193 protein-coding genes, 10 pseudogenes and 1 riboswitch (1 of these 204 cut by a window edge) are annotated in these 230070 nt (G+C 73.1%); of the genes and pseudogenes, 89 read left to right on the forward strand and 114 right to left on the reverse strand.

Annotated features, from left to right (window positions below; all coding sequences use genetic code 11):
• The 6 genes from O7595_RS30440 to O7595_RS30465 all read right to left on the reverse strand — a co-directional run.
• On the reverse strand, positions 1 to 144 hold the 5' portion of the coding sequence (locus tag O7595_RS30440; RefSeq protein WP_269731787.1) for an SRPBCC family protein. The gene continues 339 nt to the left of window position 1, outside the view; 144 of the gene's 483 nt are visible here — the first part of the coding sequence; its start codon is at positions 142 to 144; its stop codon lies beyond the left edge, outside the window.
• A gap of 1 nt (position 145) precedes the next feature.
• Positions 146 to 412 carry an acyl carrier protein gene (locus O7595_RS30445; RefSeq protein WP_093652936.1) on the reverse strand — a complete coding sequence of 89 codons (267 nt, stop codon included), beginning with the start codon at positions 410 to 412 and terminating at the stop codon, positions 146 to 148.
• A 23-nt stretch (positions 413 to 435) separates the two neighbouring features.
• On the reverse strand, positions 436 to 1683 hold the full coding sequence (locus O7595_RS30450; RefSeq protein ID WP_269731788.1) for a beta-ketoacyl synthase N-terminal-like domain-containing protein: 1248 nt from the start codon (positions 1681 to 1683) through the stop codon (positions 436 to 438).
• Positions 1680 to 2948 carry a beta-ketoacyl-[acyl-carrier-protein] synthase family protein gene (locus tag O7595_RS30455; RefSeq protein WP_269731789.1) on the reverse strand — a complete coding sequence of 423 codons (1269 nt, stop codon included), beginning with the start codon at positions 2946 to 2948 and terminating at the stop codon, positions 1680 to 1682. Before O7595_RS30455 ends, O7595_RS30450 begins: the two co-directional genes overlap by 4 nt.
• Positions 2945 to 3385, reverse strand: a complete 441-nt coding sequence (locus tag O7595_RS30460) for a cupin domain-containing protein (protein WP_269731790.1) — start codon at positions 3383 to 3385, stop codon at positions 2945 to 2947. The genes O7595_RS30455 and O7595_RS30460 overlap by 4 nt, the downstream gene beginning before the upstream one ends.
• Positions 3386 to 3465: 80 nt before the next feature.
• The gene (locus O7595_RS30465) at positions 3466 to 4587 is read right to left on the reverse strand and encodes a SchA/CurD-like domain-containing protein (protein ID WP_269731791.1); all 1122 of its coding nucleotides are present in this window, start codon (positions 4585 to 4587) and stop codon (positions 3466 to 3468) included.
• A 203-nt stretch (positions 4588 to 4790) separates the two neighbouring features.
• Between O7595_RS30465 and O7595_RS30470 the strand changes: the two genes are divergently transcribed.
• Complete coding sequence (locus O7595_RS30470; RefSeq protein ID WP_269731792.1) at positions 4791 to 6428, forward strand: FAD-dependent oxidoreductase; 1638 nt, start codon at positions 4791 to 4793, stop codon at positions 6426 to 6428.
• A 16-nt stretch (positions 6429 to 6444) separates the two neighbouring features.
• Here the strand turns inward: O7595_RS30470 and O7595_RS30475 are convergent, their stop codons facing one another.
• Complete coding sequence (locus tag O7595_RS30475) at positions 6445 to 6951, reverse strand: metallophosphoesterase family protein (protein WP_269731793.1); 507 nt, start codon at positions 6949 to 6951, stop codon at positions 6445 to 6447.
• Between the two features lie 166 nt (positions 6952 to 7117).
• Between O7595_RS30475 and O7595_RS30480 the strand changes: the two genes are divergently transcribed.
• On the forward strand, positions 7118 to 7681 hold the full coding sequence (locus O7595_RS30480; protein WP_269731794.1) for a VanZ family protein: 564 nt from the start codon (positions 7118 to 7120) through the stop codon (positions 7679 to 7681).
• Positions 7682 to 7703: 22 nt separating this feature from the next.
• Here O7595_RS30480 and O7595_RS30485 read toward each other — a convergent pair whose 3' ends face one another.
• Positions 7704 to 7850, reverse strand: coding sequence for a hypothetical protein (locus tag O7595_RS30485; RefSeq protein WP_269731795.1), 147 nt, complete (start codon positions 7848 to 7850; stop codon positions 7704 to 7706).
• Positions 7851 to 7967: 117 nt separating this feature from the next.
• Here O7595_RS30485 and O7595_RS30490 point away from each other — a divergent pair, with 117 nt between their 5' ends.
• Complete coding sequence (locus O7595_RS30490) at positions 7968 to 10634, forward strand: SpoIIE family protein phosphatase/ATP-binding protein (protein ID WP_269731796.1); 2667 nt, start codon at positions 7968 to 7970, stop codon at positions 10632 to 10634.
• A gap of 176 nt (positions 10635 to 10810) precedes the next feature.
• Here O7595_RS30490 and O7595_RS30495 read toward each other — a convergent pair whose 3' ends face one another.
• Complete coding sequence (locus tag O7595_RS30495) at positions 10811 to 13258, reverse strand: SpoIIE family protein phosphatase (RefSeq protein WP_269731797.1); 2448 nt, start codon at positions 13256 to 13258, stop codon at positions 10811 to 10813.
• A gap of 131 nt (positions 13259 to 13389) precedes the next feature.
• The gene (locus O7595_RS30500) at positions 13390 to 15465 is read right to left on the reverse strand and encodes an ATP-binding SpoIIE family protein phosphatase (RefSeq protein ID WP_269731798.1); all 2076 of its coding nucleotides are present in this window, start codon (positions 15463 to 15465) and stop codon (positions 13390 to 13392) included.
• 397 nt (positions 15466 to 15862) lie between these two features.
• Between O7595_RS30500 and O7595_RS30505 the strand changes: the two genes are divergently transcribed.
• On the forward strand, positions 15863 to 17203 hold the full coding sequence (locus O7595_RS30505; RefSeq protein ID WP_269731799.1) for a hypothetical protein: 1341 nt from the start codon (positions 15863 to 15865) through the stop codon (positions 17201 to 17203).
• A gap of 74 nt (positions 17204 to 17277) precedes the next feature.
• Positions 17278 to 18999, forward strand: a complete 1722-nt coding sequence (polX, locus tag O7595_RS30510) for a DNA polymerase/3'-5' exonuclease PolX (RefSeq protein WP_269731800.1) — start codon at positions 17278 to 17280, stop codon at positions 18997 to 18999.
• Positions 19000 to 19045: 46 nt separating this feature from the next.
• Here the strand turns inward: polX and O7595_RS30515 are convergent, their stop codons facing one another.
• The 9 genes from O7595_RS30515 to O7595_RS30555 form a co-directional block, all read right to left on the reverse strand.
• A complete protein-coding gene (locus O7595_RS30515; protein WP_269731801.1) occupies positions 19046 to 19840 on the reverse strand; it encodes an endo alpha-1,4 polygalactosaminidase in 795 nt (264 codons plus the stop codon).
• Complete coding sequence (locus tag O7595_RS30520; RefSeq protein ID WP_269731802.1) at positions 19837 to 20499, reverse strand: spherulation-specific family 4 protein; 663 nt, start codon at positions 20497 to 20499, stop codon at positions 19837 to 19839. Before O7595_RS30520 ends, O7595_RS30515 begins: the two co-directional genes overlap by 4 nt.
• A complete protein-coding gene (locus O7595_RS30525) occupies positions 20496 to 21410 on the reverse strand; it encodes an NAD-dependent epimerase/dehydratase family protein (RefSeq protein WP_269731803.1) in 915 nt (304 codons plus the stop codon). Before O7595_RS30525 ends, O7595_RS30520 begins: the two co-directional genes overlap by 4 nt.
• 7 nt (positions 21411 to 21417) lie before the next feature.
• Positions 21418 to 22131: a nucleotidyltransferase family protein gene (locus O7595_RS30530; protein ID WP_269731804.1), complete on the reverse strand. Its 714-nt coding sequence runs from the start codon at positions 22129 to 22131 to the stop codon at positions 21418 to 21420.
• Positions 22132 to 22171: 40 nt separating this feature from the next.
• Positions 22172 to 23173, reverse strand: a complete 1002-nt coding sequence (locus tag O7595_RS30535) for a GDP-mannose 4,6-dehydratase (protein ID WP_269731805.1) — start codon at positions 23171 to 23173, stop codon at positions 22172 to 22174.
• 148 nt (positions 23174 to 23321) lie between these two features.
• Positions 23322 to 24692: a hypothetical protein gene (locus tag O7595_RS30540; protein WP_269731806.1), complete on the reverse strand. Its 1371-nt coding sequence runs from the start codon at positions 24690 to 24692 to the stop codon at positions 23322 to 23324.
• 8 nt (positions 24693 to 24700) lie between these two features.
• The gene (gene pelF / locus O7595_RS30545) at positions 24701 to 26212 is read right to left on the reverse strand and encodes a GT4 family glycosyltransferase PelF (RefSeq protein WP_269731807.1); all 1512 of its coding nucleotides are present in this window, start codon (positions 26210 to 26212) and stop codon (positions 24701 to 24703) included.
• A 127-nt stretch (positions 26213 to 26339) separates the two neighbouring features.
• A complete protein-coding gene (locus O7595_RS30550) occupies positions 26340 to 28499 on the reverse strand; it encodes a hypothetical protein (protein ID WP_269731808.1) in 2160 nt (719 codons plus the stop codon).
• Between the two features lie 544 nt (positions 28500 to 29043).
• The gene (locus tag O7595_RS30555; protein WP_269731809.1) at positions 29044 to 29571 is read right to left on the reverse strand and encodes a hypothetical protein; all 528 of its coding nucleotides are present in this window, start codon (positions 29569 to 29571) and stop codon (positions 29044 to 29046) included.
• Positions 29572 to 29946: 375 nt separating this feature from the next.
• Between O7595_RS30555 and O7595_RS30560 the strand changes: the two genes are divergently transcribed.
• From O7595_RS30560 to O7595_RS30580, 5 genes are all read left to right on the forward strand, one after another.
• Entirely contained in the window at positions 29947 to 30690 is a 744-nt protein-coding gene (locus O7595_RS30560) for an amino acid ABC transporter ATP-binding protein (RefSeq protein ID WP_443071871.1), read from the forward strand.
• A gap of 77 nt (positions 30691 to 30767) precedes the next feature.
• Positions 30768 to 31601 (forward strand): glutamate ABC transporter substrate-binding protein, encoded by an 834-nt coding sequence (locus tag O7595_RS30565; RefSeq protein WP_269731812.1) that lies wholly within the window; start codon positions 30768 to 30770, stop codon positions 31599 to 31601.
• Positions 31602 to 31673: 72 nt separating this feature from the next.
• A complete protein-coding gene (locus tag O7595_RS30570) occupies positions 31674 to 32339 on the forward strand; it encodes an amino acid ABC transporter permease (protein WP_269731813.1) in 666 nt (221 codons plus the stop codon).
• Positions 32336 to 33250 carry an amino acid ABC transporter permease gene (locus O7595_RS30575; protein ID WP_269731814.1) on the forward strand — a complete coding sequence of 305 codons (915 nt, stop codon included), beginning with the start codon at positions 32336 to 32338 and terminating at the stop codon, positions 33248 to 33250. Before O7595_RS30570 ends, O7595_RS30575 begins: the two co-directional genes overlap by 4 nt.
• Before the next feature lie 291 nt (positions 33251 to 33541).
• On the forward strand, positions 33542 to 35068 hold the full coding sequence (locus O7595_RS30580) for a DUF6056 family protein (protein WP_443071872.1): 1527 nt from the start codon (positions 33542 to 33544) through the stop codon (positions 35066 to 35068).
• On the opposite strand, the gene O7595_RS30585 is transcribed toward O7595_RS30580, so the two are convergent.
• The 7 genes from O7595_RS30585 to O7595_RS30615 all read right to left on the reverse strand — a co-directional run bounded on the left by O7595_RS30585 (position 35043) and on the right by O7595_RS30615 (position 43664).
• The gene (locus O7595_RS30585) at positions 35043 to 35453 is read right to left on the reverse strand and encodes a GtrA family protein (protein ID WP_269731816.1); all 411 of its coding nucleotides are present in this window, start codon (positions 35451 to 35453) and stop codon (positions 35043 to 35045) included. The two genes, O7595_RS30580 and O7595_RS30585, sit on opposite strands and share 26 nt — an antisense overlap.
• Positions 35450 to 36439: a glycosyltransferase family 2 protein gene (locus O7595_RS30590; RefSeq protein WP_269731817.1), complete on the reverse strand. Its 990-nt coding sequence runs from the start codon at positions 36437 to 36439 to the stop codon at positions 35450 to 35452. Before O7595_RS30590 ends, O7595_RS30585 begins: the two co-directional genes overlap by 4 nt.
• A gap of 310 nt (positions 36440 to 36749) precedes the next feature.
• Entirely contained in the window at positions 36750 to 37664 is a 915-nt protein-coding gene (locus O7595_RS30595; protein WP_269731819.1) for a carbohydrate ABC transporter permease, read from the reverse strand.
• Positions 37661 to 39034, reverse strand: a complete 1374-nt coding sequence (locus O7595_RS30600; protein ID WP_269731820.1) for an ABC transporter permease subunit — start codon at positions 39032 to 39034, stop codon at positions 37661 to 37663. The genes O7595_RS30595 and O7595_RS30600 overlap by 4 nt, the downstream gene beginning before the upstream one ends.
• A gap of 6 nt (positions 39035 to 39040) precedes the next feature.
• Complete coding sequence (locus O7595_RS30605) at positions 39041 to 40366, reverse strand: ABC transporter substrate-binding protein (protein WP_269731821.1); 1326 nt, start codon at positions 40364 to 40366, stop codon at positions 39041 to 39043.
• A gap of 118 nt (positions 40367 to 40484) precedes the next feature.
• On the reverse strand, positions 40485 to 42155 hold the full coding sequence (locus O7595_RS30610) for a glycoside hydrolase family 13 protein (RefSeq protein ID WP_269731822.1): 1671 nt from the start codon (positions 42153 to 42155) through the stop codon (positions 40485 to 40487).
• Between the two features lie 225 nt (positions 42156 to 42380).
• Positions 42381 to 43664 carry an ABC transporter substrate-binding protein gene (locus O7595_RS30615; protein ID WP_269731823.1) on the reverse strand — a complete coding sequence of 428 codons (1284 nt, stop codon included), beginning with the start codon at positions 43662 to 43664 and terminating at the stop codon, positions 42381 to 42383.
• A gap of 176 nt (positions 43665 to 43840) precedes the next feature.
• On the opposite strand from O7595_RS30615, the gene O7595_RS30620 reads away from it, so the two are divergent.
• The 3 genes from O7595_RS30620 to O7595_RS30630 are packed head-to-tail and all read left to right on the forward strand — an operon-like array spanning position 43841 to position 47420.
• Positions 43841 to 44356 (forward strand): PadR family transcriptional regulator, encoded by a 516-nt coding sequence (locus O7595_RS30620; RefSeq protein WP_269731824.1) that lies wholly within the window; start codon positions 43841 to 43843, stop codon positions 44354 to 44356.
• The gene (locus O7595_RS30625; RefSeq protein ID WP_269731825.1) at positions 44353 to 45123 is read left to right on the forward strand and encodes an ABC transporter ATP-binding protein; all 771 of its coding nucleotides are present in this window, start codon (positions 44353 to 44355) and stop codon (positions 45121 to 45123) included. The genes O7595_RS30620 and O7595_RS30625 overlap by 4 nt, the downstream gene beginning before the upstream one ends.
• A gap of 2 nt (positions 45124 to 45125) precedes the next feature.
• Entirely contained in the window at positions 45126 to 47420 is a 2295-nt protein-coding gene (locus tag O7595_RS30630) for an ABC transporter permease (protein WP_269731826.1), read from the forward strand.
• Positions 47421 to 47511: 91 nt separating this feature from the next.
• On the opposite strand, the gene clpX is transcribed toward O7595_RS30630, so the two are convergent.
• On the reverse strand, positions 47512 to 48795 hold the full coding sequence (clpX, locus tag O7595_RS30635; protein ID WP_269731827.1) for an ATP-dependent Clp protease ATP-binding subunit ClpX: 1284 nt from the start codon (positions 48793 to 48795) through the stop codon (positions 47512 to 47514).
• 95 nt (positions 48796 to 48890) lie between these two features.
• Here clpX and O7595_RS30640 point away from each other — a divergent pair, with 95 nt between their 5' ends.
• Positions 48891 to 50054: a TetR/AcrR family transcriptional regulator gene (locus O7595_RS30640; RefSeq protein ID WP_269731828.1), complete on the forward strand. Its 1164-nt coding sequence runs from the start codon at positions 48891 to 48893 to the stop codon at positions 50052 to 50054.
• A gap of 232 nt (positions 50055 to 50286) precedes the next feature.
• On the opposite strand, the gene O7595_RS30645 is transcribed toward O7595_RS30640, so the two are convergent.
• From O7595_RS30645 to O7595_RS30660, 4 genes are all read right to left on the reverse strand, one after another.
• Positions 50287 to 53001: a SpoIIE family protein phosphatase/ATP-binding protein gene (locus O7595_RS30645; protein WP_269732685.1), complete on the reverse strand. Its 2715-nt coding sequence runs from the start codon at positions 52999 to 53001 to the stop codon at positions 50287 to 50289.
• A gap of 117 nt (positions 53002 to 53118) precedes the next feature.
• Positions 53119 to 53799 (reverse strand): hypothetical protein, encoded by a 681-nt coding sequence (locus O7595_RS30650; RefSeq protein WP_269731829.1) that lies wholly within the window; start codon positions 53797 to 53799, stop codon positions 53119 to 53121.
• Entirely contained in the window at positions 53796 to 55442 is a 1647-nt protein-coding gene (locus tag O7595_RS30655; RefSeq protein ID WP_269731830.1) for a serine/threonine-protein kinase, read from the reverse strand. The genes O7595_RS30650 and O7595_RS30655 overlap by 4 nt, the downstream gene beginning before the upstream one ends.
• Before the next feature lie 106 nt (positions 55443 to 55548).
• Positions 55549 to 56817, reverse strand: a complete 1269-nt coding sequence (locus O7595_RS30660) for a Tm-1-like ATP-binding domain-containing protein (RefSeq protein WP_269731831.1) — start codon at positions 56815 to 56817, stop codon at positions 55549 to 55551.
• Between the two features lie 323 nt (positions 56818 to 57140).
• Between O7595_RS30660 and O7595_RS30665 the strand changes: the two genes are divergently transcribed.
• The 16 genes from O7595_RS30665 (at position 57141) to hypE (ending at position 72664) form a co-directional block, all read left to right on the forward strand.
• Positions 57141 to 57431, forward strand: a complete 291-nt coding sequence (locus O7595_RS30665) for a hypothetical protein (protein WP_269731832.1) — start codon at positions 57141 to 57143, stop codon at positions 57429 to 57431.
• Positions 57432 to 57637: 206 nt separating this feature from the next.
• Positions 57638 to 59347 carry a hydrogenase maturation protein gene (locus O7595_RS30670; RefSeq protein WP_269731833.1) on the forward strand — a complete coding sequence of 570 codons (1710 nt, stop codon included), beginning with the start codon at positions 57638 to 57640 and terminating at the stop codon, positions 59345 to 59347.
• A gap of 59 nt (positions 59348 to 59406) precedes the next feature.
• On the forward strand, positions 59407 to 60501 hold the full coding sequence (locus O7595_RS30675) for a hydrogenase expression protein HypE (protein WP_269731834.1): 1095 nt from the start codon (positions 59407 to 59409) through the stop codon (positions 60499 to 60501).
• A gap of 72 nt (positions 60502 to 60573) precedes the next feature.
• Positions 60574 to 62352, forward strand: coding sequence for a nickel-dependent hydrogenase large subunit (locus O7595_RS30680; protein WP_269731835.1), 1779 nt, complete (start codon positions 60574 to 60576; stop codon positions 62350 to 62352).
• Complete coding sequence (locus tag O7595_RS30685) at positions 62349 to 62936, forward strand: hypothetical protein (protein ID WP_269731836.1); 588 nt, start codon at positions 62349 to 62351, stop codon at positions 62934 to 62936. The genes O7595_RS30680 and O7595_RS30685 overlap by 4 nt, the downstream gene beginning before the upstream one ends.
• Positions 62933 to 63598 carry a DUF5947 family protein gene (locus O7595_RS30690; RefSeq protein WP_269731837.1) on the forward strand — a complete coding sequence of 222 codons (666 nt, stop codon included), beginning with the start codon at positions 62933 to 62935 and terminating at the stop codon, positions 63596 to 63598. The genes O7595_RS30685 and O7595_RS30690 overlap by 4 nt, the downstream gene beginning before the upstream one ends.
• Positions 63595 to 64236, forward strand: a complete 642-nt coding sequence (locus O7595_RS30695; protein ID WP_269731838.1) for a DUF6084 family protein — start codon at positions 63595 to 63597, stop codon at positions 64234 to 64236. Before O7595_RS30690 ends, O7595_RS30695 begins: the two co-directional genes overlap by 4 nt.
• Positions 64233 to 65654 (forward strand): hypothetical protein, encoded by a 1422-nt coding sequence (locus tag O7595_RS30700; protein WP_269731839.1) that lies wholly within the window; start codon positions 64233 to 64235, stop codon positions 65652 to 65654. Before O7595_RS30695 ends, O7595_RS30700 begins: the two co-directional genes overlap by 4 nt.
• Positions 65651 to 66196, forward strand: coding sequence for a hydrogenase maturation protease (locus O7595_RS30705; protein WP_269731840.1), 546 nt, complete (start codon positions 65651 to 65653; stop codon positions 66194 to 66196). The genes O7595_RS30700 and O7595_RS30705 overlap by 4 nt, the downstream gene beginning before the upstream one ends.
• Positions 66193 to 66300 carry a DUF6893 family small protein gene (locus O7595_RS33980; RefSeq protein ID WP_432074536.1) on the forward strand — a complete coding sequence of 36 codons (108 nt, stop codon included), beginning with the start codon at positions 66193 to 66195 and terminating at the stop codon, positions 66298 to 66300. The genes O7595_RS30705 and O7595_RS33980 overlap by 4 nt, the downstream gene beginning before the upstream one ends.
• Positions 66301 to 66596: 296 nt before the next feature.
• Complete coding sequence (hypA, locus tag O7595_RS30710) at positions 66597 to 66989, forward strand: hydrogenase maturation nickel metallochaperone HypA (protein WP_269731841.1); 393 nt, start codon at positions 66597 to 66599, stop codon at positions 66987 to 66989.
• Between the two features lie 3 nt (positions 66990 to 66992).
• Positions 66993 to 67688, forward strand: coding sequence for a hydrogenase nickel incorporation protein HypB (gene hypB / locus O7595_RS30715; RefSeq protein ID WP_269731842.1), 696 nt, complete (start codon positions 66993 to 66995; stop codon positions 67686 to 67688).
• Complete coding sequence (gene hypF / locus O7595_RS30720) at positions 67685 to 70144, forward strand: carbamoyltransferase HypF (protein ID WP_269731843.1); 2460 nt, start codon at positions 67685 to 67687, stop codon at positions 70142 to 70144. Before hypB ends, hypF begins: the two co-directional genes overlap by 4 nt.
• 36 nt (positions 70145 to 70180) lie before the next feature.
• Positions 70181 to 70474, forward strand: coding sequence for a HypC/HybG/HupF family hydrogenase formation chaperone (locus tag O7595_RS30725; RefSeq protein ID WP_269731844.1), 294 nt, complete (start codon positions 70181 to 70183; stop codon positions 70472 to 70474).
• Positions 70471 to 71604, forward strand: coding sequence for a hydrogenase formation protein HypD (gene hypD, locus O7595_RS30730; RefSeq protein WP_269731845.1), 1134 nt, complete (start codon positions 70471 to 70473; stop codon positions 71602 to 71604). The genes O7595_RS30725 and hypD overlap by 4 nt, the downstream gene beginning before the upstream one ends.
• Positions 71597 to 72664, forward strand: a complete 1068-nt coding sequence (gene hypE, locus O7595_RS30735; RefSeq protein ID WP_269731846.1) for a hydrogenase expression/formation protein HypE — start codon at positions 71597 to 71599, stop codon at positions 72662 to 72664. Before hypD ends, hypE begins: the two co-directional genes overlap by 8 nt.
• 233 nt (positions 72665 to 72897) lie before the next feature.
• Here the strand turns inward: hypE and O7595_RS30740 are convergent, their stop codons facing one another.
• The 7 genes and pseudogenes from O7595_RS30740 to O7595_RS30770 form a co-directional block, all read right to left on the reverse strand.
• The gene (locus tag O7595_RS30740) at positions 72898 to 74427 is read right to left on the reverse strand and encodes a SulP family inorganic anion transporter (protein WP_269731847.1); all 1530 of its coding nucleotides are present in this window, start codon (positions 74425 to 74427) and stop codon (positions 72898 to 72900) included.
• 8 nt (positions 74428 to 74435) lie between these two features.
• The gene (locus tag O7595_RS30745) at positions 74436 to 75017 is read right to left on the reverse strand and encodes a carbonic anhydrase (protein ID WP_269732686.1); all 582 of its coding nucleotides are present in this window, start codon (positions 75015 to 75017) and stop codon (positions 74436 to 74438) included.
• A gap of 848 nt (positions 75018 to 75865) precedes the next feature.
• Positions 75866 to 76069, reverse strand: a pseudogene (locus tag O7595_RS30750) (hypothetical protein); the annotation flags it as partial.
• A 145-nt stretch (positions 76070 to 76214) separates the two neighbouring features.
• Positions 76215 to 77006, reverse strand: coding sequence for an ABC transporter permease (locus O7595_RS30755; protein ID WP_269731848.1), 792 nt, complete (start codon positions 77004 to 77006; stop codon positions 76215 to 76217).
• Positions 77003 to 77986, reverse strand: a complete 984-nt coding sequence (locus tag O7595_RS30760; RefSeq protein WP_269731849.1) for an ATP-binding cassette domain-containing protein — start codon at positions 77984 to 77986, stop codon at positions 77003 to 77005. The genes O7595_RS30755 and O7595_RS30760 overlap by 4 nt, the downstream gene beginning before the upstream one ends.
• Before the next feature lie 79 nt (positions 77987 to 78065).
• Positions 78066 to 78908, reverse strand: a complete 843-nt coding sequence (locus O7595_RS30765; protein WP_269731850.1) for a DUF4097 family beta strand repeat-containing protein — start codon at positions 78906 to 78908, stop codon at positions 78066 to 78068.
• Positions 78909 to 78992: 84 nt separating this feature from the next.
• Positions 78993 to 79511 carry a toxin-antitoxin system HicB family antitoxin gene (locus tag O7595_RS30770; RefSeq protein WP_269731851.1) on the reverse strand — a complete coding sequence of 173 codons (519 nt, stop codon included), beginning with the start codon at positions 79509 to 79511 and terminating at the stop codon, positions 78993 to 78995.
• 803 nt (positions 79512 to 80314) lie between these two features.
• Between O7595_RS30770 and O7595_RS30775 the strand changes: the two genes are divergently transcribed.
• Complete coding sequence (locus tag O7595_RS30775) at positions 80315 to 80545, forward strand: hypothetical protein (protein ID WP_269731852.1); 231 nt, start codon at positions 80315 to 80317, stop codon at positions 80543 to 80545.
• Positions 80546 to 80969: 424 nt separating this feature from the next.
• Positions 80970 to 81575, forward strand: a complete 606-nt coding sequence (locus O7595_RS30780; protein WP_269731853.1) for a response regulator transcription factor — start codon at positions 80970 to 80972, stop codon at positions 81573 to 81575.
• Between the two features lie 29 nt (positions 81576 to 81604).
• Here the strand turns inward: O7595_RS30780 and O7595_RS30785 are convergent, their stop codons facing one another.
• From O7595_RS30785 to O7595_RS30815, 7 genes and pseudogenes are all read right to left on the reverse strand, one after another.
• Complete coding sequence (locus tag O7595_RS30785; protein WP_269731854.1) at positions 81605 to 83578, reverse strand: ATP-binding cassette domain-containing protein; 1974 nt, start codon at positions 83576 to 83578, stop codon at positions 81605 to 81607.
• Between the two features lie 449 nt (positions 83579 to 84027).
• Positions 84028 to 85788: pseudogene (locus O7595_RS30790) on the reverse strand (ABC transporter ATP-binding protein); the annotation flags it as partial.
• Between the two features lie 107 nt (positions 85789 to 85895).
• Complete coding sequence (locus O7595_RS30795; RefSeq protein WP_093652864.1) at positions 85896 to 86030, reverse strand: SapB/AmfS family lanthipeptide; 135 nt, start codon at positions 86028 to 86030, stop codon at positions 85896 to 85898.
• A 58-nt stretch (positions 86031 to 86088) separates the two neighbouring features.
• Positions 86089 to 88794 carry a class III lanthionine synthetase LanKC gene (gene lanKC / locus O7595_RS30800; protein ID WP_269731855.1) on the reverse strand — a complete coding sequence of 902 codons (2706 nt, stop codon included), beginning with the start codon at positions 88792 to 88794 and terminating at the stop codon, positions 86089 to 86091.
• 345 nt (positions 88795 to 89139) lie between these two features.
• Positions 89140 to 89784, reverse strand: coding sequence for a LutC/YkgG family protein (locus O7595_RS30805; RefSeq protein WP_269731856.1), 645 nt, complete (start codon positions 89782 to 89784; stop codon positions 89140 to 89142).
• The gene (locus O7595_RS30810) at positions 89781 to 91256 is read right to left on the reverse strand and encodes a lactate utilization protein B (protein ID WP_269731857.1); all 1476 of its coding nucleotides are present in this window, start codon (positions 91254 to 91256) and stop codon (positions 89781 to 89783) included. Before O7595_RS30810 ends, O7595_RS30805 begins: the two co-directional genes overlap by 4 nt.
• Entirely contained in the window at positions 91253 to 92005 is a 753-nt protein-coding gene (locus O7595_RS30815; protein ID WP_269731858.1) for a (Fe-S)-binding protein, read from the reverse strand. Before O7595_RS30815 ends, O7595_RS30810 begins: the two co-directional genes overlap by 4 nt.
• Positions 92006 to 92599: 594 nt before the next feature.
• On the opposite strand from O7595_RS30815, the gene O7595_RS30820 reads away from it, so the two are divergent.
• From O7595_RS30820 to O7595_RS30830, 3 genes are all read left to right on the forward strand, one after another.
• Complete coding sequence (locus O7595_RS30820; RefSeq protein ID WP_269731859.1) at positions 92600 to 94177, forward strand: SpoIIE family protein phosphatase; 1578 nt, start codon at positions 92600 to 92602, stop codon at positions 94175 to 94177.
• A 708-nt stretch (positions 94178 to 94885) separates the two neighbouring features.
• Complete coding sequence (locus tag O7595_RS30825; protein ID WP_269731860.1) at positions 94886 to 95701, forward strand: hypothetical protein; 816 nt, start codon at positions 94886 to 94888, stop codon at positions 95699 to 95701.
• Positions 95698 to 96357 (forward strand): class F sortase, encoded by a 660-nt coding sequence (locus O7595_RS30830; protein WP_269731861.1) that lies wholly within the window; start codon positions 95698 to 95700, stop codon positions 96355 to 96357. Before O7595_RS30825 ends, O7595_RS30830 begins: the two co-directional genes overlap by 4 nt.
• Here O7595_RS30830 and O7595_RS30835 read toward each other — a convergent pair.
• Positions 96309 to 96647 carry a hypothetical protein gene (locus tag O7595_RS30835; protein WP_269731862.1) on the reverse strand — a complete coding sequence of 113 codons (339 nt, stop codon included), beginning with the start codon at positions 96645 to 96647 and terminating at the stop codon, positions 96309 to 96311. The genes O7595_RS30830 and O7595_RS30835 overlap by 49 nt on opposite strands.
• Here O7595_RS30835 and O7595_RS30840 point away from each other — a divergent pair.
• Complete coding sequence (locus O7595_RS30840) at positions 96646 to 96831, forward strand: hypothetical protein (protein ID WP_269731863.1); 186 nt, start codon at positions 96646 to 96648, stop codon at positions 96829 to 96831. The two genes, O7595_RS30835 and O7595_RS30840, sit on opposite strands and share 2 nt — an antisense overlap.
• A 29-nt stretch (positions 96832 to 96860) precedes the next feature.
• Here O7595_RS30840 and O7595_RS30845 read toward each other — a convergent pair whose 3' ends face one another.
• Both O7595_RS30845 and O7595_RS30850 read right to left on the reverse strand, forming a co-directional pair.
• Entirely contained in the window at positions 96861 to 97031 is a 171-nt protein-coding gene (locus tag O7595_RS30845) for a hypothetical protein (protein WP_269732687.1), read from the reverse strand.
• A 246-nt stretch (positions 97032 to 97277) separates the two neighbouring features.
• A pseudogene (locus tag O7595_RS30850) lies at positions 97278 to 97403 on the reverse strand (CBS domain-containing protein); the annotation flags it as partial.
• A gap of 196 nt (positions 97404 to 97599) precedes the next feature.
• On the opposite strand from O7595_RS30850, the gene O7595_RS30855 reads away from it, so the two are divergent.
• The 5 genes and pseudogenes from O7595_RS30855 (at position 97600) to O7595_RS30875 (ending at position 103375) form a co-directional block, all read left to right on the forward strand.
• Entirely contained in the window at positions 97600 to 98505 is a 906-nt protein-coding gene (locus O7595_RS30855) for a pyridoxamine 5'-phosphate oxidase family protein (protein WP_269731864.1), read from the forward strand.
• A gap of 227 nt (positions 98506 to 98732) precedes the next feature.
• Entirely contained in the window at positions 98733 to 99602 is an 870-nt protein-coding gene (locus O7595_RS30860) for a universal stress protein (protein ID WP_269731865.1), read from the forward strand.
• 57 nt (positions 99603 to 99659) lie between these two features.
• Positions 99660 to 102058 (forward strand): annotated as a pseudogene (locus O7595_RS30865) (glycoside hydrolase family 65 protein).
• 172 nt (positions 102059 to 102230) lie between these two features.
• Complete coding sequence (locus O7595_RS30870; RefSeq protein WP_269731866.1) at positions 102231 to 102650, forward strand: CBS domain-containing protein; 420 nt, start codon at positions 102231 to 102233, stop codon at positions 102648 to 102650.
• 131 nt (positions 102651 to 102781) lie between these two features.
• Complete coding sequence (locus tag O7595_RS30875) at positions 102782 to 103375, forward strand: fasciclin domain-containing protein (RefSeq protein ID WP_269731867.1); 594 nt, start codon at positions 102782 to 102784, stop codon at positions 103373 to 103375.
• Positions 103376 to 103745: 370 nt separating this feature from the next.
• Here O7595_RS30875 and O7595_RS30880 read toward each other — a convergent pair whose 3' ends face one another.
• The 4 genes from O7595_RS30880 to O7595_RS30895 form a co-directional block, all read right to left on the reverse strand.
• Positions 103746 to 103988, reverse strand: a complete 243-nt coding sequence (locus tag O7595_RS30880) for a DUF6411 family protein (RefSeq protein ID WP_269731868.1) — start codon at positions 103986 to 103988, stop codon at positions 103746 to 103748.
• Between the two features lie 140 nt (positions 103989 to 104128).
• Positions 104129 to 104782 (reverse strand): CBS domain-containing protein, encoded by a 654-nt coding sequence (locus O7595_RS30885; protein ID WP_269731869.1) that lies wholly within the window; start codon positions 104780 to 104782, stop codon positions 104129 to 104131.
• 192 nt (positions 104783 to 104974) lie between these two features.
• Complete coding sequence (locus O7595_RS30890) at positions 104975 to 105574, reverse strand: OsmC family protein (RefSeq protein WP_269731870.1); 600 nt, start codon at positions 105572 to 105574, stop codon at positions 104975 to 104977.
• 561 nt (positions 105575 to 106135) lie between these two features.
• Positions 106136 to 106558: an Hsp20/alpha crystallin family protein gene (locus O7595_RS30895; RefSeq protein ID WP_269731871.1), complete on the reverse strand. Its 423-nt coding sequence runs from the start codon at positions 106556 to 106558 to the stop codon at positions 106136 to 106138.
• A gap of 196 nt (positions 106559 to 106754) precedes the next feature.
• Here O7595_RS30895 and O7595_RS33985 point away from each other — a divergent pair, with 196 nt between their 5' ends.
• Entirely contained in the window at positions 106755 to 107582 is an 828-nt protein-coding gene (locus tag O7595_RS33985) for a universal stress protein (protein WP_443071873.1), read from the forward strand.
• Here O7595_RS33985 and O7595_RS30905 read toward each other — a convergent pair.
• From O7595_RS30905 to O7595_RS30925, 5 genes and pseudogenes are all read right to left on the reverse strand, one after another.
• A pseudogene (locus O7595_RS30905) lies at positions 107510 to 108892 on the reverse strand (Ni/Fe hydrogenase subunit alpha). The gene O7595_RS33985 and the pseudogene O7595_RS30905 sit on opposite strands and share 73 nt — an antisense overlap.
• Positions 108889 to 109074: pseudogene (locus O7595_RS30910) on the reverse strand (oxidoreductase); the annotation flags it as partial. The pseudogenes O7595_RS30905 and O7595_RS30910, both read right to left, overlap by 4 nt.
• Positions 109007 to 109470: pseudogene (locus O7595_RS30915) on the reverse strand (cyclic nucleotide-binding domain-containing protein); the annotation flags it as partial. The pseudogenes O7595_RS30910 and O7595_RS30915, both read right to left, overlap by 68 nt.
• Positions 109467 to 110407: pseudogene (locus O7595_RS30920) on the reverse strand (4Fe-4S dicluster domain-containing protein); the annotation flags it as partial. The pseudogenes O7595_RS30920 and O7595_RS30915, both read right to left, overlap by 4 nt.
• Positions 110408 to 110422: 15 nt before the next feature.
• Complete coding sequence (locus O7595_RS30925) at positions 110423 to 111025, reverse strand: hydrogenase maturation protease (RefSeq protein ID WP_269731872.1); 603 nt, start codon at positions 111023 to 111025, stop codon at positions 110423 to 110425.
• A 523-nt stretch (positions 111026 to 111548) separates the two neighbouring features.
• Between O7595_RS30925 and O7595_RS30930 the strand changes: the two genes are divergently transcribed.
• Complete coding sequence (locus O7595_RS30930; protein ID WP_269731873.1) at positions 111549 to 112268, forward strand: CBS domain-containing protein; 720 nt, start codon at positions 111549 to 111551, stop codon at positions 112266 to 112268.
• Positions 112269 to 112869: 601 nt separating this feature from the next.
• On the opposite strand, the gene O7595_RS30935 is transcribed toward O7595_RS30930, so the two are convergent.
• Positions 112870 to 113559 carry a helix-turn-helix domain-containing protein gene (locus O7595_RS30935; protein ID WP_269731874.1) on the reverse strand — a complete coding sequence of 230 codons (690 nt, stop codon included), beginning with the start codon at positions 113557 to 113559 and terminating at the stop codon, positions 112870 to 112872.
• Positions 113560 to 113782: 223 nt separating this feature from the next.
• On the opposite strand from O7595_RS30935, the gene O7595_RS30940 reads away from it, so the two are divergent.
• Positions 113783 to 114496 (forward strand): CBS domain-containing protein, encoded by a 714-nt coding sequence (locus tag O7595_RS30940; RefSeq protein WP_443071768.1) that lies wholly within the window; start codon positions 113783 to 113785, stop codon positions 114494 to 114496.
• Between the two features lie 381 nt (positions 114497 to 114877).
• Here O7595_RS30940 and ppdK read toward each other — a convergent pair whose 3' ends face one another.
• Positions 114878 to 117568 carry a pyruvate, phosphate dikinase gene (ppdK, locus tag O7595_RS30945; protein ID WP_269731875.1) on the reverse strand — a complete coding sequence of 897 codons (2691 nt, stop codon included), beginning with the start codon at positions 117566 to 117568 and terminating at the stop codon, positions 114878 to 114880.
• 203 nt (positions 117569 to 117771) lie between these two features.
• On the opposite strand from ppdK, the gene O7595_RS30950 reads away from it, so the two are divergent.
• Positions 117772 to 118104: a hypothetical protein gene (locus O7595_RS30950; RefSeq protein WP_269731876.1), complete on the forward strand. Its 333-nt coding sequence runs from the start codon at positions 117772 to 117774 to the stop codon at positions 118102 to 118104.
• A 443-nt stretch (positions 118105 to 118547) separates the two neighbouring features.
• On the opposite strand, the gene O7595_RS30955 is transcribed toward O7595_RS30950, so the two are convergent.
• Positions 118548 to 119297 (reverse strand): DUF4142 domain-containing protein, encoded by a 750-nt coding sequence (locus O7595_RS30955; RefSeq protein ID WP_269731877.1) that lies wholly within the window; start codon positions 119295 to 119297, stop codon positions 118548 to 118550.
• A 535-nt stretch (positions 119298 to 119832) separates the two neighbouring features.
• Between O7595_RS30955 and O7595_RS30960 the strand changes: the two genes are divergently transcribed.
• Complete coding sequence (locus O7595_RS30960; protein WP_269731878.1) at positions 119833 to 120612, forward strand: ribonuclease BN; 780 nt, start codon at positions 119833 to 119835, stop codon at positions 120610 to 120612.
• A gap of 254 nt (positions 120613 to 120866) precedes the next feature.
• On the forward strand, positions 120867 to 122714 hold the full coding sequence (locus O7595_RS30965; protein WP_269731879.1) for a glycoside hydrolase family 15 protein: 1848 nt from the start codon (positions 120867 to 120869) through the stop codon (positions 122712 to 122714).
• Between the two features lie 295 nt (positions 122715 to 123009).
• Here the strand turns inward: O7595_RS30965 and O7595_RS30970 are convergent, their stop codons facing one another.
• From O7595_RS30970 to O7595_RS30985, 4 genes are all read right to left on the reverse strand, one after another.
• The gene (locus O7595_RS30970) at positions 123010 to 123453 is read right to left on the reverse strand and encodes a PRC-barrel domain-containing protein (protein WP_269731880.1); all 444 of its coding nucleotides are present in this window, start codon (positions 123451 to 123453) and stop codon (positions 123010 to 123012) included.
• A complete protein-coding gene (locus O7595_RS30975; RefSeq protein ID WP_269731881.1) occupies positions 123450 to 124016 on the reverse strand; it encodes a PRC-barrel domain-containing protein in 567 nt (188 codons plus the stop codon). Before O7595_RS30975 ends, O7595_RS30970 begins: the two co-directional genes overlap by 4 nt.
• On the reverse strand, positions 124013 to 124162 hold the full coding sequence (locus O7595_RS30980) for a hypothetical protein (RefSeq protein WP_269731882.1): 150 nt from the start codon (positions 124160 to 124162) through the stop codon (positions 124013 to 124015). The genes O7595_RS30975 and O7595_RS30980 overlap by 4 nt, the downstream gene beginning before the upstream one ends.
• Positions 124163 to 124452: 290 nt before the next feature.
• On the reverse strand, positions 124453 to 124695 hold the full coding sequence (locus O7595_RS30985; RefSeq protein WP_269731883.1) for a DUF2180 family protein: 243 nt from the start codon (positions 124693 to 124695) through the stop codon (positions 124453 to 124455).
• Positions 124696 to 124928: 233 nt separating this feature from the next.
• On the opposite strand from O7595_RS30985, the gene O7595_RS30990 reads away from it, so the two are divergent.
• On the forward strand, positions 124929 to 126101 hold the full coding sequence (locus tag O7595_RS30990) for a PucR family transcriptional regulator (protein ID WP_269731884.1): 1173 nt from the start codon (positions 124929 to 124931) through the stop codon (positions 126099 to 126101).
• 382 nt (positions 126102 to 126483) lie between these two features.
• Here the strand turns inward: O7595_RS30990 and O7595_RS30995 are convergent, their stop codons facing one another.
• Positions 126484 to 127035 (reverse strand): nitroreductase family deazaflavin-dependent oxidoreductase, encoded by a 552-nt coding sequence (locus O7595_RS30995; RefSeq protein WP_269731885.1) that lies wholly within the window; start codon positions 127033 to 127035, stop codon positions 126484 to 126486.
• A 176-nt stretch (positions 127036 to 127211) separates the two neighbouring features.
• On the opposite strand from O7595_RS30995, the gene O7595_RS31000 reads away from it, so the two are divergent.
• Together O7595_RS31000 and O7595_RS31005 are read left to right on the forward strand one after the other, a co-directional pair.
• Positions 127212 to 128303: a PP2C family protein-serine/threonine phosphatase gene (locus tag O7595_RS31000; RefSeq protein ID WP_269731886.1), complete on the forward strand. Its 1092-nt coding sequence runs from the start codon at positions 127212 to 127214 to the stop codon at positions 128301 to 128303.
• 37 nt (positions 128304 to 128340) lie between these two features.
• Positions 128341 to 128850 (forward strand): MarR family winged helix-turn-helix transcriptional regulator, encoded by a 510-nt coding sequence (locus O7595_RS31005; RefSeq protein WP_269731887.1) that lies wholly within the window; start codon positions 128341 to 128343, stop codon positions 128848 to 128850.
• 133 nt (positions 128851 to 128983) lie between these two features.
• Here O7595_RS31005 and O7595_RS31010 read toward each other — a convergent pair whose 3' ends face one another.
• Positions 128984 to 129664, reverse strand: a complete 681-nt coding sequence (locus O7595_RS31010) for a hypothetical protein (RefSeq protein ID WP_269731888.1) — start codon at positions 129662 to 129664, stop codon at positions 128984 to 128986.
• Positions 129665 to 129715: 51 nt separating this feature from the next.
• On the reverse strand, positions 129716 to 130609 hold the full coding sequence (locus tag O7595_RS31015; protein ID WP_269731889.1) for a universal stress protein: 894 nt from the start codon (positions 130607 to 130609) through the stop codon (positions 129716 to 129718).
• 595 nt (positions 130610 to 131204) lie between these two features.
• On the opposite strand from O7595_RS31015, the gene O7595_RS31020 reads away from it, so the two are divergent.
• The 4 genes from O7595_RS31020 to O7595_RS31035 all read left to right on the forward strand — a co-directional run bounded on the left by O7595_RS31020 (position 131205) and on the right by O7595_RS31035 (position 139685).
• Positions 131205 to 131600 (forward strand): hypothetical protein, encoded by a 396-nt coding sequence (locus tag O7595_RS31020; RefSeq protein ID WP_269731890.1) that lies wholly within the window; start codon positions 131205 to 131207, stop codon positions 131598 to 131600.
• A 369-nt stretch (positions 131601 to 131969) separates the two neighbouring features.
• Positions 131970 to 132575, forward strand: coding sequence for a hypothetical protein (locus O7595_RS31025; RefSeq protein WP_269731891.1), 606 nt, complete (start codon positions 131970 to 131972; stop codon positions 132573 to 132575).
• A gap of 63 nt (positions 132576 to 132638) precedes the next feature.
• Positions 132639 to 134684, forward strand: a complete 2046-nt coding sequence (locus O7595_RS31030) for an SPFH domain-containing protein (RefSeq protein WP_269731892.1) — start codon at positions 132639 to 132641, stop codon at positions 134682 to 134684.
• A 93-nt stretch (positions 134685 to 134777) separates the two neighbouring features.
• Positions 134778 to 139685, forward strand: coding sequence for a DNA repair ATPase (locus tag O7595_RS31035; protein WP_269731893.1), 4908 nt, complete (start codon positions 134778 to 134780; stop codon positions 139683 to 139685).
• A gap of 39 nt (positions 139686 to 139724) precedes the next feature.
• On the opposite strand, the gene O7595_RS31040 is transcribed toward O7595_RS31035, so the two are convergent.
• The 4 genes from O7595_RS31040 to O7595_RS31055 all read right to left on the reverse strand — a co-directional run bounded on the left by O7595_RS31040 (position 139725) and on the right by O7595_RS31055 (position 143654).
• Positions 139725 to 140312 (reverse strand): TetR/AcrR family transcriptional regulator, encoded by a 588-nt coding sequence (locus O7595_RS31040; protein ID WP_269731894.1) that lies wholly within the window; start codon positions 140310 to 140312, stop codon positions 139725 to 139727.
• Positions 140309 to 141844, reverse strand: a complete 1536-nt coding sequence (locus O7595_RS31045) for an FAD-dependent monooxygenase (protein WP_269731895.1) — start codon at positions 141842 to 141844, stop codon at positions 140309 to 140311. Before O7595_RS31045 ends, O7595_RS31040 begins: the two co-directional genes overlap by 4 nt.
• A gap of 137 nt (positions 141845 to 141981) precedes the next feature.
• Positions 141982 to 142875: a potassium channel family protein gene (locus tag O7595_RS31050; protein WP_269731896.1), complete on the reverse strand. Its 894-nt coding sequence runs from the start codon at positions 142873 to 142875 to the stop codon at positions 141982 to 141984.
• A 317-nt stretch (positions 142876 to 143192) separates the two neighbouring features.
• Positions 143193 to 143654 carry a cyclic nucleotide-binding domain-containing protein gene (locus tag O7595_RS31055; RefSeq protein WP_269731897.1) on the reverse strand — a complete coding sequence of 154 codons (462 nt, stop codon included), beginning with the start codon at positions 143652 to 143654 and terminating at the stop codon, positions 143193 to 143195.
• A gap of 455 nt (positions 143655 to 144109) precedes the next feature.
• Here O7595_RS31055 and O7595_RS31060 point away from each other — a divergent pair, with 455 nt between their 5' ends.
• Positions 144110 to 144355, forward strand: a complete 246-nt coding sequence (locus O7595_RS31060) for a DUF6296 family protein (RefSeq protein ID WP_269731898.1) — start codon at positions 144110 to 144112, stop codon at positions 144353 to 144355.
• Positions 144356 to 144523: 168 nt separating this feature from the next.
• Here O7595_RS31060 and O7595_RS31065 read toward each other — a convergent pair whose 3' ends face one another.
• The gene (locus O7595_RS31065; RefSeq protein WP_443071769.1) at positions 144524 to 147298 is read right to left on the reverse strand and encodes a SpoIIE family protein phosphatase; all 2775 of its coding nucleotides are present in this window, start codon (positions 147296 to 147298) and stop codon (positions 144524 to 144526) included.
• A gap of 163 nt (positions 147299 to 147461) precedes the next feature.
• On the opposite strand from O7595_RS31065, the gene O7595_RS31070 reads away from it, so the two are divergent.
• Positions 147462 to 148328 carry a YhjD/YihY/BrkB family envelope integrity protein gene (locus tag O7595_RS31070; RefSeq protein WP_269731899.1) on the forward strand — a complete coding sequence of 289 codons (867 nt, stop codon included), beginning with the start codon at positions 147462 to 147464 and terminating at the stop codon, positions 148326 to 148328.
• A 62-nt stretch (positions 148329 to 148390) separates the two neighbouring features.
• Here the strand turns inward: O7595_RS31070 and O7595_RS31075 are convergent, their stop codons facing one another.
• Entirely contained in the window at positions 148391 to 148816 is a 426-nt protein-coding gene (locus O7595_RS31075) for a nuclear transport factor 2 family protein (protein ID WP_269731900.1), read from the reverse strand.
• 142 nt (positions 148817 to 148958) lie between these two features.
• Between O7595_RS31075 and O7595_RS31080 the strand changes: the two genes are divergently transcribed.
• Both O7595_RS31080 and O7595_RS31085 read left to right on the forward strand, forming a co-directional pair.
• A complete protein-coding gene (locus tag O7595_RS31080; protein WP_269731901.1) occupies positions 148959 to 149816 on the forward strand; it encodes a PP2C family protein-serine/threonine phosphatase in 858 nt (285 codons plus the stop codon).
• Between the two features lie 168 nt (positions 149817 to 149984).
• Positions 149985 to 150977 (forward strand): MASE1 domain-containing protein, encoded by a 993-nt coding sequence (locus tag O7595_RS31085; protein WP_443071770.1) that lies wholly within the window; start codon positions 149985 to 149987, stop codon positions 150975 to 150977.
• A gap of 193 nt (positions 150978 to 151170) precedes the next feature.
• Here the strand turns inward: O7595_RS31085 and O7595_RS31090 are convergent, their stop codons facing one another.
• Together O7595_RS31090 and O7595_RS31095 are read right to left on the reverse strand one after the other, a co-directional pair.
• Entirely contained in the window at positions 151171 to 151533 is a 363-nt protein-coding gene (locus O7595_RS31090) for a DUF952 domain-containing protein (RefSeq protein ID WP_138056842.1), read from the reverse strand.
• 106 nt (positions 151534 to 151639) lie between these two features.
• The gene (locus O7595_RS31095) at positions 151640 to 152419 is read right to left on the reverse strand and encodes a DeoR/GlpR family DNA-binding transcription regulator (RefSeq protein ID WP_269731903.1); all 780 of its coding nucleotides are present in this window, start codon (positions 152417 to 152419) and stop codon (positions 151640 to 151642) included.
• Positions 152420 to 152549: 130 nt separating this feature from the next.
• Here O7595_RS31095 and O7595_RS31100 point away from each other — a divergent pair, with 130 nt between their 5' ends.
• The 4 genes from O7595_RS31100 (at position 152550) to O7595_RS31115 (ending at position 155604) form a co-directional block, all read left to right on the forward strand.
• Complete coding sequence (locus tag O7595_RS31100; protein ID WP_269731904.1) at positions 152550 to 153434, forward strand: SIS domain-containing protein; 885 nt, start codon at positions 152550 to 152552, stop codon at positions 153432 to 153434.
• Positions 153435 to 153437: 3 nt separating this feature from the next.
• Complete coding sequence (locus O7595_RS31105; RefSeq protein WP_269731905.1) at positions 153438 to 154313, forward strand: class II fructose-bisphosphate aldolase; 876 nt, start codon at positions 153438 to 153440, stop codon at positions 154311 to 154313.
• Between the two features lie 43 nt (positions 154314 to 154356).
• A complete protein-coding gene (locus O7595_RS31110; protein WP_269731906.1) occupies positions 154357 to 154650 on the forward strand; it encodes a hypothetical protein in 294 nt (97 codons plus the stop codon).
• A gap of 189 nt (positions 154651 to 154839) precedes the next feature.
• Positions 154840 to 155604: a hypothetical protein gene (locus tag O7595_RS31115; protein ID WP_269731907.1), complete on the forward strand. Its 765-nt coding sequence runs from the start codon at positions 154840 to 154842 to the stop codon at positions 155602 to 155604.
• Positions 155605 to 156035: 431 nt separating this feature from the next.
• Here the strand turns inward: O7595_RS31115 and secD are convergent, their stop codons facing one another.
• Complete coding sequence (secD, locus tag O7595_RS31120; RefSeq protein WP_269731908.1) at positions 156036 to 158315, reverse strand: protein translocase subunit SecD; 2280 nt, start codon at positions 158313 to 158315, stop codon at positions 156036 to 156038.
• Between the two features lie 30 nt (positions 158316 to 158345).
• On the reverse strand, positions 158346 to 158816 hold the full coding sequence (locus tag O7595_RS31125; RefSeq protein ID WP_269731909.1) for a hypothetical protein: 471 nt from the start codon (positions 158814 to 158816) through the stop codon (positions 158346 to 158348).
• Between the two features lie 260 nt (positions 158817 to 159076).
• Here O7595_RS31125 and O7595_RS31130 point away from each other — a divergent pair, with 260 nt between their 5' ends.
• The 7 genes from O7595_RS31130 to O7595_RS31160 all read left to right on the forward strand — a co-directional run bounded on the left by O7595_RS31130 (position 159077) and on the right by O7595_RS31160 (position 165253).
• Entirely contained in the window at positions 159077 to 160627 is a 1551-nt protein-coding gene (locus O7595_RS31130) for an ATP-binding protein (RefSeq protein ID WP_269731910.1), read from the forward strand.
• Positions 160624 to 161070, forward strand: coding sequence for a roadblock/LC7 domain-containing protein (locus O7595_RS31135; protein ID WP_269731911.1), 447 nt, complete (start codon positions 160624 to 160626; stop codon positions 161068 to 161070). Before O7595_RS31130 ends, O7595_RS31135 begins: the two co-directional genes overlap by 4 nt.
• Entirely contained in the window at positions 161067 to 161429 is a 363-nt protein-coding gene (locus O7595_RS31140) for a DUF742 domain-containing protein (RefSeq protein ID WP_269731912.1), read from the forward strand. The genes O7595_RS31135 and O7595_RS31140 overlap by 4 nt, the downstream gene beginning before the upstream one ends.
• The gene (locus tag O7595_RS31145; RefSeq protein WP_269731913.1) at positions 161407 to 162093 is read left to right on the forward strand and encodes a GTP-binding protein; all 687 of its coding nucleotides are present in this window, start codon (positions 161407 to 161409) and stop codon (positions 162091 to 162093) included. The genes O7595_RS31140 and O7595_RS31145 overlap by 23 nt, the downstream gene beginning before the upstream one ends.
• 13 nt (positions 162094 to 162106) lie before the next feature.
• Entirely contained in the window at positions 162107 to 163438 is a 1332-nt protein-coding gene (locus tag O7595_RS31150) for a cytochrome P450 (RefSeq protein ID WP_269731914.1), read from the forward strand.
• 26 nt (positions 163439 to 163464) lie between these two features.
• Positions 163465 to 164670, forward strand: a complete 1206-nt coding sequence (locus O7595_RS31155) for a cytochrome P450 family protein (RefSeq protein ID WP_269732691.1) — start codon at positions 163465 to 163467, stop codon at positions 164668 to 164670.
• Positions 164671 to 164806: 136 nt separating this feature from the next.
• Positions 164807 to 165253, forward strand: a complete 447-nt coding sequence (locus tag O7595_RS31160) for an SRPBCC family protein (protein WP_269731915.1) — start codon at positions 164807 to 164809, stop codon at positions 165251 to 165253.
• Between the two features lie 529 nt (positions 165254 to 165782).
• On the opposite strand, the gene O7595_RS31165 is transcribed toward O7595_RS31160, so the two are convergent.
• The 5 genes from O7595_RS31165 to O7595_RS31185 form a co-directional block, all read right to left on the reverse strand.
• A complete protein-coding gene (locus O7595_RS31165; protein WP_269731916.1) occupies positions 165783 to 166169 on the reverse strand; it encodes a hypothetical protein in 387 nt (128 codons plus the stop codon).
• 504 nt (positions 166170 to 166673) lie between these two features.
• Complete coding sequence (locus O7595_RS31170) at positions 166674 to 167720, reverse strand: PHP domain-containing protein (RefSeq protein WP_269731917.1); 1047 nt, start codon at positions 167718 to 167720, stop codon at positions 166674 to 166676.
• A gap of 136 nt (positions 167721 to 167856) precedes the next feature.
• On the reverse strand, positions 167857 to 168537 hold the full coding sequence (locus tag O7595_RS31175) for a glycoside hydrolase family 75 protein (protein WP_269731918.1): 681 nt from the start codon (positions 168535 to 168537) through the stop codon (positions 167857 to 167859).
• Positions 168538 to 168572: 35 nt separating this feature from the next.
• Positions 168573 to 169046: an NUDIX domain-containing protein gene (locus tag O7595_RS31180; protein ID WP_269731919.1), complete on the reverse strand. Its 474-nt coding sequence runs from the start codon at positions 169044 to 169046 to the stop codon at positions 168573 to 168575.
• A gap of 123 nt (positions 169047 to 169169) precedes the next feature.
• The gene (locus O7595_RS31185; RefSeq protein WP_269731920.1) at positions 169170 to 169931 is read right to left on the reverse strand and encodes a hypothetical protein; all 762 of its coding nucleotides are present in this window, start codon (positions 169929 to 169931) and stop codon (positions 169170 to 169172) included.
• Positions 169932 to 170166: 235 nt separating this feature from the next.
• Here O7595_RS31185 and O7595_RS31190 point away from each other — a divergent pair, with 235 nt between their 5' ends.
• The 3 genes from O7595_RS31190 (at position 170167) to O7595_RS31200 (ending at position 175200) form a co-directional block, all read left to right on the forward strand.
• The gene (locus tag O7595_RS31190) at positions 170167 to 171558 is read left to right on the forward strand and encodes an NADP-dependent succinic semialdehyde dehydrogenase (RefSeq protein ID WP_269731921.1); all 1392 of its coding nucleotides are present in this window, start codon (positions 170167 to 170169) and stop codon (positions 171556 to 171558) included.
• 361 nt (positions 171559 to 171919) lie between these two features.
• Entirely contained in the window at positions 171920 to 174031 is a 2112-nt protein-coding gene (locus O7595_RS31195) for a SpoIIE family protein phosphatase (RefSeq protein ID WP_269731922.1), read from the forward strand.
• A 233-nt stretch (positions 174032 to 174264) separates the two neighbouring features.
• The gene (locus tag O7595_RS31200) at positions 174265 to 175200 is read left to right on the forward strand and encodes an ABC transporter substrate-binding protein (protein WP_269731923.1); all 936 of its coding nucleotides are present in this window, start codon (positions 174265 to 174267) and stop codon (positions 175198 to 175200) included.
• A gap of 51 nt (positions 175201 to 175251) precedes the next feature.
• Here the strand turns inward: O7595_RS31200 and pip are convergent, their stop codons facing one another.
• The gene (gene pip / locus O7595_RS31205) at positions 175252 to 176214 is read right to left on the reverse strand and encodes a prolyl aminopeptidase (RefSeq protein ID WP_269731924.1); all 963 of its coding nucleotides are present in this window, start codon (positions 176212 to 176214) and stop codon (positions 175252 to 175254) included.
• Positions 176215 to 176403: 189 nt separating this feature from the next.
• On the opposite strand from pip, the gene O7595_RS31210 reads away from it, so the two are divergent.
• Positions 176404 to 176883 (forward strand): hypothetical protein, encoded by a 480-nt coding sequence (locus tag O7595_RS31210; RefSeq protein ID WP_269731925.1) that lies wholly within the window; start codon positions 176404 to 176406, stop codon positions 176881 to 176883.
• 116 nt (positions 176884 to 176999) lie between these two features.
• Here the strand turns inward: O7595_RS31210 and O7595_RS31215 are convergent, their stop codons facing one another.
• The 19 genes and pseudogenes from O7595_RS31215 to O7595_RS31305 form a co-directional block, all read right to left on the reverse strand.
• Positions 177000 to 177380, reverse strand: coding sequence for a hypothetical protein (locus tag O7595_RS31215; RefSeq protein ID WP_269731926.1), 381 nt, complete (start codon positions 177378 to 177380; stop codon positions 177000 to 177002).
• 19 nt (positions 177381 to 177399) lie between these two features.
• Positions 177400 to 178653 carry a cation:proton antiporter gene (locus O7595_RS31220; protein WP_269731927.1) on the reverse strand — a complete coding sequence of 418 codons (1254 nt, stop codon included), beginning with the start codon at positions 178651 to 178653 and terminating at the stop codon, positions 177400 to 177402.
• Positions 178654 to 179327: 674 nt separating this feature from the next.
• A complete protein-coding gene (locus tag O7595_RS31225; RefSeq protein WP_269731928.1) occupies positions 179328 to 180761 on the reverse strand; it encodes an FAD-dependent oxidoreductase in 1434 nt (477 codons plus the stop codon).
• Between the two features lie 235 nt (positions 180762 to 180996).
• Positions 180997 to 181105 (reverse strand): annotated as a pseudogene (locus O7595_RS33990) (MerR family DNA-binding transcriptional regulator); the annotation flags it as partial.
• Between the two features lie 233 nt (positions 181106 to 181338).
• Positions 181339 to 181635, reverse strand: coding sequence for an SCO5918 family protein (locus O7595_RS31235; RefSeq protein ID WP_269731929.1), 297 nt, complete (start codon positions 181633 to 181635; stop codon positions 181339 to 181341).
• 57 nt (positions 181636 to 181692) lie between these two features.
• Positions 181693 to 182082: a CBS domain-containing protein gene (locus O7595_RS31240; protein ID WP_443071772.1), complete on the reverse strand. Its 390-nt coding sequence runs from the start codon at positions 182080 to 182082 to the stop codon at positions 181693 to 181695.
• 62 nt (positions 182083 to 182144) lie between these two features.
• A pseudogene (locus O7595_RS31245) lies at positions 182145 to 182402 on the reverse strand (DEAD/DEAH box helicase); the annotation flags it as partial.
• A 203-nt stretch (positions 182403 to 182605) separates the two neighbouring features.
• On the reverse strand, positions 182606 to 182809 hold the full coding sequence (locus O7595_RS31250; RefSeq protein WP_269731930.1) for a cold-shock protein: 204 nt from the start codon (positions 182807 to 182809) through the stop codon (positions 182606 to 182608).
• Positions 182810 to 183609: 800 nt separating this feature from the next.
• Positions 183610 to 184158, reverse strand: a complete 549-nt coding sequence (locus tag O7595_RS31255) for a PadR family transcriptional regulator (protein ID WP_269731931.1) — start codon at positions 184156 to 184158, stop codon at positions 183610 to 183612.
• 23 nt (positions 184159 to 184181) lie between these two features.
• Positions 184182 to 186203: an NADPH-dependent 2,4-dienoyl-CoA reductase gene (locus O7595_RS31260; RefSeq protein WP_269731932.1), complete on the reverse strand. Its 2022-nt coding sequence runs from the start codon at positions 186201 to 186203 to the stop codon at positions 184182 to 184184.
• A 97-nt stretch (positions 186204 to 186300) separates the two neighbouring features.
• The gene (locus tag O7595_RS31265) at positions 186301 to 187167 is read right to left on the reverse strand and encodes an energy-coupling factor ABC transporter ATP-binding protein (RefSeq protein WP_269731933.1); all 867 of its coding nucleotides are present in this window, start codon (positions 187165 to 187167) and stop codon (positions 186301 to 186303) included.
• Positions 187164 to 187913: a cobalt ECF transporter T component CbiQ gene (gene cbiQ / locus O7595_RS31270; RefSeq protein ID WP_269731934.1), complete on the reverse strand. Its 750-nt coding sequence runs from the start codon at positions 187911 to 187913 to the stop codon at positions 187164 to 187166. The genes O7595_RS31265 and cbiQ overlap by 4 nt, the downstream gene beginning before the upstream one ends.
• Positions 187914 to 187919: 6 nt before the next feature.
• Positions 187920 to 188294 (reverse strand): energy-coupling factor ABC transporter substrate-binding protein, encoded by a 375-nt coding sequence (locus O7595_RS31275; protein WP_269731935.1) that lies wholly within the window; start codon positions 188292 to 188294, stop codon positions 187920 to 187922.
• The gene (locus O7595_RS31280; protein ID WP_269731936.1) at positions 188291 to 188983 is read right to left on the reverse strand and encodes an energy-coupling factor ABC transporter permease; all 693 of its coding nucleotides are present in this window, start codon (positions 188981 to 188983) and stop codon (positions 188291 to 188293) included. Before O7595_RS31280 ends, O7595_RS31275 begins: the two co-directional genes overlap by 4 nt.
• 29 nt (positions 188984 to 189012) lie before the next feature.
• A riboswitch (cobalamin riboswitch) is annotated at positions 189013 to 189233 on the reverse strand.
• A gap of 16 nt (positions 189234 to 189249) precedes the next feature.
• Positions 189250 to 189654 (reverse strand): PTS-dependent dihydroxyacetone kinase phosphotransferase subunit DhaM, encoded by a 405-nt coding sequence (locus tag O7595_RS31285; RefSeq protein WP_269731937.1) that lies wholly within the window; start codon positions 189652 to 189654, stop codon positions 189250 to 189252.
• A complete protein-coding gene (gene dhaL, locus O7595_RS31290) occupies positions 189651 to 190247 on the reverse strand; it encodes a dihydroxyacetone kinase subunit DhaL (RefSeq protein ID WP_269731938.1) in 597 nt (198 codons plus the stop codon). The genes O7595_RS31285 and dhaL overlap by 4 nt, the downstream gene beginning before the upstream one ends.
• A gap of 90 nt (positions 190248 to 190337) precedes the next feature.
• Positions 190338 to 191330 (reverse strand): dihydroxyacetone kinase subunit DhaK, encoded by a 993-nt coding sequence (gene dhaK / locus O7595_RS31295; protein WP_269731939.1) that lies wholly within the window; start codon positions 191328 to 191330, stop codon positions 190338 to 190340.
• Positions 191331 to 191522: 192 nt separating this feature from the next.
• A complete protein-coding gene (locus O7595_RS31300; protein ID WP_269731940.1) occupies positions 191523 to 192620 on the reverse strand; it encodes a baeRF3 domain-containing protein in 1098 nt (365 codons plus the stop codon).
• Between the two features lie 167 nt (positions 192621 to 192787).
• Positions 192788 to 193663, reverse strand: a complete 876-nt coding sequence (locus O7595_RS31305) for an alpha/beta fold hydrolase (RefSeq protein ID WP_269731941.1) — start codon at positions 193661 to 193663, stop codon at positions 192788 to 192790.
• A gap of 333 nt (positions 193664 to 193996) precedes the next feature.
• Between O7595_RS31305 and O7595_RS31310 the strand changes: the two genes are divergently transcribed.
• The 6 genes from O7595_RS31310 (at position 193997) to O7595_RS31335 (ending at position 202111) form a co-directional block, all read left to right on the forward strand.
• A complete protein-coding gene (locus O7595_RS31310; RefSeq protein ID WP_269731942.1) occupies positions 193997 to 194683 on the forward strand; it encodes a FadR/GntR family transcriptional regulator in 687 nt (228 codons plus the stop codon).
• Entirely contained in the window at positions 194680 to 196461 is a 1782-nt protein-coding gene (locus tag O7595_RS31315) for a hypothetical protein (RefSeq protein ID WP_269731943.1), read from the forward strand. The genes O7595_RS31310 and O7595_RS31315 overlap by 4 nt, the downstream gene beginning before the upstream one ends.
• Positions 196458 to 198293, forward strand: coding sequence for a GMC family oxidoreductase (locus tag O7595_RS31320; protein WP_269731944.1), 1836 nt, complete (start codon positions 196458 to 196460; stop codon positions 198291 to 198293). The genes O7595_RS31315 and O7595_RS31320 overlap by 4 nt, the downstream gene beginning before the upstream one ends.
• A 43-nt stretch (positions 198294 to 198336) precedes the next feature.
• Complete coding sequence (locus tag O7595_RS31325; RefSeq protein WP_332328333.1) at positions 198337 to 198951, forward strand: ATP-binding protein; 615 nt, start codon at positions 198337 to 198339, stop codon at positions 198949 to 198951.
• 211 nt (positions 198952 to 199162) lie between these two features.
• A complete protein-coding gene (locus O7595_RS31330) occupies positions 199163 to 201547 on the forward strand; it encodes a phosphoketolase family protein (RefSeq protein WP_269731946.1) in 2385 nt (794 codons plus the stop codon).
• A 93-nt stretch (positions 201548 to 201640) separates the two neighbouring features.
• Entirely contained in the window at positions 201641 to 202111 is a 471-nt protein-coding gene (locus O7595_RS31335) for a universal stress protein (protein ID WP_269731947.1), read from the forward strand.
• Between the two features lie 312 nt (positions 202112 to 202423).
• On the opposite strand, the gene O7595_RS31340 is transcribed toward O7595_RS31335, so the two are convergent.
• A complete protein-coding gene (locus tag O7595_RS31340) occupies positions 202424 to 204052 on the reverse strand; it encodes an MFS transporter (RefSeq protein WP_269731948.1) in 1629 nt (542 codons plus the stop codon).
• 233 nt (positions 204053 to 204285) lie between these two features.
• Here O7595_RS31340 and O7595_RS31345 point away from each other — a divergent pair, with 233 nt between their 5' ends.
• Positions 204286 to 204576 (forward strand): DUF1876 domain-containing protein, encoded by a 291-nt coding sequence (locus O7595_RS31345; RefSeq protein WP_269731949.1) that lies wholly within the window; start codon positions 204286 to 204288, stop codon positions 204574 to 204576.
• A gap of 359 nt (positions 204577 to 204935) precedes the next feature.
• The gene (locus O7595_RS31350) at positions 204936 to 206672 is read left to right on the forward strand and encodes a sensor histidine kinase (protein ID WP_269731950.1); all 1737 of its coding nucleotides are present in this window, start codon (positions 204936 to 204938) and stop codon (positions 206670 to 206672) included.
• A gap of 65 nt (positions 206673 to 206737) precedes the next feature.
• On the opposite strand, the gene O7595_RS31355 is transcribed toward O7595_RS31350, so the two are convergent.
• From O7595_RS31355 to O7595_RS31365, 3 genes are all read right to left on the reverse strand, one after another.
• On the reverse strand, positions 206738 to 207430 hold the full coding sequence (locus O7595_RS31355; RefSeq protein WP_269731951.1) for a response regulator: 693 nt from the start codon (positions 207428 to 207430) through the stop codon (positions 206738 to 206740).
• Between the two features lie 271 nt (positions 207431 to 207701).
• The gene (locus O7595_RS31360) at positions 207702 to 208217 is read right to left on the reverse strand and encodes a hydrogenase maturation protease (RefSeq protein ID WP_269731952.1); all 516 of its coding nucleotides are present in this window, start codon (positions 208215 to 208217) and stop codon (positions 207702 to 207704) included.
• Positions 208218 to 208497: 280 nt separating this feature from the next.
• On the reverse strand, positions 208498 to 210585 hold the full coding sequence (locus O7595_RS31365; RefSeq protein WP_269731953.1) for a hypothetical protein: 2088 nt from the start codon (positions 210583 to 210585) through the stop codon (positions 208498 to 208500).
• Positions 210586 to 211217: 632 nt separating this feature from the next.
• Between O7595_RS31365 and O7595_RS31370 the strand changes: the two genes are divergently transcribed.
• Positions 211218 to 212396 carry an acyl-CoA dehydrogenase family protein gene (locus tag O7595_RS31370; protein WP_269731954.1) on the forward strand — a complete coding sequence of 393 codons (1179 nt, stop codon included), beginning with the start codon at positions 211218 to 211220 and terminating at the stop codon, positions 212394 to 212396.
• Positions 212397 to 212581: 185 nt separating this feature from the next.
• Here O7595_RS31370 and O7595_RS31375 read toward each other — a convergent pair whose 3' ends face one another.
• A complete protein-coding gene (locus O7595_RS31375; protein ID WP_269731955.1) occupies positions 212582 to 212854 on the reverse strand; it encodes a hypothetical protein in 273 nt (90 codons plus the stop codon).
• Between the two features lie 161 nt (positions 212855 to 213015).
• Here O7595_RS31375 and O7595_RS33730 point away from each other — a divergent pair, with 161 nt between their 5' ends.
• The gene (locus O7595_RS33730) at positions 213016 to 213255 is read left to right on the forward strand and encodes a hypothetical protein (protein WP_332328334.1); all 240 of its coding nucleotides are present in this window, start codon (positions 213016 to 213018) and stop codon (positions 213253 to 213255) included.
• A gap of 411 nt (positions 213256 to 213666) precedes the next feature.
• On the opposite strand, the gene O7595_RS31385 is transcribed toward O7595_RS33730, so the two are convergent.
• The 3 genes from O7595_RS31385 to O7595_RS31395 form a co-directional block, all read right to left on the reverse strand.
• Positions 213667 to 215391 (reverse strand): SulP family inorganic anion transporter, encoded by a 1725-nt coding sequence (locus O7595_RS31385; RefSeq protein WP_269731956.1) that lies wholly within the window; start codon positions 215389 to 215391, stop codon positions 213667 to 213669.
• Between the two features lie 290 nt (positions 215392 to 215681).
• Complete coding sequence (locus O7595_RS31390; protein ID WP_269731957.1) at positions 215682 to 216569, reverse strand: universal stress protein; 888 nt, start codon at positions 216567 to 216569, stop codon at positions 215682 to 215684.
• A gap of 151 nt (positions 216570 to 216720) precedes the next feature.
• Complete coding sequence (locus O7595_RS31395) at positions 216721 to 217359, reverse strand: Rv1733c family protein (RefSeq protein ID WP_269731958.1); 639 nt, start codon at positions 217357 to 217359, stop codon at positions 216721 to 216723.
• Between the two features lie 258 nt (positions 217360 to 217617).
• Here O7595_RS31395 and O7595_RS31400 point away from each other — a divergent pair, with 258 nt between their 5' ends.
• A complete protein-coding gene (locus tag O7595_RS31400) occupies positions 217618 to 218559 on the forward strand; it encodes a universal stress protein (RefSeq protein WP_332328335.1) in 942 nt (313 codons plus the stop codon).
• 40 nt (positions 218560 to 218599) lie between these two features.
• Here O7595_RS31400 and O7595_RS31405 read toward each other — a convergent pair whose 3' ends face one another.
• From O7595_RS31405 to O7595_RS31415, 3 genes are all read right to left on the reverse strand, one after another.
• A complete protein-coding gene (locus O7595_RS31405) occupies positions 218600 to 219583 on the reverse strand; it encodes an Acg family FMN-binding oxidoreductase (RefSeq protein ID WP_269731959.1) in 984 nt (327 codons plus the stop codon).
• 21 nt (positions 219584 to 219604) lie between these two features.
• Positions 219605 to 220477 carry a universal stress protein gene (locus tag O7595_RS31410; protein WP_269731960.1) on the reverse strand — a complete coding sequence of 291 codons (873 nt, stop codon included), beginning with the start codon at positions 220475 to 220477 and terminating at the stop codon, positions 219605 to 219607.
• A 264-nt stretch (positions 220478 to 220741) separates the two neighbouring features.
• Entirely contained in the window at positions 220742 to 221035 is a 294-nt protein-coding gene (locus tag O7595_RS31415) for an SHOCT domain-containing protein (RefSeq protein WP_269731961.1), read from the reverse strand.
• A 363-nt stretch (positions 221036 to 221398) separates the two neighbouring features.
• On the opposite strand from O7595_RS31415, the gene O7595_RS31420 reads away from it, so the two are divergent.
• The 5 genes from O7595_RS31420 (at position 221399) to O7595_RS31440 (ending at position 228827) form a co-directional block, all read left to right on the forward strand.
• A complete protein-coding gene (locus O7595_RS31420) occupies positions 221399 to 222118 on the forward strand; it encodes a CBS domain-containing protein (RefSeq protein WP_269731962.1) in 720 nt (239 codons plus the stop codon).
• Between the two features lie 285 nt (positions 222119 to 222403).
• A complete protein-coding gene (locus O7595_RS31425; RefSeq protein WP_269731963.1) occupies positions 222404 to 223264 on the forward strand; it encodes an oxygenase MpaB family protein in 861 nt (286 codons plus the stop codon).
• A gap of 26 nt (positions 223265 to 223290) precedes the next feature.
• Complete coding sequence (locus tag O7595_RS31430) at positions 223291 to 225519, forward strand: serine/threonine-protein kinase (RefSeq protein ID WP_269731964.1); 2229 nt, start codon at positions 223291 to 223293, stop codon at positions 225517 to 225519.
• Positions 225520 to 225702: 183 nt separating this feature from the next.
• A complete protein-coding gene (locus O7595_RS31435) occupies positions 225703 to 227040 on the forward strand; it encodes a DUF2252 domain-containing protein (protein ID WP_269731965.1) in 1338 nt (445 codons plus the stop codon).
• A gap of 221 nt (positions 227041 to 227261) precedes the next feature.
• Positions 227262 to 228827 (forward strand): phytoene desaturase family protein, encoded by a 1566-nt coding sequence (locus tag O7595_RS31440; protein WP_269731966.1) that lies wholly within the window; start codon positions 227262 to 227264, stop codon positions 228825 to 228827.
• 59 nt (positions 228828 to 228886) lie between these two features.
• Here O7595_RS31440 and O7595_RS31445 read toward each other — a convergent pair whose 3' ends face one another.
• Entirely contained in the window at positions 228887 to 229990 is a 1104-nt protein-coding gene (locus tag O7595_RS31445) for a GlxA family transcriptional regulator (protein WP_269731967.1), read from the reverse strand.
• Positions 229991 to 230070: the final 80 nt, after the last annotated feature.

Below are 230070 nucleotides of genomic sequence, written 5' to 3' on the forward strand. Positions count from 1 at the left end.
CGTCCGGTCGCCCTCGCGCTCCAGGATCTCGACGGAGGCGTACTCACTGAACAACTGGGGCCAGTTCTCGATGTCGTTGGTGACGTCCCAGACGAGGTCCATGGGAGCGTTGATGACGATCTTGTTCTCGGTGTGCCCGGACACTTCAGGCTCCTGCCATGAGGGAGTTGTTGACGAGGTCGAGGAATTCGCGGGGGGTCTTGCAGCGGTCCGCGTCCTGGGGGAGCGCACGGCCGTATCGGTTCTCGAGCTCCCCGACGATGCCGAGGAGACCGAGGGAGTCGAGGCCGTACTCGTCGAACCGCGCCTCGGGGCGGCCGCCCATCTCCGCGGGGTCGACGGTGATGCCGGCGCCCTTCTTCATCAGAGCGGCCAGCTCTTCGATGGTCAGCTTGGAGATCTGCATGGTCATGAGGTCCTCCTTCTCACGGTTCTTCACCGGGTGTTGGCGCCGTGCCGCAGCACGAGCGCCGCGTTCGAGCCCATGAGTCCTCGGCTCAGCACCAGGGCGGTGCGGAGCGCGGCAGGACGGGGCCTGCCGGTGACCACCTCGAGCTCGTGGCACACGTCGAAGACGTTGGGCGTGGGCGGGACGACACCGTCCTGCAGGGCGAGCACGGCGGCGGCCGTGTCCAGCACGGGCGCGCCGCAGTACGCCCGGCCCGTACCGGCCTTGGGCGCCGTCACCGGCACCCGCCGGCCGTGGGTCCCCAGAGCGTCGGCGAGCGCCAGGGCCTCGGCGCGGTCCGCGTCCGGGATGCCGAGCGCGTCCGCGAAGACGACGTCGATCTCCTCGGGCGCGCACCTGGCCTCCGCCAGGGCTCCCCGGATCGCCTGGGCCAGCCCCTCGCGCGACTCCTCCCACCGGGAGGCCCCGGTGAACGTCGCCGCGTGTCCGGCGACGACCGCGCGGACCGCGGCGCCCCGCCGGCGGGCGGCCGACTCCTCCTCGACGACGAGCATGGCCCCGCCCTCCGCGGGCACGAAGCCGCTCGCGGCCGAGGTGAAGGGCCGGTAGGCCCGCTCCGGGTCCTCGCTCGTGCTGAGTTCCCGGTATCCGAGCTGGCAGACCAGCGAGTACGGCGCGAGCGGCGCCTCCGCCGCCCCGATGACGACCGCGTCCGTGCCCCGGCCGATGGCCCGGGCCGCGTGCGCGAGGGCGTCGAGACCGCCCGCCTCGTCACTGGCCACCACGCCGCAGGGGCCCTTGAACCCGCCGCGGATGGAGATCTGACCGGTGCTCGCCGCGTAGAACCAGGCGATGGACTGGTACGGGCCCACATAGCGCGAACCCTGTCCCCACAGCCGCTGCAGCTCCCGCTGGCCGAACTCGCCGCCGCCCGAGCCGGCCGCCGTGACCACGCCCACCGCGAACGGGGACTCGCCGTAGTCGCCCGACGGGATCCGGGCGTCGGCCAGCGCCATGTCGGCGGCGGCCATCGCGAAGTGCGTGAACCGGTCGGTCTGGACGAGGTAGCGCTCCTCGACCAGGGATTCGGGGTCGAAGCCGCGGACCTCTCCCGCGACCCGGACCGGCATGTGGTCGCAGCCTTCACGTGTGATGTGGTCGAGGACGCTGATGCCCTCCCGTGTGGACTTCCAGAAGGCATCGGTACCGACCCCGTTGGGGGCGACGACACCGATTCCGGTGACGACCGGTCGCCGGTCCTGCCGAGGACTCATGGTGTCCTCCCTCCTGGCCGGGTCAGGACCACGGCGGACTGGAACCCGCCGAATCCGCTGCCGACCGAGAGCACGTTGCGCAGCTTGAGGGCGCGCGCCGTGCGCGGCACATAGTCGAGATCGCACTCGGGGTCGGGGGTCTCGTAGTTCGCCGTCGGCGGCACCACCTGGTTGGCCAGTGCCAGCACGCAGGCGACGACCTCGATCGCCCCGATCGCCCCGAGCGAGTGACCCACCATGGACTTGATGGAACTCATCGGGACCTTGTACGCGTGGGAACCGAGCGACTGCTTCACCGCGGCCGTCTCGTGCCGGTCGTTCTGCTGCGTACCGGAACCGTGCGCGTTGACGTAGTCGATGTCCGACCCGTCGATCCGGGCGTGGTCCAGGGCGCTGTCGATGGCACGCGCCATCTCCAGGCCCTCACGGGTGAGTCCCGTCATGTGGTACGCGTTGCCGAACGTGGCGTAACCGCCGATCTCGCAGTACACCGTGGCACCGCGGGCCCGCGCGTGTTCGAGTTCCTCCAGGACGAGCACGGCTCCACCCTCGCCCATGACGAACCCGTCGCGGCGCGCGTCGAAGGGGCGTGAGGCGTGGGCCGGATCGTCGTTGTTGGGCGATGTGGCCTTGATCGCGTCGAAGCACGCCACGGTGATGGGGGAGATGGGCGAGTCCGACGCGCCGGCCACGCACACGTCGACCCTGCCCTCCTCTATCGCGTGGAAGGCGTACCCGATCGCGTCCAGGCCGGAGGTGCAGCCCGTGGACACGGTCTGCACCGGACCGTGGGCGCCCGTCTGCTCGGCGACCTCGGAGGCGAGGGCGCTGGGCGAGAACGCCCGGTGCAGATGCGGCTCCGCCTCGCTCGGATCCACGTCCCAGCGCCGGCCCGAACTGCTGACCTTGACGTAGTCGTGCTCCAGACGGGTGGTGCCGCCCACGGCGGTGCCGAGCGACACCCCGATCCGCCAGGGGTCCTCCTTCTCCGGGTCGAGACCGGCGTCCCGGAGCGCCTCCCGGGCGGCGACCATGGCGAACTGGACGTATCTGTCCGCGCGCTGCACCTCCTCCGGACCCAGACCGTGCTCCTTCGGGTCGAAGTCGCACTCGGCGGCGATCCGCGAGCGGAAGCCGGTCGGGTCGAAGAGGGTGATGCCGCGCGTCGCCGTACGGCCGTCGGCCAGGAGGTCCCAGAACGCCGGTATCCCGACACCCCCCGGCGCGACTATGCCGACACCGGTGACCGCCACGCGCCGGGTCATGAAGCCGTCCCGGTGCGTTCCGGCGGCCGGTGGGCCGCCGTGGCCTCCGCCCCCGGTGTCTCCTCGGTGTCGACGTGGCCCAGCTCCGGCCGCGGGGCCAGCGGCCCGAGGTGGAAGACCATCCGGGCCTGGGTGCTGCCGACGTTGCGGAACCGGTGGCGCACGTAGGGCGGGATGAACAGTCCCTGGTCCGGCCGGATCGACAGCGTCTCGTCGTCGAGGTCGACTTCCATCTCGCCGCACACGACGTACACGAACTCCTCGGAGTACGGGTGGTAGTGCTCGCCGATGCGGTCGCCGGGCTCGACGGTCGCCAGGCCCATGAAGCCGCTCGTGGCGCCCACCGCGGTGGGCGTGAGCATGGCGCGCAGATCGCCGCCGCGTTTGGTGTTGTGCTGGGTCTCGCTGAGATCGACGATGCGATGGGGTGTGGTCATGACGGGTTCCTCCACGTGGCCGCGCGATGGGGCGCCGGCGGATCGGGGTGTGCGGGTGCCTGGGCGGCCGGTCGCACGGGTCAGGGGGCGTGGCGGTCGGTGATCGGACGCATGTCGGCGGACGACAGGAGCTTGGACATGTCCTCCTCCGTGGCCGGGGCGTCGATGCCCAGCGCCTCGCTGTCCAGCAGGCGGGACAGCATGGCCGCCTTGCGCGGGCCGTGCGCCCCGATCACCTGCAGCGGCGCCGCGTCACCGGAGCCGCGCACGTCGACCAGGCGTACGACGATGTCGTCCCGCTGGAAGATCGTGCTGCTGTCGATCGGGGTCGACGGGTCGCCCGCCGCCGCCTCGTCCTGTCCGGCGAGCAGCCGCGCCAGCGCCATGCCGCAACCGGGCTTGGCCGGGTAGTACAGCGCGTGCCGCTTGACGGCCTCGTCGTCGGGGCCCGCGGAGGCCAGGTGGTGCACCGCGGGGAGCGCGGCCCGGGTGAAGAACACCCGTGCGGAGTCCGGGTCGTTGAGGTCCCGGTCCTGCTCCAGATAGGGGTTGATGGCCTCCTCGACGGCCCGCACCTCGGGCTGCCGGGCCACGTGGCGCAGCGCCGCCATCAGGTCGCCCTCCACCTCGACGGCCCGCACGACACGGTTGCCGTGCATGAACAGCGACGTCCGGCGCAGCCGGGTGTGCTCGTCGACCTTCGACTGCGGCGACTGGTAACCCGCGAGGATGTCGGCCACGAGCGCCTCGGTGCCCGGCTTCACGGTGAAGGTGAGGGCGTGGCGTACCACGTTGTCACCCACACGGGGGAATGGCTGCAGTCCGCCCTGAACGGCGTCGGCGGTCGCGGAGGTGTGCAGCTTGCCCGTCTCGCGCAGCACGCTGAAGCGAAGGGACCGGGTGTCCCGGACGCAGTTGTGGAGCGGCCGTACGGTCTCGACGTGCTCCTCGCTGTTCACCCAGGCGAGGAAGGGCGGTGCGCTCTCCCACTCGCTGGTGATCAGCCACTGCGAGGGATTCTCGATCGACTGGCACAGCTGGTCGCTGATGTGGCCCGGAACCGACGCGACCTGGTTGCGCATGTGCTCGTACGCCTTCAGGAAGTTCTGCTGAGCGCCGTCATGAAGGTCCAGCAGCAGTACGACACGCAGCCTGGAGCCGTCAAAGGCCGACTGGGATATACGTTCGGAAAGCGTTGTCATGATGCACGCATCTCCTTCGAGACGGTGGGGCCGCCGCGTGCGGTGCACGAAGCCGGCTCGGGGGTTTCAGGCTTCGATCCTGTGCCGGTACCACGGGTGGCGCGAGATGTGTGAACCAGGTGGGTGAACCGGGCGATCGAGCCCCTCCCGCCAGGGCATGGAAACTCCATTCCCCCTACCGGCGGCTGGAGCTGGAGCTACTGATGGAAGAACACATCGACGAGCGCGTACCGGTACTCATCGTGGGCGGCTCCCTGGTGGGGCTGTCCTCATCGCTGTTCCTCGGCAGGCTCGGCGTCGGGCACATGCTGGTGGAGAGACACGCGGGCACGTCGAGGCATCCGCGCGGCCGGGGCAACAACGTCCGCACCATGGAGCTGTTCCGGGTGGCGGGGGCCGAGCCGCTGATCCACGAGGCCGCGTCCCTCCTCGCCGACAACCACGGCATCTTCCAGACCCCGTCGCTCCACGGCGACGCGGGGGAGTGGCTCCTCAAGGAGATCGACCCCGGGGGCGGGATCGCCCGCTTCAGCCCGTCCGGGTGGTGCGTGTGCAGCCAGAACGACCTCGAGCCCGTACTGCTGGACTGCGCGCGCGAGCTCGGCGGCGACCTGCGCTACTCCACCGAGATGGTCTCGTTCGAGCAGGACGCGGAGGGCGTCACCGCCGTCGTGCAGGAGCGCGGATCGGGACGGCGCAGGACCGTGCGCGCCGACTTCCTCATCGCGGCCGACGGCCCCCGCAGCCCGATCCGCCGGCACCTCGGCATCGGCCAGACGGGCCACGGGGACCTGTTCCACAACGTCAGCATCACCTTCCGCTCGCGCGGGCTCGCGGACATCGTCGGCGACCGGCGCTTCATCGTCTGCTACCTCACCGCCGAGGGTGCGGACGGCGCCCTGCTCCCCGTGGACAACACCGAGAACTGGGTGTTCCACGCCCCCTGGCAGCCGGACACCGGCGAGACGCTGGAGGACTTCACCGACGAGCGCTGCGCCGCCCACATCCGCCGCGCCGTCGGTGCCCCGGACATCGACGTGGAGATCACCGGAAAGGCCCCCTGGCACGCGGCCGAACGCGTCGCGGAACGGTACGGGCGGGGCCGGGTCTTCCTCGCCGGGGATTCCGCCCACGAGATGTCGCCCACCGGCGCGTTCGGCTCCAACACCGGCATCCAGGACGCCCACAACCTCGCCTGGAAGCTCGCCCTCGTCCTCGACGGGTCCGCGGGCCCCGGCCTGCTGAGCAGCTACGAGGCCGAGCGGCGGCCGGTGGCGGAGGCCACCAGCGAGCGCGCCTCTGCGCGGTCGGCGGAGCACAGCCACCCGGGCTACACCCCCGGACCGGAGATGCTCGGCGGCCGGCAGCGTGGCATGCTCACCGTCGCCATGGGCTACCGCTACCCGCGCGGCGCCGTCGTCGGAGCCGATCCGGACATGGCGGTCGTACCCGATCGGATGGACCTCTCCGGGGATCCCGGCACCCGCGCCCCGCACATGTGGCTGCACCCGCAGGACGGCAAGCGGACGATCTCCACACTGGACCTGTACGAGCGCAACTTCGTGCTGCTCACCGGCTCCGGCGGCACACCGTGGCACACGGCGGCCGCCAAGGTGGCCGAGAAGCTGTCCATCACCCTGGACGCCTACCGGATCGGCGCGGAGCCGCACGCGGAACTCGTACCCGAATCGGGTGACTGGGCCGAACTGCACGGCACGACGGACGAGGGTGCCGTGGTGGTGCGCCCCGACGGCTTCGTCGCCTGGCGCGCGCCCGGTGCGGTCCGCGACCCGGAGACGGCCCTGCTCGACACCATGAAAGCCCTGCTCCACCGTGCCTGATCCGGCACGGACGCCCTCACGGCCGCCGTGGCGGCAGCCGGTGCAGTCCCACCTCGGTCAGCTGCCCGCGCGCCGCCACGGCGGTCATGTACGTGCAGTTCGGCTGCCGCCGCCGGTCCGTGGGCGAGCCGGGGTTCAGCAGCCGCAGCCCGCCCTCGGCGGTGGTGTCCCAGGGAATGTGGCTGTGGCCGAACACCAGGACGTCCAGATCGGGGAACCGCTCCGCGCAGCGCCGTTCGCGGCCCTGCGCGGGGCCCGTCTCGTGCACGACGCCGAAACGCAGACCGCCCAGTTCCGCGCGCGCCACCTCCGGCAACCGGCCCCGCAGCGCCGGACCGTCGTTGTTTCCGTACACCGCGACGAGCCGCCGCGCACGGGCTTCCAGCAGATCCAGGGTGGCGGTGTCCACCCAGTCGCCGGCATGGATCACGACGTCGGCACGCTCGATCCGTCGGAGCAGCTCACCCGGTAGTTCCCGGGCCCGCACGGGGACATGGGTGTCCGACGTCAAGACCAGCCTCATGAGCCCATTGTCCATCGGGCGGCCCCGGGCCGGCCGTCCGGAGGGGATCTCCGGGGGTGCGGACGCATGGCTCCCCGCAGGGCCTGCGGCAGGGCGCATGAAGCCCAAGGGGCGCGGGTATCCGGTGCGGGCACTGACGGGCCCACACGGCTGGGGAGAGGCGACCATGAGGCGCAGCGGCGGCAACGACACGGCGGCGAAGGAGGCCGGTGCCCGGCCGGCACCTGGAGCGGAACCGATGGCACCGGTCCTGCGGGCACTCGCGGTGGTGGCGGCGTTCGTGGCGACCGTGGCCTTCAGCGTGGTCCTCGCCCGGCTCACCCTGGAGCCGTCGGCCGCGTCGGAACCGCTCACCCACAGCAACGTCCGGCCGGGCGCTTCCATCCGGGACTACCTGTCCCAGCCGGCCTTCCGCGACACCGTCAAGCAGCTCGGCGGCAACGTCCTGCTGGGAGTCCCGTTCGGCGTGCTGCTCCCGGTCCTGGTGCCCAAGGCCCGCGGCCTCGTACGGGTGCTGCTGGTGACGGCCCTGGTCATGGCGCTGGTGGAACTCGTCCAGGGCGCGCTGGTCACCGGCCGTGCGTTCGACGTCGACGACGTCATCCTGAACACCACGGGTGCCGTGCTGGGTTATCTCCTCGTCGGCCGCCGGCTCGGCCGCGCCGTGCACCCGCGGCGCCACCACTGGTGGCAGCGCCGGCCCCGCGGCGCGGCGGCGTCCGACGCCTGACGCCCTCGGCGGGAGGTCCCGGTCACCCCGGCCGCGGCCGGACCGTACCGATGTCCGCCCGCTCGATCAGGACGGGAACCGGCACCCGGACCGTGCGTGCGGCGTCTGCGTCGAGGCGCCCGGCACGGACGATCCGCCGGTGGTACGAGTCCGGGAACGTCCGCGTCATCACCCCCGCACCACGGCCGCGAGGGGGACCCCGCGCGGCGGCACGCAGCCTCGCAACCGTGCGCTGCGGCGGGCCGACGCGGTCGCCCGCCGTAGCGGCCCGGTGTTAGATAGGACCATGGCCGGACCTCTCGGCCGCCTCCGCTCCATGATGAGCGCACGCACCGTCGCCAGTCAGGTGTTCGTCCTGCAGGTGACGGTGGCTTTGCTGCTCGTCGCCGCCGCCGTCGCCGCGGTGCTCCTGCAGGCCCGGTCGGACGGCGAGCGGGAGGCGCGCAACCGGTCGGTCGCCGTCGCCCAGACGTACGCCACCGCACCGGGCGTCAAGGAAGCGCTGCGCGGCCCCGACCCGAGCGCGGCACTACAGCCCAAGGCCGAGGCCGCGAGGAAGACCTCCGGCGTCGACTTCGTCGTGGTGATGGCCCCGGACGGCACTCGGTACACCCACCCGAATCCGGAAGAGATCGGCAAGAAGTACCACGGCACCATCGCCCCGGCGGCGGCCGGCGGCACGGTGACCGAGACCGTCACCGGCACCCCCGGTCCGTCGATCCGCAGCGTCGCGCCCGTCGAGGACGCGAACGGCGAGGTGATCGGCCTCGTGGCGGCCGGCACCACGGTCGAGCGGGTCGGCGGAGCCGCCGAGGACCAGCTTCCCCTCCTGCTCGGCGCCGCGGCGTTCGCCCTGATCGTCGCCACCTCCGGGGCCGCGCTGATCAGCAGGCGGCTGCGGCATCAGACCCACGGCCTGGGGCCCACCGAGATGACCCGGATGTACGAGCACCACGACGCGGTCCTGCACGCCGTGCGGGAGGGCGTGCTGATCGTCGACGAGGACCGCAGGCTGGTGCTCGTCAACGACGAGGCGCGACGGCTGCTCGCGTTGCCCCCGGAGGCCCAGGGACGCCCCGTGCGCGACATCGCCATGGCCCCCGAGATCGCCCGGCTGCTGGAGTCCGGCCGACCGGCGAGCGACGAGGTGCACGTCATCGAGGACCAACTGGTCGCCGTCAACCAGCGCGCCATGGGCCCGCGGTCGGACTGCTCGGGGCCCTGCGGCACCGTCGCCACCCTGCGGGACACCACCGAGCTGCGGGCCCTCAGCGGCCGTGCCGACACCGCACAGGGCCGTCTGCGACTCGTCTACGACGCCGGCATGCGGATCGGCACCACCCTCGACGTGGTCCGGACCTCGCAGGAACTGGCCGACTTCGCCGTACCCCGGTTCGCCGACTTCGTCACCGTCGACCTCCCCGATCCCGTGCTCAGCGGGGACGAGCCTGCGGAGACCGGCACGGACATGCGCCGCATCGCCTTCACGGGCATCCGCCACGACACCCCGCTCTACCCGTCCGGCCGGCTGATCCACTTCGTGACCACCACCCCCCAGGCCGTCGCGTACGCCCGGGGCAAGACCATCCTGGAGGCCGACCTGGCCGCGTTCTCCGGATGGCAGGATCAGGAACCGGCCCGGGCCCGCAGACTCGTCGGCTACGGGATCCACTCCATGATCGCCGCTCCGCTGCGGGCCCGCGGGGTGACGATGGGCGTGGCCACGTTCTGGCGCTCCCGGAAGCCGGAGCCCTTCGACGACGACGACGTCTCGCTCGCGGAGGAGCTGGTCGCCCGCGCCGCGGTGAACATCGACAACGCCCGCCGGTACACCCGTGAGCACTCGATGGCGGTCGCCCTCCAGCGCAGCCTGCTGCCGCGGGTCCTGCCCGAACAGACCGCCCTGGACGTGGCCTACCACTACCTCCCCGCCCAGGCCGGACTCGGCGGGGTCGGCGGGGACTGGTTCGACGTGATCCCGCTTCCGGGTGCCAGGGTCGCCCTCGTGGTCGGGGACGTCGTCGGCCACGGCCTCCACGCCGCGGCGACCATGGGGCGGCTGCGCACCGCCGTCCACAACTTCGCCACCCTCGACCTGCCGCCGGACGAGCTGCTGTGGCACATGGACGAACTGGTCTCGCGCATCGACCAGGACGAGGACACCGACGGCTCGGTCACGGCGCTCACCGGCGCCACCTGTCTGTACGCGATCTACGACCCCACATCACGGCTGTGCACCGTGGCCCGCGCGGGGCATCTGGAGCCGGCCATCGTCCACCCCGACGGCCAGGTCGAGTTCCCCGGGGTACCGGCCGGGCCGCCCCTCGGCCTCGGCGGACTCCCCTTCGAGTCCAGCGAGCTGCATCTCTCCGAGGGCAGCAGCCTGGTGCTCTACACCGACGGCCTGGTGGAGGACCGGCACCGCGACATCGACGAGGGGCTGGACCTGCTGCGCCGCACGCTCGCCCAGGCCGGCGGGACGCCGGAGGAGACCTGCCGTGCGGTGCTGGACGCGCTGCTGCCGGAGCGCCCCCGTGACGACGTGGCCCTGGTCGTCGCGCGTACCCGGGTGCTGGGCGGCAACCGCGCCGTCACCTGGGACGTGCCGGCGGACCCGGCCGAAGTGGCCCGGGTACGTGCCGAAGCCGCCCGGACCCTGGAGGAGTGGGGGCTCGAGGAGGAGGCGTTCACCACCGAACTGATCCTCAGCGAACTGGTCACCAACGCCATTCGACACGCCGGCGGACCGATCGGGGTGCGGTTGATCCGCGACCGCTCCCTGATCTGCGAGGTCTCCGACGGCAGCAGCACCGCCCCCCATCTGCGCCGGGCCACCACCACCGACGAGGGCGGCCGCGGGCTGTTCCTCGTCTCCCAGTTCGCCGAGCGCTGGGGCACTCGCTACACGGGCAGCGGCAAGGTCATCTGGACCGAGCAGCCGTTGCCCTGGTAGTCCGCGCGGACGCGGCAGCACAGCACCGTCGATCAGTTCGGAAGCGGGGATTCCGGGGCGAGGACGCGGAGCACCCGTGCCGATCCGCCCTCCGCCTTGCCCGCACCTGCTCCATCTGCTCCTTCGTCCGCTCGTCCGCTCGTCCGCACCGCCACCGGCGCTACCCGGCTCCGTGCTCAGCGCGCCTTGGCCAGCCGCTCGCGCGGCGCCAGCGGAATCTCCGCCCACACCTGCTTGCCACCGCTGAGCGGCACCGCGCCCCACGACGCCGTCGTGGCCTCGACGATCAGCAGTCCGCGGCCGCCCGTCGCCTCCCAACCCTGGTCGGCGGGCTTGACGGGGCTGCGGGGAGAGGCGTCGTTCACCGCGATCCGCAACCGGTCCGCGGACAGTGTCAGATCGAGCCGCACCTCGCCCTGCGTGTGGGCGATGGCATTGGTGACCAGTTCGGACACCACCAGCAGGGCCCCCTCCAGCTCCTCCTCCGCGCCCCAGGAACGCAGGGTCCGCGCCGTGAAACGCCGGGCGTGCATCACGGCGTTGGGCAGCCGCCACACCGTCCAGTGGGTCCGCATCGGCCGCACCCGGGTGCCGTCGTACCGGAGCAGCAGCAACGCCACGTCGTCGTCGCGCCGGTTCACCGCCACCACCAGCTCGTCGGCCACCCGACCGGCGTCGGCGGGGTCCGCCGTGGCGAGCGTGTCGCACACCCGCCGCATGCCCTCCTCCAAGGTGAGGGCCGCCGACTCGACCAGCCCGTCCGTCAGCAGCATCAGCAGGGTGCCGGGCACCAGGCCCGCCTCCGTCATCGGGTACTCCTCGTCGGCGAGGACGCCCAGCGGGGGGCCGCCCTCGACCATCAGCTCCTCGGTGCTCCCGTCGGGATGCCGGATCACCGGATGCAGATGGCCCGCCCGTACCAGCCGGGCGATGCCCTCCTCCATGTCGAGGTCCACGTAGAGGCAGGTGGCGAACAGATCGGTCTCCATACCGACCAGCAGCCTGTTGGCACGGGCGACGACCACGTCCGGAGGGTGCCCCTCCACCGCGTACGCCCTGACCGCCGTGCGCATCTGCCCCATGATGGTCGCCGCTCCCGCGCTGTGCCCCTGCACGTCCCCGATGACCAGGGCCACATGGCCGTCGCCGAGCGGGATCACGTCGTACCAGTCGCCGCCGACCTCGAGCCCCGCCGTGGCCGGGAGGTAACGGGCGACGGCCTCACCACCGGGCAGCTCGGGGAGCTTCCTCGGCAACAGGCTGCGCTGGAGCATCGTGGCCAGTTCGTGCCCGGCGTCCATGGCGTGGGCCCGCATCAGGGCCTGCCCGACCAGGGCCGCGGCGGCGGTCAGCAGCGACCGCTCCTCCGGGTCGAACCGGTGCTCGTCGTCCCACCCCACCAGGCACACCCCCACCATCCGGCCGTCCGCCCGGAGCGGCAGCACCGCGAGACCCCCGCGCCCGATCTCGGCCAGAGGGGGTTCGAGGTCCGCGCCCGCCGGCCACAGGCTCACATGCCCCTCGCGCAGCGCACCCTCGAGGGTCGGCATGTCGTGGATGGAGAGGTCCGGCCACTCGGAGCGCCATTCGGCGCGCCAGACCGCGGGCCAGGCGTCGGGCTCCGGCGGGTCCAGGATCGTGACCACCAGCCGGTCCCCCTCCCGCTCGGCCACCGCGACCCGGCTCGCCTCCAGCGGACCGCGGAGCGAGGCCACCACCAGCCTGCTGACCTCCCGGATGGTGCTCGCCCCGGCCAGTTTGGCCGACATCCGCTGCACCACCGAGACCTCGTCGGCGCTGGGCCGCAGATAGGCGGCGTCGGCCACCACGCCCAGCACCCGCTCGGGCGTGCCGTCGGCGTCCACCTCGACCCGGCAGCGCAGCCCCAGCCAGCGCAGCTCACCGCCGGGCCGGCGGATCCGGAACGCCAGCTGCTCGGTGGCCGCGGACATCCGCCCCGGTTCGACGATCTCCATCAGGGCCGGGATGTCGTCGGGGACCGCGCAGGCCAGCAGGGTCTCCACCCGGCCGTCGAACTCCTCGGCAGGGACGCCGAGAAGCTCCAGGACGTACTCGTGGGCCTCCATGCGACCGGTGCTCAGCTCCAGTATGAACGCGCCGCCCTGCAGCGGTACCAGGGTGGTCTGCGCCAGGTGCGGCTGCGGCGGCGTACGGCCCGGGATCCGGGCGGCGGCCGATTCCAGCCCGGCGGCGACCTGGTCGGCGTAGAGCTCCAGCAGCGCGCGGCGGTCGGGGCTGAAGCCGTCGGTGACGTCACCCGCCACTATCAGACAGCCCAGTTCGTTGGCGCCCCGCCCGAGCGGCAGCGCCCCGAGCGAGAGCCGGGCGGTCGTCTCCGGCCCCTCCCCGCGGCGGCCGGGGAAGTGGTGGGGGTCGAGCTCGACGTACGCCGCCAGCTCCTTCGGGTTCAGCCAGAGCGGGCGGCCGGCGCGGAATGCCTCGGCCGCGGGGGAGTGGCCCTCCACGGCGATGATCGCGGGCAGCCCGTACAGCATCCTGCGGTCACCGGTCAGCTCGGCCAGGTGGAGCTCGCGGCCCCCGCCCGCGAGGACGTAGACAGCTGCCAGCTCAGCCCCGCAGAACGCAAAGCGTTGCCTGGTCACCGTCTGTTCCGCCTCCTCGCGCGGGCAGCCGCCGAGTGCCGTCCTTCCTCCATGCTGTCGCGTCCGGGACCCTCCGGGCGAGTCAGGACGGAGGGCGGTCCGTGCCCCCGGCGCTCTGGTGTGCGTGGACCCTACCGGGCCGCGCCGTGCTGGATCGCCTGTTCCGACCAGATGGTCTTGCCCTCTCCGGTGGTCCTGGTGCCCCATCGGTCACTGAGCTGCATGACGATGAACAGTCCACGGCCTCCTTCGTCCGTTGCGGTGGCATGGCGCATGTGCGGCGAGGTACTGCTGGCGTCCGAGACCTCGCAGATCAGGGTGCGGTCGAGGATCACCCGCAGTTCGATCGGGCCCTGCCCGTGGCGGATCGCGTTGGTGACCAGCTCGCTGACGATCAGTTCGGTGGTGAAGACGGCGTCCGGCATGTCCCATGCCTGGAGCTGGTGCTCGATCAGCCGGCGGGCCGTGGCGACGACCGAGTCGTCCCGGGGCAGGGTCCAGCTGGTGACGCGGTCCGCGTGTAGGGCTCGGGTGCGGGCGAGCAGCAGCACCGCGTCGTCCCGGGGGCGGCGGGGCATGAGCTCGTAGATGGCGGAGTCGCAGAGCCGGCCGAGGGACTCCTCGGGCTGGGCGAGGATCTGGTGGAGCCGGGCACGGGCCTTCCCGGCGTCCCTGCCGGGAGTGCTGACCAGGCCGTTCGTGTAGAGCGCCAGCAGGGTGGACTCCGGGAGGGTGACGGTGGCGGACGCGTAGCCGGTGCCCTCCGCGCCCAACGGGGGACCCTCCGGTACGTCGAACTCCATCGCCGAGCCGTCGGGCCCCAGCACCAGGGGGAGCGGATGGCCGGCCCGCGCGGCGGCGCAGACGCGGGACACCGGGTCGTAGACCACGCACACACAGGTGGCGAGGTGGTCCAGGGGCGCCTCGTCGCCGTGTCCGACGGGTGAGCGCGTCCGGCTGAGGAAGGCGGCCGTCTCGTTGAGCCGGTCGAGCAGTTCACCCGGCTCCAGGTCCTGCAGGGCGAGCGTGCGCAGGGCCGTGCGCAGTTGGCCCATGGTGGCGGCGGACTCGATGCCGTGCCCGGCGACATCGCCCACCACCAGGGCGGCCCTGGCGCCGGACAGCGGGATGACGTCGTACCAGTCACCTCCCGCGCCCTCGGGGAGATAGGCGTACGCGGTGTCGACCGCGGTCAGCTCGGGTGGCCGGCCCGGCATCAGCCCTTGCTGCAGCGTCGTCGCCACGGTGCGCTCACGGGCGAAACTGCAGGCGTTGTTGAGGTGCAGGGCGGTCTTGGTCACCAGTTCCGTCGAGAGGGCGAGATCCGCGTCGTCGAACAGTTCGGGGCGTTCGAAACGGTAGAGGGCGGCCACACCCAGCACCGTCTCCCGCAGCGTCAGCGGCACCACCACGAGGGAGTGGACGCCCGCGGACACGATGCGTTCGCCGCGTTCGGGGTCCGCGCCCAGCCAGGCGTCGTTCGCGTCGACGTCGGTGATGAGCCGCGGTGTGAGGTCGTTCAGGGCCTGGGAGTACGGAGTATGGGCGCCGAAGGTGTTGAGTTCGCCCTTCCGCGGCCCCCGCTCACGACCGAGGACGGACCTGAACGCGGCCCGGCGCAACGGCGTGTCCGCCGGTACGGGGCCGGGGCGCAGCGGCCGCCCGCGCAGCGCGTCGTCGAGCAGGTCCACCGCCGCCGCGTCGGCGAGCCGGGGCACGAGGACCTCCACGAGCTCCTCCGCCGTTCCGTACGCGTCCAGGCTCGTGCCGATGGACTGGCGGGCCTGGTGGAGCAGGTCCAGCCGGCCGAGGGCCGCCTCGCGTTCGGTGACGTCGTCGGCGATGACGGCCAGGCCGAGTATCTCCCCGTCGGTCCCCTCCAGCCGGAAGATCGACAGCGAGACGGTCATGTCCCGGTCGGGATCGGACAGGGGCCTGCCGGTGATCAGGCGGTCGCGGACCACCGTGCCGGTGCGGAGCGCGTCCTCCGCCAGGGCGACGACGGGGTCACCCGTGAAGCCGTCGGTCAGTTCGGCGACGGTCTTGCCCAGCACCTCCTCGGGAGGGATGCCGCGCACCCCGGGCGCCGCGCTGTTGAACCTGACGACCCGCAGCTCGTTGTCGCACAGGAAGAGGCCGTGCGGTGCCTGTGTGAACAGGGCATCGAGGATGGCCGACTCCCGCCGCCGTGCGTCGTCTGCGTCCACAGTTCCACGATGGCCTTCGGCGTGCCGGGGGCAACTCGGCGTTGTCCGGCGGCCCGGCGGCCCGGCGGCCCGGCGGCCCGCGGTCCGGGGCTCCCCGGTGCGCCCCTCCCCGGTCCGCGGTGGCGCCGGGAAGGGGCGCACCGGGCGCTGCCCCTGCCGTGACCGCCCCCTGCACACACTCCGGCGCCCTCGGCCGTCCGGTCGTCCCCCTGGGGGCGGCCGGAGCCGTCGCGCTGCCGCGGCCGTACCTCTGCGTCCGGGGCGGCCCTGTCCGCCCGGGCCGGCACCTCTTCGGGCGGCTCCGTCGGGCCCTCACCTGAGCGGCCCTTCCCGGCTCGCGCGCCCGCGGGCCCCGGGTTCTGCTGTTGTCAGCCTGCCCACCAGCGGAGGAGTACGCATGCCGGACGGAAACACCGGCTCCGAGGGACGTGACCTGGAGCAGTTGCGTGCCCGGATCGCGGCACTGGAGGCCCGGGAGCAGCCCCCGGCCCGGCCCCCCCGGCACCGCATGCGCTCCGCGCTCGCCGCGGTGCTGATCGTGATCGGCTGCGTGCTCGCCCCGCTCAGCGCGGTCGCGACCTGGGCCGAGAGCGAGGTGGGCGACACCGACCGCTACGTCGCCACCGTCGCTCCGCTCGCCTCCGACCCCGATGTCCAGGCAGCCGTCGCGACCCGGGTCACGAACGTCGTGATGGAGCACATCGACCTCCCCGCGCTGCTGGAGGACGTGGCCCCGGCCGACCGTCCGCGGCTCGACGCCCTGATCGGCCGGCTCGGAGGCGCCCTGGAGAACGCCGTCCGCAGCTTTGTGCAGGCCCGTACCCAGGACATCGTCGCCTCCGAAGCCTTCCAGCGGATCTGGACCGACGCGAACCGCCGGATCCACGCCGCGGTCGACAAAGCCCTCACCGGCAGCGGGGGCGGAGCCATCGAGCTCACCGACAACGCCGTCAAGATCGACCTCGCGCCCGTCATCGAGCAGGTCAAGCAGCGCCTGGTGAACGAGGGCCTCACCATCGCCGAGAAGATCCCGGAGATCCACACCGACTTCACCGTGCTCCAGTCCGAGGACGTCGGCCGCGTCAAGACCGGGTTCCGGCTGCTCCAGCTCGCGGGCACCTGGTTGCCGATCGTGGCCGTCGTGCTGATCGCCGCCGGAGTGCTGCTCTCCGCCCATCGGAGAAAGGCCCTGGTGGCGGCCGCGCTCGGGGTCGCGGTCGCCACAGCGCTGCTCGGCGCGGGTCTCACGGTGTTCCGACTGATCTATCTGGACTCCCTGCCCAAGGGCGTGTCCCAGCCCGCGGCGGAGTCCGTGTTCGACGCCCTCGTCCGCTTCCTGCGCACCACGATCCGCAACATCGTGATGCTCGGCGTCGTCGTCGCCCTCGCCGCCTGGCTCACCGGACCCGGCCGCTACGCCGGTCTCGCCCGGCAGCTGTGGACGTCCGGCATCGCCGCAACCCGCGCCACGGCGAACCGCGCGGGCCTGCGCACCGGGCCTGTCGGCCCGTGGGTGCGCCGCTACCGGACGTGGATCATCTGGGTGCTGGTCGCCGCCGCCGTGCTGGCGTACGTCCTCTGGTCGTACCCCACCGCCTGGGTCGTCGTCGGACTGGCCCTCGCCCTGCTCTTCGCCCTCGCGATCGTCGAGTTCCTGGCGCAGGACGACGAGGGGGCGCCCCCGGAGCCGCCGGCCCGCGAACCCGCGGCCACCGGTGGCCCACCCGGCGCCCCGTGAGACCCCGGCCTCCCGGGCCCCCGGAGGCCGGGGCCCGCACGGCGCCCGCCGGTCCGCCGTGTGACGCTGGATCCATGGCCAGGGCCAACGACGAGATAGAGGCGATCCTCCAGGAGTACGCCGACCTCATCGCCATCACCGGCGGCGACGCCTTCCGGGCCCGTTCCTACGAGAAGGCCGCCCGCGCGATCGGCGGCTACCCCGCCGACGTGGCCACCCTCGACCCCAAGGGACTGCGCGAGATTCCCCATGTCGGCAAGTCCATCGCCGACAAGATCGTGGAGTACCTGGCGTCCGGGCGGATCACCGCCGTGGAGGACCGGCGGCAGTCCGTACCGGCCGGGGTGCGGGAGCTCATCGCCATCCCCATGCTCGGCCCGAAGAAGGCGCTGCTCCTCTACGAGGAGCTGGGCATCTCCTCCGTGGACCAGCTGCTCGACGCGGTCCACGAGGAGCGGCTGCGCGATCTGAGGGGCTTCGGCGAGAAGACGGAGGCGAACATCCTCCACGGCATCGCGCTCATGCAGAAGGCCGGTTCCCGGATCCTCCTCAACGCCGCCATGGACGCGGCCGAGCAGATCGTCGACGAACTGTCGGGCGTCGAGGGCTGCGAGAGGTGCGCCTACGCAGGATCGCTGCGCAGGATGTGCGAGACCATCGGCGACATCGACATCCTCGTCGCCGCGGACGCCTCGGCTCCCTTCATGGACGCGCTCGCCGCACTTCCGTACACGGCCGAGGTGATCGCCCACGGCGCCAAGAAGACGTCCATCCGCACGACCAAGGGACTGCAGGTCGATCTGAGGGTGCTGCCGCCCGAGTCCTGGGGCGCGGGACTGCAGTACTTCACCGGGGCCAAGGCGCACAACATCCGCACCCGTGAGATCGCGGTGCGCCAGGGGCTCAAACTGTCCGAGTACGGGCTCTTCGACGCCGAGAGCGGCGAGAGGATCGTCTCCTCGACCGAGGAGGAGATCTACGCACGCCTGGGCCTGCCCTGGATCCCCCCGACCCTGCGCGAGGACCGGGGCGAGATCGAGGCCGCGCTCCGTGGTGAACTGCCCGTGCTGGTCACGGAGGAGGACATCCGCGGCGATCTGCACACCCACACCGATCTCACCGACGGTCTGGCCCCGCTGGAGGAGATGGTCGCCGCGGCCGCGGCGCGCGGATACTCCTACTACGCGGTGACCGACCATGCCCCGGACCTCGCCATGCAGCGCATGACGAAGGAGAAGGCGCTCGCCCAGCGGGAACGGGTCCGTGAACTCGACCGCCGGCGCACGGGCATGCGCCTGCTGCACGGCACCGAGCTCAACATCGGTCCCGACGGGGACGTGGACTGGCCCGACGACTTCCTCGCGGGCTTCGACATCTGTGTGGCCTCGATCCACTCCCACTTCAACCAGAGCCGGGACGACCTCACCCGCCGCCTCGTCCGGGCCTGCGAGAACCCGTACGTCTCCGTCATCGGCCACCCCACGACCCGCAAGATCGGCAAACGGCCCCCCGTCGACGCCGACTTCGACGCGGTCTTCGCGGCCTGCGCCCGCACGGGCACGGCCCTGGAGATCAACGCCCACCCCGAGCGGCTCGACCTCGGTGACGAGGACATCCTGCGCGCCAAGCGCCACGGCGTGCGCTTCGCGATCGACTCGGACGCGCACTCCACCACCCATCTGCCCTACATGAGGTACGGGGTGGCGACGGCCCAGCGCGGCCGGCTCACCAAGGACGACGTCGTCAACACCTGGCCGCCGGCGAGACTCAGGCGCTTCCTGCGCCCCTCGGCCTGACCGCCGGTCCCGGCGCGCCCGTCGATCCGGCCGCCCGGCCCACCGCTCAGCACGGCAGGCGCCATGCGTCCAGCTCCAGCCGCTTGCGCATGGAGGACAGTCCCAGCCGTCGGGACTCCGCGCAGAACTCCCGGTTGGGCAGCGCGTACTCGACGTGGAAGACGGCCTTCCCCGCCGCGACGAACGGGGTGAGCTTCGCGCACTCGCCGTACTGGGCGCATTCCTCGTTGACCGCGAAGTCGAAGTACCCGACCAGCTCCGCCACCTGGGGCAGGTCGTTCTTCAGCCCGACGGACAGCCCGCGTTCATGGGCGATACGGGCGATCATGCGGTTGTAGGCGAGCTGGTGGGCGGCGGTCAGCGGGAAACCGGTGTCGTTCAGATGGGCGTCCAGCAGGTCGGGTTCGACCGCGTCGAAGCCCTTCTCCCGGCACATGTCGAAGCGCTTCTCCATGAGGGGCCCCAGTACGTCCAGCCGGCGGATGTCGAGCCACCGCTCGCCGTCCCAGCCGTTCGGCCGGCCGCGCACGGAGACCGGGAAGTCCGCCTGGTCGGGACGGAAACTCTCCCAGGCACCGGCGTTGATGTAGCAGATGACCCGGCGTCCGTCCCGGTGCAGCCGCGCGACGTCGTCGGCGCTGTTCTCGAAGCCGTCGATGTCGTACACGGGCACATCCGCCGCCGAGGGGTCCGCGCGGCCGTCGAGCTGCCACTGCCACGCCGTGCCGGGCCGGGGCTGCCAGCGGGCCCCGTCCGGGTCCGGTGGGGCGCCGCCGGAGCAGCCCGCCACCAGCAGCACGGCGAACAGCAGGCACAGCCCGGGGACACTACGGCGGTTCAAGGAGCCTCCCGGTACAGGGCGGGGGGCGGTGCGCCCCAGGGATTGGGCAGCGAGTCGGCGACCGCGCAGTACACCGCGGCCCCGCGCTCGCCGGCCGCCCGGGCCGCGACGTCCGCCAGTGCCGTGGGCACCTCGTACACCAGGTGGCAGAACCGCTCCGGCGGATGCCGGGCCGTCCAGCGGGGCCGGGAGAAGGTGGAGAGATAGACCGGCCAGGGGCCCTCGAACGTCACCAGCAGATCGGCGATCCGGGCGTAGCCCGGCGCCGGGTGCACCCCGTGGTTGAGGACGACCGTGCGACAGCCCCGCTGCCGTGCCGCGCGGACGAGACGGCGGCACCCGGGCAGGGCTGACCGGTCCGCGGGCACCTGGTCGAAGAAGCAACCGTCCGTGTCGTACCACTCGCGATGGCGGTCCAGGTCACCGGTCACCGCCGTGTCCGGGCGCACCCCGTAGTCCAGGTCGACATAGCCCAGGACGCGCGTGCCCGCCTCCCGCAGGGCGCGGGCGGCGGAGACGAACGCGGGATCGGGCGCCGAGCCGGGGCCGTCGGCCGGGTTCAGCACCACCCCGTGGACCCGGTCCCCGGCGGCCGTGACCAGCCGCCAGGCTTCCGGGTCCTCCGCGGGATGCACATAGAGCGGGACCAGCAGCGTCATGCCACCGGGTCCGCTTCCCCGTCGGCGCCGAGCGACGCCCACAGCGAGGTGAGGGAATCGGTCAGGGTGAACCGCGGCTCCCAGCCGAGGGCATCCCGTGCCGCCGTGATGTCCGAGCACTGCCAGGCCACGCCGGCGGAGCGCGCCGATCCGATGCCGGCCTCGTCGACGCGGCCCCGGAACCCGGCGACGGCCACCAGCCCCTGCACCAGCTCCCGGATCGGAACGGCCCGGCCGCCGCCGATGTTGAGGATGCGCGGGAGCGGCCCGGAGGCGGTCGCCGCCAGCACGACCGCCCGGGCCAGGTCCCGCGCGTCGACGAAGTCGCGGTGGGCGGACAGATCACCGAACCGCACGACCGCGTCATGGTCCCCGCCCGCCCGGCGCAGCCGCAGGGCGGTGCCGCCCGGCAGGCTCATCGGCGCGGCGCCCGGACCGACCGGGTTGCCCACGCGCAGTACGACGGCGTCGAGGCCCGACGAGGCGACGGCCACCGTCCCGGCCAGTTTGGTGGCGCCGTACGAGCCCACCGGCCGCGTCGGTGCCTCCTCCGTGACCGGTACACCGGGCTCACCCGCCCCGTACTCGGCCGCCGAACCGAGGTGTACCAGCCGGGCGGTCGGCGCGGCCTTGCGGAGTGCCGCGCACAGCACGGCCGGGCCGCGCGCGTTGACCTCGGCGTCGGTCACCGGGTCGGCGCCGAGCGACCCGGCGCAGTTGACCACCGCGTCGGGGGAGAGGTCCGCGAGCTTCTCGGCCAGCCGCCCCGTGTCGACCGTGGCGAGGTCGACGCGGAGGTCGGCGTCCGGGGACCGGCCGCCGCCGAAGAGCCGCACGCCCCCCAGCGCGCTGAGCTGTGCGGCGACATGGCGGCCCAGGTACCCGGTGTGGCCCAGGACGAGGATGTGCATGGGGTGTTCAGGCTCCCTTGAGCAGCAGTGACTGATGGGTGGTGAACTCGGCGTTGGCCCGGTCGTAGTCGTCCGGCCGGCCGATGTCGAGCCAGTAGCCTTCGAACTCGTAGGCCTGCGGCGGGTTCCCGGCCTTCAGCAGGTCCAGGACGAGTTCGTCGAAGCCGAGCGGCAGCCCGGCGGTGTATCCGTCGAGCGTGTCCCGGGAGAGCCCGTACACGCCCATCGAGACGCGGTAGTCCATGGACGGCTTCTCGGCGAAGCCGACCACCTTCCCTGCGTCCGTGGTGAGCACGCCGAAGTCGATGTGCACCTTGCGGGCGTACGTGGCGATGGTCAGCGCCGACCCGCTCGCGCGGTGCCGGCCCAGGACGTCGGCGAAGTCGAGGTCGGTGAGGATGTCCCCGTTCATGACGAGGAACGACTCGGGCAGCCGGTCGCGCATCGTCAGCAGCGGGCCCATGGTGCCCAGCGGGTTCTCCTCGGTCGCGTAGTCGATGCTCAGCCCCCATCGTGAACCGCTGCCGACGTAGGCGCGGATGATGTGGCCGAGATGGCCGACCGCGATGGTGCAGCTCGTGAAGCCGCTCGCCGCCAGCTGACGCAGCACGATCTCCAGGATCGCGTGCCGGTCGCCGATCGGGACGAGCGGCTTGGGCAGCGCGGTGGTGTACGGGCGCAGCCGGATGCCCTTGCCTCCGGCGAGAATCACTGCGTGCACGGTAGCCCCCTGTGAGTACGGTGGTCGGTGGTCCGCCGGGTCAGATGTTGTAGATGCCGGTCTTGTAGCGGGAGAGGTTGGCGGGGTCGCGGAAGAACTCCACCGTCCGTGCCAGTCCCTGCTCCAGGTCGAGGGCGGGAGCCCACCCGGTCGCCTCCCGCAGTCGGGTCGCGTCCGCGACCAGCCGCATCACCTCGGAGTTCGCGGGCCGGATGCGTTGTTCGTCCTCCCGGACGTCGAGGTCGGTGTCCATCACCTTGCCGACGAGCCGCACCAGGTCGCCGACCGAGATCTCGCCGCCGGTACCGGCGTTGAGGGTGCGTCCCACGACCGCCTCGGCCGGTGCGGTGCCCACGGCCAGGAACGCCGCGGCCGTGTCCGTGACGTAGGTGAAGTCGCGTGTGGGCCGGAGGTCGCCGAGGGTGATCGTCCGCTCCCCGGCGGCGACCTGCCCGATGACGGTCGGGATGACGGCCCGCATCGACTGGCGGGGGCCGAAGGTGTTGAAGGGCCGCAGGGTGACCACCGGTGTGCCGAAACTGGCGTGGTAGCTGTCGGCCAGCCGGTCCCCGCCGGCCTTCGAAGCAGCGTACGGGGACTGGGTGTTGATGGGATGGTCCTCGGTGATCGGCACGGTCTGCGCGGTCCCGTACGTCTCGCTGGTGGAGGTGTGCACCAGCCGCGGGGTCCCAAGGGTCCGCACGGCCTCCAGCACATTGAGCGTGCCCGTGACATTGGTGTCCACATAGCTGTGGGGGGCGCGGTACGAGTAGGGGATCGCGATCAGAGCCGCCAAGTGGTAGACGGCCTCGGCCCCTTCGGCGAGCCCGCGGACCGAGCCGGGGTCGCGGACGTCACCGAGCACGATCTCGACCTGGTCGAGGACGTCCTGCGGCAGTGTCTCCAGCCAGCCGTAGGAGGAGAAGGAGTTGTACTGCGCCATCGCGCGGACCCGGTGTCCCGAGGCGACGAGGGCCTCGGTCAGATGGGAGCCGATGAAGCCCTCGGCTCCGGTGACGGCGGCGAGCGGTGCGGATGTCAACTTTCTTTCCTTTCGGGGAGGTTCGCTGCAAGGAGCGGTGGTGTGCGGGCGGTGGACGGGAGCGGTCCGGACACGGGGGCCGGAACCCGCGCGATTCGGCGGGCGGTTGCCGCGAGCGGCAACGAGCGGCGGGCGGCGGACGACGGGGTCAGGAGTGCGCAGTGGGTCTGCCCAGACACCACAGGACGGCGGTGACGAGCACCCCGGCGGCGGTGCCGCAGCAGATCAGCAGCGGGGCGGCGATCGTTGGGCCGCCGAGCAGGGTGACGGCGGCCACCCCGGCGGCCGCGGTGAGCGTGACCGCGGCCGGGAGCCATGCCAGTCCGAAGGCCTGGAGCAGCAGCGCGGTCCACAGCAGCGCGGCGAGGGCCAGCAGGGGTGCCGGTTCGGCGCCGGTGAGCAGCGCCGCCGGGACGAGCGGCAGCAGATAGCCGCCCAGACACAGCGCCAGCGTCCGGGCGGACCTCAGCCGGAACCCGACCTCGTCCGCCGAGGCCCGCAGTGCCGCCACCGACAGCCCCCGGTAGCGGTACAGCAGCCATTCCGCGGGGCCCATACTGACGGTGAGCACGACCACCGCCCAGGGCTGACGCTGCCCCACGGACATCACCAGCGTGCCCGCGGCCAGACCGAACAGCCCGTACGGCAACGAGTCGAGAAGCCGCGGCCGGGTGCCACCGGACGCCCTCTCGGCAGCGAGCATCCCCCGGATCTCCCGGCCGGCGACGGCGACGGCGAGCACCACCGTCAGCACCGGCAGTGCGATCCGCGGCAGTGGGCCCGGGTCCCACCACGGCAGCACCGCCGCGCCCGCGGCCAAGGGGGCGAGCGTGCCGAGCAGCAGCCGTTCCCGGCCGCGGACCAGGAGCACTCCGGCCGCCGCGAGATACAGCGACTGCCCGGCGCCGAACAGGGCGACGGGCCCCGGTCCCGCCACCGCAAGGGCAGCCGCCGTGGCGAGCAGGGCACCCGAGGGAGCGCCCACGAGCAGCGTCCGGCCCGCCCCTCGAGGCCCCGCGGCCAGCCGCAGATACGCCCGGTGGCTGAGCGCCTGGCCCCAGGCCCACGACAACAGGCCCGCGGCCACGAGCGCGTACACCCCGCCTGGCGAGCGCCACATGCCGGCCGTCAGCAGATAGGCCAGTCCCGGCAGGGCGAACAGCGCCCCGCGCAGGGCGCACCGGACGTGGTCCGGCGCCCAGGGATCCGGCCCGCGCGGGGGCTCGGGGAAGCTGCGCGGCACCCGCCCGTACAGGTCGGCGGCGAGCGAGAACAGATCGGGACGCCCGTAGCGCTCCTGGATCTGCTCACCCGTCAGGCCCTCCGACTCCAGCAGGGCCGCGACCTCGTACGCGTGCACCGCGGGTCCGATGCGATCGGCGAGTTCGGCGGCGAGGACGTCCACCGGGTCGTCCGGCACCCGTCTGCGCCGGGGCAGGCGCAGCGACAGCGTGGCGTCCGGCGCGGCGAGCCGCAGGGCCAGCGTGTCGCCCTGCCCGCCGTCGGGTTCGAGAGCCATCGGCCCGCTCATCCGGCCACGCTCCCCAGCGGTGCCTCGTCGCTGAGGGGCGTGCCCCAGGGATCGGCCAGCCGCACCCCCCGGACGGAGAGTTCCAGGTAGATGGCGCGGAAGGTGTCGATGGTCTGCCGGAGCGTGAACTGCTCGATCACCCGCAGTCTCGCGGCCTCGCCCATCGCCGCCCGGCGCGGGGGATCGGCCAGCAGCTCCAGCGCGGCCGCGGCCATGGCCCCGGGATCGCGGGGCGGGACGACCAGCCCGGCGTCGCCGACCGCCTCCCGGACGCCGCCGACGTCGGTGGAGACGGTGGCCCTGCCGCACGACATGGCCTCGATCAGGGTGAAGGGGAATCCCTCGCTGATGCTGGACAGCATCACGACGTTGCCCGCGGCGTAGGCGTCCTTGATGTCGTCGACCCGGCCCTCGAAGGTGACGGCGTCGCCGTGGCCGAGCGATGCCGCGAGTGCCTCGCACCGCTCGCGGTACGCCTCGCCGCCCCGGGGCGTGCCGCCGAACAGCCTCAGGGTGGCGGCGGGAAGCGCCCCGCGGACCTCGGCGAACGCCCGGATCAGGGTCTCCAGGTCCTTGATGGGGTCGACGCGCCCCGCCCAGCTGAGCGTCGGGCCCTGCGGTTCGGGGCCGGCGGGCGGGAAGGCGGACGGGTCCACCCCGTTGTAGACGGTGCGGATGAGTCGGGGATCGGCGCCACCCTGCTCCTCCCACAGCCGGTTGTAGCGGTTTCCGGGCGTGATGAGGGCGGCGCGGCGGTAACTCTCCTCGGCCAGCAGCCGGAAGAAGCCGAGCAGCAACGCCTTGACCGGCCAGCGGTACGGAGCGGTCCGGTAGCCGAGATAGCGTTCGCGCAGATAGACCCCGTGCTCGGTGAGCAGCAGGGGGACGCCGTGGAGTTCGAGGGCGGCCAGCCCCGGCAGCACCGCCACGCCGCCGCTGACCGCGTGCGCCACTCCGCGCTCCGGCGGCGGCGCCGCGAGCGGCCGCAGGGCGTGCTCCAGCAGCGCGGTCGCGGTGACCGCGTCGTGGAGGCTGGGCCGCGCCTCCCGGACGGTCAGGCCCCGGCGGTTCCACACCGCGGTCAGGACGCGCAGTGCCCGGTCCCCGCGCAGCGCGGGACCGAGCACCCCGTCCCGGGCGGCGTGGGCCATTTCGTACAGGGCGGGGGAGAACCCCTCCTCGGCGGTGGGGTCCACCAGCGCCGTGAGGAAGCGCTCGTACGCCGCCATCAGCCGGCGTTCACGCCGGCCGCGCGGCGGTGAACCGGGGGGTGCGGGGCCCCACATGGGGACCGTGACCGGCTCGGCCACGTGCGGGGGCAGTTCCCATACGACGGATTCCCGTCCGGTGCCGGTCACCGCGATGACGTCGAAGTCGATGTCGGGCATGCCGCCGACGAGCTGGTCGCACCAGACGCTGACCCCGCCGTGACTGTGCGGGTAGGTGCCTTCGGTGAGGAGGGTGACGCGTGCCGCGTCTCGGCGCGGCGCACGAGGCGATACGTGCATGGATGGGCTCCACGGCAGGAGGGCGGGCGGGGCGGGTTCCGGGCGTTCCCGGCGGGACGCTCTGCACGGCGTGCGGCGTCCGGAACCCGCGTCCTCGCGGTGAGCTGGTGCGGCCGGTGCGTACGGGTCAGCGCTCGACGCCCGGGACCACGGGGCGAGCGACGCCCGTGGGCACGGGACCGTCGGGCGCCGGCGCCGAGGCCCGTCCGGGGCCGGCGGCCGGGCTCCCGGAAGCGGGGGCCGACGGCAGCGAGAGGGCCAAGCCCTCCTGACCGGGACCCGGCGGCACGCTGCCGGAGACCGTGCCCGCGTACGGCTCCCCGAAGGCCGCCGGTCCGCCCGGGAGCACCCGGGTGGTTCCCGTCGGCATGGTGGCGCGGACGGCCGTGCCGGCCGGAGCCGTGACGGTGACCGTGTCGCCGATCCGGTACGCCGTGACCTGACCGGCCTTCACCGCGCGGTCCCAGGCGGCCCGTTCGCTCAGCTCCGCCCCGACGTCCTTCATCCTGGGGTTCACCAGCGGGGTGTCGTCCGCGTACAGCGTCGCGTACTGGTCGAGGATCCGGTCCAGGACCGGGTAGGCGAGGCGGTCCTCGGCCAGGTTCGACTGGTGGATGAAATGCGGCCGGGGGTCGTTGGCCAGGACGTGGCCCATGGCGATCCGTGCCTCGAGCGGCACGATGTGCTCCGCGTAGCCCGTCGCGGGGTCGAGCGGCGCGTCGAGACAGGTGGTCGTGGCCGAGTCCTCGCAGATGCCGCTGCCGCCCTGGGCCCTGCTGGTGTAGATCCAGTTGTACTCGTCGACCTGCTCCGCGGCCCGGCCCACGTTGTAGAACACGTTCATCGGGTGGCGCGAGACGGTGAGCGCGGGGCCGACCTGCCGCTGCACCGGGTCACGGGAGTTGTCCGAGGCGAGCCAGGTGACGCCGTTGTCCGCGAGCGCAGGGGCGAGGTGGGGATTGTCCTCGGGCTGTTGCGGCAGCAGCTTCAGGCCGGAGTGCTCCCCGGTGACCAACTCACCGCTCTCCAGAGGCAGTCCGGCCCGCTCGGCCCACTGCCGGTTGTCGGAGATCTGCCGTGATATCTCGTCCCGCCCGACGTAGCGGACGCTGCCGTCAGGATTCGTGGCGCACCTCCACGGAACGACGCTCACGTCCTGCTCGCAGCCCAGGTACGGGTGGTCGTAGGTGTGGTTGATCCAGCGGAAGGCATCGCGGTCCACGGTGAGCCGGTCCGCCAGTGGATCGGCCCCGCCGTGCTCCTCCCGGTGCTCGACGCTGCCACCGCCGTTGTACGCGAGGTCGAGGGTGAAGTCCCGGGAACGCGACCACTCGACCGCCCGGCCGACGTCGTCGGGCGTCATCCGGATCGGGTTCGGTGTGCCCTGACCGGGCAGGCAGTCGACGTCCCCCGGTGTGCAGTTGAGCTCGGTGTCCCAGCGGTCGTCGGCGGCGAAGACGTCGTCGACGTGGACCGAGAACCAGTTGCGCGAGCTGCCCAGCCGTGTCCCCTGTGTCATCCAGTCGACGATGCCCCGGGCGAGCAGGCGGAACTGCTGCTGGTGCTGGTTGGCCACGAAGGTGACCACCAGTTCGCGGCGGCCGTCGTGCCGGTACTCCCCGACGAGCGAGCCCCTGGCGGTTCCTCCGGGGAGGGGCGCGTCGACATAGGTGGTGAAGTCGGCGCCCGCCCGTGGCCGGGAGAGGAAGCCCCAGCTCTCGTCCACCGCGGGGTCGTTGTCCTCGAAGGTGAAGACGCCGTCGAGGTAGCCGAAGGGTCCGGCCTTCCCGGCCGCGGTCACCGTTGCGGTGATGCCGTCCACGGGCCCCGCGTACCCGCCGTTCACGGGGTACTCCAGCCCCGCCTGCGGCCGGGCGTAGGTGTACGCGTCGACCTGCGGGATCGCGTAGGTCCGCTCGTAGTCCGCCAGGGCGGCCATCTCCTGCGAACCGGTGGGGAACGGCTGGTCGTTGGGCAGTACCACGGCCTGGTACCTGGCGCGGGGACGGCCGTCGACCTCGTCCGCGAGGAAGGCGGCGTCGATGACGGGCCGGCCCTCGTCCGCGAGGTCGACCACGGTGTACGGGGTGCCCGCGCTGTCGAGTTCGGCGGCGATCGCGGCCGTCGCCGGGCCCCCGTCGGAGACCACCAGCACCCGGAGGTCGATCCTCGGTGCCGGTTCGGCCGCCTGCGCCGGCGCCGCCGGCAGTCCGCCGAGCGAGATGATGAGCGCTCCTGCGGCGAGTGCGGTCGTGCGTATGGTCCGCCGGACGCGGATCCGCTTCATGCGGTGTTGTCCCTCCCCCTGACCCCCCGGCACAACGACGCGGCGGCTCCCCCCGGAAACGCCGTGCCGTTGTGCCCTGTCCCGAGACATATTGGAGGCTGCGTGTGGGTTGTGTGCGCCTACCGTGAAAATTGACGTGAAAGCGCAGGTGTCGCACGGAAGTCGGCGACGGGCGGGAGCAGTTCCTGCGCCAGGGGGCCGGGCGGGCGCGGCGGGTAAACGCTTGCAGTCGCGGGCCGGGCGGACAAGGTGACGGCCGGGGCGATGAGTGTTTTCGGCCAGAGGCGCGCCGGCTCCGGTCGCGGGTGCCCGCGCGGGAGCGTGGCCGCACCGACCGGGTGCCGGTGCGCGCGGGGCGCGCCCGTGCCGGCCGGCTGCCGCCGCTCGAAGCCGGGCCCGTACGGCCGACGGCGGCCACCGTCGCGAGTGCGTCCGGCGGCCGCCGCGGTGTTGCGGGGAGGTCGGGAAGGTCAGTGGGCCGGGGAGGTGGAGCCGGTAGGGGAGGTGGGGGAGGCCCGGCGGGGGCACCGGGTCGCCCGGGCCGTCAGGAGGCGGCGGGCTCCGCGGGGGCGCAGGCCACCCGGGTCTCCGGCGTGTTGTGGATGCCGTCCTTGGTGCGCTGCCCGTTCTCGTACTCGTAGTACAGGTACGAGTAGAAGCCGATGGTCCCGTTGCAGCCCGAGTCGGCCGCCACCTGGTACGTCAGGGTGACGGTCCGGGAGGTGCCGGGGGCCAGCGGGATGTCGTAGTTGACGCCGAGGGCGGTCGAGCCGGTGCCCGAGCAGGCGGCGCCCTGGGCGGTGCACGAGACGAAGCTGTACTTGAGGTCCTTGCGCTGGGTCGTCGCCCAGGTCGGCTGCACCGACTGGTACACGAACCGGATGTCCGTCGACTGGTTGTTGGTCAGGGTCATCGTCAGCGACACGGTCGAGCCCGGTGTGGTCACCGGCTGGTCGACGGTGAAGGCCAGGTCCGGGGTGTCGGCCGCGGCGGGCTGTGCCGCGCCGAGGCAGACGAGGGCAGTGGCGAGAGCGGCTGACTGTCCGAGGCGTCTCAGGTGTGTGATGCGCATGGGCCGGGAGGCTAGGAGAGCGCCGCCGAACCCGTCTGCCCCGCTCCGTGCCGGGCGGGTGTCGCCCGGCGCGAAACCGCCGTGGACCTGCGCGGGTCCGGAGGCCCGCGCAGCGCGTCCGTCTGGGCGCATATGCGCCGGACATTGCCGGTGCTCCCACCCTCCGCATCCGGTCGCTCACCGTGTGCGCGATGTCACTCAGCGGAAGTACGACAATGGCCGGTTCCGCGGCGCGGCGTTCCGACACCGGGCCCCGGAGGACTGCGGACCGGGGCGCGCCGGCGGGGCGCTCCCGGAGTGCGGCCCGGCCGGAGTGGAAGGACGATGAAGCCGATGAGCGGAGCGGCCGTGAGCAACGAACCCTTCAACCCGGGCATGAGCAGTCGTGCGCTGGTCGAGCTGCACCACGTCGACAAGCACTTCGGCCCGCTGCACGTCCTGCGGGACATCAATCTGACCGTCGACCGCGGTGAGGTGGTCGTCGTCATCGGCCCCTCCGGCGGAGGCAAGTCCACGCTCTGCCGCGCCATCAACCGCCTGGAGGCCGTCGACTCCGGCGAGATCGCCATCGACGGCCGCCCCCTGCCCGCCGAGGGCAGGGAACTCGCCAGGCTTCGCGCCGACGTCGGCATGGTCTTCCAGTCCTTCAACCTCTTCGCGCACAAGACCGTCCTGCAGAACGTGACCCTCGGCCAGATCAAGGTCCGCGGGAAGGACCGAAGGAGTGCCGAGGAGCGGGCCCGCACCCTTCTGGACCGCGTGGGCGTGGGGACGCAGGCCGACAAGTACCCCGCCCAGCTCTCCGGCGGACAGCAGCAGCGGGTGGCGATCGCCAGAGCGCTCGCCATGGACCCGAAGATCATGCTGTTCGACGAGCCGACCTCGGCCCTGGACCCGGAAATGATCAACGAGGTGCTGGAGGTCATGCGGCAGCTCGCCAGGGACGGGATGACCATGGTGGTCGTCACCCATGAGATGGGGTTCGCCCGTTCGGCCGCCAACCGCGTGGTGTTCATGGCCGACGGCAGGATCGTGGAGGAGAGCACACCCGAAGAGTTCTTCACCAACCCCCGTACCGACCGAGCCAAGGACTTCCTCTCGAAGATCCTCCACCACTGAGGCCCCGGCGCCCGCGGGCGCCCGCGCGTGACGTGCCGGGACCACGCACCACCCAGCGATCCCCAGGGATGATCACCATGATGCCTCGCAAGCTCTCCGCCGCGGCAGCCGCGGTGCTCGCGCTCGCACTCGCCGCCACGGCCTGCGGTTCGGACGGCGGCGGCGGTTCGGACGACGGGAAGAAGATCACCGTCGGAATCAAGTTCGACCAGCCCGGGGTCGGCCTGAAGACGCCGGACGGCGACTACGAGGGATTCGACGTCGACGTGGCCCGGTACGTGGCCGGGCAGCTCGGCTACGCCCCGTCCGACATCGTCTTCAAGGAGGCCAAGAGCGCCGACCGCGAGACGCTGCTCCAGCGCGGCGACGTCGACTTCATCGCGGCCTCGTACTCGATCAACGACGAGCGCCGCAAGAAGGTCGACTTCGCCGGGCCGTACTTCCTGGCGCACCAGGACGTGCTCGTCCGGGCCGGCGACGCCTCCATCGCCAAGCCGTCCGACCTGAACGACAAGAAGCTCTGCTCGGTCACCGGCTCCACCTCGGCGCAGAACGTCAAGACGAGGATCGCGCCACAGGCCCAGTTGCAGGAGTACGGCGGCTACTCCGAATGCCTGACTGGCCTGGAGAACAAGACCATCGACGCGCTGACGACCGACGACGCGATCCTCGCCGGTTATGCCGCGCAGGACCAGTTCAAGGGCAAGTTCCGGCTGGGCGGTTTCAAGCTGAGCGACGAGTTCTACGGGATCGGGGTGAAGAAGGGCGACACCGAACTCAAGAACAAGATCAATGCTGCGCTGCAGAAGATGGTCCAGGACGGCTCCTGGAAGAAGGCGGTGGAGGCCAACTTCGGACCGGCCGGCTATCGGAGCGAACCCCCGCCGCGGATCGGTGTCCTCGCCGGCTGACCCGGGCCACCGGGACCGCTCAGACCACCGGGACCGCTCAGGCCACCGAGACCACGTCACCGAGGCGCAATCGTGTTCGACTTCCTGCAGGGGTACGACGTGCTGGGGGCGTTCTGGGCGACCATCCGGCTCACCCTCTGGTCCGCGATCGGATCCCTGGTCTGGGGCACCGTGCTGGCCGCGATGCGGGTCAGCCCGGTGCCCGTGATGCGCGGCTTCGGCACCGGGTACGTCAACGTGCTCCGGAACATCCCGCTCACCGTGATCATCGTCTTCACGTCACTCGGGCTGTTCCAGACCCTGGGCGTCAGTCTCGGCGCCGACACCTTCGATGTGATCAACTTCCGGCTCGCCGTGCTCGGGCTGATCGCCTACACGTCGGCATTCGTCTGCGAGGCACTGCGGTCCGGCATCAACACCGTGCCCGTGGGCCAGGCGGAGGCGGCGCGTGCCCTCGGACTGAGCTTCGTCCAGGTGCTCACGCTCGTCGTCCTTCCCCAGGCCTTCCGCTCGGTCGTCGGCCCGCTCGCGAACGTGCTGATCGCCCTGACCAAGAACACCACCGTGGCCGCGGCCATCGGCGTCCCCGAGGCCGCGCTGCTGATGCGGGAGATGATCGAGAACGAGGCGCAGCTCATCCTCATCTCGGCCGTCTTCGCGGCGGGCTTCATCGTCCTCACCCTCCCCACCGGCCTGTTCCTCGGCTGGGTCGGCAAGAAGGTGGCGGTGAGGCGATGAGCTCCGTCCTGTACGACGTCCCAGGGCCCCGGGCCAGGCGGCGCAACATGCTGTACACGCTGGGTTTCCTGGTCGTCCTCGCGGCCCTGGCGTGGTGGGTCCTCGCGGGCCTCGCCGGCAAGGGCCAGCTGGAGTGGTCCAAATGGGCGCCGTTCTTCACCGACTCCCGGGTGTGGAGGACCTATCTCCTGCCGGGGCTCGAGAACACCCTCGTCGCCGCGGCGCTCTCACTGGCGATCGCGCTGCCGCTCGGCGCGGTCCTCGGCATCGCCCGGCTGTCGGACCACTGGTGGGTGCGCGGCTCGGCGGGCGCGGTGGTGGAGTTCTTCCGCGCCATCCCCGTGCTGATCCTGATGCTGTTCGCCAACGCGGCCTACGCCGCGTTCTCCGACATCAGCCCCGACACCCGGCCCCTGTACGCCGTGGTGACCGGTCTGGTGCTCTACAACTCCTCCGTGCTCGCCGAGGTCGTCCGGGCCGGGATCCTGGCACTGCCCCTGGGCCAGTCGGACGCGGCCAGGGCGATCGGCATGCGCAAGGGCCAGACGATGCGTTACGTGCTGCTGCCGCAGTCGGTGACGGCCATGCTCCCGGCGATCGTCAGCCAGATGGTGGTGATCGTGAAGGACACCGCCCTGGGCGGCGCGATGCTCGGCTTCGCCGACCTCCTGGCGTCGGTACGGCCGATGAGCGCCAACTACGGCGCCAACACCATCGCCGCCTTCACCGTCGTCGCCGTGATCTTCATCGTGCTGAACTTCGCGCTCACCTCGTTCGCGGCCCGGCTGGAGAGCCGGCTCCGGCGCGGCAGGAGGTCCACCGGCGCGGTGGTGGCCGCGGACGCGGTGGAGGAGCTGGCGACGCCGGGCGAGCACGTCGGACGCAAGCCGGAGCCGCCGGAGCGGCCCTGACGCACGGTCCGCCGATTTGCCGCCGCGCCGGAGCGGAGACGGGGAGGACCGCCGCGCCCGGCTTCCCGGCCCACCGCGCACTCTTGCCGGATGTGCCGTGCTTGCGGATGTGCCGTGCCGGTCGCGGGACCCCCTGCGCGGGGCTTCCCCAACCACCGCGACCATCAGGAGCGGCCCCGGCAAGGCGACACGCGATCGTCGCTCCCGCCCGGAGCCCATCGGGGCTAGTTGCTGCTCCGGATGACCGCGGGGCGGTTGAGCGGACCGCCGCCCGTGCAACTAGTCAGGGACATGGCCGTCGGCGCATCTCATATGACCGTTCCGCGTGAACCGGGTGACTCCTCAGGGCAGCACGGCCGGGGGAGAGGCGGCCGCCTGCGGCTCCCCTCCCCCGTCACCGCCGGTGCCTCGCTCCTCGCCGCGCTGCCGCTCGCGCTGCTGGCGACGGCCGCCTGGCTCGGCCGCCATGTGCGTCCCAGCGCCGACGAATGGTGCTTCCTGCCCGTGGTGCGCGACCAGGGCATCGGCGGGATGATCGGGAAGTTCTACGTCACCGACAACGGCCGCGTCGGCAACGGCCTCCTCGTCGGGCTGTACGCCCGGTTCCCCGTGGCGGGCCACCAGTGGTACGCGGCAGTGAGCGCGCTGTTCGTCCTGGCCGTGCTGTGGGCCCTCGTCGTCCTGCTGCTGCGCCGCGCACGCCGGTCGGTGCCGCGCGGAGTCGCGCCGCTCGTCGCCGCGATGGCCACCGCGGTCTTCCTCCTCGCGACCCCCAACACCTACAAGACCCTCTACTGGCCGGCGGGGTCCGTCTCGCACACCGTGGCCCCCGCGCTGGCCTGCGCCGCCGTCCTCCCGGCGCTGGCCGCCGGGACACGGCGCCGCCGTGCCGTCGCCCTGGCCGTCGCGGCCACCGCCGGGGTCTTCACGGGCACCCTCTCCGAGGAGACCTCGGTCGTGGCGCTGGTGGTCCTCGGGGGACTGCTGCTGTTCGGCCGCCGGCTCGTCACCGACCGGGTGTGGCCCTTCCTGCGGACGTGGGCGCTGACCGCCGCGACGGGAATCGCGGTCGGCACCGCCGTGCTGATGACCTCGCCGGGCTCCCTCCGCAGGCGCGAACGCTTCGGCGCCGAGACCACCTCGATCCTGGCGCCGGACTCCCTGCTCGCCTCGGCCCGCGGCTTCGCCCGGATCACGGAGACCGTCCTGACGACCTGGGAGTACGGGGGAGTCCTCGCCGCCGGAGTCCTGCTCGGCCTGCTCGTCCGTCCCGCCCGCGCCGGGACCGGTCCGGCCGTGCTGCGCCCGTGCCGCCCGCTGCCGCTCGCCTGCGCGGGCGTGCTCGCCGTCCTGGTCTCCGGCTATCTCTGCACCGTCGTCACCTATCCGGTCTTCGGCCCGCGCGTCGTGACCGCCGCCCGTACCTGGAACGACTACCTGCTCCTGTACGTCCTGGTGCTCGCCGGCGTGGGCGCCCTGCTGGGCCGGGCGCTGCGGGGGCGCGGCGCCCGGCCGTGGACGGTGGTGACGGCCGCGGCGGCCGCGGCGGCGCTCTACGCCGCGTCCGTCGTGGGGATGGCCCTGCCGCTGCACCATCTGGGCGGGGACATGCGGGTACGGGCCGGGCAGTGGGACCGTCAGGACACGGCGCTGCGCGCGGCGGCGGCGCGCGGGGCGGAGGTCGCGCCGTACACCCCGACCCCGGTCGCCGGGATGCTCGAACCGTTCCGCAACGGGGGCCGCATCGCCTGGCCCGCCCGGTGTGTCGCCGAGTACTACGGGCTGGAGCGGGTCACTCGCTCGACGCGGGTTCCGTGACGGTCCGCCGGGCACCCGACGTGATCGCCCAGCGTGCGACCAGGAACGACAGCGGGGTGACGAGAACCCCGGCGGCGACCGCCGCGAGATGCTCGTCCATGCCCAGCCGGCTGACGGCCAGATGGAGCAGCACTCCGCTTCCCACGAGACCGGCCGCCCCCGACAGCGGATAGCGCACGAAGCCGCGCCACGTCGGCCGGGTGCGGAGGGTGACGTACGAGTTGAGCAGGAACGAGCCCGTGACGCCCACCCCGTACGCCAGGGCGTGCGCGACCAGGTACGACAGCCACAGCAGGAGCAGGGCGTACACCCCGTAGTACACCCCGGTGTTGACCACCCCGATCACGGCGAAGACGGCGAACTGCCGCAGGACGGCGGTGTTCACCGGCGGGGCCGGGACTGCGCCGCGGCCGCCGGGGGAGCACCGTCCCCGGGCCGGGGCGAGGCGGCGTCGCTCTCGGCCACGACGTAGTGCGGCCGCCGTTTCGCCTCGTGGTAGATCCGGCCGACGTACTCGCCGATGACGCCGAGGGTCGCGAGCTGGATGCCGCTCAGGCCGACGATGGCGGTGATGAGCGTCGCGTACCCGGGTGTCTCGACGCCGTCGAGCACCGCGTTCGCGACGATCCACACCGCGTAGCCCAGGGCGGACAGGAAGAGCCAGAGTCCGGTGTGGATCGCCAGGCGCAGCGGACGGGTGTTGAAGGACAGCAGTCCGTCGATCCCGTAGTCGAGCAGGCGTCTGCCGCCCCACTTGGAACTGCCCGCGGCCCGCTCGACGTTGCGGTAGGTGAAACCGGCCGTCGGGAACCCGATCCAGGAGAAGAGCCCCTTGGAGAAGCGGTTGCTCTCCGGAAGCGACAGCACGGCCTCCACGGCGCGGCGCGACAGCAGCCGGAAGTCGCCCTCCCCGTCCGCGATCTCCACGTCCATGAAGTGTCGCACCATCCGGTAGTAGGCCCGGCTCAGCGCCGAGCGCACGGCGCCCTCGCCCGTGCGGTCACGACGGGCGACGACCTGGTCGTAGCCGTGCCGGTACAGCTCCAGCATCCGGGGCACCAGCTCGGGGGGATGCTGCAGATCGGCGTCCATGAGCACCACCGCGTCGCCCCGGGCCATCCGCATCCCGGCGAGCAGTGCGGCCTCCTTGCCGAAGTTGCGGCTGAAGGAGGAGTAGCGCACGTACGGCGAAGCCGCGGCGAGCGCCCTCAGCCGGTCGGCGGTCCCGTCGCCGCTCCCGTCGTCGACGTAGCAGATCTCGAAGCGCTCCCCGGTCGGCTCCAGCGCGGCGACCAGCGCCGTGTGGAAGGCGTCGAGCACCTCGCTCTCGTCGAAGCAGGGGACGACGACCGTCAGCTGGGGATGTGGCATGCCTCCAGTGGAACGCGGAAAGGGCCGCCCGGCCGCGGTACCTACTCCGCACGAGTGTGTCGGGGGCGCGATCGCCGGGCGGTGACGCGCGGGAGCCGCGGATGCCCCAGGTGCGGCGGCGGAGGACACCCGCATCCGCATTCGGAGCCGGAGCCGGAGCCGGAGTGGTCGGGCCGGCTCGCCGCGGCCCTGTGTCCCGGAGCGGCGGCAGCGCGTCGCCCGGACCGGTTCGCCACGGACGACACGCACGGGCGCGGCCGGCCTCCGCACGTGATGCGCACGAGGACCGGCCGCGCCCGGAGGTCGGGCCTCACTTGACCGAACCGGCCATCACTCCCTGGACGAAGTGCCGCTGGAAGGCGAAGAACACCACCACAGGCACGACCAGCGACAGGAACGCGCCAGGTGCCAGCACGTCGATGTTGCTGCCGAACTGCCGTACCTGCGACTGGAGTTCCACCGTGAGTGGCTGCGACGAACTGTCCGCGAAGAGCAGTGCCACGAGCATGTCGTTCCAGACCCAGAGGAACTGGAAGATCGCCAGGCTGGCGATCGCCGGACGTCCCACCGGCAGAACCAGCCGGGTGAAGATCCGCCACTCGCTGCCGCCGTCCATCCGCGCCGCCTCCAGCATCTCCCGGGGGATGTCCGCGAAGTAGTTCCGCAGCAGGAAGACGGCGAACGGCAGCCCGTAGGCCACGTGGAACAGCACCACGCCGGGGATCGTGCCGAACAGCCCCAGTTGGCCGAAGAGTTTGGCGACCGGCAGCAGACCCACCTGGACCGGTACCACGAGCAGCGCCACCACGAGCAGGAAGATCCAGTCCCGGCCCGGGAACTCCAACCAGGCGAAGGCGTATCCGGCGAGCGCCGCCAGGACGATGACCAGGGCGGTCGTCGGCACCGAAATCAGCACGGTGTTCCAGAACGCCTGGGTGATGCCCGCGTTCCCCAGCAGCTCCGTGTAGTTGTCGAAGGACAGCTGCCCGGGGCTGGTCAGCGTGGTCCACCAGCCGCTGGCCGCGTTGTCCTGGGGCGTACGCAGCGAGGACAGCAGCAGACCGGCGAGCGGGGTGATCCAGACCAGGCCGATCACCACCAGGAGGGCCTGGACCACGCCGTTGCCGAGCCAGCGGCCGAGCCGGCTGCCGGACTTCGCCCGAGCCGTGCCGCCGGGGGCGGCCGGCTCCTGCACGGCGGCGGGGTCGGTGAGGGTGGCGCTCATGACTGACTCCTGCGGAAACGGCGGACGTTGAAGACCATGGCGGGGATCACCAGCAGCAGGAGCAGGACGCCGAGCGCGCTGCCGAGCCCCTGGTCGTTGCCGCCGCCGAAGGACACCAGCCACATCTGGGTCGCCAGTACCGTGGCGTCCTCCTGCACCGGCCCGGGCGCGATGATGTAGACGAGGTCGAAGACCTTCATCACATTGATCACCAACGTCACGAAGACCACGGTCAGGATGGGCGCGAGCAGCGGGACGGTGATCCGGCGGAACACCTGCCACTCGTTGGCCCCGTCCATCCGGGCCGCCTCGAGCGTGTCGCGCGGCAGCGAGGACAGCCCGGCGCCGATGAGCACCATCGCGAACCCCGTCCAGATCCACAGGTAGGCGCCGATGATGGCCGGGGTGACCAGCGCGGGCCCGAGCCAGGAGACCCCCTCGTAGGGCGGCGCGAAGTTCGCCGCGGGCAGCCGCACCGTGTAGGAGCCCGCCTCCAGGTCCCGGAAGGCGAAGGAGCCGTCGGCCGCGGTGGTGGCGGAGGCGACGGTCCTGCCGTCCCGGACCGCCTCGACGGTCATCCGCGGCAGCCCGCTCTCGGTACGGTCGACCGTGCCCTGCTCACCGCCCCCGCCGGGGGTGAAGTCCAGATAGACGACGCCGGTCAGCTCACCGGCGCCCGCCTGCTTCCGCGCCGCCCCGTACGCGGGGCGCGCCTCCTCCGGGATCTCCGCGGGCTTCACACCGACGAGCCCGAGCGTGAGCACGTCTCCCGGTGACGCCGCACCGATCGTGGCGTAGGACCCGTCGGGCCCCTTGGCGAGGCCCTGTCCGTCCCTGGCTCGTGCGGTCGGGTACGGCGACGAGCCCTCGAAGGCGTCGTGCACGCCGACCACGGCCGCGTTGAGCACGCCCTTGTCCGGGTCCTCCTCGTAGGCGAGCCGGAAGATGATGCCGGCGGCGAGGAAGGAGACGGCCATCGGCATGAACAGCAGCAGCTTGAACGCCGTGGCCCAGCGCACCTTCTCCACCAGGACGGCCAGGATCAGCCCGAGTCCGGTGAGCAGGGTCGGCGCGACGACGACCCAGATGGCGCTGTTGCGGACCGCCTTGAGCGTGGCCGGATCGCGGAACATCTCGGCGTAGTTGCCGGCGCCGACGAACCGGGTGCCGGAGGCGTCGAAGAAGCTGCGCCCCACCGAGAACAGCACCGGGTAGACGACGAGCGCGCCGAGCAGCAGCAGCGCCGGGAGCACGAAGGCCAGGGCGACGATCCGCCGGCGCCGCCGGGCGCGCTGCCGGGGATCCCCGGCCCTCGTCGGCCGGGGCCGCCCCGCGGACGGGGCGGCCGGTGGTGTGGTGACTTCGGTCATGGGACGTCAGCCCTTGTACGCCTTGGCCGCGGCGTCCTCGAGACGGGCCGCGGTGGCCTTCGGGTCGGACGGGTCGCGCAGGAAGTCCTGGAGCAGCTTCCACTCGCCCGCGCCCTTGGTGCCGCCGAAGGCCGCGGGTGCCTGGTCGGACATGTCGAAGCGGACGGAGTCGCCGGCGTCGATCAGCGACTTGGCCGTCTCGCGGGCGGTGTCGTCGCCGTACGCCGCGAGGTCGAGCTTCTTGTTGGGGGAGAGGAAGCCGCCCGCCTCGGCCCAGACCGCCGCTGCCTCCGGGGTCGCCAGGTACTCCAGGAACGTCATCGCCGCCTTCTGGTTCTTGCCGTCCTTCAGCACGACCGCGGCGTCACCGCCGCTGACGACCGGCGCCTTGCCGCCGTCGACCGCGGGGAAGGGGAAGAAGGAGGCGTCCTCGCCGATCTTCTTGCCGAACTGGTCCTTGGCGACACCGGCGACGAAGTCGCCCTCGTAGACCATGCCCGCCTCGGGCTCGGGGCCGAAGACCTTCTCGACCGAGCCGGGGAAGTCGGTGGCGAGCGCGCCCTTCTGGCCGCCCGCGATGAGTTCCTTGTCGGAGAACAGCTTGCCGAGCGTGGTCAGCGCGTTCACCACGCTGGGGTCGGTCCACGGGAGCTTGTGCGCGGCGAGCTGGTCGTACTTCTCCGGACCGGCCTGGGAGAGGTAGATGTTCTCGAACCAGTCGGTGAGCGTCCAGCCGTCCTCACCGGCGACCGCGAAGGCGGGCAGGCCCGAGTCGGAGACCGCCTGGCCGGCCTTCAGCATGTCCGCGTACGTGGACGGGGGCTTGACGCCCGCCTGGTCCAGTGCGTCCGGGCTGTACCAGACGGTCGACTTGTGGGCGGCCTTGAAGTACAGGCCGTAGAGCGAGCCGTCCACGCTGCCGTAGTTCTTCCACACGGGCGCGAAGTTGCCGTCGACGGACTGCTCGGTGGTCTTCGACAGCGGCGTGAGCCAGCCGCTCTTCGCGAACTGCTGGAGCACACCGACCTGCGGGACCATCACCACGTCGGGGGCGTTGCCCCCCTCGATCTTGCTGCCGACGACGGTGGAGACGTTGTCGCCGGTGGAGACGAACTGCGTCTTGGCGCCGGTCTTCTCGGTGAAGGCGTCCAGCACCTTCTGGAAGTTCTTCTGTTCGGCGCCGGACCAGACGCCGGCGACCGTGATCGTCTGGCCGTCGAGGGACTTGTCGCCACCGCCGGCAGGCGTGACGGGGTCGCCGCCGCAGGCGGTCGCGCCGAGGGCGAGGGCCAGGGCGGTGCATCCGGCGAGCATCGTGCGTCGTGGGTTCATGGCGGAACTTCCTTACCGGTCGGGAAACGGGCGGAGCGTCGCAGAGCGTGGTTCAGGCGGTGGTGCGGTTCCGGGGACGGGTGGTTCGGGCGGTGGTGCGGTTCCGGGGACGGGTGGTTCAGGCGGTGGTGCCGTCGCCGATCCACCAGGCGGCGGTGGAGCCCGGCAGCGCACCGGTCGGGCAGGGGCCGCTGGACAGCAGCGGCGCACCGGAGACGGGGGCGGGTACGGCAGCGGTGCCGAAGTTGACGGCACACACCAGCCCGTCACCGCGGACGAAGGCGAGCACGTCCGGCGGGGAGTCGAGCCAGCGCAGGCTGCCCTCGCCGAGCTGCGGCAGCCCGCGGCGCAGCTGGAGACCGTCGCGGTACAGGTGCCAGAACGAGCGGGTGTCGGCGAGCGCGCGGTCGGTGGCGTGCTCGGCGAACCAGCCTGGCTGCGGCAGCCAGGGCTTGGCCCCTTCGGCCCCGGAGGTGAAGCCGAACGGCGAGGCATGGCCCGACCAGGGCAGCGGCACCCGGCATCCGTCGCGGATCCGCGCCCGGCTGCCGGTGCGCCGGAAGATCGGGTCGGTGAGCACCTCGTCGGGCAGGTCCACGACCTCCGGCAGGCCCAGCTCCTCGCCCTGGTAGACGTAGGCGGCGCCGGGCAGTGCCAGCATCAGCAGCGCGGCGGCCCGGGCACGGGCCGAGCCGAGCCCGCTGCCCTCCGTGCCGGACTCCCCGTACCGGGTCACGGTGCGGACCTGGTCATGGTTGTTCAGCACCCAGGTGACGGTGGAGCCGGTGCCGGCGATGTCCTGCATCGCCTCGGCGACGACCTTCCGGAACGCCGCGGCGTCCCACGGCGCGCTCAGCAGGTCGAAGAAGAAGGCCTGGTGCAGCTCGTCCGGCCGCACGTAACGGGCGTGCTCGCGCGCGGTCGGTACGGAGACCTCGCCCACCAGCAGGCGCTCCCGGCCGTCGCGGACGGTGTACTCCTCGCACACCGAACGCCAGTGGCGCCACACGTCGTGCACCTCGGGCTGGTTCCAGGCGAGGGGGTTGACGGAGTCGCGGGTGCGGGCGTCGGCCTCGGGGTCGGGGGAGTCGGGCAGCTCCGGGTGCTTGAAGAGCCCGGCGGCGACGTCGATCCGGAAGCCGTCGACGCCCCGGTCCAGCCAGAATCGCAGGACTTGGTCGAAGTGGGCGCCGGTCTCGGGGTTGCGCCAGTTCAGATCGGGCTGCTCGGGCGTGAACATGTGCAGGTACCACTGGCCGGGGCTGCCGTCCGCCTCGGTCACCCGACTCCAGGCGGGGCCGCCGAACATCGCGTGCCAGTTGTTCGGCGGCACGTCACCGCCGGGGCCGCGGCCCTCGGCGAAGTGGAACCGGGCGCGGGCCGCACTGCCGGGGCCCGCGGCGAGGGCCTCGCGGAACCACGCGTGCTCGCTGGAGCAGTGGTTGGGGACGATGTCGAGCAGCACCTTCATGTCGAGTCGCTGCGCGGCGGCGATCAGCAGCTCGAACTCGGCCAGGTCGCCGTAGACGGGGTCGACGTCGCAGTAGTCGGCGACGTCGTAGCCGTGGTCGTGCTGCGGCGAGGGGTAGAAGGGGCTCAGCCATATGCCGTCGACGCCGAGCTTCTTCAGGTACGGGAGTCCGGTGCGGACCCCGGCGAGGTCGCCGATCCCGTCGCCCGTGCTGTCCAGGAAGCTGCGGACGTACACCTGGTAGATCACCGCGTCGCGCCACCAGCGGTGCGAGGGGCGGTGCGAGAGGCCGTGGCCGGCCGTGGCTGTGAGCGTCACCCGTTGACCTGTTTCTTCGTGAAGGGGTGCCCGCGACCAGAAGGGCAGCGGTTATGCATGCATGTTAAGTAGGGGTGTCGAGAAGGTGTCAACGGTTGTGCGGGAAAGCCAAGGGAGTTGAGGGTTATGTCCGCAAATGTTCCTGCGATTCGAGCTCAGGGCGATGTGATCCCGTTACCTAACAGATAGGTAAGCGGGACGGGTGTGGATGGAGGAGCCGGGCGCTCAGCCCCGGCGGGCGACCGCGGAGAGCTCGCGGGAGAGCCGGCGTACGGCCTCGTCGGGGTCCTGGTGCTGTGCCATCGCGTCGTGCACGACGGCCTGCACGGCCAGGCTCACCTGCCCGTACCGCGCGCTCTTGGGCCGCGGCGCGGCGGACAGGACACTGGCCCGCAGGGCGGGCAGATAGGGGAACCGCCGGATCAGCCCGGGGTCCTGGTAGAGCTCCGCACGCACGGGCGGCAGCGCACCCTCCGTCAGCACCTGCCGCTGTACGGGGGCGCTGGTCAGATAAGCGATGAGGTCGTTCGCCGACTCCGGATGCCGGGCGCGGGCGCTGACCGCGAGGTTCGACCCGCCCAGCACGCTGGTGCCCGGGCCGTCGGGTCCGGGCAGCGGTACGGCGCCGAACTTCCCCGCCACCCGCGAGTCCCCGCCGGAGGCCCCGGCGTAGGCGTAGGGCCAGTTGCGCAGGAACAGCAGCCGGCCGTCCTGGAAGGCCTGCCGGGACTCCTCCTCCTTGAAGGTCAGCGCCTCGCCGGGGATCCAGCCGTCGCGCACCCCACGGGTGAGGAAGTCGAGGCCGGCGCGGGCCGCCGGGGAGTCCACGGTGACCCGGCCGTCGTCGTCGAGGATCGTGCCCCCGGCCGAGTACACCGCCTCCGTCGCGTTGACCGTGAGGCCCTCGTACGGCAGGAACTGCCCCGCGTAGCCGCCGAGACCGTACCGGGGGGCCAGCGTCCGCGCCTGGTGCTCCAGCTCCGCCCAGGTGCGCGGCGGAGTCAGGCCCTCACGGTCGAGGACGTCCTTGCGGTAGTAGAGCATCCCGGCATTCGTGACATACGGGACGGCGTACAGCTTTCCCTCGTACGTCGCCGTGTCGAGCACCGGCGGCAGGAAGCTGTCGAGCGGGAAGCGGCCCGCCTCCAGCGGGGCTATCCAGCCCGCAGCGGCGAACTCCGAGGTCCAGGCCACGTCCATGTTGAGGATGTCGTACCGGCCGTCGCCGGAGCGCAGACCCGTGGTCAGCTGCGCCCGGGTCTCGTCCGCGGAGTCCGGCAGCTCGACCAGAGTGACCCTCTCGTCCGGGTGGCTGCGGTTCCAGCCCTCCAGCAGCGGACCCAGATACCCGGTGAGATCCCCGGCGGTGGCCAGCGTCATGGGGCCGCGCCCCTCGCCCTGGGCCGCGCCGGCGGGGTCCGTGCCCGTCCCGGTGCCCGCCGAGACGTATCCCGCGAGGACCACCGCCGCGATCAGGAGCCCCCTACCGGCGGCACGTATCCACCGCATAGGTTCCTCCTGTGCACCGGCGTGGCTTCTTCGACCGCGTCCAGGGCATGTATACCCGTTAGGCATGGGCGATACTAGGGCCCGTATCGGATGACGAGAGCGATCCGGGCCACATCGGACACGGTAGCGGACCGCCCTCGGCCGGCCGGCGGACAACAGGGAGGAGGGGAGCGCGCGTGCGTCTGCCCCTCCTGGCGCTGCTGTCCCGGGGGCCCGCCCACGGCTACGAGCTCAAGCAGGACCTTGAGCAACTGCTGGGCTCGGCGTACCCTCAGCCGAACGTCGGCCAGATCTACGTGACGCTCGGGCGCCTGGAGAAGTCGGGGCTGATCCAGGGCGAGGAAGTCGCCCAGTCGAGCCGGCCCAACAAGAAGATCTACCGCCTCACCGACGCCGGGACGGAGGCGCTGCGCGCCTGGTTCGAGGAGACGGCGGACGAGCCGCGGGTACGGGACGACTTCTTCATGAAGCTCGCCCTCGCCCCGAGGACCGGACTCGCCGACCAGATCGCCCTCATCAACAAACAGCGACGCGAGTACCTCAACACCATGCGCAACCTGTCGAAGCTGTCCGCGACCGAGGAGCGGGACAACCGCATCGCCCATCTCCTGATCGAGGGAGCCATGCTGCACCTGCAGGCCGACCTCGACTGGCTGGAGCGCTGCCAGGAGGAGCTGGAGGGGCTGGAATGAGCCGCACCCCCGACCCGGAACGCACCGGCCGGACCCCGCTCCTGCGCGCCGAGGGGCTAATCAAGACCCATCACGGCGAGGGCGCACCCGCCCACGCCGTGCGAGGGGTGGACCTGTCCGTGCGCCACGGGGAGTTCGTCGCCGTCAGCGGGCCCTCCGGAGCCGGCAAGTCGACCCTCCTGCACCTGCTCGGCGGACTGCAGCGGCCCGACAGCGGAAGCATCTGGCTCGACGGCGAGTGCACCGACTCCTACAGCGAGGCCCGGTGGGCGACGGAGCGGCGGCGCCGGATCGGCATCGTCTTCCAGTTCTTCAACCTCGTGTCCAATCTCACCGTCGCCGACAACGTCGAGCTGCCCGCCCTGCTGGCAGGCACCGGCCCCCGGCAGGCGCGGGCCGAGCGCGAGAAGCTGCTCGCCGAGCTCGGCCTGGAGGGCAAGGCCCGCAGCATGCCGGGCGAGCTGTCCGGCGGTGAGCAGCAGCGCGTCGCACTGGCCCGCGCACTGGTCAACCATCCCCGGCTGCTGCTGGCCGACGAGCCCGCGGGCAGCCTCGACAGCAAGGGCACCCGCGAGGTCATGCGCCTGCTGTCCCGCTTCCACCAGCGCGGCCAGACCATCCTGCTCGTCACCCATGACGCGCGGCTCGCCAGCGCCGCCGACCGGGTCATCAGCTTCTTCGACGGCCGCATAGCCGACGACGCCGAGCTGGGCGGCACCCCCGCCCGGGGCACCGGGCTGTCCGGCGTCCTCGAACTGAAGGACTGACCGTGCGGGCCACACTTCGCTGGGCGCACGCCGACCTGCGCACCCACCGGGGCGAGGCGCTGTTCATCGTCTCCGCCACCGCGGGCATCGTCGCCGCCCTGCTGCTCGCCGCGGCGCTCTTCGGCTACGCCACCAACCCCTGGCAGCGCGTCTTCGCCCAGTCCCACGGCGCACACGTCTGGATCCACACCGGGCCCGCCGCCGACCCGGGCCGGCTCGCCGCCCTCGACGGGGTCGAGGCCGTTTCCGGCCCGTTCCGCACCGCTTCGGCATCCGTGGCCTCACCGGGCGCCCGCGCGTCCGTCGAGCTGCGCGGCGCCGGAGCCGAGCCGCCCGCCACCGGGCGTCCGCTCCTCACCTCCGGCCGCTGGCTCACCCCGGCGACCCCCGACGGCGTCGTCCTGGAGAGCAGCCTCGCCCGGGCCCTCGTCGCGGGCCCCGGCGACACCCTCACCCTCTCCGGCACCGGCCGCACCCTGACCGTCATCGGCGTCGCCGACAGCGCCGAACCGCGCTACCGGCCCGGCGAGCGGCCCGGCACCGTCTGGGCCCTGCCCGCCCAGGTGCGGGACACGGGCGAGAGACCCGGCCACGTGGTCGGTCTGCTGCTCACCGACCCCGCCGACACCGACTACGCCGTCCAACGCGCCGTCACCGTGCTCGGAGCCGGGGCGGTCACCGACGTCTCCCACTGGCAGCAGGCCAGGTCGGAGGCCCAGGGGGACACCCGGCTGCTCGGCCAGGTCCTCGGGCTCTTCGGGCTCGGCGCGCTGCTGGCCGCCGCGCTCGCCGTCTTCGGCGCGATCAGCACCCGGGTGCGCGGCCACCTCAGGGACATCTCCGTCCTCAAGGCCGTCGGCTTCACCCCGGGGCAGGTGGTGCGGGTGTTCCTGGTCCAGCACCTGGCCTTCGCCGTTCTCGGCGCCCTGGTCGCCACGCTGCTCATCGAGACGCTGGGCAGCGCCCTGCCCGGACGTCTCGGCGAGGCGGTCGGCGTCTGGCAGGGGCTGCCGGGGCACACCGCCGCCCTGCTCGCCGTACCCGTCGCCGCGGTGCTGTTCATCGGTGCCACCACCTGCCTCGCCGCCTGGCGGGCCGGCAGGGTCCCGCCGGTGCCGGTGCTCCCGGCCGGGAAGGCCGCGGGCGGCCGGCTGTCGGGACCGGCCAGGAAGGCGCTCGGGCTCGGGTTGCCCCCGGCCCTCGTCCTCGGTTGGCACCGGGCCTTCGCCCGCGGCCCGCAGAGCCCCGCCACCATCGTCCGGCTGGCCCTGCCGCTGCTGCTGATCACCGTGGCGCTCAGTGCCTGGACCACCATCGCGCGCTTCGACAGCAGACCGGCGGAACTGGGACTGCCCTCGGCGCTGACCGCCCGCGCGGCCGGCGGCCTCGCCGAAGGGGAGGCAGCGGCGCTGCTCGACGGTCACCCGCAGGTCGTGGCGGCCCATCCCGGTGTCGAGGTCGCGGCGCTCGTCCCCGGCCAGACCGGCACCATCGCGCTGCGCGGCCTCGGCACCCGCGAGCGGCCGTACCCGTACACCGTGGCAGAGGGCCGGGCCGCCGACGGACCCGACGAGGCGGTGGCCGGGCAGGGCCTGCTCGACCTGCTGGGGGTGGAGGTCGGTGACTGGGTGCGCATGACCGTCGGGGGCCATCCGCAGATCCTCCACATCGTCGGCCGGAGCATCGAACCGGAGAACGGCGGACGGACCGTCTCCACCTCGCTCGACACCCTCCGCGAGAACGACCCGGCCATGCGTGCGACGCTGTACCAGATGCAGCTGCGGCCGGGGGCCGACCCTGCCCGCGTACGTGCCGAGCTGACCGAGGCGTCGGCGGGGAGACTCGACATCCACGAGGTCACCAGCCCGGCCGACCGGCTCTCCACCATGCGGGGCGTCGTCGCCGGGCTGATCGGTGTGCTCGCCCTGATCGGGCTCACGGAACTGTCGACGGCGATCGGTGGGAGCGTCCGGGACGGGGAGCGCGATCTCCTCGCCCTGAAGGCGATCGGGCTGTCGCCCCGGCAGATCACGGCGGTCACCGTCACCGCGGTCGGCTGCACCGCGCTGGCAGCCGCGGTGGTGGGAGCGGGGCTCGGGGTGCCTCTGGCCCACTGGCTGATCGACTCCGAGGGCCGCTCCAGCGGCATCGGTGCCGGTATCGCGCAGACCCCGTCGCCGCTCCATCTGGTGTTGCTCGCGACCGCCGCCGTCATCGGAGCGATCGCGCTCGCGGCGCTGCCGGCGGCCCGGGCCGCGCGCCGCCGGCTGGTGGACACCCTCAGCGCGGTGGCCTGAGCCGGAGAGCCCGCCCGCGCGCGCCGCCTTCGAGGGGTGTGAGCCGGTGGGGCGGACTGTCCGTCCGGTGCGGATTCCGGGGACCGGTGCCCTACCGCGTCTCCCGGGCGGACCGCGGCCCCGGCTCCTCCGGGGGCGGCTGCCGGGTCACCAGCAGGGGGGCGACGTCCTCGCGGACCGTGCGTTCGCCGATGATCACCTTGGCCACGTCGCCGCGGCTCGGAATCTCGTACATGACGGGCCGCAGGACATGCTCCATGATTCCCCGCAGGCCCCGGGCGCCGGTGCCGCGCAGCATGGACTTCTCCACGATGGCCTCGAGGGCGGCCTCGCTGAACTCGAGCTCCACGCCGTCCATCTCGAACAGCCGCTGGTACTGCTTGACCAAGGCGTTCCTCGGCTCGGTGAGGGTTCGCAGCAGCGCGGTCCCGTCCAGGCTCGACACCCGCGCGATCACGGGGAGCCGGCCGATGAACTCGGGAATCAGTCCGAACCGGATCAGGTCGGCGGGCATCACCCTGGCGAACGCGTCCCCGTCGTCGGCCCCGTCCCCGGAGCCCACCTCGGCGGCGAAGCCGAGGCCCCGCCTTCCGGTCCGGTCGTCGATGATCGTCTCCAGCCCGGCGAACGCCCCGCCCACGATGAACAGCACGTTCGCCGTGTCGATCTGGAGGTACTCCTGGTGCGGATGCTTGCGGCCGCCCTGCGGCGGCACCGACGCGGTGGTGCCCTCCAGGATCTTCAGCAGGGCCTGCTGCACCCCCTCGCCCGAGACATCGCGGGTGATCGACAGGTTCTCGCCCTTGCGGGCGATCTTGTCGATCTCGTCGACGTAGACGATGCCGGTCTCGGCGCGCTGCACGTCGTAGTCGGCCGCCTGGAGCAGTTTGAGCAGGATGTTCTCCACGTCCTCGCCCACGTACCCGGCCTCCGTGAGGGCGGTGGCGTCGGCGATGGCGAACGGGACGTTCAGCAGCCGGGCGAGGGTCTGCGCGAGGTAGGTCTTGCCGCAGCCGGTGGGGCCGAGCAGCAGGATGTTGGACTTGGCCACCTCGACCGGCTCGTCCTCCTCCTGCTTGCCGCGGACCCGCTTGTAGTGGTTGTAGACGGCAACCGCGAGCGACCGCTTGGCCGACTCCTGACCGATGACGTACCCGTCGAGGAACCGGTGGATCTCGGCCGGCTTGGGGAGCTCCGTCAGCGGCGTGGTGGTGAAGTCGGAGAGTTCCTCCTCGATCAGCTCGTTGCACAACTCGACGCACTCGTCGCAGATGTGCACCCCGGCGGGGCCGGCGATGAGCCGCCTCACCTGCTTCTGGCTCTTCCCGCAGAAGGAACACTTCAGCGGATGGCCGTCCTCACCGATGCGTGACATGAACGTGCCCAGCCCCCTCCGGATGGTCTCGTCATCCGGATGTTACTGTCATTCGAGCCGGGAAGGGTGACGGCGCACGCGCGACGAGGAGAACGATGGCTCGGCTCACCAGGGTTCAGACGCAGCAGCGGACCCGTGCCGATGTGCTGGCGGCAGCCCGGGACGAGTTTGCCGAGAACGGTTTCCGCGCCGCCAGGATCGACGCCATCGCCGAGCGGGCCGGTCTCACCCGCGGCGCCGTCTACTCCAACTTCCCCGGCAAGCGCGCCCTCTACTTCTCCGTCCTCGCCGAACTGGCCGAGCGCGCGCCCTCGACGACCGGACCCGCACCCCAGCAGGGCCGCACCGCGGCCGAGGCCCTCGGTGCGCTCGCCCGGGCCTGGGTCACGCGGCCGGCGTCCGCCGGGGCGGAACGGGGCGGCCGGGACCGCGTGGGGGCCGGGCCCACCGGCGGAGCACGGCCGGGGGCGGCCGGGCTGGGAGCCGACCTCGTACCGGAGGTCACCGCCGACGAAGGGCTGCGCCGGTCCTACCGCCAGCTCCTCGAAGTGGACGCACTGCTCGTCGCACTGGCGCTGGAGGCGCTGCGACCGCTCGCGCCGGTCCCGGGCGCTCCGCCGCGCCGCTCGGTGCGGCTCGCCAAGACCGTCCTCGCCACCCTGCACGGCGCGAGCCGCACGGCCGCGGCGGCGCCGGGCTTCATCGAGCCGTTCGACGTCGTCAGCGCCTGCGAGCAGCTGGCCGGACTGGAGCTGAGCGACTGGTGGGCCCCGCCCACCGGGATACGGCCCGCCGCCCGGGCCGACGACCCGTGGCGACCGCCCGCGGCGGCCGATCTCGTTACGTGCGAGCCCGTGCGCCTCACCTCGGACGGTGTGGTGGCCCTCCTCGGCATGCACCGGCTGTCGGCCGTCGAGGAGGCCGTACGGGCCGCCCCGCCCGGCACGGGGATCACCCTCGTCGCCGTCACCGGGGAACCGGACGAGCTCGTACCGCTGTCGCGTCTGGTCGTCGGGGAGCTGAGCCGGTGTCTGCGGGAGGCGTTTCCGCGGTCGGCGTGGCCGGGACTGGAGGTGCTGTGCGACGGCTCGGGGGAAGTCGCCGCAGCGGCCGGGATCACCCGCGTCGGCGACACCACCGAGGCGGCGGTCCGCGTCGGGGGCGGTCGCATCGTGTACCGGGCGACGGGCCCAGGCGCCTGCCACGCCGTCGCCTCCGCCGCCGTGTCGCACGCCGGGCCCGCCCCCGCCGCGTGCTGACCGGCCGGCCGGCCGCCCCGGAGCACCGGGCCCGGGCAGATGCCCGGTACCCGGCGAGTGCGATGAACGAGCCGGAGCCGGAGCCGATGCGCGTCCGCCGGACGCCGGCGCCGGACGACCGGGGAGCCGCGAGCCCGGAAGAGCCGGCGGGAGCACGGGAGTCCGGCACCAGGAGCGACCCGAAGCGCACCGGAAGCCCACGTTCCCCTGCGGAGGGGAGAGGCCCGGGGCCTCAGAGCAGTTCGGAGTCGAACAGCCGCAGCAGGGCCTCCCCGCCCGCCTCCGTGTCCGGCGTGTCACCCGGCAGCGGCTGCTCGGCCCAGATGATCTTTCCCTCGGACGTGTACCGCGTGCCCCAGCGCTCGGACAGCTGCGCCACCAGGAACAGCCCACGGCCGCCCTCGTCGGTCGTCGCGGCGTAGCGGAGGTGTGGCGAGGTGCTGCTGCCGTCGGCGACCTCGCAGGTCAGGCCCTGGTCGTGGAGCAGCCGTACCCGAATGGGCTGGGTGCCGTAGCGGATCGCGTTGGTGAGCAGCTCGCTGAGGATCAGCTCGGTGCCGAACGCCATCTCCTCCAGTCCCCACTCCGTCAGCTTCGCGACGGCGGCGGCGCGCATCCCGGCGACCGCGCTGGGGTCCGACGGCACGTCCCACTCGGCGACCCGGTCCGGGCCGAGGGCGCGGGTGCAGGCGATGAGCAGTGCCACGTCGTCCTTCGGGCGGGCGGGCAGCAGCGCCTCCAGCACTCCCTGGCACGTCTGCTCGGGTGTGCCGTCCGTGCGGGCGAGGGCGCGACGCAGCAGTTCGATGCCGACGTCGATGTCGCGGCTGCGGTCCTCGATCAGCCCGTCCGTGTAGAAGACGAGTCTGGTGCCTTCGGGGATCTCGAGCACCGCGCTCTCGAACGGCATCCCGCCGAGCCCGAGTGGCGGGCCCGCCGGGAGCTCCGGGAACTCGACGCTGCCGTCGGGGCGGACCAGCGCCGGCAGCGGATGCCCGGCCCGGGCCATCGTGCAGTGCCGCGACACCGGGTCGTAGATGGCGTAGAGGCAGGTGGCGCCGGTCATCGCCGGGCCGTCGGGACTGCCGCCGGGGCCCATCTCGTCCTGGTCGATGCGGCCGACCAGGTCGTCCAGATGGCCGAGGAGCTCGTCGGGCGGCAGGTCGAGCGTGGAGAAGTTGTGCACCGCGGTCCGTAGCCGCCCCATCGTCGCCGCGGCGTGCAGCCCGTGGCCCACCACGTCGCCGACGACCAGGGCGACCCGGCTGCCCGGCAGCGGAATGACGTCGAACCAGTCGCCGCCCACCCCGGACTGGGCCGGCAGATAGCGGTGCGCCACCTCCACGGCGCTGTGCTCCGGCAGCGCCCTCGGCAGGAGGCTGCGCTGGAGCGTCACGGCGAGCGCGTGCTCACGCGTGTACCGGCGGGCGTTGTCCACCGACACCGCGGCCCGGGCGACCAGCTCCTCGGCGAGGGACAGATCGTCCTCCTCGAAGGGGCCGGGCTTCTCCGAGCGCCAGAAGTTGGCGACCCCCAGGACGACCCCGCGGGCCTGCAGTGGCACGGTGATGAGCGAGTGGATGCCGTACTCGACGATCGCCTTCGTCCGCTCGGGGTCCTGGGCGCGCCAGCCCAGCGCCCTGGACAGGTCCGGTACCACCTCGGCCCGTCCGGTGCCCATCCCGCGGGCCTGCGGTGTGGAGGGCAGGAACGCGATCAGCCTGCCGCGTTCGTAGAGCGGGTGGTCGTCGCGGATCCCGCTGACGGCGGTGCGGCGCATCTCGCCCGCGGAGCCGTTCGGCTCCTCCCCGTTGAGTACCGGGTCCGCGAGGTCGACGGTGACGTAGTCGGCGAACGAGGGGACCGCGACCTCGGCCAGTTCCTCCGCGGTCCGGGTCACGTCCAGCGTCGTCCCGATCCCCACACCGGCGTCGTACAGCAGCTGGAGGCGCTTGCGCGCCACTTCGGCCCGGCCCGTCAGCGCCTGCAGCTCCGTGGAGTCCCGGATGGTCGCGACGGTGCCCAGCGGGCCGCCCGGGCCGTCGGTGGGCCGCTGGTTGACCACGAGCAGCCGGTTCCCTGCGGTCAGCACCTCGTCCGTGGCCGCCGTGCCGGAGGCGAGCAGTTGTGCCGTCGAGGGTTCGAGACCGGCCAGGTCGCGCACGGGCCGTCCCTCGGAGTCGGGGCCCAGGTCCAGCAGCCGGCGGGCCTCGTCGTTGGCGAGCAGCAGCGTTCCGTCCCCGCCGACGATGACGACGCCTTCCCGTACCGCGTGGAGGACGGCGTCGTGATGCTCGTACATACGGGTCATCTCGGCCGGGCCGAGCCCGTGGGTCTGGCGTTTCAGGCGTCTGGTCGCCAGGGCCGTGCCGGCGGTGGCCAGGGCGAGGCCCGCGGCTCCCGTGCCGAGGATGACCGGCAGCTGCCGGTTCACCGCGCCCGTGACGTTGCGGACGGTCAGGCCGGCCGACACCAGCGCCTCGACCTTGCCGTCCGGACCGGTGACCGGGACGACCGCCTGGACCTCCTTGCCCAGGGGGCCGTCCACGCTCTCGAGCAGGACCTCGCCCTGCAGGGACGGTTCGATCGTGCCGACGAAGCGGTGCCCGATCCGCTCCGGCAGGGGATGCGTGTAGCGGATCCCGTTGGTGTCCATGACGACGATGAAGTCGACGCCCGCGCGCTTCCGTGCCTCCTCGGTGATCGGCTGCAGGACGCGGGACGGGTCGGGGGAGTCCAGCGCGGTGAGCAGCCCGGGGGAGTGGGCAAACGATTCGGCGACCGCGACCGACCGGTTGCGGGCCTCACGGTCGGTGTCGTGCCGGGTCTGAAGGACCAGGGCGAGGATCGTCCCGAGAACGAGCAGGACCACGACCGCCACCTGGAGGATGAATACCTGCCCGGCGACGCTCCTGGGGCGTTTGCCGATCAGTGGCCGAACCGACACGCCCCGCAATCGGTCGAAGCGCCTGATCACGCTGTCCTTTCTAGCACCGCTTGCCCCCATCGGGCCATACGCGTCCGGCAACGTTCGACCTCGGAGGTCGGGAAGTGGGAAAGCTCCTCACGGACAGGTATAGAGGAATTCCGCCGACGCGTCGTGTTGCGAGGGTGAGCTGAGACGCAGCTCGGCACGGGCGCGGTAGGCGCCCTCGCCGTGGAAGGTCCACAGAAGACGCAGCCGCGCCCTGTCCTGACCGCGGGCCAGCCGCTCCGTCAGCACCTCGGACGCGGTGCCGTCACTGCGCACCCAGCGGTAGGCCAGGGTGCCCGGTCTGCCGTCGGTGCGCACCACGGCCGTGACGACGGCGGTGCCGTCGCAGCCCGGGCCGCCGGGGTCGGCGTCCACCGCGACGCCGTGGACCGTGGGGCCGGGGCCGTACCGCTGCCAGCCCAGGAGAAGGAGGGCGGCGAACAGGATCAGGGCCGCCAGGGAGTAGCGGCGCAGTCCGGACGCCCACGACCGGCCGGTGCCGCGGGACTGCGGGGCCGCGGCACCCGGCAGTGTGCCCGTGTGCCACACGGCGGTCGTACGGTCCCCGTCGTATCTCTCCCGTGCCGCCGCCGTGACTCCCGGGCCGAAGCGCAGCACCGTGCCCTCGACCGCGTCCGGGGGCGTGTCGGGCAGCTCGGACCAGTGACTGGCGAGCGCGGTGGCGCTGTAGTCCTCGGGCGGAGGCGGAACTTCCCCCTCGCCTTCCGGCGACGGGGAAGGGGGGCGGAAGGGGAGGCGCGGGTCGTTCATCCGATCGTGCACCTCTGCGTCACGATCTCCTGCCGTGAGCCGCCGTTCGCGGCACCCGGCGAGCTGTCCGCGGTGAGCCGCCAGTAACAGGCCCTGGCGTTCCGGAAGACGTGTTCGACGGTGAGCGTGTACCTCGTCGCGCCACTGCGCTCGAAGGTGTCGGCGGCGCCGTCCGGGGTGCCCGGGCCGCCCTTGGCCGCGGCGGTCGCCCAGTCCAGGACGATGCGTACCGGGCCGGTGCCGTCCGTGACGACCTCGACGGTCGCGGTGGCCGTCGCCGCACCCGTCTGCCGCAGTGAACCGATCGACACGGTCGCCACCGGGACCTCCGGCGGCTCCGGTGTCACCGGTGGTTCGGAGGTGACCGGTGGCGGGTCCGGTGAGGTCACCGGCGGGGCCGTGGGAGTTCCGGGTGCGGTGGGCGGGATGGCGGGGCCGGACGGGCCGGCGGTCACCGTCGGCCCCGGCGCCGAGGGCGAGGCCGAGGGCGAGGAGCCGGGGGACGCGGAGACGGCGGACGGCGACGGCGGGGCGGAGGCCGGGCCGGTGGCCGCGTCCGGCGCCGGAGGCACGGCGCTCGTGGTGGCGACCGCCCGCGCCGCCGGACTCCCCGGACCGTCACCGGCGGCCTGCGCCGCGATCACCAGCAGCAGCCCCAGGACGAGCGCGAGCGACGCGGCGAACAGTCCCTGCCGGTCCGGCCACAGAGCCCCGAGCCGGTGACCGCGCCCCAGCGAGGTCGACGCCCGCGCCGCCACCGAGACGGGCGGCGCGCCGGCCGAGGGAAGCAGCAGCGGCAGCAGCGCGGCCAGCGCGGCGAGTTCCCCCCGGCCGCGCTCCTCCCAGTCGGGTCCGACGGCCTCGCACGCGATCGCCTCCAGCTCCGCGACGAACGCCTCCGCGGTCTCCGGCCGCTCCTGCGGGGACTTCGCCATCCCGCGCCGGATCAGCGGCCGCAGTTCCTCGGGCACCCCGTCGACCGGCACCGGCGCGCTCGTGTGCCGGAGCGCGAGCTCCGCGAAGTTCTCGCCGGAGTACGGCTTGTGTCCCGTGACGCACTCGAAGAACGTCGCCGTGGCCGCGTACACGTCGGCGGCCGGCGAGGCCGGCCCGCCGGTCCACTGCTCCGGGGCCATGTACGAGGGCGTGCCCGCGACCCCGGGCGTCGTGCCCCGCCCCGCCGCGATACCGAAGTCGACGAGCTTCGACGAACCGTCCGGCGCCACCAGCACGTTCTCCGGCTTGTAGTCGCGGTGCACGACTCCCGCCCGGTGCGCCGCCGCCAGCCCCAGCAGCGAGCCCTTGAGCACCACGAGGGCGGGCGCGACGCCGGTCGCGCCCTCCCTGGCCAGCAGGGCGCGCAGCGCCACGCCCTCCACCAGCTCCATCACGATGGCCGCGCCGTCGGGGCACTCGACGTACTCGTACAACCGGACCACGTGCGGGGTGTCGAGCCCGCTCAGCAGTCGTGCCTCCGAGCGGAAGGCACGGACGAAGGCGGTGTCCCGGCGCAGCCGCTCAGCGAGGTACTTGACGGCCACCGGTGTGCCGGTGGCGTCGTGGACGGCGAGCACGACCCGTCCGCTGCCGCCCGAACCGAGTTCTCTGGTCTCGGTGTATCCCGGGACCGTCCATGTGTTCATCCCACCCCCTCGGCGGACGCGGCCGGAGCGCACTGCCGGCGCCGCGTGCGCCGTCGTCCCCACAACAGACACACGTACGGTACCGGCCGGTTCCCGGCGGTCCGGGTCATGGGCGTTCCGCGGCCGCTGTCCGGCCGGCGCGGGTGATCAGTCCGTGCAGCCGCTCGGCGGCGGCCCGGCCGAAGGAGGGGTCGTTGATGTGGGTGGGGAAGTCCACCGTCTCCACCGGGCTGCCCCGCAGCCCCTCCCGCAGCGCCGCGAACAGGGCCGCGTCGGCGTCCGGGTCGTGGTACGGGCCGTCCGGCGCCCCGAGCGTCGACAGCCCGCGCAGGGGTACGCACACCTCCGCCGGTCCCCTGGCGCCGCGCAGTTTCTCCGCGATGCCCCGGCCGAGCTCGGCGCACTCCCGCGCGGTCGTGCGGACCACGGTCACGGACGGATTGTGGACCCGCACGTCCCGGCCCCGCAGCCGCTCCGGGACGGTGTGCGGAGGACCGAACTTCACCATGTCCAGGGCGCCGGGGCTGACGACCTGGGGCGTGCCCCGGCGGCCCGCGGCGCGCAGCCGGTCGGGGCCGGCGGTCAGGGTGCCGCCGACCAGTTCGTCCGCAAGCTCACTGAGCGTCATATCCAGGACGCCGACGAACAGCCCCTGCTCCGCCAGGGCTTCGAGGGTCCGGCCGCCGGTGCCGCTGGCGTGGAACACGAGCACCTCGTAACCGAGTTCGGTCAGCCGCTCGCGGGCCGCGTCGACCCCGGGGGTCGTGACGCCGGCCATGCTCGCCGCCACCAGCGGTCTGCCGCCCGCCCCCAGCCGCTCCGGCCGTACGGCCCGGGCGCTCCCGGCGAAGCCCTTCGCCATTCCGCAGACGGCGTCGACGGCGTTGGCCAGGACCGGGGCCGAGACGGAGTTGACGCCGGCGATGTCGACGACGCTGTACATCATGGTGATGTCCGCGGATCCGACGTAGGCGGACACCTCGCCCGACGCCATCGACGACACCATCAGCTTGGGTACGCCGAGCGGCAGACCGCGCATCGCACGGGTCGCGATGGAGGTCCCGCCGCTGCCGCCGAGGGCCAGTACCCCGTGCAGCCGCCCGGCCTCGTACAGCCGCAGGAGGGTGGCGGCCGCACCCCGGGCCATCGTGGTCACGGCGGCGCCGCGGTCCCCCTCGGCCCGCAGCCGCTCCAGGTCCGCGCCCGCGGCCCGGGCCACCTCGGAGCGCGGCACGTCCGGGCGCAGCCGCGGTTCGCCGGCGACGCCCGCGTCGACGACCACCACACCGACGCCGTGCCGCAGCAGCCGCTCCCGAAGCCACGCGTACTCGAGACCTTTGGTGTCCAGGGTGCCCAGAAGGACGACGATCGCCATCCCGGTACTGTCCGCGAGAATCGACAAAGCGACAAGGGTGCCTGCGGGCGGCTCCGGCGGTACCGCCGGACCGGGCGGCGCCCTCGCCGGGAGCGACGCGTCGCACACGGCACCCGGCGGCCCGTCCGTCCGCCGGGCCGCGGCGGAGCCGGCGGAGTCGCCCGAGCAGGCCGCGCCGGGCCGGCCGCCACGGCGAACCACGGGTGCGCCGGGCGCTCGGGATCGCGGCCCGGCCCCGTTCCCGCCGTCGGCAGACGCGCCCCCGCGCACCCGCCGAGCGGCGGGCTTAGGCTGGACTGGCTGTTCACCGTGGAGGTGTGCCCATGTCGCGTAACCACCACTTCCACCTCGATCGGGGCGACCATTCGATCACCGTCAACGTCGGCCCCGGCAGGACCGGTGGCATCGAGCTCCTGGTCGACGGCAAGGTGATCGCGTACCGGCGGGAGCACGGTACGGGCACGACGGTGCTCAACGGCCTGCTGCCCGACGACCCGGCCCGGGAGTTCGTGGTCCGGGTCCACCAGCCGCACCTGGTGCGGATGAAGCCCGGCTGCACCCTGGAGCTGGACGGTATGGAACTGCCCATGCCGGAGCGCTACACCGCGTTCTGAGCGCCGCCGATCGGTCCCGCCGGTGGTCGCTTTCGAGTGACCCCGGCGGCTCCGTACCGCAGGTGGCGGTCCGCCGTACCGGAGCATCGCAGTCGGCCGGACTCCGCCGGCCCTGGACCGTGTCCGCGAAGCCCCGCCCCGCCCGCCGGCGGAGCGCGCCACCGACGCCGACACGGCCCAGCCGCCGGATCCGGTGGAAGGCCGTCATGCACATCCTGCTCATCGCCAGCGCCTACAACAGCCTCACCCAGCGCGTCCACGCGGAGCTGAGGGACCGGGGCCACAGCGTCGCCGTCGAGCGCACCCCGGACGGGGACGCCGTGCGCGAGGCCGTCCGCCGACACGAGCCCCGCCTCGTGCTCGCCCCGATGCTGAGGACCGTCATCCCGGAAGACGTCTGGACGCGGCACACCTGTCTCGTCGTCCACCCCGGCCCGGTCGGCGACCGGGGGCCGTCGTCCCTGGACTACGCGGTCCAGGAGGACGCCGGGGTGTGGGGCGTCACCGTCCTGCAGGCCGACGGGGAGATGGACGCCGGAGACGTGTGGGCCGCGGCGAACGTCGCCCTCCCGCCCCTCGCCAAGAGCGATCTCTACCGGGGTGAGGTCTCCGACGCCGCTCTCACCGCCGTCCTGCTCGCCGTCGACCGCTTCTCCTCCGGCACGTACGAGCCCCGGCGGCAGAGCGCCGGGTACGGCAGGATGAGCGTCCGGCCGTACGTCCGCCAGGAGCTCCGGCGCATCTCCTGGGAGGACGACTCCACCGAGACCGTGCTGCGCAAGCTGCGCGCGGCGGACTCGCAGCCGGGCGTGCTCGACGAACTGCTGGACGGCGAGTGGTTCCTCCACGGCGGCCACCCGGAGGACCAGCTGCGCGGCCGCCCCGGTGAGCTGCTCGCCACCCGGGCCGGCGCCCTGTGCCGGGCGACCGTGGACGGCGCCGTCTGGATCCCCGAACTGCGGCACCGCCGCGACGCCGAGGGACGGCCCGGTGTCAAGCTGCCCGCCACCCTGGCGCTGGGGGACCGGCTGCCGCTCCTGCCCGATCTCCCCGCGCCCCTCGGCCTCGGCGAACACCGCCGTACCTGGAGCGACATCCGCTACCGGGAGGAGGGGCCCGTCGGGGTGCTGTCGTTCTCCTTCCCCGGCGGCGCGATGAGCACGGAGCACTGCCGGCGGCTGCTCGACGCCTACCGGGTCGCCTGCTCCCGGCCCACCTCGGTGCTGGTACTCGGGGCGGCACGGGACTTCTTCTCCAACGGCATCCATCTCAACGTGATCGAGGCGGCAGCGGACCCCGCGGCGGAGTCCTGGGCCAACATCAACGCGATGGACGATCTCGTGGAGGCCGTGCTCACCACCACGGACCGGCTCGTGGTGGCCGCCGTCGGCGGCAACGCGGCCGCGGGCGGGGTCATGCTGGCACTCGCCGCCGACGAGGTCTGGTGCCGTGCGGGGTCGATCCTCAACCCCCACTACCGGCTCATGGGTCTGTACGGCTCGGAGTACTGGACGTACTCCCTGCCCCGGCGCGTGGGCGGCCCCATGGCCGAACGCCTCACCTCGCAGGCCCTGCCGGTGACCGCGACCGCCGCACTCCGCCACGGTCTGGTCGAGCGGGTCGTCGAGTGCGGTCCGGAGGAGTTCGCGGGCGAGGTCACCCGGATGGCGGCACGCCTCGCCCCGAATCCCTCGACCCAGTCCCGGATCGCCGCCAAGAAGGCGCAGCGGGAGCGCGACGAGGCCGTGCGGCCGCTGGCCGCGTACCGCGCGGACGAGCTCGCCCGGATGCTGCGGACCTTCTCGGACCCGACCGCCCCCTACCACCGGCTGCGGCGGGCCTTCGTCCGAAAGGAGTCATCGCGGGGCGCCCGGCCGGAGCAGGCCGCGGTGGCAGCCGGGACGGCCGCCTGTTAGCAAAGGACGAAGGCCCGATTACGGGTCTTTTTGTCGCGATATCCCCCAGGAGACGCCTCATGGATGCAGGAACGCCGACCACGGTCGACGCCGCGGCCTCGTCCGGCGCGGCCGCGGCCGAGGACCAGCCGATCCATATCCTCTGGATCAACGCCGGACTGAGCTGCGACGGCGACTCGGTCGCGCTGACCGCCGCCATGCAGCCGAGCATCGAGGAGATCGCCCTCGGTGCCCTGCCGGGTCTGCCGAAGATCCAGGTCCACTGGCCGCTGATCGACTTCGAGTGCGGTCCGGTGGGCGGCGCGGACACCTTCATCGAGTGGTTCTTCAAGGGGGAGCGCGGGGAGATCGACCCCTTCGTGCTCGTCGTCGAGGGCTCCGTGCCCAATGAGTCGATCAAGCAGGAGGGGTACTGGTGCGGCTTCGGCGACGATCCCGAGACCGGCCAGCCCATCACGACCAGTGAGTGGATCGACCGGCTGGCCCCCAACGCCCTCGCCGTGGTGGCGATCGGCACCTGCGCCACCTACGGCGGCGTCCACGCGATGGCCGGCAACCCCACCGGCGCCATGGGCGTGCCCGACTACCTCGGCTGGGACTGGAAGTCCAAGGCGGGCATCCCGATCGTGTGCGTCCCCGGCTGTCCGATCCAGCCGGACAACTTCGCGGAGACGCTGACGTACCTGCTGTACCAGGCGGCCGGCTCCGCACCGATGATCCCGCTCGACGACAAGCTCCGCCCCACCTGGCTGTTCGGCCAGACCGTCCACGAGGGCTGCGACCGGGCCGGCTACTACGAGCAGGGCCAGTTCGCCGAGACGTACGACTCGCCCGAGTGCCTGGTGAAGATCGGCTGCTGGGGGCCCGTCGTCAAGTGCAACGTGCCCAAGCGCGGCTGGATGAACGGGATCGGCGGCTGCCCCAACGTGGGCGGCATCTGCATCGCCTGCACCATGCCGGGCTTCCCCGACAAGTTCATGCCGTTCATGGACGAGCCGCCCGGCGGCAAGCTCTCCAGCACGGCGAGCGGCGCCTACGGCGCCGTGATCCGCAGGCTCCGCAACATCACGGCCAGGACCGTGGACAAGGAGCCCAAGTGGCGGCACACGGGCGACAAGATCACCACCGGTTACCGGCCCCCGTGGTCGACGTGACCCCCCTCCGGGACAGCGACACCCCCTCCCGCTCGACGACGTGATGACGTGAAGAAGGGCACCGCACACACGATGGCACCGAAGACACAAGCGGCCGGTGACGGCCTGGTGGAGATGTCCTGGGATCCGATCACCCGGATCGTGGGCAGTCTCGGCATCCACACCAAGATCGACTTCAAGCAGAAGCGGGTCGCCGAGTGCTACAGCACCTCGTCGGTCTTCCGCGGCTACAGCGTCTTCATGCGAGGCAAGGACCCGCGCGACGCACACTTCATCACCAGCCGCATCTGCGGCATCTGCGGTGACAACCACGCCACGTGCTCCGTCTACACGCAGAACATGGCGTACGGGGTGAAACCGCCGCACCTCGGTGAATGGATCATCAACCTCGGCGAGTCCGCCGAGTACATGTTCGACCACAACATCTTCCAGGAGAACCTGGTCGGGGTCGACTACTGCGAGAAGATGGTCCGCGAGACCAACCCGGGCGTCTGGGAGTTGGCGCAGCGCACCGAGGCCCCGCACGCCGCCGAGCACGGTTACCGCACCATCGCCGACATCATGACCTCCCTGAACCCGCTCGAAGGCGAGTTCTACCGCGAGGCCCTCCAGGTCAGCCGCTACACCCGGGAGATGTTCTGCCTGATGGAGGGCCGCCATGTGCACCCCTCCACGCTCTACCCGGGCGGCGTCGGCACGGTCGCCTCCGTCCAGCTCTTCACGGACTACATGACCCGCCTCATGCGGTACGTGGAGTTCATGAAGCGAGTCGTCCCGCTCCACGACGACCTGTTCGACTTCTTCTACGAGGCCCTGCCCGGCTACGAGGAGGTCGGCCGCCGCCGGGTGCTGCTCGGCTGCTGGGGAGCCCTGAACGACCCCGAGTACTGCGACTTCACCTACGCCAACATGACCGACTGGGGACGGAAGATGTTCGTCACCCCGGGCGTCATCGTGGACGGCAAGCTGGTCACCAACGACCTCACCCAGATCAACCTCGGCATCCGGATCCTCCTCGGCAGCTCGTACTACGAGGACTGGGAGGGCCAGGAGCAGTTCGTCACCCACGACCCGCTCGGCAATCCCGTCGACCCGCGCCACCCGTGGAACCAGCACACCATCCCCGCCCCCCAGAAGCGGGACTTCGGCGACAAGTACAGCTGGGTCATGTCCCCGCGCTGGTTCGACGGCAAGGAGTACCTGCCGCTCGACACCGGCGGCGGACCCATCGCCCGGCTGTGGTCCACCGCGCTCTCCGGCCTCGTCGACATCGGCTATGTCAAGGCCACCGGGCACAGCGTCGTCATCAACCTGCCGCGCTCGCTCACCAAGCCGGAGACCACCTTCGAGTGGAAGATCCCGCAGTGGAGCAACGCGCTGGAGCGCAACCGCGCCCGCACCTACTTCCAGGCCTACTCCGCCGCCGTCGCCCTGCACTTCGCCGAGAAGGGCCTCGAGGAGGTCCGCGCCGGACGCAGCCAGACCTGGGAGAAGTTCGACGTGCCCGACGAGTCCATCGGAGTCGGTTTCACCGAGGCCGTCCGGGGCGTCCTCTCCCACCACATGGTCATCCGGGACGGCAAGATCGCCAACTACCACCCCTACCCGCCGACCCCGTGGAACGCGAGCACCCGCGACACCTACGGCACCCCCGGCCCCTACGAGGACGCCGTGCAGAACACGCCCATCTTCGAGGAGAACTCCCCGGAGAACTTCAAGGGCATCGACATCATGCGGGCCGTCCGCAGCTTCGACCCGTGCCTGCCGTGCGGCGTCCACATGTACGTCGGCGACGGCCGGACCGTGAAGTCGATGCACGTGCCCACCGGACTGAGCGGCCTCGCCGGATGAGCCCGGTCACCGGCACGGTCAGTGCGGAGCAGGCGGGCCGGCGGGTGGAGGAGATCCTCGACCGGCTGGCCGCCGGCGGCGACGAGCAGGCGTGCGCGGCGGCCGAGGAACTCGTCCGGGTCCTCATGGACTTCTACGGAGCCGGACTGGCCCGGACCGTCGAACTGCTCGCCCGCCCCGCAGACGCCGCGCCCGCCGAGGGGCGTCCCCCGGCGCCGCTCAACGGGCTGCTCGGCGACGAACTCGTCAGCAGCCTGCTGGTCCTGCACGACCTGCACCCCGAGGACGTGCCCACGCGGATCGCGCGTGCGCTGCGCGGAGTGCGGCACTCCCTCGAGTCGGCCGGGTACGACGAGAGCACCGGCGTCCTGCGGCTCCGCCTCACCGGTTCCACCGGATGCGGCTGTCCGAGCACCCAGGAAGTCGCGCGGCAGGCGGCCGTCGAGGCACTCGCCTGCTTCGCGCCCGAGGTGACGGCCGTGGAACTCCACCCCGTCAGCCGAGAACCGGCTCTCCTGCAGATCGGCGCAGGGCCGCCCGGCGGTGGTTCCGCCGCGGGCCGGGCGCCGGCCACGGCGACGTGAGCGCGGTCCCGAAGGGGCCGGGGCGGCAGCGGACCGCCCCGGGGCCGCGCGGACTGCGCCGGTTCACGGCGCCCCGGCCGCCCCGCGAGGAGCGCTGCGAACTGTGCGGTGCCGCGCTCCCCGACGCGTGTCACCGGCATCTGGTGGACACCGAGAAGCGGGCCCTGGCCTGTGCCTGCGGTCCGTGCACCCAGCTCCTCGACCGGCCCGGCGCGTCACGGGGCCGCTTCCGGGCCGTGCCCGCGCGCCACCTCACCGACCCCGGACACCGCATCGACGACACCACCTGGGAGCTGCTGCGGATCCCCGTGGGCGTCGCCTTCTTCTTCCACAACTCCGCGCTCGGACGGCCCGTCGCGCTCTACCCGAGCCCGGCGGGCGCCACCGAGAGCGAGCCGGAACCGTCGTCCTGGGAGACGGTGCTGGCCGCGACCGAACTGGCCGGCATGCTCGAACCCGACGTGGAGGCACTGCTGCTGCGCCGCTCCGGCGGCCGCACCGAGTGCCATCTGGTCCCGGTCGACTCCGCCTACGAACTCGTCGGCCGGATGCGACTCACCTGGCACGGCTTCGACGGCGGTCCCCAGGCCCGCGCCGAACTCGACGCCTTCTTCGACCGTGTACGACAGCGGGCCACACCGCTCCGGGGGAGCCGCGCATGACCGAATTCACCTTCCACTGCACGGACGTACGGGCCGATCCGTACGCCGCCGGCCCGACGCTCGTCTTCCGGCTGCGCGTCACCGCGTCGCCCGGGACCCGAGTCCACGCCCTCGCCCTGCGCTGCCAGTTGCGCATCGAACCGGTCCGGCGCGGCTACGCCGACTCCGAGGCCGAGGGCCTGAACGACCTGTTCGGCGAGCGTTCGCGCTGGGGCACCTCGATGCATCCGCTGCAGTTCGCGCAGGTCTCCCACATGGTGCCCGGCTTCACCGGCGAGACCGAGACCGATCTGCCCGTGCCGTGCACCTACGACATGGACGTCGCCGCCACCCGCTACGCCCATGCCCTGTCCGAGGGCGAGGTGCCGCTGCTGATGCTCTTCTCCGGCACCGCCTTCACCGGCGCCGGTGGATTCCACGTCGAACCGGTGCCGTGGGACCGGGAGGCCGCGGTCCGGATGCCCGTGAAGGTCTGGCAGGAGATGGTCGACCAGCACTTCCCGGGCTGCGGCTGGATCCGGCTGCCACGGGACACCATGGACGCCCTCCTCGCCTTCCGCTCGCGGCGGGCCCTGCCCTCCTGGGAGTCCACGGTCGAAGCCCTGCTCGACGCGTCCGGCGGGAGGACGGCCCCGTGACCGCCACCGCCGTCTTCACGCCCGAGACCGAGGCCCGGCTCGCCGCCGCGCGCCACGTCGCCGACGCGGTCCTCTTCGAGGGCTACGTGCTGTACCCGTACCGGGCCTCGGCGGCAAAGAACCGGCTGCGCTGGCAGTTCGGGGTGCTCGTGCCGCCCGCCTGGAGCGCACGCTGCGAGGAGCACGACTTCCAGCACACCGAGTGCCTGATGGAGCCCCGGCCCGGCGCGGCCCTCGCGGTGGAGGTCCGCTTCCTCCACGCCCAGCGGCGCACCGTCCAGCGGGCCACCGCGGACGGCGGCTTCGAGACGGTCCGCGAACTGGACCTGGAGGACCGGGTCCTGGTCCCCTGGGACGAGGGTGTCGAGGAACGCGTCGAACTGACCGTGCCCGTCGCCGACCTGGCGGGCGAGGGCGTCGCCGTCCCCTTCACGCGGACCGCCCGAGAGGAGACCGAACCGGTCCTGGACGGCGAGGGGCGCACCGTCGGCCGCCTCCTGCGCCGCCGGGAGGAGATCAGCGGCGTCGTGCGGCTCTCCACCGCCGAACTCGACGGCCCCTACCGGACGATGCGGCTCACGGCCGTCGTGGAGAACACCGGCGACTGGATGCCGCGGCCCGGCGGTGACCGCGACGCGGCCCTGCCGTACTCACTCGTGGCCAGCCATCTGCTGCTCTGCCTCGACCGCGGCTCGTTCCTGTCCATGACCGACCCGCCGGAGTGGGCCGAGGGAGCCGTCGCGGACTGCCGGAACCTCCACACCTGGCCCGTGCTCGCGGGCGAACCCGGCCGAACCGACCTGGTGCTGTCGTCGCCGATCATTCTCGAGGACCATCCGGCCATCGCACCGGAGAGCCCCGGTGCCCTCTACGACGCCACCGAGATCGACGAGATCCTCGCCCTGCGCACCGCGGCCCTCACGGACGAGGAGAAGCGCGAGGCCAGGGGCACCGACGAGCGGGCCGCCGCGGTCATCGACCTGGCCGACACCATGCCCGCGGAGGTCCTGGAACGGCTGCACGGCGCCGTGCGCAGCCTGCGGGAGGTCACCGGACCCGCGTCGTACGAGGACCCCCTCGCCGCCGCCGGCCACGGCACCGCCCGCCCCGACACCCCCTGGTGGGACCCGGGCGGCGACACGAGCGTCGACCCCGGGCACGACCGGGTGACGGTGGACGGCGTCCCGGTCGGCGCGGGAAGCCGGGTCGTGCTGCGGCCCGGCCTGCGCCACAGCGACGCGCAGGACCTCTTCCTGCACGGCCGCACCGCCCTGGTCGAGGCCGTGCTGCACGACGTGGACGGCGGTGTGCACATCGCGGTCACCGTCGAGAGCGACCCGGGCGCCGACATCCGCCGCGAACAGGGCCGGTTCCTCTACTTCCAGCCCGACGAGGTCGAACCCCTGGAGACTGCATGAACGCCCCCGCGCAGGACCGCCCCCGGACCCTCGTCGCCGGCGTCGGCAACATCTTCCTCGGCGACGACGGCTTCGGCGTCGAGACCGTGCGCGCGCTGGCCGGGCAACCGCTGCCGGACCACGTCGAGGTCACCGACATCGGCATCCGCGGCGTCCACCTCGCCTACCAGCTGCTGGACGGGTACGACGCCCTCGTCCTGGTCGACGCGACGGCCCGCGGCGGCGAGCCGGGCACGCTCTACCTCATCGAGCCGGACCACGGCGGCGGTACCGTCGCCCCCACGGACGCCGTCGCCCTCGACGGCCACCGGATGTCCCCCGACGCCGTACTGGCCCTGCTGGACACGCTCTGTGCCGGTACCGGGGCCGCGGCGCCCCGCCGCGTCCTCGTCGTCGGCTGCGAACCCGCGTGCGTCGAGGAGGGGATCGGACTCAGCCCGCAGGTCGCCGCCGCCGTACCGGGAGCCGTTCGCATGATCACGGACCTGGTGCACCAGTCAGCCCCGGCACCGACCGGTCTCACCCGAGGAGCACACCCATGAAGAAGAAGGTCATCGGCGGCGCGGCCGCCGCCACCGCGGTCGTCGCGCTCGTCAAGGGATTCCTCCCGGACATCAGGCGCTATCTCCGCATCCGCAGGATGTGACCCGCACCGCGTGACACGCGGGATCCGACCCGAGCGCCGTGCCGCGTGACCCGCCCCCCGGGATCCTGTGGTGACCCCGGGGGAGCGGGGCGCGCGGCACGACCTCCGCGATCCCGCCCCGCGCCGTGCGGCGGGGACCCGCCGGCCTCCCCGCCCCGCGGCCGCTGCACCGAACGGCGGACGCGACCGGGCACCGTCGGCGCGCCGGTAGGAGCGGCCCGGCGGGCGCCCCTGTAATGGGCACGGCCACGCCCGCCCCGGGCACAACGGGCCAGCGCCGCGCAGGACGGAGACCGATGCACGAGATGTCCATCGCGCTCGCCGTCGTCGACCAGGTCGAGGACGCGGCGCGATCGCACGGCGCCTCCCGGGTGCGCACCGTGCGCCTGCGGGTCGGCGAGCTGGCCGGAGTCGTCCCCGACGCGCTCGCCTTCTCCTTCCAACTGGCCTGTGCGGGCACCCTCGTCGAGGGAGCCGACCTCGTCACCGAGACCGTCCCCGGCCTCGCCCGCTGCGCCCCGTGCGGCGACGAGTGGGCCGTGGGCATGCCGCCGCGGCTGACCTGCCCGGTGTGCGACCGGGCCACCACGGAACTGGTCTCCGGCCGCGAACTGCGGATCGCCGCCGTCGAGTGGCACGACGACCCCGCGGACCCCCGGGTTCGCGAACCGATCTCCGAGGAGGGCTGACCCATGTGCCGTGTTGTCGATCTGCAGCAGGCGGTGCTCGCCAAGAACGACGCGACCGCCGAGGTCCTGCGCAGGGAGCTGGCAGCGCGCGGGACGACCGTCGTCAACGTGCTGTCCAGCCCCGGCAGCGGCAAGACCGCCCTGCTCGAGGCCGAACTCCTGCTGGCCAGGGAACGGGGCGTCACGGCCGCGGCCCTCACGGCCGACCTCGCCACCGAGAACGACGCCGTACGCCTCGCCCGCTCCGGACTGCCCGTCAAGCAGGTGCTGACCGACGGCCTCTGCCACCTCGAGGCCGACATGCTCGCCGGGCACCTCCACGGCTGGCTGGCCGAGGACACCCGGCTCGTCTTCGTGGAGAACGTCGGCAACCTCGTCTGCCCCGCCTCGTACGACATCGGGGAGGCACTCAGGGTGGTGCTGGCCTCCGTCACCGAGGGCGAGGACAAGCCGCTGAAGTACCCCACGGCCTTCGGCCTCGCCCACCTCGTGATCATCACCAAGACCGACATCGCGGAGGCCGTCGGCTTCGACGAGGCCGCCTTCCGCGCCAACGTCGAGCAGGTCAACCCGGGCGTGGACGTGGTCCTCACCTCCGCCCGTACGGGCGCCGGCGCGGGAGCGCTCCTCGACCGGGCGCTGGCCGCGGCGGAAGGCACCGCGATCCACATGCCGGTGATGGCACAGGCCCGGGCGTGACCACCTCCGCGCCGGGCCCGGCCGCCTCCCGGACCGGGCCCGTCGCCCCCGCGTCCGTCCAGCGGCGCCGGGTCACCGTGCGGGGTGTGGTGCAGGGGGTCGGCTTCCGTCCGTTCCTCCACAACCTCGCCACGGGGCTGGAACTGACGGGCCATGTCACGAACACCGGTGACGGAGTCGTCGCCGAGGTCGAGGGGGCACCGGTCGCCGTGGCCCGCTTCTGCGCCAGGATCGCCGAGGAGGCCCCGCCCCTCGCACTCGTCGAGTCCGTCCACGACCGGGAGGTCCCCGTCACCGGAGCCAGCGGGTTCCTCATCGTCGCCTCGGACAGGGACGGGCCCGTGCGTACCCTGGTCTCCCCGGACACCGCCACCTGCGCGGACTGCCTGCGCGAACTGGCCGACCCGGCCGACCGCCGCCACCGGCACCCCTTCATCACCTGTACGCACTGCGGCCCGCGCTTCACCATCGTCACGGGCCTGCCCTACGACCGCGAGCACACCACGATGGCGGGCTTCCCCATGTGCGCGGACTGCGCCCGGGAGTACACCGACCCGGGCGACCGGCGGTTCCACGCGCAGCCCGTCGCCTGCCCCTCCTGCGGACCGCGGCTGCGGATGATCGTGGCCCCCGCCGCCCCCGGCCTCCGTCCACGGCACGTGGTCGCTCCGGACCCCAATGACCGCAGCCTCGGCGGGCCCGTCGTCGCCGACCCGCTGCGGGAGGCCCGCGAACTGCTGTCCGACGGGGCGATCCTCGCCGTCAAGGGCATCGGCGGGTACCACCTCGCCTGCGACGCAGGCAACAAGGGGGCCGTGGCTCTGCTGCGCCGCCGCAAGGCCCGCGGGGACAAGCCGTTCGCGCTGATGGCCAGGGACGTCGAGGACGTCGAGCACCTGGTCCACCTCGGCGCCGAGGAGCGTGCACTGCTCACCGGCCCGGTCCGCCCGATCGTCCTGATGCGCCGCCGGGTACCTCCGGCGGACGCCCCGCCCGGAGCCCCTCGGCCCGTGGAGGGGGTGGCCCCCGGCAGCCCCGACCTCGGCGTGATGCTGCCGTACACCCCCCTGCACCAGCTGCTGCTCGGCCTTCCCGGCGAGGAACGCACCGGCCCCCGGCTGCTCGTCATGACCAGCGGGAACCTGGCCGGGGAACCGATCGTCACCGACGACGAGGAGGCGCTGGAACGACTGGCGGACCTGGCAGACGCCTGGCTGCTGCACGACCGGCCCATCCACGTCCCCTGCGACGACTCGGTGGTGCGCGTCTGCGACGGGGAACTCCTCACCCTGCGCCGCTCCCGGGGGCACGCCCCGCTGCCGGTCACCCTGCCGCTGCCGGTCCCTCCGGTCCTCGCGGTCGGCGGGGACCTCAAGAACACCTTCTGCCTGGGCAGCGACCGTCGAGCCTGGCTGTCCGCGCACATCGGCGACATGGACGACCTCGCCACCCAGCACGCCTTCGCCTGCGCGGAGGAGCAGCTGGAGGAGATCACGGGAGTGCGGCCGGAGCTGTACGCCGCCGACCGCCACCCCGGCTACCGCTCCGCCCGATGGGCCCGGCACAACGCCGGGGGCCGGCCCGTCGTGCACGTCCAGCACCACCACGCGCACATCGCCTCCGCGATGGCCGAACACGGCCTCGACGGCAGCCGTCCCGTGATCGGCGTCGCCTTCGACGGAACCGGCTACGGGGACGACGGCGCCGTGTGGGGCGGCGAGGTCCTGCTCGCCGACTACGACGGCTTCCACCGCTACGCCCACCTCGGCTACGTCCCGCTCCCCGGCGGCGACGCGGCCGTGCGGCGCCCCTACCGCATGGCACTCGCCCATCTGCGCGCGGCCGGTATCGGCTGGGGCGGCGACCTGCCCTGCACCGCCGCCTGTCCGGAGCAGGAACTTCCGCTGCTGCGGCAGCAGTTGGAACGCGGCCTGAACTGCGTCCCGACCTCCAGCATGGGCCGGCTCTTCGACGCGGTCTCCTCCCTCGCGGGCGTGTGCCACGTGGCGGGGTACGAGGCCCAGGCCGCGATCGAACTCGAAGCCGCCGCGGTCCTGGCGGACGGCGCGTGCGGTGGGCCGTACGCGTTCGGGCTGCGGCCGGCGGGCCGGGGTCCCGCCGCCGCGATGACCGCCGACCCCGGACCCGTCCTGGCCGCGATCGTCGACGACCTGCGCGCGGGCACACCGGCGTCCGTGATCGCAGGGCGCTTCCACGGCGCGGTCGCCGCGCTCGTCCACAGGATCTGCGCCACGGCCCGGGAACGGCACGGGCTGGAGACCGTGGCGCTGACCGGGGGAGTGTTCGCCAACGCGGTGCTCTCCTCGGCGTGCGCGGCCGTGTTGCGGGAGGACGGTTTCACCGTACTGCGCCACCACCGGATCCCGCCGAACGACGGAGGGCTGGCGCTCGGCCAGCTCGTCGTGGCCGCCCGTGCCGCGGGAGACGCCGGATGACGCGGCGGCAGACAGCTCGACAGCGAGGAGAGACGCATGTGCCTGGCGGTACCCGGCAGGGTGCTGGACATCGAGGACCGGGACGGCACCCGCATGGCCACCGTCGACTTCGGCGGGGTCGTCAAGGAGGTGTGCCTGGAGTACCTGCCCGATCTGAGGGTCGGTGAATACGCCATCGTCCACGTGGGATTCGCCCTGCAGCGGCTGGACGAGGAGTCGGCGCGGCGGACCCTGGAACTGTTCGAGAACCTCGGACTGCTCCAGGAGGAGTTCGGCGACCCGGACGGGCCCGACGGGTCCGGAGACTCCCTCGAGGAGGCCCGGCGATGAAGTACATCGAGGAGTTCCAGGACCCGGCCCTGGCCGAGCGCCTGCTCGACGAGATCCGCGCCGCCGTGACCCGGCCGTGGGCGCTGATGGAGGTGTGCGGGGGCCAGACCCACACCATCATCCGGCACGGCATCGACCAGCTCCTCCCGGACGAGGTCGAGCTGATCCACGGCCCCGGCTGCCCCGTCTGCGTCACACCGTTGGAGGTCATCGACAAGGCTTTGGAGATCGCGTCCCGCCCCGGGGTGATCTTCTGCTCCTTCGGCGACATGCTCCGGGTGCCTGGCACCGGACGCGACCTGTTCCAGGTGCGCGGCGAAGGCGGTGACGTCCGGGTGGTGTACTCGCCGCTCGACGCGCTCCGCGTCGCCCAGCAGAACCCGGACCGGGAGGTGGTGTTCTTCGGCATCGGCTTCGAGACCACCGCGCCGCCCAACGCGATGACGGTGTATCAGGCCCGCAGGCTCGGAATCCCGAACTTCAGCCTGCTGGTCTCCCATGTGCGGGTGCCACCCGCGATCGAGGCGATCATGCGCTCCCCGAACTGCCGCGTCCAGGCGTTCCTCGCGGCCGGACACGTGTGCAGCGTGATGGGCACCGAGGAGTACCCCGGTCTCGCCGAGCGGTACCGGGTCCCCATCGTCGTCACGGGTTTCGAGCCGCTGGACATCCTGGAGGGCGTACGCCGCACCGTCCTGCAACTGGAGCGCGGCGAACACACCGTGGACAACGCCTACCCGCGGGCGGTCCGCTCTGAGGGGAACCCCGCGGCCCGCGCGATGCTCGCCGACGTCTTCGAGGTCACCGACCGCGCCTGGCGCGGTATCGGCGTCATCCCCGACAGCGGGTGGCGGCTGTCGTCCCGGTACCGGGACTACGACGCCGAGCACCGCTTCCAGGTCACCGGCATCGACACCCGTGAACCGGCGGCCTGCCGCAGCGGCGAGGTCCTGCAGGGCCTGCTGAAGCCCCACGAGTGCGAGGCGTTCGGCACCGTCTGCACGCCGCGCTCCCCGCTCGGCGCCACGATGGTCTCCAGCGAGGGCGCCTGCGCGGCCTACTACCTCTACCGGCGGCTCGACCTGCCGGCCGCCGTCACGCGATCCCCGGAGGGCAGTCCCGTTGTCTGAGACCACCGAAGCCCCGGACGTCCTCGCGTGGACGTGCCCGCTGCCGCATCGTGACCGGTCCCGGGTGGTGATGGGCCACGGCGGCGGCGGAGCCCTCTCCGCCGAACTGGTCCGCGAGGTGTTCGCCCCGGCCTACGGCGGACCCGCGCTGTCCGCCATGGGCGACTCCGCGACGGTCGAACTGGGCGGCGCGCGGATCGCGTTCTCGACCGACTCATTCGTGGTGCGCCCGCTGTTCTTCCCCGGCGGGAGCATCGGGGACCTCGCCGTCAACGGCACCGTCAACGACCTCGCCATGAGCGGTGCCCGGCCCGCCTACCTGTCCTGCGGATTCATCCTCGAGGAGGGCGTCGAGACCGAGGTCGTACGGCGGGTGGCCGAGGCGCTCGGCGAGGCGGCCCGTGCGGCGGGCGTGGAGGTGGCGACCGGCGACACCAAGGTCGTCGAAGCCGGTCACGGCGACGGCGTCTTCATCAACACCTCCGGCATCGGACTGATCCCGCGGGGCGTCGATCTGCGTCCGCAGCGGGTGGTGCCCGGTGACGTGGTGATCGTGAGCGGCCCGATCGGCGTCCACGGCGTGGCCATCATGAGCGTGCGCGAGGGGCTGGAGTTCGGGGTCGAGATCGAGAGCGACTGTGCGGCACTCGCCGGTCTGGTCGAGGCGATGCTCGCCGTCACGGGGGATCTGCACGTCCTGCGCGACCCGACCCGCGGGGGACTGGCCGCCGCGCTCAACGAGATCGGGTCGGCGTCCGGCACGGGCGTCGTCGTCCAGGAGCGGTCCGTCCCCGTCCCGGCCCCCGTGGCCAACGCCTGCGCCGTGCTCGGCCTGGACCCGATGTACGTCGCCAACGAGGGGAAGCTCGTCGCGTTTGTGCCCCGTGAGCACGCCGACGCCGTACTGGCGGCCATGCGCGCCCATCCGCTCGGCAGGGAGGCGGCGGTGATCGGCGAGGCGGTGGAGAGCCATCCCGGGATGGTGGTCGCGCGTACGGGGCTGGGAGGCACGCGCGTCGTGGATCTGCCGCTCGGCGAGCAGCTGCCCCGCATCTGCTGACGACGGGCGACCGGCCGCCGCGGCGACCCGGCACCGGCGGTGCTCCCCGCGGGACGCGGGGTGCGGCGCCGGTCTCGTGGTGCCGCCGCCCTGTGCCGGGCACCTCTCCTCCCCGGGGGCGACCGGTCGAAGGGCGACGGGCGGCCGCCTCGCCCCCGGCCTGACGCGCCGGAGCCGCGCCCCCTTCCGGGAGGACGCGGCGCCGTCACGCGTTGTGCATCCGAACCGGGTGGTCAGACGACGGACTTGACGAGTTCCTCGCCGGCGCCCGTGGTGACCCTGACCGGTGGGGTGCCGGTCCCGGTGTGCCGTTCCCTCCAGTTCTCCAGAGCGGAACGGCAGGCGTGGTCGAGATGGTGGAGGCCGGAGATGTCGAGCTCGACCGGCCGGTCCTGGGGGAGGGCCTCCAGGTTGTCGAGTATCTTCGGCAGGCGCAGGAAGGTCGCGTTGCCGGAGAGGTACGCCTGGACGGGGCCGGCGCCCTTGTCGACGACCTCCAACCTGATGTGGGAGGTCTCCCAGGCCGTCTTGACGACCGACAGGGCCAGGCCGACGAGCACGCCCTCGAACATGCTGACGGCGACGATCGCCGTGGCGGTGACGACGAGGACGAGGGCCTCGCCGCGGTTCTCCCGCCAGAGCGCGACGAGCGCGGAGCCGGGGACGAGTTTGGCACCGGCGTGGACCAGGACCCCCGCGAGAGCGGGGACCGGGATGCAGGCGAGCACGTCCGGCAGGAGCGCGGCGAAGAGCAGCAGCCATACACCGTGCAGGACGCGCGACGCCTTGGTGCGTGCGCCCGACCGGACGTTGGCCGCGCTGCGCACGATCACCGCGGTCATGGGCAGGGCGCCGAGGACGCCGCATACGGCGTTGCCCGCACCCTGGGCGACGAGTTCCTTGTCGTACGCGGTGCGTGGGCCGTCGTGCATGCGGTCCACTGCCGCCGCACTGAACAGGGACTCGGCGGACGCGATCAGGGTGAACGCGACGACCGTGCCGAGCAGGGCGAGGGTGCCGAGCCTCCCGAACTCGCCCAGCGGCGGCGGTTGGACGGCGTCGAGGAGGCCCTTGACCTCGACGGTGGTGACGTCGACGCCGGGCAGCAGGGCGACGAGGGCCGCCAGGCCGACTGCGGCGAGCGGGCCGGGAACCTTGCGCACCGGCCGTGGCATCCGCCGCCACAGCACCAGGACGGCGATGGTGCCGGCGCCGATCCCGAGGGAGACCAGTGCCCTGCCGTCCTGGGCGGCGCCGACGAGAGCCGTGGGCAGACCGGCGAGCTTGCCGATGCCGGAGTCGGGGGACTCGGCGCCGATGACGGAGTACATCTGCCCGGCGATCAGGACCAGGCCGATCCCGGCGAGCATGCCCTCGACCACGGAGAGGGAGATCGCGCGGAAGTAGCGGCCCAGTTTCAGGGCGCCCATGAGCACCTGGAGCACACCGGTGACCAGGACGACCACGCCGAGGGCGGGGAGGCCGAACTCCTGGACCGCCTCGAAGACCAGGACCGTCAGGCCTGCGGCCGGGCCGGACACCTGGAGGCTGCTGCCCCGCATGAGTCCGGTCACCAGACCGCCCACGATACCGGTGACCAGGCCGAGTTCGGCCGGGACGCCGGAGGCGACGGCGACACCGACGCACAGCGGCAGGGCGACCAGGAAGACCACCAGGGAGGCGGCGAAGTCCTGCCTCAGACAGGGGTACTTGCGCTCGCGCGCCGTTCCGGCGTGCGTCCCGGGGCTGGTGCTCGTGCTCACGACCGGCCTCACAGTGCCTCGAACGCGTCGGTTTCCGGACGGTGTTCGCGCACGGCGCCGGTGTGGACCTCGTAGTACCAGCCGTGCAGAGTCAGGGTGCCGTCGGCCAGACGCTTCTCCACGCACGGGTACGAGCGCAGGCGCAGCAGCTGCGACAGGACGTGGTGGGTGACCGCGCGTTCCACACACGGGTCGCCGGGGTCGGCGGTGTCAGGTTCGCCGGCAGCGTGGGCGAGCCAGTCACGTACGGCGGGCACGCCGTCGAGGTCGTCGCCGCGCACCAGGGCGCCGACGGCGCCGCAGTGCGAGTGGCCGCAGACCACGACGTCAGCCACGCCGAGGACCTCCACGGCGTACTCGATGGTGGCCGTCTCGCTCGCGGGGTGGGCGGAGCCGTAGGGGGGCACGATGTTGCCCGCGGTGCGCAGTTCGAAGAGATCGCCCGGACGCGCCCCGGTGATCAGGGCCGGGACGACCCGGGAGTCGGAACAGGTGATGAACAGGACCTTGGGGGACTGGCCCCGGCCGAGCTCGGCGAACTCCTCAGGGCGCTGTCCGAACGTGCGGGCGTTGTCGATGAGGGGCTGCATGGGCTGCATGGTGGTACTCCTCCTGGCGCGCCGTGGGGGTGGCGCGTCGGACGTGCAGGACAAGGTGGTGCGGACGCCGTCGCTGTCAGCAGCGGAAGACCTGAAGGACCGCGGGGGCGTAGGCGGTAGGGCATCTCCCGCGTCCCGACGAAGTGTTCGCGGTGCTGCCGCCTTCCGCCCCCGAGGCGGCCGCGGGGACGGGACCATGTGGTGGCGCCGGACGCCGGCGCGCCGGGTCGCCCGCGGGGATCAGGTGGCGGTCGCGGGTGCGCGAGGGGGTACCCGGCCGTCCGGACGGGGCGCCGTCGTCACAGGCGGGGTGCGTCGCGTTTCCGGAGGCCGGGGCCGGGGGCCCGCCGGGGCCGGTATCGGCGCGGGCCGGCGGTTGACGCTCCGCCACCAGGCGGGCCTGGGGTGGCGACGGCGGAGTCTGGGGAGCGACGGATGCCGGCACGACCAGGGCGAACGCCGGGACGAGCAGGGCGAGCAGGGTGACGACGATGGCCGAGCCCGCGGTCCGGGCCGTCATACCTGTGCTCATGCGCCCCCTTCGTGCCGTGCGCGTCCAGCCCAATGACAGGCCAAAAGACAGGTCAACAACTGGTCAAGACACACGTTATCCATGGAAAGCTGTTTGCAGTGTTAACTCGGGGTTGCGGATCGAAGAGCGCCCGAAAAAGGTCGTTCGGCTGTCGGGAAACGGCTGTTGGCCTGGAGGTTTCGCCGCGTGCCAGGGGCGTGCGCGATGGTTCCGTGCGCCCCTGAAGTGTTGGACGGTTGCATCCGGAAGGGATTGGGCAGGCGCGAAGGGCGGCTGTCCGCGGATGAGTTGCCGGATCCGTCCGGCATCACGGCGCCCGCGTTGTCGGCGAGTGTCCGAGGTGGGCGAGCTCATCGGGGTCGATCACCGAGCGGATGGTCTGAACTCGCCCGTCGCGCAGGTCGAGGCCCATGGTGTGGAGCGCCCTGCCGTGTCGGTCGCGAAAGATCGCGCCGGGCCGGCCGTTGACTTCGTGCGGCGGGAACGTCACATCGATGCGCGCCGGTTGGGGAACGATGAGGCGTCCTCCGCCCCGGCCCGGGGCGGAGGGGAACGCCGACGGGGCGGCGTACGCCGACGGGATGTCGGGGTACGCCGCCCCGGTCGCGGGGCAGCCGCGGCCACGGCTCTCAGGCTCCGGACCGGCTCTGCCCGTGCTACTTGGGGTCGCGGCCGAACAGGGACGTGGACCAGAAGTGGCCGAGCGCGGCCAGGCCCAGGCACCAGACGACGGCGAGCCATCCGTTGTGGCCGATCCCGGTGCCGAGCAGCAGACCGCGCAGGGTTTCGATGGCCGGGGTGAAGGGCTGGTACTCGGCGAACGGCCGGAACCAGCCCGGCATCGCGTCGACCGGCACGAACGCACTGGAGAGCAGCGGCAGGACCATCAGCGGCAGGGCGTTGTTGCTGGCCGCCTCGGCGTTGGGGCTCGACAGGCCCATCCCGACCGCGATCCAGGTGAGCGCCAGGGAGACGAGCGCCAACAGCCCCACGGCCAGGACCCACTCCAGGGCCGTGGCGTCCGCGGCCCGGAACCCGATGGCCACGGCGACGGCCCCGACCAGGACCACGCTCGTCACGCACTGCAGCACGCTGCCGACGACGTGCCCGACGAGCACCGATCCGCGGTGGATCGCCATCGTGCGGAAGCGGGCGATGATGCCCTCGGTCATGTCGTTGGAGACGGACACCGCGCTGCCGATCGTGGTGCCGCCGATCGTCAACAGAAGGATGCCGGGGACGACGTAGGTGATGTACTCGGAGCGGTCCGCACCGCCACCGCCGATGCCCGCGCTCATCGCATCGCCGAAGACGTAGACGAAGAGCAGCAGCAGCATGACCGGTGTGAGCAGCAGGTTCAGGGTGAGGGACGGGTAGCGCCGGGCGTGCAGGAGGTTGCGGCGCAGCATCGTGGTGGAGTCGCGCACGGCGAGGGACGGGGAGCTCATCGGAGGGCCTCCTCGGGCTGGTGGGGGACGGCGCCGGCGGTGAGGGCGAAGAAGACGTCGTCGAGGTCGGGGGTGTGCACGGTGAGTTCGTCGGCCTCGATGCCGGCCGTGTCCAGCCGGTCGAGGACGGAGCGCAGCTCGCGCTGGCTGCCGTCGCTGGGGATCCGCAGGGTGAGGGATTCCTCGTCGGCGGTGGCCTCGTGCAGTGCGGACGCGGCGCTCCGGTACGCGGCGGGGTCGGTGAAGCGGAGCCGGACGTGTCCGCCGGGGACGATCCGCTTCAGCTCCTCCGCGGTGCCCTCCGCGGCGATCCTGCCGTTGTTGAGCACGGCGATGCGGTCGGCGAGCTCGTCGGCCTCCTGCAGGTACTGGGTGGTGAGGAGGACCGTGACCCCGTCGGAGACGAGTTCGCGGATGATCTGCCACATGGTGTGCCGGGAGCGCGGGTCGAGGCCGGTGGTCGGCTCGTCGAGGAAGATGATCCGCGGGTTGCCGACCAGGGTCATGGCGATGTCGAGGCGGCGCCTCATGCCGCCGGAGTAGGTGGAGGCGGGCTTCTTCGCGGCCTCGGTGAGGTCGAAGCGTTCCAGCAGCTCGGCGGCGACCCGCCGCCCCTCGTGCCTGGGGAGGTGGTGCAGGTCCGCCATGAGGAGCATGTTCTCCTCTCCGGTGATCAGCCCGTCGACCGCGGAGAACTGCCCGGTGACGCCGATGGCGGCGCGCACGGCCTGCGGGTCGCCGGCGAGGTCGTGGCCCGCGACCCGGGCCTGCCCGCCGTCGGCGGTGACGAGCGTGGAAAGGATCTTCACGACGGTGGTCTTTCCGGCGCCGTTCGGGCCGAGCAGCGCGTACACGGACCCGGCCGGGATGCGCAGATCGATGCCGTCGAGGACGGTCTTGTCGCCGTAGGACTTGCGCAGTCCGACGGTGGAGACGGCGGCCGGCGACGGGCGACCGTCGGGCCGACTGGATGTGGGCATGACAGAAGAAGGCACGGGGCCCTCCGTTCGAAGGCTGGAGTGTCCGGGAAGGTGGGTGCGTCGGGCCGTTCTTCGTCGGTCAGGGCGCGGCGCGGCGGATGTCGATGTTGCCGTGCCGGGTGCGGGCACGGACCTTGACGGTGTCCTCGGTCGTCTCCGGGGCCCCTGACGCGGTGAGCGTGTTGCGCACCTGGCCGGAGCCCGAACTGACGTCGAGCCAGGCGGCCGTGCCCTCGCGGACGCCGACCTCGATGGCGCCGAAGGAGGTCTCCAACTGGACGGTTCCGCGGGCCACTTCCCCCACACGCAGGGTGCCGTGGGCGGTGGTCGCGGTCACCGAGTCCTCGGCGCGCCGGATCTCGATGTCGCCGTTGGCGCCGCTCACCCGCAGCTCCCCGGTCGCGGCGCGGACCGTCGTGGTGCCGTGCGAGTTCTTCAGGACGGCGGGGCCGTCGACGAGCCCGACGCGCAGGCTGCCGGAGCTGGTGGTGATCTCGGCCGTGCCCTCGACCCGTTCCACGGTGATCGAGCCGTGGGACGCGGTCAGCTTCAGCGGGCCGGTGGTGTCGAGGCGTACGTCGCCGGACGAGGTCTTCACCCGTACCTCGCCGAGCCTGCCCTCGGTGAGCACCTGGGCCCAGGCGCCGGTCATGTCGATGCGCGAGCCCGTGGGCAGTTCGACCGTCACGTCGACGATGCCGGTGCGGCCGAACAGATTGGACTTGGGCGTCCTGACGGTCAGTGCGCCGTTCGCGTAGGTGACCTCGGTCTGGTCGGCCGCCCTTACGTCCTGGTCCCGCTTGGGGTCGCGGGGCCGCACGTCGACGACGGTGCCGAGGCCGTCGCCCGCGGTGAGCTGGAGGGAACCGGCCTCCACGTGCGCGGTGACCGAGATCGGTTCGGGAGTGTCGAAAGAAGGCATGGCTGTCCCGTCCTCTTGGGTCTTCGGGACGTCCCCGCTGGTGGGACGCATGGTGTCGGTGAAGTGGTGAGGGCAGGCGCGCGGTCAGCGCACCCAGCCCGTGAAGCTCTGTCCGAGGGTCTGGGTCCTCCCGGTCGCACGCGGCCGGGTGCCGCCGTCGACCGCGGCCGACACGGCGCGCACCAGCCACGCGTTGACCGAGAGGCCCTCGCGGCTCGCGGCCTCCTCGGCGCGGGCCTTGAGGTGGGCCGGCAGGCGCAGGTTGACGCGGGCGGTGCCGCCCTCGTCGCCGTCGGCCGGCGCCGGGGGCGTGAACGTCTCGACGGGTGCGTCCGGCTCTGCCGGGACGCCGCCGTCGGTGGGGGGCGGCGTCACCACGAACTCGGGGTCAAGCCCGCGCAGCCGTACGTCGACGGAGCCGGGGGCGAGCTCGCGGGTGATCTCGTCCATCGCGGCGGAGAGCACCTTGAGCAGGGTCAGCCGGGTCGCCGACTCCAGAGGGGCGGTGAGCCTCCCGGCCAGCTCGCGTGCTTCGTCGCCGCCGGCTTCGGCGGCCACCGCGAGTTCGCGGCGGAGGGTGTCGACATAGGGGGTGAGGTCCATGGCGCAATAGTGGCACCATCATGGCGCAATGTGCAAGCCGGATGGCGCCGTGCGGGCGGGGGTCGGCTTAGGCGGCTGCCTTGAGCTGCGGAAACGCGGGCAGGGGGTCGAATTCGATGTGGCGCCGTACGTGCTCGTCCCTGGGTTGCGAGCCCGGCGGGGTGGCACCGTTTGACCCCGTGTGGCATTGAATTGGCGCCACCTGGCGCGGGTTGGTGCGGAGTGGCGTCATGGAGGCTGCCCGGTCCTCCGCGCCGCGACGGGCCCGCGCTGCGAGTCCCCGGAGGATCCGCGTCGTGCGCGACGGGGCGGCGGAGACGGTTGCGCCCAGGCCCCGGGCCGCGGAAACGCGATCCGGGGCCCGGGCGCGAGCGGCCGGCCGGCGGGCACCCGTCGCTCGGACGGTTCCCGTTCTGTGATCTTCCGGCGGGCAACCCTTCGTGCCGTCCTCCGGTCCAACTCCTGCCGCGTCCTGCGCGGGCCATCCGTCCCCCTCAACCCAGAGGTCGTAGTAGATGAGTCGTCCTTCCGCGCCCCGGTCCTCGTCCGTCGGTCGCGCTTCCGCGGCCACCGGCGGGCGGCCCGCCCGTTCGCGGGCGCCGTTGAGCGCCGTGTGTCTGGTGGCCCTGGCTCTGGGGGTCACCGCCTGCAGTGGTGAGGACGGCGCCGCGGTGTCCCCGGCCGGAACCGGCTCGCCGCCGCCGTCGTCCTCGACGGCACCCGCGACCGTGAGCCCGGCCGCTTCCCCGTCCCCCTCGGCGACGGCGTCCGTGAGACCGTCGGCGACGCGCACGGCGGAGCCCGTGCGCTCGACCGCCCCCGGCCGGACGGCGGAGCAGCGCGGGGCGGGCGGCGGGCAGACGTCACGTCCGGTGTCGGACGGACGGCCGGACGACGCCCAGGGCGAGCAGCACGGCGTCCCGCAGAACCCCAACCGCGGCACCAACCCGCCGCCGGCCCCGCCGCGGCCCCAGCCCACGCCGGAGTGGAGCGATGCCGTCTGGCAGCCGGGCGACCCGGTCGAGGAGCGGTAAGGGCGGAGCGGGAGGAGCGGCTGAGCCGTGCGGTGTTCCCTCGGCGTTCCCTCGACATTCGAGCCCGAGCGGTCGCCCTGTTGGGGCGACGCCGAGGCGATGCGCTCAGCCGCGGGGCGGAACAAGCGCCGACGCCACACCGTCCCGCGTCAGCGGGACCGGCTCCGGCATCGAATGACGCGCCGCCAACTCCCGGCGCCGCCATCCCGCCCCCCGCGCAGTGCAGCTCGTCGTGCGCCGTACGCGCCTCTGTGCGCCCCGTTCGTGCTCCGGAGCGCGAGGGGCGCACTCCGCTTGTGCGGAGCGCTCCCGTGCCTCCCCATGCGCGACTACTCATCCGATACGGGGGCAACGGCTGTACGTACTGACCACTGGTGTCCGGCCGATCACGTTGCGCGGCAGGGCGGTTGAGGGGGGACGAGCCGTGATTCGGGTACTGCTGGTGCACGACAGCTGTCTGATGCGGTCCGCACTGACGGCGTTGCTCGGGCGGGAGCACGATCTGGAGGTGAGCGAGTCGTCGTGGCGGGCGGCCGTCGGGCAGGTCCGCTCACTGCGGCCGCACGTGTGCATAGTGGACGTCGAGTGCCCGGGCGCGGCCATGCTGGGCAGCCTGATCGGCCTGATCCGGCGTGCGACCGGGTCGGCCGCGGCGCTCCTCGTGCTCGCCACCGGCACCAGACCCGGTCTGCTGCGCCGGGCCTTCGACGCCGGAGCCCTCGGGTACGTCAGCAAGGACGCGGGCCCGCAGCGATTACTCGACGGCATCAGGCGGGTGGCCGCGGGCGAGCGGTTCGTCGACGAGTCGCTCGCCTTCGGCTTCCTCCAGGCAGCGGAGATGCCCCTGACGTCACGCGAACTCAGCGTCCTGCGCATGGCCGCGGAAGGGGCGACGATCGCCGAGATCGCGCGCGGTCTGCACCTGTCCCACGGGACCGTACGGAACTACATGTCCGCGATCACCCGCAAGACCGGAGCCCGCAACCGGGTCGACGCCATACGGATATCCCAGCACGCCGGCTGGGTCTGAGCATCGCATGACCGGGGCGGCGCCGCCGCTCATCCGGCCTGCCAGTGCCCCACGAGATCGCGGTACGTCTCGGAACGTTCGAGCAGTTCCTCGTGACGCCCGGCCGTCGCCGTCACCCCGTCGAGCACCAGGACGCGGTCCGCGCGCCGTGCCGACGAGAGCCGGTGGGCGATCACCAGCAGTGTTCCCGGCCGGTCGGCGAAGGCGCGCTCGGCGCGGGCCTCGGCCGCCGGATCCAGATGGCAGGTCGCCTCGTCCAGCAGGACGAGGCGCGCCGGGGCGAGGTACGCCCGTGCCAGGGCGACCAGTTGGCGTTCGCCCTCCGAGAGGGCCGCGGGGTCGATACGGGCGTCCAGCGCGCCCGGCCCGTGCGCCACGCGGTCGAGTCCGACGGCGCGTACCGCGGCCTCCACGGAGGCTGTCGGCGCCCCGTCGGGGCACAGGTACAGCAGGTTGTCCCGCAGGCTGCCCCCGAACACGTACGCCTCCTGCGGGATCAGCGCCCGCCCGGCCGCGAACGGGTCCCGGTCCGGGCGGCACACGGGCCTGCCGCCGATCAGCAGCTGCCCGCGGTCCGGTACCAGCAGCCCGGCGACCAGCCCGAAGAGAGTGGACTTGCCGATACCGCTCGGGCCGACGACGGCGAGGTGCTCACCCGGCTCCACGAGCAGATCGAGGCCGTCGATCACGGGCATGGCGCCGGGGCCGTAGGAGAAGGAGAGGGACCGGAGTTCCAGGCTCGGTGCCGTGTCGCCGGACTCCCCGGGGGCCGTCACCGGCGGAGCCGGGCATCGGGGGACCGCGACCGCACCGCACGCCCTCTCACGCGGGGCCGCACAGGACGGAACCCGGCCCTCGGCCGCCTCGGCGGGCGTCGAGCCCGTTGCCGAGGGCTCGCCGGGGCCGGTGAGGCGGTCGAGGATCACCAGCAGCCGGGTGCCGGCCGCGCCCAGGCCGGTCATCAGGGTGTTCAGGGCCGGCAGCAGCGCCTGGGTCAGGTAAGTGAGGGCGCCGAGCAGTTCCCCGGCCGTGACCCCCCGGTCCAGCAGCCAGGGCACGGTGGCCAGGAGCAGGACGACGGGCGCCTGCCCGGCCAGCCCGAGTGCGAGGGTCCGCACGGCGGCCCACCGGGCGAGCGCCCGGGCCGACCGGGTCTGCGCGTCGATCAGCGAGCGGGCCGCGTCCTCGGTGCGTGCCTCCGCACCGCAGGCGACGATGTCCCGGAGTCCGGCGACGTCGGAACCGAGCCGGGCGGCGAGCTCCTCGTCGGTACGCAGGAAGTCCCGCTGCCGGGTCGCCATCGGACGCAGCGCCGCGGCGAAGAGCACGAGCCCGGCGGCCAGCGGCGGCAGCACGACCACCAGCAGCGCGGGCGCCAGTGCCGCGAGGCCCGCCACGACGCCCGCGGCCGTGAAGACGAAGGACCTGGTCACCATCACCAGCCCGGCGAACCCGTCCCGTGCCGCCTCCGTCTGATGGGTCAGCCGTGAGACGGCCGCATGGCCGGTGGGTCTCCGCTGCCCGGCGACCGCGGCGGACAGGGCCGAGGAGACGACCCTGCGGACGAGGCCGTCGCGCAACGGCTCCACGAGGTCGGCGAGACGGCGGAACACGCGTTCCGTGGCGGTCCCCCCGACGACGACCGCCGCGGCGGCCACCGCCAGCCAGCCGAGCCCCACGCCGGGACGCCCGGCGAGGAACCCGCGGTCGAGCGCCGCCGCCACGGCGTACCCGCCGAGGAAGGTCTGCGCGGACTCCAGCAGTGACCAGCCGCCGAGGCGCAGGAGCACCCCGCGTCGCCGGGCGAGGAACGGGACGGCCTGCGGCAGCGTCCTGCGCAGCGCCCCCCGAGCGGGGCCGGTGGCAGGGGGCGTCGCGGCGCCGTCGTCCGGCCTCGTGCTCCCCGCACCGGGCCGGAGCACACCGCCCGCCGACGACGGCGCCGGTCCCGCGGCCGATCGGGCCGGTCCCGCGGCCGTCCGCTCGCGACCTTGGGCCGTCATGACCTCCTGCCCGTCTGCTCGTGGCCCTCGGCCGGAGCGCTCACCGGTTCGGGCCCTTCCGGCCGGTGGTTCGGCGTCGCGTGGTTCCCGGTGGGGTGGCTCGACGTCGCGTGGTTCTCGGTGGGTCGGTTCGGTGTCGCGTGGTTCTCGGTGGGTCGGTTCGGCGTTGCGTGGTTCCCGGTGGTGTGGCTCGACGTCGCGTGGTTCTCGGTGGGTCGGTTCGGCGTTGCGTGGTTCCCAGTGGTGTGGCTCGACGCCGCGTGGTTCTCGGTGGGTCGGTTCGGCGTTGCGTGGTTCCCGGTGGTGTGGCTCGACGCCGCGTGGTTCTCCGTCGGTCGGCTCCACGTCGCGTGGCCCTCACGCGCGGTGTCGTCGCCGGGGCGCGCGCTGCCCGGCGCGGCGTCCGCCCCTACGGCGCCCGCCCCTGGGGTGCCCGGCAGTTGGTCCGGTGCGTCGCCGGGTGCGGCGAACACGGCACGGTACTCGGGCAGCGCCCACAGCGCGGCATGCGGACCGACAGCCCTGACGCGACCGTCGTCGAGCCATGCGACGAGGTCGGCCCGCGCCGCCGACGAGACCCGGTGGGCGACGACGAGACGGGTGCCGGACCGCACCTGGTGCAACAGGGCCCGCGCGACCTGTCGTTCGGTGACGCTGTCCAGGCTCGACGTGGCGTCGTCGAGGACGAGCAGCCGTCCGGCATGGGCGAAGGCCCGTGCGAGGCCCAGTCGTTGAGCCTCACCGCCGGACAGCGGAGCACGGGTCAGCGGTGTGGCGTAGCCCTCCGGCAGCCGGCGCACGAAGGCGTCCGCGCCCGCCGCCCGGGCGGCGCCGGTGACCTCGGGCACCGGCGGCTCGCCGGGGCCGAAGGCGATGGCCTCACGCACGGTCGTGCCGAACAACGCGGGCCGTTCGAAGGCGTACGCCACCTCCCGGCGCAGGACGCCACGTGCGATCTCCGCCACGGGGACGCCGTCCAGGAAGACGGTGCCGGCGTCGGGGTCGGCCAGTCGTCCGGGAAGCCGGGCCAGGGCCGTCTTGCCCGAGCCCGAACGTCCCACCAGGGCCAGCGTGGCGCCGCCCGGCACGACCAGGTCGACGCCCCTCAGCACGGTCCGGCCGTCGCGCACCACCGAGACATCGCGGAACTCCAGCCGGCCGGGACCGTCGGCGGGGAGCCCCCGCCCTCCGTACGCGATGGCGGGTGCGGCCATGGCCTCGGCGGTGCGCCGCGCCGCGGCCCGGCCGCGCAGGAGGCCCGACAGCTGCCCGACGACGGCACCGACGCCCGCGGCCAAGGCCGCGTAGCGGAGCGCCGCCAGCAGCTCGCCGACGCTCATGTCCCCTGCCGCCACGCGCAGCCCGCCGACCGCGAGCACTCCGCTCTCCAGCAGGGGCAGCAGCACCGCGCCGCGGGCGACGGCGCGGCCGTAGACACGCCACATGTGCCGCCCCCTGGCGGCGAGTTCCGGCAGGGGGGCCAGGATCCGTGCGCGTTCCCGCTCCCACGTGCCCGCGGCGGCGACGGTGCGGGCTCCGGTGAGTGCCTCGACCAGGCGGGCGGCGATGTTCCCCTGGACCTGCTGGTACTCGGCCACCCCGGCGGAGGTCTCGCGGGTGAACGCGCGGACGAGCAGCACCAGCAGCGGCGCTCCCGCCACGAAGACGGCAGCCGTCCACAGATCGGTCACGGCGAGCGCGACCAGTCCGCCGACCGGCAGCACCAGGGCCGGTACGGCCGCCGCGGCGGTCGCGGGTGCCGCGGCGGCCTCCGTCACGTTCGCCGTCAGCCGGGTCACGAGATCCCCGCCGGTGAACCGCTCGGCCCCCCTGGGCCCGGCGGCGAGCACCCGGCCCAGGGCCCGGCGGCGGATGCGCGCGGCGGAGACCGCGGTGAGCGTGCCGGCGAGGTACGCGGAAGCCGCGTCGCACAGGACGTCCGCGACGACGAGTGTCGCGCACAGCACCAGCCACGGTCCGGCCTCCGCCGAACCGGCGAGGACGAGGTCCAGTGAGCGGCCGAGCAGGGCGGGCAGGGCGATGGCGGCGCCCGCCGACAGCAGGCCCGCCGCGACGAGCGCCGCCGTCCGTCCGGCGGACGCCCTGACCGCGCCCGTCAGGAGCGAGCGGGCGGCGCCGCCGGACCCGGACGGCCCGTCGACGCCACGGGTGCGGTCACCGGCCCCGGCCGCCGGACGTTGGGTGGTCATGGGCGCTCCCTCGTCGTCCGAGCCGAACGGTCCCGGGCGAAGGAACCGCCCGGGACCGTTCGGACTGTGTCACCGGCGTCGCACGGACTGCCCGCGCGACGACCGGGTCAGTTGCAGGTGGTGACGCTCAGGCTGCTGTCGCCGCAGAGCAGCAGGCTGGCGCGGCTGCCGCCGCCGGTGGCGATCTCGTCCGTGAGCTCGTCCTTGGGGGTCTCCATGCTCTGCAGGTCGAGAAGCGACATGATGGTTTCCTTTCTCGGGGACGGAATGTGCCTTGCCATGACCTCCGATGACCGGAGGTCAGCTCTGGGGGCCGTTCGCACGGCCGGGCGGAACGGGCGGAACGAACGGCAGCTGCACCGGGGAGTCGTCCAGCGCGGCGCCGAGGGCCAGCAGACAGCCCGCCGTTCCCGTGGCGAGATCCATGGAGAGCCGCATCATCTGCTCGCCGGGGAAGGCGAGACGGCCCTCGTACGGCAGGGCGTGCCAGGACAGGACACCGATCTGCCGCGCCAGGTCGGCCCGTGAGGTGCCGGGCCCGGACGCGGCCGTCCGGCTCAGGTGCAGCACCATGCCGGCGGCACCCCGGAAGAGGCCGGGCTGCGCGTAGAACTTCGCCTGCGCGGCTCGTACGATCTCCTGGCGCGCCCGGGTGAAGCGGTCGTCCTCGCCGTGGACGAGCCAGTCGTCGAGCACCATGCCGATGCCGGCGCTGCCCGCACCGAGATAGGGCATGGTGCGCCAGCCCTCGTCGACCTGGAGCGCTCCGCCCGCACCGTGGACGCAGCGGTCCAGATCGCGACGCAGCGCATCGGCAGCGAGGCCGAGCAGGGCCGGATCGCCGGTCCGTTCGTACAGGCGCAGGTGCAGCAGGGCCCGGCCGGAGGCGCCGTGGAGCAGTCCGGCCCGCTCCCGGGCGGGCCGGGCGCCATCCGCCGTCGTCGTACGGGCGACGAGCCGGCCGCAGCGGAGGGCGGCGTCCCGCAGCGAGCTCTCGCCGGTGGATTCCGCGAGCGCGTCGAGGGCGAGGCCGATGCCCGCGAGACCGCTGTGCAGATCCGGCCCCATGGCCGTCCAGTCCTCGGCGAGGACGAGGTCCACCAGGTCCATGGCCGCCGCCCGGTGGCCGAGCCGGTCCAGCGTCCAGGCGATGCCGGTGAGCCCGTCGTAGAAGCCGAGAGGAGTGCCGGACGCCGGACGGCGCACGGTGCGCAGCAGCCAGTCCTCGGCCTCGGGCCAGGCGCCGCAGCCGGTCTCGGCCAGCGCGTACAGCACTCCGGCCGTGCCGTGGGCGAAGCAGGCGCCGCCCACCGGACCGGCGAACTGGGCTATGTCCCCGGGCAGACAGCGGTCCTCCCGCCCGAAGCGGGCCGAGGCGCGGATGGCCTCCGCCATCGAGTCGCGGCTGTGCGGCCAGTCGCCCGGTTCGACGGGCAGGTATTCCGGCCCGTGCGTCACGGCCGGTTCCACGGGGCGTTTCGAGGGTGCCTCTGCCGGTTCCGCGGAGGTTTCGGCGGCTGACGTCGCGGCCTGATTCGCGGAAGGCGCCGTGGAGGGCCTTCCGGAACCCGGGGCGGGCGGGAGGCCACGGGTGATCTCCGCGACGGCCTCGTCCAGGAAGGCGCGGTCCACCGGGAAGTTCTCGGCCACGATGTCCGCCAGATGGGCCGCCTTCGCCCGGTCCACGGCGAACAGGCTGGTCAGCGGAAGGAACAGGGCGAGACGCAGGCAGGCGAGGGCGTACCGGTCGACATCGGCGCCCCTGCGGTCCGCGGGGGCCACGAAGCCGGGGTTGGCGATGACCTGCCGGCGGCCTTCCCCGATCGGTGCGGCCGCCTCGAAGTCCAGCAGCACCACGGACGACTCGTCCTCGGAGACCATGATGTTGAACAGGTGCAGGTCGTTGAAGACCACCCCCCGCTCGTGGACCCGCGCCACCGCGTCCTCCACCAGCCGGTGGATGCGCAGCGCCCACTCCGTGTAGGCGGTGAGGGCCCGGTCGCCGGGGTCCTCCTCGATCAGTGGATGGCGTCGGGCGAAGAAGCTGTTGAGCGGGCGCCCCTCGATGTGCTCCAGGACGAGGAAGCGATGGTCGCCGAGTGTGAACCAGTCCAGCACCTCCGGCGTGCAGTCGAGCCCGGACAGGCGCTCCAGCGCGTCCTTCTCCCGCTCCAGCCGCGTCACCGCGTCCGCGCCGTCGGCAGCCAGCCCGGCGTGCGGCCTGCCCTCCTTGAGCACGACCCGTCGGCCCGTCCGCTCGTCCCGGCCGACGTAGACGCCGCCGCCGTTGGAGAAGTGCAGGGCACGTTCGACGGTGTAGGGGATGCCGTCGGTGGTGGTGGCGGCCCGTGCCTCCGCGTGCGGGCGGAGGAAGCCGGGCAGGGTGATCCATTCCGGCACGTGGAAGGCGGGCCCCCGAACGTCCGGTACGAGCCGCCCCGAGCCGTCCTCGACGGCGGGCCGTAACTCCCCCTGGTCGTCGCGGCAGTGGCGCTCCGTGAAGCTCCCGTACCGCACGAAGACCGGCCCGGCTCCCCAGCGCAGATCACTCAGGACGTACGGTCCGGGTTCCCCGGCCAGGAGGGCGTCGAGATCCTCGGCGACGGTCCGGCACTGTGCGTCGTCGGCGGGGTAGACGGTGATGAACTTGCCGCTCCCCGCCCGGTCCGCGTACTTGGCGTTGCGGATGTGCAGCAGATGCCGGCTGGGTACGAACTTGAAGGCGATGTCCCGCGGCACGCAGTAGTCCCAGACCTGGGCGAGCACCTTCTCCGCGTTGTCGAGACAGGCCGAGACATGGATCTTCCAGCCCTGTGCGGGCAGGTGGACGTCGAGCGGACGGTACGCGAGCCAGTCGCCCTTGCGGTGCCGCTGCCAGCCCGCGGGTGCCTCGCGCCGCGCCGCCTCGTACAGCCTGCCCGGTCCGTCACCGTCCTCGGCGAGCCGGTGAGGGGCGTCGTAGAACGTCCGGTCGGCGTCGCAGTAGACGGCGTACCCCTTGTTCATCTCGTCCCCCCTGTGGCCGGTTTCGACGTCCCAAAGACTGACACGGGCCTGAAGGGCCCCGACAGTCACAACTGCCACCAAGGGACCGTGAGGAACTCACGAGTAACCGGCGCGGGGCAGGGCGCCGGACGGCCGCCGGCGGCCACCGCATTGCGCGGGCGACCTTCCTCCGCGGACCCCGCGCGAACCGCGTGAGTCCTCCTTCGCGTCCTGCCCCCGGCGCGTCATCTCGCACATCCGGACGGGCGCGAACCCCAGAGGCGCAGCCCGGGGAAGTCGGGTGACCTCGGGTCCGTCCGTCACCCGGGGCCGGCCGTCCCGCACGGGCGCGGCTCGGGGCCGGGCTCAATCCGCCACGAGGACCACTTCCAGGGTCCGGGGCCCGTGGACGCCCTCGACCCGGTCCAGCTCGATGTCGCTCGTCGCCGACGGCCCGCTGATCCAGGTCAGCGGACGGGACGGGTCCAGCCGCCCGAGGGCCTGCGGCACCGAGTCGACGACCTGCTCCGGGACCCGTACGACACAGATGTGGTGGTCCGGTACGAGCGTGATGCGGCGCCTGCCCTGCGCCGGGCCGCCGTCCAGCACGATCGTGCCCGTCTCGGCGATGGCGACGGCGCAGCCGGTGACGACGCTGTCCACGGAGTCGAGCTCCCGCGGAGTGCCAGCCGCACGGTCGGCGATCCGCACGGGGTCCGCGGCTGCCAGCCAACGCGGTGGCAGGCCGTCCGGCACCAGCACCGAGGCGGACCCGCGCTCCGCCAGCAGCCGGGCGAGGAGCCCCGCCAGCCCGTCCGCGGAACAGCGGTGCACGCGCGCCCGGTAGTCCGCCAGGTTCTCGGCGAGCAGGTCCGCCGTCCGCCCGGGCGTGCGTGCCCCGTGGACGCGAAGGTAGTCGCGGGCGACCGGCACGTCACCGGGCCGTTCCTCGCGCGGTACGTCCGCCAGGGCGCGGCGGACCCGGCCGAGCACCGTGTCCCTGCTGCTCACTCGGCGCTCCCCCCTCGTGTGCGCCGCCACCAGTCGCGGAACGACTCGGCCGGCACCTCCGGCACCGCCCGGGTCTCCGTCCAGGCCCGGCCCGGCCCCGGCAGGCGCTCCGGATGCAGCCGGCGGGTGCGCGCGGCGAGGCGCTGGGCCGTGCGCAGCGCGCCCGGATGGTCGAACGTCCAGCGTGCGGCGCGCATCGCGGCACGCTCGGCGGCGTGGCCCTTCGCCGGGCGGATGACGACCTTCCTTCCGCCGCGGGTCACCGGGCCGCCCTCGACGACCCGTTCCCGCAGGTGTACCAGCACCTCCGGGATGTCGATGGCGACCGGACACACCTCGTAGCAGGCGCCGCACAGCGACGAGGCGTACGGCAGCGAGGCGTCCAGCTCGCTGTCCGTGCCGCGCAGTTGGGGCGTGAGAACGGCGCCGATCGGGCCCGGATAGGCGGACCCGTACGCATGGCCGCCGGCCCGTTCGTACACCGGGCAGACGTTGAGGCAGGCCGAGCAGCGGATACAGCGCAGCGCCTGGCGTCCGACCGTGTCGGCGAGGGCGTCGGTGCGGCCGTTGTCGAGCAGCACGAGGTGGAACGCGCGCGGACCGTCGCCGTCGGTGGTGCCCGTCCACATGCTGGTGTACGGATTCATGCGCTCGGCCGTGGAGGAGCGGGGGAGCAGCTGCAGGAACACCTCCAGGTCCCGCCACGTCGGGACGACCTTCTCGATGCCGACGACGGAGATCAACGTCTCGGGGAGCGTGAGGCACATCCGCCCGTTGCCCTCCGACTCGACCACCACCAGGGTGCCGGTCTCGGCGACCATGAAGTTGGCGCCCGAGACGGCGACCTTGGCGCGCAGGAACTTCTCCCGCAGGTGCAACCGGGCCGCCTCGGCGAGTTCGGCCGGCCGGTCGGTCAGCCCGTCAGGGGCGGGCCGGCCCCAATCCGCCATCCTCTCGCGGAAGATGTCGCGGATCTCCGAGCGGTTGCGGTGGATGGCGGGGACGAGGATGTGGGACGGGAGGTCGTCGCCGAGCTGCACGATCAGCTCGGCGAGGTCGGTCTCGCAGGCTGTTATCCCGGCCTCCGCCAGCGCGGCGTTGAGCCCGATCTCCTGTGTGGTCATCGACTTGACCTTGACGACCTCGGTCTCGCCGGTGGCGCGGACGAGCCGGGTGACGATGCCGTTCGCCTCGGCGGCGTCGGCCGCCCAGTGGACGTGGCCTCCCGCCGCCGTCACGGCGTGCTCCACCTGCTCCAGATAGTGGTCGAGGTGGCGCAGCGTACGGGTCTTGATCGCGGCGCCGGCGGCACGCAGCCGCTGCCAGTCGTCGAGTTCGGCGACGGCCCTGGCGCGCTTGTCGCGGATGGTGTGCGTGGCATGGCGCAGATTGCCTCGCAGGGTGGCGTTCCGGGTGGACCGGGCCGCGGCCTCGGGGAAGGAGGGCATGCCGAGATACGTGCCGCCGCTCATCGAGGGTCCCCTTGGGTGCTCGCCAGGATCTCGGCGATGTGGACCGGGCGGACCGCCGACCCGAGCCGGGTGAGCGTGCCGCTGATGTGCATCTGACAGGAGTTGTCGACGGTGCACACCGCCTCCGCGCCCGTCGAGGCGATGTTGCGTGCCTTGTCGGCCCCCATCGCCGCGGAGACGGCGGCGTTCTTGACGGCGAAGGTGCCGCCGAAGCCGCAGCATTCCTCGGCGCCGGGCAGCTCGCGCAGTTCGAGGCCCTCGACCCGTTCCAGCAGCCGCCGCGGTCGGTCGCCGAGGCCGAGCATCCGCAGCCCGTGGCAGGTGGGGTGGTAGGTGACGGTGTGCGGGTAGTACGCGCCGACGTCCACGACCTGGAGCACATCGACCAGGAACTCGGTCAGCTCGTATGTCTTCGGCACCGCGCGCGCCGCGGCCTCGGCGAGCTCCCGGCCGCGGCCCTCGGCGGCGGCCTTCGCACCGATGCGCGGGTAGTTGTCGCGGACCATGGCGGCGCAGGAGCCGGAGGGCGTGACGACGTAGTCGTAGGCGTCGAACGCGGTGGCGTGGCGGCGCACCAGCGGTTCGGTCTCGTGCCGGTAGCCGGTGTTGAACTGCGGCTGGCCGCAGCAGGTCTGCGCCGGCGGGAAGTCCACCCGCACACCGAGGCGCTCCAGGAGGGCGACGACGGCCCGGCCGGTGCGCGGGAAGAGCGTGTCGTTGACGCAGGTGACGAAGAGCGCGACCCGCATGGCTGTCCCTCCTCGGCTGCTCCGGCACCGGACCGGGCTCCGGTCCCCGGCTCGGGCGTCGGCACCGGCAACTCGGCACCGGCCCCCGGCTCGGGCCCCGGTGGGCCGGGGCTCGGGCCCGCTGCTCCCGGGCTCGGACCTCACCTGTGGCCGCATGGTGCCGTGGCTCCCGAGTCTCGCACAGGAGGCCCCGGGTCTCTGGCTCACCTCCGATGATGTCTCGGACGTACGGACCGCACGAGGACGTTCCCAGGCGCGACGGCGTCACGGGACCGGCCGCGGCGGGCGGGCCGCAGGCGTCGGCCGTCAACCGGCCGAAGCGCGACCGGCCCGCCCGGCGGCGAGCGCCGAGACGCGCCTCACCCGCCCGCGCGGACGCCGACGGCGGCGGGGAGAGCCGTCCCGCGCACGTTTCCCCCGGCGCTTCGCGCGTGGGTGAGCGTCACGAGACGCGGCTGCCGGGACCACCACGGCCGAGAGGCTGCACGGGTGCCCCCATCAGGGGGACGATGGGGCTGCGGCCGGGTGGCCCCGGCCGGGCCCGCGCCGCACGCCGGTGTGCACGTCGCGGCGCGGGCAGTGAGGAGGACTGGTATGTGCGCGGCCAGGTCCTGGACCGATCCCACGGCGGGGGAGCTCGCTCCGACCGCCTCCGGCGGGCTGCTCGACCTGCTGGGTGTGGCGGCCGTGCTGCTCGACGCCGAGGGAAGGATCGATCTCTGGAGCCCCCAGGCGGAGAGCCTGTTCGGCTACAGCGCCGAGGAGGCCCTGGGCCAGTTCGCCGGCCGGCTGCTGGTCCACGAGGAGGACCTGGAATTCGTGCTGGGCCTCTTCGCACAGGTCATGGAGGGCGGGGACAGCTGGGCCGGTGTCTTCCCCGTACGGCACAAGGACGGCGGCACCCGGCTGGTGGAGTTCCGCAATATGCGGCTCATGGACGACCAGGGCGACTACTACGCCCTGGGGCTGGCCGCCGACCAGACGACGGTTCGGCGGGTCGAACGGGACCTGGCCCTCTCCGCCCGCCTGGTGTCGCAGTCGCCGATCGGACTGGGTGTGCTGGACACCGACCTCCGCTACATCTCGGTGAACCCCGCCGAGGAACGCATGAACGGCGTTCCTGCCGCCGAGCACGTGGGCCGGCACGTCCACGAGGTGCTGCCGTTCCTGGACGCGTCCTTCGCAGCGACGATGCGCCAGGTCCTGGTGACCGGCACCCCGGTCCTGGACCAGTACACCGTCGGCAGGACCCCGGCGGACCCGGAGAACGAGCACGCCTGGTCGATCTCCTTCCACCGGCTCGAAGCCCCCAACGGAAAGGTCCTGGGCGTGGTGACGTCGAGCGTGGACGTCACCGAGCGGCACCGCGCCGTACAGGAGCAACGACGCACGGTGCTCGCCCTCCAACGCAGCCTGCTGCCCCTCGCACCGCCGCCGCGACCGGGCCTGGCGGTCGCGTCCCGCTACCGGCCCGCCCGAGCCGCGGTGGAGATCGGCGGGGACTGGTTCGACGTCATCGCGCTCGGGGGTGACAAGACCGCCCTCGTCGTCGGTGATGTCATGGGCAGCGGCGTGAGCGCCGCCGCCACCATGGGGCAGCTCCGAACCGCCACCCGCACCCTCGCCTGTCTCGACCTCGATCCCGCCGAGGTGCTCCAGCACCTCGACCGCATCACCGAGGACCTCGCGCAGGAGACCATCGCCACCTGCGTCTACGCGGCCTACGACCCCCACACCGGCCAGTGCCACATGTCCCAGGCCGGTCATCTGCCCGCCGCCCTCCTCCATGCCGACGGGACACGGGAACTGCTCGATCTGCCCACCGGCACCCCGCTGGGAGTAGGAAAGGGCGACTTCCACGCCGGCACGGTCGCCCTCGACCCGGGCGACCAGCTCGTCCTGTACACCGACGGTCTGGTCGAAAGGCGGGACCAGCCCATCGACGCGTGCCTGGACAACCTGCTCGTCCTCCTGGACGACCCAGAACGTTCTCCGGACGACACGTGCGACGCGCTGCTGCGCACCCTGCGTCATCCCGGTGACCACGACGACGTGGCGCTGCTCGTGGCCCGGGTCCTGCCCTCCGAGCCCGGCCCGGACGCCGTGCGGCAGCCCGCCTCCGGGAAGGAGGAACACGGGCCGGGCGCGCGCGGCCGGCCGCGGGAGCGGTGAGGCAGGGCTCCAGGCGGTCGCGGTACGGGCCCGCGAGGCCGGCGGCGGGACGACGCGCGGGGGCGCGCTGCTCGCAGGGTGCGGCCCGGCCCGGTCCATCCAGTGGGCCGAGGTCGTACACGCGGGACACGGCCTGCCGCACCTCGTCGGCCGAACCGCTGAGATCGATGGGAATGGTTTCCCACTCCCGCGCGGTGAAGCCCGCCGGCCCCAGGATCTCGTGGAGCCCGTCGCGACTGCGCGTCCGCCTGTCCCCGAGCGCCGGGACGCGTCGGGAAGGGGGCGCTTCCTCGACGACGGACCGCAACAGGGTGACGAGCGCTCGTACGCCTCGCCGTTCCCAACCTACGACGCCGAACTCCCGCAAGGGGCCCGCCCAGCGCGATGCCGAGTCCCCCGGTTCCACCCGCGGGCATTGAACACCCGCGGGGATCCGTACGTTTCAAAGGTAACTACATATCAGTTGCAACGAGCAACGGCCCGTGCCCGGTTCCGCCCGGGCCGGTCCGGGGCCACGGCGGCGGCATCGTGCTCGCCCGGAACGCCCAGGTGTCCGGCGTCGGGCGCCCGTGCGTCGCGGTCGTGACGCCGTCCACGGCAACTGTTCTGTGGAAAGGGGTGAGTCGATGCCCGGGATCCTCCGGGCATCGCCAGGAATCCGTACGACATGCGGCTTTCCCGTCCGGGGGCCGCGGAACAGGAACGAACGTGATGTCCAAGCGAACGGGCCGGATCGCGGTGCTCGCCGCACTTCCCGCCGCCCTCCTGACCACCTGCGTCGCGTCCACGGCGTTCGCGGCGGAGAACCCGGCGTTCCAGATCGACCTCGAGCAGCTGAACGACTCCGGTTCCCGGGGAACGGCCATGCTGAGCCTTCGCGGCAGGGAACTGACGGTGTGGATCAAGTCGGAGGGCATGGTTCCGGGACAGCCCTCGGCGCAGCACCTGCACGGCTCGACCGACGGGCACGACTTCCACTGCCCGGACGCGAGCGACGACACCGACGGCGACGGGATCCTCAACAACACCGAGGCCACGAAGGACTACGGCGACATCAACATCTCCCTCACCACGGAAGGGGGGACGGACGCGGGGAGCGGCCTGGCCGTCGACCGGATGCCCGTCGCCGACAAGGAGGGCAAGATCACCTACAAGCGGACCATCACGGTCTCGCAGGACGTGGTCGACAACATCAAGGACCTGCACATCGTGCAGCACGGCATCGACCGCAACGACAACGGCGAGTACGACGTCGAGGGAGCCGGCAAGAGCGAACTCGACCCCAAGCTCCCCCAGGAGGCGACCGCACCGACCAACTGCGGGGTGGTCAAGGGCGCCGCGGTCGGGTCCATTCCGGTCGGCGGTATCGAGACCGGCAGCGGACCCGGTGCCGCCGGGCTCTTCCCGGGTGCCGTGACCGGCGGCGTCGTCGCGGCCACGGCGGCGGCCGGTGCGCTGGTCGTCGTCCGCCGGAGGACGACGACCCGCTCCGAGGCCACGGCGACGACGGCGGGTGCCGCATGAACCGCCCCTCGGGCAGCGGGGCGGGACCCGGCGCCCTGCGTGCGACCGTGTCAGCGATCGCCCTCGCGGCGACACTGCTGCTCACGTCCTGCGGCGGCCAGGACACGGCGGCACCGCCGGCCGGCTCGGACCGGAGCGCCGCACAGGACCCGGCGGGCGGTCAGGAGTCGGCGGCGGGCGCGGGCAAGGCCGCAGGGGCACTCGCCCGGTCGGCGCCGCGCGTGGTGTCCATCCCGTCCCTCGGAGTGCAGAGCGAGCTGGAGTCGCTCGGGCAGAACAAGGACGGGACGATGACGACCCCGAAGAACCCCGACCTCGCGGGCTGGTACGAACCGGGCCCCACCCCCGGCTCCCAGGGGCCGGCGGTGATCGCCGGACACGTGACCTGGAACGGCAAGGCCGCGGTCTTCGAGAAGCTGAAGACGCTGAAGGCCGGCGACACGATCAAGGTGACGCGCGAGGACGGGAAGACGGCCGAGTTCGCCGTGGACCGCATCGCCGAGTACCCGAAGAAGGAGTTCCCCACCCTGGAGGTCTACAAGAACCTCGATCACGCGGGCCTTCGACTGGTCACCTGCGGCGGCCAGTTCGACGCCGACCGCAGCTACTACCCCAACAACGTCGTGGTGTTCGCCAGCATGGTGGCGGTCGCGTAGGGCGTGTTCCGGGTGGGGCGCCGTCCGCCCGCGGGGGCGGGGGTGGCGGCGCCCGGCCCGGGCGCCGCGGGGACGTCACCGCGGTCGTGGGCACCGCGTGCGTTGCCGAGGGGCCGCATGGAACGGTCCCGGGGACGCGGCGGTGCCCACGACCGCGCCGGGTTCGACCAGCGCCCGGGAAAGGACTCGCCGCCGTGCGCGGACCCGCCCCGGTTCAGCCGCAGTCGTACGTCCGAGGCGGCCGTCGCAGCGCGGGTCTCGTGGGCGCGGTGGCCGGGGGAGCAGAGCATGGACCGACAGTGCTTCCCGGGCTCCCAGGCGTCGGAGGCCGTCGGTATCCTGGAGACACCGGCGATCGTAGAGCTCACCGAAGGCGTCCTGGTCGCCACGTGCGACCTGGACGAGGAGAGCGTCGGCGGAGGGACCGTGTGCGGCGGAGGGAGCGCAGGGGCGGGCAGCTCGTGGGACGGGTAACCGGTGCACGCCCGCTGCCGAGGCGTTCGTCAAGGCCGGTACACGAGTTCGATCGCCGCCGCCGCGATGACGGCCCACACTCCGATGCCGAGCACCCACATGGCATCGAGGAAGGCGCCGGCGGCGATCAGGACGACCGCTGCTCCCGCCAGGGCGAGAGTGGCTCGGCGGATCCCTTGGTCGGGTAGCCAGTCAGGCATCACACGAGCAGTATGCAGCCCGTTCCGTGATTCCCCGTGGCCCGTCCCGATCGCTGACGCTTCCTTGACGCCGGCGGGCCCCGACCCGCTCGGCCATTCGGCGGGCCGGGTGACCGCCGCCGAAGGGCTTGAGGCGACGTGGGCGCGCGCGGACCCCGCGGCGCGGTCGTCCGGCGCCGACCGGGTGTGCGAGACGCGTCCGGGCTCGGCTCCTCGTGGGCTCACGAGCGCGCCGGGTCCTCGGGCGTCGTCGGTCCGGTACGTGAGGTGCGTGGAGACCGAGACGACCCCGTCCACGCTCCTGCACAGGCGTTCGATGAGGGGGAGCGGACTGCGGAACTCGACGGATCCGTCCAGGGCGCCTGTCCCTTCGAGTCCCGTGCCGGCGCACGTGGTCATGTCGAGCTGTCGGAACCGGCACTCCGGCGGGGTGCGGCCCAAGACCGCGTCGGCGCCGCCTCGAGAAGGGGACTGGTCGGCCCAGGACCAGGGCTTTCCGGCCCGTGCGGCGGCACGACGCGCGTGGCACGTTGGGTTGCAGCAACATTCTGAGGAAGGGGCGGCGGTCATGCGAGCGCACCTCGGCGATCAACTCGTCATCGACAGCCCGGCGACCGGCGGTACCAGGCGCGACGGCGAGATCGTCGGACTCCACCATGCGGATGGAACACCCCCCTACGACGTGCGCTGGTCGGACACGGACCAGGTGACGCTGGTGTTCCCCGGGCCCGACGCCCATGTCCGTCACCTGGAACACGCGTCCGGGGCGACGCCTTCGAGGCCGGATGCCCCGGGCGCGACGCCCGCACGGCCCCGGCCCGACCGGGCCCCCAGCCCCGGCGGCATCGGCCGGCGGGTGGCCGCCGAGCGCGAGCGGCAGGGGCTCACCCGGGCCACCGTGGCCGGCCGCGCCGCCATGGCTCCGCAGTACCTCGCGTACCTGGAAGAACGCCCGGCCGACCCCGGTCTGGGCACGCTGACCCGACTCGCCGGCGCGCTGGGAACGAGCGTGGAAGCCCTGCGCGGGGGCGGCATCGATCTGCCGCCCGGGCAAGGCCAGGCCCTCCTCCATCCCGAACTGCGGGAACTCGATGCCGACGAGTGCCGCGCCCTGCTCTCCACCCATGGCGTGGGCCGCGTCGCCCTGACGGCACCCGTCGGCCCGGCAGTCGTTCCGGTGAACTACGAGGTCATCGACGACGAGATCGCCTTCCGCACCGCACCCGGTTCGTTGCCCGCGGCGGCCGTGGATTCCGAGGTCGCCTTCGAGGTCGATCATCTGGACGAGACCGCCGGCCAGGGCTGGAGTGTTCTCGCCGTCGGCCCGGCGCGACACGTCACGGAACCCGATGCGGTGCGACGGCTGGCGGACGGCGCTCACGCCCACCCGTGGGCGGGTGGTGAGCGAGAGATGTGGGTGTCGATCCGGCCCCAGCGCCTCACCGGCCGCCGTATCGGTCCGGCCCCTCGGTGAGCGGACCGGGCGGCTGACCGGGTGCCGGGACCGCCGGGCGACTCCCGAGGCGGCAGGAGGCGGGAGGGGCCCTCCGGACGCACGGCCCCGCCGGGGCTCCGGGGCCGGAGCCACCGGCCGCGGGGGGTCCGGGAGCCGATCCCGGGTGTGTCGCGGCGGTGTCCGGGTGGTGCAACGGTATTCACAGGGGGTGCTCGACGAGGCCGGACAGGAAGGCGGTGGGGGCGATGGAACTCCCGCTGGTCGTGGGCGTGGACGGGTCGGACTCCAGCCTGCGGGCGGTCGACTGGGCCGTCGACGAAGCCGCACGGCACGGGCTCCCCCTGCGCCTGGTCCACGCCTCCCTGTGGGAGCGCTACGAGGGCAGGCGGCCGTCCTTCAGCACCGATCGTCCGGCCGAAGAGGTCATGGGGGAGCACATCGTGGCGTCCGCCGCGGAGCGGGCCCGGCTGCGCGCCCCCGAGGTGAAGGTGTCCGGCGAGGTACTGCCCGACGACGCCGTGTCCGCGCTGCTGCGGGAGGGGCACCTCGCCTCCGCCGTGGTCACGGGATCCCGAGGTCGCAGTGATCTCGGCGGGCTGCTGCTGGGATCGGTCGGACTCACGGTGGCGGCCCGCGCGACGTGCCCGGTCGTCGTGGTGCGGGGGTCCGAACGGAACCGGCAGGGGGCCTACGGGCGGGTGGTGGTCGGCGTGGGCGAATCGGCCGAGGACATGGGAGCGGTACGGTTCGCCCTCCGTGAGGCCGAGGCCCGCGACTGCGTCCTGGAGGCTGTGAGGGCCTGGCGGTGTCCCGCGCACGAGCACGCGAGACATCCTCTCCTCGCGCACGACGCCGGCCGCACGCACGAGGAGCGGGCTTCGGCGATCCTGGACGAAGCACTGCGCGACCTCGTACGGGGCCGGGTCGAGGTGGACGGCCGGGCGGTCGAAGGGCCCGCCCACAAGGTCCTGCTGAGCGCTTCGGCCGGCGCCGACCTCCTGGTCGTCGGCGCCCTGAGACCGCACGGCCACTTCGGTCTGCAACTCGGCAGGGTGGCCCACGCCCTGCTCCATCACTCCGAGTGCCCGGTCGCCGTCGTCCCCGAGCGCACCTGACGTCCGCGTCCATCGCGCTCCCGTACACCTCGGGAAGGAAGAGGGTGAGGACGGCGTATGGGGGAGTGGACCTGGCAGTACGAGGGCTACGAACCGGCGGGCGAACGGCTGCGTGAGTCGCTCTGCACGCTCGGCAACGGCTACTTCGCCACCCGTGGGGCCGTCCCCGAGAGCAGGGCGGGCCTGGTGCACTACCCCGGGACCTACGCGGCCGGATGCTACAACCGTCTGGAGTCCACCGTGGCCGGTCGCCCGGTGGTGAACGAGGACCTGGTCAACCTCCCGAACTGGCTGTCGCTGCGGTTCCGCCTCCGCCCCGCCGGAGGACCGCCGGGCCGGTGGTTCACCCCGGACACCCGCCGGTTCCTGCGGTACCGGCACACCCTGGATCTGCGGCGTGCCACGCTCACCCGGACCTTCCGCTACCGGGACGAGCAGGCCGGCGTGCTGAGTGTGGAGCAGATCCGCGCCGTGCACATGGCGGACCCCCATCTGGCGGTGCTGCGCACCGTTTTCACCGCCGAGGGCCGGTCGGGAGAGATCGAAGTCGAGTCGGCGATCGACGGAGATGTGGTCAACGCCAACGTGCACCGGTACCGGTCCCTCAACCGGAGCCACTTGGCGCAGGTGGAGACCGGTGTGGAGGAGTCCGAAACGGTGTGGCTGCGCTGCCGCACCAACAGCTCCGACGTCGGTGTCGCCATGGCGGCCCGGACGGTCGTCCACGGTCCGGAGCCGATCTCGTCGCGGCTCCGTCCCGCGCGGCACCGGGCCGTCCGCCGTCTCGTGATCCACGTCGCTCCCGGCGTTCCCGTCGTCGTGGACAAGACCGTGGCGCTGCACACCTCACGCGACCCGGCGATCGGCGATCCGCTCGAGGCAGCGGTCGACCGGGCGTCCACAGCCGGGGACTTCCCCGCCCTGATGGAATCACGTCACCGCCTGGGCCCAGCTGTGGCGGCACGCCGACGTCCGGGTGCCCGGCCAGGCCGGTCGCGTCCTGCGCCTGCACCTCTTCCACGTCCTGCAGACGGTGTCCCCGCACACCGCGGACCTCGACGTGGGCGTGCCGGCCCGGGGACTGCACGGCGAGGCGTACCGCGGACATGTCCTCTGGGACGAGCTGTTCGTGCTGCCGTACCTGAACCTGCACTTCCCCGAGGTGTCCCGCGCGCTGCTGAACTACCGGTACCGGCGCCTTCCGCAGGCGTGCCGCGCCGCCCGGGAGACGGGCCGGGCCGGGGCGATGTACCCGTGGCAGAGCGGCGGCGACGGCCGTGAGGAGGCCCCACGGCTGCATCTCAATCCCCGCTCGGGCCGGTGGCTGCCGGACCACTCCCGGCTGCAGCACCACGTCGGCTCGGCGATCGCGTACAACGTCTGGCGGTACTGCGAGGCCACGGGCGACACGCAGTTCCTGCACACCAAGGGCGCGGAGATGCTGCTGCACATCGCCCGCTTCTGGGCGGACACGGCCGCCCTCGACCCCGAGTCGGGCCGCTACCGCATCCGCGGGGTCGTCGGCCCCGACGAGTACCACGACGGCTACCCGGGTGCGGACCGGCCCGGACTGGACGACAACGCGTACACCAACGTCACCGCCGCCTGGGTGCTCGGCCGCACCCTGGACCTGGTGCGGCGCCTTCCGGAATGGCGTCGCCGGGAACTCTTCGAACGCATGGAGCTGGACGTCGACGAACTCCCCAGGTGGGACGAGGTGTCCCGATTGCTGACGGTGCCTCACCACCGGGGTGTCGTCAGCCAGTTCGACGGCTACGGCGACTTGGAGGAGCTGGACTGGGACGTCTACCGGGAGCGGTACGACGACATCCGGCGCCTCGACCGGATACTCGAGGCCGAGGGGGACGACGTCAACCGCTACCAGGCCTCCAAGCAGGCCGACGTCCTGATGCTCGGCTACCTCTTCTCGCCGGCCGAGCTGCGGCAACTGTTCGGCCGTCTCGGTTACGGCCTCGACGACGAGCTGTGGTGCAGGACGGTCGACTACTACCTCCGGCGCACCAGCCACGGTTCCACCCTCAGCGGCCTCGTCCACGGCTGGGTCCTCGCCCGGGTCAGACGGGCCGACGCGTGGAAGTACTGCCGGGAGGCCCTAGAGGCGGACATCGCCGACATCCAGGGCGGCACCACCGGCGAGGGCGTCCACCTCGGCGCCATGGCCGGAACCCTCGACCTGGTCCAGCGCGGCCTGACCGGACTGGAGACCCGCGAGGAGGCGTTGCGGCTCGATCCGGTGCCTCTTCCCGCGCTGTCCGAGTACGGGTTCTCGCTGCGGTACCGCGGCCACTGGGGGGTCGACGTACGGCTGCGACGGGGGCAGTTGCGGATCGTCGTACCGGACTCGGAGGAATCGCCGATCCGGGTGGTGCTGACCGACAGGGCCGTCACCGTCGCAACCGGGGGAGAGCTGCACGCTCGTCCTGCCGACGGGTTGACCTGCACGCACTGCCGTCGACGCCGCGAGCCTCCCGGGCCGTCCCGGCGCTGCCGGGAACGGCGTGCGCCCTGGCATGCGTACGCGATGCGGACGACCCACACTGGCATGGGGGCCCGTCGGGACGGCGGCTCTCCCCCCGCCGCAGATCGCCAGGATCGAAGGAGACGGCCATGACCACTGCACGGGAGATCATGCACGTCGGCGCCACGTGCATCCAGGAGAGCGAGACCCTGGCGGACGCGGCGCGCCGGATGAGTGAGCTGGGCATCGGAGCTCTCCCGATCTGCGGGCCGGACGACCGGCTCCACGGGATCATCACCGACCGCGACATCGTGGTCAAGTGCCTTGCCAAGGGCAAGGACCCGAAGACCATGACCGCGGGCATGCTCGAGCAGGGCAAGCCGGTGACGATCGACGCCGGGGCCGACTCGGACGAGGTACTGCAGGCCATGGAGCAGCACAGGATCCGACGGCTGCCGGTCGTCGAGAACCATCGCCTGGTCGGCATGATCAGTGAGGCGGACCTCGCGCGACGCCTGCCGGAGAAGCAGGTGGGGCACTTCGTCGAGGTCGTCTGCGCCGGGAAGTGACCACCGGGGAGATCCCCCGGCACCGCACCGTGAGAGGCCTGCCGGATGCGGCTCTCTCCCGCGCCGGCCGGGGCGCGCCGGGCGGGCGGTCCCGGCGGCACGCTCGGAAGCTCGTCCCCGAGGAGGTCAGCATGAGGTCCACGGCAACGCGCATGGCACAGGCGGCCGTCGCCCCGGTGGTCGCCGTCCCGCTCGCGCTCGGCGCCTTCGCCCCGAACGCCTACGCACAGGAGCCGACTCCCGGTCCGACGGGAACGTTCGGGCCCGACTGCTCGGAACTGCCCCGGAGCGGGGCAGGCAGTGCCGCGGCGATGGCCGAACAGAAGGTGGCGGACGCCGCGGCCGGAAGCCGCCAGTTGACACAACTGGCGTCGGCGCTGGCGAAGGCCGGACTGGACGACACCCTCAACCGATCGCAGGACATCACCCTCTTCGCGCCCACCAACCACGCCTTCAACAGCCTGACCCAGGCACAGCGCCAATCCCTGTTGAACGACCCGGAGCAGTTGAAGAAGGTACTGACGTACCACGTCGTGAACGCCGACATCACCCCGAGCGAGCTGCCCAACGGCTCGTTCAAGACGCTGGAAGGCTCGCAGCTCACCACCTCCGGCTCGGGTACCTCCTTCAAGGTCAACAAAACGGCGGACATTGTCTGCGGCAACATCACCACCGCCAACGCCACCGTCTATCTCATCGACGGGCTCCTCACCCCGCCCGACTGACCCGGGGATTCCTCCGCGGACCGGTCGGGTCGCGACGGACCGCCGTGACCCACGAGGACCCAGGACCCGCGACGCCTCACCCCAGGCGCGACCAGGAACTCGGCGCTGCCGGACAGAGTGGCGAGCCGCAGCGCGTTCTCGGTGCGGCGGCGAGCCGGTCCGACGCCGATCGGGGCGTCGACCGGCGCTCGGGGCAGACGTGAAGACGCACCGGACGCGGTGCCCGCACCGTGAAGGTGCCGGTACGGGCGCCGCGTCCGGTGCCGATCGTGGCTGAAGCAGGACCCAGTGCTCATACCCCGGCCAGGAAACCGGGCGCGCCCCCGGCTCGGGAACCGGGGGCGTGTGCGAGTCCGTCACACGTGCGACATCAGAACGGCAGTCGGTTCCTCGCCCGGCGCCCCGCCGATCCGGACCGCCCGACAGCCCGGGAACTGCTGTGGAACGACTTGCCGAACATGCGTCCCAGCATTCCGGGAGCCTTCCCGCCCGCACGGGCACCCGTGCCCAGCACACGCTGAGTGCCGTTCTGCGGGTGCCTTGACAGGCGCGGCAGAACGAAGGCGAGCACAAGCACTACCGCGCACACGGCAACGATTCCGGCAGCCATCATGACGCACTCCTCTCGTAGGGGTCCCCTCCGGCTTCCCCGGAGCGGCCGGAGCATGCCCGCCCGGGCGCGTGCCCGCGGAGCAGGGCTCGGGCACTGCCTGGAGGAGACCGAGGGACGGGTGCGGCGCATCGGGCGGGAGGTCACGGTGCCCCGTGGGGCGCCTCACCTGCCGCGGGGGTCGGCTCGCGCGTGGTGCTCACGATGTCGTCCCAGGTGAAGGCCAGCCGGTCGGTGACGTCCACGACGCCGTCGACGCTCTCGCAGAGCCGCACGGTCACGGGAACCAGGCTTCTGCGCGGAACCGTGCCGCTGAGCGTCACCCGGCCGTCCGCGACCTCGACGGAGAGCGCGGACGGAGACAGACGGAGCGTACGGGTGAGGACGTCCTCCAGGATCTCCTCCTGGATCGCCCTGTCCCGTCGCAGGAACAGCTGGATCAGATCACTGCGGCTGAGCACCCCGATCACGCAACCGGCGTCGTCCGTCACCGGCAGCCGCTTGATCCGGTTCCTCTCCATCACCCTGGCGGCCTTGACCACGCTCCATTCCGGACGGGCGACGACGGCGGGACTCGTCATGAGCCCCTCGGCCGTGGGAGCCCCGCCTCCGGATGCCTGACGGCGCACGAGGTCCGCCTCGGACACCACGCCCAGCGGTCGCCCGTCGACATCGACGACGGGCACGGCACTGATGCCGAACTCGTCGAGCAAGCGGGCGATCTCCTTGAAGGTGGTGCCGGGGAGCACCGCGACGGCATCAGGGGTCATCAGATCGGCAACGCGCCGGTGCCTCATCTTGCGTCAGCCCCTTCCGAGCGCCCCGGGCGGTTGTGGCCGGCCCGGATCCGGCGCCCCTCGTCGCGTCGTCCCCCTGCCAATCTGGTGTGCGCGACCTCCCCGGCACAGGGCCCGACCGGTCCCACCGACGGTCCGAACGGACCCGGTTTTCCGCACATGAGGCCGATGCGAGCCCCGCCGTGCCGTGCGTCAACGGCGGGGCTGGTCCCCACCGGCCGCGGAACTTCCCACCGGCCGCGGAGCCCGGCCGTCGTCGCGGAGCCGGACCGTGATCGCGGGAGGGTGCTCGAGCGTGTTCTTGACGGCGCAGCGGGCGGCCACCGCCTCCAGGGGCCTCGCCCTGGCCGGTGGCAGTCCGGGCACATCGACGTCGACGGTCAGCGTGGCCACGCGCGCGGGACGGTCGGCGGCCATCGTGTGATCGGCGGTGACGCGCAGGGCGCCGCGATCGAGGCCGTGCCGTTCGAGGAAGCGCCCGGCGTAGTGGGCGACGCACGCGGCCACGGACGCCACGAAGAGCTCGACCGGTGTGGGACCCGTGTCCTGGCCGCCGTCGGTGACCGGCTGGTCGACCCTCAACGCGTGCCCTCGCACCGTCACTGCACAGGCGTCACCGTGCAGCGGTACGACGGCGAGGTGCGGTCCGGAGGTGGGCGTGCGGCTCTCGACCGCCTCCGCCTCCGAGAGGAGGAGCCCGGCGAGCCGCCTGGCTTCCTCCGGAGTGAGCGACGCCCATACCCCGCGGTCGTCGTACGGGGCACGGAGGGTGTCCAGAATCACGCGTCCCATCCCCGCGGGCAGCTCGTGGGGCGCGAATCTGGCTACGCGGATCGCACGGCCGCAACGGGTGTGCAGGTGACGCGAACGCGTTGTGCGGTGGTGTTCCTCCACGACGACACCGTCCTTCAGCGTGCGTGCGGAGAGCGGGTTCGCTCCCCGGGGAGCGGGACGGGTACGGAGCCGTTCCCTCACGGCCCACCGCGCCCCCTGCGCCCACTACGCGCAGGTTGGGCACTCGCCCCCATGCCGGACGTCGCGCGCGCCGGCCGTCACCGGGTGCCCTCTCGGGGCTCGATCGACGCCCAGGGCCGGGCGGTACCGGAGCGCGGCGGTGCGGAACGCATCGGGCCCGCCCCCGAGAAGTCCGCACTGCACGAGGAGCCGCAGGGTGCGGCACCTCCGTCCGGGGCCGGCTCACGTGTCTGCGTGACGGCCCACGGGGTGACGTGGATGCTCTGCCCGGGCCCGGAACCGGAGCGGTGGATCGCCGGTGGACCGGGCCCCGGTGCGGGTCGCCGGACGGTACGGGATGCCGCGGCCCGTCCGGACGACACCGCCGGTGTTCACGGTTCACACGGCGTGCTTGATCTCGATGTGCTTGGGCTCAGGTTTCTCCTCGCCCAGACCCACGCTCACCGTGAGCATGCCGTCCGTGTACTCGGCGCGGACGTCGCCGTCGTCGGCGCTCTTCGGCAGAGCGAGGGCGCGGGTGATCGATCCGTACCGGATCTCACTGCGGTGCTTGTCCACCTCGCGCTCGGTACGTTCCGCCCTGATGGTGAGGATGCCGTCCTCCACGGTCACGTCCAGGTCCTTCACCTCGATGCCCGGGAGTTCCGCACGGATGACGTACCTGCCGCCCTCCGTGTACTCCTCGATCCTCATGGTGTGCAGATCGGCCATGGCCGGCATGCTGAACCGGGCGGGGAAGTCCTCGAACCAGTCCGGCAGATCCGGGAACGGGAACCTCTGCTTGCGTGCGAGTACAGCCATGATCCGGCCTCCTCGGTCTTGCGGTTGCGACACGACCAGTCAACCGCCGCCCGCGTCCGGCCCGCAGGGGCCGAACAGCCCGTAGCGGGGCCCGATGGTCCCAGCGGAGCGCTCCTCCGGGACGAACAGCTCGCCGGACCGGGGCCGGACGGTCCTCGTCCCCCGCCCCCACCTTGCGTAACGTCCGGGTGGGGGCATCGTCCGGCGCGGGCCGGTACTCGTTCGCAAGGCGGCGACCGAGAGACGGTCCGGTACGTGGGCCGACGTCACCCTGAGCCGCGAGGTGCGGCCCGGGCACCCGGTCGACGTGCTGGCCGGCGCCGCCGAGCACGCACCCCTCGTCGTCGGACGCCGGGGACATGAGGGCTTCGCCGGCATGCGGCTCGGCTCCGTTCCGCACGGCCTGCTGCACCGGGCGTCCTGCCCGGTGGTGACCGTGCCTGCCGCCGGGGCCGTGTTCCGGGGTGCGGCCGCCCGGCGTCGGGACACCACGGCGGGCCGCATGCGTCTGACAGGGCCGAGGACGCGGCGGTGGCGTGATCGGCAGGCCGGAAGGGGCCGTTCGGCCCGGCGCGTCGGCCCGGTCGGTCCTGTTGCCCACGCCGGGACGAGTGCTTTCCTGAAGCTGACGGGAGGGGCCCGTGAGGGACGCGGGGGAGCGGTGGAAAGTGGCCGACACCCCATCGCGCACCGCGCGATCAGGATCCGCGAGAAGCGGATGGGCCCCTCCCGCCGTTGCGTGCCGCGGCCACCGGACCGGTCCTGCCGCCCGCCCTCGGGCAGGGCGGGGGCGACCGCTCGAGCCCGACGGACTCCTCGGTGGGTCGGCTCCCGGCATACGGGGCCGACGAGCCGCATGCCCGCGTCCGCCGCGAGGCGCGGTGGCGCCGAGGGCTGCCGGGGGCGGGCGGCCGTCGCCCCGACCGCTCGGCCCTTCCGCGGTCGAGCGGATCAGTCGGGTCCCGGCGTCCGTACGATGTCCAGTTCGAGGAAGTGCGCCGAGCACGAGATACACGGATCGTGATTGCGGACGGCACGTTCGCACAGCCGGGTGAGCTCGGCCTCGGAGTCCTCACCGCGGTCCAGCCCGGCCTGGACGAGCCTGCGCAGGTCCTCCTCGATGGCCCCCCTGGTTCTGGGCGGTCGGCGGCACGATGCGGGCGTCGGGACGCGTCCCTCGCCGTCGAGGGCGTAGCGGTGGTAGAGCAGCCCCCGCGGGGCCTCCGTCGCACCGTGCCCGACGCCCGCGCGGGCGGGCACCTCCACATACGGCCGGGCGGGCCGCTCGTACGCCGCGATGATCCGGAGGGCCTCCTCCACGGCGTAGAGGACCTCCACGGCGCGGACGAGGATGCTCCGGTACGGGTTCCTGCAGACCTCGCCCGGCCCACCGCCCTCCGTCCGCGAGGTCAGCGGGGGAGCGCCCAGCCCTGCCTCGCGTGCCGCTTCGAGGGCAGTCGGGGAGAGCAGGTGGCCGTTGAGCGCGTAGCGGGCGAGGGAGCCCGTGAGATGTCTCCGGCCGTCCAGCCGGGAGTGGAGGGCCGTGGAGTGGGGGACCTGTTCCTCGATGACGTGGTCGGAGAACTCACGCAGAGGGAAGCCGCGTGGCGGGAGCGTGCGGTCGTACGGGAGCACGGCCGGGGTTCCGGACTCGATCGCGTAGGTGCCCGGCTCGGTGAGGGCGAGCAGGTCGGCGTCGCACTCCGCGTCGGGGAAGTCGAAGCCGGAGACCCAGCGCAGGGTGTCGAAGGCGTCGTCGAGGGCGGTGCGCAGCCGTTCGGCGAGGGGACGGAGTTCGGCACGGGTCGGGGTGCGGTGGAAGCCTCCGAGCCGGACGTTGACGGGGTGGATCGCGCGCCCCCCGAGCAGTTCGACGACGGCGTTGCCGGTCTGCTTGAGGCGCAGTCCGCGCTCGACATGGGCCAGGTGGGAGCGGGACATGCTGATCACGTCGTCGTGGCCGAGGAAGTCCGGGGCGTGCAGCAGGTGGATGTGCAGCGTCTGGCTCTCGATCCACTCGCCGCAGTACAGCAGGCGGCGCAGCGCGGCGAGTTGTCCGTCGACCGCGACGCCGCAGACGTCCTCGAGCGCCCGGCAGGCGCTCAGCTGGTAGGCGATGGGGCAGATCCCGCAGATGCGCGAGGTGAGGTCGGGGGGTTCGGTGTGGGACCTGCCGCGCAGGAAGGCCTCGAAGAACCGCGGAGCCTCGTAGATGCTCAGGCGGGCCTCCTCGACGGTGCCCTCGTGGACGCGCAGGTGCAGTGCGGTCTCCCCCTCGACCCGGCTGAGGGCGGGGACGCGCAGCACCTGGGACCGGGTCGCCGGCTCGTTCATCCGGGTCCTTCCTCCTCCACGGCGGTGAAGGCGGTGACGTTGAACGTGTGCAGGAACCTGTCGATGTCCTCGTCGCCCATCCCGTCGCGGTGCATGAGGGAGACCAGCGCGGGGAGATTGGTCGTGCCGGCCGGGCCGAAGCAGCCGTAGCAGCCCCGTCCGTACGTCGGGCAGAGGGCGCCGCTCGGCGACCACGGTGATCAACGCCACCCCCAGTTCGGGGCGTTCGGCACACAGGCGGCGCACGGCGGCGGCGTCGAACTCCCACGCCCGCACGGGGCCCGGGTCTCGGCGCCGAGGTGCCAGTGCCGGGGCGGGCACAGCCACGACCAGCCGAGCAGGGCGCCCCTGCCGATGGTCTCGACGACGACCTGACCGCGCCCGGGAACATGCACGTCGAGCGCGACGGTGCCCGAGCGGATGATCCAGAAGCGGTCCGCCTCCTCGCCCTCCTCGAAGATCCGTGTGGCGCTCGGGAAGGCTGCTTCGTGGGCGAGGGCCGTCAACCGGCCGCGATGCTCGGCGGGCAGGGCCGTGAGCACCCCTTCGCCGGTGTCGCCGCCCGTCTGCGGGGTCACGGTGCGCTCCCCGTCCGCGTGGCCTCCCGGTGGAGGGCGTGCGCCTCTTCGGTGAGGTCGATGCCGGTGGGGCACCAGACGATGCACCGGCCGCAGCCGACGCAGCCGGAGCTGTCGAACTGGTCGTGCCACGTGCCCAGTTTGTGGGTGAGCCACTGGCGGTACCGGCTGCGCGGGGTGGCCCGGACCGGGCCGCCGTGGAGGAGCGAGAAGTCCAGGTCGTAGCAGGAGTCCCAGCGGCGCCACCGCTCCGCGTGGTCGCCGGTCAGATCGGTCACGTCCTCGGTGGTCGTGCAGAAGCAGGTGGGGCAGACCATGGTGCAGTTGCCGCAGCTCAGGCATCTGGCCGTGACGTCGTCCCAGCGGTCCGCCTCCAGGGTGTCTCCCGCATCAGCGTGCGCAGGTACCGGAGGCATGGACCGGCCCATGCGTTGGGCCGCCTCGCTCACCGCGGAGGCGGCTGCCGCGCGGGTGGGCTCGTCGGCGTCGCGGCGCGGGAGCTCCGCGAGCACCGCCGCACCCTCCGGGCTTCCGCTGCGGCACAGGAACCGGTGGCCGGCGGCGTCCACGCCTCGGTCAGCGCGAGGTCGTATCCGGCGTCCGCTGCCGGTCCCGTGCCCATCGAGACGCAGAAGCAGGTGGCACCCGGCTCGGTGCACTCGACGGCGATCAGGAAGGCGCCCGTTCGCCGGGAGAGGTAGGCGGGGTCACGGTAGCGGCCGCCGGCCATCACCCGGTCGAGGATCCGAATGGCCCGCAGATCGCAGGGCCTCACGCCGAGGAAGGCGTACGCAACGCTCCCGGGTGCCTCCGGGTGCACGGTCAGCCCGCCGTCGGGGCCGCGGTCGGCGCTCCACTGACGCACACGCGCCGGATGGAGGAACGACTTCCACGACTGCGGCCCCGCGCTGTGCGCGAAGGCGGCGGTGTGCTGTCGGTCGTGGACAGGGTGTCAGGTGCGTCTCCCTCCGGCTCCGATATGGGTCCGGCGTGTCCCTGGTGCGGACCCGTCCCCGGGGCGGTCGCCGGTACTCACCCGTCCCCGCGGGCCGTGGGCCGGAACCTCGCGGTGGCGGCGGATGTCCGCCTCGATCCGCCGGACCAGACCCGGCACCGCGCGTGCCACCGCCGGGGTGAGTCCCGTGCCCAGCGAACGGTCCGCTCCCTCGACCGCGTACACGACGAGACGGCCGGGACCTCGTCCGAGGACGTCGCCGAGCCGGACCGCCTCGGCGAGGCCGAGTCCGTGCGTGCTGTGCCGAGCCGGGCCGGCCGGGTGGAAGGAGCCGTCGGGGTTCCCGGACCACCGGTGCGTCCGCCCCGGCCGCACCGACGGGGGGAAGCAGGCGTCGACGACCACCGCCAGGGCGGTGTCCTCCCAGAGGCCGATCAGCCGGCCGGGGTCCCCGTCGGACTGCGCCAGTACGGTGCCCTGGGACAGCGGCTGCCGCGCGGCCCGGTCCTTCAGCGCGGCGACGACGGCCCAGCCGATCCCGTCGTCCCGGCGGAACTCGTTGCCGATCCCGATGACCGCCGTGCGGGCTACCGGTTCCATGACCGCTGTCTCCTCGTCCTTACGGCGTCTGTGCGTGCGGCGTCCACCGGCCCCGGAGCCGGCTCCTTGAATGCGATTTTTCCTATCAGATACGTATATTCACCTGCTTGCAGACTCGTCGCCGCCCATGTCGTCAACGACACGCGCCACACCGGCACTTCGGCAGGCCGGGCTCGGCCTGCACCGCATGGACGGCCGGAGTGCAGCGTCTGCCCACGTTCCGGGCGCCCTCAGGTCAGCGGCATCCGAGCGGTTCGCCGCTCGCCGCACCACCCACGCGACTCGTCACCGCGCCGCGTGGGGGCAGCCCGCAGGGCGGGCGGGGCAGCCCCTGCTCCGGGGCCGTTCGGCCCATGTGGCCGGCCCCCGCGCAGGGCCAGCGTGGTGGCAGGGACAGGGGCACGTGCGACGTCGCCCTCGCGTCACTCGTGCGGGCGCCGTGGAGCACGTCCGCCGCGAGGCCGCTCGCCGCCGCGGAGGGTCCGCCCCGGGGGAGTCCCGCCACCCAGGAAGGGGCACCGTCATGACCGATTCCCCGCGCACGGTGAGCGACGTCATGACCCACGCCGCGGTCGCGGTGGGGCGTCACGCCGCGTACAAGGAGATCGTGGAGCTGATGGACCAGTGGAAGGTCAGTGCCCTGCCGGTCGTCGAGGGCGACGGGAGGGTCATAGGCGTGGTGTCCGAGGCCGATCTCCTGCCGAAGGAGGAGTTCCGCATCGACGCCCCGACGCTCGGCGAAGGGGCCCGGCCGGACCTGTGGAAGGCGGGTGCGGTGACCGCCGGCGAGCTCATGTCGAGCCCCGCGGTCACCGTCCACCCGGGGGCGACCGTCGCGGAGGCCGCGCGGATCATGGCAAGGCGACGGGTGAAGCGGCTCCCGGTGGTCGACCGGGTCGGCATGCTGGAAGGCGTGGTCAGCCGCAGCGACTTGCTGAAGGTGTTCCTGCGCACGGACGAGGACCTCGCCGAGGACGTCCGTCGCCACGTACTCGCGGACCTTCCGGCCGCCGTCGGGGTGGAGGCGTCCGTCACGGACGGAGTGGTCACCCTCAGCGGGGAGCTCCGGGACCGACGGCTGGTTCCGTTGCTGGCCAAGGCCGTCCGCGCGGTCGAGGGCGTGGTGGACATCCGGGTGGATCCGACCGGGAGCTCCGCTCGTCGTGATCAACAGGGCAGGCCCGATCAACAGGGCAGGCCCGATCAACAGGGCAGGCCCGATCAACAAGGCCGGGAGGGCTGAGGCGCAGGCGCGGACCGGGACCGTTCGGCCCTGGTCCGGGGCGCGGCACACGGCATCCTCGGGGAGGAGACCCGACGGTCAGGACCCGTGCTCGCGCAGCCGGCATGCCGCCTCCTCGTCCGTCAGACCGGTCGGCCGTGTGTCCTCGGGCGGCACGATCCGCGTGGGTCGAGAGGTCACACTCGCCCCGCCGTCGGTTCGGCGGGGTGGTCTCGGGTCCGTACCGCGGAGACGACGGTCCCCCCGGCCCCGTCCCGGACGGAGCCGCGGCTCGTGAGCCGGACCGGGGACCGGGGCGAACGGGCTCCGGGCCGTCCCCGTCGTGCCCGTTGCGGGCGTGGCGGGCGGAAGCCGGTCGGTTCCGGCCGGGGGCCGTTCAGCCCTGCCCGGTGGGCGTGGCCGCGGCGCAGGCTGGAACCGCGATCGCCCGGGGCGGGTTCCGGAAGGGCGCTGCCCGATCGCCCGGGGTCCCGGACCGCTCGTCCCGTGAGGTGCACTTCGAGGAGGGTGCTCGCCGTGGCCGACGCGGCCACCACCGACCCGTACGAGGTCACGATGGCCGTGTCCTACCGCGTGATCCGCCGTACCGGGACCCGGCGGGTCAGCCGTCCGCTGCGACGATCCTGCGCCCGGTGACGCGGGACGGCGTGAGCTCGACCCAGAGGTCGCGGTGCCCGCCGGCCCAGGGTGAGGTCGGGGCCAGTTCCGTCAGCCGGCGGACCGCCGCCTCCTCGGTGACGGCGCGCGCCGTTCCGACGGCCAGGACGCTCCACCCCCGGCTGAAGGCGTCGTCGATGCGGTCCACCTCGAAGGCGACCTCGCTTCCCGCGGCGAAGGCGGGCACCTTGCCCAGCGCGGTACGGAAGGCGATGTCGGTGCCGTCGACCACGTAGTTCACCGGTACCACCGCCGGCCCTTCCGGCGTGAGCACCCCGATCCGCCCCACACCATGGCCGGACATCAGGGACCGGCATTCCGCTTCGTCGAGCTCGGCCAGTCCCGCGTCCCGCAGGGCCGCGCCCAGCCCGGGCGGCTGGTCGACCGTCCCCCCGGCCAGTTCGGCCACCGTCGTCTCCAGGGCGGCGGCGATCTGCTGCAGCGTGGCCGTGTCGGGTGCCGCGGGCTGCTCCTCCAGGTACTGGACGTAGGTGGCGGCCGCCCCACTGCGCTCGGCCACCTCCTCCCGGGTCAGCCCGAGTTGCTCGCGCCGGGCCGCGAGCCGCCGGCCCATGTCGGTGCGCGAGTGCGGCGACGGTCCGGCGGTTGAACCGTGCGCGGACGTGCTGGACATCGTGGGTCCGCCTCCCCTCGTCGGGCATCAGGGTCATGGCGCAGCGCCGGGCTCCCCGGCACGGCATCCGGTGCGCCGACGGCGCGGAGGGTCGCCGCCCGCTCCGGGTCCTCCACCGCCAGGGTGTCCCGCACCGAGCGCGGGGCGCTTGGGCCGGACGGCCCCGAGCCGGCCCCCGTCGGCCCATCCCGGACGCCACCGGGCCGTGGGACAGTGACGGCAAGTGCTGTCACCACCTGTCGTCGGCAGGCTCTCCGTGAGGCGCACCATGACGTTCTCCGCACCGCGCTCCGTCGAAGACGTGATGACGAAGAAAGTCGTCGCGGTCGCTCCTCACGCGCGGTTCAAGGACATCGTGGCCGCCATGGGGCGATGGAGCGTGACCGCCGTCCCGGTCGTCGACGACGAAAGGCGCGTGGTCGGCGTCGTCTCCGAAGCCGACCTGCTCCGGAAGGAGGAGGTCCGCGGTACCGATCCGGCCCGCGCGGACCCACTGCACCGCCCGGACGCCGAAAGGGCCGGGGACGTGAGGGCCGAGGACCTCATGACCGCTCCGCCGGTCACGGTCCGGGCCGCGGCGACCCTGCCCCACGCGGCCCGCCTCATGGCCCGGCGGCATGTGAAGCGCCTGCCCGTCGTGGACGCGCACGGCGTTCTGAAGGGCATGGTCAGCCGGGCGGACCTCCTCAAGGTGTTCCTCCGCCCCGACGACGACATCGCGGCCGAAGTCCAGGATCTCGTCGACCGCCTCTTCGCGGACTCGCGTCCAGGAGTACGGGTCGAAGTGGAGGACGGGGTCGTCACGCTCGGCGGAACGGTCGGCGACAGTGGCCTCGTCCCCATCGTCGGCCGACTGGCCGGGTCCGTGGAGGGGGTCGTCGACGTCCGATGCGAGTTCGGCAATCCGCCGCCCGCGGACACGGCGGACGACCGTTGACGTCGGAGCATTGGCCCGGTGTCGGGTGGGGGACGTGCCGAGCCACCGCCGGCGTCGCGCGGCGTGCGCCGCAGCGGTCGACAGGCGCCTGCGCCCGGAGCCCTCGACACGGCCTTCTGTCCGTCACTCGCGGTGGAGCGTTCTCGCGGTGGTGCGTTCAGGTTCAACGGTCGCGGTGGGCCTGGTCCGTGGACCGGGTTCGGAGAGCCCGCGTGACCCGCCCACCGGTCGGCGTGCCGCGTCCGCCCTCGTGGACTCCGGTCTCAGGGCGCACGATCACGATGCGCCCGCGGAGCCTTCCACGCCCGGCTGGGCCGTCCCCGCACCCGTCGGGACGGCCCGACCGGGCCCGTACCGGTCCCGGTGCGGTGCGGCAGGCCCTCAGCCGTCCGCAGTGCCCGTCGAAACGGCCGCCCTCCCGGCTTCCAGACGTGCGATCGGTACGCGGAACGGCGAGCAGGAAACGTAGTCGAGTCCCACCTCGTGGAAGAAGTGCACCGATGCCGGATCGCCCCCGTGCTCTCCGCACACACCGATCTCCAACTCGGGGCGTGCCGCGCGGCCCTCGGTGACCGCGATCCGTACCAGTCGGCCCACGCCCTCGCGGTCGACGGTCTCGAACGGCGACGCCGGGAACACGCCCTTCTGCAGGTAGGCGGAGAAGAAGGCGGCCTCCACGTCGTCGCGGGAGAAGCCCCAGGTCGTCTGGGTGAGATCGTTCGTGCCGAACGAGAAGAAGTCGGCCTCCCGGGCGATCCGGCCCGCGGTGAGCGCCGCCCTCGGCAGTTCGATCATCGTGCCGACCGGGCAGGTGACGTCCACGCCCTTCTCCGCGCAGACGGTGGCCAGGACCCGTTCGGCCTCCTCCCTGACCAGGCGCAGCTCCTCCACCGTGTCCACCAGCGGAACCATGATCTCGGCGCGTGGAGTCCCGCCTGCCCGCGACCGTTCCACGACCGCCTCGGCGATCGCGCGCACCTGCATGGCGAACAGCCCGGGAACGACCAGTCCCAGCCTGACGCCCCGCAACCCGAGCATCGGATTCCTCTCCTGCATACGGGAAACCGCGGCGAGCAACGCCGAGTCGTGCTCATCGGGCGGATCCCCGACCGCGTCCCTCCGGGCGACGCGGACGGCCAGATCCGTGCGGTCGGGCAGGAACTCGTGCAGGGGCGGGTCCAGCAGCCGGATGGTCACCGGCAGCCCGTCCATCGCCTCCAGAATGCCGGTGAAGTCCGCACGCTGCAGGGGTAGGAGCGCGGCGAGAGCGGCATCCCGTTCCGTGTCCCCCTCCGCGAGGATCATGTCCTCGACGAGCCGGCGCCGGTCCCCCAGGAACATGTGCTCGGTGCGGCAGAGCCCGATCCCCTCGGCCCCGAAGCGGCGCGCCCGGGCCGCGTCCTGCGGGGTGTCCGCGTTCGCCCTCACCTCCAGGCGCCGTGCCGCGTCCGCCTGCAGCATCAGCCGGTGCACATGGCGTACGAAGTCCTGCGCGGCAGCGTCCGGGGGCGCACCGCTGTCGAAGTACCGCACGACCCGGGACTCGACCAGAGGTACTGCACCGAGGCGGACGCTGCCCTCGGAGCCGTCCACGGAGACGACCGAACCCTCGCCGACGGTCAGGCCGTCGACGACGAGGCAGCGTGCACGGACGTCCACGATCATGTCCTCCGCCCCGCAGACGCACACCTTCCCCATTCCCCGCGCGACCACCGCCGCGTGGCTCGTCTTGCCTCCGCGAGTGGTGAGTACGGCTTCGGCGGCGATCATGCCGGGCAGGTCGTCGGCCGTGGTCTCGTTGCGGACGAGCACCACCTTCTCCCCGGCGTCCGCCCTGCGCACGGCCTCGGCCGAGTCGAAGACGACCGCTCCCACGGCCGCTCCCGGGGAGGCGGGAACGCCCCGGGCGACCACGTCGGCCGTGCCGGCGGCGTCGAAGCGCGGGAACATGAGGCGGGTGAGCTGCTCACCCCCGACGCGGGTCAATGCCTGACGGTGCGTGATCAGACCTTCGTCGACCATGTCCGAGGCGATGGTGAAGGCCGCCCGGGCGGTGCGTTTGCCGACGCGGGTCTGGAGCAACCAGAGCCTGCCCCGTTCGATCGTGAACTCGACGTCGCACAGGTCGCGGTAGTGGCTCTCCAGGCGGGCCAGGTACTCCTGAAGCCGCCCGAACGAGGTCGGATCCAGAGCGGCCAGCTCCTGGAGGGGCACCGCGTTGCGCACCCCGGAGACGACGTCCTCGCCCTGGGCGCTCGGAAGGTAGTCGCCGTACACCCCCTTGTGGCCCGTGGCCGGGTCCCGGGTGAAGGCCACACCGCTCCCCGAGTCCCGGCCCAGGTTGCCGAAGACCATGGTCTGGACGGTCACCGCGGTACCCAGATCATCCGGGATGCGCTCGCGGCGCCGGTACAGCCTCGCGCGCTCCCCGTTCCAGGAGGCGAACACGGCCAGGACGGCCTGCCGCAGCTGTTCGGCGGGTGACTGGGGGAACTCGTGGCCCGACCGCTCGGCGATCAGGTCCTTGAACGACTCGACGGTCCTGATGAGGTCGCAGACGTCCAGCCGGCTGTCGTCGGGGACGTGGTGCTGTTCCTCGATGCGCGTGAGTGTCTCCTCGAAGAGCGAGTCGTCCACGCCCATCACCGTGCGGCCGAACATCTGCACCAGCCGCCGGTAGGAGTCCCAGGCGAATCGTTCCCTCTCGGACGACTTGGCCAGCCCGAGCACCGAGTAGTCGTTGAGTCCGATGTCGAGGACGGTCTCCATCATTCCGGGCATCGAGACCCGGGCTCCGGACCTGACCGAGAGCAGCAGCGGGTCGTCCGCCCGACCGAGTCGTTTTCCGGCAGCCCGTTCCAGCGCGGACACGTGCTCGGCGACCTGGCGCTCCAGCTCGGGCGGAGGTTCGCCGGTCGACAGGAGGACCCGGCAGGCCTCGGTGGTGATGGTGAACCCTCTCGGCACGGGCAGGCCCAGACGGGTCATCTCCGCGAGATTCGCGCCCTTGTTGCCGAGCAGCTCGGCCATGCCGCGGCCACCCCGGGCGAAGTCGTACACGTAGTCGGTCATGGCGTTTCGCTTCCGCGGCGACATGCCGGCTCCCTCTGCGGGCCGGCGCCTACTCGTCCACTGTCACCGAGCGCGTTCGCGAGGCAGAAGGGCCATACGTCCCTGCAGGGGGACGTTCGGGCCCCTGCAGGAACCGGTCCTGGAGGCCCCGGAGCGGCAACGGCCTCACGTCCGCGGGAGGCCGTCACGGGTGCCGGTCCGGCGTGCCGGACTCCGCTTCGGCCGGGGCGACCTGGAGCGGGCCGGGGAGTGGCGCGCACCGCGGTGTCGTCGAGGTGCCGCTCGGTACGGAGCCCGGGAGCGTGGTCCGGATCTGGGTCGACGAACAGGGGCGGCAGACCCCGGAACCCGCTACGGACGCGGACACGGCCTTCGCCTCGGCGCCGGCGGGGATCTCGGTGTACGCCGTGGTGGCGGGCGCTGCCGTGGCGGTGACCGACCTTCGGGGCCGTCGACTCGAACGCCGGACTCCGGCCGCCTGGGAGGCCGAGTGGGTGGATGTCGAGCCACGCCGGCCCGGCCGCCCGGGAGGGTGAGCGAACGCGACGGAGGCCGAACGCGGTCTGCGTCCACGCACGTGGGGGCGCGGGCGTGCACGGAGGAGAGGCGCCGGCGGGGTGTACTGCGTACGCCGGCGCCTCAATCCGCTCGCGGAGGCGGCTGCCCGCGGTCGTTGGCGAGGAGGGCTGCCAGCCGCGGCCGGGCGCCGGAATCGACTGCGTCACCGTGCCAGTGCCCAGCCTCCGGACATGGGCCCGTCGCCGCTGGGCCCTCCTCACTCCCATCATTGCACAGTGCAAGGGAGAGCTCCAGGTGCGGGGCGGCCGGGAATGCATGCGGTTCCGGCCGGAGCGGCCGTTGCCGGGTGCGGCACCGGCTTCCGCAGGACTGTCGGAGGCGCACGGCCGGACCCGCCGCGCTCGGTCCGGCGGCCTCGCGCGGCGGGTGGGCGGTTTCCCGGTCTGCTCGGATTCCCGGTCTACTTGGGGGTGACGGACTTCTCCACGTCGGCGAAGGTCGCACTGTCGACCAGGCCGGTGTCCTCCAGGACCTCGAGGTGGTCCAGCACGGTCTGGTTGGCCTGCCGCGCGTGTCGGCGGATGAGGTCGTTCTGGGTGGCGCCCCGGACCTCGCCGATGGTGGCGAAGATCTTTCCGTGCGAGGCCCGCAGCAGGTTCGCGAACAGGCGGTCGAACTCGGCTCCCCGGGCGTTCTCCATCTGCTTGACCCAGCCCTGCTGTTCGGCCGTGGCCTCGTCGGGAATCGCAACGCCCAGGATCTTGGCGTCCTCACGTACCAGCTGGTCGAGCTTGCTGTGGCCGTCCATGAGATGCAGGCCGGCGCGCTTGACCGCCTCGCTGGAAGCGTTCGTCTGGGCCAGCCGGCCGGCCGGAATCTCCCACAGGCCGGCCTGCCGCACCTTGACCAGGAACGTCTTGTCCACCTCGGTCACCGGCTGGGGCCCGCCCTGCCCGGACGGGACGTCCTCCGCCGCGTCGTCCTGCGCGTCCGCTCCGTGGGCGGCGCCGGACGAGTGCCCGTATCCCGCGTCGCCGGACTGTCCGTAGCCGTTCTGTGCCGCGGCGCCCGCGGGAGTCGGCGAGGCCGAGGCCTCCTCATCACCTCCCCGCGTGATGAACAGCACGGTGGCGATGACCGCGCAGACGGCCACGATCACCGCGATGGTCCTGGGGACGGTGGATTCGGCGGCGCGTCGGTTGGAACGCATGATGCCTCCCGGTCGGCATGGGGTACTTGCTCGTTCATGTCGTCCGAAAGCTGTTGTACGGCGGCTGGCACGGCACGCAGACAGCAGTACGGGCCTGACCGCCGCAGCGTTCACCCGAAGGCGGGGAGTCCTTTCGAACGGCCTTGCCCCGGCCGTCATCGGCCTGCCCGGCCGGCCGTCGGTTCCGTGGTCGTCACCGCGGGTTCATGGTCGTCATCGCGTGGGAACCAGCGGGCGCGGACGCATCCCGGACGCATCCCGGACGGGCTGACGCGCGCACGCACTCCGGCTGACCGCGGTGGGTGGTCCCGCTCTCAACAGCACCACGGATTGGCCGAGTTGACGAGGCATCCAGCGCACCACGCCGTCGCGCGATCCCAGGATCCCGAGAACGCCCGTCCCGCCGACGGGAGGTGTCGCGTCGCTCCGGCGGCCGGCGATCCGAACGTGGTAGTCGAGTCGCATGGATTCCACCGAAGGTCGAGCAAACGCATCCCTGCCCCGACGCCTCGGCCGACGGTTCCGCGATTCCGTCATGGGCGGGCCGGGGGAGCGGGGCGGCGAGCTGGAGCTGATGAACCGCTCCCTCGGATTCGCCGCGATGGGCTTCCTCACCCTGGTGCCGCTGATGATCGTGCTCGCGGCGGCAGACCCGGCTCAGGCAGCCGGTATCGCGCACTGGCTCAGCAGGGCCCTGAGCGCGTCGACGGCGGCCCAGCCCGAGATCCAGCAGCTGTTCGCCCCTCCGCGGCGCGTCCTGCGGTCGACGACGAGCTTCAGCCTGGCCGCTCTCGCGCTGTTCGGCGTCACGTTCGCGGCGGCGGTGCAGACCGGCTACGAAAAGGCGTGGCGGCTGGAACCGGCCCGAGGGGGCACCTCGTACGCAGGCGTGCTGGCACGACACGTACTGTGGCTGTGCCTGGTCGTGGCGTACGTGCTGGTGTTCACCAACACGCCTCTGCGGAGGCAGGAGGTCAGCACGACGCCGCTGGGGACGGCGGGCGCCGTGCTGGTCACGCTCGTGCTCCTGTGGGCCTCGCAGAAAGTCCTGCTCGGCAGTCGGGTCGGTTGGGGAGCCCTCCTGCCGGGCGCCCTCGCAACCACCGTGGGCCTGCTCGGCCTTCGTCTCTTCTCCCGCCTGGTGTTCTCCCCGCTGATCGTGACGAGCGCCGTCGCATACGGCACCGTCGGGACGATGTTGGTCGTCCAATCCTGGTTCGTCGGGGTGGGCTTCGTCCTCTACGGAGGAGCGCTCGCGGGGAGGATCCTCCACGAGGAGGCACGGCCGAGGCCGCGGCGGCGTCGGCGCGGCTGACCGGCGGCCGCGGCAGCCGCAGGTGCGGCCACCGGGCCCGGCACCCCTCGCACCCGGCCCGGCCGCACGGAATGCGCCCAGCGGTCCCTCGTCCGTGTCCGTCCCGGCTTCCGCGACACCCGTCCGATGCCGCGGGCGTACGGGCCGGGGGAACGAAGGGCCCTTCGGACGTGCACCGTCCGTCTGCGACCTGCGCGCCTCCCCGCGCCGTCGGCCCGCGCGCTTGGCCGTCGCATTCTGGGTAGGCGCCGTACATGGACGAGTGGCGACCCCTGAGGCGCCTCCAGGGCTACCTGCCGATCGCCGATCACGGACTCGTCGGTGACGGCCGGACCTGCGCCCTGGTCGGCCGGGACGGCGCGGTGAGTTTCATGTGCGTCCCGCGCTTCGACTCGGTCCCCCTCTTCGCCTCCCTGCTCGACCACCGGAGAGGGGGGGAACTGCTGCTCGCGCCCGTGCGGGTGAGCGAGAGCCGCCAGCGGTACGTGCCCGGCACCGGTGTGCTCGTCACGGAGATGCGCGGGCCGGAGGGTGCGGTCGAGATCACCGATGCGTTCCCACTCGCGCCGGATGCGCGCCTGGAGGAGGACGCGCGGGTCGACCGCGAGGAGCTTCTGCGGCATGTGCGCGTGACGCACGGCAGAGTCGAACTCCGGTTCCGTCTCAGCCCTCGCCGGGGCGACGAGGTCGGTCCGGACGGGCCGGCACGGGTGCTCCGCGGTCCGGGCCGACCCGCGGTGTACGTCCGGCTCTCCCGGCCCGTGTCCGGTACGGACGGCACGATCACCCTCGGGCCGGGGGAGGATCTGACCGTCTCCCTGACCTGGGGCGACGGAGCCCGTCACCGCGCCGGAAGTCTCGACCGGCCGGCCGAGTGCCTGGACGCCACCGTGCGGGTCTGGAGGCGGTGGGCCGCTCACGTGGTGCGGGACGTACCCCGCCCCGATCTGGTGCTGCGCTCCGCGATCACCCTCAAGCTGTTGGACCATGTGGAGAACGGGGCGCTCATCGCCGCCCCCACGTCCTCCCTCCCGGAGCGCATCCACGGCACGCGGAACTGGGACTACCGGTACGCCTGGATCCGGGACACCGCCTACGCGGTCTTCGCCCTCCGGCGCATCGGACTGCCCATGGAGGCCGAAGGCTTCCTGAACTGGGCACTGACGGCCTCCCATGAGAGCGGGCGTCCTCTCGTCCTCTACGACCTGGACGGGCATGCCCCGCCCCATGAGGTCGAGGACGCGGCGCTGGAGGGCTATCGCGGATCCGCTCCGGTGCGCTGGGGAAACGCCGCGGCGCGCCAGGTGCAGCACGACGTGTACGGCGAGATCCTCGACTGTGCGTTCCAGTGGGCCTCGACGGGGGGAGTGCTCGACCCCGGTCTGTGGCGACAGCTCGAACGCCTGGCCGAGGAGGCCCGCACCGCGTGGAACCGCCCGGATCACGGCATCTGGGAGGTACGCACGCACGGTCGGCCGTTCACCTACTCGGCCGCCATGTGCCAGGTGGCCCTCGACCGGGCGGCACGCCTGTCCCACATGCTGCGACTGCCCGGTGACGCGGAAGGCTGGAACCGGGATGCCGGGCGTCTCGCAGCCCGGATCCTGGACGAGGCCTGGGACGAGGAGGCGGGAGCCCTCACCGAGCACCTGGGCGGCGGCGGCCTGGACGCCTCCCTGCTCGCCCTTCCGCTCAGACGGGTCGTACCCGCCGACCACCCCCGCATGGTCGCCACCACCCGGGCGGTGGCGGACCGCCTCGACGCGGGTGGCGGCCTGCTCCACCGCTACCTGCCCCGGGCCTCACCGGACGGCATCGACGAACCCGAGGGAGCCTTTCTCCTGTGCAGCTTCTGGATGGCCGACAACCTGGCCGGACAGGGGCGTATCGAGGAGGCGACGGAGCTCTTCGACCGGCTCTGCTCCTACGCCGGCCCCTTGGGACTCCTGCCCGAGCAACTCGACCCCTCCGACGGCTCGTTCCTCGGCAACTTCCCGCAGGCGATCAGCCATGTCGGCCTGCTGGCCACGGCCGTCGTGCTCGCCCGTACCCAGCGCGGGGTACGTCCCGACCTGTCCACGCGTGCGTGGTCCCCCAAGTGACGGTGCCTCACCGGGTGGAGGACCTGGCAGAGCACGTTCCGGGCCGGCCGTCCGTGCGCGGGCTCCCGCGCCGCAGGGTCCGGACCGACGGCCGTGCTGCAAGGGTCCGGACCGACGACGGCGGCCATGAGGGACCGGGCAACCTGCGGGGGACGGAGGCGGGCCCACACCCGGGACCGGGAACCCGGGAAGCGGTACTCGGCACGTGACCGGTGAAGCGGTGACCCGGGACGTCCGCAGCGGGCGCCCGGAGCGGCGCGCCGGTGCCCGACGCATCCGGGAACCCGCTACCGGGTCATTCGGGCCGCCGGACGATGACGGCGTAGCCGCCGACGCCCATGAGCCGGTCACCCGGGATCTCTCCCTCCGAGGTGACGAGCGCGCGGAGCCGACCGTCCCTCTCGTCGAAGTCGAGGTCCTCGATGGTTCCCATGCGTTCGCCGGTCTCGACGAGGACAGGCTTGCCGAGGGGATCGTGACTCCTGTGGGCCTCCTCCTCGGCGCCGAGTTCGTTCTCGGGTCTCAGCACCTCCGCCGACCGGACGGTCAAGGCGTCCTCGCCGAAGGAGTGCACATTGCTCCAGGCCATGACGTGGTCGTGGCGGCCGCGGGTCTTGAGACGGACGGCCGAGACGTGCGGCGGTGAGGACGCGAGAGTGAGAGCGGCGACGGTCCCGAGTCGCTCAGCGGTCGGGACGGCGACCACCGTACGTCCTTGAGCGTTACTGAGCAGCATCATGTCTCCTGTTCGAGCCGGCCCCGAAGGCCCTCGGCGGCGGCCGGCAGCCCGACGACGTCCCCGGCCGTGAAGTCAGCCGTGCACGCCGGCACGACCATCATTTCCTCCGACACGGAACTGGGCTTGATCACCGGCAGGAAGACCGTCCGTCCCCGCTGTGCGGCCGAGTCGACTTCGCACCCGATCACTCGGGGGGCCCTGCCGGTCTCGATGATGACGTCGGTGATCGTGCCGAGAGCGGTGCCGTCCTCGGTCATCATCCGGGCGCCGATGACGCGGCCCCCGCCGGGGGCATCGATCTGCTCCCGCGCTGCCTGGTCGTCGTCCTCCAGGGCTTTTCCGTCCCGGACCATCACCGCGTCCGGGCCGAGTGCGTGAACCTTCTTCCACAGCAGCGCGCGTTTGAGCGGACCGGCGAGGAGTCCACGACCACTGAGTGTGAAGCAGGTGAGGGTGCCCCGCACCGGGTCGAAGACGACGTCCTTGACCTGGGCGATGTCCTCGCCTGCGAGTGTGACCACCGGCTTCTCGCGGATCTCCCGTGCGCGCAGATACGTGCTCATGTCGGCCCGCCTCTCCTTCCACCGCGCGTCCTGCTGCCGCCGGCGATGACATCGCCGCCACGGCGACGCGCCTGCACCGCCACCACCGAGGACGCCACCGCGGCCAGGACGGCGAGCCCGATGACCACCCAGATCCACCAGTCCATGAGGAGCACCTCCTGACGCGAGGACCCGGCGCGCGGTCCGATCCGAAGCGCCGCGGTCCGTTTCCGTACCGACCCGGCCGATGGGTTCGTTGCCCGCCCGGCGGGCGTGACCGCGGTTCGCGCTGCGCAGCCGCGGTACCGGGACGGGCCACTCGCCCGCCGCCACGTCGCAGCCACGGCGACCGCGTCCGCGAGCGGCGGGCCCGCGGTGGTGGGCCGTCGGGTCACGGCCGGACGGTCCGCGACGGCCGCCCGGCCCCTCCGACGCCGACAGCACCCTCACCGGCGTCTCAGGTCACGCGCTGGCGTGCCGGAGCCGGCGTGGGCCACACGCTCTGCTCGGCAAGCCGGCACACGGAGCACATCACGGAGCGTGCCGGGACGTCTCCCGTCGTCTTCCCGAGCCCCGCGTCCCTGTGCACTTCCTGTGTCTCGAGGTACATGTGCCGCCCGCACAGGGCCACACCGCACGCGTGGCACACGGCGACGGCCGGCGTGGTGCGCCCTCCGGAGTGGCAGTCGTAGCAGTTCATTCCCGCTGCCTCGCTTCCTCGCTGCGACCGGATGCGTCTGGGCTCAAAGGCCCCGGCCGTGGCCGGTCGTTCGCAGCGGGAGCGCCGGCTCGGCCTCGCTCGTCGAGCGCGGGCGACCACCGGAGCCTTGTCATCGAGCGCCTACCCTGCTGCTCTGCCGACCATCCGCTGGTGCGCGACAAGGACGGCCGCTTGCGCCTGTGTATGTTGCCGCCTTTCGGCAAAATGTCCCTATGTCGATGGATGAGGGGCCCCGCGGCTCCCGTTCCGCGGAGCGAGCCGCCGCCTCGGCACCGGCGATCGCTCGGGACGGCGCCGGCGGCGGCACGTCGGCAGAGCATCAGGGGCTGCTTGCCGAGATACTCGGCACCCGAGGACTGACCGACGAGAACATTCGGGACCTGCGGGCGCTGGGGGCCGCCGAGGCCGACCGCGGCACTTCGCTGCACGTCGTGCTCGCCGACTTCTTCGCCTGTGCCCACCGCGTCCGGGCCGGCCTTGCGGGCTCGGGCCGGGAAGACGATCCGTCCGGTACCCGCGACGGATCAGCAGTGGTCCTCGGTGTGCTCGGCGACGCGGCCGTGGCGCTGAGCGAGGGCTACGAGACCGCACACCGGGCAGCCATCCGCAGGGAGGAGGCCGGTCGGCGCGAGTTCGTCGACGACCTGCTCGAGGGCCGTACGCCGTTGGGGCAGCTGGCCGAGCGGGCCGAGCGGTTCGGTCTCCGTCTGGTCGGGCCGCACAGAGTGGCCGTCGCCCGTGCGCGGACCGCCTTCGAGGCGGGCGCGGCATCGACACGATACGTCGAGGACGGGCTGACCACCCGGTTCGGGGTGGAGCACGTACTGATCACCACCAAGGACGGACTGCTCGTCTGTGTGGCCTCCGGCACCGTGGCGCAGCTGCCCGAGTTGTTCGCCGCTCAGGCCGGGGAATCGGTGACGGAGCCGTGCCGTGTCGCCGTGAGTCGACCGCGGACGGGGCCCAGTGGCATCGTCCGCTCGTACCAGGAGGCGCGCCGAGCCCTGGACACAGCCGCTCAGCTGGGCCTCGGTTCCCCCGTCGTGAACGCCTCCGACCTTCTGGTCTTCCAGGTGCTGGGCCGGGATCGCGCAGCGATCTCCGACCTTGTGCTCACCGTTCTCGGGGGCCTCGCGCAGGCCCGAGGCGGCCCGGAGGCGCTGCTGGAGACCCTCACCGCGTACTTCGCCGCGGGCTGCGGGAACACCACCACGGCGCGACGCATGGGAGTGGGAGTTCGTACCGTCGGCTACCGGATCGCCCGCATCCGTGAGCTCACCGGGTACGACCCGACCGACCCTGATCAGAGGTACGTCCTGCAGACCGCGGTGCTGGGAGCGCGCCTACTGGGCTGGCCGGAGTCACCACTGCAGTCCGCCGACTGAGCTGCCGTGCCGGGGTGCCCGGGGCCCGGTCGCAGCGGTCGAGGGCGGTCTGTGCCGACCCCACCGTCCGCGACGGGAGCCCGGCCCCGGACCTCCTCCTGCTCGCTCGGGAGGAGTCGGAGAGTACGTCCGGAGCCGGGCGCGGCGTGCTCTCTCCGAGCGTCACAGCTGGAGCCCCGCCGCGCCTCACGGGCGGTTCTCCGCGCCTCGAAAGAGAGCTGCCGGCCAAAAGAATTGCATGATGCAAAGGATCGATCCACCCGCCGCGCGCGACGGGTGGTCGATTTGCGGACCTGCTGCCGGAACGGGGCCTTCCCGGCTCCTTGAGCGGGACGTGTCGGGCCTGCCGGGCGACGGCGGTTCGGGGACCTCCGGCACCCCCTCACCGGGCAGTCGGGTCGTCCGCCGGCCTCCGGCTCGTCGCGGCTCGTGGGCCGTGGCAGGCGGGGGCGCACTCCAGCCGGACGAACGGGATCAGCTCCCCCGCGCGGCGGTACCCGGCCGCCGTCCCGTCCGCGGGGAGTCCCAGATACCCGCACAGCCGGGCGGCCGTACGGGGGTGGCCCTCGGCGTAGCGCGCCATGACCTCGGCACCGTCCTCCGGGGGCAGGAACCGGGCGTTGACCGCGTGGTAGCGCCGGCCTACCTGGATGGTGGCCTGCGGAGTGTGCCGGAGGTTCCGGTACCACTGCGCCGAAGGGCCGTAGCCGGACGCCACGGTCCAGGAGCGGGGTGCCCGTGTGTGGTCCACGACCTCGAGGACCACGGTGCGCGAGGCGCCGCTCAGCCTTCCCGTGTGGATGAGGAGGAGGAGCCTCCGGCCGAACAGGGGACCGAGCCCGATCCTGAACAGGTGTACGGGGAGCCGGGCGGCCAGCCGCTTCCAGCCGGTCGGCGGAGCAGGCCGCTGTGGTGGGGGGTTCGAATGATCCACGAGGCACCCTCCGGTTCCGGCTGCCGCCGTTGCAGCTGTCGGTTGTGTAACGAGACTCTCCCAAAATGCTTCGGGAGAGTAAGTTTTGCATAGGCTAAATCAAGCGGCGGTCCGTGGTGGTGCCGGACGCCCGCTCGTAGCCGATCGCACCGCTCACACACCGCGGGGGGTCAGCCATGTCCGAAGTGGCACCGCAGCGCTCATCGGTGCTGTCCGTCCTCCCGTACGGCGTGATGGCCGTCGTCACCGTCGTCGATGTGACGGCGGGCCCCTCGGTCGGATTCCTCCCCCTCGTCTCCCTGGGCCCGGCCTTCGCCGGGCTGGCCGGCGGCTGGCGCCGCACGGCCCTCATCGGCGGTCTGGCGATGCTCCTGTGCCTCGGGCTCGGGCTCTACGACGGTCTGTTCACCGGACGCCGGGGCTGGACGGCCCTGGCGTCGGTGGCGGGCGTGACCGTGGCGGGTCTGGTCGCGGCGGTGATGCGCCAACGACGGGAGAACGAACTGGCCAGCGTCCGCTCGATCGCGGAGGTCGCGCAGCGCGTGCTGCTGCGGCCGGTGCCGCGCAGCGCCGGGCATCTGCGTGTGGCGGTCTCCTACACCTCGGCCGTCGCCGAGGCGCGCATCGGCGGCGATCTGTACGAGGTGGTGGCGTCACCCGCCGGCGTGCGTGTGATCGTGGGGGATGTCCAGGGCAAGGGGCTGGAGGCGGTCGAGACGGCGGCCCTGGTCCTGGGTGCTTTCAGGGAAGCCGCCCACGACGAGGCGGACCTGGCCGGCGTCGGCGCCCGGCTGGAGCGGGTGGCGGACAGGGAACTCCAGGGTGAGAAGTTCGTGACGGCCGTGCTGGCGGAGGTCGGGAACGAGGGGACGGTGACCCTGCTGAACTACGGGCACCCCGCACCCATGATCGTGAGGCCGGACGGACGCGTACGCTTCGCCGAGCCGCCACTACCCGCTCTGCCGCTCGGCCTCGGGGTGCACGCGGGCCACCGGCCCGAGTCCCACTCGGAGCGCTTCACTCCGGGAGACCAGATCCTGCTGTACACGGACGGCGTCTCGGAGGCGCGCGACGGAGCGGGACGCTTCTATCCCCTGGAGGACCGGGGCGGACTCCTGAAGGACCCCGACTCCGAGTCCGCTCTCCAGGCTCTGCGCGCCGATCTGGTCCTGCACGCCGCGGGGCCGCTCCACGACGACGCCGCCATGCTGCTGATCCGCCACCACGACGCCGATGTGAGCGGCCGGAGACCGTCCATCACCGGGTGAGCCCCGGCACGAAGGCCGCAGGGGGTAGAAAGGGGCCATGACCGAGAGAGGGCAAGTGCCGCACGTCGATGACGTCGACGCGGTGACACGTGCGGTACTGACGGCGTCCAGGCTGCTCGTGGCCGTGTCGGCCCATTCCCTGGCGGCGGTGGAGGACCGGGTGACGCTGCCCCAGTTCCGCCTGCTGGTGGTGTTGTCCATGCACGGGCCGGCGAAGCTCGTGGTGCTCGCCGACCGGCTGGGGGTGAACCCCTCCACGGCGATGCGCATGATCGACCGGCTGATCGCGGCCGGTCTCGCGGACCGCCGTACGAACCCGGCCAACCGCCGGGAAACGGTGCTGCGGCTCACAGCGGAGGGCGGCGCGCTCGTCGAGGACGTCACGAGCAGACGCCGTAGGGAGATCGAGAGGATCGTGCTGCGGATGGCCCCTGCGCAGCGAGCCGCGCTGATCGACGCGCTCACCGACTTCAACGAGGCGGGCGGTGAGCCGACGGTGCCGTCCGCCGACGGTGTGCTGTACCCGCTGGGCTGGGCAGACCACTAGAAGGTCGATGAAGCCGGGGCCAGGGCGGGACGCCGGCGGAAGATCCGCCCGGGCGGGACGGGGAAATGAGGGAGTGGGCCGCACGTCGCGGCGGGCGGTGGTCGACCGCCTGTCGTTCGTCGCGGTCCCCTCGTCAGGACGCCACGGGAGCCTTCGGGCCCAGGTGGTACGAGCGGACCACCGCGACGGTGCTGAGCGTCGCCAGCGCCATACCGATGCCCAGCGATTCCACCAGCGGTCGCTCGCCATGACCGGCAGTGGTGATTCCGCGCGGCGGAACCCTGCCGTGAGGGTCGTGGACGAGTCCGATCCGGTCGCCCGGCAGCGTCGTCGCCGTGCAGCCCCGCCAGATCCGCCCGGAGACCGGAGTGCCGTCGAGGTGCCGCACCGCGCAGTAGTGCCTCTCCGCGGCCCCGTCCGTCCCGGGCGCCACGGAGGTCACGACGACGCTGCTGACCTCGCCGCCCCAGCGCAGAAGTACTTCGTTCGTGGCCTTGGGCGCGGCGACCGCCCAGCACACACCGAGGACGGCGATCGGTCCCACGAAGGCTCTGCCGGCCCGCAGGCAGAGGAGGAAGACCACCAGGCCCAGCGTGACCAGCATCCCTGCCTCGCCCGTCTGCAGCACCGTCGAGCCGAGGAGGGTTCCCGCGACCCCCGGCCCGGCGATGACGGCCGACCCCACGACGCCCACCGCGATGCCCTCCGCCACCAGCCAGCTCGGGGGCCGGCCGTTGTAGTCGGCCGAACCCCACAGGGCTGCGCTGATCGAGTAACTGTGCCGTGGCCGTGCCCGCCGTCTCGCGCTCTCCATGGTTGCATTATGCAAAGGACTGCGGAGGCGCCGACACCGGCCCCGGCGACATCACTCCTCGGCCTCCGGCGGAGGTACCACGACGACCGGGCACCGGGCGGTGTGCAGCACCTCACCGCTCACCGAGCCGAGCATCAGTCTCCGCAGGCCGGTGCGGCCGTGGGTGCCCACGACCAGCAGTGTCGCATCGCGCGACGAGTCCACCAGGAGGTGCGCCGGTCGAGTCCGTTCGACACGCGTGCGGATGTCCAGGTCGTGGCAGCGGGACCGGTACGGGCCGAGCCTCTCTTCCAGCAGGTCCTTCGCCGCGCTCGGTCGCTTCTCACGGGCGACGAGAAGGGGGCCGGTGGGGCCGGTGCCGAGGAGGTCGGGCCGAGTGGAGCCGTGAACGACGTCGAGCGGCGCGTCACGGGCGGCGGCCGCGCGCAGGGCGAATTCCATCACGTGCGGCTGCATGTCGTCGACGTCGACGCCGACCACCACCCGTTCGACTTCGGGTTCGGCTCCCTTCCGGGGCCTGATCACGAGGACCGGGCAGCGTGAGTGGGTGGCCACCTGCAGACTCACGGATCCGAGTGGCAGTCGCGGAAGTCCCCCCGTCCCGCGGTGACCCACCACGATCAACGATGCTCCGGCCGACCGGTCGACGAGCGCCGGCGCCGGCAAGCCGGAGACGACGTCCGGCTCGACCGCCAGGTCCGGGAACTTCCGGTGGACCGCTGCGGCGAGGGGGGCGATGACGCGCTCCGCCCGATCGGCATGCGTTCCGCCATCCGCACCGGCCGCGGTCGACCCGGCGGGCAACGGCCGTTCGACGGCGTGCATGAGGCGAAGCCCCGTGCCGGCGCGGGTCGCCTCTTCCGCCGCACGGAGCGCCACCTGCTCCTGCCCCTGCGCCTCGACCACACCCGCCACCACCGGTCCGGTCGCGTGGCGATCATCCACCGTCGACTCCTCTCCCGGCCGTCGAAGGACACGAGCGGTCCTCCGTGATCAGCCCTTGACGCGTGCACCGTCCGGCTCGCTTCCATCACACGGGAACGGGCGTTCACCGGCAACCGCTGCGCGGCGTCGTGGTACCGGCCGTGCCTCATCAGGTGATCCGGGGCGGCAGGGGCGTCACTGCGTCGTGTACCGGCCCTGCGGCGGGCGCCGCCCTCCCCTTCGAGATGACGCTCCCCGTCCCGGCCGGCGACACGTCTCCCGGGCTCCGCAGGCTGCCGGATCATTACTTTGCACTATGCAATCCTTCCGGGGTGGCGGCGGCTCCTCCGGGGAGCGGAGTCGGGAACGATGACGACGCCCGGATACCGGTAGCCGTGTGTCGGGCCCGGGGACTGCGCCGGGACGGGGCTCCGCCCGGGGGGCGTTCGGTCCGCATCGGCCGCGGGTAACGACTCGTACCGCATCGTCCGAAGACCGCCCCACCGGTCCTATCCTGTGCGTCCGCGGAGGTTGCCACGACGGTGCGCACGGGGGTGCGGCGGCGAGGGTCTCCGCGGGGTGGTCGTTGTCCAGGGAGCCCGCCCGAAGGAACCCGATGAGCCAGATGCCCGGCACCGTCAGATCCGTCCGCGCCGTACTTCTCGCGGTGGGGGTGGGGAGCGTCCTTGCCGCGCTGGGGTTCGTGGTGGCCGCCGCCACGCTGGAGACAGGCGCCCTGGGCGCGCTCGTCGTGGGCCTCTTGCTTCTTGCGGCCCTCCTGCTCGGGGTGTTCGCCGCAGCCGCGATCGCCATCGCGTGGAAGTTCACCAACGGGGGCGACGCCGTCCGGACCGGCGCGGTTGCCATCGGGGCACTGGTCACCTCGGGCAGCGCGAGCGGTCTGGTGGCGCACAGCGGTGCGTGGGGCATCGGCGTCGCGGCCGGTCTCTTCGTCACCGTACTCTCGACGGGAGACGCCAGTCGGGAGTGGTTCGACCTCCCGCGCCGGTAGGGCCACGGCGGCCACGGCGGACTGACCCTCCCTCGGCAGCCCGCTCTCCCTGTTCCCCCGGTCCTCCTCGTCCTCGCCGTTCTCCTCGCTCGCCCCGTCCTCCCCGCCCTCTCCGTGGTGCCGCTGCGACCCTCCGGCGTACGGAGAACCGCGCGGTGTGCCCCCAGCGTGCGCCGCGCGGCATCAAGGGGGTGCAAAGATTGCCGGAGTACGGCAATGCGAACCGGTGCGACGCACTGTCAGGATCTCTTCGGGCCAAGGGAGATCCGGCCCCATGACATGCGGCCGGCTGCCGGAAGCAGGCAGGGTCCTCTGTCGCTGAAGGCGTCTACGACCGGCCACCCGGTCCGAACACGAGGGGGATGACTGATGGCCGAGTTCCTGCAAGCCGCCGCCGGTTTCCCCACGGTGCTGTTCACCTCGGCGCTTCTGGTCGTCATCGGCTTCTGGTTGCTGGTTCTCGCCGGAGCGGCCGACCCCGACAGCTTCGACGCGGACGTGGACACCGACGCGGCGGGCCTGGGCGGCGTGCCCGTCTCGGTGGCCGCCTCGCTCCTGATCGCCCTCGGCTGGTTCGGTAGCCTGTCCGGCTCGGTCCTGCTCGCCCGTGCCGGCCTGGCCGGCCTCCCCTTCCACCTCTTGCGCGTCGCCGTGCTCGCGGCCTCGCTGGTCCTCGCGTGGTGGGTCACCCGCGCGCTCGTGCGGCCGTTGGCCAAGCTCTTCCCCGACGAACCGGGGCCGTCCCGGCAGGACTTCATCGGTATGACCTGCACCATCCGCACGGGGCGGGTGGACGGGGACTTCGGCCAGGCGGAGGTCGCCGCCGGGGACGGCTCCACGGCGGTCGTGCAGGTCCGCCAGAGCGGCAGCGACGTCCTGGCGCACGGCAGCACGGGTCTGCTCTACGCCTACGACGACGCCGGCGAGTTCTTCTGGGTCGCGCCGTACGACAACGCGCTGGACCTCCGCGGCTGACGCCGCACCCTCTTCCTCAGCACACGTCTCTCAAGCACACGTCTCTCACCCGGGGGATTTCCCATGGATGCCATAACCGTGGGCATCGGCGTGCTCATCGCCGTTGTCCTGCTCATCGTCGTCGCCATGCTCTTCGTGATCAGCCGGCTGTTCCGCAAGGTGGAGCAGGGCAAGGCACTGATCGTGTCGAAGATGCGCAAGGTGGATGTGACGTTCACCGGGCAGGTCGTCCTGCCGGTGCTGCACAGGGCCGAGGTCATGGACATCTCGGTGAAGACCATCGACATCACCCGGACCGGCCGGGACGGGCTCATCTGCAAGGACAACATCCGCGCCGACATCAGGATCTCGTTCTTCGTCAGGGTCAACAAGACCGTCGAGGACGTCGTCAAGGTCGCCCAGGCCATCGGCACGGCGCGTGCCAGCGACAAGGAGACCCTCCAGGACCTGTTCAACGCCAAGTTCTCCGAGGCGCTCAAGACGGTCGGGAAGCAGCTCGACTTCACCGACCTCTACACCAAGCGCGACGAGTTCAGGGACCGCATCATCCAGGTCATCGGGACCGATCTGAACGGCTACAGCCTCGAGGACGCGGCGATCGACTACCTGGAGCAGACACCGCTGGCGCAACTGGACGCCTCCAACATCCTCGACGCCCAGGGCATCCGGAAGATCACCGAGCTGACGGCCGTCGAGCACGTCCGCACCAACGAGTTCCAGCGGCACGAGGAGAAGGAGATCACGCGGCAGAACGTCGACGCCCGTGAGGCCATCCTGGAGCTCGAGCGCCGCCGGGCCGACGCGGAGATCAAGCAGAAGCGCGAGATCGAGACCGTGCGGGCCCGTGAGGAGGCCGAGACGGCCCGGGTCGTCGAGGAGGAGCGGCTGCGGGCGCAGAGCGCGTTCCTGAAGACCGAGGAGCAGCTCGGCGTCCAGCGGGAGAACCAGGCCCGTGAGGTCGCCGTCGCCAAGATGAACCGCGAACGCGTCGTGGCCGTCGAGAACGAGCGCATCGAGAAGGACCGGCTGCTGGAGGTCATCGCCCGGGACCGGGAGACCGAACTGACGCGGATCTCCGCCGAGAAGGAGGTCGAGGCCGAGCGCCGCGACATCGCCGAGGTGATCCGCGAGCGCGTCGCGGTCGACCGGACGGTCGCCGAGCAGGAGGAGTCCATCAAGCGGCTCCGGGCGGTCGAGGAGGCCGAGCGCAACCGGCAGGCCGTGGTCATCGCGGCCGAGGCCGAGGCGCAGGAGAAGCTGGTCAAGGACATCAAGGCCGCCGAGGCCGCCGAGCAGGCAGCGGTCCACCGGGCGGCCGAGGAACTCACCCTCGCGGAGGCCCGCAACAAGGCCGCCGACATGGACGCCCGCGCCAGGATCCGCCTCGCCGAGGGCATCCAGGCCGAGACGGCCGCCGAGGGCCTCGCAGCCGTGCAGGTACGGGAGATGGAAGCCGGCGCGATCGAGAAGGCCGGCCGCGCCGAGGCCGAGGCCACCGCCGCCCGACTGCGGGCCGAGGCGGAGGGTGCCCGCGAGAAGGCGCTCGCCGACGCCACCGCCATCGGCGAGAAGCTCAAGGCCGAGGCCGTCGGCCTGACCGAGAAGGCCGCCGCGATGGCGGCACTGGACGAGGCCTCCCGTGCGCACGAGGAGTACCGGCTGCGGCTGGAGGCGGAGAAGGACATCCGTCTCGCCGGGCTCGACGCCCAGCGGCAGGTCGCCGAGGCCCAGGCCACGGTGCTCGCCACCGGCCTGGAGAGCGCCGACATCAACATCGTCGGCGGTGAGTCGGTCTTCTTCGACCGGCTGGTGTCGGCGATCTCCCTGGGCAAGGGCGTCGACGGTTTCGTCCACCACTCCGAGACCGCGCGGGCCCTGGCCGGACCGTGGCTCGACGGATCCGGGTCGTTCACCGACGACCTGACGAAGGTGCTGGGATCGGTCTCGACGGCGGACGTGCAGAACCTGACCGTGTCCGCCCTGCTGACGCGGCTCATGAAGACGGGCGGATCGTCCGCCTCGCAGCTGAGCCGACTGCTGGAGCGGGCCGGTGAACTCGGCCTCGCCGACACGCCGCTCACCGCGCTGAACGGCACCGCGCAGAGCTGACCGCTGAGGGAAGCGGTCGGAGGCTCCGGAGCCGCCGGACGGGGGTCAGCGGCTCCGGAGCCTCAACCAGACGTACGAGGGAGGGTGAAGGGGATGGACGACGACGGGGGCGGCATGGACGCCGGAACGTACGAGGTGCTGCGCGACCGGCTCGGTGCACGGGCGACGGAGCTCGCCCGGCGCGCCGAGGCGCTCAACTCGTCCCGCATCGCGGAGTTCGGGGCGGACGAGCTCACTCTGACCGGCACCGAGCGCATCGGTACCGAAGCGCCCTGCGTGGCCCGCGACCTCGTCGCGGTCGGCGGCAGACTCCTCCTCGGCCACAACACGCACGCGGCGTTGACACCCCGTACCACGGTCGGCGACGTCTTCTCGCTGTACGACCACGACCTGGCCCCGTTGGAGGCAGGTGCCGCTCCGGGCCTCCTCGACGACGCGGACTTCGCACGCGAGTTCGCCGCGCTGTGCCGCTACTACCAGGGTGCCCGGCTGCACCGGCTGCGCGTGGTCGACGGCACGCTGCTGGCCGTCTTCCGGACCGGGGAGAAGACCGAGGACGTCCGGGTCCTGCGCTGGACGCTCACCGCGGACCGGCGGGCCCGGTTCCTGGACGCCCGCGGGGAGCGCGACAACGCCACGCCGCCCGCCCATGACGTGACCTGGGTGGAGACCACCCGCGACGACCACGTGCCGGGACGGCACCCGCACGTCTCGATCGGCGGTGACGTCTTCGTCACGACGGTCGGCGGCAGTCTCACCGTCAAGACCGAGAACGACACCGAGTCCGGGGAGGGCATCCACAGCGAACCGGTCGACGAGCCCCTTCAGGCGCTCGCGGACGCGGACGTCGCGTGGGCGCGGGTGGGCGCACTGATCCTGCTGCGCGTGCGCCCCTACAAGGAGGAAGCCGACCGCCATCTGGTGTTCAACACGCTCACCAGGTCGGTGGCCAGGCTCGACGGCGTCGGTCACTCCTGCCGCCGGCTCCCCGACGACCAGGGCATCGTCTTCCCCGGCGGGTACTGCCTGTCCACGGGCGCGGTGAGGACGTTCGACGTGGCCACGGCGGAGGACATGGCCTTCGAGCGCGCTGTGCGCTCACCGAACGGCGAGGACGTGCTGTACGCGTTCCACTCCCGTGCGGAGGGCGGGAGCCTGCTCCTCCCCTACAACCTGATCCGCAAGGAGGTCGCCAACCCCCTGGCCTGCCGGGGGTACGCCCTTCTTGACGACGGAACGCTCGTCGTCCTGCGCACACCCGACGCGGACGAGCCCTCCCGAGCGCACCTCGTCCAGGTCTGGCGGAGCCCGTACGTCTCCGACTCCCTCGCCGCCGCCCCGGCCGGATCCGGGCCGCTCGCCAGGATCGGCAACGCCGACCTCGTCCGCGGCCTGTCCGACTGCCTGGCCATCGCGCGTCAGGCCACCGAGGCCTCGGCCACGGCCGAGATGTACCACGCCCTCGCCGCCTCCTGCACCCGGGCCGCCGACACCCACCACTGGCTGGGCGCCACCGAGACCGGGGATCTGCGGACCCCGCTCGACGAGATCCGGGTCACCGCCGAGCAGGTGCTGGACGAGTTCAGGAACGTGCAGGAGCTGCGGCGTCACGCGGCCGACGCGCTCGCCGAGTCCGCGGCGCGCATCGCCGGCCTGGTCCGGCGCGTCCGCGGCGAGGCCCCGGCGCGTGCCGAGGAATGGATCGCGCGCATCACCGAACTGCGCCGGGCCCACGGGCACCTGCTGACACTGAAGGAGATGCGGTACGCGGAAACCGAGCGCATCGAGGCGCTCTCCCAGGACCTCGAGGCCGAGGTCGCCGCAGCCGCCCGGCGGACCGTCACCTTCCTCCGGCGTGAGGACTCCTTCGACGGCTACCGCGCGGAGATCGAGAAGCTCGGCGCCGACGCCGAGGCCATCACCACGGCCGCCGAGGCAGGGCCCGTCGCCGCGCAGCTGGACGAGCGGGCCCTGGGACTGCGATCCCTCACGGAGGTGGTGGCGGGTCTCGAGGTGGGTGACGCCACCGTGCGCACCTCCATCCTGGAGCGGATCACCGAAGTCCTCGGCAGTGTCAACCGCGCCCGCGCCGGTCTGGCCGGTCGCTGTCGGGAGCTGCGCGATCGCGAGGGCCGGGCCGAGTTCACCGCCGAGTTCGCCCTGCTCGGACAGTCGGTCACCGGCGCGCTGGCCGCCGCCGACTCCCCGGAGGGCTGCGACGAGCAGCTTTCCCGGCTGCTGCTCCACGTGGAGAACCTGGAGTCGCGCTTCGCCGACCACGACGACCTGCTCGATGACATCGCCGCCAAACGGACCGAGGTCCACGAGGCGTTCTCCGCACGCAGGCAGACGATCCAGGACGCCCGCGCCCGGCGGTCGGAACGGCTCGCGGAGTCGGCGGCACGAGTCCTGGAGACGATCTCGCGCAGGGTCGTGTCCCTCGACGGTCCGGACGCCGTCAACGCCTACTTCGCCTCCGACCCCCTGGCGGCCAAGGTGCGCCGCACCGCCGAGGAACTGCGTGAGCTCGGTGACCCCGTGCGCGCGGAGGAACTGGAAGGCCGGCTGAAGGCCGCGCGGCAGGAGGCGGGCCGGGCGCTGCGCGACCGCGCCGAGCTGTTCGCGGACGACGGCGCGACCGTCAGACTGGGCCGTCACCGCTTCACTGTCGGCAGGCAGACCCCCGAACTCACCCTCGTCCCGCACGGGGAGGGCATGGCCCTCGCCCTGACCGGCACCGACTACCGCTCGCCCGTCACGGCCCCGGACTTCCAGGACACCCGCCCGTACTGGGGCCAGATCCTCCCGTCCGAGAACGACGAGGTCTACCGGGCGGAGCACCTCGCCGCGAGGCTGCTGGACGAGCACGGCGCGGGCGCGCTCGCCGGAACCGACCTGGCCGCACTCACCCGCCGGGCGGCCGAAGCCGCCTACGACGAGGGCTACGAGCGCGGCATCCACGACCACGACGCGGCCGCGATCCTGGCGGTCGTGCTGAAGCTGCACGAAGGAGCCGGTCTGCTGCGTCACCCGGCCGCCGACCGTGCCGCGGCCCAGACGTTCTGGACGTACGGCACGACACCGTCGGCACGTGAGGCCTGGCTCCGTCAGGCGGAGTCGCTCGTACGGGCGCGGGAGGTCTTCGGCACGGCCCCGGCGCTGGACGCGCTGCGGGGTGAACTGGCGGACGCGATGGCCGCCTTCGCCGCGGGAACACCGGGCCTGGGAGCGCACTGCGGGACGCGGGCCGCCGCGTACCTGGTCGAGGAACTCGCCACCGGGGAGTCCTTCGTCACCGGCGCGTCGGCTCGCGCCCTCCTCGAGAGGTTCCGCCACGCGGTCGGCTCGTCGCCGTACGACGAGGACGTGCGCACCCGTCTCGCAGCCGGGGACCCGGCCGCCGCGCACCGACTCGTCGAGGGCTGGCTCGTCTCGTACGCCGGTGCCCGCGGTGCGGACGTCGACCCGGGCGACCTCGCCGAAGCCGCGGCGATCGAACTCTGCCCCGCCCTCCCGCGACACGACGTCGACGCCCCGCTGACCGGCCAGGTCACGGGACTGCTCGGCACGCACGCGCGGATCACCCGGCGCGGGCTCCCGGTCCGCCTGGACGAGTTCCTCGCCCGCACCGCGGACTTCGCCGACCGTGTGGTGCCCGGGTTCCGCGACTACCAGGAACGGCGTACCGCCCTCGTGGCCGCGGAGCGCACCCGGCTGCGTCTGGACGACCACCGGCCCCGGGTCATGTCCGCCTTCGTGCGCAACCGGCTGGTCGACGACGTCTACCTGCCCCTCCTGGGGGACAACCTCGCCAAGCAGCTCGGCGCGGCCGGAGACGACAGGCGGACCGACAACAACGGACTCCTGCTCCTCGTCTCACCGCCCGGCTACGGCAAGACGACGCTCATCGAGTACGTCGCCGACCGCCTGGGCCTGCTCCTGGTCAAGGTCGACGGTCCCGCCCTGGGTGCCACGACGACATCCCTCGATCCGGCCGATGCGCCGAACGCCACCGCCCGGCGCGAGGTGGAGAAGATCGAGTTCGCCCTGTCCGCGGGCAACAACGTCCTGCTGTACCTCGACGACATCCAGCACACCTCGGCCGAGCTGCTGCAGAAGTTCATCCCGCTGTGCGACGCCACCCGCACACTGAACGGCCATGACCTGCGCGGCAAACGATTCGCCGTCTGTATGGCCGGCAACCCCTACACCGAGTCCGGACAGCGCTTCCGGATCCCCGACATGCTCGCCAACCGGGCGGACGTCTGGAACCTCGGGGACGTGCTGACCGGCAAGGAGGAGTCCTTCGCGCTCAGCTTCGTCGAGAACGCGCTGACCTCCAACGCCGTCCTCGCCCCGCTCGCCGCCCGTGGCCGAGCGGACCTGGAACTACTGGTACGGCTGGCCGGTGACGACCCCACAGCCCGGGGCAGCCGGCCGGCCCACCCCTACCCGCCGGCCGAACTCGACCGGATCCTCGCCGTTCTGCGGCATCTGCTGACCGCCCGGGAGACCGTTCTCGCGGTGAACGCGGCGTACATCGCGTCGGCCGCCCAGACCGATGGGACCCGTACCGCGCCGCCGTTCCGGCTCCAGGGCTCCTACCGCAACATGAACAAGATCGCCCAGCGCATCGTGCCCCTCATGAACGACGCCGAGCTCGCCTCGGTCGTCGACGACCACTACGCCGGCGAGGCCCAGACCCTGACGACCGCCGCGGAGGCCAATCTGCTGAGGCTCGCAGAGCTGCGCGGCACCCTCGACCAGGAGCGGAAGGACCGATGGGCGGAGATCACTTCCGGCTATGCGCGGCGCCAGGCACTGGGGGGACCGGAGGCGGACCCGCTCGTCCGCGCCGTCGAAGCCCTCGGCCTGCTCGCCGACCGGCTCGCCGCGGTGGAGTCGGCGATCGTCCGGGCGGCCGGCCCGCACCCCGCGCCCGGGACGTCACGTGCCCGCCACGCGGCGAGGAACGTCGCGCACGAGACCGGACGGGCCTGAGCGTGCGCGTGGCGTCGCTCGGCACCCCGGCTGCGGGTCCTACGGGCGAAGCGCCAGGAAGGCCTCGTCGACGAGCGTGGGCAGATGGGCTTCACCGTCCCCTTCCACCCAGACGGCCAGGGCGGTGGTGAGCGCCGCGAGGGCGGCCGAGGCGAGGGCCCGGAGCGGGAGGTCGGGCTGCTGCCCGGAGCGGGCCGCGAGAGCGGCGGTGAGCATCCGTTCCGTGGCGTGCTGGTTCTCCCAGAGGCGGGCGCGCAGGGCCGGAGTCCTCAGGACGAGACGGGTGCGCACGAACAGGGTGTCCCGGTCGGTGGCGTAGACGGTGGCGAGCCCTTCGGCGAGGGCGTGGCGAAGAGCGTCGAGCGGGTGCTCCCGGGCAGGCCGCAGCTCGATGAGCCGGACGACGAGCGGGTCGTGGTCGTCGGATTCGACGACCGACTCCTTGGTGGGGAAGTGACGGAAGAACGTCATGCTCGAGACACCGGCGGCGCGGGCGATCTGGTCGACCGTGGTGTTCTCGTAACCCTGGCTCAGGAACAGGCGCAGCGCCTCCTGCTGAAGGGTGCTGCGGGTCCGTGCCTTCTTGCGCGCGCGCAGACCCGTGGGCGGTGTCGCCGGGCGGTTCATGTGTCCTGCTCTTCCGGGGTGCGGTGAGTCGTGGTACCGAGCCTGGAGCCGAGCCAGGTGTCGAGTGCGGCCGTGGAGCTGCCGCGCCAGGCCAGGTGGCCGTCGGGCCTCACCAGCATGGTGTGACGGCGCCGTGCTGGTGAGGGCACCGCGGCGGTGAGCGGGACCACCGTCCCGACGTGCCGCCCGGCCACCGACGCGTACGCCTCGGCGTCACCGTGCACCGGGACCAGCAGGGCCCAGCGGGCTCCGAGTTCGGCGTGGAGCCGGGTGGAGGAGCCGTCGGGGCGTGTGCAGGGAACATCGGGCACCCTGTCGCCGGCCCGAGGAGCGCCGAGCGCCCGGCGCTCCGTGAGCCTGGTCCCCAGGGGACCGCTCCGGTAGTGGATCCTCAGTTGCGACGACTGCTCCCAGATGAGCCTCTGCACCAGCGGGCGGTTCATCAGCGGGACGAAGAGGCGGTCGCGCGCGGCGCGGGCGAGCGGGGTGTCGCCGACCACCAGGCGGGTGAGGGAACTCGTGGATGCCAGCACCTCCCGGGCGAGGGGCCTTCGCTCGGCCTCGTAGGTGTCCAGCAGCGAGGCGGGCGCCGTGCCCTCGGCGACCAGAGCCAGTTTCCAGGCGAGGTTCTCCGCGTCCCCGAGCCCGGTGTTCATCCCCTGGCCCCCGAAAGGGCTGTGAATGTGGGCGGCGTCCCCGGCGAGCAGGATCCGGTCGCGCCGGTAGGTGGAGGCGAGGCGGCGATGGATGCGGAACCGCGAGGACCAGAGCACCGTGCCGACGACCGACGGGTCCAGGCCGGCGTGATGCCTGAGCAGCCGGGTCAGTTCACCGACGACGTCCTCGTCACCCGGGCTGGTGTCGTCCCGGCGCGCCGGGGCCATGAGACGCCATACGCGGTCGCCGGGCAGGGGGAAGGCGCCGAGCATGCTGTCCGCCCGGAGCCACACGGACACCGTGTCGGGCGGTACGGGCAGATCGGCCTGGACGTCGGCCAGCAGGAAGTTCTCGATCACGGAGACGCCGGGGAATCCGATCTCCGCGGCCTTGCGCACGCGGCTGTGGGCGCCGTCGCAGCCGACCAGCCATGACGACCGGATCCGTTCGCCCGGGAACGACAGTGTCACCCCGGAGGCGTCCTGGGCGACGGAGAGCAGTTCCCTCCCCCACTCGACCTCGATCCCCGACGCGCTCAGCCGGTGCCGCAGGGCCGCTTCGACCTCCGTCTGGGACATCAGCAGACCGGGCCTGGTGACCAGCTTCGTGGGCCGGCCCACCCGCAGGTCGGCCATGGGCCTGCCGTCGACGTGGGTGACCACCCGGGCGATGCGTACGGACCGCTCCGGCAGGTCTGCCAGAGCGCCGAGCCGGTCCAGCACCTCGGCTCCGCGCGGCTGGAGCCCGAGTGCCCGCGAGGTGGTCGCCGGCCCGTCGCGCTTCTCCACGATCCGGACCGGGACACCGGCGCCCGCGAGCCCGCAGGCCAGGGCCAGACCGGTCGGCCCGGCCCCGGCGATCACCACACCGGACATGCCCGCCACCAAGCGTTAGTCGCTATCAATGGTTAGAGACTAACGTGAACGAGGGGCGGAGTCACCCGCCGGGAGCGTCCTGAATTTCGCCGGGGCGGACTCCCGCGGTCGGGCGGTGGCGGTCGGGCGGCTGGGCGTCAGCCTTCGGCTCCCCGCGTTCGCAGGCGGGTTCTGCCGTGGTCCGCCGCGTACGCCCGGAAGACGTCACGGGTCGTGCCGCCGCTGTGCAGGAAGCGCTCGTCGAGGACCGCCGCAAGATCTCCCAGCGCGGTGGTGAGCAGGGCCGCCGCGAGACGTACCTCAGCGTTCCGGGCGCCGTGCGCACGCTCCGCGAGATCGGCGGCGTACGGGATGCTCGCGGCCAGGGAGGTCCGGTCGTGGCCCTCGTGGAAGTAGTACGACTCCGCGTACTGCAGCAGATCCACGGAAATGCCCGCCACGTGTGCCGCGAGGCCGTCCAGGATCGCCGCTCCCAGGTCGGAGTCCAGCTGGGCCGCCGACGGGTCGTTGCGCTGCAGTTGGGACAGCCGCAGGGCCAGGGCCCGTCGGCGGGTCAGCGCGGGATAGATCTCCAGGATCCAGGAGACCGTGGCGGTGAGGAGAGCGAAGCCGACGAGGCCTTCGAGCGGGGCGACGATCCGAAGCCACGGCTCCGTGGGCGCGATGTCGCCGAGGCCCAGGGTCGACACGGTGACCAGCGAGATGTAGAGCGAGTCGACCGGCCCGCCGTGCTGCGTGGGTTCGAGGCCGGCGGCGAAGGAGAAGGCGTCCGGCACATGGGGCCAGTAGATCAGGGCCCAGCCGACGATGACCGTGCCCGCCCACATGGACACCACGGCCACCATGGCGAGAGGTCCCGCGAGGCCCGCCGCCTGCCTCCGCAGGGGGAGGCGCTGGGACAGTCCCCACAGGGCCGCCATGATGTGCCGGCTCAGACCGCCGTGACGCGTCGGGTGCCAGAGGGTGTGGAACACATCCCGTAGGGCCAGCATGACCAGCCCCGCTCCGAGCAGTGAGACCAGCCAGTCCATACGCGTCTCCCCGGGCCGGTGTGCACGGCGTCCAGCATGCCCGGTGGCCCGCAGCGACGTGCACAGGCCGCGCCGCCCGGGGCACGTGCTCCGCCCGGCGGCCCGGTCGGGGCCCGGGGCATTGTGCCGCCGGTGGTGTTCGCCGCCGGGCGCGCCCCTTCGCGTGGGCGGCGGACGGCGTCGCGCCGGTGAGGACGCAGCCCGGGAAAGCCGGTGGAGCGGGCCCGACCCGCTTCGCCGATGCCGTCCGCACGGCGCTGGTCGCCAGGACGAGCTCCGGTCCGATGCGTTCCGGGGACTCACCGAGGGATCCGGACTCACCGGGGGAACTGCACCATTCCGCTCCCGTGGGGCGCGTAGGTGTCGAGGAGGCGGACCCGCGTTGCCTGCAGCCGGCGGGCGACCACTTCCAGCACGTGGCGGGTCACGGCGAAGCCGAACGCGGGATCCACGTCGCACAGGCCGCGCACGGCCCGGGCGTCGAACTCGTGGGCCCGTACGAGGCTGAAGGCCTCGGCCCCCAGCCGCCACTCGTAGGGGCGCACCAGCCAGGACCATCCGAGCAGATCGCCGTGGCCCAGTGTCTCGACCGCGGCGGCGCGCCGGCCGTGTACCTGCATGTCGAGGGTGACCGCACCGGTGCGGATGATCCAGAACCGGTCGGCCGGGTCGCCCTCGTCGAAGATCCGCGTTCCCGCCGGGAACGAGACCTCGTGCGAGCACGCCATCAGGCGCTCGCGGCCCTCCGGCGTCAGTCCGCGGAGAAAGGCATTGTTCATCGGTGTCCTCCCGAGTCCCGGTTCCGGCGGATCGCTTCGTGCGGGCGCGACCGCGTCCACACCCCAGACTCCGTCAGCGGCAGGCCGCGCACCTGGGCCGAGAGGCCCAACTCCGTGCCCCATGTGGCCTCCTCGTGCGACGCCGGTGGGCGCCGCGGCGGCGGCAGGGGGACCTTCGGAGCCCGACCGGTCCCTCGTCAGCCCTGTGGCAGCCGTGCCCGAGCGCGCAACGTGGGGGTGTGAGGCACCCGCCGTCCGTCCGTCGTCGACGAGTTGCGGCGGTGGGCCGCGCGCCGTCGCACGCGGCGGCCCGTCCCGGGCTCCCGACCGGAGCGGATATCCGCGGCCGGAGAGGGCAGGAACCTCTCATAATGAGCAGATAGGGCAAAAGTCGCATAATGGCCATTCAGTGCTGCAGCCGGACGTGATGTGCGGCGTACCGCAGAGGAGGCCTCATGGGTCGCGACGAAGATCTCGAACTGGTATTCGCGGGAGGAGTCGCTTCGGCGAGCGACGGCGAAGACGCCGTGGTGGTGCACCGCACCGACCGCAAGGGGCCGGGCGGGCACCCGATCTACGCCGACGACACCGGCATCGTGCAGGCGGAGATCAGTGACCGCTGCGAGGTGCGGATGATCGCCAGCGGTGGGCACCAGCAGCCCGCGTCCGGGGTCGAGGCCAGGCCCGTGGTCCAGCCCTGACGCCGACCCCGTACGGCCCGGCGTGCCCGGTGGACACGCCGGGCGGGGGATGCGGCCTCCGCGGGCGCCCGGCGCGGCGGCCCCAAGCCCGTGCGAGCGCCGGGCCGGGCGGTCGGCAGGGCCCGGCAGTCCGCGCGGGGGGCGGCCCCGGAAGCCCGGGCGATGCTCTCACCGGGCCGGTTCTTCGTCGAACACCATCACCGGCTCCTCCGGCAGCTCCCCGCCCAGCGCCAGCTCCGCCCAGATGATCTTGCCGGGGCTGACATAGCGCGTTCCCCAGTGCTGCGAGAACTGGGCCACCAGGAAGAGCCCCCGGCCGCCCTCGTCGGTCGCGGCCGCGCGTTGCAGATGGGGAGAGGTGCTGCTGCCGTCGGACACCTCGACGATCAGCGTGCGCCCGTGCAGCAGCCGTACCCGTACCGGCTCCGTGCCGTAACGGATGGCGTTGGTGAGCAGTTCGCTGAGCACCAGTTCGGCGACGAAGACCGAGTCCTCCAGGCCCCACTCGGCGAGCTTCCGGCCGGCCTCGGCCCGCACGCGGGACACCGCCGAGACGTCGAGCGGCACGCCCCACTCCGCGGCCCGGGACCGGTCGAGCAGCCGTGTGCGCGCCACGAGCAGCACGATGTCGTCCCCCGGCTGGTCGGACAGAAGCGCGCTCATCACGGCGACACAGGTCTCCTCGGGTGTCACTCCGGGCCTCGCGAGGGCGTCACGGAGCAGCGCCAGCCCCTCGTCGACGTCCCGCTGCCGGTCCTCGACCAGACCGTCCGTGAAGAGGACGAGCCGGCTGCCCTCGGCCAGGTCCAGCTCCGTCTCCTCGAACGGATGGCCCCCCACGCCGAGCGGGGGCGACACGGGAAGCTCCGGGAAGAGCACCCGTCCCTCGGGGTCGACGACCGCCGGCGCGAGATGGCCGGCATGCGCGAGGGTGCACCGCCCGCTCACCGAGTCGTAGATCGCGTACAGACAGGTCGCACCCGTCACCTGCGCGCGTTCGCCCTCCGCCCCCGGTGGCTGGTCCGCGTCGATGCGCAGCACCAGGTCGTCCAGGCGGGCCAGCAGATCGGAGGGCGGCAGGTCCAGGGACGAGAAGTTCAGCACGGCCGTGCGCAGCCGCCCCATCGTGGCCGCGGCGTGCATCCCGTGCCCGACCACGTCGCCGACGACCAGGGCGACCCGGAACCCCGGCAGCGGGATGACGTCGAACCAGTCGCCGCCGACCCCGGCCTGCGCCGGCAGATACCGCCAGGCGACGCCGAGAGCGTCCTGCTCCGGGAGGTCGCGCGGCAGCAGACTCCGCTGCAGTGTGACGGCCATCGCGTGCTCGCGGGTGTAGCGCCGGGCGTTGTCGATGGCCACGGCCGCACGGGCCGCGAGCTCCTCGGCGAACGAGGTGTCGTCCTCGTCGAACCGCGGCGCGTCCTCGGACCGCCAGTAGTTGACCAGGCCGAGGACGACACCGCGCGCCTGCAGCGGGACCGTGACCAGCGACCGGATGCCGTACTCCAGTGCCTGCCGCCGCCCCTCCGGGTCCTCGCTGCCCCAGGTCTCCGACGCGGCCAGATCGGGCTCCAGCAGCGCCTGGCCGTTCGCCAGCGCCGTGCTCATCGGCGTGATGTTGATCCGGATGGCGTCGCCGACGGGCTGGAGCGGATGGTCGTCGCGGATGCCGCTCAGCGCCGTGCGCCGCATCGCGCCGAGGCCGGCGGGTTCGTCGCCGCGCAGCACGGGATCGAGCAGCTCGACCGACACGAAGTCCGCGAAGCGGGGTACGGCCACCTCCGCCAGCTCCCTCGCCGTCCGGCGCACGTCCAGGGTGGTGCCGATCCGCACCCCGGCCTCGTACAGCAGCGTCAGCCGTTCCCTGGCCGCCTCCGCCCGGCCCGAGAGGGCGCGCAGCTCGGTCGTGTCGCGGAGGCTGGCGACCAGTCCCGTCACGCCCCCGTACGGTGCCGTGGGCCGCGTGCTGAGGGCCAGCAGCCGGTCCCCGGACAGGAACACCTCGTCGGAGACCTCCCTGCCCGACACCAGGAGCCGGGTGATGCCCGGGCCGAGGCCCAGCTCGCCGACGAGACGGCGGTCGGCGTCGGGCGGCAGAGCGAGCAGGCGCCGGGCCTCGTCGTTGGCGAGCAGGAGCCGGCCGTCCCCGCCGACGATCAGCACGCCCTCGCGCACCGCGTGGAGGACGGCGTCGTGGTGCTCGTACATCCGGGTCATCTCGGCGGGGCCGAGCCCATGGGTCTGGCGCCGCAGCCGTCGGCTGACCAGGGCCGCCCCGCCGGTGGCGAGCACGAGCGCGCCGGCGGCCGAGGCCAGCAGGATCGGCAGCTGGAGGTCGAGCAGTTCCCCGACGTTCGCGACCTGGATGCCCGCGGAGACCAGGCCGACGACCTCGCGGTTGCCGTCCAGCACGGGAACGACGGCCCGGACGGCGTCGCGCGGCTCACCCTCGAAGGTCTCGGTGAACGCCTCGCCGGCGGCCGCCCGCGAGATGTCCCCCTCCACCCGCTTCCCGATCAGCTGCGGTTCGGGGTCGGTGTAGCGGACGCCGTCCTTGCTGAGGACGGAGATGAAGTCGACGCCGGCGCCCCGCGCGGCCTCGTCGGCGTCGGGCTGCAGTACGGCCGTCGGGTCGGGCGACGTGAGCGCGGCGGCCGTGCCGGGGCCGTGTGCGAACGCCTCGGCGGCGGCCAGTGAGCGGTTGCGGGCGTCCTCGTAGCTGTCGTAGCGCGCCTGCAGGACCAGGGCGACCGCCGCGGCGACGACCAGCAGAATGATCACGACGGCCTGCAGCAGGAACACCTGGGTGGCCACACTGTGCACGCTGAGCAGGGAGCGCAGACGTCGGCGCCACCCCGGGCGTTCGCGGCGGCCGGGCCGTCGCGGGCGGCTGGACGGCATGACCGCCGTCCACCAGGACCGGCGGGGACGTCCGATCATGTCCCCAGTTCTAGCACTGGGCCGCCGTCCCGGGCGACCGCTCGCCCCGGATCGGCTGCGCGGGAACGTCGACCCGGCGCGGAGGCGTCCCGGGCGCGTCCCGGGTCACCCGTTCGGCGGCACCCCGGGCTGTGCACGGCGCGCTTGGGGGTAGCGACGGCACATGCCCTTCAGATTCGGTGAGCCGGACGACGGCCGGACCGGCCACTGGTTCGCGCGGCTCCACCGGCGAGTGCGGACCTCCGTGGTCGGTCTCGCCTGGAACCGCGGACGCGAGATGGAGTTGCTGCACCGCGCCATGGGCTTCGCGGCGCTCTGCTTCCTGACCATCGTGCCGCTGCTGGTGGTCGTCGCGGCGGCCGACCCGGCGAGCGGGCAGGGCTTCGCCAGGTGGCTGGTCCAGGGCCTCGGGGTCTCGGAGGTGTCGCAGGAGGAGGTCGAGGAGCTCTTCGGCCTGCCGGGGGAGGCCCTGCAGCGGACCACGGCGCTCGGTCTGGCGGCGCTGGCGGCGTTCGGGGTGACGTTCGGTTCGGCGGTGCAGACGGGCTACGAACGGGTGTGGGACCTGCCGACCGCGCGGTGGCACACGATGTGGCGGCACGTCGTCTGGCTGGCGGTGCTGGTCGCCGCGCTGCTGCTGTTCGTCAACACACCGACTCCGCCCCGCGCCTCCATCGCGGTGCAGGCGCTGGTCCCGGCCGCCGATCTGATCGGCACCTTCCTGTTCTTCTGGTGGTCGCAGCGGCTGCTGCTCTGCGGTCGGCTGCGCTGGCGGGCTCTGGTCCCGGGCGCCGCCGCAACGGCGTTCGGGCTGCTGGGGCTGCGGGTGTTCTCGCAGTTCGTGTTCTCACCGCTGATCGCGTCCAACGCGGTGACCTACGGGCCGATCGGGACGGTGCTGGTGGTTCAGTCCTGGCTGGTCGGCGTCGGGTTCGTGGTGTACGGAGGGGCGCTCGTGGGACGGCTGTACCACGAGCGCCTGGTGCGGCGCAGACTGGCGGCCGAACAGCTCGCACCGCCGCGGCCCTGACCCCCGACTCCCGTGCTCCGCGGCCTCGCCGGGCGCGGGCCCGCGCCCCGGACCCTTGAGGATCAGGCCGGGCCGGCCACGAGACCGTCGGCGACGAGGCCCGAGAGCACGGCCTCGCTCAGCGTCCGCAGGGCCGACTGCGGGCGGACCATCACCGTGAACTCCTTGATGCGTCCGGACCCGTCGTAGTGCAGCAGATCGATGCCGTGGATCTCCCTGCCGCCGACCGTCGCCCGGAAGAGCAGGATCTCGGAGGGCGCCTCGCCGCCGTCCGCGCTGGTCTCTGCGGTGCCGTCGAACCTCCCGATGTAGCGGAAATCCTCGAAGGTGCGCAGCAGTACGCCGAACAGTCCCAGAACCATGGTCCTGCCCTCGAAGGGCGTGAACTTCACCGGGCTGTAGAAGCGGACGTCGGGGGTGAACAGGTCGTCGAGCGCGGCCAGGTCGCGCTTCTCCACGGCGGTGCGGAAACGGTCGGCGGTCTCCATAGGTGCTCCCTCGGTCGAGCGTGGTATTCAACAATGTGAGTAGTCATCTTCTTGACTGAGCACCTTTTCATCAAGCGGTCCGGCGAAGCCGCACGTATGATGAACGACGGATTCCCTAGGCACCGATGCTCCGGAGAGGTCCATGACGCGGCGTCGTCCTCCGCGATCGGCCAGCGCCGACGACCTCCTGACGACGCTCGGACTGCTCACCGCGAAGGCACGGCAGGGCGCCGAGCTCCAGCGAGCCAGGGTGGACCTGGCGGAAGCCCTTCAGCGCGAGATGCTGCCCGAGACGCTGCCGTCCGTGCCCGGGCTGCAGACAGCCGCGCGCTACACACCGGCCCGGGACGGGCTCGACGTGGGCGGGGACTGGTACGACGGCTTCGTGATGGCCGACGGGTCGCTCGCGTTCTCGATAGGGGACGTCCAGGGGCACGACGTCGAGGCCGCGGCCTTCATGGGGCAGATCCGGATAGGCCTGCGGGCCGTCGCGCTGGCGGCCACCGATCCGGGCGAGATCCTGGCGCGGGCGAACGACCTGCTGGTGTCCGTGGCCCGCGAACTGTTCGCCACCTGCACCTTCCTCCGCTTCGATCCCTCGGAGTGGGTGCTGGAGAGCGCCCGCGCCGGACATGTCCCCGGCGTGCGGGCCCTCGCCGACGGCCGCTGTGAGCCGATGCAGGACCCCGGCGGCCTTCCGCTCGGCATCGAACCGGGAGAGGTGTATCCGGTGACCAGGCGCAGGCTCACCGAGGGCGGGGCGTTCGTGCTGCTGACGGACGGGGTGATCGAGGGGCCGGCCGTGCCCATCGAGGCGGGACTGGCGAGGGTCACCCGGGTCATCGGGGCCGGCGCGGCCGCGGCGCTGACCGCCGACCACCTGGCCGCCGAGGTGATGAAGGCGGCCGAGTTCACCGGGCACACCGACGACGCGGCGGTGCTCGTCCTGCGCCATGACGCGGCGGCGGGGCGGCTGCGACCGCCCTCGCCGCTCGTCTGACACGCCGGCCCTCGCCGCCGGTCCGGCGACACGGGCCGGTCAACCGTCCGAGCCCGTCCGGCCCCGCACCGCATGCAGGTTCCGGCCGGCTTCGTCCGTCTGATCCGTCCGGCCCGTCGGCGCGTGTCATGGCACGCCCGTGCCCGGCGGCGTTGTGTGATGGCTGCTGTGGCCCGTAACCAGCTCCTCCACCGTCTCGGCGCGGTGGTCCTCCTGATGCTCGGCGTCGCCGTCGCCTACTACGCGGCGGGGCTCGTCGGACTCACGCTGCAGGTGGTCGTGGAAGGGGCGGTCGTCACCCCGCTCTGGCCGCCCACGGGAATCGCCCTGACCTGCCTGCTCTGGTTCGGTCTGCGGATCTGGCCGGGCATCGCCCTCGGCACCCTCCTCGTCATCCTGGCGATCAGCCCCTTCCGCGCCCACTCCCTGGGCATCCTCGCGGGCAACAGCCTCGCCCCGATCTGCGCCTGCCTGATGCTGCGCCGGGTGGGGTTCCGGACCGAGTTGGACCGGCTGCGCGACGGGCTGGCGCTGGTGTTCCTGGGGGCGCTGGCCGGCATGCTGATCAGCGCGACGGTGGGGGCCGGGGTGCTGCTGCTCTCCGGGCAGATCCCGGCAGAGGGGTTCTGGCCCATCTGGTCGGCGTGGTGGGTCGGAGACGCCATGGGCGTGCTGGTGGTGACCCCGCTGCTGCTCGTCTGCCGGACCGTCGGCCGGCCCGTCGACCTGTCTCCCGGGCGCTGGGTCGAGGCGGTGTGCCTGGTGGTCAGCGTGGCCGTCGTCGCGTACGCCGTCACGCGTACGCCCGTCTCGCTGCTGTTCCTCGTCTTCCCCCTGCTGATGTGGGCCGCGCTGCGGTTCCAGCTCCTCGGGGCCGCACCGTGTGTGCTGATCGTGTCGGTCCTGGCGATCTCGGCGGCGACCGAGGGACAGGGGCCGTTCGGCGGACACGGGATGCTCGCCGTCATGAGCGTTCTCCAGGCCCTCAACGGTTCGGCGGCGCTGACCGGTCTGCTGCTCTCCGCGGTGGTCAGCGAGCAGACCACCGTCCGCCGCAAGATCGAGCTGGCCTGCAGCGAACTCGCGGAGGTGGTGGACCGGCTGGTCCCGGGCAGCGGCGCGGCCCGCCGCTGGCCGCCACCGCAGGACAAGGACCTCTGACGGCGCGGCGGACTCCGGACGGCGGCCGGACCCGGAGCGGCGGCCTCGGCGGCGGAGCCGAACGCCGGGCCGGCCCGCCTCCCCTCCGGGGTCCGGTCCGCCGCCGGGGTCCGGCCGTGCCCCTGCGTGCGGACGGCCTCGTACGGGAGCCGGACGGGCCCCAACGCACCGCCGGACGGCCCCGCCCGGCGCCTCACGCCCAGGGTGCGAAGCCCACCGCCCGGCCCGTCCCGTCGCGCTGGATCTCCAGCATGCCCTCGACCGCCGAGCGGTCGATCGGTCCGTAGACGTGCGGGAAGAGGGTGCCGGAGGCGACCCCGGGCGGTGGTGCCGGGTCCGCGGGCTCGAGACGGACCGGTGCGAGCAGCCTGGTCTCGTCGATGAGCAGTGCCATCAGCGGTCCGGGCACATCGCGGTAGAAGGCGTTGACGACCGCCAGTGTGGTGGCCTCGTCGGGCGAGCAGTGGACGAAGCCCTCCGCGGGAAGGGACGCGGGCGCGTACGGCCGTTCCGGGACGGCGAGCCAGTCGTCGAGCGGAACCACATGCATGATCATGTGTCAGTTATAGCGCCGCGGAGGGCGCCCCGGACGAGGCCGGGGCCGGACGGCCCTCCGGACCCGGACGCGGACCCGGACGCGGCCCGTGCCCCGGGGTGCGGGTTCAGGCACGCACGACCGCCACCCCCGCCTCCGCGAACCCGGCCGCCGTCCGTTCGGACACCGCGGAGTCGGTGACCAGCGTGTCCACCTGCTCCGTCGCACAGATGCGGGCGAAGGCCCGGGTGCCGAGCTTGGTCGAGTCGGCCGCGACGACCACCCGCCGGGCGCGCTCGCACAGCAGCCGGTTGATCGCCGCCTCGTCCTCGTCGTGTGCCGCCGCGCCGTGCACCACGTCGAAGGCGTTCACACCGAGGATCGCCACGTCCAGGGTGATCTGGCCCAGGACCCCGCCGGCGAGGGGGCCGATCAGCTCGAACGACTGCGGACGGGCCACACCGCCCGTGACGACGATCTTGAACTGGGGTCTGATCGCCAGCTCGTTGGCGATGTTGAGGGCGTTGGTGACGATCGTCAGCGCGGGGGTGCCCGAGGCCAGATCGGGCCGGGCGGCCAGAGCGCGGGCGACCTCGGTGGTCGTCGTGCCGCCGGTGAAGCCGACCGCCTCGCCGGGCGAGACCAGCTCGGCGACGGCAGCACTGATACGTCGCTTCTCCGCCGCGTGCCGCGACGCCTTGTAGCGCAGCGGGAGTTCGTACGACACGCCGTGCACCACCGCGCCGCCCCGGGTGCGGACGAGCATCTGCTGCTCGGCCAGCTGGTCGAAATCGCGCCGGATCGTCGCCGTCGAGACGTCCAGGGCCGCCGCGGCCTCCTCGACGTCCAGCCGGCCACGCTCCACAAGGAGTTCCAGCAGCGCCTTCCAGCGGGCGTCGCGCGCCATCCACCGCTCCCTTCCTCGAACGTACGTGCTGACCCTAGCGCACACAACACCCGGCATGATGCTTGAAGATGCTTGAAATCTCGCGTTACCTTGCAAAAACACGCACACACTCGAAGAGTGGAGTACACATATGAGCGATGTCGCGCAGGAGTTGGCGAGCCAGCCGGAGTGCTGGACCCGGGCGGCGGAACTCGCCGCGACCCGGGGCGGGGCGCTCCCGGCCGCGGGCGAGCGGGTGGCGTTCGTCGGCTGCGGCACCTCCCTGTTCATGAGCCAGGCGGCCGCGGCCCTGCGCGAGGGCGCGGGACAAGGGGAGTCGGACGCGTTCGCCGCCTCCGAGTTCCCCGCCGGCCGCTCCTACGACCGGGTGGTCGCCCTCACCCGTTCGGGCACCACCACCGAGGTCCTCGAACTCCTCGGCCGACTGCGCGGACGCACCCGTACCGCCGCGATCACCGCCGACCCCGCCACGCCCGTCATGACCGCGGCCGACGAGGCCGTCGTCCTCGACTTCGCCGACGAGCGGTCCGTGGTCCAGACGCGCTTCGCGACCACCGCGCTCACCCTGCTGCGCGCCGGTTCCGGCCTGCACACCGACGCCGTCGTGGACGACTGCCGGGACGCCCTCGCCGAACCGCTTCCCGAATGGCTCACGGCCTGTACGCAGTTCACCTTCCTCGGCCGCGGCTGGACCGTCGGCCTCGCCAACGAGGCCGCGCTCAAGGTGCGCGAGGCGTCGGCGTCCTGGGCCGAGGCGTACCCGGCCATGGAGTACCGGCACGGCCCCATCAGCGTCACCACCCGCGGCACCGTCACCTGGATGATCGGCGAAGCGCCCGCCGGGCTCGCCGACGAGGTGCACGCCACCGGAGGGATGTGGGTCGCCGGCGGCCTGGACCCGCTCGCCGAACTGGTGCGCGCCCAGCGGCTCGCGGTCGCCGTCGCCGAGTCGCGGGGCCTGGACCCGGACCGCCCCCGCCATCTGACCCGTTCCGTCATCCTCTCCGGAGCCTGACCCATGCCGCTCGCCGAAACCGGCACGCTGGTCGCCGCGGCCGCCGACGGGCGCCGTGCCGTCGCCGCCTTCAACATCATCACGCTGGAGCACGCCGAAGCGGTCATCGCCGGCGCGGAGGCCGCCGGTTCCCCGGTCGTCCTCCAGATCAGCGAGAACGCCGTGAAGTACCGCTACGGCAGGGTCCGTCCGATCGCCAGGGCCGCCGCCGAGGCGGCGGCCGAGGCCGGCGTTCCCGTCGCCCTGCACCTCGACCACGTCACCGGCGACCGACTGCTCCGCCAGGCGGTCGACGCGGGGTTCAGCTCCGTGATGTACGACGCCGCGCACCTGCCGTACGCGGAGAACCTCGCCGCGACCCGGTCAGCGGCCGAATGGGCACACGGCAACGGCCTCTGGATCGAGGCCGAACTGGGGGAGGTCGGAGGCAAGGAGGGAGCCCCGCCGCTGGACGCCCATGCCCCCGGGGCCCGTACCGATCCCCGAGAGGCACGCGCGTTCGTCGAGGGGACCGGGGTGGACGCACTCGCGGTCGCCATCGGCAGCTCGCACGCGATGACCGCCCGCACCGCCTCGCTGGACCACGGGCTCCTGGCCCGGCTCGCGGGGACCCTGGAGGTGCCGCTCGTGCTGCACGGCTCGTCCGGCGTACCGGACGGGGAACTGGCGGCCGCCGTGTCCGGGGGCATCGCCAAGGTCAACATCGGCACCGCCCTCAACCTCGCCATGACCTCCGCCATCCGTGACTACCTGGCCGCGAACGCCGACGCCGTGGACTCGCGGAAGTACCTGTCGGTCGGCCGCCGCGCGATGGCCGAGACGGTCACCGCGCTGATCGGCGTCCTGCGCGACGCGGGAGAGCCCGTCCCCGTCGCCTGAGAGGCGCCCGCAGCCGCGAGGCGGTGTCCGGCCGGAGAACCGGTTGCTCCTCGACGTTCCCGCCGACGCCCTGGGCCCGGTGCTCGCGCTGCTCGGCAGGCAGCGCGCGGTGCCGCGGACGACCACACCGCGAGGCACGTCGTGCACGCCCGACGGAGAGGTCCCGCGGGCCGGGTGCACCGCCGGACAGCGGCCACCCGGGCCGACCCGCGGAGAGGCCGTGCTGGAGCACGCGTTGGAGCGGTACGCCCCGCTCGCCGGGAACCGCCCCGCTCCCGCCGCGCACCCACTCGACCGCAAGGAACACCTGCTGCGCGTCGTAGGGCGGGTCCGGTGAAATCCGGGGCGCACGGCCACCGGAACGGACCAATCGCGCCCGGACCCTCCCGGTTTCGCCGCGTGATCCAGGACACACTTTCCTCGCCACCCGTTCCCCGCGGGCGGCGGAGCGGGCTCGATCGAACGGACGCCCGGCGCCACGGGAACAGCGAGCCGTCCGCCGCCGAACCGAACCGACAGGATTCCCATGCCCCACATCACACCTCCGGCCCTCCGGCGGGGCGGCGCGCTCGCGCTCGCCGGCGCCGCGGCTGCCGCGCTGCTGACCGGCTGCACCTCCCCCGGTGCCAAGGAGGGCTCCCCCTCCCCGACCGGGAAACCGCTCGCCGGGCCGGAGAAGGCCGGCGCCGGTATGGCCGTGCTCCGCGGCGACACGATCAGGAACGCGCTCGTCACCGATACCGAGCTGCGTTCCTACCAGGCCCAGGAGATCAGCCCACCGAACGTGCGGCCCAAGTCCGACCGGGAGGAGTGCCGGCCCCTCGCGGACATGACCGCCTCGGGTACGGCCCGGACGCCCGAGGCCGTCGACTTCGCCAGCCGCTCGTACGTCTCCACGGGGACGCCCGGCCTCACCACGACGGTCAGCCTCTTCTCGTACGAGGGCGACGACGCGCGGCGTACCTTCTCGGACGTCCGCAAGGCGCTCGCCACCTGCGGCGCCGGCTTCACCACCTCGGGGAACAGCGGCGGTACGTCGGTGAAGTACGTGGCCGTGAAGGAGGAGGAGGCGCCCGAGGGCGGAGACGAGGCCGTCTCCTGGAGGATGACCGGGACCGCACAGGGCTCCTCGATGCCCATGCAGATCACCGCCGTGCGGCAGGGGCGCAACGTGGCGGTGTTCTTCACGCTCAACCTGCTCGACCCGAAGAAGGCCGACCTTCCCGAGGACCTGCACGGCCGGCAGACCGCCAAGCTGGCGAAGGCGATCGAGTCGGCCGGCAGGTCCTGATCGGCGCGACGGCTGCCCCCGGCATGGCACGTCCTGGGCGGGTCCGTCGGACCGCGGCGGATCCGCCCAGGAGGGCCCGTAGGACGGCGGCGGCCGGCACGTCCTGTGCGGGCCTCGTGTCCGGGGTGGACCTCGGGAACCCGGCCACCGGGAGCCCGCCCGTCGGACGGTGAACATCGTCCGGCGGGCCGGTGCGTGTCCGGGTGGCCCGTGGGAGCCCGGACCAGCAGGGCTGCGGGCCGGCGGCCCGCAACCCGTCCGGAGCGCCGGTCCCCGTCCCGGTCACCGGTTCCGCGCCCCGGTCACCCGTCCACGCCGCACCCCGGCTCCCGGAACCCCGGCGTCCCGGCGGCCGTGCGGCCCGGTGCACCTTCGCGGACCAGCCCGTTCGCGGACCAGCCCGTCTGCGGCCGGGCGCGGCCGCCTCCCGCTCAGACCCGGGCGCCGTTGTCGTGCGGCTCCCGGCGGGGGGACGAGGCACGTGGGCGGCCCGTGGGGGCGGGCGAGGGGCGTCCGGCCTCGAGGAGCAGCGCCGCCGGCACGGCGGTGAGCACCGACGAGTACGTGCCCACGCACACCCCGATCAGCAGCGCGACCGAGAAGTCCGCGAGGGAGCCGCCGCCCAGTACGGCCAGGGCCCCGAGGATGAACAGGGCCCCCGCCCCCGTGTTGACCGTGCGAGGCACCGTCTGAAGGACCGCGGTGTCGGCGAGGGACGGCAGCGCGCCGCGGGGATTCCTCCGCCACAGCTCCCTGATCCGGTCGAACACCACGACCGAGTCGTTGACCGAGTAGCCGATGACCGTGAGCAGCGCCGCGAGGAAGACGCCGTCCACCGGCCGGCCCAGCCAGGCGAACGCGCCGACCACGACGACCACGTCGTGCACCAGCGCCCCCACGCAGCCCACCGCGAACGTCCAGCGGAACCGCGCCGCCAGGTAGGCCAGTTGCGCGACCACCGCGATGCCCAGGGCGACCAGGGCGTTGCGCCGCAGTTCCTCGCCCATGCTGGGGCCGATCAGCTCGTCGCGGACCTTCGCCGCCGTGCCGCCGCCGTGCTCGGCGAGCGCGCCGCCGATGGCCACCGCGGCGTCGTCGTCGATGCCCGCGCCCCGCACGGAGATGTCCTTCCCGTCGGCCGTGGTGACCTCCGCGTCGGGGAAGCCCGCCTCCGCGACCGCCGACCGGGCCGTCTCGACGTCCAGGGTCCGGCCCGTGGCGTACTCGACCAGCCTGCCGCCGGTGAACTCCACCCCCAGGTTCGGCCCGCGCAGCAGGATGCCGGTGACGGCCACCGCGACCAGCACGGCCGACACCACGAGCCGGCGCCGGGGCGCGTGCACGAGTCGCGGGCCGCGCCGGGCCAGGTAGGTCCGGACCCGGCCCGGCCCGCCCACACCGCTGACGCTCCGGAACCGGTCGACGAACGGGACCCGCGCGGCGACGTCGGTCAGGGCCCGCGCGACGACCAGTGCCGAGAACATCGAGACGACGACGCCGATCGCCAGCGTCACTCCGAAGCCCTTGACCGGCCCCGAGCCGAGCACGAAGAGCAGCCCCGCTGCCAGGAGGGTGGTGGCGTTCGAGTCCGCCACGGCGCTCCACGCCTTGCGATGGGCCGCGGACATGGCGCTCCGCAGCGATCGGCGACGCCGGCCGGCGCACTCCTCCCTCGCCCGTTCGAAGACGAGCACGTTCGCGTCCACCGCCATCCCGACGGCGAGTACGAATCCGGCCAGTCCGGGCAGCGTCAGCGTGACGCCGAGGCCCACCAGCACGGCGTACGAGATCACTCCGTAGGCGGCCAGCGCGACGGCGGCCAGCGCGCCGAAGAGCCGGTAGACGAACGTGATGAACAGCGCCGTGAGGGACGCCCCGATCACGGCGGCCCGGGCACTCGCGCTGATCGCCTCCGCACCGAGCGTCGGGCCCACGGTCCGCTGCTCGACGGTCTCGACCGGCAGGGGCAGCGCGCCGCCCTCGATGAGCAGGGCGAGTTCCTTGGCCTCCGCCGCACCGAACGCGCCGGAGATCTGTGTGGAACCCGAGGCGATCCCGGAGCGGCAGCCGACCGAGGGGTCCACCTGCGGGGACGAGATCACCTTGTCGTCGAGCACGATGGCGACCCGGCGGCGGTCGTCCTGCACGGGGTGGCAGGCGGCCCGGCCGGTCAGCCCGGCCCAGTCGCGTGCCGCTCCGCCCTTGAAGTCCACGGCCACGTGCCAGCCCGTGCCCTGCTGCGAGTCGAACCGGGCCACGGCGTCCTCGACGCCCGCTCCGGACAGCGCGGCGGGACCGAGCGTGAGCTGCCGGCCCTGCTCGTCGGGCAGCACCCGCAGCCCGGCCTTCCTCCCTTCGGGCGGCGTCTCCACGGGGTGGAAGGTCAACTGTGCCGTGCGGCCGAGAACCTCTGCCGCACGCCGCGGGTCCTGGACGTCTGGCAGTTCCACGACGATGCGGTTCTCGCCGGAGCGGGTCAGGGTCGGTTCCGCGACGCCCAACGCGTCGACGCGTTGCCGCAGTACCTCCATCGTGCGGTCGGTGGTGTCGGCGTCCGCCCTCGCGGTCGCGGTGTCGCGGGCTTCGAGCACCATGCGGGTGCCGCCCCGGAGATCCAGACCGAGTCTGGGGGAGTGGGTGAGAGCGATGAACACGGATGCGAGCAGTACGAGCGCGGCCAGAACTGCCCGCACCGCGGTGGTGCGAGTCATGGGTTTCCTCCGTGAGGGCGCCGGGCGCCCTCAGGAAGGACGCGCCGGCGGTGATGTGGGACGGGACCGGTGACCGGCCGTCCCCGGAGGACCGCGCACACCGGGGAGCTCGGCACGGGCGGACGCAGGCACCACGGTGCGGGCACCGGCCACCCGGACCGTGCCGTGGACGGCGGGCCACGACATGGGCGTGTCGGACAGGGGCGCACCGGGCGGCGGAGGGAGCAGCGACGGCGGCACGCCGTGGGCTGCCTCGGCCGTCGTGCGCGGTGCTCCGTCGTGCCGGGCCCGGACGCTGTCGTGCCGGGCCCGTACGCCGTCGGAGCGCACGGCCCGCGCGGTGTGCCGGGCCGCGGCGGCAGCGTCCGGGGCGAACGCGGACGTCACCGTCGCGGTACCGGCGGCGACGACGGCCGGCGCGGCCGCGGGAACCCCGCCCAGAAGCCCGAGCACGGTGAGGAACACGGCGACGAGAACGGCCGGCACACGCCGTGTACGCATGAACGGCCCCCTGTCCGACCCGCTTGCCGCACTCGCGGCGGGGCGAGGCGGTGCCGAGCTCACTATGCGACAAACCGCCACCGAAAGCCATCGAACCCCCGAACTCGCGTTGGCGGAAAGTGACGGGAGTTGCACAACTGGCGTTCGTGGATTGGCTGGTTGACCGTAGGATCTGGATGCCCCCGATCGCCGGGGGAGTCCGTATGCGGTCTGGAAGGGACTCGTTCTGGCGTGGTCGCGTTATCCGGAAGCGTCGTGTCATGGTCGGGCTGCTGATCGCGGGGGGCGGCGGGGTCGCCGCCCTGGCGCTGCTGATGTGGGCGTTGTCCCTGCGCCGCAGGCTGCTTGCCGAACAGCGTGTACGGGCGCGGGCGGAAGGGCTCGCGGCCGCACGCGAGGCCGAGATCGCCCATCTGGCCGCCGTCCGCGCCCCGGCCATCGCCGAGCGGACGCGCAGCGGCCGTCTCCTGGACGGCGTGCCCGGCCCCGTCGGCTCGGAGGCCGAGCTGGGCGCCGCGTTCGCCGGCGCCCTGGCCGCCGTCGTGACGGCCCTCGGCTCCGACGAGGCCGTACGCAGGGAGCGGGCCCTGCGGGACTCCGTGCAGTCCGCCTTCGAGTCCGTCGCCCGCACCATGCACGCCATGGCGACCGTGCAGCAGCAGGTGCTGGACCACATCGAACGCTCCATCGACGACCCCCGGTTGATGGCCGAGGTGATGAAGGCCGACCACGCGGCCGCCCAGATGACCCGCAAGGCCCAGACCCTGCTCGTGATGTGCGGCATCTGGCCCGCGCGGCGGGAGAGCCGGCCCGTGTCCCTCTACGACTGTGTCCGCGGCGCCCAGTCGCGCATCGTGGAGTTCGGGCGGGTCGAGGTGCACGGCGGCCAGACCCTCCACGTCGTGCCGCCCGCCGTCGAGGGGCTGATGCACGCCGTCGCCGAACTCCTGGAGAACGCCACGGTGTTCTCCCCGTCCAGCACCCAGGTCGTGGTCACCGTCCGGGAGGTGGCCGCAGGGGCCGTCGTCGAGATCGACGACGCGGGCCTCGGCATGCCGCCGGACGTCCTGGCGCAGGCCACGGCACACCTCCGCGACGACCCGGATCTGGCCCGACTCGGCGCGGTGCCGCGCCTCGGACTCGCCTGCGCCGGCCGCTGGGGCCGTGAGCTCGGGTTCAGCGTGGAGTTGACGTCCGCCTCCGCCTACGGCGGAACCCGTGCCGTCACGTTCGTCCCCCACCGGCTGCTCACCGAGCCGCTGTCCCACCCCGCTCCGCCCCGCCACGTGCCGGCGGCGGAACCGCGGGCACCCGGGCATGCGCCGTCGCGCCCGGCGACCGGTGAGGGGGAGCCGCACCCACAGCCGGACGGCCCGGACCCCGCGGTCCAGGGCACGCCCGGACCGGCGGCCGGCCTTCCGGCGGCGGGCGGTGGTCCGGCGTCCGGCGTCGGGCCGGCAACCGGTCCCGTACCGCCGGGCGGCGGTCCGGCGTCCGGCGTGGGGCCCGACGGCGGTCCGGCGCCCGCCGACGGACCGGTGCCCCCGGCCGGCGGACTCCCAAGGCGCCGCAGCAGGCGCGGCGGACGGGAACCGGGGCCCGAGCGGGGCACCGGAGGGAGTCACGGCGGCGCGCCGTCGCCCCCGGACCCCGGCCCCCCTTGGACCCCCGAGGCGGCCCGCGCCTCGATCTCGGGCGTGGTGTCCGGGACACGCCGGGGCCGCGCCGCCCTGGAGAACGGCACGCCGGCACCCCGTACGACCGATCGCGGAACCGACCACCGAACCGACCACGAGGGAGGCCGCCAGTGACCGGAGCCGTGACCAGGCTGCCCGACCTCGGATGGATGCTGCGTCCGCTGACCGACGTCCCCGGAGTGCGACACGCCGTGGTGGTGTCCGAGGACGGGCTGCGGCTCGGTCACGCGTCCGCCGACGGCCTCACCGGACCGGTCGCCCTGCTCGACGTCCCGGAGGCCGAGTCGCTCGCCGCGGCATGCGCCGCGATGACGATGACCGGCCGGTCCACGGCCGCGCTGCTGTTCGGCGGCGGTGCCGGAGTGCGGCAGCTGATGCTGGAGTCGGAACACGGCTTCGTCCTGTTCACCCACGCCGGGGCCGGCGCCCACCTCGCCGTCGCCACCGGCACCGACGCCGACGTCGGTCTGGTGGCCCAGCAGATGCAGGTGCTGGTGGCGAGGATCGGCACCCGTCTGAGCACCGGGCCGCGGGATCCGGGGGACCCGTCGTCATGACGGACGACCCGGAGGGCCGGACCACCACCCGTGCGGTGCGCCCCTATGTGATCACCGGCGGCCGTGCGGCCGCCGCCGGCGCGCCGCTGTCCTGGGAGACGCTGGTGACGGCCACGGGCACCGCCGCGCCGGACACCCTCCAGCCCGAGTACCGCATGATCCTGACGCACTGCCAGGGGCTGCTGTCCGTCGCCGAGGTGGCGGCACACCTGGGCCAGCCGCCGTCGGTGGTGCAGGTGCTGCTCGCCGACCTCCTCGACTGGGGCCTCATCCTGTCCCGTCCGCCGGTGCCTCGCGCCGAACGCGCCGACGTGACCACGCTGAGAAAGGTGCTCCATGGCCTCGAAAGCCGCCTCTGACGCCGTGGCCGGCAGCGTCGCCGGGGCGCCGGCCACACGGCCGCCAGGGGGAACGGCGGCCGCCCCGGGGCCGTACCCGGGGACGGAACCCGGCGGCAAGTACCTCGCACCGGGCGTCGCGGGCGCGGCCAAGATCCTCGTCGTCGGCCCGCTCGGAGTCGGCAAGACGACGCTCATCGGAACCGTGTCCGAGATCCGGCCGCTGTCCACCGAAGCGCTGATGACCCGGGCCGGCGCCCGCGTCGACACCCGGGGCGGGCGTACCAAGACGACCACGACCGTCGCCCTCGACTTCGGCCGGATCACGCTCGACGGAGATCTCGTGCTCTACCTCTTCGGCACCCCGGGGCAGCAGCGGTTCCTGCCGGCCTGGCGGGATCTGGCCAAAGGGGCGCTCGGTGCCCTCGCCCTCGTCGACACCCGCGATCCGGCGGCGTCCTTCGACGCCCTGGGCAATCTGGAGGACCTCGACCTTCCGTTCGCCGTGGCCGTCAACACCTTCCCCGGCAGCCCGGAGCACTCCGAGGACGACCTGCGCATCGCGCTCGACCTGCTGCCCAGCACCCCACTGGTCAGCTGCGACGCCCGCGAAGCGCGCTCCTCGGTGCTGGCCCTGATCGCGCTCGTACGCCATCTCGTCCACGCCGCCACGGAATCCTCGTGACCAGGGAGTCATCATGACCACCCCGCACGGCTACTCGCCGCCGCCCTCCGGCATCGGCGGACGGCGCCCCACCGTCACCGCGCTGTACGGGCCGCACCTCGATGGCGACGCGATGCCCGCGCTGTACGAGGAACTCCGCAGGAACCACGGCCCGGTGGCCCCCGTCACCGTCGCGCCGGGCATCGAGGCCTGGCTCGTGCTCGGCCATCGCGAGTTGCTGCGGCTCACCCGCGACGAACAGGACTTCTCCCACGACCCGCGCCGCTGGAGCCTGCTGCGGGAGGGGCGGGTGCCGCGCGACTCGCCGATCCTGCCGTTCGTCGGCTGGCGGCCCGCGCTGCTGTTCGCCGACGGTCAGCAGCACCGCCGGATGAGGGCCGCCGTCTCCGACGCCCTCGCCGGGATCGACGGACACGAACTGCGGCGAGGCGTACGGTCCGCCGCCGAGGAACTGATCGCGTCGTTCGCCGGGCGCCGCGAGGCCGACCTCGTACCCCACTACGCGCGCCGGCTTCCGCTGCAGGTCATCACAGGACTCCTGGGACTGGACGAGCGGACCGGCAGCCGGCTCGTCCACGCGATCTCCGGCCTCGCCGCCGCGACGGCCGACTCCGGCGGGGCGAGCAGGCGGATCAACGCGATCCTCCACGCCCTGATCGACCGGAAGCGGACCCGGCCCGGGGACGACATCACCTCGGCCCTGCTGCACCACCCGGCGCGCCTCACCGACGAGGAGGTGCTGCACAACCTGGTGGTGATGTTCGTCGCCGGCCATCAGACCACCGTCAACTGGATCGCCACGACCCTGCGCGTGCTGCTCTGCGACCCGGCGCTCCGCTCCTCGCTGTCGGGTGGTCACCTCACCGTCGACGACGCACTCGACCTCGTGCTGTGGCGCTTCCCGCCGACGCAGAACTTCCCGGCCCGCTACGCAACCCGCGATCTCCGTTTCGGAGGCCAGTCCATCCGGGCCGGCGACATGCTGATCCTCGGGCTCGCCGCCGCCAACGCCGACCCGGCCGTGCTGCCCCCGGGTGGCCCCGTCACCGGCAACCGCTCCCATCTCGCGTTCGGCGCGGGGCCGCACACGTGCCCGGCGCAGGACCCGGCCCGGCTGATCACCCGAACCGCCGTGGACACCGTCCGGCACCGGCTGCCCGACATGGAGCTGGCCGTGGACGAGTCGGAGCTCGCCTGGCTCTCGTCGCCCTGGAGCAAGGGGCTGGCCGCCCTCCCCGTCCGCTTCACCGATCCCCAGCTGCCCCGGACCACGCGAACGGGCGAGCCGGCCCGCACCGCCCGTCCCGGCCATCCGGGCGCCCCACAGACAGGAGGAGCCCGTTGAACACCTCACCGAGCACCCCGCACCGGATGGACCCGGCCGGTGGCTGTCCGCACGCCGACAACGCCAGGCTGCTGGCGCGGGGGGCGGTGGCTCCCGTCGTCCTCCCCGGCGACGTGGCGGGCATGGCCGTCCTGGGCCACGACGCGCTCAGGGAGTTCCTGGCCCACCCCGATGTCGCCAAGGGCGCCGAGCACTTCGCCGAGCTGCGGGAGGGCCGGATCGCCGACGGCTGGCCGCTGAAGACCTTCGCCACGGTACGAGGCATGACCACGGCCGACGGGGACGACCACCGCAGGCTCAGATCGCTGGTGAGCAAGGCGTTCACCGCACGGCGGGTCGCGGAACTGCGCCCCCGGGTCGAGACGGTCACGGCGGAGCTGCTGGACGGCCTCGGTCGGGCGGCTGCGGAGCAGGGCGGCGTCGCCGATCTTCGCCGCCACTTCGCCATGCCGTTGCCCATGGGGGTGATCTGCGGACTGCTCGGCGTGCACGCCGAGCACCAGCAGCGGCTGCACCACCTCTCGAACCAGGTCGTCGCCACCGACATCGGACCCGAGGAGGCGATGGCCGCCAACCGGGAGCTGGTCGACGTGCTCGGCGCCGTGGCCGCGACGCGCGCGCAGGACCCGGGCGACGATCTCACCAGCGCGCTGATCGCCGCCCGTGAGGAGGACGGCGACCGGCTCAGCGGGCACGAACTCATCGGCACCCTGCTGCTGATGATCGTCGCGGGCCACGAGACGACACTGAACCTGATCACCAACGCGGTCCGTGCGCTGTGCGTACACCGCGACCAGCTGGAGCTGGTCCGCTCGGGCGGCGCGACCTGGGCGGACGTCGTCGAGGAGACCCTGCGCTGGGACAGCCCGGTGAGCTACTTCCCGTTCCGCTACCCGACACGGGACCTCACCCTGGACGGCACGGTCATCCCGAAGGGCACCCCGGTCCTCGCCGGATACTCCGCCGCCGGACGGGACCCGGCCGCGCACGGGCCGGACGCGGGCCGCTTCGACGTCACCCGGGGGGCCGGGTCACGCCACCTGTCCCTCGGCCACGGTCCGCACTACTGCCTCGGGGCACCGCTCGCCCGCATGGAGGCCACCATCGCCCTGGAGCGGTTGTTCGCCCGGTTCCCCGGGCTGGACCTGGCCGTACCGGAGCCGGAACTGGCCCGGCACGCCAGCTTCGTGGGGAACAGCGTCCGGGAGCTTCCGGTACGGCCCCTGGCCTAAGATTCGGGCTGCTTCGTGGCCCGGGCGGCGCTTCACCCGTACGGAGCAGGCCGACCGGCCCCGTCATCGGGGTCCGGCGCAGGCTGGTGGTACCGGGCACCGGAAGAGCTTCGGCATCGAAGGACAGGGAGTCAGCATGGCCGGACGGTTCGAGGGGACGGTCCTGATCGACCGCCCGGTCGACGAGGTGTTCGCCTTCCTGGCGGACGGCGAGAACGACCGGAAGTTCAGCCCACGGGTGCAGGAGATGACCAAGGTCACCGACGGCCCGACGGGCGTGGGCACGGTCTACCGCAGCAGGGTCAAGGACGCGGGGATGACCACCTCGCGCGAGTTCCGGATCAGTGAGTTCGAGCCGCCGCGCCGGATCCGCTGGACGGAGGTCTCGAAGAACCTGGTGACGGCCCCCGAGGGCGGCTACGACCTGGAGGCCGTCGACGCCGGGCGGACCAGGCTCACGGTGTTCAACACTCTGGAGGGCCACGGCCTCGGCAAGCTGCTCGTCGGCCTCGCGCTGAGTGCGGCGCGCAAGGACGCGGACGACTTCGCACGGCGCATCAAGGCGGCGGTCGAGGCGTCCTGAGAGCGCGCCGACCGGCCCGCTCGCGGTGATCCGCGGTCGGGCGTGCTTCGTCCGTCCCGTGGTGTTCGGCGGGCGTGGTGAGTTCGCTCGCGGTGATCCGCGGCTGGGTGAGGTGTGTCCGTCCCGTGGTGTTCGGACGTCGCGGGACGCGGCCGGTTGTGCACGACCCTACGGTGGCGCACCGGCCCACCGCGTCCGCCGCGGGACACGTGCCGGTGCCGCGCGCCGAGGCGCGAGGGACCGGGTGGCGCTCGTCCGGGCGGCCACTCGGCCCTCCCTGCCCGACTCGCCCGGGTTCTTCGCCCCGGAGGGCACGCCCTCCGGCGCGTACGCGTCGCGGTGCCGTTCGCCGCTCGGCCGACTCGCCGTGCGGTGCGCCGCACGGGACGCCCACCAGGGTCGGCCCGGGCCGCGACCGCCCACGGGCGGGTCCGGACGCGCACGGGGACGCGGTGGCCGGTGCCCTGGCGGTCCCGGACGGGCGCGGCTCCACGCTCCCGGCGTCCCGTCCTGCCGCTCGCGCTCGGCCTCAGCCGCCGGCGGCGGGCGACGAGTCGAGCCGCAGTCGCAACTGCTTCTCACCGTCCCCCGAGACCGCGTGCTCCACCTCGACCGCGAAACCCGTGGTCATGGCCCGTGCGAGCCGGTCGACCGCCGCGTACGAGCCCGACAGCTCGGCTCCCACCGGCTGGTGCAGTGCCGTGGCCGCCACCGGGCCGGCGGTGTCGGCGGGTGCCACGTCGTAGGTCGCCGACCAGATCGTCGGATGGCCGCCCCGCCCCTCCTGGTGGGGGTGCTCCTCGGCATCCCGATCGCAGGGGTAGGCCGCGAGCAGCGCGGCGAACACGGCGTCGGCGTCCTCGGGCGCGCCGGTGAGCTGTACCGATACTTCCTCGTGCCTGTCGATGACGGCCATGGTGATCCCCGTCCTCTCTCACGCTCGGACGTCCCACTCCAAGGTCGCACTTCCCGGCCGGGACGGCACACGGCCGGACGGGGCGGAACGCGACGAGGGCGGTGCGTCGGCTCGGTCCGGTCGGGGACCGGACGGGTGGGGGACGGGTGTCTGTCGGGTGAGGCGGGTGAGGGACGGGTGTCGGTCGGGTGAGGGACGGGCGTCCGGTGGTGGTGGAGCCCTCCTCCAGGGCGCAGCGAACCCTGAGGCCCGAGCCACGCGGTTATCCGGCTGCGAATCGAGGGTCGTGCAGCCGAGCCCGAGCTGGAGCCCGAGCTGGAGCCCGAGCCCGAGCCCGAGTCGAGCAGAGCCTGAGCCGAGCAGAGCCCGAGCGGATCCCGGCGCGCCGCGAGCCGTGCCTCGTCAACGCGCCGCCGACCGTCCGGAGCCGCGCGGAGCCGGTCCGCTCGTGGGCCCGGACACGCCCCCCGGCCGGCGTCGCGCCCGCGGGCGTCCCCGCGCCGTTCAGTCCGCGCCCGGAAGTTCCCCGGTCCGCGTCCAGCGCAACACCTCCTCCGCGCCTCGGGTGTTGACCACGCGCGACTCCGGCACCCCGCACTCCTCGGCCCGGGCACAGCCGTTGATCTGCCAGTCGAGCTGACCCGGAGCGTGGGCGTCGGTGTCGATCGTGAAGAGCACGCCCGCCTCCGCAGCGCGCCGCAGCAGCCGGCGTGGCGGATCCAGTCGGTCCGGGCGGCAGTTGATCTCCACCGCCGTGCCGTACTCGGCGCACGCCGCGAACACCTCGTCCGCGTCGAACTCCGACTCCGGCCGTCCGCGCCCTCCGTCACGCCCTCTCAGCAGCCGTCCCGTGCAGTGCCCGAGGACGTCGACGAGCGGATTGGTCACCGCGGTGACCATCCGCCGGGTCATCGGCCGTGCCTCCGTGCGGAGTTTGGAGTGCACGGACGCGACCACCACGTCCAGCCGGTCGAGCAGCTCCGGCTCCTGGTCGAGCGAGCCGTCGGGCAGGATGTCGCACTCGATGCCGGTGAGCAGCCGGAACGGCTGCCAGGTCCCGTTGAGTTCGGCGACCACGTCCAGTTGCTCCCGCAGCCGCTCCGGGCTGAGCCCGCGCGCCACCGTGAGCCTGGGGGAGTGGTCGGTGAGCACGGCCCACTCGTGGCCGAGGGCGGCGGCCGCGCGCCCCATCGCCTCGATGGGGCTGCCCCCGTCGGACCAGTCCGAGTGGAGATGGCAGTCCCCGCGGAGCGCCGCGCGCAGCCGTGCTCCCGGAGCGTTCTCGTCGGGCCGGGCGCCCGTGTCCTCCTCCAGACGCCGCAGGTACGCAGGCACCTGTCCGGCCAGGGCCTCCCGCACGACCTGGGCGGTCTTGGGTCCCAGGCCCTTCACCGACTCCAACGAGCCGGCCGCGGCCCGTCCGGTGACCTCGTCCTGGCCCAGGGCCGTGACCGCCGCCGACGCCGTCCGGAAGGCACGCACCCGGTACGTGGGGGCGCCGGACCGCTCCAGCAGGAAGGCGATCCGGTCCAGTGCCTCCACCGGGTCCATGGCCGGATGCCGCTAGCGCCGCGGGAACGGGCCACGGCCGCCGCCTCGCGCGCCCGTGTCCCGCGCCCTGTCGTCCGCCGTCATCACGCCGCCCTTCCTCGCAGGTCCGTCGCTCCCATCGTCCTCCCGCCGCACGTCACGAGCGACCGACGAACTTCCGCGCGAGTCTGTCGCCCAGCGTCACCGCGGCCCGGTGGGACTCGATGGGGGTGACCTTGGAGTCCCGGAACAGGATGTACGTCACGCCGGAGTTGACGCCTCCGGTGGCCGGATCGGGGTCTATGCCCAGCGCCCGCGCGGTGGCGTACGACGCCTCGCCGATGAGGTCGGTCGGCCCGGCGTCGCCGACGACCGCGTACACCAGCCGGTCGCGGTGGATGACGGCGGCGACGGTACCCCCGCGGATGCGCGAGTAGTTGTAGTCCCACAGCGGACTCGCCACCGGTACGACGATGAACGGAAGGTCGGCCGAGTCCAGCGGGTATCCCTCCGAGTCCCAGTACGCGGTCTCGGGCTGCCAGTACTCGTCGGTGTCGGGGTTGCACTCCGGGCTGCTCAGCCCGTCGCAGTCGATGTCGAGGTCCGCCTTCCAGAAGACCACCGAACTGGTGCCGCACACCGGTATGGACTCCTCCTGGTCGGCGTCGGTCCGGAACAGTCCGTCGGATATCTGTGTGCAACTCCTGACCTTGGCCAGGAGTTCGCGGGCGGTCACGGAGCCCTCGTGGCCGGGACGGGCGGTGGCGGTGGCGGGCAGGACGGCCGCGACGAGCAGTGCCGCGCCGCACGCGGCGACGGCCTTGGAGCAAGGGGTCACGGGGTGTTTCCTCCGGTTCGGGGCGGCGGCCGCGTTCAGCGGCCGCCGCGTATGTGGTGGGCAAGCCGGTCCAGGAAGATCCGCTGGCCGGGGACGAGCAGCTCAGCCGCGCGTTCGAGGGGGAACCAGCCGACCCGGTCGACCTCCGGGAACTCCGTCGGTACACCGGACCGCGGCGGCCACTCCATCGTGAATGTGCCGGGCACCACGGAACGGGGGTCGAGGTCGCCCTCGACCGCCCACACCGTGACGGTCTTGCCGCCCGACTGGCGGCTCTCGCCGAGGGCGACGCGCTCGCCGTCCGGGGCGGGCAGTCCGAGTTCCTCCTCGAACTCCCGCCGCGCCGCCGCCTCCGGCTGCTCCTCCGGGCCGTACTCGCCCTTGGGAATCGACCACGCGCCCTCGTCCCTGGCGGCCCAATAGGGGCCTCCCATGTGCCCGATCAGCACCTCGAGATCCGTCGCGGCGCCCCGGAACAGCAGGAGGCCGGCGCTTCGCTTGCCCGACATGCCGCCGAGTCTGCGGGGGGCCGAGGGCCGCCGCCATCGGACCCAGGGGCCGCCGGCCGCCGGGTGAACGTCATCCGCCGGGTTCACCCCTGGGAGTGGGCCCGTCCGGCCGGAGCAAGGTGTCTAGCCCAGGAGAGTGGACAGGTCGACGCTCTCGGCGGCCGGGGGCGTCGCCGTCGGGACGGGCTTGTCGTAGTCCGAGAAGTCCACGGTCGCCTTCGCCGCACCGGCGCTCGTCACCACCAGGCGCACCGGGTACGGCTCGCCCTCGGTGGCGACGTACAGCGTGATCGTCCGGCCCGCCAGATTGCCCGACAGCGGGATGGCGTCGACCCCGTCGACCTTGGTCTTCGTGCCCTTGGTGAGGTCGACGTCGCTGGTGGGGACGCCGGTGAGCCGGTCGAGGAACGTGTCGAGGTCGCAGACCTGGGTCATGCCCTTGAGCAGTCCGTTGTCCGTCGTGCCCCGCAGATAGCGGTCCCCGACGAGCTCCTTGACCGTGTCGCCGCCGCCCGGCACCTGGTTCTTCCAGAACGCCGCGTCCGGCTTCATCCACACCGTCTCGCCCCGCTTGATGATCTCCACGGAGCCCTCGTCGCCCATGCTGACCGTGCCGGCGCAGTTGCCCGAGCGGTCAAGGGCGAGATCCAGTTCGTTCGGCGAGCCCGCCTCGCGCAGGTCGCCCTTGCTGGTGATGTGCACCGACTCGGCGTCGAGCAGCGCCTCACGGGCCTTCTCCGCGATCTGCCGAGCCGTGAGCGTCTCGATGTCGTCGCCCGCGTAGGCCGTGCCGCCGACCGCCAGTGCGACCGCGAGGAACGCCGCGGACGACACCCGTGTCCAGCTCCTGCTCCTGGTCCCGCTCCTGCGGCGAAGTGCGCTCACGTTCGTCTCCGGGTGATGCGACCGGCCGGGGTGATCCGCCGTTCCGAGACTACGCCGAGGGGGCACCGGCTGCCCGTTCGGGTGAACCGCCGAGGGGTGGAGGCGGGTGGCCCGGTGAGCCCGACGGCCGGAGGGACGGCGGCCGTCAGGGGCGGAGGGGCCGGGCGGGCCGTCGCGTTGCGCCGCCGCTCCTGGCGCGGCAGGGTCGTAAGTGCGGCCGAAGGAGGACACAGTCATGGCCATCGCCAGTGTGAATCCCGCGACCGGCGAGACGCTCAAGACCTTCGAAGCCATCGGCCCCGAGGAGATCGAGAGCCGCCTGGCCGCCGCCCACGCGACCTTCCGTGCGTACCGCACGACGTCGTTCTCCGAGCGTTCCCGGCTCCTGAAGCGGGCCGCATCGCTGCTGGAGGAGGACCAGGAGGACATCGCCCGCACGATGACGAGCGAGATGGGCAAGCCGCTGACGGCCGCCAGGGCCGAGGCGGCGAAGTGCGTGAAGGCGATGCGCTGGTACGCCGAGCACGCCGAGGAACTGCTGGCCGACGAGCACCCTTCGGACGGCGACGTGACGGACTCCGGCGCCTCCGGCGTCACGGTCCGCTACCGCCCACTGGGCGTGGTGCTCGCCGTGATGCCCTGGAACTTCCCGCTCTGGCAGGTCGTGCGGTTCGCGGCACCCGCGCTGATGGCCGGCAACACCGGACTGCTCAAGCACGCGTCGAACGTCCCGCAGACCGCCCTCTACCTGGGTGATCTCTTCCACCGGGCCGGATTCCCGGACGGGTGCTTCCAGACCCTGCTCGTCGGCGCGGGAGCGATCGAGGGCGTGCTGCGCGATCCGCGGGTGGCCGCGGCGACGCTCACCGGCAGCGAGCCGGCCGGGCGGTCCGTCGCCGCGATCGCCGGTGACGAGGTCAAGAAGACCGTCCTGGAGCTCGGGGGCAGCGATCCGTACGTGGTCATGCCGTCCGCCGACGTGGACCGGGCCGCGCGGGTCGCCGTCACCGCCCGGGTCCAGAACAACGGGCAGTCGTGCATCGCGGCCAAGCGGTTCATCGTCCACGAGGACGTCCACGACGCCTTCACCGAACGCTTCACCGCCCGGATGGAGGCACTCGCCGTGGGCGATCCCATGGACGAGTCCACCGACGTCGGGCCCCTGGCCACCGAGCAGGGTCGCGCCGACCTCGAGGAACTGGTCGACGACGCGGTACGCCTCGGCGCGGAGGCCCTGTGCGGCGCCGGCCGCCCGGATGACCGCCAGGCCGGCTGGTACTACCTGCCGACGGTCCTCACGGGGATCACCCCGCAGATGCGGATCCACCACGAGGAGGCCTTCGGTCCCGTCGCGACCGTCTACCGCGTCTCCGGTCTGGACGAGGCCGTCGGCGTCGCCAACGACTCGCCCTTCGGCCTGAGTTCGAACGTCTGGACCCGGGACGCGAGCGACATGGAGCGGTTCGTCCAGGACATGGAGGCGGGTGGGATCTTCTTCAACGGGATGACCGCCTCGCATCCGGCGATGCCCTTCGGGGGGGCGAAGCGCTCCGGCTACGGGCGTGAGCTGTCCGACCACGGGATCAAGGAGTTCTGCAACATCACGACCGTCTGGACCGCCGCCTGAGGCGAACGCGCCGCCCCGCCCGGGGGTCCGGGAGCCTGCGCCCGTCATGCGGTCCGGACGGGCCGGACGGCCGGGCGAGGGTGGGGTGCTCTCCGGCGCGGGTGAGTGGACACGGGTGGGGACATCGGACGTGTGAAGAGTGCCGGCCACCTCATCCGGCGTATCGTCCGTACGTGGGTGATTTTGGGAATGGCTCGTTCGGCGCGTCTCCTCCGTGCCCGGCGGTACGCGTCCGCTGGTGTCGCCGGCCCGCTCACCGACGGGCGGTACCGAGCGCGGGCCGCCGCCGGGAGGCGGCCCCCAGCCGCTTCGGGCGCGTTCGCACGCCCACCCCGGTGACGGCCAGGGCCGGGTAGGGGCCATGCAGGTCCGCCCCTCCGGCCCGGGCCCCGGCATGGAGCACGTGGAAGCCCTCGTGGCCGACGTGATGCGCGAGACCGGCGCGTCGGCCGGCCTGCTCTACCTGCTGCCGCCGCAGGAGCGGCTGCTGCGGCTCGCCGTGCTGTCCGGCGTGTCCCTGCAGATCGCAGCGCCCTGGGCCCGAGCCCAGGTGGACGCTTCGACGCCCGTCACGGACGCCATGCGCGGGCGGCGGCTGGTGTTCCTCGACAGCCGTGAGGAGGTGGCCCGCCGCTACCCGCATCTGGGCCTCGTCCTGCCGTACGACTTCATGCTCGCCGCGGCTCCCTTCATCGGCGGAACCCACGTGTGGGGCGGCATCGTCCTGCTGTGGACCGTCGGACACCCGCCGCTACTCGGCCCGCACCAGCGTGAGGCGATCACCTCGTGCTGCCGGCGGGCGGCCGATCTTCTCGAGCAGGCCGCCTCCCAGGGCCGGCCGCTGCTGCCCCCCGAGGAACCCCGGTGCCTTCCCGTACCGCTCGACGAGGCCGACCCCGCCCGGGCGATGGCCGCGCTCGGTTTCACCGAACGCCTTCCCACGGGTTGCTGCGCCCTGGACCTGGAGGGCCGGCTCACCTTCATCAACTCCGCGGGTGCCGACCTGGTGGGCGCCGACGCCGCATCGCTCTCGGGCCGTCGGCCCTGGGAAGCATTGCCCTGGCTGCCCGCCCCGGTGGGCGAGGACAGCTATCGGGCGGCGGTGGTGGCCCGCCGGCCCACTTCCTTCACCGCCGTGCGCCCTCCGCACACGGAACTCCTCTTCCAGCTCTACCCCGACGACAGCGGCATCAGCGTGCACATCTCACCCGCCGCGCGGCAGACGGACACCGCGCAGTCCCCGCCGTCCGGCGAACGGGTCGGTGCCATGGGGCTCTACCACCTGACGTACCTGGCGGCCGCCCTCGCCGAGGCCGCGACCGTCCAAGAGGTGACCGACGTCGTCGCCGACCAGATCGTGCCCGCCTTCGGACCCCGGGGTCTGGTGCTCATGATCGCTGACGAAGGACGGCTGCACATCATCGGCCACCGCGGCTACAGCGCCGAGTTCATCAGCCGCCTCGACGGCACGCCCCTGGCCTCCGACACCCCGACCACGTACGCACTGGCCACCGGCGACCCCGTCTTCTTCGCCACCTTCGCCGACTTCCAACGCCGCTATCCCGGCGCACCACGCCATGACGCCAGGAGCGCCTGGGCCTTCCTGCCGCTGACCGCCTCCGGCCGCCGCATCGGATCCGTCGCCCTCTCCTACGACCGGGCCCGCCCCTTTCCTCCCGCCGAACGCGCCCTCCTCACCTCCCTCGCCGGACTCATCGGCCAGGCCCTGGACCGAGCCCGCCTCTACGACACCAAGCACAGCCTCGCGCACGCCCTCCAGACCGGCCTGCTGCCCCGTTCACTGCCCCGTGTCCCCGGCCTCGAGATCACCGCCCGCTACCGGCCCGCCGGCCACGGCATGGACATCGGTGGCGACTTCTACGACCTCATCCACGCGCCCACCGCCACGACGGCGGCGATCGGCGACGTCCAGGGCCACAACTCCGACGCCGCAGCCCTGATGGGACAGGTCCGTGCCGCCGTCCACGCCCATGCCACGGCCGGCACCTCCCCCGGCGAGCTCCTCGCGCGCACCAACCGGCTACTCACCGACCTCGACGCCGGAAGGTTCACCAGCTGCCTGATCGCCCAGCTCGACCTGGCCCGCCACCGCGCCCGTCTCGCCACCGCGGGGCACCCCCCGCCCCTGCTCCGACACCCCGGCGGACGCACCGAGGTCCTGCCCCTGCCACCCGGACTCCTGCTGGGCATCGACCCCGACGCCGACTACCGCACCACCGAGCTCCCCCTCCCGCCCGGCGCGGTACTCGTCCTCTACACCGACGGACTCGTGGAAGTCGCCGGCACCGACATCGACGACACCACCGACGCCCTCGCCCAGCACCTGGCACAGACCCGCATCAAGGACCTGGGCGACCTCGCCGACGATCTCATCCGTCACGCCGAGCGATCCGCCCCGCGACACGACGACATCGCCCTCCTGCTCATCCGCCCCCGGCCGATCGGCGACTGATGTCGGCGCACCGCCGCCGGCGGCCCCCGCCCCGGCCCGACTCCGACACGAGCGATGTGCGACACGGCCGGGACGCGTCTCCTCCCGAAGTCCCCTCGGAACAGCCGCCACACCACCGGCAGTCGGCCACGGGGCGCCGCACCGGGAGTCCCGGACCGGCCGTTCGTCGCGCGCGATCCCTGGGCAGGAAGAGGGGCAGCGAGTCGCAGGCGAGGGGCAAGGAGCACTCGATCATGGACCGGCAGACCGAATGGCAATTCCTCGACGACCGGGGCCATCTGGCCACGTCCGACCGGCGGCCCGAACGGGTCGTCACCTACATCCAGGCCGGAGCGACCCTCTGGGAGCACGGCATACGCCCGGCCGGGCTGTTCGGCTCGAACCACGACGGCGACGGGCCCGACCCGGTCAAGGCCGGATCCCTGCCGCTCGACGGAGTCGACTATCTCGGCTCGGGTGCCGTGCTCGACGCCGACGCGCTGCTCCGCGGTGACCCCGATCTGGTCGTCGCCGTCACCTACGGCGGAGGACAGGTCTACGGACTCGACCCGGACACGGCGAAGCACGTGGAGGAGCGGGTGCCCCTGGTCGTCCTCGACGTCGGCCGGGGCCAGTCCCTCGGCGACGTCCGCGCCCGGTTCGCCGCCCTCGCCAGAGCCCTGGGTGCCGCCCAGGACACGGCGGGCGCCATAGCTCTCGCCCGCGCCACCGCCAGGCTCCGGGCCCTCGCACACGACAACGCCGCCCGCCCGTCCCTGCTGGCCCTGTCACCGGCCTCCGCCGACAGCGCCCACCTCGCCAGACCGCAGTCCTGGCCCGACCTCAGGGAACTCACCGCCCTCGGCCTCGATCTGGTGTCACCGCGGGGAGGGGCCGGCACCAACTGGTTCACCGCCGACTGGCCGTACGTCGCGGAGCTCTCCGCGCGGGTGCTCCTCGTCGACGCCCGAGTCAACGCGTACCCACTGGACGCACTGGTCGACAACGACGCCTGGCGCACGGCCGCGTCCGTCGCCCGTGTCGTGCCGTGGAACCCCGAGGAACCGCACAGCGACGGCGCGCACGCGCGATTCTTCGACCGCGTGGCCGACGCGGTGGAGGCGGCGGGAGGCAGTGGGGTGCAGCGGCGGGGAGGGCGGACGCACGGGGACCCGGCGGCCGGGGCGTGAGCCGGGCGGAGGGCGGAGTGCGGGGTCGTGGTGCGGCTGGGTCGTGACGCCTCAGCGGCGGCCCGCGAAGCCGTCGAGCGCGGCCAGCACCTCCGCGTCCGCCGCGTCGCTGCCCAGGTGACCCGCGTCGCCGACCGTCACCAACCGGGCGTCGGGCCACCCCCGGCACAGCTCCCACGCCGTGTCCGGAGGGCTGGACAGGTCGAGCCTGCCGTGCACCAGCACGCCGGGGATTCCGGTGAGCCGCGCGGCGTTCCGCACCAGGGCGCCCTCCTCGAGCCACGCCCCGTGCGCGAAGTAGTGCGAGGTGATCCGGACGAGGGCGACCCGGGCCGCCGGTGCGCGGCCGGAGTAGACGCCGGACGGGCCGTTGGGTTCCAGCGACACCACTGCGTCCTCCCAGGCGCACCAGTCGTTCACGGCCTTCTCCCGCACAGCCGGGTCCGGGTCGTTCATCCTGCGCGCGTACGCGGCGACCGGGTCGCCGTCCCGCCCGGCCTCGGGGACCCCCGCCATGAAGCGGTCCCACTCCTCGGGGAAGAACCGTGCCACGCCCCGGTAGAGCCAGTCGATCTCCGAACGCCGGGTCGTCGTCACCCCGTTGACGACGATCTCCGACACCCGCTCCGGGTGCCGCTGGGCGTACGCGAGCAACAGGGTCGACCCCCAGGACCCGCCGTACAGCAGCCAGCGGTCCACGTCCAGCAGTTCCCGCAGCCGCTCCATGTCCGTCAGCAGATGCCCGGTCGTGTTGGCCGTCAGGTCGGCGCGTGGGTCACTGGCGTGCGGGGTGCTGCGACCGCAGCCGCGCTGGTCGAAGAGGACGACCCGGTAGCGTTCCGGGTCGAACCAGCGACGGGCCCCGGGCCCGCATCCCGATCCCGGGCCGCCGTGCACCACGAGGGCGGGCTTGCCGTCGGGATTGCCGCAGACCTCCCAGTACACGTGGTGGCCGTCACCGGTGTCGAGCATGCCCGTCTCGTACGGCTCGATCGGCGGGTATCGCGTGGGCATGACGACTCCTCAGGTGACGGGGCGGCGACGGGGCGGGGTGCGGCCGGATGACCGCGCGAACGTCGGGGCGCCCGCGCCGGGGGTGGTGGACGGCCACGTGATCATGTCCGGGCCCGGCGGCTTCCGGCAGGGACGCCGAGGCGGGACCGTCCCCTCCGTCGCACCACGTCGGCTGGTTAGGCTCATCGCGTGAGCGGACACCATCATGACGAACCGATCTTCATCAGGAAGGGCGGGCACTTTGCGTACAACCCGAAGAACCCCGTCGGGCGAGTGCTGATCGTGGGCAGCGCCGTGGTCGTGGTGGGGTTCATGTACCACCTCTTCGACGACGCGCAGTGGAGCGAGGGCGAGTTCCGGGACGCCGTCCGCGGGGCCGCCGTGTACCTGGAGGCCGAACCGCAGGTCCTGCGCGGCCACCTCGGCTACGAGGAGCGGATCGAGGAGGCCGTCAAGGGCACCGGGGAGGGGCCCGAGCACACGGTCGTCCGCGTCGAGCCGGTCGACACATCGGACGAGGCCGCCGACGGCGCGGACCTGTTCGAGATCAGCACGGACGACATCGGCACCCCCTCCTGCATGCGCGTGTCCCCGCCCCAGTCCGAACCGGACGCCTTGCGACTGGAGACCGTGAGGGTCCAGGTGGAGGTGGCGGAAGGCCCCTGCTGAGGCCGCGTGTGCACCACCCCCACCGACCGGGCGGCACCGCCGAACGGGCCCGGCCCCGGCGAACAGCGGACCGGCCCCGTGCCGTCCACTGGATCGCCGGCGCCCCGCCCGCCGCTTCACCTCGCGCTTCCTCGGTGTTCCGGCAAGCCGTTCGCCGAGGTCGCGGACAGGTCGGGTAGTCCGGCACGCTCCATCGCGCGGCGGTTGAAGCGCTCGCAGAGGGTCGCCCCGAGGACGAGTCCGTGCCCCGAGAAGACCGCCATGGGAACCAGGACCATGCGCACGAGGTCAGCGTCCTCGGGCCGCATCCCGGACAGGGTCGTGAGCGGTGGCACCATGAGCCCCGCGTACAGGACGAACGCCGCTATCCCCTTCACCTTGAGCCCGCCGGGCGTCGACTGCCGCCGCATCCACGGCGGCACGCGGCCCACGATCAGCGCCGCGCCGAGCGGCAGCATGACGGCCGACCAGACGGCCGTCCACAGCCACTGGAACATCTCTCCTCCGACGGAGTGCTCAGGACGGTCGGGGTGCCCGGTCGTCGTCGTGCTCGCCGATCCGCTCGTCCGGGCGCTCGTCGTGGCCCTCGGGGATGCCGGCGAGGTCGTCGACGTGGAAGATCCGCGCGATGGGTACGTCGGTGCTGCTGTGGGCGATGATCGAGAACGCGATGCAGACGGCGATGAGGGTGTACGCCTGCTCGCCCTGCGGGATCCCGGCCTGCAGCACGAGCAGCCCGTAGACGACCGATGCGAAGCCCTTCGGCCCGAACCAGGCGGCGACCAGCTTCTCTCGGCGGTCGAAGCGGGTGCCGACCAGCGACAGCAGCATCGAAGCCGGGCGGATGAGGACGATCGCCAGGACGACGGCGACGTACCCGCCGAAGGACAGGTCGCCGAAGAGCTGCGGGGTGAGCAGCGCGCCGAAGACGAGCAGGGCGGCGAACTTCGCCAGCTCGGCCAGCGCCTCTCCCAGCGGCTCGAAGGCCGTCTTCGCCTCCGGTGACACGGCGGTGATCACCGCGCCCGCCGAGAACGCGGCCAGGTAGGGGTTGGCGTGGGTGAGGTGGCACACGGCGTACAGGATGATCCCCGTGGCCAGCGGCAGCAGCGGCTGCAGCTTGGGCTCCGCGCCCAGCAGGCGGAACCGTGCGAGCCCGTTGACCAGCAGCGGCAGCATGACGCCGAAGGCGAGCCCCAGCCCGAGCTCCAGCGCGATCTTGCCGAACGACGCCTCGGTGTGACCGCTGGTCGGGCCGGCGGCGACGATGAAGACCAGGACGAACGGGAGGGCGAGCCCGTCGTTGATGCCGCTCTCGACGTTGAGCAACTGCCGCAGTTTGGCGGGCACTTCCTTGCGGCCCACTATCGCGGAGGCGAAAACCGGGTCGGTCGGCGCCAGGACGGCGCCCACCAGGAAGGAGGTCGTCCAGTCCAGTCCGGCCAGGTAGTGGGTCACGAGCGCCATGCCGACGAAGGCGAGAGGCATGCCCAGGCCCAGGGCACGGGCGGGGTTCTTCCAGTGCGCCCGCAGTTTGGGGAAGGACACGTGCATGCCGTCGGTGAACAGCACCGCGAACAGTGCGAGATCGGCGGTGACCGCCACGATCTCGCTGTCCGGCGTGATGTGGATGAGCCCGAGGAACCCGTCACTGACGAGCGCGCCGCCGACGAGGAAGAGGAAGGACGTGGAGAGCACGGTCCGGGCGGCGAGCCCGGAGAGCAGCACCGCGATGAGAAGAGCGGCGCCGAAGACGGCGACGAGCACCATGTAGTAGTCCCCCGATCGGTGAAGACAGCCGTTCCGTGTCCGCCGACCAGGCTTCCCGGCACTCCGCGGCAGACTTTACACGGCCCTTACGCGTTCCTGACAAGCGCCTGACGGGCATCGAGGTCCGTTCCGTGACTGCCGGGACCCGGCAAGACGGGCACGGCACCGTCCAGGCCGCGACCGGGACCGCGCCAAGTAGGGTGACCTGCCGCCGGGTCGGCGCGCGGCACGGCGCCCATCCCGCTGTACCTCTGACCGGGGCGTGAGCGAACGGGTGGGAGTGCTCGATGCAGATCCGGCGGGAGGACTGCCGTCGGTGCATCTCGCGCCAGGCGTACCGCTCGCCGAGGGGGGTGTCGTCCTTCGGTTCCTCGGTGGTCCGTTGACCGGTCGGGGAACTACCGCAGGCCGGCTGCGGCCGACTGTGGTCCGCGAGCGCCGCCGCGGTGGCGTGCACGAAGGCTCGCGGATTGTCCAGCATGATGTCGTGCCCGCGTCCGGGATCGGGACGACGGACACCCCGGCTCGTGCGAGGGCATCGGTGCCCGTGCGCGGACCGTCGGCCTCCGGCAGCGGGAAGCGCTGCACACGTCCGGCGACCCGGCACCGCGCCGGGGCCGCGGGCGTTCACTCCGGCCGGGGCATACGTACGGTCCGTACGGCGTGGGCGTGGCTCAGGCGCGGGCGGTCTCCGCTCGCATCGGTGGGGCGTCGGGAGTGCCGACCACGGGGCCGAACAGCACCGCCCGGGCCACCCGCGGAGCGAACAGGGCGCTCAGGGGGGTGGTCAGCGTCAGCACGGAACGGAAGGCCGGCCCCACGAGCACGGGATCGCCCGCGTACCGCTGCTGGACGCGGTCCAGGTACCAGCCGACCGGGTGGTCGACGGCCCGGGAGGCGACGGCGTTCCCCACCGCGCCGGGCATGGCCCGGTCGGCGCCCGCGGAGATGTCCCACGCCTGGCGCGAGGCGTCGAAGAGCGCCCGCTGGACCCGCCGGGTCGTCGGCCTCCGACGCGGGTCGGCCAGCGCGTCACGCAGCGCCACGGCGCTCATGGCGGCGACCGACATGCCCTGTCCGTAGATCGGGTTGAAGGTGCAGAGCGCGTCGCCGGTGGCGAGGAAACCGGCGGGGCGCCGCTGCTGACGGTCGTACCTGCGGCGCAGGTTGGCCGTCGAGCGGAATCCGTAGGCCGGCGTCTGCGGTTCGGCGGTGAGCAGCCACTCGTGGAGGTACGGGTGGGGGAGGCGCGCCGCGAAAGCGGTGAACCCGGCGTCGTCCGTGGGCGGCTCCTGACCGCGGAGGCCGGCGAGCGCCACGAGGTGGTTGCCGTCCTCCAGGGGCAGCACCCCGCCCGCGTACGTCTGCGAAGGGTTCGGGTAGAACCAGTAGGCGAGTGCCTCCGTGCCCAGATGGGCACCGGTGTTGCGGTAGATACGGGAGGCGTACGCCTGGCCGGTGTCGATGCGCTCCTCCTGCGGCGGCTGGGCCCCGAGGGCCGCGAGCCACTGCGGGGCGCGCGAGCTCCGGCCGGAGGCGTCCACGACCAGATCCGCCTCCAGCGTGCGCGGTTGCCGCACACCCGCGCCGTCCGCGGCCCCGTCCGCACCGCCGCGCTCCCTCAGCAGGACACCACGGACCCGGGAGGCGTCCCCGGTCAGCCCCACCGTCTCCGTGGACTCGACCGTCGTGATCACCGGATTGGCCAGCACCCGCCTGCGCACCAGGTGTTCGAGCTGGGCGCGGGAGCCGGTGTGGATGTGCGTCGTCGGGGCCGTCCGCCGGAGCCAGGAGCCGCTCCACGCCACCATGTCCCGGGGCATGCCCACGCGTGGCGCCCCGGCGGCCCGCAACTCGGCCGTGAAACCGGGCAACAGGGAGTCCAGTGCCAGCTGCCCGCTCTCCAGCAGTACATGGGCGTGCCTGCTCTGCGGGACGCCCGGACGCGGCTCGGGACCGTCGGGGACGCGGTCGCGCTCCACGATGGTCACCCGCTCGGCGTGGCCGGCGAGCACATGCGCCGCGAGCAGTCCGGCGAGGCTCCCCCCGATGACGACGGCGTGGCGTCCCCGTCCCCAACAGGCCCGTTCCCGCGTGTCGTTCACCATGTCCGCCCCTCGTGGTCAGCGAGTCCGTCTACGGCTGACCAGTATCCCCGGCGGCGACCGGAAGATCACGGGCGCCGAGCCGCAGCCGCGCGAATGTGGTATGCGGCTTCGTCCGGGAACGGGGAGACATGGTCGTCGCGGAGGTTGTACGCGATTCCCCTCGGGCGACCCTCCCGGGCAACTCCCGATCGCACAAGTCCCTGTGGGGCCGGTCGACTCCGGACTATGCGCAGCTGGTGGCGCCGGTGGCCGCCCTCGGAGCGCAGAGGAGTGATCAGCCGTGCCTCGCCGATGGCACTCAGGAAGCGGGGAGTGATGCCGAGCATCTCGGCTGCCCGCCCCATCGCGTAGGCGGGAGAGTCGTCGTCCTCGAGACGGTTTTGTCGACCGAGTCGTCCGCTGTCATCTCACCTCTCAGGGAACGCGTGGCGGGGCTCGGCGCCGTTCGGCACGACCGCCGACCCTGGCTCCGATCAATGGGCAGCCGCGGCCGGGGGGAACCGCGTGCGCACGACGGGCCCGCCCGGATCGCCCTCCGGACGGGCCCGCTGCCGTCATGTACGGCCCGGCTCGGCGCTCAGGCCGCGGGGCCGCCGAGCAGGTCGGATGCCCGCTGGAGAGGGCTTGCGACCCCGGTGGGGGCGGCCGGCCGGCAGACGAAGCCGAGCTGGGTCAGGGCGCGGACGACTTCGCCCGCACTGAAATCACGGCGGTCCTGACGAGTGATGATCGCACCGACCTGCATGACCGGGTACTGGCGGCGTCCGATGGTCACGGACGCCCCGGTGACGGGTTCGGGGCGTACTCCCTTCATCCTTTCCAGTACGACACCCTTGGTCAGTTCGAACGGGAAGCGGGCGATGACGCAGCGCATGTGGGCCTCACGGGGAGAGGGAGGACTGTAGGGAGGAGGGGCTCCAGGGGAGGCGGTTCAGCGAGGCAGGAGCGTGGTGCCGCCCGGCTCGTCGACCGCGCGCGGCTCCGCGCACAGGGCGGTGCGGCGGGACTGCTCGGCCGCCGAGGTCACGGCTGAGTGGAAGCCTCCCCAGTCGCCGAGGACGTCGCGCAGGCGGACCCGGTCCGTGTACGCGGCGCTGCCGCGGACGGCGGAGAGTTGGGCCGAGGTGACCCGTGTGGTGCACTGGCCGTCCTCGTCGCAGAGAAGCAGGTGCCCGGCGCGAGCACTGGCCATGACCGACATGGCCACCTCCACCGTCATGTTGTCCCAGACCTGAGGCGCGGCCTCGACCGTCGCTTCGGCCACCGCTCCGCCCGCCGATGCGTAATCCGCGGTGCGTGCCTGGGTGTGGACCGGTGTCACAAGTGCCTCCTGCAGTGGTGAGTGGACATCGATCTGCGAACGAAAGGTCCCAAGGGCGTTTCCGGGAACGGTACGGTCACGCCCTCGGCCACGAGTGCCGCGAGCAGTTCCCTGGGCATCTCGAGATCGGTGAATGCCTCGGCGGCGGGCAGCGCAGGCGTGATGGTCCTCGGGAGAGCGAACTCGCCCTTGCCCGCGGCAGGACGGCGGGCGTAGCCGCCCGAGCGGCGCGGCGCGCCGGAGCGACTGCCGTTCCGTCCGGAGCCGGCGCTGCCGGGGGTGCGGGAGGAGCGGTCGTTGGTTCGTGGAAGTCGGGTCATACGGAGCCTTTCGAAGCGGCGTACGTCAGGGAATATCGCAGCGGATGAGCCGGCACATGGAATCGCAATAATAGGAACGCAATGGAATGCGGAACGGTCTGGCCTGCGGTAAGCCGATGCGAGTGCGGTCGCTGGAATGGCGTGTGCAGCTGGGGCCCGCACCCCGGAGGATGCGGGCCCCAGCTACGTCGTACGCGTCAGTGTCAGGCGGGAACGATGTTCTCTGCCGTGAGGCCCTTCTGACCCTGCGCGATGTCGAAGGTGACCTTCTGGCCTTCAAGCAGCTCGCGGAATCCCTGAGCGGCGATGTTCGAGTAGTGGGCGAACACGTCGGCGCCGCCGCCGTCCTGCTCGATGAAGCCGAAACCCTTTTCCGCGTTGAACCACTTCACGGTACCGGTAGCCATGACATATCTCCTTTGGGGCACACTGGGATCCGCACGGTGCGGACGCCTGTCGCCGCGATGATTACCCCGCCGGAAATGACCGGAAATGCAAAAATGCTTCAGCGGTACGGAGCCGACTGAGGCACACTTGAAGTCTGGGAACCACAACTGCAACTGATATCGACAGTAGCACGTTGAGTCGCCCGGTGCTTGCCGTGGATTTTTGCCCCCCACCGACCGGGGAAAATCTTGCCGCCCGGACTGTCGAATTCTCACCTCGCGGGAACAGATATCCCTCTGCGCGTGAACGTGCCGGGGGAGCAGGTCCGTCATGGCCGGACGCCCTCGGGAAGCGCAAGGCCGACCGTGACGAAGGGGGAGGCTCGTGACCCCTCCCCCGCGTGAACGCGGGGCTTATCGCCATGCCGGTAGGGCTTCGCGACGGACCAGCCCGGCCGTGGAACGTTGATCGCGCCCACCGTGTCCGCGTGCGCTGAGTGGCCGCACGAGACGCAGTGGAACACGGTGCGGGTCGGCAGCCTTCCGAACGGCCCGCGCGTGGTTCCTGGTGCGCTTGTCGGGTCTGCGAAGTTGAGCGGAGACCCCGCTTGTCGCGACGGACCCGGGGAAGCGGGACAGGGCGCGCCGAGCAGCTTCGAGCTTCACGGCGGCGCGGAGGCCGTGGCGCGGGTACGTGATCCTGACGGCCGAGCACGGACACGGGTGACCGGGTCGTGCGCGTGGAGACCTGATATCAGGGATGGGCGAGAGCCTCACGCGTCGGGTCCCGTCGCGCGACCGGCTGCCCGCTCCGCCCAGAACTACCGGGGCGCCGGGGGGAGTTTCCCGACCTCCCCCAGCGCCTCGGTGAGCCAGCCGATCCAGAACCGCTCCAGCTCGATCCCGCCGCGCAGCACCACGTGCCGGAGCCGGTCCTCGGCCGCGTCCCGCTCCGGCGGGAAGTGGCGCTTCTCGATGTCCTCGTACTCCGCCAACTGCCGCCGGTGAAGGTCGAGATGGCGACGCAGCTCCGCCTCGAGCCCCTCCGTCCCGACAACCGCCGCCGCCCGCATGCGCAGCAGCAGGGCGTCCCGGATGGGTTTGGGGTCCTCGGTGCTGGCCACCCAGCCGGCCAGTTCGGTTCGGCCCGCGGGCAGCACCTCGTACTCCTTGCGGTTGCCCCGTGCCGGCTGGGCCGCGGGCAGGGCGCGGATCAGCCCCGACTCCTCCAGCTTCCCCAGCTCGCGGTAGATCTGCTGGTGCGTCGCCGACCAGAAGTAGCCGATGGACCGGTCGAAGCGGCGGGTCAGCTCCAGGCCCGAGGACGGCTTCTCGAGCAGGGCGGTGAGGATCGCGTGCGGGAGGGACATGACCGCATCCTAGGGATGCGGCGTCAGATCGCAGCCGCCAGCCGGGTGCCCTGGTCGATGGCCCGCTTGGCGTCCAGTTCGGCGGCCACGTCGGCGCCGCCGATGAGGTGCGCGGTGCGGCCCGCCGCGGTCAGCTCCTCGTACAGGTCGCGCCTCGGCTCCTGGCCGGTGCACAGCACCACCGTGTCCACGGGGATCGTCCTCGGCGTGCCGTCCACCGTGATGTGCAGGCCCTCGTCGTCGATCCGGTCGTACGCCGCCCCCGCGACCATCGTGACGCCGCGGTGCTTGAGCTCGGTGCGGTGGATCCAGCCCGTCGTCTTGCCGAGGCCCGCGCCGACCTTGGAGGTCTTGCGCTGCAGCAGATGCACCGTGCGCGGGGGCCGCGGCCGCTCCGGGGCCCGCAGCCCGCCCCGCTCGGCGTACCCGGTGTCCACGCCCCACTGCCGGAAGTACGTCTCCGGGTCGAGGCTCGCGCCCTCGCCGCCGTCGGTGAGGAACTCCGCGACGTCGAAGCCGATCCCGCCGGCGCCGACGACGGCGACCCGCTCACCGACCTCGGCACCGTCGCGCAGCACGTCGAGGTAGCTGACGACGCTGGGGTGGTCGACGCCCTCGATCGCGGGCGTCCGGGGCGTGACCCCGGTCGCGACCACGATCTCGTCGTAGCCGGTCAGCAGGTCCGCCGTGACGAAGGTCCCGAGCCGGACCTCCACCCCGCGCAGCTCCAGCTGGGTGCGGAAGTAGCGCAGGGTCTCCTCGAACTCCTCCTTGCCCGGGACGCGCTTGGCGATGTTCAGCTGCCCGCCGATCTCGTCGGCGGCGTCGAAGAGCGTGACCTCGTGGCCGCGTTCGGCCGCCGAGACGGCGAACGCCAGACCCGCCGGGCCGGCGCCGACGACCGCCAGGCGCTTGCGCAGCCGGGTGGGGGAGAGGACCAGCTCGGTCTCGTGGCAGGCACGCGGGTTGACCAGGCAGGAGGTGATCCTGCCACTGAAGGTGTGGTCCAGGCACGCCTGGTTGCAGCCGATGCAGGTGTTGATCGTCTCGGCGCGGTCCTCGCGGGCCTTGGCGACGAACTCCGGATCGGCCAGGAAGGGCCGCGCCATGGACACCATGTCCGCGCGTCCCTCGGCGAGCACCCGCTCCGCGACCTCGGGCGTGTTGATCCGGTTGCTGGTGACCAGCGGCACGGACACCGAGCCCATGAGCTCGCGCGTCACCCAGGTGTACGCGCCGCGCGGCACCGAGGTCGCGATGGTCGGGATCCGGGCCTCGTGCCAGCCGATGCCGGTGTTGATGATGGTCGCGCCGGCCGCCTCGATCTCCTTGGCGAGCGCGACCACCTCGTCGAGCGAGGAGCCGCCGGGCACGAGGTCGAGCATCGACAGCCGGTAGACGATGATGAAGTCGTCGCCGACCCGCTCGCGGGTGCGGCGGACGATCTCCCGGGGGAAGCGGGTGCGGTTCTCGTACGAGCCGCCCCAGCGGTCGTCCCGGTGGTTGGTCGCGCTCGCGATGAACTCGTTGATCAGGTAGCCCTCGGAGCCCATGATCTCGACGCCGTCGTACCCCGCCGACTTGGCCAGCTCCGCCGCGCGGACGTAGTCCTCGACGGTCTGCTCGACCTCCTCGTCGGTGAGGGCGTGGGGGACGAACGGGCTGATGGGGGCCTGCAGCGCGCTCGGCGCGACCAGCTGGGGGTGGTAGGCGTAGCGGCCGAAGTGCAGGATCTGCATGGCGATCCGGCCGCCCTCCGCGTGCACCGCGTCGGTGACCGTGCGGTGCTGCGCGGCCTCCTCCGCGGTGGTGAGCTTGGCGCCGCCGTCGTAGGGGCGCCCCGCGTCGTTCGGGGCGATGCCGCCGGTCACGATCAGTCCGACGCCTCCGCGGGCGCGCTCGGCGTAGAAGGCCGCCATGCGCTCGAAGCCGTTCTCCGCCTCCTCCAGACCGATGTGCATCGAGCCCATGAGCACCCGGTTCGGGAGCGTGGTGAAGCCGAGGTCGAGCGGGCTGAGCAGATGCGGGTACGGGGTGGGGGTCATCGGGGCGCCTCCTCGCGCAATGAGCGTCGCCCCCTTTTGTAGACGCCGGAGGCCTCGTTATGCAACAAGTTGCACAACGAGGTCCGGGTGAGATGCGCTACGCCGGCACGGTCCAGCGGTCCAGTTCCTCCGGGGTCCGCGGGCCGGGACTGCCCGCCGCCAGCAGCCCGTGGGCGCGCAGCACCTCCTCCGCGGCCATCGCCCAGGGCAGACGCAGCCGGGCCGACTCCAGCAGCTCCCGGTCCGCCAGCAGCTCCTCGACCGGCCCCGTCCGCAGCCCGGCCGGCGACAGCACGGCGGCGTCGTCGGCCCAGCGCAGCGCCAGGTCCACGTCGTGTGTGGCCATCACCACGGTCGTACCGCCCTCCCGCAGCCGCTCCAGCACCGCCAGCAGCCGCTCCTGACCGTGCGGATCGAGTCCCGCCGTCGGCTCGTCCAGGACCAGCACCCGCGGCCGCATCGCCACCGCGCCCGCGATCGCGGCCCGCTTGCGCTGCCCGTACGACAGCAGATGCGTCGGGCGGTCCTCCAGCGCCGTGATGTCCAGGGCGTCGAGTGCCCCGGCGACCCGGGCCCGTACCTCCGGCTCCGGCAGCCCCAGGTTCATCGGCCCGAACGACACGTCCTGGCCCACCGAGGCGGCGAACAGCTGGTCGTCCGGATCCTGCACGACCAGCTGGACCGTCGTCCGCAGCCGGGTCAGCCCGCCGCGGTCGTACGCCACCGGCTCGCCGTGCAGCAGGAGCCGGCCCTCGTCGCAGCGCAGCCCGCCGCTGAGGAGCCGCATCAGGGTCGTCTTGCCGCTGCCGTTCCGGCCCAGCAGCGCCAGGGAACGTCCCCCCGGCACGGCGAAGTCGACACCGCGCAGCACCGGCGGGCCGTCCGGGTAGGAGAATCCCGCGCCGGCCAGTTCCACCACGGGCGCCCCGGCCCCGGGCGCGCTCGCGTCCACGGACGTGCTCACAGTACGGACCTTTCCAGTACGAGGGTGAGGGCGACGATCCCCGCCAGCAGTCCGGCGGTCGCCGCCAGGAAGCGGGCCGACACCGTCGCGGGCGGCACCAGGACCCGCAGCGTTCCGTCGTAGCCGCGCCCGGCGAGCCCGGTCTGCAACCGCTGGGCCCGGTCGAAGGCCCGCACGAAGGCGGTCGCGGCGAGCCCGGCGAGGGACCGCCAGGCGGCCGCCCGGGTCGTGTGCCCGAGCCGGGCCGCCTGTGCCTCACGGATCCGGTGCACCGCGTCGAGCAGCAGGAAGCCGATCCGGTACATCACGAGGGCCACGTCCACGACGGGCCCGGGCACCCCGGCCCGGACCAGCCGGGGCAGCACGTCCGACACCGGCGTGGTGAACGCGAACAGCAGCACCCCGAGCGAGGCGGCGGACGTCCGCAGCAGGAGCCGTACGGCGTGCGCGGGGCCGTCGGGCGCGAGCGCCAGGAAGCCGTCGGGGCCGCCCACCGAGAACAGCAGGGGAACGGCACCGGTGACGCAGAACCCGAGCGGAATGCGCCACGCCCGCCACAGCTGGCGCGGCGCCACCCCGGCGGGCCCGAGCAGTACGGACACGACCGCCGCGGCGACCAGGACGGCACCCGGCCACGGCGGCAGCGCGACGGCGCAGACCGTCAGCCCGAACCCGAGTGCCGCCTTCTCGCACGGATGACGGCGGCGCCAGCGACTGCTGTGCGCCGCCGCGTCGATCGGCAGCATCGGCGGCTAGGCGCCCGGGCCGGCGGTGTCGGCAACCCCCGCGGAACCGGCGGCCGGCGTCTCCGCCTCCCCGGCCGCCGCCCGCGCCCCACCCTGCCGGCGCCCCTTGCGCAGCCCGAAGTAGTAGGCCAGGACACCGGCACCCAGCGCCGCCTGGAGGGCGAACAGCGCCGACTCGACCTCCCCGGACGGAGGTTCGTAGAGCGGCGCGAACCACGGCTCGTAGTCCGGCGCGATCTCCGTGATCGCGGTCTCCGCCTCCCCGTCGGCACCCGCGAAGGGCTCCTCCTTGTGGTCGCCGAGGCCCAGGGCGAGCGGCAGCACCGCCAGCGCCGCCACGATCGCCAGCAGCAGCGTGTTGATCTTCGCGTTACGGCTCATCGGACCGCGGCCTCCTTCTTGGCGCCGCCCTGGAGGAGCACTCCGAGGCGGGTCAGCTCACCCTTGCTGGACTGCACGAGCAACCGCATCACCAGCACGGTGAGCAGGCCCTCGCTCACGGCCAGCGGGATCTGGGTGAACGCGAAGATGCCGCCGAACTTGGCCAGGGCGCCGGCCACGCCGCTGCCCGGGTCGGGGAATGCCAGCGCCAGCTGCACGCTGGTGACGCAGTACGTGGACAGGTCCGCGACGAACGCGCCGAAGAAGACGCCCACCATCAGCGGCGCCCCGGACCGGCGCAGCAGCGCGTACACCGCGAACCCGGCCCACGGCCCGACGATCGCCATCGAGAACACGTTCGCACCGAGCGTGGTCAGTCCGCCGTGGGCCAGCAGCAGCGCCTGGAAGAGCAGGGTGATCGTGCCGAGCACTGCCATGATCGGTGGCCGGAACAGGATCGCGCCCAGCCCCGTGCCGGTCGGGTGCGAGCAACTGCCGGTCACGGAAGGGATCTTGAGCGCCGAGAGGACGAAGGTGAAGGCGCCCGACGCGCCGAGCAGCAGGGTGGACTCGGGATTCGCCCTGACCTCACGGGTGAGCGCCCGTACGCCGTGGATCACGAAGGGGGCGGACGCGACGCCCCAGGCGGCCGCGTGCACAGGGGGCAGAAACCCCTCGGCTATATGCATGGTTGGGAGACCCTCTCCAGCACCTCGTGGATGGACAACGCGCCCCGGCCGGTCTCCTGGCTGACGGGTCCTGCCGCCCGGGCTCCGCCTTCCCGGACACCACGGTCTCCCGTGGCGGTCCAGTGGCTTCCTTGCGGAGAGAGCCGGACTTCCCGATCACAGTGGCGAGGGCCGCACCGGTACTCCACCGGTTTCCCGTTCACCAAGGCCCTGCGACATTAGTGCGTTGACCAGGTCCATCACAAGCCGCGCGCGGATGCGTACGGTCACACCTTGCGGTAGTCGTACGCCTCCGCGGCCGCCGCCTCCACCGCGTCCAGATCCGCGCCGGCGGCCGCGGTGACCACCGCGGCGACGGCGCCCTCCACGAACGGCGCGTCCACCAGCCTGGTCTCCTCCGGAAGTTCGTCGCCCTCGGCCAGCAGCGCCTTGACCGTCAGCACGGCGCTGCCGATGTCGACCAGCACGGCCACTCCGGCGCCCCGGTCCACCTCGTGCGCGGCACGCGCCGTCAGCTCCGAACTGGTGCCGAGGCCCCCGTCCGCCGTCCCGCCCGCCGCGGCGACCGGTACGGCGTCGCCGGAGCCGGCCAGCCTCCGGGCGAGGTCGGCGACCGACTCCGCGACCTGCGCGCTGTGCGAGACGAGGACGATCCCGACCGGGCCGGTCATCGCGCGGCCTCCTCGAGGGCCCCGACCAGCAGGGCGGAGGACGTCGCCCCCGGATCCTGGTGCCCGATGCTGCGCTCGCCCAGATAGCTCGCCCGCCCCTTGCGGGCCAGCATCGGCACGGTCGCCGCCGCGCCCTCGTCGGCGGCCTCCCGCGCCGCCGCGAAGGACTCGTCCAGCGCCGCGGCCGCGGGCTCCAGCGCGTCCAGCATCGTCTTGTCCCCGGCCTTCGCGCCGCCGAGCTGCGCCACCGCCGCGATCCCCGCGCGCAGCGCCTCGGCGAGCTGCGCCCGCGACACCTCGGGCTCGTCGCCGAGCGCCTTTCCGGCCCGCCGCAGCAGCGTGCCGTACAGCGGCCCCGACGCCCCACCGACCGTCGAGATCAACTGCCGCCCGGTCAGCATCAGCACGGCACCGGGGGTGTCCGGCGCGTCCTTCTCCAGCGCCGCCCGCACCGCCGTGAAACCCCGCTGCAGATTCGTTCCGTGGTCGGCGTCCCCGATCGCGGCGTCGAGCTCGGTGAGCCGGCCCGCCTCGCGGTCCACCGCCTCGGCCAGGGCGTTCATCCAGCGGAGGAAGAAATCCGCGTCGAGCACAGCGTCTCCTTCTCGTGGCGCACCGGTTTCCCCGCGCGCGTCGTCGCGGCCCGCGGACGCGAAGCCGCCGTCGGCCGGGCCGGGCATGACTCAGCGGCCCCAGCGCAGCGCGGGCGTCTCCACCGGGGCGTCCCACAGCCGCAGGATCTCCTCGTCCGCCTCGCACAGCGTCACCGAGCAGCCGGCCATGTCGAGCGAGGTGACGTAGTTGCCGACCAGGGTCCGGGCCACCGGCACGCCCCGCTCGGCGAGCACCCGGTGGACCTCCGCGTTGAACCCGTACAGCTCCAGCAGCGGTGTCGCGCCCATGCCGTTGACCAGCGCCAGCACCGGACTGGACGGCTGCAGGTCCTCCAGAACCGCGTTCACCGCGAAGTCCGCGATCTCCCGCGACGTCATCATCGGCCGCCTCTCCCGGCCGGGCTCGCCGTGGATGCCGATCCCCAACTCCAGTTCGCCGGACGGCAGGTCGAACGTCGGGGTGCCCTTGGCGGGGGTCGTGACGGCGCTGAGCGCGACACCGAAGCTGCGTGACCGCTCGCCGACCCGACGGGCGACGGCCTCGACCCGCTCCAGCGGCGCGCCCTCCTCCGCCGCGGCGCCCGCGATCTTCTCCACGAAGAGCGTCGCGCCCGTACCGCGCCGGCCCGCCGTGTAGAGGCTGTCCTGCACGGCCACGTCGTCGTTGACGAGCACCTTGGCCACTTGGACGCCCTCGTCCTCGGCGAGTTCCCGGGCCATGTCGAAGTTCAGCACGTCGCCGGTGTAGTTCTTGACCACGAAGAGCACACCCGCCCCGCTGTCCACCGCCGCCGCGGCCCGGGCCATCTGGTCCGGCACCGGGGACGTGAAGACCTCGCCGGGGCACGCCGCCGAGAGCATCCCGACCCCCACGAACCCGCCGTGCAGGGGCTCGTGCCCCGACCCGCCGCCGGACACCAGGCCCACCTTGCCCGCGACCGGGGCGTCCCCCCGCACCACGACCCTGTTCTCCACGTCGACGTTCAGCCCGGGGTGCGCCGCGGCCAGACCTCGCAGGCCGTCGGCGACGACCGTCTCGGGGACATTGATGAGCATCCTCATGGGAACCTCCTGGTGGACTGGCGACGATCACTCCGGACGGTGTCCTCTCAGGCCGGGCCGTGGCGGTACGGGCCGCACACCCTCTGCCAGTATCGGCGCAAACGGCCCGCACGGCACCGCGCTCCCGCCGATCCGTCGGCACCGTCGGCGGGGCGGCCGGAGGTTCCCTGCCGGCCGCCCGGCGGAGGCCGGTCAGTAGCGCAGTGCGCTCGCGATGCCGCCCATTCCCGCAAGCGTGCCGTCCGGGACGAACCGCACCTGCGCGCCCGTCTCCAGGGACTTCTCGACGATCTCGTCCACGACGTCGACCAGCGCGTCCAGGTCGCCGGTGTCGGCGGGCAGGAGGTGGGCGCCGGTGTCCCGCACCGTCTCGCGGTAGTTCTCCTCCACGGCTAGCAGCGCGACCCGGCCCGTCTCCACGTTCTGTCGGATCTCGTCGACGCCGGCGGCGAAGGCGCGCCTGCCCCTGGCCCGGTCCAGCTCCTCGAGCACGCCGGAGACCTCCTGCTGCGCGCGGGCCTCGACGAACGGCCGCACCGCCTGCCAGACCGCGTCGGCGGAGCCGCCCGCCACCCCGCCCCGGGGCGCGTGGACGGCCTGGCCCTTCGCGGCCGTGCCGACGTCGTCGAGGAGGGCGAGCGCGGCGGGCTCGCCGGTCACGTACAGAGGCCGAGGGTCGGCCTTCAGCACCGAGGCGAGCGCCGTGTCGGCCTCCCGCAGGAAGTGCCGGGTGTCCTCGTCCTGGAAGGTGCTGGGCACATCCCCGATCCGCTCCTGGCGCTCGGCGTCGAAGTTCTCCGCGGGGCGGGACATCGGGAACGGCCCGGTGCGCTCCTCGGAGAGGCGGTCGGCCGCGCCGCTCCACAGGGTGGCCCGGTCCGAGGCGACCGCCAGGACCCAGAAGGGACGCTCGGCGGCCTGTGCCGAGACGAGGTTGCGGGTCAGATAGGTGTCCGACAGCACCACGCGCTCGGGCACCGGCCGGCCGAGCGTCCACACCTCGTGCTCGCCCGGCGCGGCGAAGACCACGAGCCCGTCCTCCGCGTGCACCAGGTCGATCTCGGCCAGGGCCCGGTCGAGCTGCTCGGACACATCGATCCGGGTGTCCCGGGTGACGGAGGGATCGGCCTTGAGCTGCTCCTTGGCCTCGGTCATGAGATTGCGCAGCCGGACCGGGTCCTGCGCGCTGTCCGGCTCACGGCGGTGCGTGGGCATGAGCACCGACACCGCGGGATAGGGGCGCTGCCGGCGGAGCCGGACCAGGTCGTCGGAGCTGAGGGCTGGGTGCATCGGGTCCACCCTTTCCGAGCGGTGTGCACTGGAGGGCCGGGCTGTCCGCACCGAGGTGCGACGAGCTGAAGCCGACTCCTTGCACCATAAGTCGGATTGCCTGCGCGGGCACCAGGACCGGTGGGACGCCGCGCCCCGCCCGCGCCCCCGGGCGCGTGCGCCGAGCCTCACACCATGCCCACGAGCCGGTCGGCGACCGTCTTCGCCCGGGGGCCCATGAGGATCGTCCAGTGGTTGCAGTCCGGCACCGCCTCCGCCGTCAGCCGCGGCGTCCGGGCCGTCCAGTGCGCGACCAGCGCGTCGGACAGCATGCCCGGCTCCGCCCCCGTCAGTCCTCGGGGCGCGTGGAGCAGCATCGCCGGCACCGCGAGCCCCGCCAGGTCCTCGGCGAGGGCCGGTGCCGAGGTGAGCAGCGCGCGGCCGTCGAGGCGGACCGGGCCCTCCCGGGCGCGGGCTCGAAGGGTGCCGGAGGGGCCCGTGATGTCGTAGCGGACGTACGCCTCGATGTCGTCGTTCCATTCGGGGCCGAGGGCGGGATGGGCGCGGAAGAGGTCCAGGTACGCCTCGTCACTCTCGAACGTCCGGGCGAGCCGCGCCAGGACCGGCCCCATCGAGGCGTCGAGCACGGCATCGGGATCGGCGCCGTCCTCCAGGGGCATCGGCAGTCCGCCGTCGATCAGCAGCAGCCGGTCGAAGAGCTCCGGGCGTCGCGCGGCGGCCCGCAGCGCCACACACGCCCCCATCGACTGGCCCGTGACCGCGACGGGCGCGCCGTCGCCCCAGTGCTCGGCCGCCGCGCACAGATCGGCGGCGTGGGCGTCGAGGCCGTACGGCCCCGGGGTGTCCGCGCTGCCGCCCCGGCCCCGGAGGTCGAGGGCGAACAGCGACCAGTCGGGGTGCAGATGGCGGCCGAGGGCGCGGAACGACATCCCGGACGCGGTGATGCCGTGCGCCGCGACCGCCGTGCGCGGCCCGGTGCCGAACCGCAGGACGCGCAGCGTCCCGCCGTCGACGGGGAGTTCGAGCTCGAGGGGGTCGGTCATCCGGTGATTCCTTCCGATGGGTCGTCATATCGCCTCTGCGGCCAGCCTTTCACCCGACCGTCCGGGCCGTCCCGTCCGGGGCGGCGCGCAGGGCGGCGCGGAGCCCGCCGTGCGGACGGCGGCGTCCGACCGGCCGGGCGGGCGGGCGTCTTCACGCCACTGGTGTCCGCGGGCACGCGAAAGGTCGCGGGCTCGTCGCGGGGCCGTGCGGTACGTCCCGGTCCGGCCGCCGCCCGACGATGCGGATCAACTGCCCCTTCCCGCATGCCCATTGACTTCCGTGCCGGGCTACTGGTTCAGTGGCTCATCCACTGAGCCACTGGGAGGAACGGCGTGGAGGCACTGCCCCGCGAGACGATCGTCGACGTCCTGGAGGGCCGGCTGAGGGAGGACATCCTCACCGGCCGTCACCCGGCCGGCAGTTATCTGCCGCCGGAACGCAGACTGGCCGACGGCTACGGCGTCACCCGTACCACCCTCAAGCACGCCTTCGGGCGCCTCGTCCAGGCAGGACTGCTGGAGACCCGGCACGGAGTGGGCACCCGGGTCCGTGACTTCGCCCGGCTCGGCGGGGCGGATCTGCTCCCCATGCTCGTGCGGCACGACGCCGGCTGGATCCGCGAGATCTTCGAGGTGCGCCGCAGCATCGGCGCGTTGATCGCCGAGCGGGCCGCCCTGAGGGCCACCGCCGGGCAGCGGGCCGAACTCGACGCGCTGCTGGCGGCCGTGCGCGCCGCCGAAGGCGGTGACGCGGTCCAGCTCGCGGACGTCGAGGTGCACCGGTCGCTCGCCCGCGCGACCGGCAACCGGGTCTACGGCCTGCTGACCAACACGCTCTTCAACGCCTATCTGCCCGTACGGGCCGCGCTCGTCGGCCCGTTCCACGACGCCGCGGCCGCTCACGCGCGGCTGGAACCCGTGGTGGCGGCGGTGCACTCAGGCGACGCGGGCGCGGCGCGGCGGGCGGCGGAGACCTATCTCGCAGAAACCGAACGGATCATGCTGGAGGGCCTCGTATGAGCACGAGCGGGAGCGGCGCGGGCACGGGTACGGGCGCCGACGCGGTGGCGAATGCCGGATCGGCGCCGGGCGCGGGCATGGGCACGGGCGCGGGCGCGGAGGCGATCGTCGGCCCGGCGGGAGAAGGGGGTGAGGACGCTTCGGTGGCCGCCGTCCCGGCCGGGGCGTCGGACGCGGGCATGGGTACGAACCCGGTGGTCGCCGTCCCGACCGGGGGCACGGGTACGGGCGCGGGCGCGGAGGGGGAGGCGACCGTCGGCTCGGTGCCGGGCGCGGGTACGAACCCGGAGGGGGCCGCCGTGGCGGACTCGGCGGGGGCGGCGACCGTCGCGGACGCAGCGACGGCCACGCCGTCGGTCACCGCCCCGAGCGCGCCCGCTGGCGCGGGCCGGCGCGGCACCGTGTTCGCCGAGACCATGCTCGGTACCGTCCGCCTCGACGGCGAGGACCACGCCCGCCGGGTCCGCCTCGACCTCCGTGTGACGGCGGACCGCGTCATGCGTCCGCTCGGCACCACCGCGGCCCGGGCGAGCGGCCGGATACGCGTCGCCGGATGGGTCGACGACGCCCGCGCCGAGGGCGAGTTGGAGATCTCCCCGCTCGCCCGGCGCCGCATCCGCTACCGGATCTCGTTCACCGCCGGGGGCCGCCGGTTCACGCTCGACGGATGGAAGTCCGTCGCCGCGCGCAGACCGCTCGCCTCCATGACCGTCCTGCCGTTCACCCTCTACGAGGACGGAGCGCGGGCCGGCCGGGGCACACTGCGCTTCCCCCTGGCCACGGGACTCCTGCCCTTCCTCGTGAGCTTCCGCTTCCCCCGCGCCGCCGAGAGCGCCGAGGCGCTGACGGCGCCCCGCCGGCAGGGTGAGCCGGGACGCACCGAGGTCTGGTACACGACGCTCACCGACCCGGCGACCGGCGCCGGGCTGTGGCTCCACCACGAACTCACCGCCCCCGCCGACGGATCCGAGGCGTACGCCCACGGCTGGGCCGCGGTGTTCCCGAAGGACGGGCCGGTGCGCCACGCTCGCTTCGGCCCCGCCGGGTGGACGCCCGGAGGGGCCGGCTTCACGGCCGGGGGCGTCGAGGCCGTCCCCGGCCGGCTGACCGGCTCGGCCGGAGCGCTGCGCTGGGACCTCACCGAACGTCCCGTGGGAGCACCGCTGTTCACCTTCCCCCGGTGGTCCTGGCGCCGGCCGCTGCTCCCCGCCGCCCAGATCCTCCCGGCGGCCCGCGCCTCGTACGACGGCACGTTCTCGTACGACGGCACCACCCTGACGCCCACCTCCGCACCCGGTGCCTCCGCCCGGATCTACGGGCACGGCAATGCCCGCCGATGGGCGTGGCTGCACGCGGACCTGGGCGGTGGCGACGTGCTGGAGATCGTCGCCGCGGTCTCCATGCGGCCCGGGCTGCGGAGACTTCCGCCCCTGGTCTTCCTGCGTCTGCGCCGGGGCGCGCGCACCTGGCCCCGGCGCGCGGAGCGCTCGGCCGCCGGCTGGGCCGGGCTCGGGCGGTTCCGCGCCGCCGTCGGCCTGCCCACGTGGTCCGTCAGCGGCCGCGCGGGGCTGCGCCGGATCCGGGTCGAGGTCACCCAGCCGGAGGACCGCACCCTCGCGCTCGACTACATCGATCCGGACGGCTCTCCCGCCGTCTGCCGCAACAGTGAACGCGCCGACGCCCACGTCCTGCTGGAGCGCTGGTGGTTCGGCGGCTGGCGCACCGAGGCCGAGTGGACCCTGGACGGCACCGCCCACGCGGAAGTGGGGACCCGTTGAGCCTCACCGGACTCGTCGCCTCCCTCATCGCCGACGACGGCACCGCGGGCTGGCCGGCACGGGTGCCCGCACGGCTCGACGCCGTGCTCGACTCGATGCCCCTGTCCGCGCGCGCCGGAGTACGGTCCGCCGCCCGCGTCCTCGACGCCTACGCCGTCGTCCGCACCGGCCGCGGCCTCGCCGCCCTCACCCCCGGCGAACGCGAGTGGGTCCTGGCCACCCTCGCCGCGCGCCCCGCGCTCATGCCCCTGCTCGACGTGCTCAAGGTGCCCGTCCTGCTCGCCGCCGGCACGGAGCACATGCTCCAGCGGCCGCGTCGGGCCCCGCGGCTCGTACGCACGGATCCGCCGCTCGACTGCACCCCCGCCGGGCAGTGGCCCGATCGCTCCACCGCCGACGCCGTGGTCGTCGGCTCCGGCGCGGGCGGTGCCGTGGCCGCGCGGACGCTCGCCCGTGCCGGACTCGACGTCGTCGTCCTGGAGGAGGGCCGGCACCACTCCACCGCCTCCTTCACCGGGCGCGCCCCGCTCGAACGGTTCGCCGATCTCTACCGCGACGGCGGTGCCACCGTCGCCCTGGGCCGCCCGCCGCTGCTGCTCCCGGTCGGCCGGGCCGTCGGCGGCACCACGGTCGTCAACTCGGGGACCTGCTACCGCACCCCGGACCATGTCCTCGAACGCTGGACCAAGGACTTCGGTTTCGTCCTCGCCGAACGCCTCGGCACCTGTCTCGACGAGGCCGAACGCACCCTGAGCGTCGCGACCCAGCCGCTCGACGTCCTCGGCCGCAACGGCCTGATCGCCCTCGCCGGGGCCGGGAACCTCGGCTGGCGGGCCGCGCCGCTGCGCCGCAACGCACCGGGCTGCCTGGGCTCCTGCGAGTGCGTCGTCGGCTGCCCGACGGGGGCCAAGCAGAGCGTGCAGCTGTCCGTCCTGCCCGACGCCTGCGCGGCCGGGGCGCGCATCGTCACCGGAGCGCGGGTACGGCGCGTCCTGGTGGACGCCGACCGCCCCGGCGGACCCCGCGCCGCCGGAGTGCGCGTACGGCGCGAGGACGGGGGCGACTTCGAGATCCTCGCCCCGCTGGTCGTCGTCGCCGCGGGCGCGCTCCAGTCGCCGCCCCTGCTGCGGAGGTCCGGCCTCGGCGGGCATCCCGGGCTGGGCCGCAACCTCAGCGTCCACCCCGCGACCAGCGTCGCCGGGCGCTTCGACGAGCCGGTCGCGGCCTGGGAGGGCGTGCTGCAGAGCGTCGGCGTGGAGGAGCACCACGACGGCGGCGTGCTGATCGAGGCGACGGCGACCCCTCCCGGCATGGGGTCCTTCGTACTGCCGGGACTCGGCGGCGAGCTGCGCCGGGAAATGCAGAACGCCGACCGGCTCGCCACCCTCGGCGCGATGATCGCCGACCGGCCCTCGGGTCGGGTCCTGGGCCGCGACCGCACCCTGCTGCGCTACGACCTGGACCGGCGGGACGGCGCCCGGCTGATGCGCGCCGTACACGCCATGGGGGAGATCCTCTTCGCGGCCGGGGCCCGGGAGGTCCTCACCGGCATCCCCACCGCGCCGCGCGCCCGCGACCTCGGCGAACTGGACGGGGTACTCGCCGCCGCCGGCCCCCGGAAGCTGCACCTCTCCGCCTACCACCCGACCGGTACGGTCGCGGCCGGATCCGATCCGGAACGCTCCCCGGCCGACGCCACCGGACGGCTGAGGGGCGTCGCGGGCGTGCTGGTGGCCGACGCGTCCGTGCTGCCCGGCTGCCCGGAGGTGAACCCGCAGCTGAGCATCATGGCCGCCGCGCTGGCCGTCACCGGGGCGCATCTGGAGCGGTGAGCCCGCGCCCGCCGGGTGAGAATGGGCCGGTGAGGTGAGTGTCATGGCTCCATGGCGGGTCCGGAACCTGGAGGACGGCGACCCCGACCAGGTGGTGCGCATCTGGGAGGAAGCACGGGACACCCCCTCCGACCCGGCCGTGACGCTGGCCGAGGTGGTCAGCGCCGTACGCTCGGACGCCCCGCCGTGGTCGCCGCGGTGGGGGACCGGATCGTCGGCGCGGCGGTGTCCTCGACCGCAGTTCCGGCGCGGCGACCGCCGGCTGCTGATCTGCGCGACCAACGCGGTCCGCAGTCTGGATCCCGCCTTCCTGCGGCCCGGACGGTTCGACTACCTGATCCCGGTCGGACCGCCCGACGCCGACGCCCGGCGGGCCATCTGGACGCGTTGCATCGGCCCCGACCGCCTCGCCGGCATCGACCTGGAGGCGCTCGTCGCCGCGAGCGACCGGTTCACCCCTGCCGACATCGCGTTCGCGGTACGCACCGCCGCGCAGAGCGCCTTCGAACGGCATCTGGCCGACGGTTCGCCGACCGCGGGGGAGAGGACCGGCCTCACCGACGACTACCTGCAGGCGGTGGCGCACACCCGCACCACGCTCACGGAGGAGGACATCCGGGCCTTCGACCACGACCTCAGGGCCGCGGCCCGGGTGTGAGCGCCGCCCGGGCAAGCGCACCGCCCGCGCGGCGCCCGCCCGGTTCCGGCCCGAACCCTCCAATACGGCACGCGCGGTCCGCCGCGAGCGGGAAGGTGTGACGAGTGGCCCTTCGCGGCGGCGCGCCGCACACCGGCCACGCACGGCAGGAGGGCACCGCGATCCGTGGGCCGGGCCCTCCTCGGCACGCGACGACGTCTCGGAGGTTTCGATGCTCAAGGGCAAGCGGCAGGGCCGGACGGCGCCGAGCCGGGAGGAACTCGCCGGCCTGGACGCGCACTGGCGGGCGGCGAACTATCTCTCGGCGGGCCAGATCTATCTGATGCGCAACCCGATGCTCCGGGAGCCCCTGCGCCCCGAGCACATCAAGCCGCGGCTGTTGGGCCACTGGGGCACCTGCCCGGGACTCAACCTCGTCCACACCCACCTCAACCGGGTGATCAGGGCCCGCGATCTCTCCGCCCTGGCGGTCTGGGGCCCCGGCCACGGCGGGCCGGCCGTGCTCGCCAACTCCTGGCTCGAGGGCAGCTACAGCGAGACCTACCCGGACGTGAGCCGCGACGAGCAGGGCATGGACCGGTTCTTCCGCCAGTTCTCCTTCCCCGGCGGCGTCCCCAGCCATGTCGCCCCCGAGACACCCGGCTCCATCCACGAGGGCGGTGAGCTCGGCTACTCCCTCAGCCACGCCTACGGAGCCGCCCTGGACAACCCCGGCCTCGTCGTCGCCTGCGTCATCGGCGACGGCGAGGCGGAGACCGGACCGCTCGCCGCCTCCTGGCACTCCAACAAACTCCTCGATCCGGTCCACGACGGCGCGGTGCTGCCCATCCTCCACCTCAACGGCTACAAAATCGCCAACCCGACGGTTCCGGCCCGGCTCCCGGAGGAGGAACTCGACGCGCTGCTGCGCGGCTACGGCCACGAACCCCTCCACGTGAGCGGCGACAAGCCCATGCAGGTGCACCGGGCCATGGCCGCAGCCATGGACGAGGCACTGGACCGGATCGCCGCCATCCAGCACGAGGCCCGCGACGGCGGGACGACCGGCCGGCCCCGCTGGCCCGTGATCGTCCTCCGTACCCCCAAGGGCTGGACGGGCCCCGATGAAGTCGACGGACACCCCGTCGAAGGCACCTGGCGCGCCCACCAGGTGCCGCTCCCCGGCGTCCGGGACGATCCCCGCCACCTGCGGCAACTGGAGGAGTGGCTGCGCTCGTACCGTCCCGGCGAGCTCTTCGACGAGCAGGGCAGGCCGCGCCCCCGGGTCCTCGCCTGCGTGCCCGAGGGCGACCGCAGGCTGGGCGCCACCCCGCACGCGAACGGCGGGCTCCTGCTGCGCGAACTGCCCATCGCCCCGCTGGAACGCTTCGCGGTCCCCGTCGACAAGCCCGGCTCGACCCTGCACGAGCCCACCCGGGTGCTGGGACGACTGCTCGCGCAGATCATGAAGGACACCGGGAACCGCCGCGACTTCCGGCTCGTCGGCCCGGACGAGACCGCGTCCAACCGGCTCGACGCGGTCTTCGACGCCAGCGGCAAGGCCTGGCAGGCCGAGGTCCTGCCCACCGACGAGAACCTGGCGCGCGACGGCCGGGTCATGGAGATCCTCTCCGAGCACTGCTGCCAGGGCTGGCTGGAGGGCTACCTCCTCACCGGCCGCCACGGGCTGTTCTCCTGCTACGAGGCCTTCGTCCACATCGTCGACTCGATGGTCAACCAGCACATCAAATGGCTCAGGACCTCCCGGCGGCTGCACTGGCGGGCCCCGATCGCCTCCCTCAACTACCTGCTGACCTCGCACGTCTGGCGCCAGGACCACAACGGCTTCTCCCACCAGGACCCGGGCTTCGTCGACCACGTCCTCAACAAGAGCCCCGAGGTCGTCCGCGTCTACCTGCCGCCGGACACCAACACCCTCCTCGCGGTCGCCGACCACGCCCTGCGCAGCCGCGACTACGTGAACGTCGTCGTCGCCGGCAAGCAGCCCTGCTTCGACTGGCTCGGCATCGACGAGGCGCGCGCCCACTGCGCCCGTGGCGTCGGGGTCTGGGACTGGGCGGGTACGGAGACCGGGGAGCGCGAGCCCGACGTGGTGCTGGCCTGCGCCGGGGACGTGCCCACCCAGGAAGCCCTCGCCGCCGCCGGACTGCTGCGCCGGCACCTCCCGGAGCTCGTCCTCAGGGTCGTCAACGTGGTCGACATGACGCGTCTGCTGCCCAAGGAGGAGCACCCGCACGGAATGCCCGACTTCGAGTACGACGCCGTCTTCACCCGGGACAAACCCGTGATCTTCGCCTACCACGGCTACCCGTGGCTGGTGCACCGGCTCGCCTACCGCCGGGCGGGCCACCCGAACCTGCACGTACGCGGGTACAAGGAGTTCGGCACCACCACGACGCCGTTCGACATGGTCGTCAGCAACGACCTGGACCGCTTCCGGCTGGTCATGGACGTCATCGACCGGGTGCCCGGGCTCGGTGCCCGCGCGGTCGCCGTACGCCAGGCCATGGCCGACGCCCGAACCCGCCACCACGCCTGGATCCGGGAGCACGGTGTCGACATGCCCGAGGTCGCCGAATGGTCCTGGGGCGGCTGAGCGCGGGCGGACCCCTCCGGCGGCGCTCGCCTGGCGGAACCGCGCGGGGTCGCGCAGCGTGGATGACGGGGTCTGCGAGAAAGGTGGAACGGCATGAGCACGAGCGATCCGGCTCCCCGGGTGGTCGTGGGCATCGACGGCTCGCCCTCGTCGTACGCCGCGCTGCGCTGGGCCGTCCGGCATGCCGGCCTGATCGGGGCGACGGTGGACGCGGTGGCGGCGTACGAACTGCCGGGCGCGCACGCCTGGTCGGCCCCCGCGGTCGACATGGAGTTCGACGCCGGGGAGGCCAAGCGCGGCCTCGTGGAGGAAGTGCGAAAGGTCCTCGGCGAGACCGGTGAGACCCAGGTCCACGAGCGTCTGGTGCACGGCAACCCGGCCGAGGCCCTGCTCGCCGCCGCCGAGGGCGCCGAGCTCCTGGTGGTGGGCTCCCGCGGTCGCGGAGGGTTCGCACGGATGCTCCTCGGATCGGTGAGCCAGCAGGTCAGCCAGCACGCGCCGTGCCCCGTGGTGATCGTCCGCCCGGACATGAACGTGGGTGGCACCGGGGCCGACAGCGCCTGACGCGGCAAGTCGGCCGTGCGCGGCGCCCGCGCGCCGCGCACGCTGTTGCCCTGTTGCCCTGGTGCCTTCGTGCCCTGGTGCCTTCGGGCCCGCGGGCCGGTGAGGTCGGGCCCGCCCGCCGCGGCGGGCCGGGTGCGCACCTGCCCCGCCCGCCGTACGCCGGGCAGGTGCGCGTCGTCCCGCCACGGCGGCCCGAGCCGGCAGGCGGGCCGGCGCGGGCGAACCACCGGCCCGGGAGCAGCAGACCGTACGGGGCCCCGGGGCCCGCACCACGGCCCGTACCGGCCCGCCGGTGGCCGGCCCCACGGGGTGTCATGCCGCGATCCGGTCGCCCCCGCCCCCGCCCCCGCCTTCGTCGTCCCGCTCCCGGCCCGGCCGGGAGGCGGGCAGCCGGCGGGTGAACGGGAACGCCGCGAGCGTCACCCCGGCCGCCGCGAGGATCGCCGCCTTCAGGCTGCCGAGTTGCGCCTCGGCGTACGAGGCGACGAGGGCGTCCACCTCGACCGGCGGCAGCCCCGCCTGCTGGGCCGCGGCCCGTACCTGGTCGGTGCTCACGAAGCTGACTCCCGCCTGGACGGCGATGCCGGTCTGCTCACGGGCGGCGTCCGAAACACGGGGGTCGTCCGCGATCCGCGTGGTGAACACGCCGACCAGCGCGCCGATCAGGATGGAGCCCATGAGCGCGGTCCCCAGGGAGGACCCGAGATTCTGGGCCGTGTACTGCAGACCGCCCGCCTCGCTGCGCTCCGCCTCCCCGACGCTGGACTGCACCACGTTGCCGAGCTGCGAGGCGAGCAGTCCCATCCCCAGACCGAGCACGGCCATCGACAGTGCGAACTGGACGTCCTCGATCTGCGGCTCGATCCCGGCGAGGAGCCACAGCACGGCGGCGAACAGGACGAGCAGCCCGATCCGCACCACCGTGCGCGGGCTCGCGATCCGGCCGAGGAAGGGCCCGCACAGTGAGGCGACGAGCATGGTGACCGAGACGGGCAGCAGCCTGAGGCCGGTCTGGAAGGCGTCGAAGCCGAGGACGATCTGCAGGTACAGGGGGATGACGAAGAACAGACCGAGCAGCACCAGGTTCTGGCACAGCAGCATGGCCAGCCCCGCGCGCAGCGGAGGGACGCCGAAGAGGGAGAACCGTACGAGCGGGTCCCGGGCCCGCTCCTCCCGCCGGCGCTCCCAGGCCCGGAACAGCGCGAGCACGACCGCTCCGGCGGCGATGACGGCGAGTGTGGGCGCGAAGCCGAACACCGTGAACGGGGCGTTGCGCGGCCGCACCCACCCCCAGGAACTGCTCTGCAGCACTCCCAGGACCACCAGCCCGAGGCCGACGGCCGACAGCACGGCACCGACGCCGTCGATCCGCACCCGGGGACCGGTGGTGGGGCGGTCGTCGATCCAGCGGATGCAGCACAGCAGGGCCAGGACCACGACCACCTCGCCGGCGAAGACCACCCGCCACGTCAGATAGGTCGTCACCCATCCCCCGAGGAGCGGTCCCACCGCGATGCCGGCGCCGGCGAGCCCACCGATGACGCCGTACGCCACCGCACGGTCACGACCGCTGTAGGCGCCCGCCACGAGGGCGGCCAGCGCGGGCAGGACCAGCGCGGCGCCGAGCCCCTCGACGACCGACCACCCGGCCGCCAGCACCCACAGCTCCGGGGCGACCGCCGTGATCGCGGAGCCCGCCCCGTAGACGGTCAGACCCACCGCGAACGTGCGGCGCCGCCCGAACGCGTCCCCCAACCGACCGCCAGTGATCATGAAGGCGGCCATGACCAGGGTGTACAGAGTGATCACGGCCTGGATCGCCGTGACCTCCGTGTCGAAGTCCTCGACCAGCCGGCTGATCGACACGTTCATCACCGCGGTGTCCAGCACCATGAGGAACTGGGCCGTCCCGAGGACGAGCAGGGCCCGCCACCTCCGCATGGCGCACCTCCGGCAGTCGCCGACGAGATGGAGCATCCAGCCTCAGCGTCCCAGCCGTGGCGACCGCCTGCGACTCCGGCGTCGCCGCCCCCGCCCGTCGTCGGCGGGGACCCGCCCGCGGCACGGTCGCGCGGGCGCACGCGTGCGGGGGATCCTGGAGCGAGGCGGTGCCGCGCCGGCCCGGAGGCGCCGGTGCCGGCGGTGCGGCCCGTACACCGGCGAGGAGGTACGCCATGACACGGACGCTGGAGTGGACGGTCCGCATGTACCTGTCCGAAGAGGACGGTACGACCAGGGCCAGGATGGACCTGGACACCGGCACGGCGAGGCTCACCGGCCACGGGACCGCGCGCTGCAACCCGCAGGACGTGGACGTTCCCGAGATCGGCGACGAACTCGCCGCGAGCCGTGCCATGAGCGACCTCGCCCGGCAGCTGATGCGGGTGGCGGACCAGGACCTGGAGGCGGTGGGCGCCGGGCCGGAGAGCACGGTCGCGGCCCCGTACGGATGGCCCTCGGCCTGAGGGTCGTCGTGACGCGGCGGAGCCCGGCGCCGCGGCTCCCGGAAGGGCCCGGACGGTGCAGTGACCGGGGCCGGTGGGCCCTGGCGGTACCCGTCGGCCGGTGATTCCATGGAAGAGACGGAAAGGGCTCCTACAGAGGACGCGGAGCAGCGGTCGGAACGCTCACCGCGCAATCAGGATCCACGAGAAGTGGATGGGCCCTTTCCGCCTTCCGTGTGCCCAGGACGCCGGCACGGACCCTCGGCGGCACCGCGGACCGGCCGGGGCGCGCTCCGCCGGTCGCGCACGCCCGCTTCCTCCGGGCTACCGTGAGAGCTGCGCGTGGCGCGCGATGACCGTTCGACACCGGCGGAGGTGTCATGGGCGGCGACGTCCGGAGCGAAGCGGGTCAGGACGAGGGCCGGGTCCCGCGGCTGAGGTTCGACGAACTGCTCGAGGAACTCCAGGTGCGCATCGACGAGGTGCGCGGTACCAGGGACAGGCTCAACGGCCTGCTGGAGGCGGTCCTCTCGGTGGGCCGGGGGCTGGACCTGTCGCAGGTGCTCCGTGAGATCGTGGAGGCGGCGGTCGTCCTCGTGGACGCCGAGTACGGGGCCCTCGGCGTGATCGGAGGCGACAAGCGCCTGTCCCAGTTCCTGCCGGTGGGCATCAGCGACGAACTGCGCGGACGGATCGGGGACCTGCCCTCGGGACACGGACTCCTCGGTGAGCTGATCCGGCATCCCGCACCGCTACGGCTCGCCGAACTCGCGGACCACGAGGCGTCCTCCGGCTTCCCCGAGCACCACCCCCCGATGCACTCCTTCCTCGGCGTGCCCATCAGGGTGCGCGACGAGGTGTTCGGCAACCTCTATCTGACCGAGAAGCGCAGTGGGGCCGCCTTCGACGACGAGGACGAGGCGGTCCTGACGACGCTCGCCGTCGCGGCCGGAATCGCCATCGAGAACGCCCGGCTGTTCGAGGAGACCCGATCCCGCGAGCGGTGGCTCGCCGCGAGCGCCGAGTGCACCGCCGCCCTGCTCTCCGGTGCCTCGGAGTCCGAGGTGCTGGAGATGATGCTCGACCGGGCCCGCCGGATCTCCTGCGCCGACCTCGGGCTCGTCTACCTGACCGAACCGGACGGGAACCTGCGCTGTGCCCTCGCGCACGGCGAGGGCGCCGAGCGTCATCTCGGCGTGGTGCTGCCGCGGGGCGAGGGCACGCTGGCCCGGGCCGCCGTGCTGAGCGAGAACGGGCTGCTCACCACGCCCGACGCGGCCGAGGACCCCCGTGTCACGTTCCGGCCGGAACGCTGGAAGGACTTCGGGCCGGCGATGGCGGTGCTGGTGGGCGACCCGGAGAAGCTGAGGGGCGTGCTCATGCTGGCCCGTGCGGCGGGCCGGACCGAGTTCGGCGACCCGGAGACCGCCCCGTTGTCCGGGTTCGCCGGCCAGGCGGCCCTCGCCATGGAACTGGCCGACCGGCGCCGGGACGCCGAGCAGGTGAGCCTGCTCGCCGACCGGGACCGCATCGCCCGGGACCTGCACGACCTCGCCATCCAGCGGCTGTTCGCGACGGGGATGACGCTCCAGAGCGCCCAGCGTTTCGTGGACCACCCGGTGGCCGCGGAGCGGCTGGAACGCGCCATCGACGACCTCGACTCCACGATCAAGATCATTCGTTCGACGATCTTCGGACTCCGTGAGCACGAGGCCACCGGTGTGCTCCCGGGCCTCAGGGCGCGGGCCGTACGGGCCGTGGAGGAAGCCACTCCGGCCCTCGGTTTCGCACCCGCACTGCGTATGGAGGGACTCATCGACACCGAGGTGCCGCGCCGCGTCGCGGACGAGGCGGTCGCCGTGCTGGGCGAGGCCCTGGCGAACGTGGCGCGCCACGCCCGGGCGTCGAGGGCGGAGGTCACCATCGCGGCGCGCGCCGACCGGATGTCCGTCACCGTGACGGACGACGGCATCGGCATCACCCCGCACGGCCGCCGCAGCGGACTGCGCAACATGGCCGAACGCGCCGAGCGGCTGTCCGGCGAGCTCGTCGTGACCCGCGGTATCGCCGGCGGCACCCGGCTGGTCTGGACGGTACCGCTGCGCGACGACGGCTGAGGCTCCTGACCGGCGGGCCCCGTCCCGGCGCCGGCCGTGCGGGGCGCCGGCGGTCGAGTGCGCGCTCAGGCGCGCGGTTCTTCGTGTTCGTGGGCCTGTGCGGCGATGACCGCCGCCTGGACGCGTCGCTCCACGCCGAGCTTCGACAGCAGCCGTGAGATGTGGTTCTTGACGGTCTTCTCCGAGAGGTAGAGCCGTTTGCCGATCTGGCGGTTCGTCAGGCCCTCGCCGATCAGATCGAGCACGTCGCGTTCCCGCGCCGAGAGGGCCGCGAGGCGCTCGTCCTCGGCCGGCTGCGCGGTCTCCGGGTCCCGCAGCGAGTGCATCAGCCGCGCCGTGGTGGAGGGATCGAGCATCGACTGCCCCGTCGCCACCGTCCGCACGGCGGAGATCAGGTCGGACCCCTTGATCTGCTTGAGGACGTAGCCCGAGGCGCCCGCCATGATCGCGTCGAGCAGCGCGTCCTCGTCGTCGAAGGACGTCAGCATCAGACATGCGAGCTCCGGCATGCGGGAGCGCAGCTCGCGGCAGACCGTGACGCCGTCGCCGTCGGGGAGCCGTACGTCCAGGACCGCGACATGGGGGCGCAGCGCCGGTCCCCGGGCCAGGGCCTGCCCGGCGCTCGCCGCCTCGCCGACCACCTCCATGTCGGGTTCGGCGTCGAGCATGTCGTGCAGCCCGCGACGGACGACCTCGTGGTCGTCCAGGAGGAACACCCTGATGGGCGATTCCTCGGAGAAGACCGGTGCCTCGGACATCTGAGCCCTCCGGGTGTGTCGTCCCACCTGATCACGTCCGCCGGGGAGAACGCGGCAACGGGGCCGGACCGTTCATCGGCGGCCTCCCTTGCCCCGGTGCACCGTCCTCGCCCCCGGCGCACAGCCTTCCCGCGCGCAGGAGGAGCCACCCTGCGAGGGAGCCACCCTGCCGTGCGGGCAGGCCGCGCGGGGCACGGCGCACGGGCACCCGGTCGGGCCCGCCCGCAGCGGATCCTGCCGGGCCGACGTCGCCGGCGCGCCGTTCCTCGGCTCACGAGTGACACGGCCGTACGGTCGCCGCCGCTGTCCGCTCGCGGACGAGTTCCTGTTCCGCACAGTCGGCCAGGGACTCGACCATGGCCGCGAGCGTCGGCGACAGGCCGGTCCCGAGCGAGGAGTCGGCTCCCTGCACCGCGTACACCACCAGCCGGCAGGGCAGTCTGCCGAGCAGCCGGGACAGCTCCAGGGCCTCGTTCAGCACGCGACCGTGCGGCTCTCCGTGCACGGGCAGGGAGAGCCCGTCCGCGTCGAACTCCCGGCGGACCACCCTGCCGGGCTCGCCGGGATACGCGTGTGCGCTGGTCACCACCACCGCCAGGTCCACGTCGTGCCACAGGCCCACCAGCCGCGCGGGCTCTCCGTCGCAGGTCTCCAGGTCGACCTCCGGGGGGAGGGGCCGCTCGAAGGCGCGTTCGCGGAGCGCGTCGACGACGGCCGAGCCCACTCCGTCGTCCCGCCGGGAGTCGTTGCCCAGTCCGATGAGCGCGATGCGTGTACGGAGGTCCATGGCGTGGCTCCTGTCGTGCTCCCCCCACGCTGGCGTGCCCGTGCGGCGGCGCGCATGGGCCGAACGGCCCAATTGGCGGGACCGCCTCGCCCGGACGGGGGCACCTCTCCCGGGCACGGTGGCGGCGGCCCCGCGCGCGCTCGCTCGGTGCCACCGCGGCGGCGCCGTGCCCGCCGCCTTCCCCGGCCCCACGGCCGGCCGTCGTCCGGGGTGTCCGGGTCACGCGTGCCGTCGGGCCGGCCGTACTGCCGGGCCCGGTGTCGCACTCTCCGTGCCCGTTTCAGTTGGCCAGCAGAGACTCCAGGACCGCCTCGTCCGGCGGATTGCCCCCGGCCCGGTTCATGGAGACGCAGTCCGGGTCGAGGCGCAGCCGCGCCAGTTCCCGGCCGGACACGCCCCAGGCGTGCCAGGACCATCGCTCCCAGGCCAGCTGAGGGGGTGTGTACCAGCCGTCGCCGAGACCGGAGAGGACCGGCTGGGCCTCGTCGAGACCGGGGCCGATCCGGTACACCAGTCCGCCGAAGACCGAGGCGAACACCTCTCCGCGCTGCACGGTGAGCTCGCCGTAGCTCGGCAGCCTCCCCGACCTCAGCACCGTCCGGGTCTCCAGGTCCATGGCGAACCACGTGCCCGCCAGTCGCTTGTAGACCCCGTACAGCACTCCGTCCAGCACCTCGATGTGCTGCAGGCTCGCGTACCCCTCGAACGGTGCGACCTCCCACAGCACCTTGCGGCGCCGCAGGTCGAAGGCGACGATCGTCGCGCTCGGCCGGGCCGGGGTCACGCTCCCGCCGCCCCAGGTGTCACCGGCGAGATACGCGATCCGGGGACCCATGCAGTCGTCCAGGGCCAGGGACATCACGCTCTGGTCCGTGATCACGTCCTGGTACACCGTCAGCCGCCGTCCCGCCCGGTCCGCCAGGGTCAGCGCACCCTTGAGCCGGCCGGCCGGCGGGGCGGACGCGATGAGGAACTGGTCCGTCGTCCGCTCGTACACCATGTCCGTCGGCCGCTGCTGGTCGTTGTCGATGAACCCGAGCGAACGGATCCTGCCGCGGTCCGGGTCGAGCTCCAGCACCTCCGTGCTCGGATAGAGCGCCGCGTAGACGCGGTCGCCGGCCGTGCGCAGCTGTTTCGGCTCGCCGGACACCGGGATCCGCCGGCTCGTGCCCTGAGCGGGCCGGTGGGTCGTGATGGAGAAGTGCCCGCCGACGTGCACCGCCCCACGCGTGCCCATGGTGATGGACTGCACGGGGTCGGGGCCCGCCATGGCCGTGTCGATCAGCTCCACCGTGGTCGACCCCCCGCCGACCGGGTCCAGCCACCACAGCCGGCCGCTGCCGGCGCCGCCCAGCAGTCTCCCGTCCGGGAGCGGGAAGAGCGCCCGGTGCTCGTCGAGCGGCGTGGGCGCGGCGACCGGCACGAGGGTGTCGCCGTCGCGCCGGTAGACCGTGCCCGTCGGGCGGCCGACGCAGTACACCGTGCCGTCGCCGGTCGCCGTGATCGCGTCGACGAGACGTTCCGCGGCCGGTATCGGGATGACTCGCGCGTCGCTCCCGTCGGGCGCCAGGTCCACGACGGACCTGCCGAATCCCCCGACCACCCGTCCGCCCCTGGCGAGCAGACACGCGGCCCCGCCGTACGGCGTCGGCGTGATGGACCTCTTCGCGCCCGTGGCACGGTCGTACGCGACGATGTGGCCGAGCGGGAGCGTGCCTGCGTAGACGAAGCGGTCGTCGGCGGCGATCGCGCGCACGTACTGCTCGCCGGGCATCGCGACGCCCAGGTTGCGCAGCGCACCGGTCGACGGCGAGTACTCCCAGACCTCGCCGCGCGGATACGTGCCCGCGTAGACCGTCCCGTCCGGAGCCGTCGTCAGGCACCAGACGAAACCGCCCGAAGGCCCTGTCGTGCCGAGCTGCGTCACCGATCCGGTCGCCGGGTCGAAGCGGTAGAGGTCCGGGACGGGGTAGGTGCCCACGTACACCTGTCCGCCGGAGACCGTCGCCGCCCATCCGCCCTCGCCGCGCGAGAGCCGTACCGTCCTCGTGAGCTTCCCCGACTCCAGGTCGATCTCTCCCAGCAGCGGCGGGTTCTGGCCGCGTGCCACCACATAGGCGTGATCGCCGAGGACGGTCATGCCGACGATCGCCGCGGTGTACGTCGCTATGCCGTACGTCGAGACCGCCGGACCCGAACAGCGCCCCGCCGTGCCGGCCGAGGCCGCTCTGCTCTCCGGGCCCGGGGCGCTCGGCGCACCCGTGCCGTCGGCCGTGCGCGCCCGAGCCGTGGCCGGGGCGAGCACGGGCCCCACCACGGACGCCGCGACGAGCCCGGCTCCGGCATGCAGTAACCGCCTGCGTTCCATGCGAGCCTCCCAGGGGATGCGGACCGTTCCCTAGAGGATGACCAGCGGCTTCTCCGGAAACACCTTGCCACGAGAGGTTTTTGATGCAGTTTCAGCCACTCGCCGGAAAGCGGGGCGGATGTGACGGGTTGTCGGCAATGGGGCCGGGGGTGGGCGAGGGGCGGGGGCGTGCCGTCTCGGCACACCCCGAATGCCCCATTCGTTGCCTCGCGCCTCGTGTCGTCACCGTCGGTGCCCGGGTCCGCGGCACGCCGCGGGGAGGCGGCGGCCGAGAGGCATCCTCACCGCGGAGGCGTGAAGGCACGGCCGGTGACCGGTGCCCCGCCACCGCCACCGGGCAGGGCGGTCCGCCGCGCAACCGGGTTGCGGCAGGCCTTGCCGTGCGAGGGGCCGGGCGGCGCCGTGACGCGTGGCGGCGGAGGGCGTCGGATACGGCACGCGGCGGTGGCGTCGCCGTGACGGACGGCGGCGGTGGGACGGCGGACGGCGGGTGACCGGATCCGCCGGCCGCGTCTGTGGAGAGTGAGCCCGGGCGCTTCCTGCCCGCGCACGTCTCTTCCGGATTCCTGAAACGCGTTCTACTCTGTGCCGCCGCAGGGACGCACGCCGGCACGAGACGCCTGGAGGGACCCGTGCACCTGGAATACACGCCGGGACAGCAGCAGTTGCGCGCCGAGTTGCGTGGCTATTTCGACGGACTCGTCCCCGACGGCGCCCACACCCGCCACGGGGACCCCACCGCGCAGAAGCGCTTCTACCGGGAGACGATCCGCCGCCTCGGCGCCGACGGCTGGCTCGGCGTCGGCTGGCCGGAGGAGTACGGCGGGCGCGGGCTGACGCCGATGGAACAGTTCATCTTCTTCGACGAGGCGGCCCAGGCGGGTGTACCGCTCCCGCTCATGGCACTCAACACCGTCGGCCCGACGATCATGCAGTACGGCACCGACGAGCAGAAGGCGTACTTCCTCCCACGGATCCTCTCCGGCGAGATCGACTTCGCCATCGGCTACAGCGAGCCGGGCGCCGGCACCGATCTCGCCTCGCTCACGACCCGTGCCGTGCGCGAGGGCGACACCTACGTCGTCAACGGCCAGAAGATCTGGACCACGAACGGCGACACGGCGGACTGGGTGTGGCTCGCCGTCCGGACCGATCCGGACGCCCCGCCGCACAAGGGAATCACCATGCTGCTCGTGCCTACCTCCGACCCGGGTTACTCCTGCACGCTCATCAACACGCTCGCCTCGCACGACACCACCGCCGGCTACTACGAGGACGTCAGGGTGCCCGTCTCCCGCCGGGTGGGGGAGGAGAACAAGGGGTGGCGGCTGATCACCAATCAGCTCAATCACGAGCGCGTCACCCTGGCCGCCCACGGCACCATGGCCATCCGCGCCCTCCACGACGTCCAGCGCTGGGCGTCGGCGACCAAGCTCGCCGACGGGAGGCGTGTCATCGACCTCGGCTGGGTGCGGGGTCGCCTCGCCCGCACACACGTCCGGCTCGATGCGATGAAGCTGCTCAACTGGCAGATGGTCGGCGCCGTCCAGGACGGCACGCTCACCCCCCAGGACGCCTCGGCCGTGAAGGTGTACGGGTCGGAGGCTCGTCGCGACGCCTACGCCTGGCTGATGGAGGTCGTCGGGGCGGCCGGCCCGCTCAAGGAGGGCTCGGCCGGGGCCGTGATCCACGGTGAGCTGGAGCGCGGCTACCGGTCCGCCGTCATCTTCACCTTCGGCGGTGGCAACAACGAGATCCAGCGCGAGATCATCTCCTGGATCGGACTCGGGATGCCACGAGTCAGGCGCTGACCGCGATTCGCGCTGACGCACTGACGTGCCGCGGCCCGCCGGGCGGGGCCGGTCCCGGTGAGACCCGTCCGCGCGAACGGCCGCAGAGGGTGCCCTGAGCAGCTCGGCGAACCGCCGCCGCGGCGCATTCCGCGAGACCGTGTCCGGGGGAACGACGGAACGCCGCAGGGCGACCGCCGGGGGACTCACTGCCGGCTGCGGAGCTCGTCGAGCTTCTTCCCCAGGGCCTTCATCTCCGCGATCAGCCGGTCACGCGATCTCTCCCGCGCCCTGTCCCCCCGCTCCTCGAACGCCTCGCTGAAATGCGGGGCGAGCTGGGTCCACCAGCCGTAGTCCAGCATCGCCCACGCCTGCGGGCACAGCGGGGCCCGGGACTCCGGCAGGTAGCCCGCGCCGACCAGCGGCCCGTGGTACTTCTCCGGGTCGCTCCCCTCGAGATAGCAGAGGAAGGTGAACACCCGCTGCTGCGTGACGGGATGATCGCGCGAGCAGCAGCTGCCGCTGCAGGGCGTGGCCCATCTCGTGGCCGAAGACGAACTGGGTCGACAGCGCGGTGAGGTTGTCGGCGTTCCACCCGGTCCGGGGAAACAGGGCGGGGCGCTCGACGGTCCTGACCACCTTGCCGAGGACCTCCTCGATCCGCGTCAGGAAGGAAGGGGGCACGAAGATCGTCCGGCCGTCCGGCTGGGTGACCGCGTCCGTGACCCCCGGCGGGACCCTGCCGGTGACCTTCACGGCCAGGTCGTGCGGCAGGGCGACCGACTCGGTCACCCAGTCGGCGACCCGTTCGAGCACGCGGGACTCCCGGACCACCGCCACCGCCCGCCGGTCCTTCGGCTTGATCGTGTCGTCCTCGTAGACGACCGTGACCTTGCCGTTCCCGGCGGCCGTCCCGCCTTCGCCGTCGCACGAGGCCACGGCGAGGACGGCGACGAGCAGCGCGCCCGCGAGCGCCGCCCTCGGCGCGGCGCGGTGCCCGCCGCCGGGCCCCCAGCTCCGCCGCTCGCCCTTCCGGCCAGGGTCCCGGGGCGGTCGATCGTCCGCTCGCCATCCCCGATGCCGGAGGAGGGAGGCGAACACGGCGAGCCGGTACGGCCGGCGGGTGCGCGGGTGCGCTCGTGACGACGGCCGGGCGTGGCAGGAGGGACTCGTGGCTGACATGCGGAACATGATCGGCGGCCTCTTCGGCACAATCGGTCATTTATGAAGAATTTGGTCCGTTCGGTTACGGCCGGCTGGGACCGTGCCCCCGCCCCGTACGGCTCTCCGCCTACTGCTCGGAACCCTCCCCCTGCTCACGCGCCCAGGACCGGTACGCCTCCATCGCCGTCGGCAGCGTGGGGAAGATCCGGTCCTCGCCGACGGACGCGGTAAGTCCGTACGCGTCCAGTTCCGCACGCAGGTCCTGCTTGACGCGAGCGAGGGCGAAGACGATGCCGCGGCCGGTCAGTTCCTCGCGCACGGCGTCCACGGAGTCGAGGGCGGTGATGTCGACCGCCACGTTCGCCTCGGTATTGAGCACGAACCACCGTACAGGGCATTCCTGTTCGTCCACGGCGGCCAGGGCCCGGCGGCGGAAGTCCTCCGCGTTGGCGAAGAACAGCGGTGAGTCGTAGCGGTACACCAGCAGTCCGGGGACGACCCGCGCCTCGGGGTAGTCGTCCACGTCGTGCATGCCCGCCACGCCCGGCACCAGACCCTGGACGGCGTCGTGCGGGCGCGCGACCCGGCTCAGCAACTCGGCCACCGACAGGGCCACCGCCAGCAGTACGCCGTACAGGATGCCCAGGAGGAGCACCCCGACGAGACAGCCGAGCGCGAGCAGCAGCTCCCGGCGGCGGAAGGACGCCAGACGCCGGTACCCGGCCAGGTCGATCATCCGGACCGCTGCGTAGACGACCAGCGCTCCCAGTACGGCCGTCGGTGTGCTGCGGAGCAGCGGACTGAGGAAAAGGAGCACCGCCACCACGGCGGCACCGGCGACGAGCCCGTACACCTGGGTGCGTGCTCCCGTGGACCGGGCGAGAGCGGTCCGGCTCGCACTGCTGCTCACCGGGAACCCCCGCAGCACAGCGGCGCCGAGGTTCGCCGCGCCCAGGGCCAGCAGCTCCTGGTTGGGGTCCAGGCGCGGTCCGGCGTCGTCCGTGACGAAGGCGCGTGCCGTGAGGATGAAGTCGGTGTAGCCGACGAGCAGCACCCCGACGGCAGGCAGGAGCAGCCGGGGGATCTCGCCGAGGTCCGGGAGGGCGAAGCCCGGCAGGCCGGCGGGGATGTCCCCGACCACCGCGATCCCGCGGGCCTGCAGGCCGAACACCGCCACGGCGGCCGTACCGAGCGCCACCACCAGCAGCGGACCGGGAAAGGCGCGGGGCAGCCACAGCGTCGAGAAGAGCAGGGGCAGGGCCGCGGCACTGAGGACGACCGTCCCCGGATGCGCCTCGGGCAGGTGTGACAGGAAGGATCCCAGCTGCGGGAAGAAGCCCGACCCTTCCGTCGGCACCCCCGTCAGCTCGGTCAGCTGATCGACCATCATGATCAGTGCCACGCCGGTGAGATAGCCGACCAGGACGGGCCGTGACAGCAGATCCGCGACGAACCCCAGCCGGGCCGCCCACGCCACCAGGCACATCAGTCCGACGGCGACGGCCAGCGCGGAGGCCAGGACGGCGTACCGCACGGGGTCGCCGCCGGCGAGCGGCGCGACGATCGCCGCCGTCATCAGCGCGGTCGTCGACTCGGGACCGACCGACAGCAGCCGGGAAGAGCCGAGCAGCGCGTACAGGGCGAGGCTCGGAAGCATCGCCCACAGCCCCACGACCGGCGGCAGGCCCGCGACGCTGGCGTACGCCATGACCTGGGGCACGAGGTAGGCGGCGACGGTGACCCCGGCGAGCAGATCACCGCGCAGCCAGTCCCGCCGGTACGCTCCGAGCACCGCGAGGCCGGGAACCGCGCGGTGGAGGCCGCCGCCCGGTCCGGCGGTCCGGTCAGCCACGGGCCGACGTGGCGCACGAGTGGCGGGCGGGGACGAGCGCGCCCCGGCGTCCGGGAGGGGGCATCTGCCGACGGTTCCCGGCGGACCGGCGGACGTCGTGTCCGGCCGGAGGATCCGTTCGCTCGCCTGGCTGACCCTGGTCCTGGTCCATGGCCCTCCTTCTCCGGACTCGCCCCGTACACGTTTTCTCCGGACCCGCCCCGCACACGATGTCGCACCGGCGCGTGCGGCCCGCCCCGCACCGACGGCCCGGAGAGGGCGGCACGGAGCACCGTACCGAGCCGGTCAGCCTACTGCGGGGGAACGACGACGACCGGGCAGCCCGCGCGGTGCAGAAGCCCCCGCACCACCCGTCCGACTCTGTTCCCGGTCCCCGCCCGGCGGTGCGACCGGCCCACGACGACGGCGACCGCCGAGGTGGAAGCCCTCACCAGTTCCTGCAACGGGTCGCCGCTCACCACCTCCTCGGCGACCGCCACGCCCGGACACCGCCCCGACCATTCGGCCACGGTCTCGGCGAGCAGCCCGCGCTGCCTCTCTCGCGCCCGTTCACGGCGCGTGAACGGCAGCACGGGCGGCTCGCTCACGGACACCGCGTCGAGTGCGACACCACGAACGGCCGCCTCGTCGAAGGCGAAACCGAGGGCGGCGGCGGACGGGGAGCGGGCGTCGACTCCGACGACCAGGCGCGGCCGGGCCCGCCCGGCCGGCGGTTCGCGTACCACGACGACCGGACACCGGGCCCTGGCGGTGAGGGGCACGACGACCGAACCGGCGCTGAGCACTTCCTCCAGGCGGTTGAGGCCGCGGGAGCCGACCACGACCGACTGCGCGTGACGGGATCCGGCGGTCAGCGCGGCGACGGGACTTCCGTCGTAGACCTCCGTGACCAGCTCCGGGAGCGCGTACTCGTCCGTGGCCCACGCCGCCGCGGACTCGAGCACCCGCCCGGCCTGTGCGCGCAAGGACACACGCTGCGGTTCGGCGTCGACGTGCTGGGTGTCCACCAGCCAGGGCACGGCCACCACGAGTCTCAGCGGGAGACCCCTGAGCGCGGCTTCCTCCGCCGCCCAGGAGATCGCCGCGCGCGACCGGTCCCGGGGGTCCAGACCGACGATCACCTCGCGGTTTCCGGTGACGTCGTTCCCGGCCCCGTCGTTCCCGGCTCGGGCGTCCATGGCTCCCTCTCGCCGTCGTCGTCGGTCCGGGGGCGGCACCCCGGGCTCCGGACCTCCTCGCACGGCCCGGCTGCTGCGCGGTCCCCGCCCCGCGCGGTCGCGCCGCCCGCCGGCCGGCCCGGGCCGCGCCCTTTCGCGGCCCCGCCCCGGGTCAGGTACCCGGGCGGCCGGACCACCGCGGTTCGACGACGGTCCACTCCGTTTCCCATGTCTCCAGTGTCCGCCGCTCGAGCCGGCGGGCGCGGACGGTGAAGACGCCCAGGGAAGCGGCCGAGAGGACGGTGAACACCGACACGCCGGCCAGCGCCGTAGCCATGATCACATCCGCGTTCGTACGGGGACTCCTCGTGACCCCGCCGTCGGCGTCGACCCAGATCCGAACGGGGCTCCCCGCCGGGGTGCCGAGCGGCACCTCCACGACGCCCTTGTGCCGGGTCTTCCCCGGGCCCTTCCAGGTGGCTTCGGCGAGCGCCGCGTCGGCGAACCCGGAGCCGCTCTCGCTCGTCCTCGCAGCCGCGCGCGTCACGGTGGTCGCCGTGACCTGCTGTCGCTGCTGCCGGTCGTCCAGCGCACGTCGGTGCTCGGCGTTCCAGGTCCCCCATGCGGCAACGGCAGCGAGTACCAGTGCCGCCAATACGGCGAGTGCGCATCCCGTCACCAGACGGCTGTGCGCGCGATCGGCGGGTCGGACGAGGGGTCCCGTGTCCCGGCCGGTGGCGCGGAGCAGATGCCGCCACAGGCCGTGCCTCGCCGTTCCTTGCCGCCGGGGCTCGGAGAGATCATGCGCCATGACGGGCCTCCCTGCTGAACCGCCCGTGGCTCGCGAATCCGGCGCGACGGTCGCGCTGACCCCACTCTCCGGCCTCCGCCCGGGCGCCGCGTAGGGGCGGCCGTCCCCGTCCCTGGGCCGGTCGGCCCTTCCGGGGGCCGTTCGGACTCTGCCGTCCACCGCTCCCGGAGGGGAAGGCTGAGTCCGTGCGGACATCGCGGTCGCGTCATTCCATCGTCACGCCTTCCCCGTCGTCACGCCGCCCCGAGGAGGTCGCCGATGCTGCAGCAGCATGTGACCGTCGGTCTGGACGGATCGGCCGAGAGTGCCGCGGCGGCGGAGTGGGCGGCCCGTGAGGCTCTGCTGCGGAAGGCCTCCCTGCGCCTGGTGCTGGTGGCGGACTCGCCGGAGCCACCACGCAGTGGCCCGGACGAGGGGGACGCCGCCGACGACGTGCTGGCCGGCGCCGCGCGAACCCTGCGGGGCAGGCACCCGGGACTCGAGGTCCGCACGCGACGGCTCTCCGGCCGGGCCCCGGCCGAGCTGGCCCGGGAGGCGGCCACGTCCGGGCTCGTGGTGCTCGGTTCACGCGGTCTGGGGAGCGTCCGGGGCCGTCTTCTCGGGTCCGTCGCGATGGCGACGATCGTCGAAACGGACCGGCCGGTCGTCCTCGTACGGCCGGGGAAGGGGCCTCGCGCGGAGGCGTACGCGGAGGAGCGGCCCCATGCGGAGCCGCACGCGGAGCCCCACGCCGAGGGCGGGCCGCGCCCGGCCCGGCCCTGCGCGGTGGTCGGTGCTTCCGGCCCGGTGGTCGTCGGTGTGGACGTCCACGACGCGTGCGAACCGGTGCTGGACTTCGCCTTCGGCGAGGCGGCCCTGCGCGGTGGACGCCTCCGGGCGGTGCACGCCTGGTCGCTCCCGCCGTTCGGGCGGGACGCGTTGGCCCTCGACATGGCCCTGCAGGAGATGCGGCCGGACGCCGTCCGGGAACTCAGGAACGTCCTCGCCCCCTGGCGGCAGAAGTACCCGTCGGTCGACGTCGTCGAACTCACGCCGGTGGGCGGGGCCTCCGAGCAGTTGCTGTACGCCGCCGACGGTGCCGCTCTGGTGGTCGTGGGGCGGCGGATCCGCACGGGGCGCGTCGGGGCCCACGTCGGGCCCGTGACCCACGCGGTGATCCACCACTGCGGCGCGCCGGTGGCCGTCGTCGCCCATGCCTGACGCGTCGCCCATGCCTGACGCACGGCCCGGGCGACCTGTCCTACCCCGTCTCCAGCACGTCCTCGACGGCGCGGCGGGGAGTCGCAGGGCCCTCGGGGCCGTACCCGAGCCGGATCACCATCTGCACATGCCCCATGGAGGAGACGGGATCGCGCAGCGCCCAGCGCAGTTCGCGCCACTCCAGTGCCTGGGAGGTCAGCGAGGTGACCAGACCGTCCAAGGTGGCCTGGAGCAGCACGCGTTCCAGCGCCTGTCCGGCCCTGAGCCAGTCGAGGGGCCCGTCGTGGGGCGTACCCAGCAGGGCGAGCCGGGGCCGCTTCTCGAACGTCGCGCTGCCGCGGCCGGCCACGGTCCGACCGGCCGCGAAGTCCCGTACCGGGGCGGTGACATCGTGCTGCCGGGGGCCGAAGGCGTGCGCGGGGATGCCTTCCCCGGAAGACTCGGCGCCCGGCCTGCCGGTCCAGCGCAGCAGTTCCTCCCGTGCCTCCGGGTCGAGCGACTCGCGGCTCTCGGCGTCGTGGAGCAGGTCCAGGACCTCCTGCACGTGCCAGGCGCCGGGAATGTGCAGCCGTACGCCCTCCAGCCGTGCCGCGGCGCGCAGTCCGTCCAGAACCCCGCTGGGGACGTCCTCGTCGGTGAACGGGAAGCGACTGGTGTGCCGCCGGTGGATCGCCGGGTGGAGCGCGGCGAGGTGGTCCTCCCGGCGCACCGGACGGTTCAGCCGGACCTCCGCCAGGAGCCACGGTTCGTCGGCGTCCGGGAGCAGCAGCGCGTCCGGATCCCTTCCCGCGTGCGCGGCCGCCACCCTCAGATTGAACAGCGCGGCGCCGCACCCGAGGTGCAGGGCGCGATTCTGCGGGTCGGAACCCGGCATGGCCCGTCGCGGGTCCCCGTAGAGCCGGATCGTGCCGCGCGCCGCGTCGTACCGGAAGCTCCAGGGCTGGGCGTTGTGCATGGACGGGGCCGCCGTCGCGTCCCGGACGAGGGAGCTGACGACGGCCGTCCCGAGGGGTTCTGCGGTCATGAGACGCTCCAGGGCCGGCGGTCAGTCGTGGGCGATGACGGCCACCGGAGCGGTGGCGTGGTGCAGTACGGCGTGGGCGACGTGGCCGAGGTGCCCGCCGACCGGGGCCCTCCGGATGCGCCTGCCGACGACCACGAGCTCCGCGTCGGTGGCTTCGTGCAGCACCTGTTCGGCGGGGGCTCCGACGAGGACCCGCTCCTCGGTCTTGACCGAGGGGTACAGCCCCCGCCACGGCCGCAGCCGCTCGGCGAGGGCGCCGGCGATGCCGTCGGCGACCTCCTGCCGAACACCGGGATCGAGCCCGGGTGCGTAGCTGAACGCGAACGGCAACGACCAGCCGTGCACGGCGCGGACGCCGCAGCCCCTCCGTGCCGCCTCGTCGAAGGCGAAGGCGAGCACCGCGTCGGCGGTCTCGTGGATGTCGACCCCGACCACCACGTCCCGACCGGCCTGATCCACGGATCCCGTCGCGGCCCCGTCCCTCGGCCGCACGAGCACGACCGGCGTGTCGATGAGTCCGACGGTCGCCGTGCCGACCGAGCCGAGAAGGAATCCCTCGAGGGCGCCGCGCCCGCGCGATCCGAGAACCAGGACCTGGGAATCGGCGGCTTCGACGGCGAGGACGGCGGCCGCCCGGCCGGTCAGCCGCCGCGCCGACACCGCCAGCTCGGGGTACCTCCGGCGCAGTTCGCCGGAGACGTCGTCGAGCACGGTGTCGGCCCAGCGCTGGTGCTCCTCCCGGTCGACGGGAGGCACGGCCGGTACGCGCGGCCACTCGTCCGCGTGCACCACCCGCAGGGGAGCCTCGCGCAGCAGGGCCTCCTTCGCGGCCCAGTCCGCGGCGGCGCGGCTCTCGGGGAAGCCGTCCACTCCGACGGTCACGGGGCGGATCATGTCCGTACGCCTCCTTCGGGGGTCGGGGCGGCCACGATTCGGGCCTGACCGGTACTCCGGCCGTGCGGGCAGGGCCGTCGAGCCCGGACGCGAGGGCCGAACGACCCGGCCGGTCGGTCCGTCGGGGCGGCCCCGGGCGTCCGTCGGGACGGACCCGTGCCTTCGACCGTCGCGGCTGAACGGCCTTCGCTCGTCCGCTCGTCCGCCGGGCCGGGAGCTCGTCGGGCGGCCGTCACGGTCGCGCGACCGGAGCCCGCGTGCGGGTCAGCCCTGTTGAGCGGGGCGGCCGAGGCTCCGGAGGGTTTCCGCGCGCCTCCGGTACTCCTCGTCGTCGATGTCACCGTTGGCGTATCGCTCCGCGAGGATCTCCTCCGCCCGTGAGGGCGAATCCGCCCAGCCCGCCCGGCGCCGCTCCGTTCCTCCGGGTGGTGCGCCGACCTCGCCGGTCCGGCGCACCAGGAGGTAGACCCCGAGCAGCAGCACGATGAGGAAGGCCGCCGCTCCGACAGCCATGAGTGCGATGAACCAGCCTCCCGGGCCATGGCCGTACCAGTACATGACCGGTTCCTCCTCGCCATGTCGTGGACGCCCCCGTACCTCTCCACGATCCGACGCGTGCCGGGGCGAAGGCGAGGGCCGAACGGCCCCGCCGGGCACGCCGGCCGTCCCCCGCGAACGGGCCGTCGGCCCCTCCCCGGGTCCTGAGCGGGCCGTCCGTTCCCCTGGTGCGCGCCGCGGGGACCATTGGACCCCGCCGAGCGGTCTGTTCGGCCCCTGCCGGGCCCGGTCCGCCGCGGTTGAATTGCCGTGTCGTACGCGCGGACGGGCGCGCGGTACGCACCGGGCTCGACGCCCACCCAGGGCCGTGGTCCGCCCGATCGTCCGGGCCCCGTGGGCGCCGGCTCGACAGGAGTGGCGAACATGAAGCACAGCAAGGTCGGAAGCCTGATGGTGGGGGAGGTCGTCTCGGTCGTGCCGTCGACCCCGTTCAAGGAGGTCGCCAAGCAGCTCGCCGAGCACGACATCAGCGGTCTGCCGGTCCTCGACGAGGACGACCGGGTGGTCGGTGTCGTCTCGGAGACCGATCTCCTGGCGCGCCAGGCCGCCGCCGGTTCCGGTGCCGGACCCGCCGTCCACGCGTCGTGGTACGGCGCCGGCGGCCTGCCCGGCGGTGATCGGGACGCGCCCACCGCCGGACGACTGATGTCCACGCCCGCGGTGACCGTTCACGCCGAGGACACGATCGCCGAGGCGGCCCGTACGATGCTGCGGCGCGGCGTCGAGCGGATGCCCGTCGTCGACGAGGAGGACCGCCTGGTCGGCATCGTCACACGGCGCGACCTCCTCCAGGTGTTCCTCCGGCCCGATCCCGAGATCCGTCTCCAGGTGGTCGAGGAAGTGCTGGTGGGCGCGCTGGGCCTCGCGCCCGACGCGATCGACGTCCATGTCGTCGACGGAAGGGTCACCCTGGAAGGACGACTCGAGGCGGCCGGCCAGATCCCCGTCCTGGTGAAGCTGACGGAGCAGATGGACGGGGTGGTCGCGGTGAGTCAGCACCTGGCCGCACCCTCCGACGGCTCCCGGCCCACGGCGCGGTCGCCGGGAGGGTGGACTCCCGCCCGGGAACGGGGTGACGCGTAAGGGCGGACCCGCGCCGGCGAACGGGTGACGCGGGGGCGGCACAGAACGGGGCGCGCATCCCCCGGCGGGGGCGCGGTCCGGCACCCCCCCGATCCGCCCGCCGTCCTGGCCGCCGGTGACGTGGACCTGGCCGGGCGCGTTGCCGGACGATCCGCTGCCGTCGACCACGGTCAGCGGATCCCTGTGCCGCTGCCCGTCCCACCGCGTCGGCCGCCCCCGAAAGGGAGCTGCCCCGGGCACGCGGGCGGGTGCGTGCCGGCCGCGACCACGGGGCAGAGTCGACGTATGAGCGGCGAAGCCGACGACCGGGACCCGGGCCTGTTCGGCCCGGCGTCGGTCACCTGGCAGATGCACGGTGACCCCATGATGTGGATCGCCGGGGTCCGCGCGCTCTACCTCCAGGCCCTGCACCCCCGCGCCGTACGCGGAGTCATGGCCAACAGCGACTTCCGCAAGGACGCCTGGGGCCGGCTGCTGCGCACGGCGGACTTCGTCGGCACCATCTCCTACGGCACCACCGAGACGGCCGAGCGGGCCGGTGCCCGCGTCCGCAGGATCCACCGCCTCCTCGGCGTGGACGATCCCGACCTGCTGCTCTGGGTGCACTGCGCCGAGGTGGACTCGTACCTGGACGTCCTGCGGCGTTCCGGGTTCCCCCTCACCGACGCCCAGGCGGACCGGTACGTCGACGAGCACCGGACCAGCGCCCGCCTCGTCGGACTCGACCCGGCCGCCGTCCCCGCCACCGGGGCGGCGCTCGCCCGGTACTTCGCCGCCGTACGGCCCGCGCTGGAAGCCGGTGCGGACGCCCGTGCGGTCGACGACTTCCTGCGCCGCCCTCCCGTCCACACCCTGCTGGTCCCGGCGCGTGAACTGATCTGGCGGCACGTCGCCGCGCTCGCCTACGACGCGCTGCCCCCGTACGCGCACGACCTCTACGGCCGTCCCGCGCCCCCGCGCGGACCCGTCACCCGGCGGCTCTCCGCCACCGGAACGGCCCTGCGCTGCGTCCCCTCACGCCTGCGCTGGCAGCTGCCGCCAGGTCACATCTTGAAGGCGATGGCGCGACTCGGGCCCGGGAGCAGGCCCGCACCGTACAAACTGCGCAGACAGGCGGCCATACTGGACGGGCCGGGGAGGGCGTAGCGAAGCGACGGGGGCGACGGCACGCGATGGCGGACACCAGGCTGATCCAGGGCCGGTACCGGCTGCTTGAACTGATCGGTCGGGGCGGCATGGGCGAGGTGTGGCAGGCCCGTGACGAGTCATTGGGCAGGCGGGTCGCGGTCAAGTGCCTCAAACCGCTCGGGCCGCAGCAGGACCGGACGTTCATCCGGGTCCTGCGGGAGCGCTTCCGCAGGGAGGCCAGGGTCGCCGCCGCCCTGCAGCACCGCGGGGTGACCGTCGTCCATGACTTCGGCGAGCACGAGGGCGTGCTCTACCTGGTGATGGAACTGCTCGAGGGCCGCAACCTCAGCCAGCTGATGGAGGACAACGAGCAGCATCCGCTGCCGGTGTCCGACGTCGTCGACATCGCCGACCAGGTCGCCGACGCCCTCGCCTACACCCATGAACAGAACATCGTCCACCGGGACCTGAAGCCCGCCAACATCATGCGGCTCACCGACGGCACGGTGAAGATCTGCGACTTCGGCATCGCCCGGCTCGGCCACGACATCGGCTTCACGTCCCGGCTCACCGGCACGGGCATCGCCATGGGCACCCCCCACTACATGTCGCCCGAGCAGATCGGCGGGGGCCAGGTCGACCACCGCAGCGATCTGTACTCCCTGGGGTGCGTGCTGTACGAGATCGCCACCGGCGCGCCGCCCTTCGACCTCGGCGACTCCTGGTCCATCCTCGTCGGCCACCGGGACACGGCGCCCCGGCCGTTGCGCGGCCACCGGCCGGAACTCCCCGGCTTCATCGACGAGATCGTCCTCGAACTGCTCGCCAAGACGCCCGAGGAGCGGCCCGCCGACGCCAAGGAACTGCGCCGCAGGATCGGCGCCGGGCGCGTGACGGCCACGCCCGCCGCCGGGACGGCGCCGCCGCCCCCGCACCGGCACGGCGGCGCAGAACCGGGGCTGCCGTCCTGGACGCGCGGCATGACGAGCGGTCACAAGGCCGTCACCGTCTCCGCGCTGCGGGCCCTGCCGCCCGACTCCACGGCGGGCCTGACCGTCGAATGGACCACCGGCGTGGATCTGCGCGGTCCCGCGCCCGTGCGACTGCCCCGGCCGCAGAGGCCCACTCCGTCGCCGGAACTCCTGGCCGTGCTCACCGGACGGCACAACGCCGGTCTCAGCCTCGGCCGGCTCGGCCGCTGGGAGGAGGCGGGCGAGGTGCACCGAGCGGTCGCCACCGAGCGCGAGCACGCGCTCGGCCCCGACCACCCGGACACCCTCGCCAGCCGGTACGAGGTCGGCTTCACGCTGAGCAGGACCGGTCGGGCGGCCGACGCTCTCCGCGAGTTCGGCCGCGTCGCCGAGGGCCGCGAACGAGCCCTGGGCCCCGACCACCCGGAGACCCTGGCCGCCCGCCAGGAGATGGCGTACGTCCTCGGCCGGCTCGGCCGGCACTTCGAGGCGCACCAGGTGTACACGGCGGTGCTCGCCTCCCGGGAACGGACCGTCGGGCCGGAGCACCCCGACACCCTGCGCTGCCGTCACAACCTCGCCTTCAACCTGAGCCGTCTCGGCCGGCTCGAGGACTCGTACCGCATGGCGGAGGAGGTGGCCGCGGCGCGCACCAGGGTGCTGGGCGCCGGGCATCCGGACACGCTCGTCACCCGGTACGAGGTCGCCTACGCCCTCGGTCAGCTGGGCCGCTGGACCGAAGCCCTGCAGACCTACCGGGACGTGGCGGGAGCCCGTGCCCGGGCGCTCGGCCCCGACCACCCGGACACCCTCGCCGCACGCTACGAGATCGGGATCAGCCTCGGCCGCCTGGGACGGAGCGCCGAGGCACTGGAGCAGTACCGGGCGCTGGTGGCCGACCGCACCCGGGTCCACGGCGCCGCCGACCCGGAGACCCTGCGGGCCCGCCACGGGCTCGGCGTCAACCTGGGCCGACTCGCCCGCTGGGAGGAGGCGCTGGCCGAGGCCCGCGACGTCTGCGCGGTCCGTGAGCGGGTCCTCGGACCCGACCACCCGGACACCCTCGTCAGCCGCCGTGAGGTCGCGGTCGGCCTGGGCTGGCTGGGCCGTTGGAGCGACGCGCTGGCCGTGTACCAGCAGGTGGCCGAGTCCCGCGAACGCGTCCTCGGCGCCGACCACCCCGACGCCCTGGCCAGCCGCAACGACCAGGCCCACTGCCTGGAGCAACTCGGCCGGGGCGGTGAGGCGGTCGAGCTCTACCGCCGCGTCGCGTCGCTCCGCCGACCGGGCGGGGCGAGCTGACCGCCCTGCCTCCGGGGGCGGGCGGACTGCCGGCCGGGCGGATCCTCGCCGGCGGGCCGCCGGGCCCTCGGCCGGCGAGCCCGCGTGACCGGTGCGGCGGCCGCCGCCGGCCGCGGCGCCCGCGGCCCGCCCGGCACGTCGTCCCGCGTCGCGGCGTTCCCGCCGCGACCGCACACTGTGACCATGACGGACCTGGCCGAGGAGAGGGAACGCGGCCGCGCCGTGCGCAAGGAGGTGCCGCGGTCCTCCCACGGGCGCTGGATCCCGGCCGCCGACCGGCCGGATCCGCTCGCGGTGCTGGAGGCCCAGGCGAAGACCCGCGAGCCCGACCTGGTGCCCGTGCGGTACGGACGGATGGCCGTCTCGCCGTTCACCTATCTGCGCGGCGCTCCGGCCGTCATGGCCGCCGATCTCGCCGTCCAGCGGAACACCGGTCTCCGGGTCCAGCTCTGCGGCGACGCCCATCTGCTGAACTTCGGGGTCTTCGCCTCGCCCGAACGCACCCTGCTGTTCGACCTCAACGACTTCGACGAGACCCTGCCCGGCCCCTTCGAATGGGACGTGAAACGCCTCGTCGCCAGCGTCGCCGTCGCCGCACGGGACAACGGCCGGCCGGACGCCGCGGCCCGGCGGGCGGCGCGGGCGGCGGCCGAGTCGTACCGGCTGTCCATGCGGTACCTCGCCGGGCTCGGTGAGCTCGACGTCTGGTACGAGCGCATCGCGGCCGAGGACCTGGTGCCCCTCGTGCGCGACCTGGAGCGGGCGCGCCTCGAGGCCCGGCTGGCCAAGGCTCGGCGCCGGACGAGTCTGCAGGCGCTGGAGAAGCTGACCGAGGTCGTCGGCGGACGGCGCCGGATCGTGCAGGATCCACCGCTGCTCGAGGCCGTGGCCGGGCTGGACGCCGCGTCGGTGCGCAAGATCCTCAGCGACTACCGCAGCACTCTGCCCGAGGACCGCAGGGTCCTGCTCGACCGGTACCGGTTCGTCGAGGCGGCCCGCAAGGTCGTCGGTGTCGGCAGCGTCGGGACGCGCTGCTTCGTCGCGCTGATGACCGGACGCGACGCGGAGGACCCGCTCTTCCTGCAGATCAAGGAGGCCCAGCGGTCCGTGCTGGAGCCCCATCTGCCGAAGTCCGCCTATCGCCACCAGGGTCAGCGGGTCGTCGCCGGCCAGCGGCTGCTGCAGGCGGCGAGCGACATCTTCCTCGGCTGGGTCAGCGGTCCGGGGGGTCGGCACTTCTACTGGCGCCAGCTACGGGACATGAAGGGCTCGGCGGACGTCGCGACGATGTCACCGACGCTGTTGCGCGACTACGCGGCGCTCTGCGGCAGGGCGCTGGCCCGGGCCCACGCCCGGTCCGGGGAGCGCATCGCGATCGCGGCGTACCTCGGCGCCGCCGACACCTTCGACCGGGCCATGGGCGACTTCGCGGTGGCCTACGCGGACCGGACCGAAGAGGACCACCAGGCCCTCCTGGCGGCCATCGGGTCCGGGTCGGTCGAGGCCGCCCAGGGCGTCTGAGGCCGCCTCCCGGGCCAGCGCCGCCTCCGGGGGCGCGGCGCGTCACGCCCCCCGGCCGTTCCCGCGGCCCCGAGCCGCCTCCCGGTCCGGGGCTCCCTCCCGCATCCGGGGCAGCCCCCGCGGCGCGGTACCCGTGCCGTCCTCGGGGAGCTCCGCGGTCCGGGACCGCGAACGTGACGCCGCCCTCTGGCCCGCCCGATCATCGCGTGTTACCAAGAGGCATGTCTGCAGCCTCCTCCGAATCGTTCAGCCGGTCCGTGTACGACGCCGTCATCGTGGGCGGCGGCCACAACGGCCTGGTCGCCGCCGCCTACCTGGCCCGTGCGGGGCGCACCGTCCTGGTCCTCGAGCGCCTCGGGAACACCGGGGGAGCGGCCGTCTCCACCCGCCCGTTCGCCGGGGTCGACGCCCGGCTGTCCCGCTACTCGTACCTGGTGTCCCTGCTGCCCGGCAGCATCGTCCGCGACCTCGGGCTGGCGTTCTCGGTCCGCAAGCGCACCGTCTCCTCCTACACCCCGGTCGTGCGCGACGGCCGGGCCACCGGACTGCTCGTCGGCGGCGACCGTACGCGCGAGTCGTTCGCGGCCCTCACCGGCTCCGACCGCGAGTACACCGCCTGGGAGGCGTTCTACGACCGGACCAGGCAGGTCGCCGAGAGGGTCTTCCCCACGCTGACGGAGCCGCTGCCGACCCGCCGGGAGCTGCGGGAGCGGGTCGGGGACGACACGGCCTGGCGGACGCTGTTCGAGGAGCCCATCGGCGCCGCGATCGAGGAGAACTTCGCCGACGACCTGGTCCGCGGCGTCGTCCTGACCGATGCGCTCATCGGTACGTTCGCGGACGCACACGACCCGTCGCTGGTGCAGAACCGCTGCTTCCTCTACCACGTCATCGGCAACGGCACGGGCGACTGGGACGTGCCCGTCGGCGGGATGGGCGCGCTGACCGACGCGCTCGCCGGGGCGGCCCGGGCCGCCGGTGCCGAGATCGTCACCGGCCACGAGGCGGTCCGGATCGAGACCGACGGGACGGCCGCCGAGGTCGTCTTCCGCACGGACGACCGCGAGGGCACGGTCGCCGCCCGCAAGGTGCTGGTCAACGCCTCCCCGCAGGCCCTCTCCGCCCTTCTCGGCGAGCCCGCCCCGCCCCCGGCGGAGGGCGCCCAGCTCAAGGTCAACATGCTGCTGCGCCGGCTGCCCCGGCTGCGGGACCGCTCGGTCGACCCGCGGCAGGCGTTCTCCGGCACCTTCCACATCTCCGAGGGCTACGGCCAGCTGGCGACGGCGTACGCCCAGGCCGCCGCGGGACGCCTGCCCGAGGCGCCGCCGTCGGAGATCTACTGCCACTCGCTGACCGACCCGTCCATCCTCGGCCCCGAGCCGGCCGCCCAGGGCTACCAGACCCTGACCCTGTTCGGGCTCCACACGCCGGCCCGGCTGTTCACCGACGCGCCCGACGCGACCCGTGACGCGTTGCTCAAGGCGACCCTCGCCGAGCTCGATGCCCATCTGTACGAGCCGATCACCGACTGCCTGGCGTTCGACGAGGCGGGGCGGCCCTGCATCGAGGCGAAGACCCCGCTGGATCTGGAGCACGATCTGCGGCTCCCCGGCGGGCACATCTTCCACCGGGATCTCGCCTTCCCCTGGGCGGACGGCTCGACCGGCCGCTGGGGAGTGGAGACCGCCCACGCCAATGTGCTGCTCTGCGGCGCGGGAGCCGTGCGCGGCGGCGGTGTGAGCGGCATCCCGGGCCACAACGCGGCGATGGCGGCACTGGGCCGCTGACCTCCTTCGCCGTGGGTGGGCGGCCGGGATCCGGCCGCCCACCTGCTGTCCCGCGCTGGTCAGAGCCCGGCCGTGGCCCGGCCGGGGGCAGCCGCGGTGTGGAAGGTGCGCCGGTAGGCGGCGGGGGAGACGCCGACGAGTTCACGCATGTGCTGCCGCAGCGAGTTGGCGCTGCCGAATCCGGCGCGGTCGGCCACCAGGTCGATCGACAGGTCGCTGGTCTCCAGCAGTTGCTTGGCCACCTCGACCCGCTGGGCGGTGAGCCACTGGCCGGGGGTGACTCCCGCCTCCTCGCGGAACCGCCGGGTGAACGTCCGCACGCTCATCCGCGCGTGCGCGGCCAGCTCGCCCAGCGTCAGCGGGCGGTCCAGCCGCTCCAGTGCCCAGGCCCGGGTGGGCGCGGTGGTGGTCGTCGTGGGCTCGGGCACGGGCCTCTCGATGTACTGCGCCTGGCCGCCGTCGCGCCACGGCGGGACGATGCAGCGGCGGGCCACCTGATTGGCGAGCGCGCTGCCGTGGTCGCGCCGCACCAGGTGCAGGCACACGTCGACGCCGGCCGCCGCGCCGGCCGAGCTGAGCAGGTCGCCGTCGTCGACGAAGAGCACGTCCTCGTCGAACCGCACCCGCGGGAACAGCCGACGGAAGTGCTCCGCCTCCGCCCAGTGGGTCGTGGCGGGCCGGCCGTCGAGCAGTCCCGCCGCGGCGAGGACGAAGGCGCCCGTGCAGATCGACACCGTGCGGGTGCCCGGCCGGATCCGTGCGAGGCCCTCCGCGAGGGGCGCGGGCAGCAGACCCTTCCCGGCGATGCTCCCGAGCCGGTGCGTCGGTGCGACGATCACGGTGTCGGCGCTCTCCAGCGCCTCGGGGCCGTGGGCCACGTCGATCGAGAAGCCCGCCTCGGTGCGGACGGGCCCGCCGTCCGGGGTGCAGACGACGACCTCGTACAGCGCGGTCCCGTCCGAGGACCGGGCGCTGCCGAAGATCCGCGCGGGGATGCCGAGTTCGAAGGTCATGACCCCGTCGAGGGCCAGGACCACCACGCGGTGGGGGTCCGGTCCGGGCGGTACGACGCAGCCGTCGTACACGTCCCACTCACCGCTCGCCTTCCGCTGCCCCGCCGTGCGGTCCGGGGTGCGTCCCGTGTCCCGTCCCGAAGTACCCATGGCCAGATTCTGTCACATCATGGCCATCCGGCCAGTTCTGGGCGGGGTCGCGAGCCCCGATGGTGGAGGCGTACCGAGAA

This window comes from Streptomyces sp. WMMC940, assembly GCF_027460265.1.
In the GTDB taxonomy this organism is placed as follows: Bacteria; Actinomycetota; Actinomycetes; order Streptomycetales; family Streptomycetaceae; genus Streptomyces.

Bases quoted from the DNA above. Each gene is read 5' to 3' on its own strand.
- O7595_RS30445 (WP_093652936.1), bottom strand. From the start codon at position 412: ATGACCATGCAGATCTCCAAGCTGACCATCGAAGAGCTGGCCGCTCTG.
- O7595_RS30450 (WP_269731788.1), bottom strand. From the start codon at position 1,683: ATGAGTCCTCGGCAGGACCGGCGACCGGTCGTCACCGGAATCGGTGTC.
- O7595_RS30455 (WP_269731789.1), bottom strand. From the start codon at position 2,948: ATGACCCGGCGCGTGGCGGTCACCGGTGTCGGCATAGTCGCGCCGGGG.
- O7595_RS30460 (WP_269731790.1), bottom strand. From the start codon at position 3,385: ATGACCACACCCCATCGCATCGTCGATCTCAGCGAGACCCAGCACAAC.
- O7595_RS30465 (WP_269731791.1), bottom strand. From the start codon at position 4,587: ATGACAACGCTTTCCGAACGTATATCCCAGTCGGCCTTTGACGGCTCC.
- O7595_RS30470 (WP_269731792.1), top strand. From the start codon at position 4,791: ATGGAAGAACACATCGACGAGCGCGTACCGGTACTCATCGTGGGCGGC.
- O7595_RS30475 (WP_269731793.1), bottom strand. From the start codon at position 6,951: ATGAGGCTGGTCTTGACGTCGGACACCCATGTCCCCGTGCGGGCCCGG.
- O7595_RS30480 (WP_269731794.1), top strand. From the start codon at position 7,118: ATGAGGCGCAGCGGCGGCAACGACACGGCGGCGAAGGAGGCCGGTGCC.
- O7595_RS30485 (WP_269731795.1), bottom strand. From the start codon at position 7,850: ATGACGCGGACGTTCCCGGACTCGTACCACCGGCGGATCGTCCGTGCC.
- O7595_RS30490 (WP_269731796.1), top strand. From the start codon at position 7,968: ATGGCCGGACCTCTCGGCCGCCTCCGCTCCATGATGAGCGCACGCACC.
- O7595_RS30505 (WP_269731799.1), top strand. From the start codon at position 15,863: ATGCCGGACGGAAACACCGGCTCCGAGGGACGTGACCTGGAGCAGTTG.
- polX (WP_269731800.1), top strand. From the start codon at position 17,278: ATGGCCAGGGCCAACGACGAGATAGAGGCGATCCTCCAGGAGTACGCC.
- O7595_RS30520 (WP_269731802.1), bottom strand. From the start codon at position 20,499: ATGACGCTGCTGGTCCCGCTCTATGTGCATCCCGCGGAGGACCCGGAA.
- O7595_RS30525 (WP_269731803.1), bottom strand. From the start codon at position 21,410: ATGCACATCCTCGTCCTGGGCCACACCGGGTACCTGGGCCGCCATGTC.
- O7595_RS30540 (WP_269731806.1), bottom strand. From the start codon at position 24,692: ATGGCTCTCGAACCCGACGGCGGGCAGGGCGACACGCTGGCCCTGCGG.
- pelF (WP_269731807.1), bottom strand. From the start codon at position 26,212: ATGCACGTATCGCCTCGTGCGCCGCGCCGAGACGCGGCACGCGTCACC.
- O7595_RS30550 (WP_269731808.1), bottom strand. From the start codon at position 28,499: ATGAAGCGGATCCGCGTCCGGCGGACCATACGCACGACCGCACTCGCC.
- O7595_RS30555 (WP_269731809.1), bottom strand. From the start codon at position 29,571: ATGCGCATCACACACCTGAGACGCCTCGGACAGTCAGCCGCTCTCGCC.
- O7595_RS30560 (WP_443071871.1), top strand. From the start codon at position 29,947: ATGAGCAGTCGTGCGCTGGTCGAGCTGCACCACGTCGACAAGCACTTC.
- O7595_RS30565 (WP_269731812.1), top strand. From the start codon at position 30,768: ATGATGCCTCGCAAGCTCTCCGCCGCGGCAGCCGCGGTGCTCGCGCTC.
- O7595_RS30575 (WP_269731814.1), top strand. From the start codon at position 32,336: ATGAGCTCCGTCCTGTACGACGTCCCAGGGCCCCGGGCCAGGCGGCGC.
- O7595_RS30580 (WP_443071872.1), top strand. From the start codon at position 33,542: ATGGCCGTCGGCGCATCTCATATGACCGTTCCGCGTGAACCGGGTGAC.
- O7595_RS30590 (WP_269731817.1), bottom strand. From the start codon at position 36,439: ATGCCACATCCCCAGCTGACGGTCGTCGTCCCCTGCTTCGACGAGAGC.
- O7595_RS30595 (WP_269731819.1), bottom strand. From the start codon at position 37,664: ATGAGCGCCACCCTCACCGACCCCGCCGCCGTGCAGGAGCCGGCCGCC.
- O7595_RS30600 (WP_269731820.1), bottom strand. From the start codon at position 39,034: ATGACCGAAGTCACCACACCACCGGCCGCCCCGTCCGCGGGGCGGCCC.
- O7595_RS30605 (WP_269731821.1), bottom strand. From the start codon at position 40,366: ATGAACCCACGACGCACGATGCTCGCCGGATGCACCGCCCTGGCCCTC.
- O7595_RS30615 (WP_269731823.1), bottom strand. From the start codon at position 43,664: ATGCGGTGGATACGTGCCGCCGGTAGGGGGCTCCTGATCGCGGCGGTG.
- O7595_RS30625 (WP_269731825.1), top strand. From the start codon at position 44,353: ATGAGCCGCACCCCCGACCCGGAACGCACCGGCCGGACCCCGCTCCTG.
- clpX (WP_269731827.1), bottom strand. From the start codon at position 48,795: ATGTCACGCATCGGTGAGGACGGCCATCCGCTGAAGTGTTCCTTCTGC.
- O7595_RS30640 (WP_269731828.1), top strand. From the start codon at position 48,891: ATGGCTCGGCTCACCAGGGTTCAGACGCAGCAGCGGACCCGTGCCGAT.
- O7595_RS30650 (WP_269731829.1), bottom strand. From the start codon at position 53,799: ATGAACGACCCGCGCCTCCCCTTCCGCCCCCCTTCCCCGTCGCCGGAA.
- O7595_RS30655 (WP_269731830.1), bottom strand. From the start codon at position 55,442: ATGAACACATGGACGGTCCCGGGATACACCGAGACCAGAGAACTCGGT.
- O7595_RS30660 (WP_269731831.1), bottom strand. From the start codon at position 56,817: ATGGCGATCGTCGTCCTTCTGGGCACCCTGGACACCAAAGGTCTCGAG.
- O7595_RS30665 (WP_269731832.1), top strand. From the start codon at position 57,141: ATGTCGCGTAACCACCACTTCCACCTCGATCGGGGCGACCATTCGATC.
- O7595_RS30670 (WP_269731833.1), top strand. From the start codon at position 57,638: ATGCACATCCTGCTCATCGCCAGCGCCTACAACAGCCTCACCCAGCGC.
- O7595_RS30675 (WP_269731834.1), top strand. From the start codon at position 59,407: ATGGATGCAGGAACGCCGACCACGGTCGACGCCGCGGCCTCGTCCGGC.
- O7595_RS30680 (WP_269731835.1), top strand. From the start codon at position 60,574: ATGGCACCGAAGACACAAGCGGCCGGTGACGGCCTGGTGGAGATGTCC.
- O7595_RS30685 (WP_269731836.1), top strand. From the start codon at position 62,349: ATGAGCCCGGTCACCGGCACGGTCAGTGCGGAGCAGGCGGGCCGGCGG.
- O7595_RS30695 (WP_269731838.1), top strand. From the start codon at position 63,595: ATGACCGAATTCACCTTCCACTGCACGGACGTACGGGCCGATCCGTAC.
- O7595_RS30705 (WP_269731840.1), top strand. From the start codon at position 65,651: ATGAACGCCCCCGCGCAGGACCGCCCCCGGACCCTCGTCGCCGGCGTC.
- O7595_RS33980 (WP_432074536.1), top strand. From the start codon at position 66,193: ATGAAGAAGAAGGTCATCGGCGGCGCGGCCGCCGCCACCGCGGTCGTC.
- hypA (WP_269731841.1), top strand. From the start codon at position 66,597: ATGCACGAGATGTCCATCGCGCTCGCCGTCGTCGACCAGGTCGAGGAC.
- hypB (WP_269731842.1), top strand. From the start codon at position 66,993: ATGTGCCGTGTTGTCGATCTGCAGCAGGCGGTGCTCGCCAAGAACGAC.
- O7595_RS30725 (WP_269731844.1), top strand. From the start codon at position 70,181: ATGTGCCTGGCGGTACCCGGCAGGGTGCTGGACATCGAGGACCGGGAC.
- hypD (WP_269731845.1), top strand. From the start codon at position 70,471: ATGAAGTACATCGAGGAGTTCCAGGACCCGGCCCTGGCCGAGCGCCTG.
- O7595_RS30745 (WP_269732686.1), bottom strand. From the start codon at position 75,017: ATGCAGCCCCTCATCGACAACGCCCGCACGTTCGGACAGCGCCCTGAG.
- O7595_RS30755 (WP_269731848.1), bottom strand. From the start codon at position 77,006: ATGAGCTCCCCGTCCCTCGCCGTGCGCGACTCCACCACGATGCTGCGC.
- O7595_RS30760 (WP_269731849.1), bottom strand. From the start codon at position 77,986: ATGCCCACATCCAGTCGGCCCGACGGTCGCCCGTCGCCGGCCGCCGTC.
- O7595_RS30765 (WP_269731850.1), bottom strand. From the start codon at position 78,908: ATGCCTTCTTTCGACACTCCCGAACCGATCTCGGTCACCGCGCACGTG.
- O7595_RS30770 (WP_269731851.1), bottom strand. From the start codon at position 79,511: ATGGACCTCACCCCCTATGTCGACACCCTCCGCCGCGAACTCGCGGTG.
- O7595_RS30785 (WP_269731854.1), bottom strand. From the start codon at position 83,578: ATGACGGCCCAAGGTCGCGAGCGGACGGCCGCGGGACCGGCCCGATCG.
- O7595_RS30795 (WP_093652864.1), bottom strand. From the start codon at position 86,030: ATGTCGCTTCTCGACCTGCAGAGCATGGAGACCCCCAAGGACGAGCTC.
- lanKC (WP_269731855.1), bottom strand. From the start codon at position 88,794: ATGAACAAGGGGTACGCCGTCTACTGCGACGCCGACCGGACGTTCTAC.
- O7595_RS30810 (WP_269731857.1), bottom strand. From the start codon at position 91,256: ATGAGCGGCGGCACGTATCTCGGCATGCCCTCCTTCCCCGAGGCCGCG.
- O7595_RS30815 (WP_269731858.1), bottom strand. From the start codon at position 92,005: ATGCGGGTCGCGCTCTTCGTCACCTGCGTCAACGACACGCTCTTCCCG.
- O7595_RS30820 (WP_269731859.1), top strand. From the start codon at position 92,600: ATGTGCGCGGCCAGGTCCTGGACCGATCCCACGGCGGGGGAGCTCGCT.
- O7595_RS30830 (WP_269731861.1), top strand. From the start codon at position 95,698: ATGAACCGCCCCTCGGGCAGCGGGGCGGGACCCGGCGCCCTGCGTGCG.
- O7595_RS30840 (WP_269731863.1), top strand. From the start codon at position 96,646: ATGGACCGACAGTGCTTCCCGGGCTCCCAGGCGTCGGAGGCCGTCGGT.
- O7595_RS30835 (WP_269731862.1), bottom strand. From the start codon at position 96,647: ATGCTCTGCTCCCCCGGCCACCGCGCCCACGAGACCCGCGCTGCGACG.
- O7595_RS30845 (WP_269732687.1), bottom strand. From the start codon at position 97,031: ATGCCTGACTGGCTACCCGACCAAGGGATCCGCCGAGCCACTCTCGCC.
- O7595_RS30855 (WP_269731864.1), top strand. From the start codon at position 97,600: ATGCGAGCGCACCTCGGCGATCAACTCGTCATCGACAGCCCGGCGACC.
- O7595_RS30860 (WP_269731865.1), top strand. From the start codon at position 98,733: ATGGAACTCCCGCTGGTCGTGGGCGTGGACGGGTCGGACTCCAGCCTG.
- O7595_RS30870 (WP_269731866.1), top strand. From the start codon at position 102,231: ATGACCACTGCACGGGAGATCATGCACGTCGGCGCCACGTGCATCCAG.
- O7595_RS30875 (WP_269731867.1), top strand. From the start codon at position 102,782: ATGAGGTCCACGGCAACGCGCATGGCACAGGCGGCCGTCGCCCCGGTG.
- O7595_RS30880 (WP_269731868.1), bottom strand. From the start codon at position 103,988: ATGATGGCTGCCGGAATCGTTGCCGTGTGCGCGGTAGTGCTTGTGCTC.
- O7595_RS30885 (WP_269731869.1), bottom strand. From the start codon at position 104,782: ATGAGGCACCGGCGCGTTGCCGATCTGATGACCCCTGATGCCGTCGCG.
- O7595_RS30890 (WP_269731870.1), bottom strand. From the start codon at position 105,574: ATGGGACGCGTGATTCTGGACACCCTCCGTGCCCCGTACGACGACCGC.
- O7595_RS30895 (WP_269731871.1), bottom strand. From the start codon at position 106,558: ATGGCTGTACTCGCACGCAAGCAGAGGTTCCCGTTCCCGGATCTGCCG.
- O7595_RS30925 (WP_269731872.1), bottom strand. From the start codon at position 111,025: ATGGAACCGGTAGCCCGCACGGCGGTCATCGGGATCGGCAACGAGTTC.
- O7595_RS30930 (WP_269731873.1), top strand. From the start codon at position 111,549: ATGACCGATTCCCCGCGCACGGTGAGCGACGTCATGACCCACGCCGCG.
- O7595_RS30935 (WP_269731874.1), bottom strand. From the start codon at position 113,559: ATGTCCAGCACGTCCGCGCACGGTTCAACCGCCGGACCGTCGCCGCAC.
- ppdK (WP_269731875.1), bottom strand. From the start codon at position 117,568: ATGACCGACTACGTGTACGACTTCGCCCGGGGTGGCCGCGGCATGGCC.
- O7595_RS30955 (WP_269731877.1), bottom strand. From the start codon at position 119,297: ATGCGTTCCAACCGACGCGCCGCCGAATCCACCGTCCCCAGGACCATC.
- O7595_RS30960 (WP_269731878.1), top strand. From the start codon at position 119,833: ATGGGCGGGCCGGGGGAGCGGGGCGGCGAGCTGGAGCTGATGAACCGC.
- O7595_RS30965 (WP_269731879.1), top strand. From the start codon at position 120,867: ATGGACGAGTGGCGACCCCTGAGGCGCCTCCAGGGCTACCTGCCGATC.
- O7595_RS30970 (WP_269731880.1), bottom strand. From the start codon at position 123,453: ATGATGCTGCTCAGTAACGCTCAAGGACGTACGGTGGTCGCCGTCCCG.
- O7595_RS30975 (WP_269731881.1), bottom strand. From the start codon at position 124,016: ATGAGCACGTATCTGCGCGCACGGGAGATCCGCGAGAAGCCGGTGGTC.
- O7595_RS30980 (WP_269731882.1), bottom strand. From the start codon at position 124,162: ATGGACTGGTGGATCTGGGTGGTCATCGGGCTCGCCGTCCTGGCCGCG.
- O7595_RS30985 (WP_269731883.1), bottom strand. From the start codon at position 124,695: ATGAACTGCTACGACTGCCACTCCGGAGGGCGCACCACGCCGGCCGTC.
- O7595_RS30990 (WP_269731884.1), top strand. From the start codon at position 124,929: ATGTCGATGGATGAGGGGCCCCGCGGCTCCCGTTCCGCGGAGCGAGCC.
- O7595_RS31000 (WP_269731886.1), top strand. From the start codon at position 127,212: ATGTCCGAAGTGGCACCGCAGCGCTCATCGGTGCTGTCCGTCCTCCCG.
- O7595_RS31005 (WP_269731887.1), top strand. From the start codon at position 128,341: ATGACCGAGAGAGGGCAAGTGCCGCACGTCGATGACGTCGACGCGGTG.
- O7595_RS31010 (WP_269731888.1), bottom strand. From the start codon at position 129,664: ATGGAGAGCGCGAGACGGCGGGCACGGCCACGGCACAGTTACTCGATC.
- O7595_RS31020 (WP_269731890.1), top strand. From the start codon at position 131,205: ATGAGCCAGATGCCCGGCACCGTCAGATCCGTCCGCGCCGTACTTCTC.
- O7595_RS31025 (WP_269731891.1), top strand. From the start codon at position 131,970: ATGGCCGAGTTCCTGCAAGCCGCCGCCGGTTTCCCCACGGTGCTGTTC.
- O7595_RS31030 (WP_269731892.1), top strand. From the start codon at position 132,639: ATGGATGCCATAACCGTGGGCATCGGCGTGCTCATCGCCGTTGTCCTG.
- O7595_RS31035 (WP_269731893.1), top strand. From the start codon at position 134,778: ATGGACGACGACGGGGGCGGCATGGACGCCGGAACGTACGAGGTGCTG.
- O7595_RS31040 (WP_269731894.1), bottom strand. From the start codon at position 140,312: ATGAACCGCCCGGCGACACCGCCCACGGGTCTGCGCGCGCGCAAGAAG.
- O7595_RS31045 (WP_269731895.1), bottom strand. From the start codon at position 141,844: ATGTCCGGTGTGGTGATCGCCGGGGCCGGGCCGACCGGTCTGGCCCTG.
- O7595_RS31050 (WP_269731896.1), bottom strand. From the start codon at position 142,875: ATGGACTGGCTGGTCTCACTGCTCGGAGCGGGGCTGGTCATGCTGGCC.
- O7595_RS31055 (WP_269731897.1), bottom strand. From the start codon at position 143,654: ATGAACAATGCCTTTCTCCGCGGACTGACGCCGGAGGGCCGCGAGCGC.
- O7595_RS31060 (WP_269731898.1), top strand. From the start codon at position 144,110: ATGGGTCGCGACGAAGATCTCGAACTGGTATTCGCGGGAGGAGTCGCT.
- O7595_RS31065 (WP_443071769.1), bottom strand. From the start codon at position 147,298: ATGATCGGACGTCCCCGCCGGTCCTGGTGGACGGCGGTCATGCCGTCC.
- O7595_RS31070 (WP_269731899.1), top strand. From the start codon at position 147,462: ATGCCCTTCAGATTCGGTGAGCCGGACGACGGCCGGACCGGCCACTGG.
- O7595_RS31075 (WP_269731900.1), bottom strand. From the start codon at position 148,816: ATGGAGACCGCCGACCGTTTCCGCACCGCCGTGGAGAAGCGCGACCTG.
- O7595_RS31080 (WP_269731901.1), top strand. From the start codon at position 148,959: ATGACGCGGCGTCGTCCTCCGCGATCGGCCAGCGCCGACGACCTCCTG.
- O7595_RS31090 (WP_138056842.1), bottom strand. From the start codon at position 151,533: ATGATCATGCATGTGGTTCCGCTCGACGACTGGCTCGCCGTCCCGGAA.
- O7595_RS31095 (WP_269731903.1), bottom strand. From the start codon at position 152,419: ATGGCGCGCGACGCCCGCTGGAAGGCGCTGCTGGAACTCCTTGTGGAG.
- O7595_RS31100 (WP_269731904.1), top strand. From the start codon at position 152,550: ATGAGCGATGTCGCGCAGGAGTTGGCGAGCCAGCCGGAGTGCTGGACC.
- O7595_RS31105 (WP_269731905.1), top strand. From the start codon at position 153,438: ATGCCGCTCGCCGAAACCGGCACGCTGGTCGCCGCGGCCGCCGACGGG.
- O7595_RS31115 (WP_269731907.1), top strand. From the start codon at position 154,840: ATGCCCCACATCACACCTCCGGCCCTCCGGCGGGGCGGCGCGCTCGCG.
- secD (WP_269731908.1), bottom strand. From the start codon at position 158,315: ATGACTCGCACCACCGCGGTGCGGGCAGTTCTGGCCGCGCTCGTACTG.
- O7595_RS31125 (WP_269731909.1), bottom strand. From the start codon at position 158,816: ATGCGTACACGGCGTGTGCCGGCCGTTCTCGTCGCCGTGTTCCTCACC.
- O7595_RS31130 (WP_269731910.1), top strand. From the start codon at position 159,077: ATGGTCGGGCTGCTGATCGCGGGGGGCGGCGGGGTCGCCGCCCTGGCG.
- O7595_RS31140 (WP_269731912.1), top strand. From the start codon at position 161,067: ATGACGGACGACCCGGAGGGCCGGACCACCACCCGTGCGGTGCGCCCC.
- O7595_RS31145 (WP_269731913.1), top strand. From the start codon at position 161,407: ATGGCCTCGAAAGCCGCCTCTGACGCCGTGGCCGGCAGCGTCGCCGGG.
- O7595_RS31150 (WP_269731914.1), top strand. From the start codon at position 162,107: ATGACCACCCCGCACGGCTACTCGCCGCCGCCCTCCGGCATCGGCGGA.
- O7595_RS31155 (WP_269732691.1), top strand. From the start codon at position 163,465: ATGGACCCGGCCGGTGGCTGTCCGCACGCCGACAACGCCAGGCTGCTG.
- O7595_RS31160 (WP_269731915.1), top strand. From the start codon at position 164,807: ATGGCCGGACGGTTCGAGGGGACGGTCCTGATCGACCGCCCGGTCGAC.
- O7595_RS31165 (WP_269731916.1), bottom strand. From the start codon at position 166,169: ATGGCCGTCATCGACAGGCACGAGGAAGTATCGGTACAGCTCACCGGC.
- O7595_RS31170 (WP_269731917.1), bottom strand. From the start codon at position 167,720: ATGGACCCGGTGGAGGCACTGGACCGGATCGCCTTCCTGCTGGAGCGG.
- O7595_RS31180 (WP_269731919.1), bottom strand. From the start codon at position 169,046: ATGTCGGGCAAGCGAAGCGCCGGCCTCCTGCTGTTCCGGGGCGCCGCG.
- O7595_RS31190 (WP_269731921.1), top strand. From the start codon at position 170,167: ATGGCCATCGCCAGTGTGAATCCCGCGACCGGCGAGACGCTCAAGACC.
- O7595_RS31195 (WP_269731922.1), top strand. From the start codon at position 171,920: ATGCAGGTCCGCCCCTCCGGCCCGGGCCCCGGCATGGAGCACGTGGAA.
- O7595_RS31200 (WP_269731923.1), top strand. From the start codon at position 174,265: ATGGACCGGCAGACCGAATGGCAATTCCTCGACGACCGGGGCCATCTG.
- pip (WP_269731924.1), bottom strand. From the start codon at position 176,214: ATGCCCACGCGATACCCGCCGATCGAGCCGTACGAGACGGGCATGCTC.
- O7595_RS31215 (WP_269731926.1), bottom strand. From the start codon at position 177,380: ATGTTCCAGTGGCTGTGGACGGCCGTCTGGTCGGCCGTCATGCTGCCG.
- O7595_RS31220 (WP_269731927.1), bottom strand. From the start codon at position 178,653: ATGGTGCTCGTCGCCGTCTTCGGCGCCGCTCTTCTCATCGCGGTGCTG.
- O7595_RS31225 (WP_269731928.1), bottom strand. From the start codon at position 180,761: ATGGTGAACGACACGCGGGAACGGGCCTGTTGGGGACGGGGACGCCAC.
- O7595_RS31235 (WP_269731929.1), bottom strand. From the start codon at position 181,635: ATGCGCTGCGTCATCGCCCGCTTCCCGTTCGAACTGACCAAGGGTGTC.
- O7595_RS31250 (WP_269731930.1), bottom strand. From the start codon at position 182,809: ATGGCTACCGGTACCGTGAAGTGGTTCAACGCGGAAAAGGGTTTCGGC.
- O7595_RS31255 (WP_269731931.1), bottom strand. From the start codon at position 184,158: ATGTCCCTCCCGCACGCGATCCTCACCGCCCTGCTCGAGAAGCCGTCC.
- O7595_RS31260 (WP_269731932.1), bottom strand. From the start codon at position 186,203: ATGACCCCCACCCCGTACCCGCATCTGCTCAGCCCGCTCGACCTCGGC.
- cbiQ (WP_269731934.1), bottom strand. From the start codon at position 187,913: ATGCTGCCGATCGACGCGGCGGCGCACAGCAGTCGCTGGCGCCGCCGT.
- O7595_RS31275 (WP_269731935.1), bottom strand. From the start codon at position 188,294: ATGAGCCGTAACGCGAAGATCAACACGCTGCTGCTGGCGATCGTGGCG.
- O7595_RS31280 (WP_269731936.1), bottom strand. From the start codon at position 188,983: ATGCATATAGCCGAGGGGTTTCTGCCCCCTGTGCACGCGGCCGCCTGG.
- O7595_RS31285 (WP_269731937.1), bottom strand. From the start codon at position 189,654: ATGACCGGCCCGGTCGGGATCGTCCTCGTCTCGCACAGCGCGCAGGTC.
- dhaK (WP_269731939.1), bottom strand. From the start codon at position 191,330: ATGAGGATGCTCATCAATGTCCCCGAGACGGTCGTCGCCGACGGCCTG.
- O7595_RS31300 (WP_269731940.1), bottom strand. From the start codon at position 192,620: ATGCACCCAGCCCTCAGCTCCGACGACCTGGTCCGGCTCCGCCGGCAG.
- O7595_RS31305 (WP_269731941.1), bottom strand. From the start codon at position 193,663: ATGACCGACCCCCTCGAGCTCGAACTCCCCGTCGACGGCGGGACGCTG.
- O7595_RS31315 (WP_269731943.1), top strand. From the start codon at position 194,680: ATGAGCACGAGCGGGAGCGGCGCGGGCACGGGTACGGGCGCCGACGCG.
- O7595_RS31325 (WP_332328333.1), top strand. From the start codon at position 198,337: ATGGCTCCATGGCGGGTCCGGAACCTGGAGGACGGCGACCCCGACCAG.
- O7595_RS31330 (WP_269731946.1), top strand. From the start codon at position 199,163: ATGCTCAAGGGCAAGCGGCAGGGCCGGACGGCGCCGAGCCGGGAGGAA.
- O7595_RS31335 (WP_269731947.1), top strand. From the start codon at position 201,641: ATGAGCACGAGCGATCCGGCTCCCCGGGTGGTCGTGGGCATCGACGGC.
- O7595_RS31340 (WP_269731948.1), bottom strand. From the start codon at position 204,052: ATGCGGAGGTGGCGGGCCCTGCTCGTCCTCGGGACGGCCCAGTTCCTC.
- O7595_RS31345 (WP_269731949.1), top strand. From the start codon at position 204,286: ATGACACGGACGCTGGAGTGGACGGTCCGCATGTACCTGTCCGAAGAG.
- O7595_RS31350 (WP_269731950.1), top strand. From the start codon at position 204,936: ATGGGCGGCGACGTCCGGAGCGAAGCGGGTCAGGACGAGGGCCGGGTC.
- O7595_RS31355 (WP_269731951.1), bottom strand. From the start codon at position 207,430: ATGTCCGAGGCACCGGTCTTCTCCGAGGAATCGCCCATCAGGGTGTTC.
- O7595_RS31360 (WP_269731952.1), bottom strand. From the start codon at position 208,217: ATGGACCTCCGTACACGCATCGCGCTCATCGGACTGGGCAACGACTCC.
- O7595_RS31365 (WP_269731953.1), bottom strand. From the start codon at position 210,585: ATGGAACGCAGGCGGTTACTGCATGCCGGAGCCGGGCTCGTCGCGGCG.
- O7595_RS31390 (WP_269731957.1), bottom strand. From the start codon at position 216,569: ATGGACGCCCGAGCCGGGAACGACGGGGCCGGGAACGACGTCACCGGA.
- O7595_RS31395 (WP_269731958.1), bottom strand. From the start codon at position 217,359: ATGGCGCATGATCTCTCCGAGCCCCGGCGGCAAGGAACGGCGAGGCAC.
- O7595_RS31400 (WP_332328335.1), top strand. From the start codon at position 217,618: ATGCTGCAGCAGCATGTGACCGTCGGTCTGGACGGATCGGCCGAGAGT.
- O7595_RS31405 (WP_269731959.1), bottom strand. From the start codon at position 219,583: ATGACCGCAGAACCCCTCGGGACGGCCGTCGTCAGCTCCCTCGTCCGG.
- O7595_RS31410 (WP_269731960.1), bottom strand. From the start codon at position 220,477: ATGATCCGCCCCGTGACCGTCGGAGTGGACGGCTTCCCCGAGAGCCGC.
- O7595_RS31415 (WP_269731961.1), bottom strand. From the start codon at position 221,035: ATGTACTGGTACGGCCATGGCCCGGGAGGCTGGTTCATCGCACTCATG.
- O7595_RS31420 (WP_269731962.1), top strand. From the start codon at position 221,399: ATGAAGCACAGCAAGGTCGGAAGCCTGATGGTGGGGGAGGTCGTCTCG.
- O7595_RS31425 (WP_269731963.1), top strand. From the start codon at position 222,404: ATGAGCGGCGAAGCCGACGACCGGGACCCGGGCCTGTTCGGCCCGGCG.
- O7595_RS31430 (WP_269731964.1), top strand. From the start codon at position 223,291: ATGGCGGACACCAGGCTGATCCAGGGCCGGTACCGGCTGCTTGAACTG.
- O7595_RS31435 (WP_269731965.1), top strand. From the start codon at position 225,703: ATGACGGACCTGGCCGAGGAGAGGGAACGCGGCCGCGCCGTGCGCAAG.
- O7595_RS31440 (WP_269731966.1), top strand. From the start codon at position 227,262: ATGTCTGCAGCCTCCTCCGAATCGTTCAGCCGGTCCGTGTACGACGCC.
- O7595_RS31445 (WP_269731967.1), bottom strand. From the start codon at position 229,990: ATGGGTACTTCGGGACGGGACACGGGACGCACCCCGGACCGCACGGCG.